Source organism: Tenacibaculum sp. Cn5-46, from assembly GCF_022347705.1.
GTDB classification, from domain to species: Bacteria; Bacteroidota; Bacteroidia; order Flavobacteriales; family Flavobacteriaceae; genus Polaribacter; species Polaribacter aiptasiae.
On sequence record NZ_JAKRGD010000008.1, the window covers coordinates 57672 to 263640 of the forward strand.

Annotated in this window: 202 protein-coding genes and 3 tRNA genes (1 of these 205 running past the window's edge); 105 read left to right on the forward strand and 100 right to left on the reverse strand. The window is 30.7% G+C overall.

Features of this window, described 5'->3' with window-relative positions; all coding sequences use genetic code 11:
* Positions 1–423, reverse strand: partial view of a hypothetical protein gene (locus MHN29_RS15850; protein WP_235275500.1) — the 5' portion only. The gene continues 216 nt to the left of window position 1, outside the view; the window shows 423 of its 639 coding nt (coding positions 1–423); it begins with the start codon at positions 421–423; its stop codon lies off the left edge, out of view.
* Positions 424–519: 96 nt separating this feature from the next.
* Positions 520–1197, reverse strand: a complete 678-nt coding sequence (locus MHN29_RS15855) for an NRDE family protein (protein ID WP_235275501.1) — start codon at positions 1195–1197, stop codon at positions 520–522.
* Between the two features lie 199 nt (positions 1198–1396).
* Here MHN29_RS15855 and pruA point away from each other — a divergent pair, with 199 nt between their 5' ends.
* The 14 genes from pruA (at position 1397) to MHN29_RS15925 (ending at position 13338) form a co-directional block, all read left to right on the forward strand.
* Entirely contained in the window at positions 1397–3022 is a 1626-nt protein-coding gene (gene pruA / locus MHN29_RS15860; protein WP_150900207.1) for an L-glutamate gamma-semialdehyde dehydrogenase, read from the forward strand.
* Positions 3023–3161: 139 nt separating this feature from the next.
* On the forward strand, positions 3162–3959 hold the full coding sequence (locus MHN29_RS15865; RefSeq protein WP_235275502.1) for a hypothetical protein: 798 nt from the start codon (positions 3162–3164) through the stop codon (positions 3957–3959).
* Between the two features lie 140 nt (positions 3960–4099).
* Complete coding sequence (locus tag MHN29_RS15870; protein ID WP_235275503.1) at positions 4100–4762, forward strand: hypothetical protein; 663 nt, start codon at positions 4100–4102, stop codon at positions 4760–4762.
* Between the two features lie 80 nt (positions 4763–4842).
* On the forward strand, positions 4843–5382 hold the full coding sequence (locus MHN29_RS15875) for a heme-degrading domain-containing protein (protein WP_235275504.1): 540 nt from the start codon (positions 4843–4845) through the stop codon (positions 5380–5382).
* Positions 5383–5433: 51 nt separating this feature from the next.
* Complete coding sequence (locus MHN29_RS15880; protein WP_235275505.1) at positions 5434–5925, forward strand: hypothetical protein; 492 nt, start codon at positions 5434–5436, stop codon at positions 5923–5925.
* A 191-nt stretch (positions 5926–6116) separates the two neighbouring features.
* Positions 6117–6824: a hypothetical protein gene (locus tag MHN29_RS15885; RefSeq protein ID WP_235275506.1), complete on the forward strand. Its 708-nt coding sequence runs from the start codon at positions 6117–6119 to the stop codon at positions 6822–6824.
* A gap of 104 nt (positions 6825–6928) precedes the next feature.
* Positions 6929–7444 (forward strand): hypothetical protein, encoded by a 516-nt coding sequence (locus MHN29_RS15890; RefSeq protein ID WP_235275507.1) that lies wholly within the window; start codon positions 6929–6931, stop codon positions 7442–7444.
* Positions 7445–7521: 77 nt separating this feature from the next.
* Positions 7522–7929, forward strand: a complete 408-nt coding sequence (locus MHN29_RS15895) for a hypothetical protein (RefSeq protein WP_235275508.1) — start codon at positions 7522–7524, stop codon at positions 7927–7929.
* An 8-nt stretch (positions 7930–7937) separates the two neighbouring features.
* Positions 7938–8504 carry a hypothetical protein gene (locus MHN29_RS15900; protein ID WP_235275509.1) on the forward strand — a complete coding sequence of 189 codons (567 nt, stop codon included), beginning with the start codon at positions 7938–7940 and terminating at the stop codon, positions 8502–8504.
* A 95-nt stretch (positions 8505–8599) separates the two neighbouring features.
* Complete coding sequence (locus tag MHN29_RS15905) at positions 8600–9328, forward strand: hypothetical protein (protein ID WP_235275510.1); 729 nt, start codon at positions 8600–8602, stop codon at positions 9326–9328.
* A 20-nt stretch (positions 9329–9348) separates the two neighbouring features.
* Positions 9349–9810, forward strand: coding sequence for a DUF2314 domain-containing protein (locus tag MHN29_RS15910; protein WP_235275511.1), 462 nt, complete (start codon positions 9349–9351; stop codon positions 9808–9810).
* A 50-nt stretch (positions 9811–9860) separates the two neighbouring features.
* On the forward strand, positions 9861–10337 hold the full coding sequence (locus MHN29_RS15915; RefSeq protein ID WP_235275512.1) for a hypothetical protein: 477 nt from the start codon (positions 9861–9863) through the stop codon (positions 10335–10337).
* 636 nt (positions 10338–10973) lie between these two features.
* Positions 10974–12014, forward strand: coding sequence for a hypothetical protein (locus tag MHN29_RS15920; RefSeq protein ID WP_235275513.1), 1041 nt, complete (start codon positions 10974–10976; stop codon positions 12012–12014).
* A complete protein-coding gene (locus MHN29_RS15925; RefSeq protein WP_235275514.1) occupies positions 12007–13338 on the forward strand; it encodes a hypothetical protein in 1332 nt (443 codons plus the stop codon). Before MHN29_RS15920 ends, MHN29_RS15925 begins: the two co-directional genes overlap by 8 nt.
* Before the next feature lie 181 nt (positions 13339–13519).
* Here the strand turns inward: MHN29_RS15925 and MHN29_RS15930 are convergent, their stop codons facing one another.
* Entirely contained in the window at positions 13520–14056 is a 537-nt protein-coding gene (locus MHN29_RS15930) for a YceI family protein (protein ID WP_235275515.1), read from the reverse strand.
* Positions 14057–14446: 390 nt separating this feature from the next.
* Between MHN29_RS15930 and chrA the strand changes: the two genes are divergently transcribed.
* The 5 genes from chrA (at position 14447) to MHN29_RS15955 (ending at position 18464) form a co-directional block, all read left to right on the forward strand.
* The gene (chrA, locus tag MHN29_RS15935; RefSeq protein WP_235275516.1) at positions 14447–15568 is read left to right on the forward strand and encodes a chromate efflux transporter; all 1122 of its coding nucleotides are present in this window, start codon (positions 14447–14449) and stop codon (positions 15566–15568) included.
* A 75-nt stretch (positions 15569–15643) separates the two neighbouring features.
* Complete coding sequence (locus MHN29_RS15940; RefSeq protein WP_235275517.1) at positions 15644–16876, forward strand: DEAD/DEAH box helicase; 1233 nt, start codon at positions 15644–15646, stop codon at positions 16874–16876.
* A 103-nt stretch (positions 16877–16979) separates the two neighbouring features.
* Positions 16980–17309 (forward strand): helix-turn-helix transcriptional regulator, encoded by a 330-nt coding sequence (locus MHN29_RS15945; protein ID WP_235275518.1) that lies wholly within the window; start codon positions 16980–16982, stop codon positions 17307–17309.
* Between the two features lie 49 nt (positions 17310–17358).
* Positions 17359–17826, forward strand: a complete 468-nt coding sequence (locus MHN29_RS15950; RefSeq protein WP_150899313.1) for a DUF6428 family protein — start codon at positions 17359–17361, stop codon at positions 17824–17826.
* Positions 17827–17837: 11 nt separating this feature from the next.
* Entirely contained in the window at positions 17838–18464 is a 627-nt protein-coding gene (locus MHN29_RS15955) for a low molecular weight phosphatase family protein (RefSeq protein ID WP_235275519.1), read from the forward strand.
* Positions 18465–18512: 48 nt separating this feature from the next.
* Here MHN29_RS15955 and rsmG read toward each other — a convergent pair whose 3' ends face one another.
* Positions 18513–19142 carry a 16S rRNA (guanine(527)-N(7))-methyltransferase RsmG gene (gene rsmG / locus MHN29_RS15960; RefSeq protein ID WP_150899315.1) on the reverse strand — a complete coding sequence of 210 codons (630 nt, stop codon included), beginning with the start codon at positions 19140–19142 and terminating at the stop codon, positions 18513–18515.
* A 145-nt stretch (positions 19143–19287) separates the two neighbouring features.
* Here rsmG and MHN29_RS15965 point away from each other — a divergent pair, with 145 nt between their 5' ends.
* The gene (locus MHN29_RS15965) at positions 19288–20379 is read left to right on the forward strand and encodes an acyl-CoA desaturase (protein WP_235275520.1); all 1092 of its coding nucleotides are present in this window, start codon (positions 19288–19290) and stop codon (positions 20377–20379) included.
* A gap of 26 nt (positions 20380–20405) precedes the next feature.
* Positions 20406–21593, forward strand: coding sequence for a pyridoxal phosphate-dependent aminotransferase (locus tag MHN29_RS15970; protein WP_235275521.1), 1188 nt, complete (start codon positions 20406–20408; stop codon positions 21591–21593).
* 60 nt (positions 21594–21653) lie between these two features.
* On the opposite strand, the gene MHN29_RS15975 is transcribed toward MHN29_RS15970, so the two are convergent.
* Both MHN29_RS15975 and MHN29_RS15980 read right to left on the reverse strand, forming a co-directional pair.
* Complete coding sequence (locus MHN29_RS15975; RefSeq protein ID WP_150899317.1) at positions 21654–21869, reverse strand: hypothetical protein; 216 nt, start codon at positions 21867–21869, stop codon at positions 21654–21656.
* A gap of 212 nt (positions 21870–22081) precedes the next feature.
* Complete coding sequence (locus MHN29_RS15980; RefSeq protein ID WP_235275522.1) at positions 22082–22564, reverse strand: retropepsin-like aspartic protease; 483 nt, start codon at positions 22562–22564, stop codon at positions 22082–22084.
* A gap of 76 nt (positions 22565–22640) precedes the next feature.
* On the opposite strand from MHN29_RS15980, the gene MHN29_RS15985 reads away from it, so the two are divergent.
* On the forward strand, positions 22641–23405 hold the full coding sequence (locus MHN29_RS15985; protein WP_235275523.1) for a TatD family hydrolase: 765 nt from the start codon (positions 22641–22643) through the stop codon (positions 23403–23405).
* Positions 23398–23883 (forward strand): methylated-DNA--[protein]-cysteine S-methyltransferase, encoded by a 486-nt coding sequence (locus MHN29_RS15990; RefSeq protein ID WP_235275524.1) that lies wholly within the window; start codon positions 23398–23400, stop codon positions 23881–23883. The genes MHN29_RS15985 and MHN29_RS15990 overlap by 8 nt, the downstream gene beginning before the upstream one ends.
* On the opposite strand, the gene MHN29_RS15995 is transcribed toward MHN29_RS15990, so the two are convergent.
* A complete protein-coding gene (locus MHN29_RS15995; RefSeq protein WP_235275525.1) occupies positions 23880–24326 on the reverse strand; it encodes a nucleoside deaminase in 447 nt (148 codons plus the stop codon). The two genes, MHN29_RS15990 and MHN29_RS15995, sit on opposite strands and share 4 nt — an antisense overlap.
* A gap of 94 nt (positions 24327–24420) precedes the next feature.
* Here MHN29_RS15995 and MHN29_RS16000 point away from each other — a divergent pair, with 94 nt between their 5' ends.
* On the forward strand, positions 24421–25185 hold the full coding sequence (locus tag MHN29_RS16000) for a UDP-2,3-diacylglucosamine diphosphatase (RefSeq protein ID WP_235275526.1): 765 nt from the start codon (positions 24421–24423) through the stop codon (positions 25183–25185).
* Positions 25186–25240: 55 nt separating this feature from the next.
* On the opposite strand, the gene MHN29_RS16005 is transcribed toward MHN29_RS16000, so the two are convergent.
* The 5 genes from MHN29_RS16005 to MHN29_RS16025 form a co-directional block, all read right to left on the reverse strand.
* Positions 25241–26569 carry a RagB/SusD family nutrient uptake outer membrane protein gene (locus MHN29_RS16005; protein WP_235275527.1) on the reverse strand — a complete coding sequence of 443 codons (1329 nt, stop codon included), beginning with the start codon at positions 26567–26569 and terminating at the stop codon, positions 25241–25243.
* Positions 26570–26582: 13 nt separating this feature from the next.
* Positions 26583–29546, reverse strand: coding sequence for a SusC/RagA family TonB-linked outer membrane protein (locus MHN29_RS16010; protein ID WP_235275528.1), 2964 nt, complete (start codon positions 29544–29546; stop codon positions 26583–26585).
* Positions 29547–29826: 280 nt separating this feature from the next.
* The gene (locus MHN29_RS16015) at positions 29827–30624 is read right to left on the reverse strand and encodes a hypothetical protein (protein ID WP_235275529.1); all 798 of its coding nucleotides are present in this window, start codon (positions 30622–30624) and stop codon (positions 29827–29829) included.
* 10 nt (positions 30625–30634) lie between these two features.
* Positions 30635–31507, reverse strand: coding sequence for a hypothetical protein (locus tag MHN29_RS16020; RefSeq protein ID WP_235275530.1), 873 nt, complete (start codon positions 31505–31507; stop codon positions 30635–30637).
* A gap of 17 nt (positions 31508–31524) precedes the next feature.
* Complete coding sequence (locus MHN29_RS16025; RefSeq protein ID WP_235275531.1) at positions 31525–34449, reverse strand: TonB-dependent receptor; 2925 nt, start codon at positions 34447–34449, stop codon at positions 31525–31527.
* 262 nt (positions 34450–34711) lie between these two features.
* Here MHN29_RS16025 and MHN29_RS16030 point away from each other — a divergent pair, with 262 nt between their 5' ends.
* The 14 genes from MHN29_RS16030 to MHN29_RS16095 all read left to right on the forward strand — a co-directional run bounded on the left by MHN29_RS16030 (position 34712) and on the right by MHN29_RS16095 (position 48843).
* Positions 34712–35701: a MoxR family ATPase gene (locus tag MHN29_RS16030; RefSeq protein WP_235275532.1), complete on the forward strand. Its 990-nt coding sequence runs from the start codon at positions 34712–34714 to the stop codon at positions 35699–35701.
* An 86-nt stretch (positions 35702–35787) separates the two neighbouring features.
* On the forward strand, positions 35788–36117 hold the full coding sequence (locus tag MHN29_RS16035) for a hypothetical protein (RefSeq protein WP_235275533.1): 330 nt from the start codon (positions 35788–35790) through the stop codon (positions 36115–36117).
* On the forward strand, positions 36118–36984 hold the full coding sequence (locus MHN29_RS16040; protein WP_235275534.1) for a DUF58 domain-containing protein: 867 nt from the start codon (positions 36118–36120) through the stop codon (positions 36982–36984).
* Positions 36985–37012: 28 nt separating this feature from the next.
* Positions 37013–37930 carry a BatD family protein gene (locus MHN29_RS16045; protein ID WP_235275535.1) on the forward strand — a complete coding sequence of 306 codons (918 nt, stop codon included), beginning with the start codon at positions 37013–37015 and terminating at the stop codon, positions 37928–37930.
* On the forward strand, positions 37917–38924 hold the full coding sequence (locus tag MHN29_RS16050) for a VWA domain-containing protein (protein WP_150899332.1): 1008 nt from the start codon (positions 37917–37919) through the stop codon (positions 38922–38924). Before MHN29_RS16045 ends, MHN29_RS16050 begins: the two co-directional genes overlap by 14 nt.
* Positions 38925–38927: 3 nt before the next feature.
* Positions 38928–39971: a VWA domain-containing protein gene (locus MHN29_RS16055; RefSeq protein ID WP_235275536.1), complete on the forward strand. Its 1044-nt coding sequence runs from the start codon at positions 38928–38930 to the stop codon at positions 39969–39971.
* 6 nt (positions 39972–39977) lie between these two features.
* Positions 39978–40805 carry a tetratricopeptide repeat protein gene (locus MHN29_RS16060; protein WP_235275537.1) on the forward strand — a complete coding sequence of 276 codons (828 nt, stop codon included), beginning with the start codon at positions 39978–39980 and terminating at the stop codon, positions 40803–40805.
* Between the two features lie 50 nt (positions 40806–40855).
* Complete coding sequence (locus MHN29_RS16065; protein WP_235275538.1) at positions 40856–42619, forward strand: BatD family protein; 1764 nt, start codon at positions 40856–40858, stop codon at positions 42617–42619.
* Complete coding sequence (locus tag MHN29_RS16070) at positions 42619–43371, forward strand: tetratricopeptide repeat protein (RefSeq protein ID WP_235275539.1); 753 nt, start codon at positions 42619–42621, stop codon at positions 43369–43371. The genes MHN29_RS16065 and MHN29_RS16070 overlap by 1 nt, the downstream gene beginning before the upstream one ends.
* A 67-nt stretch (positions 43372–43438) precedes the next feature.
* Positions 43439–43735 carry a hypothetical protein gene (locus tag MHN29_RS16075; protein ID WP_235275540.1) on the forward strand — a complete coding sequence of 99 codons (297 nt, stop codon included), beginning with the start codon at positions 43439–43441 and terminating at the stop codon, positions 43733–43735.
* Positions 43736–44001: 266 nt separating this feature from the next.
* On the forward strand, positions 44002–45534 hold the full coding sequence (locus MHN29_RS16080) for a SulP family inorganic anion transporter (protein ID WP_150899337.1): 1533 nt from the start codon (positions 44002–44004) through the stop codon (positions 45532–45534).
* A gap of 2 nt (positions 45535–45536) precedes the next feature.
* On the forward strand, positions 45537–46220 hold the full coding sequence (locus tag MHN29_RS16085; RefSeq protein ID WP_235275541.1) for a universal stress protein: 684 nt from the start codon (positions 45537–45539) through the stop codon (positions 46218–46220).
* 103 nt (positions 46221–46323) lie between these two features.
* Complete coding sequence (locus tag MHN29_RS16090) at positions 46324–48195, forward strand: SulP family inorganic anion transporter (protein ID WP_235275542.1); 1872 nt, start codon at positions 46324–46326, stop codon at positions 48193–48195.
* Positions 48196–48213: 18 nt separating this feature from the next.
* Positions 48214–48843, forward strand: coding sequence for a carbonic anhydrase family protein (locus MHN29_RS16095; RefSeq protein ID WP_235275543.1), 630 nt, complete (start codon positions 48214–48216; stop codon positions 48841–48843).
* Between the two features lie 59 nt (positions 48844–48902).
* Here the strand turns inward: MHN29_RS16095 and MHN29_RS16100 are convergent, their stop codons facing one another.
* From MHN29_RS16100 to MHN29_RS16110, 3 genes are all read right to left on the reverse strand, one after another.
* A complete protein-coding gene (locus MHN29_RS16100; RefSeq protein WP_235275544.1) occupies positions 48903–51287 on the reverse strand; it encodes an outer membrane beta-barrel protein in 2385 nt (794 codons plus the stop codon).
* 140 nt (positions 51288–51427) lie between these two features.
* On the reverse strand, positions 51428–52558 hold the full coding sequence (locus MHN29_RS16105) for an AraC family transcriptional regulator (protein ID WP_235275545.1): 1131 nt from the start codon (positions 52556–52558) through the stop codon (positions 51428–51430).
* 9 nt (positions 52559–52567) lie between these two features.
* The gene (locus MHN29_RS16110; protein WP_235275546.1) at positions 52568–53089 is read right to left on the reverse strand and encodes a CvpA family protein; all 522 of its coding nucleotides are present in this window, start codon (positions 53087–53089) and stop codon (positions 52568–52570) included.
* A 111-nt stretch (positions 53090–53200) separates the two neighbouring features.
* Here MHN29_RS16110 and MHN29_RS16115 point away from each other — a divergent pair, with 111 nt between their 5' ends.
* Entirely contained in the window at positions 53201–53554 is a 354-nt protein-coding gene (locus tag MHN29_RS16115; RefSeq protein ID WP_235275547.1) for a hypothetical protein, read from the forward strand.
* A 5-nt stretch (positions 53555–53559) separates the two neighbouring features.
* Here the strand turns inward: MHN29_RS16115 and MHN29_RS16120 are convergent, their stop codons facing one another.
* Entirely contained in the window at positions 53560–54354 is a 795-nt protein-coding gene (locus MHN29_RS16120; RefSeq protein ID WP_235275548.1) for an SDR family oxidoreductase, read from the reverse strand.
* A gap of 128 nt (positions 54355–54482) precedes the next feature.
* On the opposite strand from MHN29_RS16120, the gene MHN29_RS16125 reads away from it, so the two are divergent.
* Entirely contained in the window at positions 54483–55865 is a 1383-nt protein-coding gene (locus tag MHN29_RS16125) for a redoxin family protein (RefSeq protein ID WP_235275549.1), read from the forward strand.
* Between the two features lie 55 nt (positions 55866–55920).
* Here the strand turns inward: MHN29_RS16125 and MHN29_RS16130 are convergent, their stop codons facing one another.
* The 3 genes from MHN29_RS16130 to MHN29_RS16140 form a co-directional block, all read right to left on the reverse strand.
* Positions 55921–56280 (reverse strand): YraN family protein, encoded by a 360-nt coding sequence (locus MHN29_RS16130; protein WP_235275550.1) that lies wholly within the window; start codon positions 56278–56280, stop codon positions 55921–55923.
* Between the two features lie 16 nt (positions 56281–56296).
* Positions 56297–57379, reverse strand: a complete 1083-nt coding sequence (locus MHN29_RS16135) for a cytochrome-c peroxidase (RefSeq protein ID WP_235275551.1) — start codon at positions 57377–57379, stop codon at positions 56297–56299.
* Between the two features lie 80 nt (positions 57380–57459).
* Entirely contained in the window at positions 57460–58446 is a 987-nt protein-coding gene (locus MHN29_RS16140; protein WP_370630575.1) for an LD-carboxypeptidase, read from the reverse strand.
* 115 nt (positions 58447–58561) lie between these two features.
* Between MHN29_RS16140 and metG the strand changes: the two genes are divergently transcribed.
* Together metG and MHN29_RS16150 are read left to right on the forward strand one after the other, a co-directional pair.
* Positions 58562–60622 carry a methionine--tRNA ligase gene (gene metG / locus MHN29_RS16145; RefSeq protein ID WP_235275552.1) on the forward strand — a complete coding sequence of 687 codons (2061 nt, stop codon included), beginning with the start codon at positions 58562–58564 and terminating at the stop codon, positions 60620–60622.
* 69 nt (positions 60623–60691) lie between these two features.
* Positions 60692–62815 (forward strand): Tex family protein, encoded by a 2124-nt coding sequence (locus tag MHN29_RS16150; RefSeq protein ID WP_235275553.1) that lies wholly within the window; start codon positions 60692–60694, stop codon positions 62813–62815.
* 196 nt (positions 62816–63011) lie between these two features.
* Here MHN29_RS16150 and MHN29_RS16155 read toward each other — a convergent pair whose 3' ends face one another.
* On the reverse strand, positions 63012–63341 hold the full coding sequence (locus MHN29_RS16155; protein ID WP_235275554.1) for a hypothetical protein: 330 nt from the start codon (positions 63339–63341) through the stop codon (positions 63012–63014).
* Between the two features lie 833 nt (positions 63342–64174).
* On the opposite strand from MHN29_RS16155, the gene MHN29_RS16160 reads away from it, so the two are divergent.
* Both MHN29_RS16160 and MHN29_RS16165 read left to right on the forward strand, forming a co-directional pair.
* Positions 64175–67324, forward strand: a complete 3150-nt coding sequence (locus tag MHN29_RS16160) for a histidine kinase (RefSeq protein WP_235275555.1) — start codon at positions 64175–64177, stop codon at positions 67322–67324.
* A gap of 4 nt (positions 67325–67328) precedes the next feature.
* Positions 67329–68084, forward strand: a complete 756-nt coding sequence (locus tag MHN29_RS16165; protein WP_235275556.1) for a LytTR family DNA-binding domain-containing protein — start codon at positions 67329–67331, stop codon at positions 68082–68084.
* Between the two features lie 58 nt (positions 68085–68142).
* Here MHN29_RS16165 and MHN29_RS16170 read toward each other — a convergent pair whose 3' ends face one another.
* On the reverse strand, positions 68143–68478 hold the full coding sequence (locus MHN29_RS16170) for a single-stranded DNA-binding protein (RefSeq protein WP_235275557.1): 336 nt from the start codon (positions 68476–68478) through the stop codon (positions 68143–68145).
* Positions 68479–68646: 168 nt separating this feature from the next.
* Between MHN29_RS16170 and MHN29_RS16175 the strand changes: the two genes are divergently transcribed.
* Positions 68647–68817: a GNAT family N-acetyltransferase gene (locus tag MHN29_RS16175; protein WP_235275558.1), complete on the forward strand. Its 171-nt coding sequence runs from the start codon at positions 68647–68649 to the stop codon at positions 68815–68817.
* On the forward strand, positions 68796–69146 hold the full coding sequence (locus MHN29_RS16180) for a hypothetical protein (RefSeq protein ID WP_235275559.1): 351 nt from the start codon (positions 68796–68798) through the stop codon (positions 69144–69146). The genes MHN29_RS16175 and MHN29_RS16180 overlap by 22 nt, the downstream gene beginning before the upstream one ends.
* Here MHN29_RS16180 and MHN29_RS16185 read toward each other — a convergent pair whose 3' ends face one another.
* A complete protein-coding gene (locus MHN29_RS16185; protein WP_235275560.1) occupies positions 69147–69614 on the reverse strand; it encodes a CBS domain-containing protein in 468 nt (155 codons plus the stop codon). It lies immediately after the preceding gene.
* Positions 69615–69716: 102 nt separating this feature from the next.
* On the opposite strand from MHN29_RS16185, the gene MHN29_RS16190 reads away from it, so the two are divergent.
* On the forward strand, positions 69717–72017 hold the full coding sequence (locus MHN29_RS16190) for a M20/M25/M40 family metallo-hydrolase (protein ID WP_235275561.1): 2301 nt from the start codon (positions 69717–69719) through the stop codon (positions 72015–72017).
* Positions 72018–72075: 58 nt separating this feature from the next.
* On the opposite strand, the gene pyk is transcribed toward MHN29_RS16190, so the two are convergent.
* The 5 genes from pyk to MHN29_RS16215 all read right to left on the reverse strand — a co-directional run bounded on the left by pyk (position 72076) and on the right by MHN29_RS16215 (position 76300).
* The gene (pyk, locus tag MHN29_RS16195; RefSeq protein WP_150899362.1) at positions 72076–73503 is read right to left on the reverse strand and encodes a pyruvate kinase; all 1428 of its coding nucleotides are present in this window, start codon (positions 73501–73503) and stop codon (positions 72076–72078) included.
* 3 nt (positions 73504–73506) lie between these two features.
* Entirely contained in the window at positions 73507–73977 is a 471-nt protein-coding gene (locus MHN29_RS16200) for an IPExxxVDY family protein (protein ID WP_150899363.1), read from the reverse strand.
* Between the two features lie 84 nt (positions 73978–74061).
* Positions 74062–74799, reverse strand: coding sequence for a ribonuclease III (gene rnc / locus MHN29_RS16205; protein ID WP_150899364.1), 738 nt, complete (start codon positions 74797–74799; stop codon positions 74062–74064).
* Positions 74800–74805: 6 nt separating this feature from the next.
* On the reverse strand, positions 74806–76056 hold the full coding sequence (gene fabF / locus MHN29_RS16210) for a beta-ketoacyl-ACP synthase II (RefSeq protein ID WP_150899365.1): 1251 nt from the start codon (positions 76054–76056) through the stop codon (positions 74806–74808).
* A 7-nt stretch (positions 76057–76063) separates the two neighbouring features.
* Complete coding sequence (locus MHN29_RS16215; RefSeq protein WP_093871978.1) at positions 76064–76300, reverse strand: acyl carrier protein; 237 nt, start codon at positions 76298–76300, stop codon at positions 76064–76066.
* Positions 76301–76480: 180 nt separating this feature from the next.
* Here MHN29_RS16215 and MHN29_RS16220 point away from each other — a divergent pair, with 180 nt between their 5' ends.
* Positions 76481–77050, forward strand: coding sequence for a phosphoribosylglycinamide formyltransferase (locus MHN29_RS16220; protein ID WP_235275562.1), 570 nt, complete (start codon positions 76481–76483; stop codon positions 77048–77050).
* The gene (locus tag MHN29_RS16225; RefSeq protein ID WP_235275563.1) at positions 77043–77681 is read left to right on the forward strand and encodes a viroplasmin family protein; all 639 of its coding nucleotides are present in this window, start codon (positions 77043–77045) and stop codon (positions 77679–77681) included. The genes MHN29_RS16220 and MHN29_RS16225 overlap by 8 nt, the downstream gene beginning before the upstream one ends.
* 54 nt (positions 77682–77735) lie before the next feature.
* On the opposite strand, the gene MHN29_RS16230 is transcribed toward MHN29_RS16225, so the two are convergent.
* On the reverse strand, positions 77736–78083 hold the full coding sequence (locus MHN29_RS16230; RefSeq protein WP_235275564.1) for a toxin-antitoxin system YwqK family antitoxin: 348 nt from the start codon (positions 78081–78083) through the stop codon (positions 77736–77738).
* Positions 78084–78254: 171 nt separating this feature from the next.
* On the opposite strand from MHN29_RS16230, the gene MHN29_RS16235 reads away from it, so the two are divergent.
* From MHN29_RS16235 to MHN29_RS16245, 3 genes are all read left to right on the forward strand, one after another.
* Complete coding sequence (locus tag MHN29_RS16235; protein WP_150899369.1) at positions 78255–78455, forward strand: dodecin family protein; 201 nt, start codon at positions 78255–78257, stop codon at positions 78453–78455.
* 162 nt (positions 78456–78617) lie between these two features.
* Positions 78618–78971 carry a DUF1304 domain-containing protein gene (locus tag MHN29_RS16240; protein ID WP_235275565.1) on the forward strand — a complete coding sequence of 118 codons (354 nt, stop codon included), beginning with the start codon at positions 78618–78620 and terminating at the stop codon, positions 78969–78971.
* Positions 78972–79035: 64 nt separating this feature from the next.
* A complete protein-coding gene (locus MHN29_RS16245; RefSeq protein WP_235275566.1) occupies positions 79036–79842 on the forward strand; it encodes a mechanosensitive ion channel family protein in 807 nt (268 codons plus the stop codon).
* On the opposite strand, the gene tsaB is transcribed toward MHN29_RS16245, so the two are convergent.
* From tsaB to cyoE, 10 genes are all read right to left on the reverse strand, one after another.
* On the reverse strand, positions 79839–80516 hold the full coding sequence (gene tsaB / locus MHN29_RS16250) for a tRNA (adenosine(37)-N6)-threonylcarbamoyltransferase complex dimerization subunit type 1 TsaB (protein ID WP_235275567.1): 678 nt from the start codon (positions 80514–80516) through the stop codon (positions 79839–79841). The genes MHN29_RS16245 and tsaB overlap by 4 nt on opposite strands.
* 92 nt (positions 80517–80608) lie before the next feature.
* A complete protein-coding gene (locus tag MHN29_RS16255; protein WP_235275568.1) occupies positions 80609–81973 on the reverse strand; it encodes a TolC family protein in 1365 nt (454 codons plus the stop codon).
* A gap of 217 nt (positions 81974–82190) precedes the next feature.
* Positions 82191–82403: a hypothetical protein gene (locus MHN29_RS16260; protein ID WP_235275569.1), complete on the reverse strand. Its 213-nt coding sequence runs from the start codon at positions 82401–82403 to the stop codon at positions 82191–82193.
* A complete protein-coding gene (locus MHN29_RS16265; protein WP_235275570.1) occupies positions 82396–82917 on the reverse strand; it encodes a DUF420 domain-containing protein in 522 nt (173 codons plus the stop codon). The genes MHN29_RS16260 and MHN29_RS16265 overlap by 8 nt, the downstream gene beginning before the upstream one ends.
* Before the next feature lies 1 nt (position 82918).
* Positions 82919–83566, reverse strand: coding sequence for an SCO family protein (locus MHN29_RS16270; RefSeq protein ID WP_235275571.1), 648 nt, complete (start codon positions 83564–83566; stop codon positions 82919–82921).
* 12 nt (positions 83567–83578) lie between these two features.
* Entirely contained in the window at positions 83579–84226 is a 648-nt protein-coding gene (locus MHN29_RS16275) for a hypothetical protein (protein WP_235275572.1), read from the reverse strand.
* A gap of 63 nt (positions 84227–84289) precedes the next feature.
* Positions 84290–84628, reverse strand: a complete 339-nt coding sequence (locus MHN29_RS16280; RefSeq protein WP_150899378.1) for a cytochrome C oxidase subunit IV family protein — start codon at positions 84626–84628, stop codon at positions 84290–84292.
* Positions 84629–84646: 18 nt separating this feature from the next.
* Positions 84647–85630, reverse strand: coding sequence for a cytochrome c oxidase subunit 3 (locus MHN29_RS16285; protein ID WP_150899379.1), 984 nt, complete (start codon positions 85628–85630; stop codon positions 84647–84649).
* Positions 85631–85686: 56 nt separating this feature from the next.
* On the reverse strand, positions 85687–86271 hold the full coding sequence (locus MHN29_RS16290) for a cytochrome c oxidase subunit 3 (protein WP_150899380.1): 585 nt from the start codon (positions 86269–86271) through the stop codon (positions 85687–85689).
* Positions 86271–87173 (reverse strand): heme o synthase, encoded by a 903-nt coding sequence (gene cyoE / locus MHN29_RS16295; protein ID WP_235275573.1) that lies wholly within the window; start codon positions 87171–87173, stop codon positions 86271–86273. Before cyoE ends, MHN29_RS16290 begins: the two co-directional genes overlap by 1 nt.
* Before the next feature lie 173 nt (positions 87174–87346).
* Between cyoE and MHN29_RS16300 the strand changes: the two genes are divergently transcribed.
* The 9 genes from MHN29_RS16300 (at position 87347) to MHN29_RS16340 (ending at position 92369) form a co-directional block, all read left to right on the forward strand.
* Positions 87347–87418, forward strand: a tRNA-Gly gene (locus MHN29_RS16300).
* Between the two features lie 20 nt (positions 87419–87438).
* Positions 87439–87524 (forward strand) — tRNA-Leu (locus MHN29_RS16305).
* A 65-nt stretch (positions 87525–87589) separates the two neighbouring features.
* Positions 87590–87675: transfer RNA gene (locus MHN29_RS16310), tRNA-Leu, on the forward strand.
* 301 nt (positions 87676–87976) lie between these two features.
* Positions 87977–89842: a histidine kinase gene (locus tag MHN29_RS16315; protein ID WP_235275574.1), complete on the forward strand. Its 1866-nt coding sequence runs from the start codon at positions 87977–87979 to the stop codon at positions 89840–89842.
* On the forward strand, positions 89835–90578 hold the full coding sequence (locus tag MHN29_RS16320) for a LytTR family DNA-binding domain-containing protein (RefSeq protein WP_235275575.1): 744 nt from the start codon (positions 89835–89837) through the stop codon (positions 90576–90578). Before MHN29_RS16315 ends, MHN29_RS16320 begins: the two co-directional genes overlap by 8 nt.
* Positions 90579–90689: 111 nt before the next feature.
* Positions 90690–91430, forward strand: a complete 741-nt coding sequence (locus MHN29_RS16325; RefSeq protein WP_235275576.1) for a hypothetical protein — start codon at positions 90690–90692, stop codon at positions 91428–91430.
* Positions 91431–91662: 232 nt separating this feature from the next.
* Positions 91663–91863 (forward strand): hypothetical protein, encoded by a 201-nt coding sequence (locus tag MHN29_RS16330; protein WP_235275577.1) that lies wholly within the window; start codon positions 91663–91665, stop codon positions 91861–91863.
* A gap of 35 nt (positions 91864–91898) precedes the next feature.
* Positions 91899–92102 carry a hypothetical protein gene (locus tag MHN29_RS16335; RefSeq protein ID WP_235275578.1) on the forward strand — a complete coding sequence of 68 codons (204 nt, stop codon included), beginning with the start codon at positions 91899–91901 and terminating at the stop codon, positions 92100–92102.
* Between the two features lie 66 nt (positions 92103–92168).
* Entirely contained in the window at positions 92169–92369 is a 201-nt protein-coding gene (locus tag MHN29_RS16340) for a hypothetical protein (RefSeq protein ID WP_235275579.1), read from the forward strand.
* Between the two features lie 708 nt (positions 92370–93077).
* Here the strand turns inward: MHN29_RS16340 and MHN29_RS16345 are convergent.
* Genes MHN29_RS16345 through MHN29_RS16355 form a run of 3 tightly spaced genes read right to left on the reverse strand, consistent with a single transcriptional unit; the run spans position 93078 to position 101119 of the window.
* The gene (locus tag MHN29_RS16345) at positions 93078–93512 is read right to left on the reverse strand and encodes a tetratricopeptide repeat protein (protein ID WP_235275580.1); all 435 of its coding nucleotides are present in this window, start codon (positions 93510–93512) and stop codon (positions 93078–93080) included.
* A gap of 20 nt (positions 93513–93532) precedes the next feature.
* Positions 93533–97735: a DUF6443 domain-containing protein gene (locus MHN29_RS16350; RefSeq protein ID WP_235275581.1), complete on the reverse strand. Its 4203-nt coding sequence runs from the start codon at positions 97733–97735 to the stop codon at positions 93533–93535.
* Positions 97736–97741: 6 nt separating this feature from the next.
* Complete coding sequence (locus MHN29_RS16355; protein WP_235275582.1) at positions 97742–101119, reverse strand: RHS repeat domain-containing protein; 3378 nt, start codon at positions 101117–101119, stop codon at positions 97742–97744.
* 426 nt (positions 101120–101545) lie between these two features.
* Here MHN29_RS16355 and MHN29_RS16360 point away from each other — a divergent pair, with 426 nt between their 5' ends.
* The 3 genes from MHN29_RS16360 (at position 101546) to arsS (ending at position 103765) form a co-directional block, all read left to right on the forward strand.
* The gene (locus MHN29_RS16360) at positions 101546–102253 is read left to right on the forward strand and encodes a DUF547 domain-containing protein (RefSeq protein WP_235275583.1); all 708 of its coding nucleotides are present in this window, start codon (positions 101546–101548) and stop codon (positions 102251–102253) included.
* Between the two features lie 30 nt (positions 102254–102283).
* Entirely contained in the window at positions 102284–102619 is a 336-nt protein-coding gene (locus tag MHN29_RS16365; protein ID WP_086029663.1) for an arsenosugar biosynthesis-associated peroxidase-like protein, read from the forward strand.
* Positions 102620–102712: 93 nt separating this feature from the next.
* The gene (gene arsS / locus MHN29_RS16370) at positions 102713–103765 is read left to right on the forward strand and encodes an arsenosugar biosynthesis radical SAM (seleno)protein ArsS (RefSeq protein ID WP_235275584.1); all 1053 of its coding nucleotides are present in this window, start codon (positions 102713–102715) and stop codon (positions 103763–103765) included.
* A gap of 40 nt (positions 103766–103805) precedes the next feature.
* Here arsS and MHN29_RS16375 read toward each other — a convergent pair whose 3' ends face one another.
* Positions 103806–103961, reverse strand: coding sequence for a hypothetical protein (locus MHN29_RS16375; RefSeq protein WP_235275585.1), 156 nt, complete (start codon positions 103959–103961; stop codon positions 103806–103808).
* 65 nt (positions 103962–104026) lie between these two features.
* On the opposite strand from MHN29_RS16375, the gene MHN29_RS16380 reads away from it, so the two are divergent.
* The 8 genes from MHN29_RS16380 (at position 104027) to MHN29_RS16415 (ending at position 112186) form a co-directional block, all read left to right on the forward strand.
* Positions 104027–104482, forward strand: coding sequence for a rhodanese-like domain-containing protein (locus tag MHN29_RS16380; RefSeq protein WP_235275586.1), 456 nt, complete (start codon positions 104027–104029; stop codon positions 104480–104482).
* Positions 104475–105074 carry a TIGR04282 family arsenosugar biosynthesis glycosyltransferase gene (locus tag MHN29_RS16385; RefSeq protein ID WP_235275587.1) on the forward strand — a complete coding sequence of 200 codons (600 nt, stop codon included), beginning with the start codon at positions 104475–104477 and terminating at the stop codon, positions 105072–105074. Before MHN29_RS16380 ends, MHN29_RS16385 begins: the two co-directional genes overlap by 8 nt.
* A gap of 63 nt (positions 105075–105137) precedes the next feature.
* A complete protein-coding gene (locus MHN29_RS16390; protein WP_235275588.1) occupies positions 105138–105959 on the forward strand; it encodes a purine-nucleoside phosphorylase in 822 nt (273 codons plus the stop codon).
* Entirely contained in the window at positions 105959–106387 is a 429-nt protein-coding gene (locus MHN29_RS16395) for a DoxX family membrane protein (protein ID WP_235275589.1), read from the forward strand. Before MHN29_RS16390 ends, MHN29_RS16395 begins: the two co-directional genes overlap by 1 nt.
* The gene (arsM, locus tag MHN29_RS16400) at positions 106384–107352 is read left to right on the forward strand and encodes an arsenosugar biosynthesis arsenite methyltransferase ArsM (RefSeq protein WP_235275590.1); all 969 of its coding nucleotides are present in this window, start codon (positions 106384–106386) and stop codon (positions 107350–107352) included. Before MHN29_RS16395 ends, arsM begins: the two co-directional genes overlap by 4 nt.
* 123 nt (positions 107353–107475) lie before the next feature.
* Positions 107476–107835: an RDD family protein gene (locus tag MHN29_RS16405; protein ID WP_235275591.1), complete on the forward strand. Its 360-nt coding sequence runs from the start codon at positions 107476–107478 to the stop codon at positions 107833–107835.
* A gap of 127 nt (positions 107836–107962) precedes the next feature.
* On the forward strand, positions 107963–108685 hold the full coding sequence (locus MHN29_RS16410) for a hypothetical protein (RefSeq protein ID WP_235275592.1): 723 nt from the start codon (positions 107963–107965) through the stop codon (positions 108683–108685).
* Between the two features lie 90 nt (positions 108686–108775).
* Positions 108776–112186 carry a T9SS type B sorting domain-containing protein gene (locus tag MHN29_RS16415; protein ID WP_235275593.1) on the forward strand — a complete coding sequence of 1137 codons (3411 nt, stop codon included), beginning with the start codon at positions 108776–108778 and terminating at the stop codon, positions 112184–112186.
* A 17-nt stretch (positions 112187–112203) separates the two neighbouring features.
* On the opposite strand, the gene radA is transcribed toward MHN29_RS16415, so the two are convergent.
* The 5 genes from radA to panC all read right to left on the reverse strand — a co-directional run bounded on the left by radA (position 112204) and on the right by panC (position 116303).
* Positions 112204–113565 carry a DNA repair protein RadA gene (gene radA / locus MHN29_RS16420; protein WP_235275594.1) on the reverse strand — a complete coding sequence of 454 codons (1362 nt, stop codon included), beginning with the start codon at positions 113563–113565 and terminating at the stop codon, positions 112204–112206.
* Positions 113566–113640: 75 nt separating this feature from the next.
* The gene (locus MHN29_RS16425; protein ID WP_235275595.1) at positions 113641–114042 is read right to left on the reverse strand and encodes a hypothetical protein; all 402 of its coding nucleotides are present in this window, start codon (positions 114040–114042) and stop codon (positions 113641–113643) included.
* A gap of 70 nt (positions 114043–114112) precedes the next feature.
* Positions 114113–115024, reverse strand: coding sequence for a lysylphosphatidylglycerol synthase transmembrane domain-containing protein (locus MHN29_RS16430; RefSeq protein WP_235276266.1), 912 nt, complete (start codon positions 115022–115024; stop codon positions 114113–114115).
* Between the two features lie 32 nt (positions 115025–115056).
* Positions 115057–115407, reverse strand: a complete 351-nt coding sequence (gene panD, locus MHN29_RS16435; RefSeq protein ID WP_101903293.1) for an aspartate 1-decarboxylase — start codon at positions 115405–115407, stop codon at positions 115057–115059.
* 50 nt (positions 115408–115457) lie between these two features.
* Complete coding sequence (panC, locus tag MHN29_RS16440) at positions 115458–116303, reverse strand: pantoate--beta-alanine ligase (protein WP_235275597.1); 846 nt, start codon at positions 116301–116303, stop codon at positions 115458–115460.
* Between the two features lie 96 nt (positions 116304–116399).
* Here panC and MHN29_RS16445 point away from each other — a divergent pair, with 96 nt between their 5' ends.
* The 3 genes from MHN29_RS16445 to glmS are packed head-to-tail and all read left to right on the forward strand — an operon-like array spanning position 116400 to position 120665.
* Positions 116400–117218, forward strand: a complete 819-nt coding sequence (locus MHN29_RS16445) for a glycogen/starch synthase (RefSeq protein WP_235275598.1) — start codon at positions 116400–116402, stop codon at positions 117216–117218.
* A gap of 8 nt (positions 117219–117226) precedes the next feature.
* Entirely contained in the window at positions 117227–118798 is a 1572-nt protein-coding gene (locus tag MHN29_RS16450; RefSeq protein WP_235275599.1) for a DUF4270 family protein, read from the forward strand.
* A gap of 10 nt (positions 118799–118808) precedes the next feature.
* The gene (gene glmS / locus MHN29_RS16455; RefSeq protein WP_235275600.1) at positions 118809–120665 is read left to right on the forward strand and encodes a glutamine--fructose-6-phosphate transaminase (isomerizing); all 1857 of its coding nucleotides are present in this window, start codon (positions 118809–118811) and stop codon (positions 120663–120665) included.
* A 55-nt stretch (positions 120666–120720) separates the two neighbouring features.
* Here glmS and MHN29_RS16460 read toward each other — a convergent pair whose 3' ends face one another.
* Positions 120721–121680, reverse strand: a complete 960-nt coding sequence (locus MHN29_RS16460; protein WP_235275601.1) for an endonuclease/exonuclease/phosphatase family protein — start codon at positions 121678–121680, stop codon at positions 120721–120723.
* Positions 121681–122011: 331 nt separating this feature from the next.
* Between MHN29_RS16460 and MHN29_RS16465 the strand changes: the two genes are divergently transcribed.
* A complete protein-coding gene (locus MHN29_RS16465) occupies positions 122012–122338 on the forward strand; it encodes a hypothetical protein (protein WP_235275602.1) in 327 nt (108 codons plus the stop codon).
* Between the two features lie 83 nt (positions 122339–122421).
* Here MHN29_RS16465 and gdhA read toward each other — a convergent pair whose 3' ends face one another.
* Positions 122422–123765: an NADP-specific glutamate dehydrogenase gene (gene gdhA / locus MHN29_RS16470; RefSeq protein ID WP_150899410.1), complete on the reverse strand. Its 1344-nt coding sequence runs from the start codon at positions 123763–123765 to the stop codon at positions 122422–122424.
* 189 nt (positions 123766–123954) lie between these two features.
* Between gdhA and pheS the strand changes: the two genes are divergently transcribed.
* The 3 genes from pheS to MHN29_RS16485 all read left to right on the forward strand — a co-directional run bounded on the left by pheS (position 123955) and on the right by MHN29_RS16485 (position 126901).
* Positions 123955–124974, forward strand: coding sequence for a phenylalanine--tRNA ligase subunit alpha (gene pheS, locus MHN29_RS16475; protein WP_150899411.1), 1020 nt, complete (start codon positions 123955–123957; stop codon positions 124972–124974).
* Positions 124975–125038: 64 nt separating this feature from the next.
* Positions 125039–125434 (forward strand): hypothetical protein, encoded by a 396-nt coding sequence (locus MHN29_RS16480; protein WP_235275603.1) that lies wholly within the window; start codon positions 125039–125041, stop codon positions 125432–125434.
* A gap of 102 nt (positions 125435–125536) precedes the next feature.
* Positions 125537–126901, forward strand: coding sequence for a sodium:alanine symporter family protein (locus MHN29_RS16485; RefSeq protein ID WP_235275604.1), 1365 nt, complete (start codon positions 125537–125539; stop codon positions 126899–126901).
* On the opposite strand, the gene MHN29_RS16490 is transcribed toward MHN29_RS16485, so the two are convergent.
* The 3 genes from MHN29_RS16490 to MHN29_RS16500 form a co-directional block, all read right to left on the reverse strand.
* Positions 126864–128618 (reverse strand): M28 family peptidase, encoded by a 1755-nt coding sequence (locus MHN29_RS16490; protein ID WP_235275605.1) that lies wholly within the window; start codon positions 128616–128618, stop codon positions 126864–126866. The genes MHN29_RS16485 and MHN29_RS16490 overlap by 38 nt on opposite strands.
* A 318-nt stretch (positions 128619–128936) precedes the next feature.
* Positions 128937–129287 (reverse strand): HopJ type III effector protein, encoded by a 351-nt coding sequence (locus MHN29_RS16495; RefSeq protein ID WP_235275606.1) that lies wholly within the window; start codon positions 129285–129287, stop codon positions 128937–128939.
* 83 nt (positions 129288–129370) lie between these two features.
* Positions 129371–130069, reverse strand: coding sequence for a M50 family metallopeptidase (locus MHN29_RS16500; RefSeq protein ID WP_235275607.1), 699 nt, complete (start codon positions 130067–130069; stop codon positions 129371–129373).
* Positions 130070–130778: 709 nt separating this feature from the next.
* Here MHN29_RS16500 and aspS point away from each other — a divergent pair.
* Entirely contained in the window at positions 130779–132533 is a 1755-nt protein-coding gene (aspS, locus tag MHN29_RS16505) for an aspartate--tRNA ligase (protein WP_235275608.1), read from the forward strand.
* A gap of 12 nt (positions 132534–132545) precedes the next feature.
* Entirely contained in the window at positions 132546–133019 is a 474-nt protein-coding gene (locus MHN29_RS16510; RefSeq protein ID WP_235275609.1) for a hypothetical protein, read from the forward strand.
* A gap of 60 nt (positions 133020–133079) precedes the next feature.
* Here MHN29_RS16510 and MHN29_RS16515 read toward each other — a convergent pair whose 3' ends face one another.
* Positions 133080–133517, reverse strand: a complete 438-nt coding sequence (locus MHN29_RS16515) for an RDD family protein (RefSeq protein ID WP_150899420.1) — start codon at positions 133515–133517, stop codon at positions 133080–133082.
* A 152-nt stretch (positions 133518–133669) separates the two neighbouring features.
* On the opposite strand from MHN29_RS16515, the gene MHN29_RS16520 reads away from it, so the two are divergent.
* The 6 genes from MHN29_RS16520 to MHN29_RS16545 all read left to right on the forward strand — a co-directional run bounded on the left by MHN29_RS16520 (position 133670) and on the right by MHN29_RS16545 (position 138785).
* Positions 133670–134140: a DinB family protein gene (locus MHN29_RS16520; protein WP_235275610.1), complete on the forward strand. Its 471-nt coding sequence runs from the start codon at positions 133670–133672 to the stop codon at positions 134138–134140.
* A 4-nt stretch (positions 134141–134144) separates the two neighbouring features.
* On the forward strand, positions 134145–134834 hold the full coding sequence (locus MHN29_RS16525; RefSeq protein WP_235275611.1) for a helix-turn-helix transcriptional regulator: 690 nt from the start codon (positions 134145–134147) through the stop codon (positions 134832–134834).
* A gap of 38 nt (positions 134835–134872) precedes the next feature.
* Positions 134873–135430 carry a hypothetical protein gene (locus tag MHN29_RS16530; protein WP_235275612.1) on the forward strand — a complete coding sequence of 186 codons (558 nt, stop codon included), beginning with the start codon at positions 134873–134875 and terminating at the stop codon, positions 135428–135430.
* Positions 135402–136232, forward strand: a complete 831-nt coding sequence (locus tag MHN29_RS16535) for a tetratricopeptide repeat protein (RefSeq protein WP_235275613.1) — start codon at positions 135402–135404, stop codon at positions 136230–136232. Before MHN29_RS16530 ends, MHN29_RS16535 begins: the two co-directional genes overlap by 29 nt.
* 4 nt (positions 136233–136236) lie before the next feature.
* Positions 136237–136941, forward strand: coding sequence for a DUF6503 family protein (locus tag MHN29_RS16540; RefSeq protein WP_235275614.1), 705 nt, complete (start codon positions 136237–136239; stop codon positions 136939–136941).
* A gap of 68 nt (positions 136942–137009) precedes the next feature.
* Entirely contained in the window at positions 137010–138785 is a 1776-nt protein-coding gene (locus MHN29_RS16545) for a chloride channel protein (protein WP_235275615.1), read from the forward strand.
* Positions 138786–138816: 31 nt separating this feature from the next.
* Here MHN29_RS16545 and glpQ read toward each other — a convergent pair whose 3' ends face one another.
* Positions 138817–139800 carry a glycerophosphodiester phosphodiesterase gene (gene glpQ, locus MHN29_RS16550; protein WP_255689607.1) on the reverse strand — a complete coding sequence of 328 codons (984 nt, stop codon included), beginning with the start codon at positions 139798–139800 and terminating at the stop codon, positions 138817–138819.
* A gap of 89 nt (positions 139801–139889) precedes the next feature.
* Here glpQ and MHN29_RS16555 point away from each other — a divergent pair, with 89 nt between their 5' ends.
* A complete protein-coding gene (locus MHN29_RS16555) occupies positions 139890–140597 on the forward strand; it encodes a Bax inhibitor-1 family protein (RefSeq protein ID WP_175578685.1) in 708 nt (235 codons plus the stop codon).
* A gap of 80 nt (positions 140598–140677) precedes the next feature.
* Here the strand turns inward: MHN29_RS16555 and MHN29_RS16560 are convergent, their stop codons facing one another.
* The gene (locus MHN29_RS16560; protein WP_304650952.1) at positions 140678–141889 is read right to left on the reverse strand and encodes an aminotransferase class V-fold PLP-dependent enzyme; all 1212 of its coding nucleotides are present in this window, start codon (positions 141887–141889) and stop codon (positions 140678–140680) included.
* Between the two features lie 93 nt (positions 141890–141982).
* On the opposite strand from MHN29_RS16560, the gene MHN29_RS16565 reads away from it, so the two are divergent.
* Together MHN29_RS16565 and MHN29_RS18320 are read left to right on the forward strand one after the other, a co-directional pair.
* Positions 141983–143308, forward strand: coding sequence for a serine hydrolase (locus MHN29_RS16565; protein ID WP_235275617.1), 1326 nt, complete (start codon positions 141983–141985; stop codon positions 143306–143308).
* Between the two features lie 2 nt (positions 143309–143310).
* A complete protein-coding gene (locus MHN29_RS18320) occupies positions 143311–143652 on the forward strand; it encodes an SdpI family protein (RefSeq protein ID WP_255689610.1) in 342 nt (113 codons plus the stop codon).
* A 30-nt stretch (positions 143653–143682) separates the two neighbouring features.
* On the opposite strand, the gene MHN29_RS16575 is transcribed toward MHN29_RS18320, so the two are convergent.
* Positions 143683–144360 carry an SCO family protein gene (locus MHN29_RS16575; RefSeq protein WP_235275619.1) on the reverse strand — a complete coding sequence of 226 codons (678 nt, stop codon included), beginning with the start codon at positions 144358–144360 and terminating at the stop codon, positions 143683–143685.
* A 157-nt stretch (positions 144361–144517) separates the two neighbouring features.
* Here MHN29_RS16575 and rseP point away from each other — a divergent pair, with 157 nt between their 5' ends.
* Positions 144518–145867, forward strand: a complete 1350-nt coding sequence (gene rseP / locus MHN29_RS16580) for an RIP metalloprotease RseP (protein WP_235275620.1) — start codon at positions 144518–144520, stop codon at positions 145865–145867.
* Between the two features lie 288 nt (positions 145868–146155).
* Here rseP and MHN29_RS16585 read toward each other — a convergent pair whose 3' ends face one another.
* Entirely contained in the window at positions 146156–147670 is a 1515-nt protein-coding gene (locus MHN29_RS16585; RefSeq protein ID WP_235275621.1) for a G-D-S-L family lipolytic protein, read from the reverse strand.
* Positions 147671–147681: 11 nt separating this feature from the next.
* Complete coding sequence (locus MHN29_RS16590; protein ID WP_235275622.1) at positions 147682–150387, reverse strand: TonB-dependent receptor domain-containing protein; 2706 nt, start codon at positions 150385–150387, stop codon at positions 147682–147684.
* A gap of 191 nt (positions 150388–150578) precedes the next feature.
* On the opposite strand from MHN29_RS16590, the gene MHN29_RS16595 reads away from it, so the two are divergent.
* Together MHN29_RS16595 and serS are read left to right on the forward strand one after the other, a co-directional pair.
* Positions 150579–151520 carry a bifunctional riboflavin kinase/FAD synthetase gene (locus tag MHN29_RS16595; protein ID WP_235275623.1) on the forward strand — a complete coding sequence of 314 codons (942 nt, stop codon included), beginning with the start codon at positions 150579–150581 and terminating at the stop codon, positions 151518–151520.
* Positions 151521–151666: 146 nt separating this feature from the next.
* Positions 151667–152941, forward strand: coding sequence for a serine--tRNA ligase (gene serS / locus MHN29_RS16600; protein ID WP_235275624.1), 1275 nt, complete (start codon positions 151667–151669; stop codon positions 152939–152941).
* 98 nt (positions 152942–153039) lie between these two features.
* On the opposite strand, the gene MHN29_RS16605 is transcribed toward serS, so the two are convergent.
* Positions 153040–153183 (reverse strand): hypothetical protein, encoded by a 144-nt coding sequence (locus MHN29_RS16605; RefSeq protein ID WP_175578686.1) that lies wholly within the window; start codon positions 153181–153183, stop codon positions 153040–153042.
* Positions 153184–153304: 121 nt separating this feature from the next.
* On the opposite strand from MHN29_RS16605, the gene MHN29_RS16610 reads away from it, so the two are divergent.
* The 4 genes from MHN29_RS16610 (at position 153305) to mgtE (ending at position 157637) form a co-directional block, all read left to right on the forward strand.
* Positions 153305–155080, forward strand: coding sequence for a tetratricopeptide repeat protein (locus MHN29_RS16610; RefSeq protein WP_235275625.1), 1776 nt, complete (start codon positions 153305–153307; stop codon positions 155078–155080).
* A 17-nt stretch (positions 155081–155097) separates the two neighbouring features.
* Positions 155098–155427 carry a DUF4286 family protein gene (locus tag MHN29_RS16615; RefSeq protein WP_235275626.1) on the forward strand — a complete coding sequence of 110 codons (330 nt, stop codon included), beginning with the start codon at positions 155098–155100 and terminating at the stop codon, positions 155425–155427.
* A gap of 67 nt (positions 155428–155494) precedes the next feature.
* Complete coding sequence (gene rsmA, locus MHN29_RS16620) at positions 155495–156307, forward strand: 16S rRNA (adenine(1518)-N(6)/adenine(1519)-N(6))-dimethyltransferase RsmA (RefSeq protein WP_150899441.1); 813 nt, start codon at positions 155495–155497, stop codon at positions 156305–156307.
* Positions 156288–157637: a magnesium transporter gene (gene mgtE / locus MHN29_RS16625; protein WP_150899442.1), complete on the forward strand. Its 1350-nt coding sequence runs from the start codon at positions 156288–156290 to the stop codon at positions 157635–157637. The genes rsmA and mgtE overlap by 20 nt, the downstream gene beginning before the upstream one ends.
* Here mgtE and MHN29_RS16630 read toward each other — a convergent pair.
* Complete coding sequence (locus MHN29_RS16630; protein WP_150899443.1) at positions 157624–158310, reverse strand: LysE family translocator; 687 nt, start codon at positions 158308–158310, stop codon at positions 157624–157626. The two genes, mgtE and MHN29_RS16630, sit on opposite strands and share 14 nt — an antisense overlap.
* 23 nt (positions 158311–158333) lie before the next feature.
* Positions 158334–159386, reverse strand: a complete 1053-nt coding sequence (locus MHN29_RS16635) for a ferredoxin--NADP reductase (RefSeq protein ID WP_235275627.1) — start codon at positions 159384–159386, stop codon at positions 158334–158336.
* Between the two features lie 140 nt (positions 159387–159526).
* Here MHN29_RS16635 and MHN29_RS16640 point away from each other — a divergent pair, with 140 nt between their 5' ends.
* Genes MHN29_RS16640 through MHN29_RS16665 form a run of 6 tightly spaced genes read left to right on the forward strand, consistent with a single transcriptional unit; the run spans position 159527 to position 163186 of the window.
* Positions 159527–159865, forward strand: coding sequence for a PadR family transcriptional regulator (locus tag MHN29_RS16640; RefSeq protein ID WP_150899445.1), 339 nt, complete (start codon positions 159527–159529; stop codon positions 159863–159865).
* A 1-nt stretch (position 159866) separates the two neighbouring features.
* Complete coding sequence (locus MHN29_RS16645) at positions 159867–160511, forward strand: hypothetical protein (protein WP_235275628.1); 645 nt, start codon at positions 159867–159869, stop codon at positions 160509–160511.
* A gap of 5 nt (positions 160512–160516) precedes the next feature.
* Complete coding sequence (locus tag MHN29_RS16650) at positions 160517–161158, forward strand: hypothetical protein (protein WP_235275629.1); 642 nt, start codon at positions 160517–160519, stop codon at positions 161156–161158.
* A 5-nt stretch (positions 161159–161163) separates the two neighbouring features.
* Positions 161164–161832: a hypothetical protein gene (locus MHN29_RS16655; RefSeq protein WP_235275630.1), complete on the forward strand. Its 669-nt coding sequence runs from the start codon at positions 161164–161166 to the stop codon at positions 161830–161832.
* Complete coding sequence (locus tag MHN29_RS16660) at positions 161832–162497, forward strand: hypothetical protein (RefSeq protein ID WP_235275631.1); 666 nt, start codon at positions 161832–161834, stop codon at positions 162495–162497. Before MHN29_RS16655 ends, MHN29_RS16660 begins: the two co-directional genes overlap by 1 nt.
* Positions 162497–163186, forward strand: coding sequence for a hypothetical protein (locus tag MHN29_RS16665; protein ID WP_235275632.1), 690 nt, complete (start codon positions 162497–162499; stop codon positions 163184–163186). Before MHN29_RS16660 ends, MHN29_RS16665 begins: the two co-directional genes overlap by 1 nt.
* Here MHN29_RS16665 and rsmI read toward each other — a convergent pair whose 3' ends face one another.
* On the reverse strand, positions 163187–163858 hold the full coding sequence (rsmI, locus tag MHN29_RS16670) for a 16S rRNA (cytidine(1402)-2'-O)-methyltransferase (RefSeq protein WP_235275633.1): 672 nt from the start codon (positions 163856–163858) through the stop codon (positions 163187–163189).
* A gap of 38 nt (positions 163859–163896) precedes the next feature.
* Here rsmI and MHN29_RS16675 point away from each other — a divergent pair, with 38 nt between their 5' ends.
* The gene (locus tag MHN29_RS16675; RefSeq protein ID WP_235275634.1) at positions 163897–165669 is read left to right on the forward strand and encodes a 1-deoxy-D-xylulose-5-phosphate synthase; all 1773 of its coding nucleotides are present in this window, start codon (positions 163897–163899) and stop codon (positions 165667–165669) included.
* Positions 165670–165717: 48 nt separating this feature from the next.
* Here the strand turns inward: MHN29_RS16675 and MHN29_RS16680 are convergent, their stop codons facing one another.
* The 32 genes from MHN29_RS16680 to MHN29_RS16835 all read right to left on the reverse strand — a co-directional run bounded on the left by MHN29_RS16680 (position 165718) and on the right by MHN29_RS16835 (position 195976).
* Positions 165718–166224 carry a hypothetical protein gene (locus MHN29_RS16680; protein ID WP_235275635.1) on the reverse strand — a complete coding sequence of 169 codons (507 nt, stop codon included), beginning with the start codon at positions 166222–166224 and terminating at the stop codon, positions 165718–165720.
* 80 nt (positions 166225–166304) lie between these two features.
* Complete coding sequence (locus MHN29_RS16685; protein ID WP_235275636.1) at positions 166305–166790, reverse strand: energy transducer TonB; 486 nt, start codon at positions 166788–166790, stop codon at positions 166305–166307.
* Positions 166791–166878: 88 nt separating this feature from the next.
* The gene (gene atpG, locus MHN29_RS16690; RefSeq protein ID WP_235275637.1) at positions 166879–167739 is read right to left on the reverse strand and encodes an ATP synthase F1 subunit gamma; all 861 of its coding nucleotides are present in this window, start codon (positions 167737–167739) and stop codon (positions 166879–166881) included.
* A 43-nt stretch (positions 167740–167782) separates the two neighbouring features.
* Positions 167783–168439 carry an FkbM family methyltransferase gene (locus MHN29_RS16695; protein WP_235275638.1) on the reverse strand — a complete coding sequence of 219 codons (657 nt, stop codon included), beginning with the start codon at positions 168437–168439 and terminating at the stop codon, positions 167783–167785.
* Between the two features lie 54 nt (positions 168440–168493).
* Complete coding sequence (gene atpA, locus MHN29_RS16700) at positions 168494–170074, reverse strand: F0F1 ATP synthase subunit alpha (RefSeq protein WP_150899455.1); 1581 nt, start codon at positions 170072–170074, stop codon at positions 168494–168496.
* Positions 170075–170095: 21 nt separating this feature from the next.
* Positions 170096–170653: an ATP synthase F1 subunit delta gene (atpH, locus tag MHN29_RS16705; RefSeq protein WP_150899456.1), complete on the reverse strand. Its 558-nt coding sequence runs from the start codon at positions 170651–170653 to the stop codon at positions 170096–170098.
* A 7-nt stretch (positions 170654–170660) separates the two neighbouring features.
* Entirely contained in the window at positions 170661–171161 is a 501-nt protein-coding gene (locus MHN29_RS16710; protein WP_235275639.1) for a F0F1 ATP synthase subunit B, read from the reverse strand.
* A gap of 103 nt (positions 171162–171264) precedes the next feature.
* On the reverse strand, positions 171265–171453 hold the full coding sequence (atpE, locus tag MHN29_RS16715) for an ATP synthase F0 subunit C (RefSeq protein WP_136950250.1): 189 nt from the start codon (positions 171451–171453) through the stop codon (positions 171265–171267).
* A 45-nt stretch (positions 171454–171498) separates the two neighbouring features.
* On the reverse strand, positions 171499–172644 hold the full coding sequence (gene atpB, locus MHN29_RS16720) for a F0F1 ATP synthase subunit A (RefSeq protein WP_150899458.1): 1146 nt from the start codon (positions 172642–172644) through the stop codon (positions 171499–171501).
* Between the two features lie 125 nt (positions 172645–172769).
* A complete protein-coding gene (locus MHN29_RS16725) occupies positions 172770–173150 on the reverse strand; it encodes a DUF6168 family protein (protein ID WP_217701365.1) in 381 nt (126 codons plus the stop codon).
* Positions 173143–173373, reverse strand: coding sequence for an AtpZ/AtpI family protein (locus MHN29_RS16730; protein WP_150899459.1), 231 nt, complete (start codon positions 173371–173373; stop codon positions 173143–173145). Before MHN29_RS16730 ends, MHN29_RS16725 begins: the two co-directional genes overlap by 8 nt.
* A complete protein-coding gene (locus MHN29_RS16735) occupies positions 173342–173755 on the reverse strand; it encodes a polymer-forming cytoskeletal protein (RefSeq protein WP_150899460.1) in 414 nt (137 codons plus the stop codon). Before MHN29_RS16735 ends, MHN29_RS16730 begins: the two co-directional genes overlap by 32 nt.
* 20 nt (positions 173756–173775) lie before the next feature.
* On the reverse strand, positions 173776–176004 hold the full coding sequence (locus MHN29_RS16740) for a tetratricopeptide repeat protein (protein ID WP_235275641.1): 2229 nt from the start codon (positions 176002–176004) through the stop codon (positions 173776–173778).
* An 89-nt stretch (positions 176005–176093) separates the two neighbouring features.
* Positions 176094–176789 carry an ABC transporter ATP-binding protein gene (locus MHN29_RS16745; protein WP_235275642.1) on the reverse strand — a complete coding sequence of 232 codons (696 nt, stop codon included), beginning with the start codon at positions 176787–176789 and terminating at the stop codon, positions 176094–176096.
* Between the two features lie 12 nt (positions 176790–176801).
* Entirely contained in the window at positions 176802–178280 is a 1479-nt protein-coding gene (locus MHN29_RS16750; RefSeq protein WP_235275643.1) for a DUF5687 family protein, read from the reverse strand.
* Between the two features lie 117 nt (positions 178281–178397).
* The gene (locus MHN29_RS16755; protein ID WP_150899464.1) at positions 178398–178898 is read right to left on the reverse strand and encodes a DUF1761 domain-containing protein; all 501 of its coding nucleotides are present in this window, start codon (positions 178896–178898) and stop codon (positions 178398–178400) included.
* An 87-nt stretch (positions 178899–178985) separates the two neighbouring features.
* On the reverse strand, positions 178986–179978 hold the full coding sequence (locus MHN29_RS16760) for a DUF4837 family protein (RefSeq protein ID WP_235275644.1): 993 nt from the start codon (positions 179976–179978) through the stop codon (positions 178986–178988).
* A gap of 31 nt (positions 179979–180009) precedes the next feature.
* The gene (locus tag MHN29_RS16765; protein WP_235275645.1) at positions 180010–181536 is read right to left on the reverse strand and encodes a lytic transglycosylase domain-containing protein; all 1527 of its coding nucleotides are present in this window, start codon (positions 181534–181536) and stop codon (positions 180010–180012) included.
* 7 nt (positions 181537–181543) lie between these two features.
* Positions 181544–182305 carry an exodeoxyribonuclease III gene (locus MHN29_RS16770; RefSeq protein WP_150899467.1) on the reverse strand — a complete coding sequence of 254 codons (762 nt, stop codon included), beginning with the start codon at positions 182303–182305 and terminating at the stop codon, positions 181544–181546.
* A gap of 27 nt (positions 182306–182332) precedes the next feature.
* Complete coding sequence (locus MHN29_RS16775) at positions 182333–182989, reverse strand: CoA transferase subunit B (RefSeq protein ID WP_235275646.1); 657 nt, start codon at positions 182987–182989, stop codon at positions 182333–182335.
* Between the two features lie 4 nt (positions 182990–182993).
* Positions 182994–183695, reverse strand: a complete 702-nt coding sequence (locus MHN29_RS16780) for a CoA transferase subunit A (protein ID WP_150899469.1) — start codon at positions 183693–183695, stop codon at positions 182994–182996.
* 28 nt (positions 183696–183723) lie between these two features.
* A complete protein-coding gene (locus tag MHN29_RS16785; protein ID WP_235275647.1) occupies positions 183724–186027 on the reverse strand; it encodes a transglycosylase domain-containing protein in 2304 nt (767 codons plus the stop codon).
* A complete protein-coding gene (locus MHN29_RS16790; RefSeq protein ID WP_235275648.1) occupies positions 186027–186527 on the reverse strand; it encodes a gliding motility lipoprotein GldH in 501 nt (166 codons plus the stop codon). Before MHN29_RS16790 ends, MHN29_RS16785 begins: the two co-directional genes overlap by 1 nt.
* Positions 186502–187968 (reverse strand): regulatory iron-sulfur-containing complex subunit RicT, encoded by a 1467-nt coding sequence (locus tag MHN29_RS16795; protein WP_235275649.1) that lies wholly within the window; start codon positions 187966–187968, stop codon positions 186502–186504. Before MHN29_RS16795 ends, MHN29_RS16790 begins: the two co-directional genes overlap by 26 nt.
* Positions 187969–188199: 231 nt before the next feature.
* The gene (locus MHN29_RS16800; protein WP_150899473.1) at positions 188200–189888 is read right to left on the reverse strand and encodes a glutamine--tRNA ligase/YqeY domain fusion protein; all 1689 of its coding nucleotides are present in this window, start codon (positions 189886–189888) and stop codon (positions 188200–188202) included.
* Between the two features lie 100 nt (positions 189889–189988).
* Positions 189989–190435 (reverse strand): hypothetical protein, encoded by a 447-nt coding sequence (locus MHN29_RS16805; protein WP_235275650.1) that lies wholly within the window; start codon positions 190433–190435, stop codon positions 189989–189991.
* A 178-nt stretch (positions 190436–190613) separates the two neighbouring features.
* Positions 190614–191225, reverse strand: coding sequence for a hypothetical protein (locus MHN29_RS16810; RefSeq protein WP_235275651.1), 612 nt, complete (start codon positions 191223–191225; stop codon positions 190614–190616).
* A gap of 232 nt (positions 191226–191457) precedes the next feature.
* Positions 191458–192360: a hypothetical protein gene (locus MHN29_RS16815; RefSeq protein ID WP_235275652.1), complete on the reverse strand. Its 903-nt coding sequence runs from the start codon at positions 192358–192360 to the stop codon at positions 191458–191460.
* 79 nt (positions 192361–192439) lie between these two features.
* Positions 192440–193300, reverse strand: coding sequence for a hypothetical protein (locus tag MHN29_RS16820; protein ID WP_235275653.1), 861 nt, complete (start codon positions 193298–193300; stop codon positions 192440–192442).
* A 4-nt stretch (positions 193301–193304) separates the two neighbouring features.
* A complete protein-coding gene (locus MHN29_RS16825; protein ID WP_235275654.1) occupies positions 193305–194177 on the reverse strand; it encodes a hypothetical protein in 873 nt (290 codons plus the stop codon).
* 96 nt (positions 194178–194273) lie between these two features.
* The gene (locus MHN29_RS16830) at positions 194274–195326 is read right to left on the reverse strand and encodes an AraC family transcriptional regulator (protein ID WP_235275655.1); all 1053 of its coding nucleotides are present in this window, start codon (positions 195324–195326) and stop codon (positions 194274–194276) included.
* 92 nt (positions 195327–195418) lie between these two features.
* Positions 195419–195976 (reverse strand): YceI family protein, encoded by a 558-nt coding sequence (locus MHN29_RS16835; protein ID WP_150899480.1) that lies wholly within the window; start codon positions 195974–195976, stop codon positions 195419–195421.
* An 86-nt stretch (positions 195977–196062) separates the two neighbouring features.
* Between MHN29_RS16835 and MHN29_RS16840 the strand changes: the two genes are divergently transcribed.
* Positions 196063–196884, forward strand: coding sequence for an AraC family transcriptional regulator (locus tag MHN29_RS16840; protein ID WP_235275656.1), 822 nt, complete (start codon positions 196063–196065; stop codon positions 196882–196884).
* 39 nt (positions 196885–196923) lie between these two features.
* On the opposite strand, the gene MHN29_RS16845 is transcribed toward MHN29_RS16840, so the two are convergent.
* From MHN29_RS16845 to MHN29_RS16870, 6 genes are all read right to left on the reverse strand, one after another.
* Positions 196924–198768: a M1 family metallopeptidase gene (locus MHN29_RS16845; protein ID WP_235275657.1), complete on the reverse strand. Its 1845-nt coding sequence runs from the start codon at positions 198766–198768 to the stop codon at positions 196924–196926.
* Between the two features lies 1 nt (position 198769).
* Positions 198770–199174, reverse strand: coding sequence for a hypothetical protein (locus tag MHN29_RS16850; RefSeq protein ID WP_235275658.1), 405 nt, complete (start codon positions 199172–199174; stop codon positions 198770–198772).
* Positions 199175–199239: 65 nt separating this feature from the next.
* Positions 199240–200880, reverse strand: coding sequence for a S8 family peptidase (locus tag MHN29_RS16855; RefSeq protein ID WP_235275659.1), 1641 nt, complete (start codon positions 200878–200880; stop codon positions 199240–199242).
* Positions 200881–200889: 9 nt separating this feature from the next.
* On the reverse strand, positions 200890–201735 hold the full coding sequence (locus MHN29_RS16860) for an MBL fold metallo-hydrolase (protein ID WP_235275660.1): 846 nt from the start codon (positions 201733–201735) through the stop codon (positions 200890–200892).
* Positions 201736–202402: 667 nt separating this feature from the next.
* Positions 202403–202840, reverse strand: coding sequence for a contact-dependent growth inhibition system immunity protein (locus tag MHN29_RS16865; protein ID WP_235275661.1), 438 nt, complete (start codon positions 202838–202840; stop codon positions 202403–202405).
* 4 nt (positions 202841–202844) lie between these two features.
* A partial coding sequence (locus MHN29_RS16870) for an RHS repeat domain-containing protein (RefSeq protein WP_304650953.1) occupies positions 202845–205969 on the reverse strand: 3125 nt, incomplete at its 5' end.

The following is a 205969-nucleotide window of genomic DNA, read 5'->3' on the forward strand; positions in this document are numbered from 1 at the left end:
AATATCAAAATGATGACTACGAACAAATGTTTTACTCTTTTTATTGTAAGTGAAGTGTTGTTGTTTCTTTATAGCTTGCGCTTGTTTTTTAGAACTAAAAGCTACCAATACATTATTTATGGCTTCAACATTATCAAAGTCACATGAAATAGCAAGTATAAATTCATCCAAATCTAACGCACAATTTACATTATGTACTCCTTTAGTTTTTTTTATTTTCTGAACAACTTCAGCAACTTTTTTTCCGATAGTACTTTTAGAAGGAACCTTATAGCCATTAACGCTATCTAACAACATGATAGAAGCTAGTTTGGTTTTATTCTTGCTTAAATTCAAGGTAAAGGTAGCACTACCCGACCCGTCTTTATTAAAACTAATTTCTTCAACAAATTCAAAACAACTGGTAAACAAAAAAAGAATCATTGTAGTTACCACGAACAGCTGTTTTTTACACATAACTTTTTTTTGCGAAAATACTAAAAACTACAATTTTCTAATAATTATTTTAAGCTATATATTTTAGTCAACTATGTAATAATCCATAGTTACATGGTTCTTTTCTTTTTTTACTGAAGTTGTGCTAACTGTTTCAACCTTTGAACGTTTCATTTTTAGAGAAACTCCTTCCTCTCCTCTAGTATCATCTTGATGAAATGCTACAATATTTTCCTGAGAAATCTCAGTATTCTCTTTTAACCAATCGGCAAACCAATCTTTACGCAATTGTTTCATTCCTTCGTCATACAAAGTAGATGATGACCAGATTTTAGGTTGATCGCCTAGTTCTTGAAAATGTTTTTCTTCACCATCCCAAACCAACTCATAGGCATTTAACGTTTTTTCCCAGTCAACAAGTACAATAGTAAAAGGTTCAATTCCATTAAAATCAAACTGATTAATAATCTCAACAGGATTATTTACTTTCAATAATTCTTTAACTATAATCCCTCTACTCATTTTATACGAAGCAGCTCTAACATGTTTTGTAAAACCACCATTTAACAGGCAAATCAATCTGTTTTTTTCAGACAAACCAATCCAAGTACCACCAGCTAATTCGTCTTTTGGGTACTTTAATTTTATACCATCTTCATTGTATTCTTTAGGTGGTATTGTTCTTCGTTTAGGATCTTCATCTCTGTTAGACGTTAATATAAAATCATTATTCCCTAAAGGTAAATAAGTTACCGTGCACATATAGTATCTCTTTTGGTAAATTAAGACGTAAAAACTACTTAGTTATTACTAAAAATAAGTGTTAACTTTGTCCCTCGAATCAATCTAAAGATTGTTTGAAAATGTAAACTACTTAGTCTTTGCAAATTAATAGTATTAGATTTTGTTTTTTGCTTTTTTGAAAAAAATATTTTTTAAACATACAAACAACATAATAAAAATGGCAAGAGGATTTTTTAATGTTCCTAAAGCAGTAAACGAACCTGTAAAAGGATACGCTCCTGGCTCTCCTGAAAGAGAAGAATTATTGGCTACTTACAAAGCAATGTACAATAGTAACGTTGATGTACCAATGCACATTAATGGTGAAGAAGTTAGAACTGGAAACACTAAAAATATTACACCTCCACATGATCATAAGCATGTAGTTGGTCAGTACCACACAGCAGATAAATCTCACGTAGATGCTGCTATTTCTACAGCTTTAGCTGCTAGAGAAGCTTGGTCTAGTGTTAGCTGGATGGAGCGTGCTTCTATCTTTTTAAAGGCTGCTGAATTATTAGCTGGTCCTTATAGAGCAAAAATGAATGCTGCAACTATGATTGCTCAGTCTAAAAACGTGCACCAAGCAGAAATCGATGCTGCTTGTGAAATGATTGACTTTTTCCGTTTCAACGTAGAGTACATGACTGATATTTTCAAAGATCAGCCTGCTTCTGCTCCTGGAATTTGGAACAGAGTTGAGTACAGACCATTAGAAGGTTTTGTATATGCAATTACTCCATTTAACTTTACATCTATTGCTGCTAACTTACCTGCTGCAGCTGCTTTAATGGGGAACGTTGTTGTTTGGAAACCATCTGATCACCAAGCATATTCTGCTCAAGTAATAGTTGACTTATTTAAAGAAGCTGGTTTACCTGACGGTGTAATTAACGTTGTATATGGTGACCCAGTAATGATTACTGATACTGTATTAGCTTCTCCAGATTTCTCTGGATTACACTTTACAGGATCTACGCATGTATTCAAAAACTTATGGCAACAAATAGGAAACAACATCCACACATATAAAACATACCCAAGAATTGTTGGAGAAACTGGAGGTAAAGATTTTATCTGGGCGCATAACTCAGCAAATCCATTACAAGTTGCTACTGCAATTACTAGAGGAGCATTTGAATTCCAAGGTCAGAAATGTTCTGCAGCTTCTCGTGCATACATTCCTGCTTCTATTTGGGAAGATGTTAAGAAGCATTTAGTTGCCCAAACTAGTGAAATTAAAATGGGTTCTCCAGAAGATCCATCTAATTTTGTAAATGCAGTAATTCACGAAGGATCTTTCGATAAGATAGCTAAATATATTGATGCTGCTAAAGAAGATGCTGATGCTGATATTATTATTGGTGGTGGTTACGATAAATCTGTAGGATACTTTATTGAGCCAACTGTAATTGTAAGTAAATCTCCAAAGTATGCTACTATGTGTACTGAATTATTCGGTCCTGTTATGACTGTTTACGTATACGAAGATGCTGAGTGGGAAGCTTCATTAAAATTAGTTGATGAATCTACTGAGTACGCTTTAACTGGAGCTATTTTCTCTACAGACAGATATATTGTAGAAAAAGCATCTAAAGCTTTAGAAAATGCTGCTGGTAACTTCTATATTAACGATAAGCCAACTGGTGCTGTAGTAGGACAACAACCATTTGGAGGAGCTAGAGCTTCTGGAACTAATGATAAAGCTGGTTCTGCTCAAAACTTATTACGTTGGACTTCTGTTCGTTTAATTAAAGAAACTTTCGTTAGCCCAACTGATTATAAGTACCCTTTCTTAGGATAATACTTAAATTCTAATCATATTTAAAAGCCAATCTAAAAAAGATTGGCTTTTTATTTTTCATAAAACCAATAGAGAAAAACTCTTCTTTGCTTTTTACATATATAAATTTATTTTTGTTCATTATTAAACATTTAACACTATGAAAACTATTGGAAAAATTGCAACATTGTTATTCCTTACCTTAATAACAATATCTTGTAGTTCAAACGATGAAATCCCATCTACTAAAATCAAGAAAGAGGAAATTAGCTCTAAATGGGAAATTGAAAACAGTAATTACAAATCTTTTGAGTTTAATAAAGACGGTAATTACATTATTGTAAAAAGTGCTTCTTCAAACAAAAGCAAAGCTAAAAACAATGAGAATAATGTTCTTTTAGGACAGTATGAAATTGTTGACGACAAAACCATTAATCTTATTGATTTTGGTCAAATCATCATTTCAAGTATTAATGGAACTAAAATGGATTTTACAATTGTAGATAACAAAACCTCTACAAGCATAGAAGTTAGCTCTTCTAAGATTGAAAAAATCAGCTCATCTTCTAACACTGATTTGTTATGTAGAACTTGGAAAATGACAGAAGTTAACGGAGAAGACGTAGTAGGAACCATACATGAACTTACAGTTATTTTCTCTCAAGCAGGTACTTATTTTGTTGAGTTAACTAATCCAACACCAGAAAACGAAGGTGGATTAGCTGAATGGAAATGGGAAGACTCTAAAGAAAACAAATTCTGTTATTCTTGGGAAGGTGAACCTAACTGTACTGGCGACAACTCTGTTAGTATTGCTGAGATAAAAGAAAACTTACTGGTATTAGTGGAAGGTAAAGAAACATTCAAGTTAGAACCAATAACTAATAGTGTTCCTAAAAGCACTAACAAACCAACTAAAACTGTAATCTTAAAAAAGGGAGTATTTAGTAAATTTTAATCCTTTTTAAAATATAACTAAAAAGCAACCTTAATTGAGGTTGCTTTTTTTTAGCTATATTCGAATACTTAAAAAATTTAATTGCTATTTTTAACAGTATAAAAACACCTAAAGTTTAGCGTGTAAAAGTTGCTCACAATATGAAAAAACCACTTCAAATATTAGGTTTTCTGCTATTGATTGCCTTTAACTGTAAAGCACAAAACAACGCTCTTTCTAACTTTATTCCTAAAGGATACACTCTATTTGAAAAATATTTTGGAGATCTAAATAAAGATGGAGCAAATGATTGTGTTTTAATAATCAAAAAAACGGATACAGCAAATATCGTTACAAATCGATTTAACAAAAAAGTTGATAGAAATAGACGTGGAATTATTGTACTGTTTAAAAATAAGAAAGACTATCAGCTTACTGATAAAAATCTTAACTGTTTTTCATCTGAAAATGAAGACGGTGGAGTTTATTTCCCTCCTGAATTATGGATTGAAATAAAAAACAACAAATTATACGTACACTATGGCCATGGCAGGTATGGATATTGGAAGTATACTTTTAGGTTTCAGAACTCAAATTTAGAATTAATTGGATATGATTCAAGTAGCAATTGTGGACCAATTACAATTACAGAGACAAGTATTAACTTTTTGACAAGAAAAAAACTAATCAAGAAGAATATAAATAAAAATGATAATGACGGTGAAGAAAAGTTTAAAGAAACTTGGAGTAACATTGAAATAGAAAATCTAATCAAACTATCTGAAATAAAAAACTTTGATGAATTAGATATGTATAATTACTAAAAATAAAAACATCTAAAACTTCGACTTATCAAGCACATTAAATAAAGAATAATGTTCCGCTTATAAACAAAGTAACTAAAATGAAGAATTTAATCTTATTGATAATTCTATTTACAGGAATAAACTCGATTAAATCTCAAAATAAATTGACCAATCAAACAAAACAAAAAATAGAAATGGAAGAAAAAACACTTAGGAAAATAGAATTGGAAAAATTCAATAATAAAATTGGGCTTGAAATGGGGTTGGCAATAGTAAATTTAGCCAAAGAAAGAAATCAAAATATTGCCGTACAGATTGAGAGGTTGAATCACATAATTTTCTTATTTGTAGATGATAATTTACCCGCAGACAAACATAATTGGTTAAAAAGGAAGGCAAATGTGGCAAAACACTTCGAGGAAAGTTCTTTAAGTGTAAAACACGACCTTAAAAATGGAAACATGACTTTACCTGAAACATTTGCTCTTGACCCAAAGCTATATTTAGCCAAAGGAGGATCAATTCCTATTTTCGTTAAAAACGCTGGAATGATCGCAGTTATTACAGTTTCAGGATTACACGATGAGGAAGACCATAAAATAATTATTGATGCTCTGAATGAAAAATATATTAAATAATTGTAAGAATATTCCTCATACAAACAAATTGCAACTAATTAAACCCAACAAATGCGAATAATACTTATAATACTTTTGAAATCTTTGATTTTGTTTGGTTGCGGAAACAAAAACAAGGATAAGGAATCGAAAATTGAATCAAAAAACAGCAAAGTGGAAACGAAATCATTATTGGACAATGTTAGACTTGCAATAAACCCCAAATTTAAGGATTGGGTATTATTTGAAAATGGAACGTACATAATATTTGATGACATTACCCAAATTAAAAACATTGAAACGGAAGCAATAAGATTAATGAAAGAATTTGGACCTGTTCACGCTGGCGGACCTGCCGGAGATTTTAGTGTTATCTCATTAAATCAAACTGAAGGTTGGGTTGTATCTGGACACGGATATGGTATGTACACTTATGTCAACCCTTCAGAACTGGAAACAAATTCACCTGACGATATAACAATCGGACTTTATGGACGCTCAAAGCGAAACAATGACGGAGAAAACCCGAAAATAGTTTATATTAATAGCACTAAAAATAACTAGCTACAATAATACCTATAAGTAATTGCTCATTCTCGCCTACTTCTATGAGTATAATAAAAATCTTTTTTTAAGCTATAATACTTAAAAAATTTAATTGCTATTTTAAGTTGCATAAAATATCTAATGTTCCGCTAAGCCAAACATATTAAACAAACATCAAGAATAACACTCTGCATACAAACAAGTTGTGTATGACATCAAGTCAAAATATGAAAAAAGAAAAAAGTTTTAATATTAAATCTGAACTACTTAATGACAATTTGGAAACAATTTATCCAGTTTATTTAAACTTCAAGGAATTGGTAACAGATTATAATTTGAATTTAGATACAGATGATGAATTTGACATCCAAATACTATTTGAATCACTTTATCTTAATGCTTTATATTATTGGGAAGAAATCTATCCGAAATTTGTTTTGGATCCGATAAAAAAAGAGATAACAGAAGCCTTTATAGAAGCTCAAAAGACTAATTTTAAATTAAAAGAACATTCTAAATTTGAAGAAAAAATTTATCTGATTCATTATTATATACTACAATACTTTTCAATCGGAATTAAGCCTTATCACGAACATGAATCCTTTCCTAATTTAGGATTGAAAACTGCAAATTCTGGAAATTTAAACCTATTACTTTATAATCTATTTACAGAATTGTGGCATGAATTAAAAATAGATTCTTTAATCGATTATGAACTATTTGATGAGCGATCTGAATTTTATAATATAGAAGTAAAACTTTTGAGCGATTTTTTATCCAAATGTTGGAATGAGGCTAAATTAAAAACAAACGTTAAATCAATTGGTATTCTTGTAGAATCAACAGCAGTTGGACAAACTTATAGTCTTGATGAAAACAGAGTATTAAAAGACTATGATGATAATCCAATGTATTAATCAAGTATGAATACAACATAATAATGGCTATAAATATTGCTATCTTAAGTTATATAAAAACATCTAATATTCCACATACAAACAAATTGTAAAGCATTTAACGCATGAAAAAAGTAATAATATTTTGCTTCATAATTTTTACAAATTTTTCTTTTTCTCAACATACCGAAAGTTATATGGCTATTGCCAATAATTTTAAGATTGTAGATTCTTCAAAAGTTGAATTGAAATGGAAGAATGGAAAAATAAAGGAGAGAAAAAAAACCATTAGATTAATACATAACAATACTGAATACAAACTATTAACAGGAGTACATGAGCAATTCAATAGAAAAGGAATAAAAAGAACAGAGTCTTTATTTGATAAATACGGAAACTACCTGAGTTATAAATTTTTTGATTTAGATGGAAATATCATTACAGAGATTGTTACTTTGAAAATTGATTATACCGATAATCAATTACTTGAAATCACAAAAGAGTATACAGATTACATGGAATATAAAGGTGAAATCTATCGATACAAAACAGGAAAGAAATGTAATAACAAAAAAATTGGCAAATGGTTTACTTATGATAGTTGTGGAAATATAATTAAAGAAAAAAATTACTCGAAATAAAAACAGTACACAACAACACCTAAACTTCATTAAAACGCAACTTAACCAAAACGTTCATACACCAACCTAGAACTACAATGAATATTATTTTAAAAATTTGGATTTGGATAACTTTCATTAGGAATAAAGAAACATTACCAACTGAATCTAGAATTGATAATCCAAAAATGGAATACGAAACAATGTCTGGAGCATTTATTTGGGAAGATGAAGGATTGTGGGATTGTCGAAATCATCATTTACAAAACGCATTTAAATATGTTCTTAACCATAGAATGAATTTAATTGTAGGCCCTGATAATAATGTCGGAGTTATGCGTTCAAAAAAATTCGACAAATCGATTTTTAAAATGGCGAAAAAGTTCTTTCCAAACTGGATTGGATTTAATAATTCTAGATGCTCTTATAACTCTGAACTTACTGAAAGAATACTTAGGATTAAAAAGGTTGAGAAATGGAGATTTGATAAATTACTTAATGAATGAAAATAAAAATGAATAAACTACTAACTATAAAGCCTTGGATTATATTTCTGTCTATAATCGGGTTTTTAATCATGGGAGTTTTTATTCTCTTAAAACAAAGTAATGACTTTTTAATGTTATGGAACTCTAATAAAGTACACGTTGAAACTGAAAATTCACTGACCAAAGAGAAAGTAAAAATTGAATTCGGAATTAGTGTAAATACAATAAATAGAGAGAATGACCTTGAATTATTCTTCGACAGAGGAAAGTATATAATAATTTATAATAGCGGCAGAAATCTAAACACAATCATTAACGAATATGGAGAAAATGACTTTCTTATAACATATAACAACGAATTTTATTACTCATTTCGTCATTTCAAATCTAATAGAAGACATCAGCACTTATATAATTTTAAATTTTCAAAACAAGCCAATGACATTATTCTAAATGTAGAAATAGTAGGAACAAATGAAATGGCTTTTGAAAGAAAAATGCTTAAAATAAAAGAAGCCGATATGCATATTTGTAGCACACCAATCGATAGTGCCGGAACAGTTTATAATATGATTGAATTAAACAAAGAATAAAAACACCCAAAACCTCAGCTTAGCCAAACATATTAGGTAAATAACAAAATCAATATTATACATATAAACAAATTAACACCAATACGAAAAACAGAATGGGATTATTTGACTTTTTAAAAAACAAATCTAAACAAACTAAGAAAAAGACGGGAAACAAGCCTGTAAAGAAAAAAAGAAAGTCAGACAATGAATTTCTAAAAACAGAATCTAATCAACATTCATTTCGTTGGTTGGAAGTTGGAGAAAAAGACAATCCTTTTAATAAAAAAATTTTAGATATAAGTTCTTATACTCGAACTACAATGGCGTTTACGAAAGAGAAATTGATTGCAGAAAAATATAACGAATTAAGAAGTTCTTTTGGTAAGGAATTAATTGATTTTGACACTTCAAATTTCGACAAAATCTCTACTAACTTGACATACCCACACAACGGAAGCAAATTAGAAGGAATTGCTTTTAAAGCAGACTCTATGGATTGTAAGTGGGATATTTATGCCTATAATAACTTTTTGTTTTTCTCAAGAAGTTGGGATGGACAATTGATTTATAAAGCAAAATATAGTATTGATACTAATAAACTAGTTATAACTGAAATATTGTTTGACAATCAGATAACTAAAAGAGAAGCGGAAAATGATGTTCATTTTCTTTTAAAATCTCACGCAATCGGTCAAGCTTTCCCACATTTAATACCAGAAGAGTTAAAATCTGATTTAGAAATAGCACAATGGTCATTTGTTAAATTTGGTAATCGTGCGTATTATGCCTCTTACGAAGAAATTATAGACACAGAAATTAACATAACAGACAACCACAAGTAACTACTCGTTATCATCCACTTATGAAAAAGAATTCTAAAATAATATTTCCTATTCTCATACTTACATTGATTGGTTATTTCATGGTTACCAATAATAAGAATAATCAATTGACTGATTGGGATATTGATAATACCAGGGAATTTAAAAGTAATGATGAACTTCTTTTAAAAGCAAAAATAGAAAGTCAAAAACTCCTGCCAAAATTCATAGAGGAGTTTAAAAACAATAAGAATAGTAAAAAAGAATTTTATGTAAAAGTAAAATTGAGTGAGAATAAATTGAGTGAACATATGTGGCTCGTAGCCCTTTCTTTAAATGGTAAAAATTCTATTGGAGTGTTAGATAATACCCCCAACGATTTAAAAAAAATAAAGCTTCAGGATACATTAAAATTTGATATTAATAAAGCAGAAGATTTAATGATCTATGAAAATGATAGTTTAATTGCTGGTGCATTCTTATGGTCGTTGTTAAACAAATAGTAAATAAAACACATACCATTCACTAACAAAAACACTCTAAAACAAAGAAAATGATAGTCGGAAATAAAGAATCGTTTGCAGTTGAATTCACTCAATCAGAATCTGACCCTAAAATGGGATTTGGAAAAATATGGATCCAAAATGATTTTTTGGGAACAAATAAAGACCTCATCTATTTTCAAGGCTATCTGATTTCACTACTTAACGAATTAATCAATGCAAAGGAGATTGAATTTGAGTTTGATAAACTATCTGAATCAGAATTATTTGAACGTTTTGAAAACAAACAAAATCGATTTGATTATTTAATTGAAGGTTCAACATTTACAGACGATTTTATAGCCTACAGATTTAATAAGAATGGAAAAATATACTTGATTTGGAAAATGTGGAATGACAAAGAGATATTATTTTCTGACTTAAAAGATTATGGAACGAATATCAAATTTTGCAGTACCAAAAAAATAGAAATTGAAACTATTAAAAATGAACTATTGAAAAAAAACAGTATACAACCATCATTATAGTTCATTACAGCTGAATAGTACTCACACACTACTCCAAAGTGAAATCATAGCCCCCAAAAAACAACCTCAACCAAGGTTGTTTTTTTAGTTTGACTTTATCCACAGAATAGCACACCCCCATAAAAACAATACAAAACCATCAGCGGACTTCGCTGATGCTTTCAAAACCCTGCAGAACCACCAGCGAGCTTCGCTGATACTCTTGAAACCCTGCAGAACCACCAGCGGACTTCGCTGATACTCTCGAAACCTTGCAGAACCACCAGCGAGCTTCGCTGATGCTCTCGAAACTCTGCAGAACCATCAGCGGGCTTCGCTGACGCTCTCGAAACCCTACAGAACCTCCAGCGAACGCCGCTGAAAGAAAAAAACTACGTTTTTAGCTTAAAAACATAAAAAATAGGGAAAAACCTTACTTAAAGTAGGGTTTTCCGTAAAACCAACTTCTTTTTTTATCCTACATTCGAATGCTTAAAAAACTTAGTGAATATTTAGAGTTGTATAAATTCACCTAAAGTTCTGCTTAACCAGATACAATAGGTAAATAACAGGAACAATGTTTCACATATAAACAAGATAACTTCAACCAAAATAAACCGTTGCCTAAATTGAGGAATTTAATAAGAAGAAATAAACATGACTAATGTAAAATCAATATCATTAAAACCAACATTAGTAGGAGCTTCAGTAGAGTTTCTGAACGAAGAAAAAATGGACTGTTTAGTAACACAAAAAGGGCTTCCCGAATTAATCAGTCAATTACTTTATTATCGAGAAGAAGGAAAAGAATTATATCCTGAAATTTTTATCCTCGATGATTTCGAGTTAGTAAAACAAATGTTACCCAATGTTCAGTTCTACAAAATCGGAATTGGTGAAAGAACAAAGGGTACCATGTTAAAAGCATTGAAAAAATGCGCTCCACTTACGGATAATGGTTGGGCAATTTACATTCTTCGAAATGAAGAATCATTTGAATATGGCTTGTTTAGAGCAGGAACCTCTATCCTTTCTGTATCATTATCCGAAACTCTTATCGGTGAAGATATGGAAGAATGTAAAATAATTTTGATTAGACAAATTGCAGAAAGATTAATTGAGGTCAAAGGAAATAATGCTCAAAATATACTTGTAAGTTATAGCAACAATGATAAGATCGATAGTACACCATTAAAAAAGCAATTACTGTTTATAGAAAAAATTGTTGAAAACGTTGATGATAAACTCAAAGGCCCAACTATAAATTTTCTTAAAAAGCTATTTCAAAAGGTTTTAAAAGAGGGACATGGAACCTTGGCATGTGTTATAGACAACAAAACTATAGTTATTCCAGAAAAACTTTCAGATGGCATATACTTAAATGAAAGAATTAAAATTCAGAAGGTCATAAAAGAATTAAGAGATAAAAAAGACTTACAAGCAAATTCAAAATTAGAAGGTCAACTTTCATTGATTTGTGGAATGATGCAGAGTGATGGTATTACAATATTTACAGATGCTGCAGAAGTTGTGTCTTATAATGTCTTTGTTAAACACCCAGAAGAAATAATAAATACTAAGACTAATGGTGGTGCTAGAAGTAGAACATACTTAACTTTGTCAAATATGATTGGCGAGGAATTAAAATCAGCATATATTCAATCACAAGATGGTAAAATAGAAACTAAATATGAGTAACAATACAGTAATGGTATGGAGAAATACAGATTTACCTGCATTACCAAAGAAAACAAAAGATATATCAGAATTAGTAAACTATGGTTTACAACTATCAGCTAAAGACCAAGGTCAGATAGTTAAAGGATTCGAATCAGGTTCTTACGAAATGGTTTCAACATATGTATCTACAAAGGCAATAAGCTCTTTAAAAAACCAATTAAGTAAAATGGGAGTCTCATTTATTGCTGAACTTTTGGATAGACCCGACATTGATGAATATACCAATATACAAGATGCAATATCTTCATATGAAGCAGTTAGGTTAGCTGAAGAATTAGCTATGATAAGTGGTACTGCAGCATTTAGATTAAAAAACGCAATAGAAACCGTTTCACATTTTAATCACCCTGAATTAGATGACACCCCTGAAAATGAGCTAACTGAGGATGAGACCAAAACAATTATAAGGTCATGTATAGAAGGTAGTTTACGTTATGATAAAATACAAATACCTATTGACTTCAAAAACTTCAGAGATGAACTCGAAAATATTACACTAACTAATGAAAGTCCTCATGTAATTAAACTTGTACAGAGTCCTTACTTTTTTCATAGAACAACTCTAAGAATTATATTATCAATTGTAAAATCAGCTGTAGGTGCTCAACTCGAAAATTCTTTAGCAAATGCTAATTTAATTGTACCACAAATATGGAAAAACTTAAAAAACCCTGAAAAATACCAAGTGGGGCGTAGTTATTCAGAACTATTTGCTGACGGTAAGACAAAAGCTGCAAGTGGTTTAAAGAAAGTATTGTTAAAAGTTAAAGGATTTGATTTTGTTCCAGAAGATTTACGTTCTACTTCCTTCATTAAAATAGCTAATGAATTAATCAGAGCTCATGAAGGTATGAACAACTTCTATAATGAGCCTTTACCTATGAATACACTATATAAAATGGGAAGTGTAATTCCAATACCAGCTTTTCATACTTGCATAACAGCAGTACTTTGTGTTAAATTAGGAAATTCTTATGGTGTGTCAAATTCTGCTCAAGACAGTGCTAACAAAATGATTACATCGGTAACTAATGATAGGTGGCTTTATTTCTTTAATGAATGTCTTCAAACAAATGAGCGAATACTATATAAGTTACTTTCACATAAAACTTTGAAAAGATGGTATGATTTGTTTCAACCCGATTTTATCGATAGAATTTTACCTGAAATTACAGAAAAGGATATAGTAAATCTAATGAAATTTACTAGAGATAATAAATCTGAAAAAATTAAAAAAATTGTAGGACAAATGATTAATAAAATAGGTTATTCAGTTACATAAATAGTAGTAGCCAACAAATAAATATACGTAATGTTGTGAATTGGGTAAATTTAAACTAAAAAGTATTTAATAAACAGCGTAGAAACATCACAATTAAATATTTTAAAATCCCGTACTACACATATTCGAGCCTTTGTCATCAAAACAAAAAACACTCTTCAAAAAGAGTGTTTTTCTATTTCTATACTAATTCAATCTTCATATTCAAATACAACCATTTGGTAGGTACATTGTCCGACTTTCCGTTAACAATCAAATCATAATCAATTCCCCAATCAAACAAATTCACCTGCCCATCTAATACCAAGGTTGTTGCTACTTGCTCGTTTGGCTTTCTAATCCCCGTAACAAACAACTTCACCTCTTTTTCAACACCTTTAATAGACATCTTACCATTTACTTGATACCAGTCTATTCCCATCGTATATATATTGGTAGACCTAAACTTAATTTTCTCGTTATTAACACCAACAAACAAACCAGGCGTTTTAATTTTCGGGGTTAGCTCTTCTGCCCTACACACATTAAACGAATTAGGATCCACCTCAAACGAAATCACCATATCTTCCAAAGGATTTCCCATATCCAATCGAGTTGGATAATCAACCTTTAAATCGTTTACCTTACCAGCAAAAGGCGTACTGCAATGCCCATGCGTCACAAAAAAATTAATCGTTGAACCTACCGCTTTTACAGTTTCAGTCTTCTTATCGGTCAATGTACTTTTAGTATAGCCACTCACCACAAAAACAGTAAGCAATACCGCTACTAAAACAATACTCTTTTTAATTAAATTCATAATAATCCGTTTTATATAGTTACGAATATAGACACAGCCTCCCCTAATTATTGTAAATGAAATGTAAAAACGACTCCGTAAAGTCTATAATTCTCTAAAAACAAGACATAAAACCTTAAAAAACCATATAAAAACAGGAAAACAAGAACCTTTGATGAGTCGATTAACAGATGAATTTCCTTATTCTACTGAAAAGAACACCCTACTCACAGAAATATAAAGCGACTATATAAAATCGACTATATTGTTGGATAATAAATCTTTAGATTTGTAAGTACATAAAAAAAACTACAGCACAAAACATTGTAGATGTCTCAAAAAAACGATTTAAAAGAAATAGCAAAGCTCTTTTTTAAACTAGGAAGCATTGCTTTTGGCGGTCCAGCTGCTCATATTGCCATGATGGAAGATGAAGTAGTTAAAAAGCGTAAATGGATCACCCAAGAACACTTTTTAGATCTTATGGGAGCAACCAATTTAATTCCGGGACCTAACTCTACAGAAATGACCATGCACTGTGGACATGAAAAAGCGGGATGGAAAGGATTAATAGTGGCAGGTTTTTGCTTTATTTTTCCTGCGGTAGTCATCACCTCAATCTTTGCTTGGCTATATCAAGAATACGGACAACTACCCAAAGTAGAACCCTTTATCTATGGTATCAAACCAGCAGTAATAGCCATTATAGTAATGGCTGCTTATAGGCTAGGTAAAAAAGCAATAAAAAACACCCAACTAGCCATCATAGGAGCAATAGCTTTAGGCGCTTGCTTATTGGGAATAAATGAAATAGTTACCTTACTAGGCTGTGGATTGCTGGGCTTAGGCATCTATTTTGTAAAACAAAATGCTACAACCCTACCTAGCATTATGCCTTTGTTACTGTATCAAGCTAGCGACACATTCAATCTAAGTAACCTTAAAATATTCCTTACTTTTTTAAAAATAGGCGCAATTTTATATGGTAGTGGTTATGTATTGTTTGCTTTTTTAGATGCAGAATTAGTCGCCAATGGTTGGTTAACCAGACAAGCCTTAATAGATGCCGTAGCGGTGGGACAAATAACACCAGGGCCCGTTTTATCTACTGCAACTTTTATAGGATGGCAAATGAATGGACTATGGGGAGCAGTTGTAGCAACACTTGGAATCTTTTTACCATCATTTTTGTTTGTATGGCTATTAAATCCATTAATGCCAAAAATGAGGAAGTCTAAAACCATCCGTGCGGTTTTAGATGCAGTAAACGTGGCGGCAGTAGCTTTAATTATTGCGGTATGTATAGAAATGGCAAAAGACACTTTGGTAGATTGGCGTACAATAGTTATAGCCCTGCTTAGTTTAATTACAGTTTTTGGATTTAAAAAGCTAAACAGTGCATTTATAGTACTAGGGGGTTCATTCCTAGGCTACTTACTAACTTTTTTCTAAAAACGCCTTATTACATACGTGTAAATTAAATACCAAACGTTGTTGCATTTAAACTACCTTTGCAAAAAAGAATCAATGCAGTTTTCAGACTTACAGCTAAATAAATCTATTGTAAAGGCACTTACAGAAGAAAGATACCACAAACCAACCTTGGTACAGGAAAAAGCGATTCCAATAATCTTAGAAAAGAAAGATGTTATTGTTGCAGCGCAAACAGGTACGGGTAAAACTGCGGCTTTTGCATTGCCTATTATTCATCATTTAGCAAAAGAACCAGATGCTGAAAAAAGAGCGAAGAAAATAAAAGCATTAATTGTAAGTCCTACACGTGAATTGGCCATACAAATTGAAGAAAACTTTAAAACATACAGCAAATACACCAACTTAAGAACCACGGCTATTTATGGAGGTGTTTCTATTAAACCTCAAAAAGAGCTGTTAGCTAAAGGTGTCGATATTTTAATAGCTACTCCGGGTCGTTTTATCGATTTACACAAACAAGGCGATATTGATTTACGTATATTAAAAACCTTTGTATTAGATGAGGCAGATTTAATGCTAGACATGGGCTTTATTCACGATGTGAAGAAGATTGAAGAACTATGTCCTCGTAAAAAACAAACCTTGTTGTTTTCGGCAACCATGCCAGAGAAAGTTACACAGCTAGCTTCCTCAATGTTATACAAGCCAGAAACGGTTTCTGTTACGCCATCGGAAAGTACTTCAAACAACATTGGTCAGTTATTATACTATACACCAAAAAAGAACAAAGTAGATTTATGTTTGCACCTGCTTCGTAATACCATTAATGGACGTATTATTATTTTCAGACGTACAAAGTTTGGAGTAGATAAACTTGAAAAAACTCTTTTAAAGAACGGCTACAAAGCAACAAGTGTTCACGGCGATAAATCGCAAGCACTTCGTAACGAAGCCATCGAAAACTTTAAAAATAACAAAGTAAATATCTTAATTGCTACGGATGTTGCGGCACGTGGTATAGACATTAGTAAAATAGATGCTGTGATTAATGTCGACCTGCCTAACATTCCAGAAACCTATGTACATAGAATCGGTAGAACAGGTAGAGCAGGAAAATCGGGAATTGCCTTTTCTTTATGTAGCGCAGATGAAACTTCATACATCAAAGCCATTCAAGAATTCATAGGTAGATCTATAAAAATTGTTGAAGATCATCCTTTCGCTTTACAAAAACCAAAAAAGAAAAAGCAACCGAATACCATTAGCAAACACAAGAAAGGACGTAAATCTGAAGCGTCTAAGAAACGAAAAAAACGTTGGTACTAAACCACTTATAAATTATAACAACTTACGGATAACAAAAAATTATTGTTAAAAATGTGTCCGTTTTAAATATTAATCGTAATATTGCAATATAATAATTAAACGAATGGGACTTACCAAATCTGAAATATTCACTGCCGAACAAAATGAGCTTGCTAAAATAGCTAAAGCATTAGGGCACCCTGCTCGTATTGCTATTTTACAGTATTTGTTTAAAATGAATTCATGTGTTTGTGGCGATTTGGTAGAAGTAATTGGTTTAGCCCAACCTACAATATCACAACATTTAAAAGAATTAAAAAACTTAAACCTTATCAAAGGAAGTATTGAAGGAACTAGTGTATGCTACTGTATAAATCAGGAGCACTGGGAAAAAGTAAAATCCTTACTGAATAACTTTTTAGACTTTAATAGCAATTTAGACAGTTGCTGCTAAAAAAATTTACATCTATTCATCGTAATATTACAATTAAAAAATAACAGATATGAAATTATCAGAAATCAAAAACCATCTAGCAAACCTAAACACCATCGCTTTTCAATTACCAAATGGTGAATTAGTACCGAATCACTTCCACGTAACCGAAGTAGGTAAAATAACAAAGAACTTTATTGATTGTGGAGGTACTATTAGAAACGAAGAAGTGGTTAACTTCCAACTATGGAACGCCAATGACTACGATCATAGATTGCACCCAGAAAAATTGGTTCATATTATTGAATTATCAGAAAAAGCTTTAAACATTCCAGATTTAGAGATTGAAGTTGAATACCAAGGTGCTACTATTGGAAAATACGGATTGGATTTCGATGGAACGAATTTCTTATTAACGACCAAACAAACCGATTGTTTAGCTAAAGACAACTGCGGAATTCCTGAAGAGAAACCAAAGATGAAATTATCAGAATTACAAAGTCAATCGGCATGCGCTCCTAACTCTGGATGCTGCTAATAGAAAAGAATATGGAAGCAACAAAAACAACCGTCTTTTCTCAAATAGAGGAAACAATTGCCAATTTATCTGAAACTATTTCAGACAATAGAAAAGAAGTGCTACAACCGTTAATCGATTATATTCAACAAGGTGTAAACAACCACGAGTTGATTAATTTAAACTTCATCTGTACGCACAATTCTAGAAGAAGTCATTTATCGCAAATATGGGCACAAACCATGGCTTACTATCTAAACATTCCAAATGTTTATTGTTATTCTGGCGGAACAGAAGCAACGGCTATGAATAAGAATATAGTAGCAACATTGGTGCAGCAAGGATTTAAAATTCAAAGTTTATCGGAAACAGCAAATCCAGTTTATGCGGTAAAGTTTTCAGAAAACACGCAGCCTGTAATTGGTTTTTCTAAAAAGTACGATCATGAGTTTAATCCAGTAAATGAATTCTGTGCCATCATGACTTGTTCTCAAGCAGATGAAGGATGTCCTTTTATTGCAGGAGCAAACAAAAGAGTTCCTGTTACTTATGACGATCCTAAAGCCTTTGACAATACACCTTTAGAAAAAGAAAAATATGCTGAAAGAAGTTTAGAAATAGCTTCGGAGATGCTATATATTTTTAAATCTATTAAATAGCCCTGAGCTATTTAATAGATTTATATTTTGAAAGGTATGGTTTTACAACTATCCTTTGTATTTCATTGGTAAGTGTACTACTTTTTTAGTTTCAAAGAAGTCTTCTTCAAAGTAGTCAGGCAAATTGTAAATAGTTGCCGAAGTATATTTTTTTAACTCTTCAGTTAAGTCACCTCCTTTTAAGTAAAGGATTCCATTCTTTAAATCGTGCTCTTGCTTTTTAGCAATCTTTCCTTTGGTCCAACCAACAAAAGTTTCCATTTGAGCCACTGCTCTACTTACAATAAAATCGTAAGTATCTTTTACTTCCTCCACTCTACCGTGCGTAGTTTTTACGTTTTCTAGTCCTAAACCTTCAACAACTTCATTAACTACTTTGATCTTTTTTCCGATAGAATCAACTAAGTGAAACTGAGTTTCTGGAAATAAAATAGCTAAAGGTACCCCTGGAAAACCTCCTCCGGTACCAACATCCATTACCTTTGAACCCGGTTTAAACTGCATCACCTTAGCAATTCCTAACGAATGCAACACGTGACGCAAGTACAATTCATCAATATCTTTACGAGAAACCACGTTGATTTTCAAGTTCCAATCTTCATATAACTCTTGAAGTTTCGAAAACTGTTCTAGTTGTGTTTCTGTTAAATTGCTAAAATATTTTTTTATAAGCTCCATTAAGTGAATTTTTCGCTGCAAAAATAAAAAACTAATTCTTAATAGTCATTTATCTCATAAAAGATATGTTTCTTGTTAAAAAGTTCTCTTTGAGCAATAACCATCTAGTAAAAACGTTTATTTTTGCGGTTCAAACAAACAACAAATGAAGACAATAAACTTCTCAAGAATAGATAACGCAAAGTTTTTTAGAACACTAAACAAGCGTGTGAATTCATACTTCAAAGAAAATAATATTAAACGTACCGGAAACTGGAAATTATATTCGAAAGCAATTATAATGTTCGCCATTTTCTTAATCCCATTTATTTTAATCTTAACTGTAGATATGTCGCAGTGGATTAAGTTAGCGCTTACCGTTATTATGGGAGTTGGAATGGCTGGTGTTGGAATGAATGTAATGCACGATGCAAACCATGACTCTTTTTCTAACAAAAAGTGGTTAAACAAATTAATGGGAAGCAGTATTTACATTTTAGCTGGAAACGTATACAACTGGAAAGTACAACACAATGTTTTACACCACACGTATACAAACATTCAAGATCATGATGAGGATATTGATGCTGGTAGAATTATTCGTTTTTCAAAGCACGCACAGTGGTTATGGATTCATAAATTCCAAAAGTATTATTCAATTTTCCTTTACGGATTATTAACAATTAACTGGGCAATTACTACCGACATTAAGCAAATGCACAATTACTTAAAAAGAAAATTATCTTACGGAGAGTTCCCAAATCCAGCTACTGAATGGACTAAATTGGTAATTTCTAAGATTGTATACTATTCATTATGGATTGTATTACCAATTGCTGTATTAAACATTGTTTGGTGGAAAGTATTAGTAGGATTCTTTGTAATGCACTATACTGCTGGAATTATTTTAAGTGTTGTATTCCAATTAGCACACGTAGTTCCAAAAACAGAAATGCCATTACCAGATGAGAATGGAAATATGAAAAACACTTGGGCAATTCACCAGTTATACACTACGGCTAATTTTGCACCAAAAAACTGGTTAATTAACTTTTACACTGGAGGATTAAATCACCAAGTAGAACACCATATTTTCCCACACATTTCTCATATTCACTATGATAAATTAGCAAAGATTGTAAAGGAAACCGCTTTAGAGTTTAACCTTCCTTATAACGAGTATAAAACTACGCGAAGAGCTATTATAGAACACTTTAAGCACTTAGCTGAATTAGGAAAAAAACCACAACTGGCGTAAATAACAACACACTATACAACACACCAATGTCACAACAATTATCAGACAGAATTAACAGTTTACCTGTTTCACAAACTTTAGCCATGGCAGCTAAAGCAAGAGAGTTAAAAGCCGAAGGTAGAGACATTATTAGTTTAAGCTTAGGAGAACCAGATTTTAACACTCCAGACTTTATTAAAGACGCAGCAATTGAAGCTATTAATCAAGATTATAATTCATATACTCCTGTTGATGGATATGTTGAATTAAAAGAAGCTATCTGCGAAAAGTTTAAAAGAGATAATAATTTAACCTATGCTCCAAATCAGGTTGTAGTATCTACAGGAGCAAAGCAATCTATTGCCAATGTTGCTCAGGTATTATTAAATCCTGGTGATGAGATTTTATTACCAGCTCCTTACTGGGTAAGTTATTCTGCAATTGCAACTTTATGTGAAGCTAAATTTGTTGAAATCCCTTCATCTATTGATAGTGATTTTAAAATTACACCAGCGCAATTAGAAGCTGCTATTACTCCTAAAACTAAAATGATTTTCTTTAACTCGCCAAATAACCCTAGTGGATCTATTTATAGCGAAGAAGAATACAGAGCGTTAGCTAAGGTTTTAGAAAAACACCCTCAGATATATATCTTATCTGATGAAATTTATGAGCACATTAACTACGGTACAAAACCATTTAGTTTTGCTGCCATAGAAAACATGTACGATAGAACAATTACCGTAAACGGATTGGCAAAAGCATTTGCTATGACAGGATGGAGAATTGGTTTTATCGGAGCTCCTCAGTGGATTGCTAAGGCTTGTACTAAAATGCAAGGGCAAATTACTTCAGGAACTAACTGTATAGCTCAGAGAGCTGCAATTACAGCTGTTTTAGCAGAACCAAGCAAAGTACAATACATGGTTGATGAATTTAAAACACGTAGAGATATGGTTTTAGATTTATTAGGTGAAATTGAAGGATTTAAATTAAATGTACCAGAAGGTGCTTTTTATATTTTCCCAGACATTTCTGCTTTCTTTGGTAAAACTATTAGAGGTAAGCAAATTAACAATGCTAACGACTTTTCTATGTTATTATTAGAAGAAGCTAATGTTGCCTCTGTAACTGGTGAAGCTTTTGGTGCACCAAATTGCATTCGTTTATCTTATGCTGCTTCTGAATTACAGTTACGTGAAGCTATTAAAAGAATTAAAGAAGTTTTAAGCTAGAAATTAAAACATCCTATTCATATACAATCTCACTACAGCAATGTGGTGAGATTTTTTTTATTAAAAAACAATTACTACTAAAGCTAATACAAACATTGATACTTTTAAGATAGCTCCTGTTTCACTTGACAATTTTGTTCCTCGAGACTTTAATCGGCTTTTTACTCCATATAAAGACTGAGCCTTCATTGTACAGATGTTTTGTTGAATTTCTCTTTTGTAGGCGGACGTTAAAATTCCTCTTTCTAAAACTAAATTATTTACTGATGATTTCATGGTTGTTGATTTAAATTGATTACACAAATATGACGGTCAATAAAATCATTTGTTACACCAGTTTAAAATTCATTAACATTTAAAAACCTCAAAAATGAAGGGTGAATTTTAATCAAAACTCAGTAAATATGGTTTACGGAAATCGATACTATTCTCGAAAAAAAGCGCGTAAAAAAAATTAAATTTTAACCTTTTTTAACAAAAAACAGCGATTAAAAAGGAACCTTAATTAGCTTTTTTCGTTTCTTTTTCTTCAACTTTTTTAAATAAAGTACTTTCTTATCGTAATCGATAAAAGCTTTTCCAGCTTCTAAAATATCGGCACCAATAATTCCATCAACCTTTTCAGCATCATGCTGCGTTAAAGCTGTATTTACATGGGTTAAATCAAACAACACCAAATTACATTGATTGGTTTTCCACTTCCCTATTTTTAAAGAATTATCGTCGGACTTTTGTGTCTCCATATCAGTAGCACCGGCACCTGCAGCTTTCACTTCGCTTTCTTCAGAAATTAGTTTAAAATGCTCAATCAGGTCTAATCCAACACAAGAATTAGAAGCTCCTGTATCTAAAATAAATTTACCCTTTACACCATTAATCTCAGCATTTAACTCAAGGTGATTGGTTACAATCTTCTTAAGTTTTACCTTGATATATTTCTTTTTTCTTAATACTTTTTTCAAACTTGCCATTTCTCGTACTTTTGTCGCCACAAAGATACAACAATACAAATCACCTTTAGACTATTCAAAAGTCCTTTAACAAGTTATGATTACAGACACGCATACCCATTTATACTCAGAGCAATTTGATGAAGACAGAAACGAAATGATGCAACGCGCAAAAGATGCTGGTATTTCTCGATTCTTTATTCCTGCAATTGACAGTAGCTATACTGAAAGAATGTTAGACTTAGAAAAAAACTATCCTAACGATGTGTTTTTAATGATGGGACTACATCCTACATCTGTTAAAGAAAACTACAAAGAAGAGTTAGCCCATGTAAAAGAATGGTTAGACAAAAGAGACTTTTATGCTATTGGAGAAATAGGAATTGACTTGTATTGGGACAAATCTTTTTTAAAGCAACAGCAAGAAGCATTTAGAACACAAATACAATGGGCGAAAGAAAAAAAACTTCCTATTGTAATTCACTGTCGCGATGCTTTTGATGAAATATTTGAAGTATTAGAAACTGAAAAAGGTGATGATTTATTTGGAATTTTTCACTGCTTTACTGGTACTTTAGAACAAGCACAAAAAGCTATTTCATACAATATGAAACTAGGAATTGGAGGTGTAGCTACATTTAAAAATGGAAAAATTGACAAGTTTTTAAACCAAATTGAAATTAAGCATATAGTTTTAGAAACAGATTCTCCATACTTGGCTCCTACTCCTTACCGAGGAAAACGTAATGAAAGTAGTTATATAACAAATGTTATTGACAAACTAGTTGATATTTACGGATTAACTTTTGATGAAATTTCCAAAATTACAACTCAAAATTCTAAAGAAGTTTTTAGTGTCTAACTTACAAACCGCACATTATAAAACACCAATAGGTACAGCAAAGATTGTTGGAGATGAAAACGGAATCCAATCTATTTCTGTATTGGACGACGATACTATAAAAACCTCAACTGAGACTCCAATTCATTTAAAAGATTGTGTAGCTCAATTGGATGAATATTTCTCTGGAAACAGAAAAGAGTTTAATTTAAAACTGAATCCTCAGGGAACAGAATTTCAACAATCAGTTTGGGAAGAATTGTTAAATATACCTTTTGGAAAAAGTAGAACTTATTTAGAGCAAACAAAACAAATTGGCGATCCAAAAGCGATTAGAGCTGTAGCTTCAGCCAATGGGAAAAACCCTATTTGGATTGTGATTCCTTGTCATAGAGTTATAGGTTCCGACGGTTCTTTAACTGGATATGCTGGTGGTGTTTGGCGAAAAAAATGGTTGTTAGAACATGAAAGTGGTAGTAAACAACAGACACTTTTTTAGTTTAAGTTCCTTTTTTCAATAAAAAACTTTTTCAATAAAAAGCTACATTCTTCTTCTAAAACTCCAGAAACAACTTTGGTTTTAGGGTGAATTTTGGTATTCAATACACTAAAACCTAATTTAGGTTCGCTAGCTCCGTATACAATTTTTCCAATCTGTGTCCAATAACTTGCGCCTGCGCACATCTGGCAAGGTTCGAGGGTTACATATAAAACACAATCTCTTAAATACTTTCCTCCTAAGAAATCGGCAGCAGCTGTAAAAGCCTGCATTTCTGCATGTGCTGTAACATCATTCAACATCTCTGTTAAGTTATGCGCTCTAGCTATTATTTGGTCTTTAAATACAATTACTGCTCCCACTGGAACTTCACCTTTATCAAAAGCTTTTTCAGCCTCTTGCAAAGCTTTTTTCATAAAGTAAGTGTCATCAAATGGGTTCATAAGTATAAATTGAATGGATGTTTAAACAAATGTAGATAAAATTTGATTGTAGAGACTCTGCTTAAAATACTTATTTTTACCAAAAATTTCAAGTTTGATATCAATTAACACTTCTGAGAATACAAAAGTTTATTTCGCATCCGATCAACATTTAGGAGCGCCTACAGCTGAAGCCAGCTTTCCACGTGAGCAAAGGTTTGTGCGTTGGTTAAATGAAGTTAAAAAAGATGCTGAGGCTATTTTTTTATTAGGTGATTTATTTGACTTCTGGTTCGAGTATAAAACCGTTGTTCCTAAAGGTTTTGTTCGTGTCATGGGGAAACTTGCTGAAATTAAAGACAGTGGAATTCCTATTTATTTCTTTGTGGGTAATCATGATTTATGGATGACTGACTACTTTGAGAAAGAATTAGACATTCCTGTATACCACAAACCACAAGAATTTACCATTGACGGCAAATTATTATTAATTGGTCATGGAGATGGCTTAGGTCCAGGTGATAAAGGCTATAAACGAATGAAAAAGATTTTTACTTTTAAACCTTTTCAGTGGATGTTTAGATGGCTACACCCAGATTTAGGTGTACGCTTAGGTCATTACATGTCGGTTAAAAACAAATTGATTTCAGGTGATGATGACGCTAAATTTTTAGGAGAAGACAATGAATGGTTAGTTCAATATTGTAAACGTAAATTAGAAACGAAACATTACGATTATTTTGTTTTTGGTCACCGTCATCTTCCTTTAGAAATTAAACTACAAGAAAACAGTGAATATATAAACACTGGCGATTGGGTAAAGTATTTTACCTATGGAGTTTTCGAAAATCAAAAACTATCTTTAAAAGAATATAAATAAAAAGAGACCTCGTTTATGAGGTCTCTTTACTTTTATAACAACTAATTAAATTAGTTTAATTTGCATTCTCATTAAACGGAGTTGGGAAAGCATCAATAATATTATCTCCAGTTCTATCTAGAGGCACATAAGTAGCATTTAATCTATTTAATCTTCTTAAATCTACCCAACGATGTCCCTCTCCTAATAGAGAATATCTTCTTTGCTTTAAAACTTCTTCTAAAAGAGCATTATCATCATTAACATCAATATCAGCAGGAGAAACTAAACTCGCTAAACCAGCTGCATTTCTAATAACATTAATTGCATTTAAAGCAGTAGCATTGTTAGTTCCAATATTTGCTTCTGCAAACATTAATATTAACTCCTCATTTCTAATCAAATAAACAGGATCTGTATTACTTTTATAAACTGCTATTTGATGAGTTCCAGTTAATCCATCAAATGTAGCTGGAGATGACAATAAAAAAGCTTTATCAGTTACCCTTGTATCACCAGCTTCAGCATCATTAATCCAAGAATTATGAATTACAAACTCTTGACCAGACTGACCTAAAACATGGAATTGATTATTTAAAATATCATTACCAGTAGCACCAAACACGTGAGACGGCCCTGCCTTTAAAGCTCCAGCTAAATCAAAGAAAGAATCATTTAATAATGTTAACACCTTAGCCTTATCTCCTTGATATAGTGCAACTCTAGCAGCGATAGCTCTATTAAATCTTGAAAAAGTACTTGGCGTATCGAATCCAGCATATCCAGAACTTAAAGGAAAATCGAAAGTTGCAGATGCATTCGATAAATTTGTATTTGCTTCATTTAACAGATTATCAATTGCAACCAATGCCTCTGGGTAAGTTACAAATGGTCCTAAATTATCAGGATCACTAACATCTACTCTAATACCATTAGTATATTGGCGATTTGCCACCATTAAAAGTGAGTATGCTTTTAATGTTTTTGCGAATCCATAATATGAGTTTTTAACTTGATCTGAAAAACCTGCTGATGAATTCTCTACCGCAGTAATCATTACATTTGCTGCCTTAACTGCCCTATACCAAGCGGCATAAGATCTAGTTGTTAAAAATCCATTGTTATCTAAAGGCCCTTTTAAAACCTCTCCTGTATATCTAGGATCCGTTCCAGAAAGATCATAATACTCTCTAGCCAAATAGCTAACTGTATTGTAATGAAACTCTAAATCATTTCTAATTACAGCTTCTAAACCTACTGATAATAATTGTACATCTGCTTGACTTGCTCCTTCAGAAAAACTCTCTACTGTTGGCGCATTAGGGTTTGCAATATCTTCTAACTCACAGCTAAAAAACACAAAAACCGAACATAATAAAATAGTTTTTAAATATATATTTTTCATAATAACCTATGTGTTAAAAATTAATATTTACATGGAAGTTGATAAACTTAGAAGCTGGATATGGTGTTACCTCCACATTATTTGCTAAAACATTATTTCCAAAATTTGAAGCTTCTGGATCATAACTGTTATAATCAAATATATTTATCAAGTTTCTACCTGAAACACCAACTTTTACCTTTTGTACCCCCTTAAACACACCATCGTTAAATGTGTAATACAATCCTACTTCACGTAGCCTTATATATCCTGCATCTTCAATTAACGGCTCTGGATTTGCAAAAGCTTGACTTGCTCTATAGGCTCCATTAGTTAAAGTTCCTGATGGATCTAAACCAACATCATCATAATCCCAAGTTGTACCTGCTAAATCATATAATAACGTAGTTAAGTTAATTGCATCTCCTCCCTTTTTCCAATGCCATAAGAACGATAAGTCAAAGTTTTTGTATCTAAATTGATTTTGCCATGATAATTGAAAATCTGGCTCTGCATTTCCATATACAAAAAAGCCATCGCCTTCAGGGTCTCTTCTTGCTATTTCTTCTGCTGTAAATTGACTAGCGTCATAAGTTCCAACTATTTGTGTAGCACTAAAACCTTCTTGAATATAAAAAGTACCTAATGACGAAGCGAAACCTCCTTCTGTAAATGCTGGAACATCAAGCTTTGTTATTTTTGATTTATTCTTCCACCACTTTAAATTTGAACTCCATGAAAAATCATCATTTTCTATAATATTTGCATTTAAAGCTATTTCAATACCATTATTCTCTAATTCTCCTGCATTTTTCACCTCTGTAACAAAACCAGATGATGGTTCTTTATTCGTCTCAATTAATAAATCTTCAACTTTTTTATTATAGAACGTTAATTCAAAATTAAATCTATTATCAAATAAACTAAAGTCCACACCATATTCTAACTCTTTTTGTCTCTCTGGGCCTATATTAGGGTTTCCTTTAAAATTACCTGGAGCTAAACCTGAATTCCCATCAATTAATTGACCTGTCATAGTAGTAAATCGATCTCTAAAGTTTGAAAATCTTCCCGCTTCTCCATAAGCAATTCTTGGTTTAAAAGAACTTATTTCTTCAAAACTCCAAAAATCGAACTTATGTAAATTAATAGCTAGGTTAGCCTTTGGATAATAATACATTTTATCTGCATCACCATTGTTTGTCGATTTATCTCCTCTCATACCAATGGTACCTATAATTTTGTCCTTATAGTTAATTTCTTCTTGTACAAAGAAACCTTTATCTTTTTGTAATGTTATGTTTTGTTGCGTAGAAACACTTTCAGACTGCCCTAGATTTGTTTGAGATCCATTTAAACCTGTTGCTATTGTAATTACAGTATTACGATCAAAGTCTTGAAAAAATGATCCTGCTTGTGTTGTAAAGCTTAAACCATTATCTAAATTTAAGTTATGTACAAAGAAAGCTGATAAATTGTAGTTTGTATTAACAGTTGTTCCTGAAATAGCAGCTCCTCTTAACGATGTTGGAGATCTAAAATAAGACAATGCTCTTGGGAAAATACTAGTTGTTCTTAATGTATATTGATCAAAACCTCCTTGTAATACTAATTTCAACTTGCTTTTACCTGTATCAAATATTTTAGCATTAGTTGTAATACTTCCAATAAACCTATTTACATCTTCTCTATTTGTTGTAATAGCTACTGTTTCTAACACATTTGAACCTGCTCCTCCAGATGGATAAACTCCATCTACTGGAGATAAGTTTTCCCATGGATATGTAAATGCTAATGCATATCCTACTGTTCTGTTCGCATTACCATTGTTAAAAAAACCTCTATCCGCTCTTGAATTGATATAATTAGAAGTTACATACATATCTAACCAATCATTAAACTTCTGTCCAATATTTAAACGAACTGCAGCTTTTTTATATCCTGTATTCTCTACTAATCCAGGCTCATCTTTATAAGTAACCCCAAAGAAGTAATCATTTTTTTCACTTCCTCCTGATGTTGTAAAACGAGTTGTAGTTGAAATTCTAGTATGGTCAAATAATTCAGCTTCGTAATCTCTTAACGTAGGGTTTGCTGGACCTCCTAAAGCTGTTATCTCTGCTTGGTCCCAATCTCTAAGTCCTAATAATCTTGTTGGACTTCTAAGACCTACAGTTTGAGAAAACGAAACTCTTGGTTTTCCTTTCTTACCTCTCTTAGTTGTAATAATAACCACCCCACCAGCAGCTCTAGATCCATAAAGTGCTGCAGCCGATGCTCCTTTTAATATTTCAACATTTTCTATATCCTCAGGATCAATATCTGCAATCCTATTAGATGCATCATCTTGATTTGTTGACGGATTACCTCCTCCTGCTGCTTCACTGACAATATTATTTCCAGATGATACAGTAGAGTTATCTACATAAACTCCATCAACTACGAAAAGAGGCTGCTGATCTCCAAAAATTGAAGTAACCCCTCTTAACCTCATAGAAATACCTCCTCCTGGAGCTCCTGAGTTTGCTTTAATTTCAGCACCTGTAAACTTACCTGACAGCGCACTATCAAATCCTGACTGAGCTGTTACCTGAGTTAAATCTGCAGCAGATATTGTAGAAACAGTATTTGCTAAGTTTGACCTTTTCGTTGATGTTGCCAAACCTGAAATTACCACCTCATCTAAAATAGAATTATCTTCTTTCAGTACTACATTTATCATCAAACTATTAGCAGTGACTTGCTGCTCTACTGTTGTGAAACCGAGTGACGAAAAAACTAATGAGGTGGGGATTTTTTTAACATTTAATGAAAACTCTCCCACATCATTTGTGGTTGTTCCATTAGTAGTTCCTTTTTCAATAACATTTACAAATGGTATACTTTCACCATTTACATCTGTTACTTTTCCTTTAATTGTTTGCCCATAAATCCAGTTGGAAAACAAAAAAAAGAATGCATTTAGTAGCAGTATTTTGCTAATAGATATTTTCTTCATAAAAATAAAGGTTATAGTTAGTAATAGCTAAATTTCGTTTTTTTGTTTTTAAAAAACAAATTATAACACCCTTATTTTCAGTAACAAAGAGTTTCACCCCTGTTTAAAACACTCATTCCTATTATAAAAAAACAACCAAAAACCTATACATATTCAACTATTAAAAAGCAGGAATTCTTCCATAATTATTAGAATTACATCTAAAATTAATAAACTCTAAAAAACAAAAAAGTCGCCTAAAATTATAGGCGACTAATTAATGAGAACGTTATTTTAATTATTAAAATAAAACTTGCTCTAAATCTATAGTTACTGCTCCAGTACCTGCATCAGTTGATTTTGTTATTTTTATAAAATCAGCAACAGTAGTGTATCCAAAGAAACCTCCAGGAGTAGCTCCAACTAAATTACATGTATAATCTGTTTCTGTTGTTCCATTAAGTACATTAACATAACACTCAATAGAGTTATTATTAACTGTCCATGGTAAAATTGCAAAGAAATATTCTCCATCCGCAACATTATCAGGTAAAACAGCTATCTCAGTAGTTGACGTTGTACTTGTAGAAAGATTTATTCCTGTTACTGCTGGTGTTTTAACTATAGTTCCACAATCTAGGTCACTATCGTCACCCCAAGTAAAAGTAAATACAACCGTATTTTCTCCTTTGATTATTTTTAATTCATTTAAATCTTTAGAGATTTCTGGTTTTACACTATCTACATTAGCATTTATAATTTTTAAGTCTACTAATTTTATAGTTCTAACATGTACATCAGGATCAGACATATCAACAGTAATTGTTACATCTTGACTTCCTTGAGTAACATCAACAGACATATCTTCTCCATCTAGAGTATATGCTAATCTAGAAAAACTAGTTACAGGACTCGTAAAAGATATTACCGCATCATAACTAGTTTCTGTAGTCATTATACGTTTTATTTTCGCTTCTGTCTTTGCAGTAATACTCGTTACTTGCTTAACAGCTATTGCATCATCATCATTAACCGCACAAGAACTCAATAAAAGCATTGCACAAATTAATAAAGAACTTATTTTATATATATGTTTCATTTTAATTAGCTTATAATTTGATTATTGTGTAAGTTACTTTACTACCATAAGTTACCTTATTGATTTTATACCAAATATCTGGCTCACCATTTGCTGCTGCTGTAGCGGTTGTTTCTAAACTTGTTAAAAGAACCTCACTCTTACCTCCAGAGAAATTAAGTGATAAAGTACAAGGAATATTATAAGGGGTTGCGATATCATAATTATCTAACCCTAAAAAATAATCTCCATCTGCTAAAGCTTGTGTAATAGTAACTTCTTCTGGTTGAGAAAACCAACTATTAGCAATAACCGTAGAAGTAATTTTAGCTTCTGACCTTAAATATAAATCTAAATCTTCAGAACCTGGCCAATCTAATACAATGTCCATATCTCCAACTGGCACCTCTACTACAAGAGGTAAAGTATCGTATACATTAATCGTTCTTTCGCTACTCTTATTATTTAAAGTTATAAAATACTTTATAAGAGTTGTAGAAACACTTAAATTTTTAATTGAAACATTATATATTTCTTCAGCGTCTGCAACAGTATCATCAGCAAACGTGAATGTTACAGTTGCAGAAGTTTCTCCTGCTGGTATTTTCACTTCACCGTATGAAACCTCACCTACACCACTCGTAGACTCCGTAGAACCATCTGAAGATGTTATATCAAAAACTACCACTCCATCTACTGGTAATGGCTTAGACAAACTAACTTGATAAGTAGCTGTACCTCCATTTTCCAATACAGTTGTTTTTAAATTTGTATCACTAAAACCAATGACTATTTGCTCTGTAGCAGTAGCAATCCCTTCAACAGGGTCGGTTGTTTCGCTCTCACAAGAAACAAATCCAAGTGAAAGCAACAATATATATATAGATAATTTTATTTTTTTCATTTCTTCTGTAATTTATATTACTTAATAACAAAGTTTAAACGAGCAAATAAGAATCTACCTCCGATTCCAAATTGTTGTGCTCTACGTGACCAATCGAAACGCCCACTACTTCGGTTGTTTCCTCCATCTCCTAAAGCTTGTGCTGCTCTATCTGGATATACATCTAAGATATTGTTTGCACCTACAGTAAATGTTAATTCTTCCGTAGCTTTAAACCCTATAGATAAATCTGTTACAACTTTTCCTCCAAATACTTGTTGTCTACTAACATTAGTTGTTGCTTCAGTTACTTCACCAAAGTATACATTTCTTAAAAACACATTAAATCTCTTTGTACTTAAAGTGTTTGATAAGTTCACCTTAGTTCTTGGTACTGCCTCTTCTAAATACACTCTACTATCTTCTGGGAAGTAAGTATCTATTAAGCCTGCATTTGCTATTTGTTCTGAACTATGAATATCATCTACTTGCTTTGTTTTTGAGAACGTAGCTGATAAGTCTGACTTTAAACTCATTTTATCATTTAAAGCTGCTTTATGTGTAATAACGATATCAATTCCTTTCGACTCTGTATCAATTGCATTGGCAAAAAATGATGCTGCAGTTGCATTCGCCTCTCTAAGTAATTTACCAAATTCAGAATCAGAGTCATCATTTGGATTAGAGTTAGTATCATTAGTTCTGAATTGACCAGTATAAACTACTCTATCTTCAATTCCTACCCAATAACCATCTACAGTTACCTTTAAGTTTGCTGATGGAATTTTAGCAGTAAAACCTAAACTTATACTTGCAGACTCTTCTTGCTTTAACTTAGGAATTCCTAATAATTGTGCTACTCTACTATCATTTGAGAAAGTCCCTACTTCTTCTGGATTTCCGTTTTGTCCAAATAATGTTGAAGTAGTACTAAAATTTAACTGGTGTAAAGATGGAGCTCTGAATCCTGTATTAAAAGCTGATCTAATATTTAAATTTTCATTTAACTTGTAACGTCCAGAAACTTTATAATTAAATGTAGAACCAAAATCGCTATAGTTTTCAAAACGTCCAGCTAATCCTACTAATAATTTATCAGTTAAGTCTGCCTCAAAATCTAAATAAGTAGCAAAACTACTACGGTCTCTTGACAATTCATTCTTAGCATTAAACCCAGGGAAAACTTGTGATCCTCCTGGTCTTGGGTTACCAAAGAAATCTACTGATGCAGTTGTAGTTGCTGTTACTGGCAATCCATTTGCATCATATTGAGTATAAGATTCTTCTTCACCGGCTACGATTTCGTATAATTCTTTTCTAAACTCTGCTCCAAAAGCAACGTTTAATCCATTAAAAATATCTTTATAATTATTCGATAAATCTAAATTAGTCGTGTTTTGAGAAAAAGCAAAACCTCCAGCGTCAAAACGCGTTGGTGAATTATTCAACATAGAAGCATTTGAAGTATTTGAAATTTCAAATAAGAAAGAGTTTCTACCCCAAGTATTACTTAAATCTACATCCCATTCTTTGATCTTTCCTTTAATTCCAATAGCAAAAGACATATCGCTTATTTTTGAATTAATTTCTGGTAAAAATCCATTAATATAAAAAGGTGTGTAAGTTCTCGATTGACTAGGCAAACGATAGAAACCAGCAGAGTTTCCTATCCTTGAGCTAATACCTGCAAATGAGTATAATTCTGTACCTTCTTCATCAATAGGTAATGACATATTTGCAAAGAAACGACCTCCTCTAAGTGCCGATTGACCTACACGCATTGTAAAGTCTGTTCTATCCAAACCACGAACAGCAAGTTCTGCTTCAGTAGTATCAAAATTTAATAATCCTCGAAGATCTTCTACTGTAGTAGCATTATTTATTGCACTCTTAGTTGCTAGATCAAAATGCGTTACCCCTTGCGCCGCAAATTGAATATCAGCTATAGATAAATTAGCAATATCTAATCCTGAATTGTTAGCTACCCATTCTACAGAATTATAGGCATTAAAGATAGTGCCTTCATACTCTCTCATACGGTTGTATGGATTTCTGAAATCAAAATCTCCAGTAAAGTTTATAAAACCTCCTTTATCCCCTAGATTGATTCCATAGTTCGCAGATACATTAACACTTTCTCCGTCAATACCTCCAGTTTGCTTATCAGAGTTTTTTGAAACATGAGCTCCAGAAGTAACAGCTAAACTTAACTCATTTGTTTTGTTGTTAAGTACAATATTGATTACCCCTGCAATTGCATCAGAACCATATTGCGCTGCAGCACCGTCTCTTAGAACTTCAATTCTTTTAATTGCAGCTGCTGGAATAGCATTTAAATCGGTACCTACACTTCCTCTACCAAATGTTCCATTTACGTTTACTAAAGAAGAAGTATGTCTTCTTTTCCCGTTAATTAACACCAATACTTGATCTGGCCCTAATCCTCTTAAAGAAGCTGGATCAATATGATCAGTACCGTCAGAAATTGTTTGTGTATTTGACGAAAAAGAAGGAGCAACATAATTCAAGATTTGGTTCAAGTTAACTTGTGGTGATGTTGCTGTTAATTCAGCTACATCGATAATGTCTACTGGTACGGGGGTATCTATCGCTGTTCTTGACTTGTTTCTTGATCCTACTAAAACTACTTCGTCTAAACTTTCACTTTCTTCTTTTACTTCAATAGTAACATATTGAGTAGAGCTAATTTGTTTTTCTACTGTTTTAAAACCTATAGAAGAGATTACTAGTGTTGTAGGAATTTTCTTTACATTAATTGAAAATTCTCCTTTGTCATCGGTTGTTACACCGTTAGTGGTTCCTTTTTCTAAGACATTAAAAAAGGGTAATGGTTCTTTGTTTTCATCAACGACCAACCCTTTCACTGTTTGTGCAGTCATAGAAATTGCTACAAAAAATATACTAAAAAATAGAATTTTTTTGAATAGTGAGTTTTTTTTCATGAACTATTGTTTAAATTTAATTAGTTCAACAAATATTTAAATATTATACACAAAAAACAATGTTTTAATGCATTTTATTTAAATAAATAACAAAATAGATACTCAATCACCATAAAATTAACTTTTTTAACAACTAAATACACAAAACACTCGTTTTTTCTACATAATCCTTTTTTTTGGTTTAACCTTACTTTAACAACACTTATTTTCTTATTATTGTAGCTTTGTTTCACAAAAATTCAAAATATATATTTCAATTCATATGGATATAGATGTTAGAGCTATTAATGAAAAAATAGAAAGAGAGAGTGCTTTTGTAGATTTACTAACTACAGAAATGAATAAAGTTATCGTAGGTCAGAAATATATGATTGAACGATTACTTATTGGACTTTTAGGTAACGGACATATCTTATTAGAAGGTGTTCCTGGATTAGCAAAAACACTTGCAATAAATACATTATCAAAAGCTGTTCAAGCAAGTTTTAGCCGTGTACAATTTACACCTGACTTATTACCGGCAGATGTTGTTGGTACTATGATATACAATGTAAAAGAAAATGATTTTTCTATTAAAAAGGGTCCAATCTTTGCTAATTTTGTTTTAGCTGATGAGATTAACCGTGCTCCTGCTAAAGTACAATCTGCATTACTTGAAGCAATGCAAGAAAGGCAAATCACTATTGGAGATGAAACTTTTAAATTAGAAGAACCATTTTTAGTAATGGCAACTCAAAATCCAGTAGAACAAGAAGGAACTTATCCACTTCCTGAAGCACAAGTTGATCGTTTTATGTTAAAAACTGTAATTGACTATCCTAAATTACAAGACGAACAAATAATAATGCGTCAAAACTTAAACGGAAGCTTTGGAAAAGTTAACCCTGTTGTTTCTGTAGAACAAATTATAAAAGCGCGTCAAGTTGTTAACGAAGTATACATGGATGAAAAAATTGAGAAATACATTCTTGATATCATTTTTGCAACTCGTTACCCTGAAAGATATAACTTAGAAAAATTACAACCTTTAATTAGTTTTGGTTCTTCTCCTCGTGGAAGTATTGCATTAGCTAAAGCTGCTAAATGCTATGCTTTTATTAAACGTAGGGGTTATGTTATTCCAGAAGATGTTAGAGCGGTTGTAAATGATGTTTTACGTCATAGAATTGGAATTACATACGAAGCAGAAGCTGAAAACGTTACATCTATAGATATTATTAATTCAATTATAAATGAGGTTCAGGTACCTTAACCAATAACACCTACAAATACACAAAACAAAACCATAACTATCTAACTCAACTAAGCAAAAGTTTTACCCCCTTAAACAAAGCTAATATGAGATTTAAATTAACAACGTACAAAACGTTAAATGGAACAAAAAAAATTTTAGAATTAAGAAGAAGAAAAAGTACAGAAGCTATTATTTACAAAGATGATTCCCCGTCTTTTTACGTAGATTGTTTTGATTTACAAACTGAATCTAACGTAATAATGAATAGCTTAGTACTATGCCAACAAAGAAAGTTAGATGAAGTAATTAGAGAAATTGGTAAAAAGAACAATGTAAATTTATCTATACAAAAAGCACCTTTATTATCTATAAAACAAGATGCTGAGTATACAGATTTAGATTTACCACCTTTACCAGAAGCTTGGTTAAATTAAATGAACACAAAAGAATTACTAAAAAAAGTTCGGAAAATAGAAATTAAGACACGTCGTTTGTCTAATCATATTTTTGGAGGAGAATACCACTCGACCTTTAAAGGTCGTGGTATGACCTTCTCTGAAGTACGTCAATACCAATATGGAGATGACATTAGAGCTATTGACTGGAATGTTACTGCGCGTTATAACGAACCTTATATAAAGGTTTTTGAAGAAGAACGCGAATTAACCATGATGTTGGTTGTTGATATTTCTGGTTCTGAATTTTTTGGTACTACTAATCAATTTAAAAAAGACACAATTACAGAGATAGCTGCAACTCTCGCTTTCTCTGCTATTCAAAACAATGATAAAGTTGGTTTAATTCTATTTTCTGATCAGGTAGAATTATTTATCCCTCCTAAGAAAGGGAAGAGTCATGTTTTAAGAATTATTCGAGAGTTGATCGAATTCAATCCAAAAAGTAAACAAACTAATATTAGCGAAGCATTAAAATTCTTATCTAATATTATGAAAAAGAAAGCTATTGTATTTATGCTTTCTGATTTTATGGATGATGATTACGAGCGTACACTAAAAATTGTTGGAAACAAACACGATGTTACAGGCATTCGTGTATATGACAAATCTGATGAAGAAATTCCTAATTTGGGTATGGTACCGATGGTAGATGCTGAAACAGGAAAAATGCAACTAGTAAATACTAGTTCAGCATCAGTAAGGAATCAATACAAAGCAAATGCCTTACGATTATCTGATTATTTCGAAACTACTTTTACAAAAAGTGGTGCAGGAACAATTAATACACGTGTGGACGAAAGCTATGTAAAAAAGTTATTAGGTTATTTTAAACGAAAAGGTTAATTGTCTACTTTAACAAAGACAGTATAAAATGAGAAAAAAATTATTCTACATCCTCTTACTAATTTCTTCTATTGGATTTTCACAATCTAACAAAGTTCAGGTTGAAGTTGATACAACCAATATTAGAATTGGTGAACAATTTCAATATAAAATCTCTGTTGATGATACTGAAAATGTAATTATCCCTAAATTAAGTAACCTTAAAGGATTAGAAGTTGTCGATACTTTAAAAATAGATACTATTAAAAACAAACTAGTTCAAAAATATATTTTAACCGGTTTTGATAGTGGCTCATTTTATATACCACAACAACAAATTTTTATAAAAAACCAGGCTTATTTAACAGACAGTTTACTTATCAATGTAGCTACTGTAGCTATTGACACTACAAAGATTAAAAAATTCCCTATTAAAGGAATCAAAGGAGAGCCTTACCAATTTGATGACTTTAAAAATTATATTTATTGGGCTATATTCATATTAATACTTATTGGCTTAATAATCTATTACTTCGTTTTCAGAAAGAAAAAAGAAAAACAAGAAACAATTGTTGTACCACTATTACCTCCTTATGAAGAAGCAATTCAAAAGCTTCAAGAATTGGATAGTAAGTTATTATGGCAAAACAACCATGTTAAAAAATATTATAGTGAATTAACAGGAATTGTAAGATCTTACATAGAAAGAGAATTAAATATTCCTGCGCTAGAAAGTACAACTGATGAATTAATTGACACCTTAAAAGATTTTGACGAAACAAAGTCTATTGAGACAACTAAAGAAACAATTCAAAAGTTAAAAGAATTATTACAAGAATCGGATTTAGTAAAATTTGCGAAATCAAAACCTTTATCTCATGAGATTGAGCAAGATCGTAAAGACGCTAAAAATGTAATAGATAATTTAAAACCTAAAAAAGAAGAAGTAGAAGATGAAGTGGAATAATTTTGAATTTCATAGCCCTGAATTTTTATGGTTATTAATTTTAATTCCTCTACTTGCTTTTTGGAATTATTATTCAAGAAAAAAAGACAGCGCTCATTTAACAATCTCAAGTATAAAAGGGTTTAAAGTACAAGGCTCTATTTTACCTAAACTTAAACCATTATTATATCTCTTAAGGCTTTTAGCTTTAACCTGCTTAATTGTTGCTTTAGCTCGACCAAGAAATGTAGCTGTTAGTAAAAAAACAAAAACAAACCGAGGTATAGATATTGTTATGGCAATTGATGTATCTGCTAGTATGCTTGCAAAAGATTTAAAACCAAATCGTTTAGAAGCTCTTAAGCGTGTTGCTACCGATTTTGTTAACAGAAGGCCTAATGATCGTATAGGTATTGTTGTATACGCAGGTGAAAGTTTTACCCAAACTCCAATTACCAGTGACAAATCAATTGTAAAAAGAACCATTTCAGATATTAGATGGGGACAACTTGAAGGCGGTACAGCAATTGGAATGGGACTTGGTTCAGCAGTAAACAGATTAAAAGAAAGCAAAGCCAAAAGTAAGGTTATTATTCTTCTAACTGATGGTGTAAATAATGCTGGTTTTGTTGATCCTAAAACAGCTACCGAATTAGCAAAAGGAAACAACATTAAAGTTTATACTATTGGAATAGGAACTAACGGAATGGCTCCTTTCCCTTGGGCAAAAGATCCAAGAACTGGAAAAATATCATTCAGAAACCAACAAGTAGAAATTGACGAATCTTTACTAAAACACATAGCTAAAGAAACTGAAGGAAAATATTTTAGAGCAACTAACAACTCTAAATTAAAAGCTATTTATGATGAAATAGATAAGCTTGAAAAAACAAAAATAGAAGAGTTTAAATATTATAATTATACTGAAAAATACAGATTCCTTGTATTCTTAGCTGGTATCTTTTTATTATTAGAATTCGTATTAAAAAACACATTATTTAAAAGTTTTATATAAACAATGTATCGTATAGAAGAACCAATATATTTTTCCTTTTTTGCAATTATTCCAGTAATAATTGTTGTTTTTCTGTTGGTTTTATGGTGGAAAAAAAGAACTCAAAAAAAATTCACAAACAAAGAACTATTAAATAAAATAGCTCCAAACACCTCTACATTCAAATCTGTTTTAAAATTGGTGTTTTTTATCATTGGAATTTCTTTTTTAATCATATCTCTAGTAAACCCTAAAATGGGAACTAAGTTAAAAACGGTAAAAAGAGAAGGTGTTGATGTTGTTTTCGCTCTTGATGTATCTAAGAGTATGTTGGCAGAAGACATAGCTCCTAACAGATTAGAAAAATCGAAACAGATTATTTCTAAAATCATAAACAAACTAGGAAGTGACAGAGTTGGTATCATTATTTATGCAGGAAATGCTTATCCTTTACTACCTATTACTACAGACCATGCAGCTGCAAAAATGTTTTTGCAAAATGCAAATCCTGATATGGTTTCAAGTCAAGGAACCGCTATTAATGAAGCTTTAACCTTAGCCAAAACATATTATAATAACGACGAGCAAACCAATCGTTTTTTAATTATTATTTCAGATGGTGAAGATCATCAAGAAGAAACCAAGCAAATTGCTCAAAATATAGCTAACGAAGGTGTAAAAGTATATACCATTGGTGTAGGTACTGAAAAAGGAGGGCCAATTCCTATCAAATTAAATGGCGCACTTATTGGTTATAAAAAAGATAGAAAAGGAGAAACTGTAATTACTAAAAGAAAACCAGATGTTTTACAAGGTATTGCAGAAGCTTCAAATGGAGAATATATTGATGGAAACAAAACTGAAAATCCAGTTAACACCATTGAAAACATTATAGCGAATGCTCAAAAGAGCGAATTTGAAACCAAGCAATTTTCTGACTATAAAGATCAATTCCAATGGTTTTTAGGAATAGGTTTATTGTTTTTAATTATTGATTTATTTTTCTTCGAAAGAAAAACGAAGTGGGTAAAGAAAGTAGACTTATTTAACGAAGAATCTAAAAAGTAAATGAAGATGAAAAGTTTACATTATATTTTATTTTTAGTGCTATTTTTTACCGCTGTTATTACCAGCAACGCACAACAAGATACTTTAAAATTACAGCGAGAAGCAAGAGCTTTATTACGTGAAGGAAATAAACTATACAATAAGCAAAAATTTGATGATGCTGCTATTGCCTATCGTAAAGCCTTAGGTAAAAATAGTAGATATGAAAAAGCTAGTTACAATTACGGGAACACTTTGTATCAAGGCAAAAAATTCAAAGAAGCTGTTGCTCAATTTGAAGTAACCACCAAAACATCAAAAGATAAATTTGCTCAGGCAGAAGCATATCACAATATTGGAAATGCAATGATGGAGCAAAAACAATATCAACAAGCTGTTGATGCATTTAAAAATGCTTTAAGAAGAAATCCTGGTGACGATGAAACTCGTTACAACTTGGCAGTTGCGCAAAAGAAATTAAAAAAGCAACAACAAAACCAAAAGAACAATAAGGATAAAAATAAAGACAAAAAAGATCAGAATAAGAAAGATCAAAAAAATAAAGACGACAAAGACAAACAAAAAGACAAGAATAAAGACAAAAAAGGCGACGACAAGGATAAAGATAAAAAGGACCAGAATAAGGATCAAAAAAATAAAGATCAGAATAAACAGCCTAATAAAAACGACAAAAAAGACCAAAAGCAAAAGCCTCAACCTCAACAGGGAAAAATGTCGCCTGAGCAAATGAAGCAATTGCTGGAAAGTTTAAACAACGAGGAGAAAAAGACGCAAAAGAAAATGAACGTTAAAAAGTCAAAAGGAAGAAAGGTAAAACAAGAAAAAGATTGGTAATTTACCAACATTTAAAATCTTAATTATTTTTGCATTTTTTAAAACTGAATATGAAGTTGAAACTATACATATCGTTAATAATCTGTTTTATTACACTTGGTGTTAACGCACAAGATTCCGTATTAAAAGCATCGGTTAGTAAAAATAAACTAGGTGTTAACCAACGATTACGTGTTGAGTTTACTATTAACAAACAAGGAGCCGATAATTTTAAAGCCCCTAACTTTAAAAATTTTAAAGTTGTGGGTGGACCAAGTCAATCAGTTAGTCAATCATTGATTAATGGTAAATTATCTTTTTCTCAATCATATTCTTATATTCTTCAACCTAAAAGAAAAGGTGAATTCAACTTACCATCTGCTACCATAGAAATTGATGGAGAAACAATAAAATCTAACCCAGTTAAAATTATTGTTTTAGATGCTGTTGAACTTCCTAAAAACCCTAATGACCCTAACTACATAGCGCAACAGAACATCCATTTAGTTGCCGAATTATCTAAATCAAATCCATATGTAGGAGAAGGAATATATGTTGAATATCGTTTATACTTTAGTGAAAATGTAGGTATTTACGATAACGCTATTACAGAAGCTCCACAGTACAATGGCTTTTGGAATCAAGAAATTAAACGAAATGGTACTCCTGTAAAAATTGGAAAATATAATGGAGAACGATATCGCTATGCTGTATTACATAAAGCTTTATTAATCCCAACAAAAGATGGTAAATTAACTATAGATCCTATGAAAATGGATATTATAGTAGCTGTACCAACTGGTCGTGCCGATTTTTTTGGAAATGTTATTACAAAACAGGTAAGAAAAGAATTTTCTTCCCCTAAAAAAGTAGTTAGAGCTAAAGCATTGCCTCTTGAAAATAAACCAGAAGATTTTACAGGTGCTGTAGGAGAATTTTCTTTTGATGTTTCTTTAAACAAACTTACTTTAAAAGCTAACGAATCAGCTAAAATAAAAGTAACTGTAAATGGAAAAGGAAACTTAAAACTGTTTGAACTCCCTAAAATAGAAACACCTAAAGAATTAGAAGTATATCAACCTGAAAGAAAAGAAAATGTTAGTATAACTTCATCAGGATTAAAAGGATCTGTAACAGATAACTATACCGTAGTTCCTGAATTTAAAGGAAAATATAAAATTCCTAAAACAAGTTTTTCTTACTTCAATCCAAAAGAAAAAGTTTATCAAACAATAACTACAGAAGACTTATATGTTGATGTTTTAGAAGGTAAAGAATTACCAACAGCTACCGATAACAAAGCGGTTGCAAAACAAAACATAAAAGTTACAGGAAACGATTTTAGGTATATTCAATCGTCTACGAGCTTAGAAACTTTAGATGACTCAGATTTTTTCAAATCAACTATATTTTACATTTTGTTATTATTACCTATTATTCTAATTCCTGTAGGAATTTATATTTACAAGAAAAAAGAAGAACGTGATGGTGATGTAATTGGGAATAAGTTGAGAAAGGCTGATAAACTTGCTAAAAAATATTTATCGGAAGCTCAAAAACAACTAGGAAATAAAGAAGCTTTTTATGAAGCCTTAGAAAGAGCTTTACATAATTATTTAAAAGCTAAATTAGGCGTAGAAACTTCTGATATTAGTAGTGAGAAAATAACCGATTTATTAGACAGTAAACAAATTGATACTTCTACTATAAAAAGTTTTATCGATGTTTTAAACGATTGCGATTTTGCTCGTTATACTCCAATTACCAACGTGCAAATGAAAGAAGAATACGAGAAAGCAAAACAAGTAATTACACAATTAGGCAAACAGTTATAATGAAAAGAGTTATTGTAATATTATTGTTTTTTACAGCACATTTTGTGCTAGCCCAAACCGTAAATGACACATTTGCAAAAGCAAACACGTTATACAAAGAAAAAAAATACTCAGAAGCTATTAAGTTGTATGATGAGATTGAAAACTCTGGTAAAGTTTCTTCTGAATTATACTTTAACCTAGGGAATGCTCATTATAAATTAAATCAAGTAGCTCCTTCAATTTACAATTATGAAAAGGCTCTTTTACTAGATCCTTTAAATGAGGACGCTCAAAACAATTTAATTATAGCAAAACGTTTAACATTAGATAGAATAGAAGAATTACCAAAATCTATTTTTCAAAAGATTAATAATAATTTCTTACAAAAGTTATCTTACGACACTTGGGCAATTATTACAGTATTAATGTCTTTTGTGGCTTCTTTTTTATTCTTAATGTTCTACTTTTCGTATACACCAAGTAAAAAAAGACTCTTTTTTACAACTAGTATTTTGTCTTTCATTCTTTTAATAACAACATTAGCAATCACTTTTACACAATACAATCAGTCTAAAAATAATATTGAAGCAATTGTTTTTAATGAGGAAGTAGAAATAAAAAATGCTCCTACTGATGATTCAGAAGCAATATTTACTTTACATGAAGGAACAAAAATTAAAGTATTAGACGCTGTAGATGATTGGAAGAAAATCAAATTAGCTGATGGAAAAATTGGCTGGATAAAGAGTAAGGTTATCAAAGTGTTATAAATTTTCATTTATTTAACACTTTATTAATTCATATCTTTTATATTTGTTTTTCGTCAAAAAATCGACAATGACCAAAAACTTCTTCGTATACCTACTCACTATACTACTACTAGCCTCAGTAGCTATTCCTTCGTATTATAGTATTACAGAAGAAATTTGCGAGTCATCATTAGCAATGGACATAGAGGAAGATGCTGAAAACAGTGAGAATTCTGAAAAAAATGAAATAAAAATCATTGAGTTTTCAAATGAGTTTTCATCTTCTTATACACTTCCTTGTAGAGATGAAAAAAATACTTACATCTCAAATAAGTATAATTCTATATCGAGAAGTCTAGAATCTCCACCGCCAGAATTTTCATAAATATTACTTATTACTAACATCAATCAGATGTTTTTTAACATACCTTACTCATAATCAAGGCCTATAATAACAAACCTTGAAAGTCATGTTAATGTCCTTTTTAAAAGTAATACACATTTCAAAACGAACAATTTAACTGTAAGTTTTTTAACTAATTACTTAAAAAGGAAGTAGTAAAATATTTTTTAAAGTGCATTTATCACAGCACTTAAATTTCATTTATATATAATTTAAATTAAAAATAACCCTAGGTTAAAATCACGTCTATGTTTAAAACAATTAAAAGCGATTTACCCGCTAGTATCGTAGTATTTTTTGTTGCATTACCATTATGTTTAGGTATTGCATTAGCCAGTGGTGCTCCACTATTCTCTGGTTTAATAGCAGGAATTGTTGGTGGTATCGTTGTAGGAGCCATTAGTGGCTCAAAAATAGGAGTAAGTGGACCAGCTGCTGGTTTAGCTGCCATAGTATTAACTTCTATTGCTTCTTTAGGAGGCTTTGAAAACTTTTTAGTAGCAGTTGTATTAGGAGGTATTATTCAATTAATTCTTGGTGTATTAAAAGCTGGAGTTATTGGTTACTATTTCCCTTCATCTGTGATTAAAGGAATGTTAACTGGTATTGGAATCATAATTATTATGAAACAAATACCTTTCTTCTTTGGTTACGATAAATCAGCTACAAGTTTTTCTTTAGATGCCATAAGTATGGGGTCTACAATTGTGGGTGTTATTGGATTAGGAATCTTAATCCTTTGGCAACAAGTATTATCTAAAAAAGGTAAAATATTCGAATTAGTTCAAGGTCCATTAGTGGCTGTAATCGTTGGTATTATTTTCTTCGTTGTAACTCAAGGAAATGAGTCATTAGCAATTAGCGCTAAACAATTAGTAAGTGTACCTGTTCCAGAAAGTGTTGATTCTTTCTTAAGTCAATTTACTTTTCCAAACTTTGCTGTAATTGGAAGTAAAGATGTTTGGATTGTAGCTTTCACAATTGCAGTAGTAGCAAGTTTAGAAACATTATTATGTGTTGAAGCAACAGATAAATTAGACCCAGACAAAAATGTAACTCCAACCAACAGAGAATTATTAGCACAAGGTGCTGGTAATATTATTTCTGGTTTAATTGGAGGATTACCAGTAACGCAAGTAATTGTAAGAAGTTCTGCAAATATTCAGTCAGGTGGTAAAAGTAAAATGTCAGCTATTGTACATGGTATTTTATTATTAATTTCTGTCATTTTAATTCCTACTTTATTAAATAAAATTCCATTATCTGTTCTTGCTGCAGTATTATTAATTGTTGGATTTAAATTAGCTAAGCCAGCTACATTTATCAACATGTATAAATTAGGATGGAAACAATTTATTCCTTTTATGGCTACAGTATTACCAATGGTTGTTACTGGTGATTTATTATTAGGTATTGGTTTAGGTCTTGCTGTTGGAATCGTTGTTATCTTATTTAAGAGTTACCAAAACTCTCACTTCTTACATATTGAAGACAAGAGTAACGGTGTTCACAAAATAAAAATGTCTCTAGCTGAAGAAGTTACTTTCTTTAACAAAGGAGCTATTTTAAAAGAATTAGATAATCTTTCTGAAAATTCTTATTTAGAATTAGATGTAAGACAAACTAGATTCTTAGACCATGACATTATTGAAATTCTTGAAGATTTTGCCTTTAAAGCAAAAGAGAAAAACATTGACATTAAGTTAATTTCTGAAAGAGGTATAGTAGAAAACCCTGCTAGTTTTATTGAGTTTTTTAAACTAAGACCAAAAGCTTCATAAAAATGGCAGTCCCTAAACATAAAATTGTCGTGCTATCTGATTTAAAGGATAGCACGGCAACATCATTGAAAACAGCAATTAGCTTGGCAAAAAAAACAGATGCTAGTATCCATTTTTTCCACGTAAAAAAGCCAACTGATGTTGTAGTTACTGATAATCAATTATCAGCAAAAAGAGCCATTAACTCTAACTTCACTCAAACTAATAAAGAAATTAGTGAATTAGTTTCTGAATTTTCTCAAAAGTATGATATCGATATTACCTCTTCATTTACTTTTGGAAATATTAAAAATGAAATTGACCTTTTTTTAGAAGATACCAATCCAAATATTATTGTAATTGGAAAGCGTAGAAGTAAAAGCATAAGTGCTTTAGGTGATAAAATTAGCAAGCACGTATTAAAGAAAAAAGGCAAAACAATTATTATAGCCTCAGCTGAGAGTGAACTTCAACCTGAAAATGAAATCTCATTAGGCTTATATAATGAAATAGAGCAACAGCACAATAATGAATTTATTAATGAAATTATTGAAAATGCTAATAAACCATTAAAAAACTTTCAAGTAGTTAATTCAAATGATGCCAATTTATTATTGGTAGATAGAGAAATGGTTAACCCAAAATCTACAAAATCATTTGACAAACTACTTAATAAAATGAATGTTTCATTAGTAGTTGCCAATTAAAATATTAAATCAAAGTTACTTAAATCAATAAACCAGTCCCAAACGTGAGTAGATATCTATTACAGTTTTTTTAGTATATTTATTCCTACTCAACTAAAAAAATATGAAACAACTATTTTCAAATCTTAAAGGTGATCTCTTTGGAGGGATTACAGCCGGAATTGTAGCATTACCACTAGCTTTAGCTTTTGGTGTTTCATCTGGTTTGGGACCTAGCGCTGGTTTATACGGTGCTATTTTTATTGCTTTTTTTGCAGCACTTTTCGGAGGGACAGATACTCAAATTTCTGGACCTACTGCGCCAATGACTGCTGTAAGTATGGTTGTTATTGCAGGTATATTAGCTGCTAACGACGGAGATGTTAGTAGAGCACTACCAACAATTTTAACTGTTTTCTTATTAGCTGGTTTAATGCAAATTGGACTGGGAGTTTTAGGTTTAGGTAAATATATTCGTTATATACCCTACCCTGTTGTTTCTGGTTTTATGACCGCTATTGGAGTTATAATTTTGGTTACACAAATTTTACCTTCAGTAGGTTATTATGCTAAAGAAGATGCAGAATTTGTTGAGCAATTTAAACCACAAGCAGAAGAAGTAATTTTAGATAATATTTTAAAAGAAGAAGCTGGTGAAGGTATTTTAGTTCTTGAAGATTTCAAAGAAACTATTAATAGAGCTGAAAATATAACACAAGCTGATATATTAAAAGAAAGTAAAACTTTAGCAGGTAAAGAAGCTTCTGGTGTTTTAGGTACTTTTAAAGTACTGCCAAGAGCTTTAAAAAATATTAACTTCTTAGAGTTAATATTAGCTTTAGGAACCATATTCATTATTTATGGATTTAAACGTATTACAACAGCCGTTCCTAGTACTTTAGTTGCTCTAGTTGTTATGACTGGTATTGCTTTAGGTTTTGGTTTAGACTACAGACCTATTGAGGAAATTCCAAGTGGTTTTCCAATGCCAAACATGGAAATTTTCACAAACTTTACCATATCCAGCATTACACCTTATGTATTTACTGCCTTAACTTTAGCTTTATTAGGAGCTATAGATTCTTTATTAACATCAGTTGTAGCTGATAATATGACTAAAACAAAGCATAAACCAAATAAAGAATTAATAGGACAAGGTATTGGTAATACTATTGCTTCAATTTTTGGAGGTATTCCAGGAGCTGGAGCTACTATTCGTACAGTAGTGAATATAAATTCTGGTGGTAAAACTAAATTGTCAGGTATGATAGCTGGTATAATGTTATTAGTTATTTTACTAGGACTAGGTCCAATAGCTTCAAAAATACCTGCAGCAGTTTTAGCAGGAATTTTAATTACTGTTGGTATTGGTGTTATGGACTACAAAGGGCTAAAAGCTATACCTAACTTGCCACGTGATGCTAAGTTTGGACCTTTAAAACTAAGTTCTGAGGTAATTATTATGCTAGTGGTATTAGTACTTTCTACTTTTTGGAATTTAGTATATGCAGTAGGTATTGGTTTAGTCATAGCTTCTTTAATGTTTATGAAGAAAATAGGTGACTTAACAGCTGAGCGCTCAGATGTAAAATCACTGAAAAAAGAAGAAGCTTGGAAAGATGAAAAAGATTTCCCTGAGGAATTGAAAGAACATTTGTTTGTAAAACACATCAAAGGACCTCTATTTTTTGGTTCTACTAGTGATTTTCAAGCATTAACTAAACAAATTCCTAAAACTGCTACCTCTGTAATTATGCGTTTAGACAGAATGCAGTATATGGATCAATCTGGGCTATATGCCATGGAAGATACGATTCAAGATTTAAAATCAAACGGAACACATGTACAGGTACTTTTTGTTGGTTTATTAAAACAACCTCGCTACATGATGGAACGAATTGATATTATCCCAGATTTAATCTCTGAAGACCATATTTTTGAGTCTTTTGACGATTGTATGGGCTGGGTAAAACAAAACATAAAAATTAATAATTAAAAAAATAAAAATACTTTTATGAGAAATGTAGCTATTACAAAAGACGTGCAAGCAGAATTAACAGCTGATTCTGTATTACAAGACTTATTAGACGGAAACAAACGTTATACTAGTAACAACTTAACAGCTTCTAGTGTAACTGACTTAGTTGAGCAAACAACTGGTGGTCAATTTCCAAAAGCTGTAATATTATCTTGTATCGATTCAAGAGTACCTGTAGAAATGGTTTTTGACCAAACTATTGGTGATGTTTTCGTAGCTCGTGTAGCTGGTAACTTCGAAAATGTGGATATTTTAGGAAGTATGGAATACTCTTGTGCTGTAGCTGGAAGTAAATTAGTTTTTGTATTAGGTCATGAAAGTTGTGGTGCTGTAAAAGCTGCTTGTGATGGAGTAGAATTAGGAAATATTACTGCAATGCTAGACAATATTGTTCCTGCTGCAAAATTAGCTTCAGAACAAGTAGAAGGTGAAGCAAATTCAACAAATAGTGCTTTTGTAGCTAAGACTGTAGAAAACAATGTAAAATTAACTATGGATCGTATCCGTCAAAGAAGTAAAATTTTACAAGAAATGGAAGATAATGGTGAAATTAAAATAGTAGGTGGAGTTTACTCTTTAACTACTGGAAAAGTTGAAATGATTTAATTCATCATCATTTGTTATAATATAAAAAAAGGGAGTTTTAAAAACTCCCTTTTTTTATGCTAATTTGCTCTCTGCTGTTCTTCACTATTTCCAAAGCCACGGTTTCTAGTCTTTATTTTTTTATTTCCAAAACTATAGGATAATGAGAAACGTAAATATCTACTGCTATAATTCTGGTCATAAATTGTTTTAACTCCATTTACTTCAGAAGTTAAATTATTTAAACTAGCACTGTCAAAAATATCATTCACAAAAATAGCTGCTTGTAACTGCTTTTTTAAGAATGTTTTTTTAACTCCTAAACTCAATCCGTACATTGTTCCTAATTCGTAAATATTTGAACTAGATTTTGGTTGATAAAAGAAATCTGCTTGTACACTTGTATTTTCCGATAAGGTAAAGGTATTATTGGTTGAGAATCTAAATTGAAAACCATTCTTAACAGGTGCTGATAAATCTTCAAATACATTAGCATTAACACCTGAAATATGTGCATAATTTTGACTCTTCCACCAACTTGTAAAACGAACATTATACATTTCTGAAAGTTGCCAATAAGTTCCGTTATAATAGTTTCTTCTTATAACTGCTTGAATATTATTTTCCGGTTCGGCAGAAAATAATGTACCAAAACCATCAGATGTATAACTAAAATATAAAGAAGTTATAAACTTACCTTTGTAATTATGGGTAAAAGTAAATCTGTCAATAAACGCAGGTTGAATAAATGGATTTCCTTCTGAGTATACATTACTATTCACATAGCTTCTAAAAGGGTTTAAATCTCTATAATTTGGACGGTTTATACCTCTTCCATAATTAAATGAAAATGTATTGTTATCATTTTTATTATAGGATACAAACACTGAAGGAAATAACTTAGTATAACTGTTCTTATTTATTTGATTTAAAGTTTTAGAAAAACCTCTGGTTTCAGTATTCTCTATTCTAAGACCAGCTTGCAAATTCCATTTATCACTAATTTTTCTTGAAGCATTTACATAAAAACCCTGCACATTTTCTTCGTATTCAAACTCATTAGATAAATTGGTATCTAATACAGGCACATTAGTTACTGTATTAAAATTATCTAATTTATTCTTTGTATTAATGAAACTAAACTTAAAACCATAAGACAAATCTAATTTATCAATAGGATGAGACATATCTGCTTTTATACTATAGTTATCTATTGCTTGATTGGTAATATTTTTAACTGATTGATTTACCCTTACAAATTGTCCAGAAGGAGAAAAAGTATTCACTAATGCATCCGCTTCTAGTTTATTTTCATAATTAAAATAATCAAAATCCACAGTTAGTTTTCTCCCCATAGTATCAAGTTTAGTAATTATATGAGCATTATATATATTGTTGTTTATACTTCTGCGTCTAGGCTCAGTTTTTACCAATAAACTATCTAATTGATTAGATTCATTATAAAACTCAGTTGTTCCAGGGGCATCAGAAAAAGGTCTGTTAAAACTTCCTAGATATTGCCCTCCTATTTCAATATTATCCGACAGCAAATAGTTTATAGACAACCTAGCTGAATTATTTTTTCTAGTATCTTTTGAATCAATGCCAACCTTCCATGTGCTTTTTGGAAAAAAAGTAGCACTTCTTTCTAAGTTTCTTAAACTTCCTCTTGTAGTATTAATCGAAGCATTTAGTTGAATTTTATCTTTATTGTATGAGAAATTATTTCGCAGCGTTCCATAACCATAAGTATTTACATTGTAAGAAAATGAAGTTGTGTTTTTCCAAGAATTCCTTCTTCCTTTCTTGTATACTATATTAATTATTCCACCACCTCCAGATGCTTCATATTGTGCTGGCGGATTGGTTATAATTTCTATTTTCTTGATATCATCTGCTGAGATTGAATTTAGAAAAGACACTAATTCCTCACCAGAAAGTTGAATCAAACGTCCATCAACCATTACTCTGGTTGCCTCTCCTCCAACCATACTTATTTGATTGTTTTGGATTGTAATAGCAGGAGCTAATTTTAACGCATCTAAAGCATCACCTCCACTTGCAGAAACACTATTTTCTACATTAAAAATTAATCTATCTGTTTTTTGTTCTATTAATCTTTTCTTCGATGTAATTACAACTTCATTTAACCTGCTCTTTTCTTCCTTTAATATTAAAGTTCCTAAATCTATATCTGTATTTAAACTTACTTGTTTCTTTATTTCTATGAAACCTATAAAACTTATTCTTAAATTATAGGTTCCTTTTGGAGCGGATAATGAAAACTCACCATTATCTATAGTTGTAGTTCCTTTAATAATTTTTCCTTCTAAACTTTGTAAAATAACGTTGGCAAAAACAATAGGTTCATTACCTTCAGTTACTTTACCTGTAATCTTTATCTGTCCTGTTAAACTTATAGCTTGAAATAATAATGCTAAAATGAAAATGCTTTTAACTCTCATGAATGTATTTTTTATTTGAGAGCAAAATTGTAGTTATTTGAAATTGCTTGCGACCGAATGCATAAAGTCGAACTATTTTTTCACAAAGAAATTGGTTTGACTATCTCACACAAACGTTCGACTTTACCACAAACACCTGATTACAAGTGTTTTTTGCGGTATTGAGTTGGCGTTAATCCCGTTTGTTTTTTAAACTCTGTATTGAAAGATGATTTAGAGTTAAAACCTACTTCATATAAAATTTCTAGCACGGTTAACTTCTTATTTTCCGGATTTTCAAGAATTTCTTTGGCTCTGTTAATTCGATATCCATTTACAAATTCAAAAAAATGCTGTCCTATATTATGATTTATTAATATTGATAAATCTCTGTAAGGAATATTCATTTGATTTGCCAAATTATGAATGGTAAGAGATGAATTTAAATAAGGCCTCTCCTCTTCCATAAACTTTTTCACTTCAGACACTTCTTCTAAAACTCCTTCTTTTGTGTCCTTAGTTTTTTCTTCTAAAAAGTTTTTAACTAATTGATGTTTGGTGTCAATTCCTCTAAACAATTCTGGCTGATATAAACTTTTCAAAACAATCCAACATAAATATCCAAGTAGGACTAATGTTGTTATAATTCGCATAACATCCAATATTTCTTCATCTGAACCAAATAATTTATAAATACTTTTAATTAGTGAAAGAGAAATTAAAACAACACTAATGCTGGCCAATTGAAATAACCATTTATAATTATAATTTGTAATAGATGAATAGTTTTCTAGTAATAACTCCTTATATTTTTTTAATTCAATAAATATGAAAGCCAAATAAACTATTGAAACCAAAAGTCCATATACCAAAGATATTTTTGTTTCAATATTAGAGTAGTAATTATTATAAAACTCAATTTGCTGTTCTTTAGAAACCAAGTAGAAATTAGGAAAATAAATAAGTAATTCAATAGCAAATGGAATAAGATGTAACAAATGCTTAGGCTGAAGTTTAAAATATGAATAAATACAGGATACTACATATAAATATAAAAGCGGACTAGCAAGAAATCCGATTTGATCTCGAAGCATATCTAAAGTAACCGGTACTTGCACATAATTAGCATAAAAAAAAACACTAATATGAATAGAAAAAACAATAAAGTAAATAGCCATTAACTGATTACTTGTTTTGTTTTTAGTTTTTACAGTAAGTAAAAATGCCGAAAGCAATAGTGCTATAAATATTAATATAAGCGTTATAAAACCTCGAATTGAAGCACTATCCATATACAACTTTTAATTTGTTTCTTTTATTTCTTCTTCCTCTTCAACCTCATCATCTTTTATAATAGATGGAAAAATAGTTGGAGCAATTTTTTTGACTGGTTTATATAAAATTGATTCATTAAGATTTTCTTCAGAAACAAATGGGATAGTATCATTCATTTTTCCAAAAAATATGAAAATAACACTCAATATCAATCCTATTTTTAAAGCACCAAAAGCACCTCCTAATATTTTATTTAAAATTCCTAAGGAGGCAAAGTCTGCTATTTTAGTTAAAGCCTTACCTAATAAAGCTATTACGATTATAATTACAACAAAAGTTCCTGCAAATGCTGCTAAAGAAATATATTTTTCATCCCAAGTAACACTATTCTTTAACCAGTCTCCAATAAAATATGAAAAATGAATTGCTCCATAAACCCCAGCTACTAAAGCTACTAAAGAAGCCACCTCTACAAATAACCCTTTCATAAGTCCGCGAACAAAACCAAAAAGAAGTAAAGCTGTTATAATAATATCAAAAGTATTCATAGGCAATAATTAAAAGTATTCTAAAGAGTTCATAAAGTAATTATGTGCATCAATTCTATGTTCAAATATACACAACTCATTTGTATCTTTGCATTTTCTTAAAAAAATCAAATGACGAAAGAAGTTAACTTAAAAGAAAAATGGGATTTTGTTGTAAAGCAATTATCACAACAATTTGCTGATGGAGACGAGTTAAACCTAGACGGAATTATATATCTAATTGGTGTACAAGAGTTAGGTCAAGGACATCGAAAATTTAAAAAAGACGAAAAGGTAAACTTAATGCATATTGCTATCTGTAAACTTTTAGAACCTTATGGATATTATGAATTCGATTTTTTTGACAATGATGGTTGGCCTCACTATAAAACACTAACAGAATTACCTAATTTAAAACCAGGTGAACAATCTGTTTTGATAAAAGAAGCAATTATAAATTATTTTGAAGCTTTAGATTTCTTTTAATAAAATTAAGTAACACTTAATTTTCTTATCATCTTTGATAATAATTTTGGAAAAAAACGCTTGGCATATACTCCAAGCTTTTCCTTTGCTCCTGCAATATATACCTCTTCTTTCTTTTTTATTATTGCTCTTATCATCAATTCCGCAAATCTATCAGGGTTTATACCATTGGCAGTAGCAGTATCCATTGAATTTTGAGGAGTTCCATTTCCTGTTAATGCATTTTTAGACACATTAGTAGTTACAAAACCTGGGCAAACCAAAGTAACCGCTATGTTATCTTTATGATGTTCAGCACGTAAACTATCAAAAAAGCCATGCAATGCATGTTTTGTAGCTGCATAAGATGAGCGCAATGGAGTCCCTATTTTTCCTACAATACTTGTTGTTACAACAAAATGCCCTTCTTTTCTTTCTGTAAAATGTGGAAGCAATGCCTTGGTTAAAGCTACAGTTCCTAAATAATTAATATCCATTAAACGTTTATCTACAGATATATTAGTATCTTTTACTAAAGAACGTTGGCTAATTCCACCATTATTAACTAAAACATCAATTCTATTAAAAAATGCAATAGCTTGATTTACTTTGGAAGTCAAGCTGTTATAATCTTCCAAATCTATTGGCAAAACCTTAACGTTTTTTGAGTTTTTGCAAAGTATTTTTGTCTCCTCTAAAGCATTTGTATTTCTCGATGATAAAATTAAATTTGCATCGTAATTAGATAACGCAATCGCTAATGATTTACCAATACCTGATGAGGCGCCTGTTATCCAGAAAACTTTATTTTTAATATGCATATAATATTTACTTTAAAGAAAAACTCCCCTAAAATAAACAACAAAAAATAAAAATGGTACACTTCTTGGAAAGAAGTTTGTAAATGACTAGTTTTAAAACCTTAATAACAACCCTTTAAATTATAATGATGAAAAAATTACTGGCTCTATTAATACTTACTACTTCAATAGTTAACGCTCAGTATACTGTTAAAGGAACAATGACTCCTACAGAAAAAACCAATTGGGTTATTCTGTATAAAATAGAAGGAGCAAAACAAAAATTTGTTACTAATACAACAATTCAATTCGATACTGTTGTGGTTGGTGGAAACAAGCAATCAATAGGTAAATTTAAATTCGACTTACCAAACACAGCTAAACCAGGTGCTTATAGAGCAACTTATAGAAACAGAGGTGCGGGGTTTGTAGATTTTTTCTTTAATAAAGAAAATATAGAATTTATTTTTAATCCAAAATACCCAGATCAATCGGTTGTTTTTACTTCATCTCGAGAAAATAAATTATACAACGAGTATTTACAAGCATATGCTGCTGTTCAAAAAAAGATTGACGAGAATCAAGTAGCTTATATTAAAGAAGAAAATAAAGAAGCTAAAAAAGCCTACAAAAAACAAGTTAAACAACTTGAAGATGTTCAAGAAACTTATGAAAATAAGTCTGAAGGAATGTTAGTTCATCACTTCATTAAAGCTTCTCAGAGATATAATCCTTCTAGCCCTGTTGACAACATGGAAGATTATTTAACAACTGTTGGAGACAACTTCTTTAGGTATATCGATTTTAAAAGTGAAGCCTTATTCAACTCTTCTTTCTTAGTTGACAGAATTAACGATTATGTTTTTTACTTAAACAATTCTGAAGATAAAGGATTACAACAAAAGTTATTAAGAGGCGCTATCAATAAAGTAATTGATGAATTACCTAAAGGAAAATTAAAAAAGTCTGTATTAGAATTTTTAATTACTTCTTTATCTGACAAACGTGACGGTGAATCTGTAGATTGGTTATTTGCTGAGCACTATGATAAATTACCAGATAATCAAAAAGACGCAGAGTTTAAGAAAAAAATATTAGACGTATTACGTGCTACTGTAGGTAGAACTGCTCCTGATTTTTCTTGGGAAGAAGATGGTAAAGAAATGAAATTATCTACTTTAAACGATAGTGATAAGTATTTATTAGTATTCTGGAGTACAGCTTGTCCTCACTGTGTTAGAGACGTTCCTAACTTATACAGTTTTATGAACAATCACAAAAACACTTCTGTAATTTCTTTTTCAATTGAAAATTCAGACAATAATTTTAAAGACTGGAATGAATTTAAAAAACAATTACCTAATTGGCATAATGCAGCAGGTACTCACCCAGAATATAAATGGGATAATGAAACTGTAAGAGCTTATAACTTATTAGGAACTCCTAGTTACTTTGTTTTAGATAGTAATAAGAAAATTATTGCTACACCAGAGGAACTAGAAGATGTAAAAAAATATTTTGAAAGTCACTAAACTGAGACTTTGACAACATAAAAAAACACCATCAAATTTGATGGTGTTTTTATTTTTAAAAATGTAGGAAAGCATTTTCCAAGTGTTCTATTTTAAACTTTTCTTTTTCTTTAATTAATGCTATAACATCAAATCGCAATTCTACTTCTAATTCTTTTTCATTTATATAGTTATCAGCCGCAGCCACTAATAATTTAACTTTTTTAGAACTTATAAAATCTTGTGGATTTCCAAAATAACCCGTTGATCTTGTTTTTACCTCAACAACTATTAACACTTCAGCTTTTTTAGCAATAATATCAATTTCAGCTTTTTGAAATCGATAGTTTTTTTCAAGAATTACATATCCTTTTTCTTGTAAATATTCAATAGCTAATTCTTCACCTTTTTTTCCAAGTTCATTATGTTCTGCCATCCTGTTAAGTTACAACTTATTTGAATGGATTTGAAAACTTTGGATTTTCTAACAAATTAGTATCTGTTAATGTTTTTAAAAATGCTATTAAATCTTGTTTATCCTGTTCTGTTAATTCCAGGCCTTTTTTACTAATACTTGCTAATGTTAAGTTTAAAGTAGGTGAATTCACCACTTCATCATTATAATGGTCTATAACTTCTTCTAATGTTTTAAATCTTCCGTCATGCATGTAAGGTGCTGTTACCTCGATGTTCCTTAAAGAGGGTACTTTAAATTTTGCTCTATCAAAAGAACTTTGAGTTACTTTCTCTCTTCCAATATCTTTAAAATTAACTTCTAAATCTAACCCATTATTCATGTACTCATTGTTCTCAAAGTTAGCACCATTATGACATTGCGCACAATTAGCTCCAGAATTCTTTGGATTGTTTCCATCGTAACCTTTAAAAAATAATATTCGACCTCTTTCTTCACTTGTTGTTAATGTCGCTTCTTTTCTTAAATAGCGATCATATTTACTTTGATTCGAAATAATTGAGTTCATAAACTGTTCTAATGCCAAAGAAATGGTTTCTGCAGATATTCCTCTACTAGGAAAAACTTTATTGAATAATAGTTTATAGTCACTTTCCTTTTTAAGCTTTTCTATAACATTTTCTAATGTTTCATCCATTTCTAATTCATCTTCAATAGGCATTAAAGCCTGGTCTCTTAATAAATGAGCTCTGCCATCCCAAAAGAAATCATTTGTATTCCATGCCATATTAAAAATAGCCATAGCTTGTCTTTTTCCTGGTAATTTTCTCACTCCAATAGAAAACCTTCTTTTATCTGAAAATGCATTCTTTTGCTCATGACAAGAAGCGCAAGAAATCGAATTATCTTTACTTAAACTTTTCTCATAAAAAAGCTTCCTACCTAAGGAAACTCCTTGCTCTGTTAATTGATTATCTTCAGGAATATTTGGTTGTGAAAACCCAGTAAAATCTAGTTTATAAGGTAATAAAGTATATTCATCTTCTTCTGTTCCATTTGAACATGAATAGAAAAAAACTAAAATAAAGGATAGTAAAATATATAATTCGCTCTTTTTCATTCTTCATTTGTTAACCTAACAAAGTTCTTGAAAAAGCAAAAAAACGGTTTTGATTTATATCAAAATGAAACGAAGTTTATTTAATTTGTAAAAGTTACTGAAGAACTATTTTTATCAATATTTAACTTAACAACTCTTCCCATTATCAAAGCTCTATTGTCTGGTTCATGACCAGCAGGAAAACTGAACATAACTGGAATATCTGTAGGAATAACATCTAAAATTAATTGTTCTATAGAACTTCCCCAAGGAGTTGTATTTCTTTTAATCTTAGTCATATCTCCAACAATAACTCCTTTCAATTTATTAAAATAGCCTGCTCGTTTTAGGCTTTGCAACATTCTATCAATAGCATATTTATATTCACCTATTTCTTCAATAAAAAGAATCTTTCCTTCTGTTGACATTTGACTATCTGAACCAAGCATAGAAGCTAAAATAGCAATATTTCCTCCTACTATCTCACCTGACACTTCTCCTATTCTATTATGTTTCGATGACTGTATGGTATAGTTTAATGTTTCTCCAAACAAAGCTTTTCTCAGCGTTTCTATAGTTTCTGGGATATCTTCTATTTCATCTTGCATACTTGTTCCCATCATACCATGTATTGTTTCAACTCCCAAGTTATGGACATGATTATGAAAAGCGGTAATATCAGAATAGCCTATTATCCATTTTGGGTTTTCTTTAAACTTAGTAAAATCCAATTTATCTAGAATTCTAACAGAACCGTACCCACCTCGAGCTGACCAAATCGCTTTTATATTAGGATTATTTAATGCATCTTGAACATCCTGACAACGTTCTTCATCAGTTCCTGCAAAATGATGGTTTTGATTAAACATATGCTTACCATAAACCACTTTTAACCCCCAACTTTCTGCTAATTCTTTAGCTTTATCAATAACATGTTTTCTGTTTTTTAAAATACCTGCTGGGGCTACTATTGCAATCGTATCTCCTTTTTGTAAATACGGTGGTTTTACTAACTTCATATGTTTAGTTTGTGAAAAAACTGATGAAATCATCAGCATAAAAAACAACAAGAATATTCTTTTTCTCATAATCATGTCTTTTTTTCTTGATTCTAAAGTAGAAAATCTATCAAATGTACCTATTTTATAACAGTATAAAAAATTGCTTTTTTGTACTTTTGCGCTTTAATTTTAGTAAAAAAACATGAGTACACCTAAAAGATATACAATTACAGCAGCATTACCTTATACAAACGGACCTATTCATATTGGTCATTTAGCAGGTGTTTATGTTCCTGGAGATATTTATGCACGTTATTTACGCCAAAGAGGTAAAGATGTAGCCTACATCTGTGGTTCAGATGAGCACGGGGTGGCTATTCCAATGCGAGCAAAAAAAGAAGGTGTTACTCCTCAAGATATCATTGATAAATATCACGGAATTATTAAAAAGTCGTTTGAAGACTTTGGTATTTCGTTTGATAATTATTCTCGTACCTCAGCTGAAATTCATCATAAAACAGCTTCTGAGTTCTTTACTAAGTTATACAATGACGGGGAGTTTATTGAAGAAGTAACAGAGCAATTATACGATGCAGAAGCAGATCAATATTTAGCAGATCGTTTTGTAATTGGTACTTGTCCAAAATGTGGAAATGAAGAAAGTTACGGAGATCAATGTGAAAAATGTGGTACAAGTCATAATGCTACAGACTTAATCAATCCTAAGTCAGCAATTACAGGAAATGTTCCTACATTAAAAGAAACAAAACATTGGTTTTTACCTTTAGATAAACATGAAGCATTTTTACGCGAATGGATTTTAGAAGGTCATAAAAATGATTGGAAACCTAACGTTTTAGGACAATGTAAATCTTGGATTGACGATGGATTACGTCCTCGTGCAGTAACACGTGATTTAGATTGGGGAATTCCAGTACCAGTTGAAGGAGCTGATGGAAAAGTATTATATGTATGGTTTGATGCTCCTATTGGATACATCTCTGCTACCAAAGAATGGGCAGCAAGAGAAGGTAAAAATTGGGAAGATTATTGGAAAAAAGACGACACTAAACTAGTACATTTTATTGGGAAAGATAATATTGTATTTCACTGTCTTATTTTCCCTTCTATGCTAAAAGCTCATGGAGATTATATCTTACCTGAAAATGTGCCTGCTAACGAGTTTTTAAATTTAGAAGGAAACAAATTATCAACTTCTAAGAACTGGGCCGTTTGGTTACATGAATATTTAGAAGAGTTCCCAGGTCAGCAAGACGTGTTACGTTATACTTTAACAGCTAACGCACCTGAAAGTAAAGACAATGATTTTACTTGGAAAGACTTTCAAGCAAAAAACAATAACGAATTAGTAGCTATTTTTGGTAACTTTATTAATCGTGTGGTAGTATTAACTAACAAATATTACAATGGTATTGTTCCTACTCCAAACGATTTTTCAGAAGTTGATGAAGATACCTTAACAGCTCTAAAAGAATTCCCTAACATTATTGCTAAGTCTATTGAACGTTATCGTTTCAGAGAGGCTTCACAAGAATTGATGAACTTAGCTCGTTTAGGAAATAAATATTTAGCTGATGAAGAACCTTGGAAGTTAATTAAAACTGACGAAGAGCGTGTTAAAACAATCATGTATGTTGCCTTACAAATAGCAACAGCTTTATCGGTATTATCAGAACCTTTCGTGCCTTTTACTTCAAAGAAGTTAAAATCGATATTAAAAACTGATGAAAATTTACAATGGAATGAAGTTTCTGAAAAAGAAGTTTTATTACCTGAAGGGCACCAAATACAAGAAGGAAAACCTGAATTATTATTTGCTAAGATAGAAGATAAAACTATTGAAGAGCAACTAGCAAAATTAGAAGCAACTAAAAAAGCTAATGAGGCAGCAAATAAAGTAATAGAACCACAAAAAGAAACTATAGAATTTGATGATTTTACAAAATTAGATATTCGTGTGGGTACTATTTTAGAAGCTGAAAAAGTAGCCAAAACTAAAAAATTATTAAAACTTACAGTAGATGTAGGTATTGATAAAAGAACCATTGTTTCTGGTATTGCTGAAAGCTTTAAACCTGAAGATATTATTGGTCAACAAGTATCTGTGTTATGTAATTTAGCACCAAGAAAATTACGTGGAGTAGTAAGCCAAGGAATGATTTTAATGACAGATACTCCTGACGGCAAACTTGCCTTTGTACAACCTTCTGATAAGGTTAATAACGGAGAGTTTATCGCTTAAATAAAAACAACATTTTAGTATATTTGAAACCTCACTTTTTAGTGAGGTTTTTCATTTTAAAAATACTTTATGCAACTTATATCCTATATTACTTCTCGTGTACAAATCTCACAAAAATCAATTCAAAATACTATCGAATTATTAAATGAAGATTGTACTGTTCCTTTTATTGCTCGTTATCGAAAAGAGAAAACTGGTAATTTAGATGAAGTTGAAATTGGACAAATAGTTCAATTAAAAGAACAATTTGAAGCTCTTGAAAAAAGGAAAACAGCTATTTTAAAAGCTATTGAAGATCAAAATCTTTTAACTCAAGAACTAAAAGGTAAAATAGATAAAATAGAAGACCTTACTTCTTTAGAAGATTTATATCTTCCATATAAAAAGAAACGTAAAACAAAAGCAGAAACTGCTCGTAAAAATGGCTTAGAACCTTTGGCTAAAATGATTATGAGTCAAAGAGTAAACGACTTAGAATATACAGCTTCAAAATATATTAATAACGAAGTAGACTCTGAAGAAAAAGCTCTAGAAGGTGCTCGTCATATTATTGCTGAATGGGTTAACGAACGTACAGACATTAGAAATAATATTAGATATCAATTAGAGCGTTTTGCTACCATTATTACAAAAGTTGTTAAAACTAAAAAAGACGAAGAGGCAGCTCAAAAATTTAAAGACTATTTCGATTGGGAGGAAAATTTAAGTCGTATTCCTTCACATCGTTTACTAGCAATTTTAAGAGCGGAAAAAGAGGGCTTCATTCGAGTAAAAATTGAAATAGATAATGAGCGAGCTCTTCAAAAAATGGAAGATCGTATCATACGTTCACATAACGAATGTGCTGATCAAATTGAGTTAGCCATAGCTGACGCATATAAACGCTTATTATTACCTTCATTAAGTACAGAAGCTCTTAATGTGGCAAAAGAAAAAGCAGACGAAAGTGCTATAAAAGTATTTGCTAAAAACCTACAACAACTTTTATTAGGCGCCCCATTAGGAGAGAAACGTATACTGGCTATCGACCCAGGCTTCAGAACTGGTTGTAAAATTGTTTGCCTAGACGCACAAGGTAATTTATTACATAATGAAACTATTTTCCCTCATGCTCCTCAACGTCAAACAACCGAAGCTATTAAAAAAATCAGCTCATTAATAGATGCTTATAAGATTGAAGCAATTGCAATTGGTAATGGAACAGCATCTAGAGAAACAGAACAACTTGTAAAACGAATTCATTTTAAAAACTCTATAGAAGTTTTTGTTGTTAGCGAAGCAGGAGCATCCATTTATTCAGCTTCAAAAATTGCTCGTGATGAATTTCCTAACTATGACGTAACTGTAAGAGGAGCAATCTCAATTGGTCGTAGATTAGCCGATCCTTTAGCAGAATTGGTTAAAATTGATGCAAAGTCTATTGGTGTAGGGCAATATCAACATGATGTAGAACAATCAAGTTTAAAAAAATCGCTAGATACTGTTGTAGAGCATTGCGTAAATAAAGTAGGTGTAAATATAAATACAGCAAGTGCCTCTTTATTAAGCTATGTATCTGGAATAGGCCCTAAATTAGCTGAAAACATTGTAAATTATAGAAACGAACACGGGGCTTTTGCTAATAGAACTGCTATCAAAAAAGTACCACGATTAGGAGGAAAAGCTTTTGAACAATCTGCTGGTTTTTTACGTGTTAAAAACAGTACTAATCCATTAGATGATTCTGCAGTTCATCCTGAACGATATACTTTAGTAAAACAAATGGCTAAAGATTCTGGTAAAAATGTAACTGATTTAATAGGTAATACATCGATTTTAAAACAATTAAAATTACAACAATATATTACTGAATCCTATGGACTTCCTACTTTACAAGATATTGTAAAAGAATTAGAAAAACCAGGTTTAGATCCAAGAGAAAAGGCAAAGGCTTTTAGCTTTAATGAGCATATAAAAACTATTGACGATGTTAAAGTAGGTATGAAACTTCCTGGAATTGTAAATAATATTACCAATTTTGGATGTTTTGTAGATATCGGTATTAAGGAAAGTGGATTAGTGCATGTATCTAATCTAGCTAATACCTTTGTAAAAGATGTAAATGAACATGTAAATTTACATCAACATGTAGAAGTAAAAGTATTAGAAGTTGATATTGTTAGAAAGCGAATTCAATTAAGTATGGCTTTTTAATATTTAAAACCTTAATATAAAAAAGCAAATTTTTCACAAAAAAGAAAGATGTTATTTACATAACATCTTTCTAACTCTTTATCCCTAGAAATTCGAAACATTCTAAATATAAAGCATCTTCGGGGGGTGGGTATTGTTTTCTTTGCAATTTCCCTTTATATTGAATAGTAATTAGTAAAATTTTATATACTTACCATCATATTAACCATTTTTTTGGTAGTGGTGGTAATTCTATTTTCTTAAGTTCAACTTTTTTCTTTACCGATAAAAAAGGAGCTTTTTGTATTGATATATTTACTTTATTTATTCTACCTATTTCTTTTATTACCTTCTTAAGTTTCTGTTGACGACATAGCACCATACTATTCATAATTACATTTGACTCTGTTCTTAAATCAAAACAATCAACATAAAAACAAGGTGAACCATCTTTGTAAATTATAGCTTCTGTTGCTTTATAACTTTTTAATTCTAAAATTTTCTTTGTACCTCTAACCGTTTTGTAGGTTACCAACTTAAACTCCATAATTATTTTTTAAATAAAAGTAGGGGCTTATTAAACATATCTTTATCATGCAATTACATAGAACGAGAACAAACATCAACACAATAAGTATATTCATAGCCCTTACTTAGTATTATCTATCAAAAACATTTTTTATAAAATCATCAAACCCTATTCCATAATACTATATTTAATAGAAAGAGCCTAAGTCCCCCAACTCAGTGAATAGGGCTGATGATAAAATTTTGTGATCACCATCAACTCCCTACCAATTATTCATAGCCTAACCTTACATAACGTATCCCTAGATATCCCTTAATTATCTAAACATAATAACAAACTACTATCATTGGTAGGTGATTTAACATTGATGGCCTCCACTCTATCATTGTTTCTTTATTCCTAATTTTATGAACTTTAAACTAGTTTCTTGACTAATAGATTTTATAAAAAGAATCATCTAATTCTGTTTCATAAAACAATATCACAACTAATTTATTTAGAGCTATATATTTGCTAACTCCTAGACAAAGAAACACCTATACCTAATAAAAACCTTGTGTAAATCAACTAACGTATGCATCTACGTAACCAACGGTAGGTATTATGTAATAAACGGTAAAATCAAGAGATGACATAAAAGACTTTTTGGAGTTTTCAGAAAAATTCAATTAGTCTTTATCAAAAAACAACTAGTAATGGATAATTACAGTCAAGTAATAAATGGTTAAAAATTAGCTCTTCTTGTTTTAAAAAATTATATTTAACCTCCCAAACTACTTAAGTATAATAACTTTCTATTGTTAAAATAAATTAACATCACCTATTATTTTTTAGGTGCAATATTATTATATATGATTAAGTGGGGGCTTAAGAGGATTAAAATAATAAGTTTATTATGGCCTATTATTATTTCTATACATTGTTTATCTCAAAATAAAATAAACGAAATTTCAATTGCCAACAGTGGCAGTGGAATTTCTTCTTCTCAAAATAAAAACTTATTTATTGATAGTTCTGGTTTTATTTGGCATAATAGCTTAAATGGTATTATCAGAGAAATGGGAAATCAAAAAGAGTTTTATAAACTCAAAGCTAAAAACGGTAATATAATTGATGAAATTTATGATCTTTTAGAAACCAAAAATGGCTCATTTTGGGCTGTAAATAAATTAGGTGCTTTTGAAATTGACCCAGTTAAAGGAGTTATACAACATATATGTCCTGAAGAAAAAATTGGAGAAAAATGGGAAAGTTGGTTTAGTTCTGTTTATGAAGATAGTAATGGAAATATTTGGTTGGGTACTTGTACTAGTACTTTCTATTGTATATCTCCTAATAAAACAATTCAGAAATACAATTTCAATATTCCATTACCCAAAAAACAATTGTTTTTACTAAACGTTTCTAGAATCATAAAAGTAACTAACGATTATATTCTCTTTTTAACTTATAATGGTATTTATAAAGGTGAATTGAATACTAATAAAAAAGCAACTTTCTATCCCTTTCCTAATTCATTTTTAAAAAACTTTGAAAGAAGTAAAAGTCCTTTTAACTATCAATACGCTGAATATTCTCCTGAAGTCACTATTAAAAAAAGCTATTATAGGACATTTAAATTGGGAAAAGAAAAAGGAGAATATTTTTATAATAAAGATTTAAAGGCTTTTATTTTTCAATTGCCTTTCTTTGATTTTACTATTGAAAAAGCATCCAAAAACAATTATAAATTAATTGCTACTGATACAAAAAACATTTACTTAGGTACCATTAAAATTATTAATGGAAAACCTATCTTAAAAAACAATTCCTTCGATATAATCAATACTTCAGTAAAAAAAGTACAGTTATATAATAATACTATAATAGGTATAAACACTAATAAAATTTATTGTTATCAACTATACAATAAAGCTTTTAATCGTTTTTTAAACAATAGGAAACAACTCATTAGTACAAGAGGCTTTATAGAAGATGATAGTCTAAATATATATGTCGCAACAAACCAAGGAATATTCGAAAAACCTATTTCCGATAGTATTTTTTCTAAAGTAAAATTAAAAAACATCACTGATAATAAGCCTATATATCATAAAAACATCTATGACATAGAGTTTATTAACAACAAAACAAAAGCCATTATCTATGGCTATACAAATAATATTTTTGAGGCAGATTTAAAGAAAAAGACATACACCATACACCATCTTTTTAATGGGCTAAAACTAAAATATCCTCCTACAGTTTTAGATATTATAAATTTTAAACATAATAAATTAATACTAGCTACTACTAACGGACTTTATAATTATTATTTAGATACTAAAAAATTAGTTTTTACCGGAAACATATCACCGACAATATCTTTAAACAAAGAACTCAACTACTTATATCTAGACAAAGAAAACAACAACTTATGGATAGGTGGTATTCAAGGTTTATATAAAAAGAATTTAAATACTAATAAAGTAAATACCTATCTCAAAAATGATGATACAAACATAGATATGTCCAAATCCATAAGAGTTATAACTAAAGATTCTTATGGTAATATTTGGGCTGGAGGAAGAAATGGTTTATTTAAAATCTCTAGTGAATCCAACTATAATAAAATTGTTTTAAAAGATTTAGGCTTAAAGAATGATAACATTGTAGGACTAGTAGCAAATAATGGTTTTTTGTGGATAAGCACTTATGATGGACTTATACAACTTAATATAAAAAACTCATCAACAAACCTATATTCAGAAAAAGATGGAATTCCTCATAATGAATTCAATTCAAAATCATTTTATAAATCAAAAAATGGGATATTATATTTTGGTGGACTTAATGGTATTGTTAGTTTTAATCCTAATGACTTAATTTTTAATACCGAAAAATCTTCAATCTATTGTTCTTACATACAAAAATATAATTCTAAAGAAAATAAAGTTATTAGAACTCGTGTTGGACTTTCAAACAAACCAGAAAAAATAAAACTTCCTTATAACCATAATAGTTTAGAAATGGGATTTGTTATAAAAAACAGTGTAATTAACAATGCTAAAAACAACCTCTTTTTTTATAAACTTAGTTATCATGATAATGATGAATGGATAAAAATAGAAAACAGTAGTTCATTACGATTACGTGATTTACCTTCAGGAAATCATACGTTAGAAATAAAAGGTTATGATAATGAGGGGAAACAGTCCAATCATTTAAGATATAATATTTTCGTTTCTCAAATTTTTTATAAAACTATTTGGTTTTATTATTTGTGTGCCTTTTTAATATTATTAAGCTTTTATCTTTTTTACCAACATAAAAAAAATAGAATTCATGAAAAATATTTAGCTCAACTACAAATTGTTAAACAAGAATCTAAGGCGCTAAGAGCACAAATGAATCCCCACTTTATATCAAATGCTTTAAACGGAATTCAAAGTGTATTAATTTTTGATGGTGTTAAAGTCGCTACTCATTATATTCAAATTTTTTCAAAACTTTTTCGAACAACATTAGATATGACTGGCTCTGAATGGACTTTTTTAAAAGATGAAATATCTTATCTAAAAAACTATATCGAACTAGAAGAAATGCGTTTCGAAAAAAAGCTAAACACTATTTTTAATATCTCTCCTAAAATAAACACTAACTACCATAAAATACCTTGTATGTTAATTCAACCTATAATAGAAAATGCTATTATACATGGGTTATCTAATAAAGAAGGAATTTGGAAATTAATTATAGATTTCTCTATAATAAATGACTACATACAAATTAGGGTAATTGACAATGGTATAGGTAGAACTGCCGCCAAAAATTATAGAAGAAAAAAAAGACGTTCTTGGAGTACTGAAATTTTAAAAGATAGAATTTCTGGATACAATAGCATACACAATAAAAAAATGCAATTAAAAATAATTGATTTACATGAAAACGAATCTCCTTCTGGAACCGAGGTTGTTTTAAGCATCCCCGTACAAAATAACATAAGATCGCATAAAAAATAAAACTATGAATAAAATAAATGCTATTATTATAGATGATGAAGTAAAAAACATAAGACTCTTAAAATATTATTTAAATGAGTTTTGTGGAGATATTAATGTAATAGCAGAAGCTACTTCTTTTGAAGAAGGAATAAAAGTCTTACAAAATAATAATACAGATATTCTATTTTTAGACATACAACTAAAAGACAAAACTGGATTTGATTTATTAGACTGTATGTTACCACAAAATATTAAAGTAATATTTGTTACTTCTCATGAAAAATATGCTTTAAAAGCTTTTAAGTACAATGCTGTTGATTATATTTTAAAACCAATTGTTACAGAAGAGTTAATTTTAGCTGTAAATAGAGTAAAAAAAGATATTCAAGAAGAAATATTTACATCCAAAAGTCAAATTAATAATTTAAACAAAACAATTAACGATTCTTTAAAACAAGACTTTATTGCAATACCATCTAATGACCGAATTGAATTAATTAAATTTAAGGATATAATATTTTTAGAATCTCAAGGGCGTTACACCATTTTTCATTGTACTAATAATACACAAATAATAGCTTCTCGAAATCTTGGGGATTATGATGATATTTTAGATAGTTTCCCTTTTTTCAGAACTCATAAAAGTTATATTATAAATATAAACCACACTACAAAAATTATAAAAAATGATGGTTTCTATTGCAAAATGAATAATAACAAAAACATACCTGTAGCCAGAAGAAGACAAGAAATATTAAATAGAGTTTTGGGTATTTAAAATAAAAAAAGGCATTATAAAAATGCCTTTTCCTCTTTTTCATAAAACAACTTTCCCACTATTTGCTACCTAGCATTAGTAATTCATTACAAATTACTTCGGTAACATAGCGCTTAACACCTTCTTTATCTTCAAAAGATCTAGAAGTTAATTTTCCTTCAATCATTACTTCACTTCCTTTCTGTAAGTATTGTTCTATAATTTCAGCAATCTTATTCCATGCAACTATATAGTGCCATTCAGTATCAGTAACTTTTTCTCCTTCCGAGTTTTTGTACGTTTCATTTGTAGCTAATGAAAACTTAGCTATTTTTTTACCATTATCTAAATTGATAATTTCTGGGTCATTTCCTAAATTTCCAATCAACTGTACTCTGTTTTTTAGTGCATTCATAATTATTATTTTTTCATTAAACAGTTAAGACTTTGTTATTCAATCGAATTAACACTGCAAATATCTAGCACAATCCAAACTACAATCGGTAAGTAATCGTTTGTTTTCGTTTGTAAATGAATGTAATCGTTTAACATTTACTATATTTGAGGAAAAACATAGCTAAAAATGAAGTTCCAATTAGAAACAAATCGTTTGATATTAAGGAAGTTTGAAGAAAAAGATACAGCACATATTTTTGAATTAGACTCAAACTCAGAAGTACATAAATATCTTGGTAATAATGCCAAATGGTATGAATTGAAAAAAAACAGACTATGGATGCTAAAAAATGTTTAGAATGTGGTGAAAAAGTTATTGGTAGAATTGATAAAAAATTCTGTTCTGATTATTGTCGAAACGCATATAACAATAAAATCAACAAGGAAAGTAAAAACCTCGTTAGAAACACCAATAATAGATTGCGTAAAAATTATAAAATCCTTTCTGAACTTAACGCATCGGGAAAGACAAAAGTTAGCAGGCGTAAATTATTTGATAGAGGTTTTGATTTTAAATTCATCACCTCTATCTATACTACAAAAACAGGAAACACCTATTTTTATGTATATGATCAAGGATACTTAGAACTCGAGAATGAAATGTATTTATTGGTTAAACAAGACTAATTATTTCCAAGTATTACCTTTTAGCTTCATTGCAGCTTTTAACACATCCTTTTGGCTTATCAATCCAATTAATCTTCCGTTTTCAGTAATTGGAAAACGTCTCCTTTTTGATTGTAAAAACTTATTAGCAGCATCAAAAATATTCATATCCCCATCAATAGTTTCAACCTGCGTAATCATGGCCTTTGAAACTGTATTATTTTTATCAATAGGTAAATTATGATATCTACTTTCAGATATTTGTTTTATACAATCTCCTTCAGAAATTATTCCTACTAATTCATTCTTATCATTGACTACAGGACCTCCAGAAATTTTATTTTTGATTAGAGAATCGATAACATCTTCAATAGATTGGTCTTCTTTAAACGTAATAAGATTTTTAGACATATAATCAGAAACCAAAATTGGCACTGACTCTTTTTCTTGTTGATTTGTTCGCTTCCCCTGAAAGTTAATAATTCCCATAATAGTAAGATTTAGCTATTAAATATACTGATTTTTAACTAATTAACTATTTTACAGATAAAGAATAAATTTACTTACTTTTATATGCATTAAAATTTTACTATGAAATCATCAAATAATTTTATCGCTGTACTAATCATAATTTTTACAGTTTATTGGAGTTTTAAAGATGTAATTCCTTCGGCTCCCTCAAATAATAAAGAACTAAAATCTGAAGATTTTTCGTTAAATAATGCTTTATATCATTTAAAAAACATTTCGAAAAAAACACACCATACAGGTTCGCCTGAGCACAAAGTGGTTCAAGACTATATCGTAAATGAATTAAAAAAACTGAATTTAACTCCAGAAGTTCAATACCAAACAGCTATTAATAAAAAATGGAGAGCAAGTACAACTACTGAAAACATTATAGCCAAAATTAAGGGTTCTGGTAATGGAAAATCATTACTATTACTTACTCATTACGATTCTAATCCGCACTCTTCGTTAGGTGCTAGTGATGCAGGTTCAGGTGTTGTAACTATACTAGAAGGAGTAAGAGCATTTTTAGCTAAAAATAAACAACCAAAAAATGATATTATTATTCTTTTTTCTGATGCTGAAGAACTAGGTTTATTAGGAGCACAAGCTTTTGTAGAAAATCACCCTCTAGCTAAGAATATTAGAATAGTATTAAATTTTGAAGCACGAGGTAGTGGAGGATCTAGCTATATGTTAATGGAAACAAATGGCAAGAATAAAAAATTACTTACTGAATTTTTAAATTCAAATCCAAACTACCCAGCTGCTAATTCATTAATGTACAGTATTTATAAAAAATTACCTAATGATACCGATTTAACTATATTTAGAGAAAAAGGAAGTATCAATGGATTCAATTTTGCTTTTATTGATGATCATTTCGATTATCATACTGCTCAGGATTCTTATGAAAGATTAAATAGAGAAACTTTAATGCATCAAGCAGAATATTTTACTACATCTCTAAATTATTTTGCTAATTCTGACTTAACAAACTTAAATAGTGACGAGGATTATATTTATGTAAACTTTCCAATAATTAAAATGTTGACTTACCCTTTCTCTTGGGGAGGTACCTTATTAATTATAAGTTTCATCATATTTTGTGTGCTACTCTTTTTAGGTATTTCAAAAAATAAACTTACTATTAGAGGCACTTTTATTGGTTTTATACCTTACATAACTTCATTGGTTATTTGTGCTGGTGTATCGTATGGTTTATGGCAGTTAATTTTAATAATACACCCGCAATATACCGATATGCTTCATGGTTTTACTTATAACGGGTATCAATACATCATTGCTTTTATATTTTTAAATATTTGGATTGTATTTAAAATTTACAGCCGTTTTAAAGAACATAAAACTACAGATTTATTTATTGCTCCAATAGCTCTTAGTTTTATTTTAAACTATTTCATTTATCAATACTTACCAGGAGCTGGTTTCTTTATTATTCCTGTTTATGCTTCTCTTTTAATTTTAGCTATTCTAATTTTAATGAAACTAAAAGCAAATTCTAAAGCTACTTTATTTGCCATAATATCAGTTCCAACGATATATATCATAGCTCCTATGATTCAACTGTTTCCTGTTGCTTTAGGACTTAAAATTTTATTTGTTTCAGCTATTTTTATTGTTTTAGTTTTTGGTTTTATTTTACCTGTATTTCATCAGCAAAAACGAAAGAACAGATGGCAAACTATTACTGGTATTATATCTATAGTATTCTTTGTTCTTGCTACTTTTAACAGTGGTTTTTCAATCGATAAAAAAAGACCTAATAGTATAGTTTATATTCAAAACTCTGATGATAAAACGGCTTATTGGGGTACTTATAATAAAACATTAGATAATTACACAAAACAAATTTTCGATTCTGATTATCAAGAAGGGAGTATTCCTTCGGTGGAAGGTAAAAGCAAGTATAATACTCGTTTTAACTATCATAAAAAGGCAGAAAACAAAAACTTAAGTACTTCCAATATTAAAATCAATTTAGATACCATTATTAATAATGAAAGGAAGTTAAACTTAACAATTACACCTACGCGTAACATCAATAAATATGAGTTTTACAACAATACTCCTATCCAATTAAAGGATTTGAAAGTAAACGGCGCTTTTTATGATGCTGGCAAGGCTTTTAAAGCTCACAAAGGAGTATTATTAATTTATCAAATAGCTAATTCTGATAAGGATGTAACCGTATCATTCACTATAGGTAAAGATGAAAAACCTAATATTGTTTTAAATGAAGTTTCGTACGATTTATTAACACACCCTAAGTTTAACTTAAAACCTCGAAGTGAAATAATGATGCCCATGCCTTTTGTAACTAACGATGCCATTATAACTTCTAAAAAAATACAGTTATAAAATAAAAAAGCGCAACCCAAGAGGTTGCGCTTTTTTATTTATTTAATACTAATACTTCTTAGTCTATTTGAGAAACACGTAAAGTATTTACCATACCTTTCGCTTTTACAGGCATTGATGATAAGTTGATCATAAAATCTCCTCCTTTTACAAAACCTTTCTCTTTGGCTATTTCATTAATATCTTCAACAGTATCATCTGTACTTAAATCTCTATCGTAATAGAAAGCTCTAACTCCCCATAAAAGATTTAACTTCCCTAAAATTCTTTTCTCTGATGAAAATGCTAATACGTGAGATTTTGGTCTCCAGGCTGAAATTTGGAAAGCTGTATAACCACTATTAGTTAATGTAGAAATTGCTGCTGCGTTAATATCATCAGCCATTAAAGCTGCGTGATGACAAATAGATTTCGTTATAAATCTGTTTGTACGAATATGAGGTGGTTCTTGTGGAACTTTAATTAATTCAGAGAACTCAACACTACTAATAATTTCAGTCATCTTTTTAATAACTTTAATAGGGTGTTTTCCTACTGATGTTTCACCAGAAAGCATTACTGCATCTGCTCCATCCATAATTGAATTTGCTACATCATTTACCTCTGCTCTTGTAGGTACAGCATTATCAATCATAGTTTCCATCATTTGAGTAGCAATAATAACTGGAATTCTTGCTTCTTTAGCTCTACGAACTAAACTCTTTTGAATTAAAGGAACATCTTGCATTGGTACTTCAACACCTAAATCACCACGAGCTACCATTAATCCGTCACAATAAGGAATTAATGCATCTATATTTTCTACTGCTTCAGGTTTTTCAATCTTAGCAATAACTGGTACTCTATATCTTGACTTTTGTTTAATTAAGTCACGTAAAATTCTTAAATCTTCTGGAGTTCTTACAAAAGATAAAGCAACCCAATCAACTTCTTGTTGTAAAGCAAAGACAACGTCTTTTTTATCTTTTTCAGTCAATGCTGGTAAAGAAATGTTTGTATTAGGAAGATTTACTCCTTTTTTAGATTTTAATGGACCTCCTACTATTACTTTAGCTACTACTTCTTTCTCTTTATCTGTAGAAACTACTTCAAATAATAGTTTACCATCATCTACAAGAATTTGTTCTCCAGCTTTTACATCTTTAGGAAAACGTTGGTAAGTCATAAAAGCTTTTTCTTTGGTTCCTTCACATTCTTCTGTAGTAAAGGTAAAAGTATCTCCAGCTTTTAATTCTACTCCTTCTTGCATTACACCCACTCTAAGCTTTGGCCCTTGTAAATCGGCTAAAATTGCTACGTTGTAACCTCTTTCTTCATTAATTTCTCTAATTTGCTGAATACGCTCTTTTACAACATCATAATCTGCGTGAGAAAAATTAATTCTAAAAACATTTACTCCAGATGCAGCCATTTCAGCTAAAACCTCTTTAGTACTTGTTGCTGGTCCTAATGTTGCTACAATTTTTGTTTTCTTATTGTGTGGCATAATTTAAAATATTAAAAAATCTTTCGATTTTAACGATTCAACCTCTACTTCATAAGAGGTTATAACTTGAGGTATTTGATTTATTTTTTCTATTGTTTTCACAATATATTCATAATCAAAATCTCCTTCTATCTTGAGAAAATAATCAACCTTCTTTTTTTCAGAAACTAAATACATTATAGAATCACTTTCATTAAAAAGACTCGTTGATATAGTTTTTTGTGTCGATTTATATTTATTGGAAATTAAGAACCAATCATATTCTAATTCTACGTTGGTATACTCATATACGGCGTAAGAAGATTGGTTGTTTTTTCGAGTAAAATCTAAATCATAACTGGCTCTGCAAAACTTAATTTGCAGGTATTGATTTAACAAATAAGCTAACCTGTACTCACTCAATACAGTATGAATACCTATTAATGCATAATCATTATCAGAAAAATCATCAATATTTAGTGCATAGGTAGCCATTAAAACAACTATTTGTTTTTTGCTAAATTAATGAATGTATCTAAAATATAATGTGAAATTTACGAAAACGTTTTCGGCTAAATGTTAAGAATTTGTCATCTGACTTTGCATAGCATAGTACACTCTTTTTGCTGCAATTTCCTCTGCTTTTTTCTTAGAAGTAGCTCTACCTTTGGCTACAATTGTACCATCAATACTTACTCTAACACTAAAATGCCTCTTGTTTTGGTTTCCAGAATCTTCGTATGATTCGAATTTATATTTCTTCTTTTTCTTCTGACACCACTCTATCACAAAACCTTTATAACTAGAAATTTTACCTTCTAATCTTTCAATATCTACATAAGGTAATATTACTTGTTCATAAATAAATTGATGACAATAATTATAACCTCTATCTAGATATATAGCACCTATTAGAGCTTCAAATATATTACCATAAATATTATTGCTAATATGATCTTGTGAAATATTGCTTTTTACAAAACGTATCAACTCCAAATCTTTTCCCAAAGCGTTTAAGTGTTCTCTACTTACTACTTTAGAACGCATTTGAGTTAAATATCCTTCGTCACCTTTAGGCACCTTCTTATATAAATAAGATGCTATTACCGAACCTAAAATTGCATCACCTAAAAATTCTAATCGCTCATAGTTAATAGGATTTCCTTTGCTATCAACTAATTTAAGAGACCTATGTGTAAAAGCCTTCTTATAATGCGATAATTTTATAGGTTTAAAATTAAGCAGTTCTTTTAATTCGTAGTAAAAGTTTTCATCTTCTTTAGTCTGGGGTCTTACTATTCTACGAAGAAAATTCATATAGGGTTAATCTAGTTTTCTAAAAGCGATACAAGCATTGTGTCCACCAAAACCAAATGTATTACTTACCGCGACTTTGATATCTCTCTCTTGTGGCTTATTCAGTGTTAAATTTAAATCTGGATTAATATTTTCATCAACATTCTCGTGATTTATTGTTGGAGGTACAACACCGTGCTCCATTGCTAAGATTGCTGCAATAGATTCTATAGCTCCAGCTGCTCCTAATAAATGTCCAGTCATGGACTTTGTAGAATTGATGTTTATATTTTTAGCATGATCTCCAAAAACTTCAGAAATCGCTTTCAACTCAGCTACATCTCCAAGAGGGGTAGAAGTACCGTGAGTATTAATATGGTCTACGTCTTCTGGTTTTATACCAGCATTTTCAAGACAGTTTTTCATTACTGCAATTACACCAATTCCTTCTGGATGCGGTGCAGTCATATGGTGAGCGTCAGATGACATTCCACCCCCAATAACTTCTGCGTAAATTTTAGCTCCACGAGCTTTGGCATGTTCGTACTCTTCTAATACAATTGCTCCTGCTCCTTCTCCTAAAACAAATCCATCACGTTCGCTATCAAATGGTCTTGATGCTGTTTCTGGACTTTCATTTCTAGTTGATAAAGCGTGCATTGCATTAAACCCTCCCATACCTGCAACTGTAACAGCAGCTTCACTACCACCAGTTACAATAACATCACAATGACCTAGTCTAATGTAATTAAGTGCATCTATCATCGCATTTGCAGATGATGCACAAGCAGATACCGTAGTATAGTTAGGCCCCATAAATCCATTTTTAATAGAAATATTTCCAGGAGCAATATCTGCAATCATTTTAGGGATAAAGAATGGGTTGAATTTTGGTGTACCATCTCCTTTTGCGAAATCTAATACTTCGTTTTGAAATGTTTCCAATCCTCCAATTCCTGCTCCCCAGATAACACCAACTCTTAATTTGTTGACTTCATCTAAGTTTAACTTAGCATCAGCAATAGCTTCATCAGAAGCTACCATTGCATACTGAGTAAATCTATCCATTCTACGTGATTCTTTCCTATGTATGAAATCATTCACGTTGAAGTTTTTCAACTCACATGCGAAACGAGTTTTGAACTTGGCAGCATCAAAATACGTTATAGGTGCTGCTCCGCTAACTCCGTTAACTAAGCTATTCCAATATTCTTCTTTATTGTTCCCTATTGGCGTTAATGCGCCAAGTCCAGTTACTACAACTCGCTTTAATTGCATATAAATCTTATTTTTTTGCGTCTTCTATATAGCTTACCGCTTGACCTACAGTACCAATGTTTTCTGCTTGATCATCTGGAATTTGAATATCAAATTCTTTTTCGAATTCCATGATTAACTCAACAGTATCTAATGAATCTGCTCCTAAATCGTTTGTGAAGCTTGCTTCGTTAGTTACTTCGTTATCGTCTACTCCTAACTTGTCTACGATAATTGCTTTTACTCTTGATGCAATGTCTGACATAATTTGTTTGTTTTAAAATTTAAAATCGAGGCAAAAATACAAATCTTAGTTATTAATTCTAACTTTTGCTCAAAAATGTGATGCCTAAAATAAAAAAAATACTTGAATATTTCGCTACACACACCACCGTTGTTAATAATTATTCTTTTTTTTGCAGTAACAAAACAACTAAATTTTAACATGAAACGTATCGTAATTTTTGCTTCTGGCTCTGGATCCAACGCCGAAAACATAATTAAATACTTCAATTCTTCTCAAATTGCCACTGTTACTCACGTGCTGTCTAACAATGAACATGCCAAAGTTTTTGACCGTTGTGAACGACTCAATATTGAAGCTTCTCTCTTTGACAGAGAGAGTTTTACAAAAGACGACACCGTACTAAACTTTTTACAGGTTGAAGCTGACATAATTGTCCTTGCTGGATTCTTATGGCGTATTCCTGCAAAGATTGTCGAAGCTTTTCCTAATAAAATTATAAATATCCACCCTGCTTTGTTACCTAAATATGGAGGAAAGGGTATGTACGGAATGAATGTTCATAAAGCTGTAAAGGAAAATAATGAAACAGAATCTGGTATTACAATTCATTATGTTAATGAGAATTATGATGAAGGAGCTATTATTTTTCAAGCTAAAACAATCATAGACAAAAACGATTCACCTGAACAAATAGCTAAAAAAATTCATATCTTAGAATATGAACATTTTCCTAAAATAATTGAAGAAGTAATTACAAAGAATGTCTAAAAAGAAAAAATATTATGTTGTTTGGCAAGGTAAAGAGAAAGGTATTTTTACCTCTTGGAATGCTTGTAAAAAACAAATAACTGGGTATGAAGGCGCCCAATACAAAGCTTTTATTGATAAAAAAGAAGCTGAAGTTGCGTTTACCAAGAGTTATAACGACTATAAAGGAAAAGATACCAAGAAAGTTGTTCTATCTGCTGCCGAAAAAGCTAAATATGGCAATCCTATTTTAGAAAGTATCTCTGTAGATGCCGCTTGTGCTGGTAATCCAGGGAAAATGGAATACAGAGGTGTTTTAACTCAAAATAAAAAAGAAATCTTTAAAATGGGACCTTTTATTAATGGAACCAATAATATTGGTGAGTTTTTAGCTTTAGTCCATGGAATTGCTTTATTAAAAAGTAAAAACATGCATGAACTACCTATTTATTCAGATTCTAAAATAGCAATGGGATGGGTTCGAAAAAAACAATGTAGAACTAATATTGTTTTTGATGAGAAGAATAAAGATATTTTAGACTTAATAAAACGTGCCGAGAAATGGCTAAAAGAAAACTCTTTTAAAAACCCTTTATTAAAATGGGAAACTAAAGCTTGGGGAGAAATTCCTGCTGATTTTGGGAGAAAATAAAAAACCGAGTAGAAAATCTACTCGGTTTTTTTATTCTGTTTAATCTCCCAAAGGCTATTTGATAGCCATTTTAGTTTCTTCTTTCCAAGTTTGCACACTTGCTATAACATTATTGTTATAATCAATTTCTTTCAGTCCATCTTCTTTCCACATAAACCACTTACCTACTTTTTTTCCTGCTTCGTAATGTGCAATAACTGTTTTATTTCCTTTCTTATCGAAAGAAGTCCATGTCCCTGTTAACTTTTTGTTTTTGAAGAAACCTTGCTCCTTTACTTTACCATCCTTATAAAAATAAGTTGCTTTTACTAAATCTCCTGATTTCTCAAATTTTGGTTCTGTATCTTGAGCTTGTAATAATGATACTGATAAAACACAAGCGGCTATTATTAATTTCTTCATATCTAAACTTTTAAGGATTAACACTTACATTACAAATATATAAAAATATTTACATAATTGAAACATTTTCGTAACATTAATTTAACATTGGTTTTTAATCCTATTTTTTGACAAGGAAATCACCTTTAAAATTAGTATATTTATGAGGTATAAATCATAAAAGAAATTATTATGGCAGTAATGAAAGTTATTGAAATTTTAGCTAATTCTGACAAAAGTTGGGAAGATGCTACCAGAAAAGCCGTAAAACAAGCTTCTAAATCAGTTAAAGGAATTAAATCAGCATTTGTACAATCGCAAAGCGTAGTTGTAAATGACGATGAGGTAACTGAATTTAGAGTTAACTTAAAAGTTACTTTTGAAGTAAAGTAACCCTATATTAACTAACTACTATTTAAACGATATTGTGTACAATATCGTTTTTTTATGTCTACAGCAATTACTAATTGCTCTCTATTTTTTTACATATGTTTGTATAAATAAACATTATTGTTATTTAAAAACAACTATTAACTAACCCAAAAACAATTAACAATGACTTATCCTCAATTATTTTTCGTTGCCTTAGTAGCGTTAATCCATATTTATATAGTTATTTTAGAAATGGTTTTATGGACCAAACCTAAAGGAATTAAAACCTTTGGTTTAAAATCGAAAGAATATGCTGAAGAAACTAAAATATTAGCCGCCAATCAGGGATTGTATAATGGTTTTTTAGCTGCTGGTTTGATTTGGTCTATTTTGTCTGTAAAAACTGATGTAGCACTCTTCTTCTTAGCCTGTGTTTTTGTTGCCGGAATTTATGGCGCTTATTCAACAAAAAAACCAAGAATATTCTTTGTTCAATCTATACCTTCTTTAATTGGTATATTGTTATTGATACTGTAACTTTGCTTCACTTTTTAAAAAACTAACGCTACTTACATTTTATTAATTTTTTAAAAACTTAAACATGAAAGAGTATTTAGATCAATTTCAAAACTTATTGATTAATTACACACCTAAGGTACTAACAGCTTTAGCAATTTTAATTGTAGGATTATTTGCTATTAAATTTGTTGTGGGAACCTTTAAAAAAATAATGAACAAACGTAGCGTAGATGTTACACTACAAAAGTTTTTGGGCGATTTATTAAGCTGGTCTTTAAAAGCTTTATTATTTGTTACTGTTATTTCTAACTTAGGAGTTGCAACAACATCTTTTGCTGCTATTATTGGTGCTGCTGGTCTTGCTGTTGGTTTGGCTTTACAAGGATCATTATCAAATTTTGCTGGAGGAGCTTTAATTATGATTTTCAAACCTTTTAAAATTGGGGATTTAATTGAAGCACAAGGTGTAACTGGTGTAGTAAAAGAAATTCAAGTATTTACTACTCATATAAACACTCCAGGAAACAAGTTAGCTATTGTACCTAATGGTGCTTTATCAAATGGTAATATTATTAATTATACTGCTGAAGGTAAATTAAGAGTTGATTTAACTTTTGGAGTATCGTATGATGCAGACATCAAAGAAGCTAAGAAAATTTTAATGGATGTTTTAACATCTAACCCTAAAGTATTAAAAGATCCTGCTCCTAGTGTGAATGTTTCAGAATTAGCAGATAGTTCTGTAAACTTTGCTGTGAGACCATGGACAGAAACTCCAAATTATTGGGACGTTTACTTCGAAACTACTGAAAACGTAAAATTAGCTTTAGACAAAGCTGGTATCGAAATTCCTTATCCACACTCTGTGGAAATCCAAAAAGAAGGCTAAACCTTCTTTTTTTCAGGAATTACAATAAAATCTTTTAGATAAAAAGGTTCAAAATAAGCGACATCTTCGATGTCGTTTTTTTTGTACTTCTCATAACTTAATGCAGCCATTTCTTTTGATGAAGGAAACTTTCCATCTATAAACACAGCATTTTCATGTGTAATAACTTCTTTACACTTTGCAGCTCCATCACCTAAGAAATATACTTTCCCTTTTGATAGCTCTTCTACAAAAGAGTTTTCATCAATTATTTGAGCTTGTATTTCTCGTTCTTGTTCATAGTTTGAATTATATATTGCTGAATATACTTCCATCCTACGTGCATCTATCATTGGTACTATTAATCCTTCTTCAACATTTATACTATGTGCTAACGATTTTAAAGTTTCGAGAGATATCAATGGTTTATCTATTGAAAAACAAAGTCCTTTAGCAGCAGAAACCCCAATACGAAGTCCCGTATAAGAACCAGGACCTTTACTTACTGCTATAGCATCTAACTTACTTGTGGTTAACGCTAGTTCCTCTAAAACCTCTTGAATAAATGGATGTAATTTTTCTGCATGAGAATAACTTCCTTCGTTTAATTCTCTAATAGCTAAAACCTTTCCGTCTTCTGCAATACTTACAGAACAGTTTTTAGTTGCTGTTTCTATATTTAAAATTAATGCCAAACTAATAATACTTTTTTGCAAAGATACATTATAAAGAAAAACCTCGTTAATTTTTACTTAACGAGGTTTTTCTTTTTATAAGAACTTTATATCTAATCTACTATTGACTCTCCAAAATAGAACTTTAATACTTTTGTTTTAAACACATAATCGTATTTAGCTCTAATCATAGCTCCTTCTGCATTAACCAAACGATTACGAACTTGGTCAAAATCAAACTGTGTCATTGAACCATAATCATAACTTACTTGTGCATTTTTAAAAGCTTCTTTTTGGGCATCTAAAGAAACTTTTGCTGCTTCAAATGTTTTAGCTGCTGCTTTCGCATCTAAAAAAGCTTTTTCTATTTCTTGTTCTAATTGTAATTTTTGGTTTTCTAATGCTATTTCCGAAACTTCCTTATTAATTTTAGCTTTTGCTATTCTGTTTTTACTTTGAAAACGATTAAATATAGGTATACTTAAATCTAAACCAAAATTGTATCCTAAATTACCATCTAACTGGGTAAAGAAACCATTTCTTGCTGTCCCTGTTATATTCCCTAAATTATCTCTAACTAAAATCTCATCTTTCTCTCCTAAAACAGTTTGATAAGATGTATTAACCCCTGCTCTAAAACTTAATGTTGGTAATAATTCACTCTTTGCTAAATCTACACCTAAATTTGCATTTTCGACATTCAATTTTGCTCTTTCAACCTCTGGTCTATTTGTTAAAGCTTTTTGATACACCTCTTTTGAACTATTATATAATAAAACTAAAGATGGAGAATCAATATCAATTTTTGCTACGTCAAAATTCTCTGAAGATATCTGTAATAATTGTGCTAGTCTTAACAATGCTAAATTTAATGTATTCTCTTGCAAAACAACATTTTGAATATCATTTGCTGCTGTAGATTGAACATTAAGCAAATCTCCTTTTGGTACCGCACCTGCTTCAAACTGAGCCTTTGCTCTTTCTATTTGTTTTTTGCTAATTTCAGATTGTACAATAGCTACTTCTAAATTTTCTTTGGCAAACAATACATTTAAGTATGTATTCACAACATTTAAAGATATATCATTTTCTATTTTAGCTACATCTAATTTATTACCTTCAACACCTAACTTAGACTGTTTTAATGTATTTTTATTTCTATTACCATTATAAAGAGTAGTATTAGAACTTAATCCAAAATTGTTTCCTCTAGTATCTCTAGAAATCCTTCCTCCATTTTGACCGATAAAAGATCCAAAATTTAGTCCTTGTGAAGCTGAACCATTTAAACTTGGCAAGAAGTTTCCTTTTGCTATGTCCACATCTTTTTCAGCTAGTTGTACACTTAGCTTATTTTGTTTGATTGTAATGTTGTTTTTCAACGCATGGTCTACACACTCTTTAAGTGTCCACTGTTTTTGAGAAAAACCTGTTAATGAGATTAATAGAGCTCCTAGTAATACAATTTTTGTTTTCAAGACGAATATTTTTTTGTTCATTATAGTTAGTCAATTGGTATTCCAAAAAAGAATAAAACATAACCTTCTGTATACCAGTAAACTAGTTGTTTTTCAATTTCATTTAACTGTTTGATTTCGAACATTATTAGATTCAAAATCGAACATTTTTTTAAAACTGTTTTTATATGACGACTAAAAATAGAATATGTTACAAAAAAAAACTCTTATTAGACTGTTAATTTTTTGAAGCCTTTTTATGGCGGTAAATAAAATAAAACAACAACCCAACTAATATATAAGGAAACACCATTAAATAGGTTATTCCATTATTAACTCCTTCAGCCATTGTTTCATTACCTCCTTCTACTACTGCTTTACACATTGCACATTGTGCAGATACGTTTGTTGAAGCTATTAATACTAAAATTAAAACTACTTTTTTAAACATAATATGGTGATATCATTAAATATACTACAACTCCTGTTACTGCTACATATAACCATAGCGGAAATGTGATCTTAGCTATTTTTTTATGTTCTGGAAACTTTCCTAGTCTAGCTCTCATAAATGTTACCAATACAAATGGAATTATTATTACAGATAAAGCAATATGTGTTAATAAAATAAATAAGTATATATACTTTATTACTCCCTCACCTCCAAATTTTGTGGAGTCCGAAGTCATATGATAGGCTACATACATAACTAAAAACAACACAGAACATATAATCGCTAAAGTATTTAACTGCTCATGAAGCTTTCTATTTCCTTTTTTAATTGCTACTACCGATGCTACTAATAACACAGCTGTCAATCCATTTATGCTTGCATATATAGGTGGCAAAAAAGTCAAGGGTTCTACATTAGGTATTTTAATTCTAAATAATGCAGCTACCGCTATTGGTATTATTATAGATACTATTGTAATAAACCTTTTATATTTTTTTTCTTCTGCACTCATGTTACTCCTTTAACAATAATTTTATATCTTCTTTTAATTCTTTTATCTGATTACCAAAACCGTGTTCTTCTAACGCTCTATAATAACCTATTGGATTACCTTGTTCATCATAACGAGAACGGATATACCCATCTTTATCTACCAAAGCAAACAAACCTGAATGTTCAAACCCTCCATGAGACACTTCACCTTTTCCAACGAATAATTTAAATCCGTCATTTGATAAATTATAAACTACTTCTTCTGGTTTGCCTGTTAACATATGCCAGTTTTTATGATTTATACCATTTCTTTTAGCATAAGCTTTTAACTGTTTAGGCGTATCTATCTCTGGTGTTATTGAAAATGATGCTATTCCAAAATTAGGATTTCCCATAAACTCATTCTGAACTTCAACCAACCTTGCATTCATTATTGGACAAATTGTTGGACATGTTGCAAAGAAAAACTCTACTACATATACTTTACCTTCATAATCTTTATTTGAAATCGTTTCGCCATGTTGGTTTATAAATTCAAAATCAGGAACCTTTGTATACTTATATAAATCTGCAGTATTAAAGTGTTTTACAATTTTTGGCACTGAATAAATACCAAATAATAAGATAATGAATGAAATTCCTATGTATGAATAATTTTGTTTTTTCATAGTTGTAAGTTTTTAGATTTTTCTATCAGCATTGTTCTTTTTTAATGCCAAACGATATTCTGCTAATACCACCTTAACATCATCTTTCATTTTACTATTTAACTCAGCTACCGATTTCATATTATACCCAAACAGCTTTCCATTTGCACTATCTTCATCATCAGTTCTTCCTCTTAAGTGCATTTCTTTATCTACAATAAAAGCTTTTGATGTATGCAAGGCATTATCTAATGATTGGTTAGTTTTAAAACTATCAAACAACACTTTTATTTCTGCTTCATTAGCAAATACAAAATTCCATTTAATCATATTTGTAAATGCTCCTATGTCTTTTTGAAGTTTTGCAACTTTATCTTCCATTCCTTTCGGTGCAATTACGATTAATTGAAAATCTTTAAACCCATAAAATGGCTTGTAAATCTTTTCATTTAAATTAAATAATTCTCCTTTTGCTTCCTCAATATTAGTTCCTAGAAAAGTAACAATTGATATTTTTCTATCAAACGTATACTTTTTATTTATTGATGAAACATCTATTACATTTTCAGTAAGTACTGGTAGTTTTGCAAAGTTATTGATTCCTAATGATAAGAATATATAAAATAACAAGGGCACTATAAATAATGCAAATAAGACTATGTGTTTTTTTGTTACCTTCATTTGATTTCAAATTAAAGACAAAAAAAGGTGGTTAAAACCACCTTTTCTTTCAATTTTATATAATTACCATTTTACTAATGGCGCTAATGTTTCATATAAATAATCTCCTTCTATCAATACAATAAATAATAAGTAAGATATTAAGAAAACTCCTGTCCAAACAATTGATCTTCTAAACCATGTTTTTTCACCTTCTAAGTGCATAAAAGCCCATGCAATGTAGTATGCTTTTGCAATTGTTAAGATAATGAAAATCCAGTTTAACCAACTAGTTCCCCATCCATGTAAATGTAACGATGCAGGCTTAATGATACCTAATACAACCTCTACAGTTGTTATAATTGTTAAGATTGCTAAAACAATCCAAATTCTTTTTTGATTCGATTCGTGTGCGTGACCCATTTTACTATCGTTTTTTTATTATACTAAGTAGAAGAAGGTAAATACAAATACCCAAACTAAATCTACAAAGTGCCAATATAAACCTACTTTTTCAACCATTTCATAATGTCCTCTACGCTCGTACGTTCCTAGTACAACATTAAAGAATATGATTATATTAATTAAAATCCCTGAGAATACGTGGAATCCGTGGAATCCTGTAATAAAGAAGAAGAAATCTGCAAATATTGGATTACCATACTCATTTACTTTTAAGTTAGCTCCTTCAACAACTTGAGTTGCTAAAGCTAATTGCGCTAAACTTTCTTCTCTAGATAAAATTATCTTTTGTTTAGTTTCTGGATTTAATTTTTCAGTTCTAATTCTTAAAGTAGGATCAGCTTTAAAAGCTTCTTGTACTTGTGCCACTGAATACTGAGAAATTGCTGGTTCTTGATCAAACCATAATCCATTCTTACGAGTGTGGTGGATTCTGTCGTCTTTTCTGTCAGTATGTACAAAATCGGCTAACGCTATCTGATGTCCATCTTTTACAAATTGTATAATATGGTTATCAGAAGTTTTAACTGCTCCGTACGAACCGTTAATAAAGTTTTTCCACTCCCATGCTTGTGATCCAACGAAAATAATACCAAAAACAATCGTTGCAAACATATACCAAGCTACTTTCTTTTGTTTCATTTGATGACCTGCATCTACCGCTAACACCATTGTTACCGACGATACAATTAAAATAAATGTCATTAATGCTACATAATACATTGGTGCATGTACACCATGTAACCCTGGAAAGTGGGTAAATACCTCATCGGCTATAGGCCAAGAGTCAATAAACTTAAAACGTGTTAAACCGTACGCTGCTAAAAAACCTGAAAATGTTAATGCATCAGATACGATGAAAAACCACATCATCATTTTACCATAACTAGCGCCAAATGGTTTTGCACCACCTCCGCCCCAGGTCTCTTTGTTGTCAGAATTTACAGCAATATTTGCTCCCATAAATCTCTTTTTGTTAATTTTTGTTAAAACAGTGCGCCAAAATTACGCATTTTTCATCATCTTATGAAATAGAAAAAGAAAAATAGATAAATCCATAATACATCTACAAAATGCCAGAAGATTGCACCTAACTCAAACCCAAGCATATCCGCCGATGAATATTTCTTTTTAAAATGATTATAAATTACTACTAATAACACAATTACACCCGCTAATAAGTGCAGCACATGTAAAAATGTTATCCCTATTATAAAAGAAGTAGACACTGTACTTTCTGGTCCAGTAAAATACAATCCTACAGCTTTTAATTCGTTAAATCCAACATATTGTTGCCATACAAAGCCTAATCCTAGCACTAAAGTTGCTAATAATAGCATGAATGACACCTGAATTTTATCCTTTTTTAAAAATTTTTGCGATAGTATTAATGTAATACTACTCATTACTATTAATACTGTACTTACATAAAATGCTTGTGGCAATTCGAAAGTAACCCAATCTTCACGATTCATACTTATTACATACGCACTTGTAAGTCCTGCAAAAAACATTACCATACTAATCATTGAAATCCATAACATTGGTTTCGCTGATTTTCTTTTACCCGCTCTTAACTCTTCTTGTAAAGTTTGTTCACTCATTAATGTAAAAATTTATCTACCACATATATAATGGGTACTATTGTAATATAAAAAACACTTGCTAACATTAATTTTCGTGCATCAGTGTTTTTTTCTGTTTTGTATAATTGAAATGCATAATACAACATTAACATCCCTAATAATAATATAATAACAGCTGTTACTGGATATATATAAAACTTTCCTGTTACTTTTAATACTGGTGCAACAGACATTAATATCATTACACAGGTATAAAATATAATTTGCACAATAGCTCCTTTGTCTTTTTTATCCATAGGTAACATATGTAATCCTGCTTTATTATACTCTTCATACTGTAACCAACCTATCGCCCAAAAATGTGGGAATTGCCAGAAAAATTGAATCATGAATAAAAAGCCAGCTTCAATTCCAAAATTTCCTGTGGCAGCTACCCAACCTAACATAAAAGGAATTGCTCCTGGGATTGCTCCTACAAAAACTGCTAAAGGAGTTACTGCTTTTAATGGAGTATAAGCACTCGTATATAAGAATATTGAAATTGCTCCAAATAATGCACATTTAGGATTAATGGCATATAATATAGCTATTCCAGTTATTGTAAATATTGTTGCTATGATTAATGCTGTTGTTACGGACATTCTACCTGCAGGCAATGGCCTATTTTTAGTACGTTGCATTATTGCGTCAATATCTTTTTCTATTACTTGATTAAATGCATTTGATGCGCCTACCATAAAGTATCCTCCAATAGCTAATAATAGTATTGTTGTATAATTTATATTTTCTGCTCCTAAAAGATATCCTGTAATAGATGTGAATACCACACTAACCGATAAGCCAACTTTTGTTAATTGTTTAAAATCGTTAAAGACTGATTTTAAAGAGGTTTTTGTATTTACAGATGAAACGGTGCTCACTTCTTATTTTAAAATTTCTGCAAAGATATTTCTTTCTTATGTAATCGCAATAAAATTTATTGGTAATTAAATTTAAAAAAAATAAAAAATTGCTTTGTAATTCAAAAAATGGTGTTATATTTGCACCCGCATTCGGAGCAATGCACAAGTTCTTTAAAATAATTTTTGACTACGCGAAAGTAGCTCAGGGGTAGAGCATCACCTTGCCAAGGTGAGGGTCGCGGGTTCAAATCCCGTCTTTCGCTCAATCCTTTTAAGAGATTATGCTGAAGTGGTGGAATTGGTAGACACGTTGGACTTAAAATCCAATGAGCCGTAATGCTCGTGCGGGTTCAAGTCCCGCCTTCAGTACTAAGCCTCGCTTTCATTAGCGAGGCTTAATTTTAAAAGTAGTCAAAATAAATATATTATACCATGCTGAAGTGGTGGAATTGGTAGACACGTTGGACTTAAAATCCAATGGGCCGTAATGCCCGTGCGGGTTCAAGTCCCGCCTTCAGTACTAAACCTTAACATTTGTTTGTTAAGGTTTTTTTATTTTATAAAAGTTTTGTTTCAAAAAATAACTTTCCCTGTATTATTCAAACTAAAAACCTAATTGTACAGAAAGTTACTAATCCATCTTCATCTATTCACAAATAGTAATCAACGTTGTTAGTACCAAATTAGAAGGCATTATAAAATTTTACTCCTTTTTATCCTACAACCACACGTTCTTAAAAGTTATTTTTAAACAAATTATATAAATTGATAAAGATTTTTAATCTTTGAGTCTTTATTGCTATATATAAATCCCCCTACTTATGAAATATAAGCTACTCTTTGGCTTCATCTTTTTTCTTGTTTGTTGTACAAAGCAAAATTTATTTAGAGATACTAATAAAGTTATTAGACTACAAAAATTAGCAGAAAAAAGTAATGGTGACTCTATTTTCTATTATGTGAAAAAAGCGCAAAATATACTTAACAAAACAAACAAAATAGCAGATACTTTAATTATTGAAAACCTTTTCTTAACAGGAAATTATTACAAACAAAAAAACATACTTGATTCTGCTAGACACTTTTTCCATCAAACATTAACTTTAGCTAAGAAAAATAAAAACAGAAAAAAAAACATAAAGTACTTTAGAAGTGCTTGGGAAATGGAAGAACTGCAGGATAATATTGGAAATGCAATTAGTATAGCTAAAGAATACATTAATATACCTAGCAGCAATAAAAAGGAGTTTGTTGGTGATTTGGTATATGTTTATAACTATCTAGAAAGAGCGAATTTAGATTTAGGTAATTACAAAGAATCATTATACTATAATGCTAAAACTCTTAAAGCCGCAGAAAAATCTTTAGATAATGACATGTATATAATTACAGCCAGCTCTAAAGCTTCTACTTTTTATGATTTAGAAAAAAAAAGCGAGGCTTTTAAATTATTAGATAGTATTAGTACCATAAAATGTGGAATAGATGGAAAAAGACAGTTAAATAGAGCTTATGGTACTTTATATTTTTATGAAGGTAAATTTCCTAAAGCAATAGAATACTTTAAGAAAGTAATAGTATTAACCAAAAAATATAGAAAGTTAAAAGAAACCAAAAATACTAAGCTAGACCACAATTATAATTTCATTGAAGCCTACAACAATATTTCTGAAGCCTATTTATATAATAAAAACTACTCACAAGCCAAAAGTTATTTAGACACCTCGAAAACCTTCATACATAGTAATTCTTATCAACCTCTTATTGATTTTTATGATAGTTTACGTTTTTTACTAAGTTACAGAACAGGAGAAAATGAAAATGATATTTTACATGAATACAAAACATTAATTAATAATAACAAAAAAAGACTTCAAGAAAGAATAGGTGAAAAATTATACGCGTTAACAATAGCTACTGAAAAAGAAAGAATTGCTACTAATCTTAAAAATCAAAGTGAGTTAGACAAAATAAAACTAATTTCCTTATTAGTATTTTTTGCATTATTAATGCTTGTAGGCGTCTTACTTTATAGACAACGAAACCTAAATTTTAAAAAGCAAGAAATACAAATGCAACAAAGACTATTAAGGTCACAAATGAACTCGCATTTCACTTTTAATACACTATCTGTAATACAAAATCAGATTAAAGTCAACCAAGAAGCAGCAACAGCTTATTTGTTAAAGTTCTCTAGATTATTACGCTTAATACTTAACAATTCTTTATATAATTACGTACAAATAGAAAACGAACTCGAATCGTTACAAAAGTATCTTGACTTGCAATTAATTAGATTTCAAAATAAGTTTGACTATAAAATTACGCTAGACAACTTTGAGATAGACGATTTATTATATATACCTCCAATGTTAATTCAGCCTTTTATAGAAAACAGTATTGAACACGGTTTCTCTCAAATAGACTATAAAGGACATATATCAGTTAACCTAAAGCTACTAAATAACAAAAAACACATACACTGTATTATAGAAGACAATGGCATAGGGTTAAACAACAAAAACAACACTAATGCATTCAAAAAATCAATCTCTACCGATTTAATTTTTAAGTTTATTTATAAAGCTACAAAACAAAAAATCAGCATTGTAGATAAAATAAATCAAAAAGAATCTGGAGTTATAATTAAATTTTTAATCCCCTACAAACATTCCGAAAATGATTAGAACAATAATAATAGATGATGAAAATTATATTAGAGAAGCTATTAAAGAAAAATTAAAAACATCATTTAATAAAGACATTAAAATTGTAGCTGAAGCTTCTAATATAGAGGAAGCTATTACTAGTATTGAAAAAGAAAAACCTGATTTACTTCTCTTAGATATCCACTTAAAAAAGGGCACTAGTTTTGATATTCTATCAAAAATATCTTATAAAAATTTTGATATTATTTTTATAACTGCATTTGATGAACATGCTATTAAAGCTATTAAAACAGGAGCTTTAGATTATATATTAAAGCCAATTGATGATATAGAGTTTAATGACGCCATTAATAAAGCTATTAAAAACTCCAAAAAAGAAAATAATTTAGAAAAACTAATTGAAATTTCTAGTGATTATTTTAAAGGAACATCTGAAAAACGAATTGTTTTAAAAACCTTAGAAGATGTTTATATTATTTATGAAAAAGACATTTTATACTGTAAATCTGAAGGAAATTATACAACATTTTATATCCAAAAATTGGATAAAATCATAATTTCAAAACCTATAAAAAAAATGATCGAATTATTATCAAAAGATGTTTTTATTCGATGTCATAAATCTTATTTAGTTAACAAAAAACATGTGATAAGATATAACAACAAAAAAGGTGTGTTAATTATTAATTCTGAAATACAAATTCCAGTTTCTAGTAGACGTAAAGATTATGTGTTAAAAGAAATCTTCAAATAACGATAATGAATCTATTCAATATACTTACTGAATTACTCATACACGTTCATACAATTTAATGATTAAGTAATTATAAATATTTTACATTTAAAAAGTTAAACACCTATACTTATGCTTAAAAAATTAAATAGATTTATAATACTTATATTCATAATCATATCTTGTAACAAAGAAGAAACGGAAATTGTATCTGAACTTAAAAATAATTTACGTTTTAACAAAACTAAATCTATAGATACTGCAACCTCAAACGCATTTCAAGCAAAATTACAGTGGATTTCTTTTTTAGTAACAGAAACAATAATAGATAACCCCACTGCCAAAGAAGAATTTATTAATATTTTAAACAATAGCAATGTTAACAATGTTATAAGGTTAAATGACTTATTTAACCCAAACAATTTAAAGTTTATGAATGGTTTGAAAAAAAAATTTGATTGGTATCAATTTCAATCTCTAAATGACGGTACTGTTAGACCCCATAATAGACCAAGACCAGGAAGCGGACCAACCCATTCGCCTATTACAAATCAAATTTCAAGTGAATTTGAATTATACATAAACTCTCTCCTTAATGAAGATTGTTTAGAATTGTATTTACCTAATGGAATACCTTCTCAAACAACATCAATTTCAATACTTCGTATCATATCATCAGCACACCCCTTAAACAACTCTAATTACAACAATGAAGCTTATGATTTTTCTAACATACGAGACACCAAAGCAACAGAAATCAACGATACCACAAGAAGTTATATGATAATAACAAGACCATTTAGGAATGCACCACCTAACAATTGTAACTATCAAGAATATATAGGAATAGATTTTAAGAGTTTTCTAAATTAACTCTGCTTTAATCATATTTCTTAAAAACCTTTAGTCCATTAGCTAAAGGTTTTTTTACACCAGAATTTAAACGTTCATGAAATTATATAAGTCGTTCATGAATCCACTATTGCAAATCATTTTTAATATACTCATTTTTAAACTGCTAGCCTTAAAAAAAGGCTTCATAGGCGTAAACGTGCACGTCTTTAGATATAAAAAGTCACGATAAATTAATCTATAAAATCTAATTATGAAAAATTTATTAAAATTAGGAAGAACATTAAACAAAACAGAACAACAAACCATTAATGGTGGTATTAATTTCACTAAGTTCCCTGGAATATGTAGTAATGACTGGTGCAGCAATATTACAGGTCGTTGCTGTGGATTTGATGAAAATGGTAATTACGGATGTGTAATTGCTCAAGAAGGATCAAGAAACTGCAGATAAGCATAAAACACATATTATTAATTTATAACTTTATTATGAAAAATTTATTAAAATTAGGAAGAGTATTAAAAAAAACAGAACAACAAACCATTAATGGTGGATTTTCAAGTCGCGGATGTTCTATTCAATCTGAATGTTATTCAGCATCTGATTGTATTTCCTTTAAAGGAAATTGTAAATTTCAATGTTTTTCTCCATCAGCTGATTGCCCTGGAGTTTGTGTAGGTACACCTATATAATTAACAAATATAACCTAGTAATATCCTTTGTATTGCTAGGTTTAAATTGATTATACAACTTTAATTATGAGAACAATTTTAAAACTAGGAAAAAAATTATCAAAAGAATCACAAAAGTATATAAATGGAGGAACCTCAAGACACGCTTGTTCTACTAAATCAGAATGCTATTCAGAATCTGATTGCATTTCCTTTGCTGCAAACTGTCAATTCTTATGTGCATTTCTTTCTCCTGAAGGCCCTGGCATGTGTATAGGGATACCTTAATATTTTCAGTTAAACTCAGTAAACACAGTATTACTGAGTTTTTTAATAAAGTAACCTATCTTATCATTTATATCCTTACTGTTTTTCTTTAAAACAAACTCTATAAGAAGAGTCAAGCAACAAGTAACCTATTAATAATTTATTTTATCAAATATAGATCAACGAGAACTAGAACATAACCTATCCTTTTTTCTCCATGGATTTAAAAAAATTATATTTCTATTCTTATAGCTTTTAAGGAAATATTTCTTCAATTTCATATCTTTAATAAGAGTTAAATATATCCTAATACAATATTCTCCTTTCCTTGTATCTATATCTACTATCACATTATTATTTACTATAGAAACTATTTTAAATTTGCTTACACTAAAAAAATCTACAGTTTAACCAGAGCTATTCTTCACATATTTATTAAGATCATTCATCTGCTTCATATCTTTCATAAAATTTTGAATAAAATCTTTTTTGCTAGTTGAAAAATCTTGAGAAAACAATGTAACAGAGACTGGTTTATCTGATTTGGAACTTGATAAAAATATTGTTGATGCTGTTACGAGTTTACAAAATCTGAACAATGAAGATAGATAGCATATTTTCACTACGATTAATGCATTAATTCGAGACGCTAAAGCTTGCAATACTTACGCATAAAAAAAACCACAACTTTCGCTGTGGCTTATATTTTCCAGCTATTTTTATTTTGTATTATTCTGTTATCCCTAACTCTTCTGCTCGTTCTAACCAATAATCTGCTAGTACTTTATCTTCTTCGACACCAATACCATAATGGTAACACCTGCCTACTTCATAAAAAGATTGCTTTTCTCCTCTAATGCTTGCCTGTAAATATAACTCAAAAGCTTTGTCTAAATCCTTATCAACACCAATACCCTTTTCATAGCAAACACCTAAATCATAAAATGCATCAGGATGCTTTTTTTCTGCTGATTTGGTTAAGTAATCAATAGCTTTATTTATATCTTTTTTTACGTGTGTTCCGTGAAGATACCAAGTTCCAAGCGCATAATAGGCTTTTGGATTATTGTAATTGGCGGATTTGTTAAGTAATTCAAAGGCTGCTTTGTTATTATTAGCTTTCGCTTCATAAAGTGCTTTGTTATATAATCTATCTCCTTTCATTAGTTTAATAATATTTTTTATTAGTTTTTTGGTGGCCAAGGACCTTTATGTCCTGGCGGTCTTTTTCTTGGAAGTCTCCTTTTTGCATCTCCTCTTTCGCCTCCTCTATCTCTAGACTTTCTAGCTCTTCCCTTTTGGTGTTTTCCTTTTGTACTTGGTCTTGCTCCAGATGTATGTTCAGCTCCTGCTGCTTCTCCTGCATCAGTAGCATTTTTAGAAAATTCTAAAGTAGTATCTGAATTTGCTATATCTACTACTAAGGCGGTAATAGCCGCTCCCAATAAAATAAAAGGAATAGCAACATCATCAGCCACGCCAACTCCAGTTACATCATCAGCTAGCAATACACCAGAAGTAGCTAAACCACCCATCATTATCTCTCCAGAGTTATCAGCTTCATTTTCTACTTTTGTAGAAGTTACATCGACGACTTGGGTTTCGTCTCCAATTGAACCTTCATTAATTTTAGAAATATCGCCATCTTCTTCAAAATTATAATGGTCTCCATTTTGGTCTTTACCAACAAAAGATTTATCAATGTAAGTACCATCAATACCAGCCTTATCTAAATCTTCTTGACTATTGATATTTTCATTATAAACAATTTTTCCATCTTTATCCTCATACCAATCCGTTGCCTTCATTCCATCAGGGTCAATAAAAAAGATAGGGTTATTAAAGGCAAAGTTATAAGGTGAGAATCGTCTCATTTTTTCAGCCAATGGGTCAATCTGCCACCATCTACCTAATGCAGGTTCGTAGTTTCTTGCACCGTAATCATACATATTAAGCCCTAAATCTTCTTCGTGTTCCTTACCATTGTATTTATAAGGATGTTCCGTGCCATTTACCACATTATTATATCCTTTATGTTTTAAACCAAAAGGATAATAATTAGATTCCTCTATAATCTCAATATTGGCATCTATTTTTCCATTATCATCATTGTCTGTATATGATAATCTTACATTACCCAAGTGATCCTTGTATTGATATACATAATCAAATGATGAAATTTCACCACTATTTTCAACTACCGGTTTTACATATCCCTCTGGGTGATTAAAGAACTGTAACACATCTGCCCCTGCTCCAGTTTTTTTATAGATATATTTTCCCGCATATTCTGTAATAGTTATATTCCCATCATTATTTACAACCTTTTTTAATTTTACTCCACTTGCATCGTATACAAAATTTATTTTTCGTGTGTCTAAATTATTAAATTTAACCTCTATTGGTAAATTCAAATGATTATATATAATACCATCTGTAGATGCAGTACCAATTCCTTTATTTAAATCTCGAAGCATATTACCATTTTGATCATACTTGTATTCTTCATCTACATTTACACCATCTTTAAAACCATAAGTACTATTTCCTCCGAGCAATTCTTCTACTTTTATTAACTTATTACTTGTATTATTATTTGAGTAGGTATATTTTAGATTATCCATCAATCCATATTCTGTAATATTACCGTTAGTATCTATTTGAGTATGCCCCCTCCTCTTAAGAGTTAAAATATTACCATTTTTATCATAAGTAATTCCTGACACATCATATTTATCACCAATAACACCTTTAGCACTGATAAGTCTATTAAGTGCATCGTAACTATATGTATATGTTTTGGAACTTTTATCTGTACTTAATGTACTCCAAGTTGCTTGACTTACATTTCCATTAAATAAAGCTGTAGCTGTATTTGTTGGTTTATTATAAGCTAGGCTAAAGTTAAACAAATCATTATCTTCTATATTATCTTCATTTATCTTTTTCAACCACCCTCTTACATTATAAGTATAATCTACCTTCTGAAGCCTATTATTCCCTGATTTTCCTCCTACGCCTTTGTTTTTCAGTTGACCTAATTCATCATAATTGTTTTCTACTATCACTTCACTATTACTTCCTTTAGAAATAACATAACTAATTGAGTTTCCTACAGAAGACTTTACTTCGAAGCCTGGTTTTAAAGTAATTGAGTTATTATCTGTTACTATCTGCTTCCCTTCTAAAGCAATCACTTCTTCAAACTCTATATTTGTTGAATTTGATGAATTATCACAATCTTTTAATGTACTATCACCAACACACTGTTTCTGAGACAACAATCTTCCCGCATGATCATATTCAAACTTATTTATTATAACAATATCTTGCTTTCCTGTTTTTTTATGAGTAGACTTAGATTCTAGAGTTCTACCTACAAAACTCAATTTAGTTTCAACTATATCAGTTGTTTTCAACTCATCGTTCTTAGAATATATATAAATAGGACGAGCCTTATCATCATAATAAGTAACAGTAGTTATCCATTTATCTGTCCCTAAGACCTTTAATTTACCTCCTGTGGTCAATCCTCTTAACTGAGTTGATGAGAAATCCACATCATATACATTACTTACTGAAGTTCCAGCTCCTACACGGTTAAAAATATAGTTATCATAATAATTTACTGCTAATACTTCTAAATTAATATTAGGAAAACTATTATTGGTATAATAAATACCTAAACTTCCCTCAATGTTAATTTTCTCTTCAAAATAATCTGATGCATTAATATTTACAGAATTAAAATATGATTGCATTTGCTTTTGAGACAATAAACTCCCATGTGTATAAATACCTGAATAAATTACTCGACCATGTACATCATACTTTATAAACAACCATTTATTTACCTCTCTCAAATTAGGACCTTGTGTCAACACCGGTCTATCTAAATCATCATATATTGTATATTCCCAATCCTTTCCAGGGATTTTCTTTGCTGCCAATCTATTTTTCCTATCATATTTATATTGATAACATAGTTCTGATAATTCTGTCAAGTTTGGTTTATCTGTTTGCGGTTCGGACTTTGGGGGTAATACATAAGTTAAGTTTCCATAATCATCGTAGACATAATAGGTATCCACTACTTCAGTATTAGTGATATAAGCACGCTTTAAAACTACTTCTCCTTCTTTATTTTTAAACTCTTCTATTGTATTTGTTTTATCGAAACCTGAATGATTCTCGTTTTTGGTAATTGTTTTATACAATTGACCTGCATCATAATATGAGGTTCCTCCTATTAAAGAAGGAGTATAAGTTGATGTTAATAATACTTCATAGATTCTTACTTCTTCAACTTTATTAGTTTTATATTCAAACTCTATCTCATGTCCTCCTCCTAATCGCCAATCATAACCTGGAGCAGCCAGTTTTTGAATTCTATTTAATGGTGAATTTTCAAACTCCTTTTCTGAAAACGGATTTGGATATTGTGCGTTTATATCAACCGGATATTGTGTTTTATAATAATCATTAGTCGCTAACAAAGCACCTTCTTTTAAATATTTTCCTGTAGATGTTGTTGCATAAGGTAAATATGTCTTTGCTTGACGTCCTAATGCATCATATTCTATATGCGTAACTATATCTTTTTCACTTGCACTTTGTTTTATTCCTATGTTTTGTTTTGCTCTTCCCAAACCATCATAATAAGAAATATTTCGTAGAGCATCTTTTGTATTTGTTAAATTTGAAATATTAGTAGTAGCTATTTGTGGGATAACAGTATATACATAATTTTCATTACTAAATCCATTCGTTGATTTACAACTAACACCTCCCAAAGTTACTTCTATTGAGCTTGATTCAGAACTCCATATTCCATTAATATTTCTGGCACGTAAATAATATTTCCCCGAGCTAGACACTGTGTATGTTTCATTAAAATTCGACATACTAGTTCCATTACTATTAGTTCCTTGCCAATACCAAGTTACTCCTGTTGGAGATGTTTTCTTTAATAATGTAACGCTTGAGCAATCCTGGCTACTAATAACAGGAGACATAGGCGTTAATGGTAAAATTGAATTGTTTACCGTAACCGAAGCTATACCTTCTATAATTCCACTACTACTTGTTCCTGTGTATTCTATTAATTTGTTTCCTGAACTAGTCCATTTTATCGTAACACTATTAATATTTTGACTAATTATAGTAGCTCCTGATACATTCCAATTGCCAGAATTAATAGTAGTACCTGAGGAAGCATTTACCCTATATGTGTAAGTATCATTTATATTAACTATTTTCTCTCCTTCAATATTAACAAAGCTTTCTCCTGGTCCTTCTATTATTTTTAAATCTATTTGAGAAAACAAACTATAACTCACCAAAAAACTCAGTATACCTATTAATTGGCTTATTGTATTTTTATTCATAGCTATTTAGTTTTTATAATTATATCTATATTCTTTTAAAATTTTTCCTTGTGAATCTTTTATAGATTTTAATCTATTATAGTCATCATAACTATAATAGGTAGTTTCTCCTCGAGGATCGGTAATACTAGTAACTCCTATTAAAGGATCATAAGTATAAGTAGTAATTTGTGCATTTGATAATCCAGGTATTACACGTAAATTGTTTAACGCAATTCGTAAAGCTCCTTCTTTCCCTAAATTCCCTATGGTTCTATCATTATCTTCATTTGATTTAACCTGAATATTATCAATATAACTAGAAACTTGTGTTAAAGTAGCATTTTCTATTTTAGCAATTGGCTCAGTTTTATTATAACCCCAAATATACACCACATGTGTTCCATCTTTTTTACCTATTTCTACTGGATTCCCTTTACTATCATAATTATAATAAACAAATCTATCTTTTAAGTTTTCTGAACCTTTTAAGAGTTGGATTATTTCTGGTAGATAAATACTAGATGGATTATGGTTATCATTATAAATTATTTTTTGATGTGATAATAACTTATCGTCTCTATAATTTAAAACCTCTAATGGCTCTACTATACGATTTTCTTGGATTAATCTAGCATTATTTACATCATGGGGGTATTTTGTTTCGGTTTTTAAAATTTCTCCCTTACTATTAGTTACCTCTAATCTAGTCTGTTGTAAGTGATTTATTAAATTATCGTAAAAATACTTATTTGTCGTAGTTATTGAATTTTGACTATCTGTAAAATATTCTTTAATTTCTTTCTTATGTAAATATACAACATCCAAATCATGAGAACTAATATCAAAATTTAAAGAATATGCATTGTTAGATTCTCCAAAAAAGTCGTCGCTAGAATTCGAATCAATAGCATATATTTTCCTAACCTGAAAACCATCAGGGTTGACTGTGAACGTGTTTAAAGTTTCTCTAACTGGTGAAGCATCATTTTCTTTATACTCCTTAACATTTAATATTAAACCTCTCAAATGGCTTTTGTCTGATAAATTATTTGAGGGTCTTGGAGATCTTGACCCTGGTATATTTGATGTTTCTTGATATTCAATAAAATCAGAAGGAGGATATAAAACATTTGGAGGAGGAGGATTTGAACCTATATTCCATGAATGGATTTCAGATGACTCCCAATGTATTTTTGTTTTTTCTTCATCAGGGTAATCATCAAATGCTGTTAATCGATACTCTGTTTTCCCTCCACCATTTATATCAATTACTACATGTGAATATCTTATTAAATCTGATGCTTGTAAATATTTAGCATAACTATATCTTGTAATATACAAGGCAGCTCCATTATATGGAGGAGATACTCTTGGTACTAAATGAAGCTTTTCTTTATCATACAATCTTCCCGCTCCATTTCCTTTCCATTGTCTTAAATGAACAGGAATTTGACCACTTGATTGATCTGGAGAACCTGGTAATGTATATTTGAAGTTTTTAACTATTGGATTATTATCTACTTCTTTTTCTTTAATAGATTTTATTCTTAAACCACCTGTTGGAACTTTTTTCCACCCAAAAGTAACGGAACCATATACAGTTTTATAATCATTCAATTCATAATCATATTCAATACTCCCTCCTGTAGGAAAAATAATCTCTTTAAGCATGCACGATTTTGCTCTTAACTCATTGGGAGACCTATCTCCTCCAGAAAGATCTCTTCTACTAGCAGATCCTGCATTTCTATTAAGTTCAGGAATTAAAGTATTCACAGAATTAGCATTAAAATACCCCCAAAAATCTTGTTGATGAGAGTTTTTTTCTGGTAATATTAATGAATCATAATAATTAAATTTATAAAAACCTGTATGTAAAGCTCCTCCATTTTTTTTCTTACTCAAACCGCTCAACATCAACCTCTTACCATTGTGCCCAGAAACTGAAGGGGTATTAAAATAACTGTAGGAAAATATATATTGTAACACTTCATTATTATTCATATCCCTCAATGAAATATTGCCTAATGAATGTTTTTGGTTTTTTATATCCTCTCTATTAACTCCATTATAAGTAAATATAATTTTAGATCCATTAGAACTATTTATTTGGCTTAGTCTTTTTTTATAACTTAATTGTGTTTTGTTATCTCTATTAAAACTTCTAGATGTTGTAGAACCATAGCCAGAAGAAAAGTTTCCTGGTGGAGTTGTTCTTATCCAACTACCTTCTTTTTCATAGTGAGTTGGCACATAGAAATCCTGTTGTACAGAAACTTTAGTTTCAGTTTCAAAATCAGGCTCATTAACATATAGATAATCTAAAGTGCTCCCTACTATTGACTCTGCTCTTGAAATGTACCATTTTGAAATATACTCCGACACATGTATACTCTCATCTATATCCGGTGTATTTCTGAACCAATTGTCTCTTACAGGTGAATTAGAAGTTTCAGTTCTAGTTTTTTCATAATAATTTGTATTATGTGGAAAATAAAACTTCATTCCATTTTCAACAGTTATTATCCATTTCCCTTCATTATTTGCCATTGGTCCAATCGGAGAAGATATTTTAACATTGGGATTATAAGGTATTGGAGTTGGAATACCTTTCTCATCAAAAATAAACTTACCTGAATATCCTCCTGGGCATTTAAAATGAAATACATCTGGCTGACCATCCATAACAACTTCTAACATTGCTCCTGCAGCAGTAATATCAGACAAATCCTGTCCTAAACTTGGTCCATAAGATGGCCTATATCTGATATGGTCAATAACCCCATTCTTATAATTTTTAATAAAATTATTTATTTCATCTCCTACCGTTTTATTATTTAAAGGTTTAACTGGCCAACCTAAAGCATAAGGTGCTTGAGAGCTAGAGCCGTGATAAATAGTCCCCCCCCAATTCGCATGGTCTAACCATCCATTCAATAATGATTGCCCGTTAATAAATTGAATCTCATCCTTTGGTATCGGGTCTCCTTCTTTATAATCTGGTATACCATTTGGCCATATCAATGCATCATCTGGAATACCTTTAACTTCTCTTATAATGTAACCCCCTGCATCTAAATCCCAACCTAAACCAACATCACTAGCATCTTCATTTACCCTTATTCCTGAACCAGAAATATAATTAAGACTAATTTTATCAAATAATTCTTTTCCCCCAATTGTGAAGAATGGTATTTGTGGTTGTACAACACCTTTACTTAAATCTACATTATCATAAGATATATCAACTGATAATGATCCTACTTCAGGCGGTTTAACATTTACTTTTAATTGTAATTCTTGAACTTTTAATTGTGAAAATACTTTTTGATTCTTATAAAGAAAACTTAAGATTAGGAAACAGTAAAAAACTCTTCTACTATTACATAGTTTTTTTTTCATAGTTTTTTTTTATATTAAATTATTTGAATACACTTCATTTACAGAAATTTTGATTTTTAACATCTATTACTCATTTTTCAATAATTCAAACTTTATTCTTTATAACTAATAGCATCTTTAACTTTTAAACAAATTAACAATACTATAGAACTGATTAAAATTTTTATTATACATTAAGACCTATGAAAAATCTTCATTTATTCATAATTACAAAGAGCACTATAAAACTCTAATAATTATTTTTTATAATTTACTGTTAAAAATCTGCAATTTTTCTACTTAGATCGGCAAATGTATAACCTTTATTTTTATCATACAAAAACTACAGGTTTTAAAAACATGAAATAATATTTTACTAAAACTAAGCTTTCCTTGTAATGTCTTACACAAATCAACGTCTAAACAGACAGTTTAAAACAAATAAGCATGAAAAATTTATTTCTAATGTTAAGTTTATCTTTTTTCTTAACCTCTTATAGCCAAACATCTACTTTCGATTCTCTATTAAAAAAACACGTAAGTACTAAAGGAAATGTAAACTATAAAGCATTCAAAAAAGACGAAGCTAAATTGCAAACTTACCTAGATTATTTAGCAAAAACCTCTCCTAAAAAATCATGGTCTGCAGCAAAAACAAAAGCTTTTTGGGTAAATGCTTATAATGCCTATACTATTAAATTAATTTTAGACAACTACCCTTTAAAAAGCATTTTAAAAATAAAAAAGAAAGGAAAAGATGCTTGGAGCATTCCTTTTGCAAAAGTTGGAGGTAAATCTTACACACTAAACCATATTGAACACGAAATTTTACGTAAAGATTATAACGACCCTAAAATACATGTAGGTGTAAATTGTGCTTCGGGTTCTTGTCCTCAATTAGGAAATTTTGCTTTTACAGAAGCTAATTATGAAGCTAAAACCAAAGATTTAATGAAGAAATTCATTAATGACACCAATAGAAATAAGATTAGTAAAAATAAAGTTGAGCTTTCTAAAATATTTGAATGGTTTAAAGGTGATTTTACTAAAAAAGGATCATTAATTGATTTCCTAAACAAATATTCAAACACCAAGATAGATCCTAAAGCCAAGGTTCGGTTCTTAGAATATGATTGGAGTTTAAACGGAAAGTAGTATTTTTATTTTTCAACTTAAAATAAACATATGTCTAAAACATATTATGATCCGGCTGACTTACGTAAGTTTGGAAAAATAACAGAATGGAGTGAAGAACTTGGAAACAAGTTCTTCGATTATTATGGTAAAGTATTTGAAGAAGGAGCTTTAACCGCAAGAGAAAAAAGTTTAATCGCTTTGGCTGTAGCACATACAGAGCAATGCCCATACTGTATAGATGCCTATACAAAAGATGGTTTACAACGTGGTATTACCAAAGAAGAAATGATGGAAGCCATTCATGTAGGAGCCGCTATAAAAAGTGGTGCTACTTTGGTACACGGAGTTCAAATGATGAACAAGGTGAATAAATTAGAAATGTAATTATCCCTTCTTCAAAAAATATTTCCTCGAGCGCAGTCGAGAGATACGACTTAGGTCTCGACTGCGCTCGACCTGATAGAATAATGTATACAAATGAAGAAATCGCTTTTAGCAAGAAATAATGATTTAGCAAACACTCAACGTCAGTTAGAGATTTTATCAAATGGAATTTTCGCTGATGGAGAGTTACCAACATTTGCTAAAAAAATAAAAGAAACAAATCAGTTTCCACTACGTCCTAATAAGTTAGAAATCTTACAAATTAATTTAGGATATATGTGTAATCAGGTTTGTGCGCATTGTCATGTTGATGCTGGTCCTGATCGTAAAGAAATTATGACCAAAGAAACCATGCAACAATGTTTAGATGTTATAAAAACTACTGGTGCTCATACGTTAGATTTAACTGGAGGTGCCCCTGAAATGAACCCTAATTTTAGATGGTTTGTTGAAGAAGCTTCAAAAGCTGGAATTAAAGATTTTATTGTACGTTCTAACCTAACTATTATTAGAGCCAATAAAAAGTTTTACGACTTACCTGATTTCTTTAAAAAACATAACGTTCACGTAGTATCTTCAATGCCACATTGGACTCGTGGAAAAACTGATAAACAACGTGGTGATGGTGTTTTTGACAAATCGATAAAAGCCCTTCAAATGTTAAATGATGTTGGTTATGGTATTGAAGGAACTAACTTAAAACTCGATTTAGTATACAATCCTTCTGGAGCATTTTTACCTGGAGACCAAGCTGCTTTAGAGTCTGACTTTAAAAAAGCTTTAAAAGAAGATTTCAACATTGATTTTAACAGCTTATTCGCCATTACAAATCTACCTATTAGTAGATTTTTAGATTATTTAATTGCTTCTGAAAACTATGAAGATTATATGTATGCTTTAGTAGAAGCATATAATCCTATGGCTGTAGAAAATGTAATGTGTACCAATACATTATCTGTAAGTTGGGATGGTTATTTATATGATTGCGATTTTAATCAAATGCTAAATTTAAAAGTAGACAGCAAAGTAAAACATATTTCAGAATACAACGAAGAGCTTATTCAAAACAGAAATATTATTATTAATCAACATTGCTACGGATGTACTGCTGGCGCAGGAAGTAGTTGTCAAGGTACTGTTGCTTAACATATAAAAAAGTTCCCTTAACAGGGAACTTTTCATCATTTTAAATATTTTCAAAACAAGGCTCTTCTATAGTTCTTGTTGATCCATCTGGTAAAGTATAGGTTGTTGTTTTACCTTTGCAAGGAACTTCTTCTTCGCAAGACTGTAATGTAAAGACAACCAATAATAAAAATAATGTTTTTAAAGTTTTTTTCATATCAATTTCAGTTTTTAAAAGCAGCAAATGTAAAGCATACTTTATTATTCTGCCTGTTATTTTCAATGAATTGTTTCTCTCAACAAAACTTAAAGCAACTATTAAAAAAGCACAATACTGAAAGCATTCCTTATATTTCTGTAAGTGACTTAGCCAAAGACCAAGAAGCAATTTTACTAGACGCTCGTGAACCTAAAGAATTTGCTGTAAGCCATCTTAAAAATGCTATTTGTGTTGGATATGACTTTTTTAACTTAGAAAACACCTTAAAAAAGCTTCCAGAAAACAAAAACACTAAAATCGTAGTATACTGCTCACTTGGAATTCGTTCTGAAGATATTGCCGAAAAGCTACGTAATGCTGGTTTTTCAAATATTTATAATTTATACGGTGGTATTTTTGAATGGAAAAACCAAAATAACACTGTTGTTAACAAAGAAAATAAACCTACTACAAAAATCCACGCCTTCAATAAAGAATGGGGAAAGTGGTTACATAAAGGAGAAAAAATTTATGAGTAAAAACTTACTACTAATCTTCACTAGAAACCCAGAACTAGGAAAAGTTAAAACACGTTTAGCAAAAACAACAGGTGATGAATCTGCATTAAACATTTATAAATTCTTGCTAAACCATACTAAAGAGGTCACACAAGATTTAAACTGCGATAAAGCCGTCTATTATTCAGTAAAAGTTAGAAACAATGATATTTGGGATGCTTCGAATTATCAAAAACATCAACAAAATGGTGATGATTTAGGTATACGAATGAAGAACGCTTTTCAAGAAGCTTTCGAAAAAAACTATGAAAAGGTTTTAATCATTGGAAGCGATTTATACGATTTAAATCCAAATCATATTAATGAAGCCTTTGAAAAATTAAATTCAAATGATGTTGTTATAGGCCCTGCCGAAGATGGTGGTTACTATCTTTTAGGAATGAAAGAACTACATTCAGAAGTATTTAAAAACAAAGCTTGGGGTACTTCTACCGTAAGACAAGACACTTTAAACGATTTACAAAACGTTTCAGTACATTTGTTAGAAACCTTAAACGATGTAGATGTTTTTGACGATATTAAAGATAATCCTGCATTCGAACAATTTTTATAAAAACTATTTCGAACAGTATAAAAGAAATACTTTGTACATCGTAACGACAAACACAAAATCAAAATGCTAAAAAAACAATTAGACTTACAAGAAACGCAAGAGTTTCTTCAAAATAAAGGAATAACAAACCCACAAATAGGAATTGTATTAGGTACTGGTTTAGGTAAACTAGTAGATAAAATTGAAATAGAGCATGAAGTTCCTTATTCAGAAATCCCACACTTTCCTCAAGCTACTGTTGAGTTTCACTCAGGAAAATTAATTTATGGTGATTTATCTGGAAAAAAAGTATTGGTTATGTCTGGACGTTTCCATGTATACGAAGGTTATAACTTATGGGAAGTAACTTATGGTATTCGTACAATGCATGCTTTAGGAATTCAAACTTTACTAGTTTCAAATGCTGCTGGAGCCGTTAATCTTTCTTATAAAAAAGGAGATTTAATGTTACTTGAAGATCATATCAATTTACAAGGAGGATCGCCATTAGCTTTTAAAGGAGCTAACGAGTTTGGAAATATTTTTGCTGACATGCTAGAGCCGTATTCAAAAAAAATTAATGCTTTACTGAAAGATATCGCAAAAACTAACGACATACAATTGCATGAAGGTACATATGCTAGTGTTGTAGGCCCTCAATTAGAAACCAGAGCTGAATATAGAATGTTACAAATATTAGAAGCTGACGCTGTTGGTATGAGTACAGTTCCTGAAGTAATTGTAGCTAAACAACTAGACTTGCCTTGTGCAGCAATTTCTGTATTGACTGATGAGTGTGATCCTAAAAATTTACAACCTGTTGATATTGCAGAAATTATTGTAATAGCTGGGCAAGCAGAACCTAAGATGATTACCTTATTTAAAGAATTAGTTAAAAACATTTAATGCAAAAAAACAAACAAATAGCAATAACAACCATCCGTTTGATTCTTGGATTCATTTTCTTTTTTCAAGGATTTGGCAAAGTGTTTAAATTTGGATTAGACGCAGTTTATAAAAACTTTTTCTTAGCTAGTTATGGCGATTTATTTCCAGATTTTTTATTGTTATTTACAGCATATTATACTTCTATTATTGAATTAATTGCTGGTTTTTTGTTAGTAATTGGTTTTAAAAGAGACTATGCCTTATATGCTTTAGCTAGTGTTTTAGTTATCGTAACAATTGGACATGGATTAAAGGAACCTATTTGGGACTTATCGCATGTAATGTACAGAACTATACTTTTAGTAAGTTTATTAATACTACCCCGTGAATTAGATATTTTTTCTGTTGATGCATTTATCAACACTAAATCAAAAAAACAAAAATGAGTTATTTAGATACAACACATAATGTATACAAAGAAGCTGCACTAACACCTGATGTTGGTTTATGCTGTACTACCAATCCAATATGGGAATTACCTGGATTAAAAATCCCACGTATTATGCAAGAAATGAACTATGGCTGTGGTTCTACAGTACATGCACGTGATTTAACTAATAATCCTAAAATGTTATACGTAGGAGTTGGTGGTGGAATGGAACTATTACAGTTTTCTTATTTCAACAGAAACAAAGGTGGTGTTATAGGATTAGATGTAGTAGATGAAATGCTTGAAGCATCTCGCAAAAACTTTAAAGTTGCCGAAGAACAAAACGATTGGTTTAAAAGTGAGTTTGTTGATTTACGTAAAGGAGACGCCTTAAATCTACCAGTAGAAGACAACTCTATCGATGTAGCTGCACAAAACTGCTTATTTAATATCTTTAAAACTGAAGATTTAAAGAAAGCTATTGCTGAAATGTATCGTGTTTTAAAACCACACGGGCGTTTAGTAATGAGTGACCCTACATGTGAGCAACCTATGAACGAAACTTTACGTAACGACGAGCGTTTACGTGCCCTTTGTTTAAGTGGAAGCTTACCTATTGCTGAATATGTAAAAATGTTGACTGATGCAGGTTTTGGAACTATTGAAATTAGAGCAAGAAAACCTTATAGAATTTTAGACCCAAAGAATTACCCAACTAATGAGTTAATTTACATTGAATCTATTGAAGTAGCTGCTATCAAAGATCCAATGCCAGAAGATGGCCCTTGTGTATTTACAGGAAAAGCTGCTATTTATTACGGTGATGAAGATTATTTTGATGATGGAGCTGGACATACATTATTAAAAAATCAACCATTAGCTATTTGCGATAAAACTGCAGCTGCTTTACAAGCTTTAGGCAGAGATGATATTTATTTCTCAGAATCTACTTATCACTATGATGGTGGCGGATGCTGTTAAGAAACCTTATAATTATAAAAACTCTTACAATGTGTAAGAGTTTTTTTTATTTACAAAATTGAGTTTGATTATTTACCCTGAATCTTATAGTTTAGCGACCAAATAACTAATCATAAAAATGCTATGAAAACAAGTGAGGTTAATAAAGGGACACGGATAATAAATTTTGTAATTGATACTCTAGCCATAAGCTTTATTAGTCTTATTTTATACAGTGGACTTTATTCCTTCTTTTATACAGAATTATACTACCTAGTCTTTATATTTTACTATTTCATTTTTGAATATTTCTTAGGCCAAACATTGGGTAAAATAATTACAAACACCGTAGTTGTTGATATGACTAATTCTAAACCTGGTATAAGAAAAACTTTATATAGAACTTTATTAAGATTAAATCCTTTTGATGCAATTTCTTATTTATTTGGACTAGAACAAGGCGGACATGATTTAATATCTAAAACCCGACTAAAAAACAAATAATTCTAAGTGTTTTTCATTATTTTTAATACAAAATCATTACTCAATGAAATGCATACAGTTTTTTGATTTTGAAGATTTTAATTGACTACCTCCATTTATAAGAAGTAGTATTACCAACTTATTAGCGTTGCTACTAAAAATATTAAAAACAAAAGATGTTGTTGCAACTCTTATTATAAATATTAAAAAGCAATATGATTTCAAACAAATTGTTGATTTAGGCTCAGGGTCTGGCGGGGTTATGCTAGACGTTATTCAAGAAATCAATAAAACAGAAGAAAAACCTACAAACTTACTACTTACCGATTTATACCCCAATCCATCAGTGGTAAACCGTATTAATAACACTACTATTGAAAATGTACATTATCAACAAAAATCTTTAAATGCAACCGATTTTAAAGATGCTTCTAGTGGATTAAAAACTATGATGAATAGCTTTCATCATATGTCCCCAAAAAACGCTCAAAAAATTCTGCAAACAGCTCAAGAAAACAAACAACCTCTTTTAATTTATGAAATGGGAGAAAACAATATCCCTACCTTACTTTGGTGGTTATTGCTACCTATTTCAATGGTCATTTTAATAATTATGGTTCTTTTTATGACTCCATTCACAAAAGGAGTTACCATAAAACAAATTATTTTCACATATCTAATTCCAATCGTCCCGTTTATATATGCTTGGGACGGACAAGCATCTTTAGTAAGAATGTATACTTTTGAAGATATTCAAAATTACTTATTAAGAAACATAAAAGACAATTCTTACACTTGGACTATTGACCATGCTAAAAACGAAAAAGGTAAGAAACAAGGGTATTATCTTTTGGGATTACCTAATAATTAAAAAACTTAACTTGATTCTAAAAAGTTTCCTTTTTTATTACTAATATTAATTCTTTGTTTTAACTTCGCTTTACATTGCTATCTACTTTTTATGAAATCGAAACTTTATTTATTGTTATTATTATTATCTACTTTTTCATATTCACAATGTTTTGACTGTGGAACTAACATTGGTGAATGGACAGATGATTATGTAGAGGATATTGACAAAACTTCAGATGGTGTTGTTCTAACTACTCTTCAAAGAAATTTTTATTCAGGAATAATTTACAAATTTGACAATAATTGCAATTTAGTTTGGTCTTTTAATAAGCTTCAATTTGCAGCGATACATAAAACCACTATTGATAATAATAACAATGTTTTTTCGTTAGTTTCTAATAAACTTGAAACATCTGTTGATGGAATATTAATTTATAAAGGAATGAACCTTGTCAAAATTAGCTCTAACGGTGAACTTCTTTGGAGTAAAAAATTAGGAGGACAAGTAATTGGCGCTCGAATTCATTATTCTAATGATCACCTTATTATTCATGGTCGCTTTTTATCCACCTTTAAAATTAATAATGAGATAACTTTAACTAGTAACGGAGGAGAAAATCATTATTTAGCAAAATTTAAAACAAATGGAAATTTAGTAAACGCTATTAGCTATGGCAAAAATAATTCAACGGAAATACCTTTAGATTCTGATATTGATACAGATGGAAATTTATATTTAACAGGAAGATACGATGATAGTGCTTATTTAATTAAATTTGATTTTGACCTCACAGAAGTTTGGAAAAAAGAAATCTCCAACAGGAATAATAATGGTCTTTTTTATCCTTCTAATGTTTTTTTTAATAAATTAAACAATAAAATATATGTTTGGGGTAATTATTTCGAATCAGCAAATTTATTAAACTACAATTACACCCGAAACCCTGAGTGTGTGTATGGGAAAAATAGTATTCTTGGGGAATTTGATGCTAAAAATGGAGAGCTTAACAATTCTACATCCTTCAATAACTGTTCGATTCTAGAGTTACCAACCGTTTCAGGAAATTGGAGAGATGACAATGTCAGCAACGGTTATATGGCATCAAAAGACAATGAATTATATGTTTTAAGCAGTTTTAGAAAAAACAAACTAGAATTTAGCAATAATATAGTAACATCTACTTTTACAGGGGCTGTATACCACGAAGATTTAATTTTATTTAAAGTTAATTTAGATGATTTCTCTACAGAATCAATTCTACAAACAAAAGGCGAAAATAATTTTTCAAACCCATATATTACATATAGAGATGGGCCTGGTCCTATTTTAATTAATAAAGATGACATATATCTTACTTCTTTTTTTCAAAGCTTACCCTTATATATTAACAATACTGTTATCAATAATAATAGCGGGAATATGGATACTGATATTTTGTTTTATAAATACTCTTTAGATAAATCTTCAATCGTAGCAGAAATAGACTATAATAACACTTGTTATTCAGAGACAACAGATTTCTTAATTAATGGAGAATTTGACGCTATTTTATGGGATTTTGATGACCCTACAACTGGAACTAACAACACATCAACGCTTAAGAATCCTAATCATATATTTTCTACAGAAGGTATTTTTAATGTTACAGCTACTGTAACTTGTGGAACACAAACTGAAATTATTTCAACTCAAATAGTAATTTCTTCTACACCTACAATAAATAATCAACTAGATTTATATGCCTGTGAAGATTCTATTGATTCTGGATTTTCTTCTAACTTTAACACCTCTAATGTTCAAAATCAAATAATAGGGAACCAAACCAATGTATCTATAGAGTACTATGACGAAAATGGAGTTCAATTATCGAGCCCTTTACCAAACCCAATGACTAATACAACCCAAAATTCACAACAAATAACCGCTAGGGTTTTCTTTACTAACAACTCTCAATGTTACACCGAAACAACGTTTCAACTACATACACAATCCTTACCTGAATTAAAATCCATAGAAAATATAAATTCTTGTGATATTGGTAGTGGATTTTCTAATTTTGATCTAACAACTATCCAAATCCCAACAAACAGCAATGAAAAATTAGAGTTTTATGATAGTAATTACAATTTAATTAACCATTCTTTATATTCTAATTATATAAATATTGTTCCAAATCAAGATTTAGTTTATGTTAGATTAGTAAACTCGACAACAGATTGTTATTCTGAAAAATCAGTAAGTTTAAAAGTAAACCCTCTTCCAATTGCGAATAACTTAGATGATTTAATTGGCTGTGATGATGATAATGATGGAATTTCCAACTCCTTCAATACATCCAAAGTTGAATCTCAAGTCCTAGGTGGTCAATCTGGAATGACAGTTACTTATTATGACCAAGACAATAACTTATTACCTAGCCCACTACCAAACTCTTATACTAACACAAATCCTTTTAATGAAATTATTCGAGTTAGAGTAACAAACTCGACTACCAAGTGTTTTTCAGAAACATCTTTAAATTTAATTACAAGTACCCAGCCTAAGATTAACAAACCTAACAATGTTTATGCTTGTGATGAAGGAAATGGTTTCTCTGTGTTTAGTATCCCTAATTTGACAACACAAATTATAGGAAATCAACCTAATTTGAAAATCACATATTTTGATGAACAAGGAAATATTTTACCCGATTCATTCCCTTTAAATTTTAAAAACACAGTTCCATACGATCAATTAATTAATGTAAAAGTTGAAAACACATCAAACCCTTCCTGTTTCTCCGAAACAAACTTTCATCTTCTAGTTAATAGAGTACCAACAATAGAACTTCAAAAAGAATACATTATATGCGGACTTCAAAAGTCTTTAACTTTAAATGTTGACACTTCAATGAGTAGTTATCTTTGGACACATGAAGATGGCAGCATCGTTTCCCAATCAAGTGATGCAACTCTAGTAAAAGAGGGGGATTACGTTTTAGAATTTACCAAAACCGAAAACGGGGTTGATTGTAAAAACTATACCCACTTTAAATTAACTCGTTCTGAACTACCTAAAATCTCTAATATCGAAGTTACTGATTTATCTGACAATAATACTTTGGAAATTATCGTAACTGGAGATGGAGTATTTGAATATTCGATAAATGGGCAAGATTTTCAGAGTCATAATGTTTTTGAAAATCTAAAAAATGAAACTTATACTGTTCATGTTAGAGATAAAAACGGATGTGGAGAAGACTCTAAAGAAGTAACGATAATTGATTACCCTAAATTCTTTACTCCCAATAATGATGGCATTAATGATTTTTGGGAAATAAAAGGCTTAAGTAAATTTCCCAACTCGAGAGTTCTTATATTTGATCGCTATGGAAAAGTTTTAGAAAAATTAACAGCAAACAAACAAAAATGGTATGGTTTTTTTAACGGGGCAAAAATGCCTTCAAATGAGTACTGGTTTAATCTAAATCTCGGAAATGGAAAAACTTTCTCTGGACATTTCTCTTTAAGGCGTTCATAATAAAAGCCCCCATATAACTAAGCAAACAACGTAGCAAAAGCCTCTTCTATTTTACTAACCAAAATTAGTTTTATAGAATGGTCTCTACTTGCAATCTTATTATATTTAGAAGTAACAAAAGTTTTATATCCTAATTTTTCAGCCTCTATAATACGCTGGTCTATTTTTGATACGGGTCTAATTTCTCCAGCCAAACCTAACTCTGCAGCAAAACAAACATTTGGATTAATCGCCATATCTTGATTTGATGATAAAATAGCTGCTACTACTGCCAAATCAATCGCAGGATCATCAACATGAATACCTCCAGTTACATTTAAAAAGACATCTTTCGCCCCTAATTTAAAACCTGCTCGTTTTTCTAACACTGCAAGAATCATATGCAATCGTTTTAAATTATATCCTGTAGTGGTTCGCTGAGGTGTTCCATACACCGCTGTAGAAACCAATGCTTGAATCTCGATCATTAACGGTCTAATTCCTTCCAGCGTTGAAGCAATTGCGGTTCCACTTAAATCGGCGTCTTTTTTTGATATTAAAATTTCTGAAGGATTAGATACTTCTCTTAACCCACTAGATAACATTTCGTAAATCCCTAATTCTGCGGTAGACCCAAAACGGTTTTTTTGAGAACGTAAAATTCGATAGGTATGATTTCTATCGCCTTCAAACTGTAATACTACATCAACCATATGCTCTAATATCTTAGGTCCTGCAATATTACCTTCTTTATTTATATGTCCAATTAATAGTACTGGAGTTGAAGTTTCTTTAGCAAACTTTATAAGCTCTGCTGAAGTTTCTCTAATTTGCGAAATACTTCCTGGCGATGCTTCAATAGTATTTGTATGTAATGTTTGGATGGAATCTATTACTAAAACATCTGGCTGAACCTCTTCTATATTTTTAAATATTTGTTGTGTATTTGTTTCTGTAAGAATTAAGCAATTTGAATTGCTTGCCTCTAAACGTTCTGCTCGCATTTTTATTTGCGATTGACTCTCTTCTCCTGAAACGTACAATACTTTTTGAGGAATTTTTAAAGCTATTTGTAATAATAATGTTGATTTTCCTATTCCTGGCTCACCTCCTAACAAAACAACTGCTCCTTTAACAATACCTCCTCCTAAAACCGTATCTAACTCATTATTTTTAGTCTCTACACGTTCTTCAAGATTCAATTGAATATCTTCCACTTTAAGTGGCTTAGAGGTTATTTTTTGTTTGTTTGACGGCGTTTTCCAGCTTCTTTTTTCTTCTTTTTGTATTACTTCTTCAACAATAGTATTCCATTCTTTACAAATATTACATTGCCCTACCCATTGTGCATGCTGCGTTCCACAGTTTTGACAGAAAAAAGTTGTTTTGGTTTTAGCCATTATTGTTTTGTTTATTTAACAAATATATCACAACAATAAAAAACCAGAGTAAATTTACTCTGGTTTTTCTATAACTTATTTACTGTTATGATCATCAATTTCTTTTTGAGTTCTTGTAAACTCTTTCGTTACTTTTATTGGCTCTTGTTGTTGTTTAGAGGTAATAATTAAGGTAAACTTTGTAACTCCTAATCTTGGTCCCCAATGTAAATTTGTTTTACCGTTTTCATTTGTCGCTTTATAACGCTGTGCTTTCTTTTCTACTTCATCAACAACTTCCCACTCATATTCAGCTGTTTTATCATCGCTTGTTCCAATTACTTGAATATCTAATCCTTTAGCCTTCTTAAATTCAATTTTAGCATTTAAAGGGTTATTAGCACTGTTATCTATAGCTAATTCATCGTTATCATTACAAGAAGCTAACAAAGTAACTAACATTAAAACTAAGCTTGATTTTTTAATTATATTCATCATGATTCACTGTTTATTTAAATTATTTTTTAGGTAAACGAATCACGATTAAAAAACCCTACTTATATTTTTTTTATTTTTTATTATAAAGTGGTAAAAGTAAAAATGCTAATCCTCCAAACACAATAATCATTGCTGTTTGAGCAGTCCACATTATCCATCCAAAAGCTGTCGCTGGCTCTTCTGAAACTCCAAATAAAGCCAAAGCTCCTGCTACTGCTACTGGATATAAACCAACACCTCCATTGGTAGCTGCAATACTAAATCCTCCTGCAATAAATCCTATTAATACTCCTCCAAAAGGAACTTGTAAACCTTCAATTGCTGGAATTGTTGCCCAGAACATCATCACATACATTACCCAAATAAATACTGTATGGAAAATAAATGCCCATTTGTGTTTCATTTTAAAAATACTCGTAACACCTTCTACCAAACCAGAGACGAAGCTTTTAATTTTTAAACCAATTCCCGATTGTGCTTTTTTTACATAACGAGTAAAAACAAAACCTCCTAAGACCAATAAAACTAGAAGAACTCCAATTTTTATTGGGTCAAAATTTTTAGTTAAAAGTTCATATATAAAATCAAACTGAACAAACAATGTAATTGTAATAATTAACAACATCATTACAACATCGGCTATTCTTTCTGCTACTATAGTTCCAAAACCCTTTTCAAAAGGAATACCTTCATAATTAGTCATTACAGCAGCTCGAGAAACCTCACCTGCTCTTGGCACTGCATAGTTTACTAAATAAGCTACCAATACTGCCATTGTACTATTTCCAAGATCAGGCTTATAACCTATTGGTTCTAATAAAAATTTCCAACGATAGGCTCTTGATAAATGACTTAAGATTCCAAAAAACAACCCTAAGGCAATCCACCAATAGTTGGCATCTTTAAAATATTGCAATAAAGTATCTATTGATACTTTTGACAATGAATACCAAACTAAAAAACCTCCCAAAACGAGAGGCAATATAACTTTTAAGACTTTTTTTAAATTCAAAATTAAGTAAGGGTATTATCCGCTTCATTAGGGAATACTAAAGATGGCTTAAATTTCTTAGCCTCTTCTAATTCCATGAAAGCATAAACTATTAAAATTAATACGTCTCCTTTGGCTACTTTTCTTGCAGCTGCTCCATTTAACGTAATTTCTCCACTTCCTCTTGGTCCAGGAATAGCATAAGTTTCTAAACGTTCTCCATTATTGTTGTTTACAATTTGAACACGCTCTCCTTCTATAATACCTGCAGCATCCATTAAATCTTCATCAATGGTAATACTTCCTATATAATTTAAATCGGCACCAGTAACTTTTACTCGGTGGATCTTAGATTTTACTACTTGAACTAACATGGCACAAAAATAGTTGTTTTTTGATGATTAATAAGTTGTTTTTGACGAAATTATTTCAGCTTGATATTATCAATCAAACGAATATTTCCTGCAAAAACGGCTATAAAAGCACGATATTTTTTCTTAGGCTCAAAATTCGTCACAGTTTCTAAAGTTTTTTCGTCTGCAATAGTAAAATATTCCAAATCTAATAAAGCTTCTTTTTTAAACTGTTTTTTTACCCATTCCGTTAATTCATTTGCATCTTTTATGCCAAATTTTTTCTTTACTTTTTTTAACGTTTTATAAATAAAAGGAGCTATAATTCTATGTTCTTCTGTTAAACGAGCATTTCTAGAGCTCATTGCCAAACCATCTTTTTCTCTGTAAATATCACAACCTTTAATTTTTACAGGCAAATCATATTTTTTGACTAATTTTTTTATGATTTGTAATTGTTGAAAATCTTTCTTTCCAAAATAAGCTTTATCAGGTGTTACTATTTCAAATAATGCTTTAACTATAGTGCCAACTCCATCAAAATGCCCATCTCTAAACTTACCTTCCATTTGGTGTTCTAATCCATCAAAGTCGAAACTTTCCGATACTATATTTTCCTCATATATTTCTTCTACAGATGGGAAAAAGAGTACATCACAATTTACACTTTCAAGTAATTCAACATCTTTATCAAATGTTTTAGGATATTTTAATAAATCTTCTTTATTATCAAACTGAGTTGGATTAACAAAAATACTTACTACTGAAATATCATTTTTCTTCTTTGCTCTTCTTACAAGAGATAAATGCCCTTCGTGTAAAGCCCCCATTGTAGGTACAAATCCAATTGATTTCTCCTCTGCTTTTTGTTTAGATAAAAAATCTATTAATTCTGATTTTTTTTTGAATATTTTCATTCTTTAATCCTTGGAATACGTGCAAAATTAGCAATTTAACACCATTTTAGCATAAAATTTCGTATTTTTGCACCTTCAATAAAAGAGACAGATTTAATGAAGGATAAGAGAATACTATATGTTTCTTCTGAGGTAACACCTTATTTACCAGAAACAGAATTATCGTCTACTGCATTTAACGTTGCTAAAAATGCACATTCTAAAGGAGTTCAAACTCGTATTTTTATGCCTCGATTTGGGGTTATAAACGAACGAAGACATCAATTACACGAAGTAATTCGTTTGTCGGGTATGAATCTAATTATTAACGACATGGACATGCCTTTAATTATCAAGGTTGCTTCTATTCCAAAAGAAAGAATGCAAGTATACTTCATTGATAATGATGAGTATTTTAAGCGTAAGGCTGTTTATTCTGATGAAGATGATAAGTTATTTGACGATAACGACGAACGTATGATTTTCTTTGCTAAAGGAGTTGTGGAAACAGTTAAAAAATTAAACTGGGCACCAGATATTATCCATGTTCATGGATGGATGGCTTCTTTACTTCCATTATATTTAAGAGAATTTTATAAAGAAGAACCATTGTTTGCAGAAAGTAAGATTGTAACTTCGCTTTACAATAGTAGTTTTGATGGTGAATTAAATGGTGAACTAGCTAATAAGATTCGTTTTGATAAAATTGAAGGAGCAAAAGTATCAACTGTAGAAACACCAAACTATATTAATATTTTAAAAAGCGCTATTGAAAATTCAGATGCTGTTGTAAAAGGTAGCGAAGTTTTACCTGAAGAGATTGAGAGTTTTATTAACGAAAAGGATACAAAAGTCTTAGAATTTCAATCAGAAGAAGCTTTAACTGAAGCCTATTTAGAATTTTATAAAGAGAACGTTTTAGAATTAAGCGAATAATATACAAAATGATTAGAAAAATTGGTGTTTTAGGTATTAGCCTGCTATGTTTTGCGGCTATTATATCGTGTGAAAAAGATTTTAGTGACATTGGTAGTAATGTTGTTAGCAATACTAAGTTTGAAACTGGTGAAATTTTATTGGATGTAGAAATAACTCCTGTAGATATCCAAAGTGTTAGAGCTGATAATATAGCTATTGGTAGACTAGGAGAATATTGGTTAGGTATTTATAAGAATGATAATTACAAAACAGTACAATCTTCTTTTGTTAGTCAATTAACTGCTTTAATAAATCCAAAAACAGCTGATGTAAAAGCTGCAGTTAATGATGGAGAGATTGATTCAATATATACTCTTGATAAGGTAGTACTTAAATTACCTTATACAGCTACAAATATTGGAAAGGAAACAGATGGAAAACCAAAATTCAGATTAGACTCTCTACTTGGTGATCCTGACTTACCTACTCCAGTGCAAGTATATAGAAATGGAACTTATCTAAATACTTTAGATCCAAATAATCCAGCAAATCAAAATAGATTTGAATCAAATCACTCATATATTGAGTCAGAATTGTTAAGCGAAAATTCAAACTTTAGTTTTAAGCCAAGTCCAAAAGACACCATGCTGATTTTAACAAGAAACATAAGCAACGGTAATACTTACAAGGATACAATTAAACTTGACAATAAGGCTCCTTTCTTAACTATCCCTCTAAATACGACTCGTATGAAAGAGCTTTTTTGGGACAAGTTTAAAGACAGTGAATTTTCTACTACTGAGGCTTTTGCTGATTATTTCAGAGGTTTAATCATAAAATCTGAAGGTACAAATGGCTCAATGGTTCCGCTTAACATTTTAGGAACTACGGCTTCAGCTACTCTAGACTTCCATTTCACTATTACTACATTTGAAAAGAAAGATGGTCAAGCTAATTTAGTTCTAAAAGACACTTTACCAAACACGTACTCTTTTGCTTTATCTGGAGTAAGGAATAGTATTTATAAAACAAGTCCAGTAGTAACTCCTGCTCCTGCCAATAATTTTATTATTCAAGGAATGGCTGGTACAGCTGCTAGTGTAAAAATTTTAGATCAAACAAAACTTCAAGATTTAAGAAGCAACAATTGGCTAATAAATGATGCATCATTAACTTTTTACATCAATCAGACTGTAAATACAGATAAAAATATATTACCTCAAAGGTTATTTGTTTATCAAAACATCGATAATGGTAGTGGAGGATTTACCCCTACACAAATATCAGATGCTCATAGAGAAGTTGCATTTTTTGGAGGTAATTTAGAATTGACTGATGATAAACCAGATAAGTATACTTTTAAAATCACTGATTATATTTCTGATTTATTAGACAATACTACAAATGATATTAACCCTTTAACACTAAAAGTTTATAATAATCCAACAGATAATGCATTTGGAAGCAATAATGCATTAGACACAAATGTAAAAACTTACAATTGGAACCCTAGAGGCGTTACATTATTAGATGGAAACGAAACTGCAAATACAACTAGAAGAGCAGTATTAAAAATATCATATTCGAAAGAAAAATAATTAAAGAGTTATGTGTGGAATAACGGGGTATATAGGAGATAGAAACGCTTATCCTATTGTAATAAACGGACTAAAACGTTTAGAATACAGAGGTTACGATAGTGCTGGAATTATGATGTATGATGGTGAAAGTATGCATTTATCTAAAACCAAAGGAAAGGTTGCTGATTTAGAAATTATTACCAACAAAGAAGAAAAAAGAAAAAAAGGAAAAATAGGTATTGGTCATACTCGATGGGCAACTCATGGTGTACCTAACGATGTAAACTCTCACCCTCACTTTTCTGAATCAGGAGATTTAGTAATTGTTCATAATGGAATTATTGAAAATTATGACACAATTAAAAAAGAATTAATTAGTAGAGGATACACTTTTAAAAGTGATACTGACACAGAAGTATTAATAAATTTAATTGAAGAAGTAAAGAAAAATGAAAGTTGTAAATTAGGTAAAGCTGTTCAATTAGCACTTACTAATGTAATTGGAGCTTATGCTATTGCTGTTTTTGACAAAACTAAACCTAATGAATTAGTAGTTGCTCGTTTGGGAAGTCCTATTGCTATAGGTGTTGGTAAAAACAACGAAGAGTTTTTTGTCGCTTCTGATGCCTCACCTTTTATTGAGTATACTAAAGACGCTATCTATTTAGAAGATGGTGAATTAGCTATCATCAAAAAAGATAAAGGAATTAAAGTTCGTAAAATTGATAACGACAAGGAGATTGATGCAAACATTCAGGAACTTCAATTAAGCTTAGAGCAAATTGAAAAAGGTGGATACGATCACTTCATGTTAAAAGAAATATATGAACAACCAAAAGCTATTATAGATACATATAGAGGTAGAATGCTTGCTGATGAAGGTATTATTAGAATGGCTGGTGTTAACGATCATATCTCTAAATTTTTAAATGCAGACAGAATTATCATTATTGCTTGTGGTACGTCTTGGCATGCTGGTTTAGTTGGAGAGTATCTTTTTGAAGATATGGCTCGAATTCCTGTTGAAGTAGAATATGCTTCTGAATTTAGATATAGAAACCCAATTATTACGTCAAAAGATGTTGTAATAGCTATATCACAATCTGGAGAAACTGCCGACACATTAGCTGCTATTAAATTAGCTAAATCTAAAGGAGCATTTGTATTTGGAGTATGTAATGTTGTAGGATCATCTATTGCTAGAGAAACTCATGCTGGAGCTTACACACATGCTGGTCCTGAGATTGGTGTTGCTTCTACTAAAGCGTTTACAACTCAAATAACAGTACTAACATTAATAGCATTAAAACTTGCACAAGCTAAGGGGACTCTATCTACATCTGCTGTAAATAAATATTTACACACAATGCAGCAAATACCTACTCAAGTAGAAAAGCTATTAGAAATAGATTCTAAAGTTCAAAAGATTGCAAATATTTATAAAGATGCAACCAACTGTTTATATTTAGGTAGAGGTTTTAACTTTCCTGTTGCTTTAGAAGGAGCATTGAAATTGAAAGAGATTTCATACATCCACGCAGAAGGGTATCCTGCTGCTGAAATGAAGCACGGACCAATTGCACTTATTGACGAAAATATGCCAATTTTTGTGATTGCTACAAACAAAGGTCATTACGAAAAGGTAGTTAGTAACATTCAAGAGATAAAATCTAGAAGCGGTAAAATTATAGCTATCGTAACTGAAGGAGATGTAACTGTTAAGGAAATTGCAGATCACGTGATCGAAATTCCTGAAACAGAAGAAGCTTTAACTCCTTTATTAACTACTATCCCATTACAGTTATTATCATACCATATTGCTGTAATGTTAGGTAAGAATGTTGATCAACCAAGAAACTTAGCTAAATCTGTTACTGTTGAATAAACAGAAGATTTAATTATAAATAACAAAATCCCGAGAATTCTCTCGGGATTTTTTATTAATCGTCTTTTTCTAAAGTAATATACACTGGAAAATGGTCAGAAAAACCTCCTTTATACCATGGCCCTATATAGGTTCTAAACGGACTTCCTTTATATTTACCTCTATTGGTACGCAACCAATCTTTATTTAAAATTTTAGCCTTTAAAAATGTATGAGGACTCTTTTCTGAATCGAAAAAGTCTCTAGAAAAGATAATCTGATCAAACAAATGCCATTCTCCAGAAAATGTTAACGTTCCCTTTCCTTTTTCAAATAGCGATTTCATTGGATTGTACAAATCATCAGTAACTAAATACTCTTTAATACTCTCACTAGTGGGATCGTCGTTAAAATCGCCCATAACAATGAATTTAGCATCTTTATCATTATGTTTGATTTCTTCTATAACTTCTCTAACTAATTTAGCTGCTTTTATACGATTAGGCCTCGTTTCTTCTTCACCATCTCTACGTGATGGCCAGTGGTTAACTAGAACATAAACTAACTCACCATTTAACCATCCCTTGACAGCTAATACATCACGAGTATAATCAATTTCTCCATCCTCATCTGTTAAATGAAGCGTATGAGTTTCAGAAGAAATCACTTCAAAAAAGTCTTTATGGTAAACCAAAGCTACATCAATACCTCTTTCATCAGGAGAATCGTAATGTACAAAATCGTAATTGTATACTGATAGATTCTTGTGTTTAATTAGATCTTTTACCACTCTACTATTCTCAACCTCAACTAAACCAACTAAAGCTGGAGGATAAGCTGATTCTTTACTACCTAATTGGCTAATAACAGATGATATCTTCTTTATTTTATGATAGTATTTTTTTTCATTCCATCTTCTTTTACTTAATGGTGTGTAATCATCATCGGCAATAAATGGATCGTTTACAGTATCAAATAAATTCTCTACATTATAAAAAGCAATTGTATGTACCTTTTTTCTCTTTTTAAGTGACATTTACTAATAATTTATCTTTCGAAAGTACAAAATATACTTCAGCAATAAACATAAAGCTAAACTTGAATTTTTACGACTTTATGATAAAACACTTTTAAAATATCAAATTCATTAAAAAAAAGAAAGCTATAATATTATCAATGCAATTTTTTCTTTCAAAGAAATACAATTATTCAATATTATCTAAATGTAAATTATTGTAAAAACAGTTATTTTTTAACTAAAAAAACATCATTTACTAACGAACAAAAAAGGACTCAAACAGCTAATTACCAGTACTTTTACAATAGTTAAATTAAACACAACCATAACTAAATTAAAACCCTAAAAAATGAAAAAGCTATTTGTATTAGTATTTGTTACTTTAATCAGTACTTCGGTATTCTCAACAAATGAGAACCCTAACAAAAAAGAAATTAGAGCCAAAATCGTTACACTACTAGGAAGTCCAAACTTCGTTATTAACAATGAAGTAAAAACGATTGTAGAATTTACACTTAATAATAAAGGTGAGATTGTTATTTTAAATGTAGATTGTGAAAAAACACAAATATGTGATTATATAAAGAGTAGATTGAATTATAAAAAAGTTTATAATGCATTCATTCAATCTTCTAACGATGTGTATAAAATCCCTTTAACTATTAGAAACAAGTAAGAAGAAAAAACAATCTCTCAAACAAAACAAAAACCTCATAGAAAATCTATGAGGTTTTTTATTATATATAAGTTATATAAGAATTATACAACTCCTTGATCTAACATTGCATCAGCTACTTTTACAAAACCAGCTACGTTAGCACCTTTTACATAATCAACATATCCACCTTCTTGTGTACCATATTTTACACAAGCTTCGTGAATACTATTCATAATACCATGTAATTTGCTATCTACCTCTTCTCTAGTCCAAGATAAACGTAATGAGTTTTGAGACATTTCTAAACCAGAAGTTGCAACACCTCCTGCATTAGAAGCTTTTCCTGGAGCAAATAAAATTTTAGCTTCTTGGAATACTTCGATAGCCTCTGGAGTAGATGGCATATTTGCACCTTCAGATACACATATACATCCATTCTCAACTAATACTTTAGCCTCTTCTCCGTTTAACTCATTTTGAGTTGCACATGGTAAAGCGATATCAGCTTTTACTTCCCATGGGCGCTTTCCTTCGAAGAACTTAGCATTTGGATATTGATTTACGTATTCAGAAATTCTTCCTCTCTTTACGTTTTTTAATTCCATTACAAATGCTAACTTATCAGCATCAATACCATCTTCATCGTAAATGTATCCTTTAGAATCTGATAAAGTAACAACTTTAGCTCCTAACTCAGTAGCTTTTTCACAAGCATATTGAGCTACATTTCCTGAACCAGAAATAGCTACAACTTTACCTTCAAAAGAATCACCTTTAGTTTTTAACATGTTATCAGCAAAGTATACATTTCCGTATCCAGTAGCTTCAGGACGGATTAATGAACCTCCCCAAGTAGCTCCTTTACCAGTTAATACTCCAGTAAATTCGTTACGTAAACGCTTGTACTGTCCGAACATGTATCCAATCTCACGTCCACCAACTCCAATATCTCCAGCAGGAACATCAGTATCAGCTCCAATATGACGAGATAATTCAGTCATGAAAGATTGACAGAATTTCATTACTTCGTTATCTGACTTACCTTTAGGGTTAAAATCAGAACCTCCTTTACCACCACCCATTGGTAATGTAGTTAAAGAGTTTTTGAAAACTTGCTCAAATCCTAAGAATTTTAAGATTGATAAGTTTACAGATGGGTGAAAACGTAAACCTCCTTTATAAGGACCAATAGCAGAGTTAAACTCAACTCTATAACCACGGTTTACTTGTGTTTCTCCATTATCATCTACCCAAGGAACTCTAAACATTAAAACACGCTCTGGCTCAACCATACGCTCTAATAATTTCTTTCCTTGATATTTAGGATTGTTTTCTATAAACGGAATTACAGTTTCTGCTACTTCATGTACAGCTTGCAAAAACTCTGGCTCATATGAATTACGTCCTTTAACGTAATCCATAAATTCATTTATTTTAGATTCCATAAAATTAGTTGTTCTGTTATTATAAATTATAAACAATTTTATCCTGCAAATATAATTAATTTCCAATTCGTTAATTTCTATTTAACGCTTTATTTTATCTAATTCTACAACGATTTCGCAAACACTTTAAAAAGCAGTTATTTTTTCGCAAAAAAGCGTAAATTTGCAGCTTAACTTTTTGGAAAGATTATGTTAGATAAAGTAAAAGAACTGATTGGTGATGTTCAATCCTTTAAAGCTACCTCTAAAGAAGAAGTAGAAAACTTTAGAATTAAATATTTAGGTAGTAAAGGTTTATTAAAAGATTTATTTGCTGAATTTAAAAATGTAGACGCTGAACTACGTAAAGACTTTGGTCAGGCATTAAATAATTTAAAGAAATCTGCTGAAGGAAAAGTTGCTGAATTAAATGAGGCTTTAGAAAGTGCTATTGAAGAAAAAGGTGTTTATGGAGATTTAACTCGTCCATCAGAACCAATTAACTTAGGTTCTCGTCATCCTATTTCTTTAGTTAAAAACCAAATTATTGAAGTTTTCAATCGTATTGGTTTTACTGTTTCTGAAGGACCTGAGATTGAAGATGATTGGCATAACTTTACAGCATTAAACTTACCAGAGTATCACCCAGCACGTGATATGCAGGATACTTTCTTTATTGAAAAAAATCCTGACACTTTATTGAGAACACATACCTCATCGGTACAAGTTCGTTATATGGAAAACAACGAACCTCCAATTCGTACAATTTCTCCAGGACGTGTATTTAGAAATGAGGATATCTCTGCAAGAGCTCACTGTATATTCCACCAAGTAGAAGGTTTATACATTGATACTGATGTTTCTTTTGCCGATTTAAAACAAACATTATTATACTTTACTAAAGAGATGTTTGGTAAATCAAAAATTCGTTTACGTCCTTCATATTTCCCATTTACTGAGCCTAGTGCTGAAGTAGATATTTACTGGGGATTAGAAACTGAAACTGATTATAGAATTACCAAAGGAACTGGTTGGTTAGAAATTATGGGATGTGGTATGGTAGATCCTAACGTATTGAAAAATGCAAATATCGATCCTACTAAATATTCTGGATATGCATTTGGAATGGGTATTGAGCGTATTGCTATGTTATTATACCAAATACCAGACATCCGTATGTTCTATGAAAACGATAAGCGTTTCTTAGAGCAGTTTAAATCTGTAATTTAATTATACAAAAACACATAAAAGACGAAAGAACACAAGCTTTCGTCTTTCTTTTAATATAGTTTTAATGAGAAAAGATATTGAAATACCCGTAGTTACAAATGTTGAAATCGCTGTTGTTTTAGATAAAAACGAAAAGGATAATTCAGATGAATGGGGTGTATATATTATAAATAGAAAAGAGGTAGCTATAGAAATGGTTGTAATTGTTTCTCAAGGTTTTTCTGATACAAAAACAACTTCTTTATTCCGTAGAAAAATAGATGTTTTACCCGCGAACTCTTATTCTAAATTTGAAGTAATGCAGCCTGAATTATTTGCCTTAGACAATAGATTTCAGGTAAGTTTCTTTGAAAACAACCAATTACAAGACAAAACCTTCATCTTTCAAGCAGAAACAATTCAAGAAGGTTTCTTAAGAGATATTGATATTTTAGGCAAAAAAGGAGTACTTATTAAATAAGGACTTTAACTAAAAAATAAACAAAAGAACGATACTTGTGAATATCTAAGTATCGTTCTTTTTTTGTATTCACTTTTAGTACTTTAGCTAAAAATAGTTTATATGCTGTCAGATATTCAAAACCTAGTAGCTCAGTTTTCTTCTTGGGTTTGGGGAATTCCTTTATTGATTTTATTAATTGGTGGTGGATTGTATTTATTCATCTACTCTGGTTTAGTTCCTTTTCGATATATGAGCCATGCTATTGCTATTTTGAGAGGAAAATACGATAAACACGATTCGCCTGGTGACTTATCGCATTACGAAGCTTTGTCTTCCGCAATTGCAGCTACGGTAGGAATGGGAAATATTAGTGGTGTTGCCATTGCTATTGCCACAGGTGGTCCTGGTGCTATCTTTTGGATGTGGGTAAGTGCTTTTGTAGGAATGGCTACCAAGTTTTTTACCTGTAGTTTGTCGGTAATGTATCGAGGCAAAGATGAGACTGGTGATGTAAAAGGAGGGCCTATGTATGTTATTACTGAAGGACTCGGTAAACAATGGAAACCCTTAGCTGTTTTCTTTGCAACTGCTGGTTTGGTAGGAACACTTCCTGCTTTTCAAGCAAATCAATTAGCACAAACATTAGTAGATGTTTTTAAGGTAAACGAAGCGAATGAGTTTACTGCTAAACTTCTATTGGGAATATCAATAGCAATTATTGTGTCTACCGTAATTTTTGGTGGAATTAAACGAATTGGAAAAGTAGCTGGAAAACTAGTTCCTCTAATGGTGGTTATCTATTTATTGACCGTTATAACAATATTGATTTTAAAAATTGAAGATGTTCCTGCTATCTTTTCATTAATATTTACTGATGCTTTTACAGGTAAATCGGTATTAGGTGGTGCTTTAGGGGCTTTAATTATCACTGGAGTAAAAAGAGCTGCTTTTTCTAATGAAGCAGGTTTAGGAACCGCTCCAATGATGCATGGTACTGCCAAAACTAAGGAACCTATACGAGAAGGTCTAGTGGCCATGTTAGGACCAGCCATTGATACCTTATTAGTATGTACCTTAACGGCTCTTGCTATTTTAGCTTCTGGTATTTGGAAAGGTTTTGATGGTAACGGAATTACCATGACATTGGCTGCTTTCGACTCTGTACTTCCTTACAACTCTGGAAGTGTTATTTTAACCATTTGCGTTCTAATTTTTGCTTTTTCAACCTTATTCACCTATTCTTTTTATGGTTATAGTTGTTTGAGCTATTTAACCAATTCAAAAGTTGGGAAATATTACAATCACATTTATGTGTTTGTCATTGTAATTGCCTCTGTAATTAAATTAGATTTTGTAATCAACTTAATGGACAGTGCGTATGCTCTAATGGCTATTCCAACAATTATTTCAACATTAATCTTAGCTCCAAAGGTTAAAAAAGCAGCGACTATTTATTTTCAGAAGTTAAAGACTGATTCTTTTTAACTAGAACTTCTATTATTTTTGACGAAACAGAATCTATTGCTTTTTGCGTCTGTTCAACATTCGAAGTAAAAGCTGCATTGTTTTTTACCACATCTTCTGTTGTTTTGGCTGTTTTTACATACCAATCGTTCCAAGCATTGATAATTGCTTTTTGAGTTTTTAAAGAATCTCCCTTGCTTAAGGCTAATTCACTTTGCTTTTGCTCTTCTTTCAACCTAGAAAAAGCAGCCTTTTTAATATCCTTTAAAATCACCTTTGCTGTCTTATCATTTGCATTGATTAACGAATATGCCGAAACCAAAGATGCCACTCCAACATTCTTTAAGGTTTCTTTTGATACTTTATCTAAACGATCATTATCGGTATGATAAAACTGATCTGTAAAATGCCAAAACAATACACTTGGAATGTTTCTTCCTAAAAATGGAACATGATCACTTCCTCCTTCAAATGGGTTAGTATTTACTACCCAATTTGCACGCTTTCCTTGTTCTTTAAATTTATCTATTAAAAAATCATTTAAGTAATGAGGTTTCATTTGGCTCAATTTCATTTTCTGTCCACCCCACTCAGTGTGTTTATCATTTCCTCTGGTCCATATAGCACTTGGATCAGGCATTTTTTCAATCAAAAATGTTCCACCTGTTTTTTTAGTGTCCTCTCCTACCATATCTAAAGATATTCCCCATTTAATATCTTTTGCTCTTATACTATCTTCTTTTACATATCGGTTGGTAGAAACAATTTCATCACCCCATAAAAAAGTTAGCGTTCTATTAGGTGAAAATCGTTTTTGCTCTTTCAATTTTGCTGTAAGTGTTGCCATTTCTAAAGCAACTCCAACACCTGTAGCATTGTCATTGGCTCCTGGTTCTTGTATATGTGCGCTAAAAACCAATCGCTCCTTAGGATATTGATTTCCTTTAATATCGGCAATAATTGTTAATTCTTCAGATGGGTAAACATTCGTTTTTACCATCACATCTAACACAACTTTTCCTTCATTAAGTTTTGCCTTTAATCTTTCTTTTGCTTCATAAGACATGGCTATTGCCCATGGTTTTATTGTTTCATTTAGAGGAATTGAACGAAATTGAATAGAAGTAGTATTCTTTTCTGGTTGTAAGTACTTTGGATTGTTATAAGTAATTAAACCGGCTGCTCCACTTTCTACAATCGCTTGATTAAAAATTCTATATGGATGGGTTTCAGCAAAAACAATTTTACCTTTTATATCTAATGTTTTTAATTTCTTTAGATCTTTTACATAAACCACCTCAGCGGTTACTCCTTCTTTTGGCGTACTATAAGAATTTAATGCAATCATATTTCTATTAGTGCTATGTTCTAACAATGGAGTACTCTCTCCAACAATTTTTACAGTTGCATCTACAGATTCCCAAGTTGGTTTTTCTAAAGGCCTTTTTTCTATTCTATAAGTTAAAGAATCTTTGGAAGTAGCATTTTCTTCTTTTACAAAACCTGCCTTTTCTAATTCTTCGGCTATTTTAAACACACTTTTATTAAACCCTGTATTTCCTACAACACGCCAATACTTTTCTACAAAAGAAGTGGTTTCGTAAGCTAAATCGCCCGTAAACTCTTTATTGATAACATCGAAATAATTAGAAGGTTTTAAAACTTGAATTTCTTTTTCTTGTTTACACGCTATCAAAGCAATTACAAACAAAATTCCTAGAAGTGTATTTTTAGACATAACTATTTTTTTTTGAAAAGCCTAAAAATACACTTTTTGTATCAGAAAATTATATTAAAATCTCGTGTTCAAACAATCTTTTTATTAAGTTTTCTTTATCACGATATGTTGACACTTTCTTTTTTCTGCGAAACCTTCAGCGAAGCTCGCTGATGCTCTCGCACAAATTCAGAAGCGCCAGCGAAGTTCGCTGATGCAATTGAAACTCGACGAAAGCTTCCCCGAAACTCGCTGACGCTTTCGTACAACAACAAAAGCTCCCTGCAGTTTCGCTGATAGATTCTATGAATTTTGAATATTTATTCTGAAGTTTTTAAGTTATAATTCTTTCTCAACTAATACTTCTTTCTCAAAAACCAATCCTTCAAAACCAGTTTGCATAAAATTTCTAATGTTTTGATGATCTGTCCCGTTAGGGTTTTCTAGTACATCCTTGAAGTAATACTGACCAAAGCATGTCAAAGTCTCTTCTTTTGTAAATTGTTGTTTTATAGCAAAAGCAAATACTTTACAAGAGCCTAAATTTTGGGTAGCACTATTCTCTACGTTTCCATTTTTAAAAGCTGAAGGTGTAAATTCATACATATCTTCTATAACCTCCATCGTTTCAGAAAAGATAATTGCTGTTGGGGTTGTTTTTAATTTATGAGTAAAATCTGCTAAGGTCATTTTATATTCTTTTGCTGCAAATGAATAAAAAGATTCTTTGAAAAACGAAAGAACTATAATTTTAAACAGACTTCTCTTTATTGTTACTTTCTAAAATAGAATCGAATGCTTTTTAGCACAATATAAAAACTGATTACTATTACAATTAAAGCCCACAACCAATAAGTACCAAAAGTATTTTCAGCAATAGCCTGTGTATCTGAATTTTGTACCTGTCCGCCTCTTACAAACTGCTTAGTAAACAAATAATCTAACTGTAAGTAACTACTTAAAATAGATTGCATTCCTAAAAACAATAAGGTTCCTACTTCTATTTTTTTATTCTTTAAAAAAGTGATGATTATAAAAAGAACAGCAAAAGCTCCCAATACAATAACACCCCAATACGATCGTATCCATACAATTAACGACAATATGATTACGCCTATTAAAAGACGCAATAAAATACTTGTGCTCTTGGTGTACTTTGCACCTGCTATTAATACCGCACCAGCTATTGCCGGTCCTAATAAACCTCCAATAGCTACAATTGCATTCCCAATAGAAATAGGCATAAATGCATTGTTTAGTGTGTAATAAGCAACTCCTCCTCCATTTTCATAGATTTCTAAATATTTAAAACTTCCTCCAACACAAATAGCGGTAAGTCCATGTCCCATTTCATGAAACCAAGTTCCTAATAATCGAAAAGGATATTGGGCAATAGCAAAATAGGGTAACTGAAGTAATAAGAATACTAAAATTGCAATGGCAAGAATAATATAATTAAGTTGCTTATTCATTGGGTTTGAGTTTATTTTTATAAATATGAATACTACCTCTAGTAATTCTCTTTCTTATAAAATTACAATTATACTATTTTACATAACAATTCAAAAATAGAAAAGAGCAGCTCCTTGATATACAAAGAACCACTCTTAACATCCTAACATGAAAAAAATTTTAATTTTCAAGTGGGTAATCCGAACCCTTCATTACCTTATTATCACTAAACTTTATAGGATAGTCATAATATTAAGGTTTTAAAAATATACTTCCCTTCTAATATCTTTCAAATTTCAAAATAGACAAAACAAATTTAGCCTCCTCAATACCAACCAAAAACGATGAGGTTGAAAATAAATTTAACGCCATTACTCTTTTTATATTGGCCTTTTTGTCTTTTTTCTTGTATTTATTGATTAATTCGAGCTCTTTATTACATTTTCTAGCAAAATATGATGTAAACGAATAATCATAATAGTAAAATAACCTAAGTTATTCATCTACAAGATTATTATTAGCATCTCTTTTATACTTAATCTTCACAGAATTGGAGGTAAAAGAACCAATACCGGCTTAAGAAAAAGTAATATTGTAAACAAATAAAAAAGCAATAAGCAGGAATGCCCTGGTAGAACTTTTCATAATCAATTTTGGTATCAAATATATAATTTTTTAAAATATAATCTAAGTTTAAATTATTAATTTTGCACCTCAAAATTTCAAGAAATGTACAGAACGCATACTTGTGGCGAATTAAGAGCTTCGCACATTAATACTGAGGTTACCCTTTCTGGTTGGGTACAAAAATCACGTGATAAAGGTTTTATGATTTGGGTAGATTTACGTGATCGTTACGGAATTACACAATTAATTTTTGATGAAGAACGTACTTCTAAAGAATTAATGGACAAAGCCAAAACATTAGGTCGTGAGTTTGTTGTTCAAGTAACTGGTACTGTTATAGAGCGTCAATCTAAAAATGCTAATATTCCTACTGGTGATATTGAAGTTTTAGTTACGAACTTAGAAATTTTAAACGATGCTAAATTACCTCCTTTTACTATTGAAGATGAAACAGATGGTGGTGAAGATATTCGTATGAAGTATCGTTATTTAGATATTCGTCGTAATCCAGTAAAAGACAGCTTAATTTTCCGTCACAAAGTATCGATGGAAGTTCGTAAATATTTATCTGACAAAGGATTTATTGATGTTGAAACTCCATATTTAATCAAGTCTACTCCAGAGGGAGCTCGTGATTTCTTGGTACCATCGAGAATGAATGCAGGTCAGTTTTATGCATTACCACAATCGCCTCAAACATTCAAACAATTATTAATGGTTGGTGGAATGGATAAATACTTTCAAATTGTAAAGTGTTTTAGAGATGAGGACTTACGTGCCGACCGTCAGCCAGAGTTTACTCAAATAGACTGCGAAATGGCGTTTGTTGAACAAGAAGATGTTTTAGAGATTTTTGAAGGAATGACTCGTCACTTATTAAAAGAAATTAATGGTGTTGAGGTTGATAAATTCCCAAGAATGTTATTTGACGATGCTATGCGTTTATATGGAAACGACAAACCAGACATCCGTTTTGGAATGGAGTTCGGTGAATTAAACGATGTAGCTCAGCACAAAGAATTCAAAGTATTTAACGATGCTGAATTAGTTGTAGGTATTGCTGTTCCAGGAGGAGCTTCTTATACTCGTAAAGAAATAGACAAGTTAATTAACTGGGTAAAACGTCCACAAGTAGGTGCTTTAGGAATGGTATATGTAAAATGTAATGAAGATGGTTCTTTCAAATCGTCTGTAGATAAGTTTTACGACCAAGATGATTTAGCGAAGTGGGCTGAAAAAACTGGAGCTAAGCCAGGAGATTTAATCTGTATATTATCAGGAAACACCAATAAAGTACGTGCGCAATTATCAGCTTTACGTATGGAAATGGCTGAGCGTTTAGGTTTACGTAAACCAGACGAATTTGCTCCATTATGGGTAATCGATTTCCCATTATTAGAATTAGATGAAGAAACTGGTCATTACCACGCAATGCACCACCCGTTTACTTCACCTAAACCAGGACAGTTAGAATTATTAGATACAGATCCAGGTGCTGTAAAAGCAAATGCATACGATTTAGTATTAAACGGTAACGAAATTGGTGGAGGTTCTATTCGTATTCACGATAAAGAAACACAAGCAATTATGTTTAAACATTTAGGATTTACTGAAGAGGAAGCGAAAGCTCAATTCGGATTCTTAATGGATGCTTTTGAATACGGTGCACCACCTCACGGAGGATTAGCATTTGGTTTAGATAGATTAGTAGCTATTTTAGGTGGACAAGAAACAATTCGTGACTTTATTGCTTTCCCTAAAAACAATTCAGGACGTGATGTAATGATTGATGCTCCTGCTAATTTAGATGAAGCTCAGCTAGAAGAACTAAGTATTAAATTAGATATTAAAGAATAAAAATTAAACGCTATGAAAAAATTAAAAACTTTAGGAGTATTGCTTATCTGCTTAATTGTTAACATTTCTTGTTCCGACAATGATTCAAATGTTGAGTTATCAGATAAGCAAAACTTAACAAAGAAAGTATGGACTTTTGACAAATTCAAGTTCTTAGATTCCTCTAACAACAATGGTAAATACACTTCTGAAGATTTTCAAAACAAAGTCAACACTCTGTACAATAGCTTAACTATGGAGTTTAACGATTCTGGTAAAGGAACTTTAAAATCTAACTCCTCACAGTTAAACAAAAATTTCACATGGAAATTAACAGATAATAAATTAGAGATAACTTTGCCAAATCCTAATGAAGCTACTGATGATGTTGTTACTTACAATATTACTATTAATAACTCCCAATTAGCTTTAACAATGACAGAAGAGTTTGTTGTTTTTATTAATGGTGATGAATTAAATGTAAGAGGTATACAGTATTATAAATAACATTATTAAATCTAATAATATAAAACCCCGTTCTTAATTAAGAACGGGGTTTGTTTTATTTTAATTTATTGATTTTCTTCCTATTTCCTTTACAACAATAGTTTCCGACAAATAATCATGTAAACATTGTTTTTTATCTGTTGTAAAAAACATAATATACCCAATAAAGAAAGTGAATAAATTTAAAAAGTTTGCAAAAAACCTACCTGTTGCTTGTCCAAAACTAACTTTCTTTCCATCCACACTCATCAATTTTATGTCACAAGCTCCTTGCCCTATTGTTCTTTGTTTATCACCACTTTGCAACAACGACCAATATAACCAAGCTGGCACAATAGGTATACACATTTGAGGAATAATAATAATAAAAACGTCAACTATTCTTGCTAAAAATCGCTCACCAAAGCTTGCATACTTGTATACAATAATTTCATTGGTTTCTTCAACTGTTAACTCGATAGTGTTTTGATTTGTAAAATGAATTTCTTTTTTATACATAGTTTTTTTATTTGGGCGCAATGTTACTAAAATTTTTACTGCATAAAAATCATTATTAATCATTTTCAACATCTATTTTCCAACATTAATCTCATACTTCATTTTAGAATGAAATATTTCTTTTCATGAGCTATTATTTTTGAATAAAAAAAATGAACTCAATAAACATATTACTTTTAAACTTTAAAGAAACTAGACGAAGAAGTATTAACGTATGGAAAGGAATTCCATCTGAATACCTACACTGGAAACCTGATGCAAAAGCCATGAGCTGTATTGAAATGATACGTCATGTACTGGAAGGAGAGCATTTATTTCATACCATTATAAAAAATAGAGGTAATTTAGGCGACTATAAATCGCCATGGAAAGATTTAGCTTTTATTGATGTTGACCATGAATTACAATTCGCAGAATCATATAAAACAGAGCTATACACAATGATAGAACAATTATCTGAAAATGATTTAAAAGACATTGTTATTCATCGACAAGAAGTAAATCAAGTAAAAGAGTTAGGCGATTATTTAAATAGAATGGTGTATCATGAAGCGGTTCATACAGGTCAGTTATTAAGTTATTTAAGAACCTTACGTATTAAAAGACCACAAGTTTGGGATTAATCCTATGGAAAGTTTAGAAAACGATTTTAGCGAAATAGCAAGTCTTTTAGGTGATAAATCTAGAGCCATAATGCTATGGAATTTATTAGATGGTAGAGCTTATACGGCAACTGAACTGGCTAATTGTAGCGGTACTTCTTTACAATCGGCAAGTAATCATTTGGCTAAACTTCTTCAAAAGAATATTCTTTCTGTAGAAAAACAAGGAAGGCACCGTTATTATAGGTTTAGCTCTCCTGAAGTAGCCCAAGTTATTGAATCTATGGCTAGTTTGCTTTCCTTGCAAAAAGATTACACAAAGGTTAAAAAACCCAAAGCTTCGGCATTTACCTATGCCAGAACATGCTACAATCATTTAGCTGGTGAAGTGGGTGTGAAAATTACTGAAGCATTGATTTCTCAGCAAATTATTACCCCTGCACATAAACAATATTCTGTTACCAATATTGGAAAACAATGGTTTTTAAACTTAGGTATTCATATTGAAGAAATTCAAAACTTAAAAAGATCGTTTGCTCATCAATGTTTAGACTGGAGTGAAAGAAAGCATCACATTGCGGGTGCATTAGGAGATATATTTTTAGAAATAATGCTTCAAAAAGATTGGTTCAGAAAACATAAAAACACCCGAGAACTAATCTTAACCTCTAAAGGAAAGCAACAATTGAAAGAACTTTTAAAAATTGACTTATAACCCGAAACTGTTAACAAGATTTTTAGTACTTTCATTTTATGAAAAAAAAGAAAATTGTTAAAGCAATTCTAATAGGTTTAGCCACTATTGTTATTGCTATTGCTGGAATAGCCCTCTATGGATATTTCTACATTAAAAAAGCGTATGATACCGAAAACAAACCCTTTAAACATTATGTTGGTTATATAGATACTGATAAGGCTCTTTTAAACGACACATACAAACTGTGTAAAGATGTTGGAATCATGCACACTTATAGCAGTGCTAGCTTAAAAGCATACAACGGATCTAAAAAACAATTTAGAGACAGCCTTAATGCTACATTTAACGCCAACAGTACTTACACCGACTCTGGATACTTGAACTTTCGATTTTTGGTGAATTGTGAAGGAAATGCTGGTTGGTTTGAAATTATTGAAATGGATTTAGATTTAAACGAGTCTCCTTTAAACTCTAAAATGGTTGATCAACTTTTTAAATTTACTTCAAACTCAAATCACTGGAATGTTATTTCTTACGAAGACAAGCCTCATAACTATTATATGTATATCTCTTATAGAATTGAAAATGGAAAAGTTACTGAAATTATCCCTTAGTCTTATTGCACTTCTCTTAATGTTCTCATGTAAAAATGAAGCAAATACACTTAGCAAAAGACAACTTGCTGAAAAAAGATATAAAGAAGCCATTATGTTTACTCAAGGCTCAACTCCTTTTCAAAATGGAATTGTTGAGGCCTTAGAAATAGATCCAACTTTTGAACAAGGTGTTTACGAACTATCGGTTGCTCATTTAAAAAGAGGAATGCCTCATAAATGGAAACCTCAATACGACAAAGCGCTGAAATTAGATTCTGTACACCGAATTCCTTGGAGAGGATATTTATACTTATGGTTTTATAGAGATTATAAAAAAGCTATTGCCGATTTTGATGCTAGCGATGTTTTAACTCCTGATTTTATAGACGCTCCTCAAGGACTTAGCGTAGATGCTTGGCGAGGAATTGCTTATTTAGGTTTAAAAGATTACGAAAAATCTATTTATTATTTCAACAAATACATTTCTAAAGAAATTAAAGACTTTAGCGAAAACTCTGTTGATGTAACTGCCTTTTTATATCAAGGTATTGCTTATCTTGAGTTGGGCGAATACGATAAAGCTCAGGCTTGTTTTAATCGTTTGATAAAGAACTCTTACGGTTTTAGCGCCGATGCTAAATATTACAAAGCTTTCATATTAAAAAAGCAAGGAAAAATTGAGGAAGCAAAATCTATGATTGATGCTGCCATTAAAGATTTTAACGAAGGTTATTATAATAAAAGACCTTACGTAGAAACTTTAAGACAATTATATTTAGGTGACTTAACCGATTTTAAATCCTCTTTATCTAAACAATAATATCATGAAAAAACTAACCACATTTTTCTTACTATTTCTTACTGTTCAAGTATTTTCACAAAAACTTACTGGAAAAGAACTGTTAGAAAAAGCCATTCAATATCACGATCCTAATGGTAACTGGGAAACCTTTGACGGAACTTTGTTTGTAACTATGAAAACTCCTAAAAGCCCTGAGCGAAAGAGTGAGATTAAAATCAATCTACCTCAGGAATATTTTTATGTAAAAGCTACCAGAGGTGAAAACACAACAGAGTATACTATTAATAAAGGTGAGTGTAAAATTGGTTTTAACGGACAAGAGAATCCGTCGGAAGCCATTTTAAAAGAACACAAACTAAGTTGCGACAGAGCCAATTTATATAAGAACTATTATACGTATTTATATGGTCTTCCAATGAAATTAAAAGATAACGGAACTATTATTCATGATAAAGTTGAACGTAAAAAGTTTAAAGGCAAAGAATACTTAGTTTTAAAAGCTACTTATGATCAAGCTGTTGGAAAAGATACTTGGTATTTTTATTTCAATCCAAAAACGTATGCCATGGAAGTGTATCAGTTTTTTAAGAGCAAGCCTAACAGCGGCGAGTATATTTTATTATCTGAAGAAGAAGTTATTAACGGTATTAAGTTTCCAAAAAACAGAGCTTGGTATTACAATAAAGACAACGGTTATTTAGGTACCGATTATTTAAGCGCTAAATAAAACGGGTTATTATTTATAATCCCTAGATTGTATAGTAACTTTGCCCAGTTAACAACAGCAATCAACTAATGCCAAAAAAGAAATCCATATTTAAAAAAATACTTATTTGGAGATACAAAAATATTTCCGAACGTCAATTTGTATATGTTTTAAGTGTTTTTGTTGGTTTTTTGGCTGGTATTGGAACATTGATACTAAAAAACCTTACTTCTTTTTTTCAAAACATATTAGAAGGAAGATTCATTAAAGACATTCATCACTCTCTTTATTTTATCTTCCCTATTATCGGTTTGGTTTTGGTGTACTACATTAAAAAACGCTTTATTAAGAAAGAAATAGGTCATGGAATTTCTACCACATTATACGCAATTTCTAAGCGAAGTGGAATTATAGAGAAGTATAAAATCTATGCTTCTTTAATTACTGCTCCTATTACCGTTGGTTTTGGAGGTTCTGTAGGATTACAAGGGCCAGCCGTAAGTACTGGAGCTGCTTTAGGATCGACAGTATCGCAACTGTTTCATATGAACAGAAAAACAAGGATGTTGTTAATTGGTTGTGCTACAGCCGGTGCAATGTCTTCAATGTTTAAAGCTCCTGTTGCTGCTATTATTTTTGCTGTAGAAATTTTTAGTTTAGACTTGGCTTTTGCTTCTTTAGTTCCATTACTATTAGCTTCAGTATCTGCCGTAGTAACCTCTTATTTCTTTTTTGAAAAAGATGCCTTACTCGGTTTTGAACTCATCGATACTTTTGAAATTAAGGATGTTTTTTATTATGTTTTGTTGGGGATTGCCACTGGTATTGCTTCTGTATACTTTTCAAAAATCTATTTTAGAATCATCAATTTTTTCAAAAGAATTAAAAAACCAATTCATAAATTAATTTTTGGAGGAATTGCTATTGGATTAATGCTATATTTAATTCCACCTTTATATGGTGAGGGTTACAACCTAATTAACAACTTACTGGAAGGAAATGCATTGGCCGCTTTAGAGGACATTCCTTATGATGTAAACTTTAAAAATGTTTGGGTAGTAATTGGCTTACTATTACTAATCACTTTGTTTAAAGCTATTGCCATGACTACTACTTTTGCCGCTGGTGGTGTTGGAGGTATTTTTATTCCAACACTAGTTATGGGAAGTGCCTTAGGTAATGTATGTGCAAAAATCATTAATCAATTAGGTGGTAATGTATCCGAATCTAATTTTACCTTAATTGGAATGACTGGATTAATGGCTGGTGTATTACACGCTCCTTTAACAGCTATTTTCTTAATTGCTGAAATTACTGGAGGTTATGACTTATTTGTTCCATTAATGTTAGTAGCAGCAATTTCCTTTGCCGTAACAAAATACTTTATCTCCAATTCTATTTACACTGTTGAATTAGCTGAAAGAGGTGAACTTATTACACATAACAAAGACAAAAACGTATTAATGATGATGAAAATTAATTCGTTGATTGAAACAAATTTTAAAGCTGTACATTCTGAAATGCTTTTAGGCGAGATGCTTAAAAAATCTGTTTCCAATTCTAATAGAAATATATTCCCAGTTATTAACGAAGAACATCAATTTCTAGGTATTGTTTTATTGGATGATATCAGACCTATAATGTTTGATAGTGAAATGTACGATAAAGTAACTGTTGAAACTTTTATGAGAAGTGCTCCTGCTGTTATTTCTTATAATGACTCGGTTGCTGAGGTAATGCAAAAATTTAAGGAAAGTGATGCTTGGAACTTACCTGTGATAAAAGATAAAAAATATGTTGGTTTTATCTCTAAATCCAAACTCTTATCGGCTTATCGAAACAAACTTATTGAAGTTACTTCTTAAACCTGTTTTAGCCATAAATAAATCTTTTCAACTATTTATTTAAAAAATCAACCATCTTATCTGGGAAGTCGGTAAAACCTCCTTCTACATTGGCTTCAAACAATAATACTTGCATCATTTCATCAAAAGAAGAAAACTCTTTTAATTGATCGGCTCTAAACGTATAGGGATGTACTTTTAAACCTAACTCATGAGCTTCAGTAACTAATGGTGTAAATTTCCATTTACCATTTACTTTCTCATCTAAGATTTGTTTATACCATGGACCTAATCCATCTGCGTATGATGCAAAATGTTTTAGTTGTTTAGTTTCTTCTGGAAACTCAATCAATTGCACTAAAAACAGTTCTGATTTTAATTCCTTTCGAACTCTTTCTAGTTCTTTAGCATCAAAACATTGAAAAATACATTTATCTTCTTTGGATGTATATCCATAGTTTGAAAGAATCTCTAATACAATTTTTGCAATGTCTTTTCCATTCTTGTGATGGAACTCAGGATTTTTAATTTCTGGATAAACTCCAATGTTTTTTCCTGTACTATAATTCAATCCTTGAATTAATTCAATCTCTTCTTGTAAAGAGTGTAGCTTAAAATTTCCTTTACCCTTTGGAAATCTTTGAGGATAGTATTGATTACCTGTTTTAGGGTCAAATCGTTCAGTTACTTTTAATTGTTGTAATTCATCAAAAGTAAAATCAATAACATAGTAACGTCCATCTTCTCTTTTTCTATCAGAAAATACTTGAGCTACATTAGTTACATCATCTAAATACACATCGTGAATAACAATGGGTACATTGTCTTTACTCAATACCAAGTCTTGCTCTATATAATCGGGATTCATAGCATAAGCCATTGCTTTTGCTTCCATGGTATGCTCTGGAAGATATCCTGAAGCTCCTCTGTGTGCGACAACTATTTTGTTCATTTTTTCTTTATCCTTTGTTGATTTATCACAACTAAAAAACACCAACAAAACAAGAATATAAATTTTTGATTTGTCAAATAACATTGAACTTATTTTTAGTTCTTAAAAATAAAAAAAACTAATGGGAATTTTCTTGACAAAAAAATTATCTTTACTCCAAAATAAAATTAATTATGGAAAACTCATTTGACAACGGACCTAAGGTACTTGTTGCACAAGTATCGGAAGCAGACAGAGTCGCTTTTTACAAAAAAACCTATGCGCATGTAGGTGGTGGTATCTTATTATTTATTGTATTTGAATACCTATTCTTACAAAGTGCTTCTCTTGTAGAATTTGCTTTATCAATGACTCAAGGATACAAGTGGTTATTATTATTAGGTGGTTTTATGCTAATTACTAATTATGCAGAAAGTACTGCTTTAAAAACCTCTGATAAAAACTTACAATATTTAGCATACTCAGCTTATATTTTTGCTGAAGCTTTTATTTTTATACCATTAATTTACATGGCTATTATGTATACCAATAGCTTAGATTTAATTAAACAAGCTGGAATTGTTACGCTTGGTTTATTTACAGGAATTTCTTCTATTGTTTTTATTACTAAAAAAGATTTTTCTTTTATCAGAGCTGGATTAACTGTTGGATTTTTTATAGCAATTGGATTAATCATTGCTGGAGCCTTATTTGGTTTTAACCTTGGTTTATGGTTTTCTGTAGGAATGTGTGTATTAGCTGCTGGATCTATTTTATACCAGACTTCTAACTTAGTACATAAATTTTCTACTGATGATTACATCCCTGCTGCATTAGGTTTATTTGCCTCTTTAATGCTTTTATTCTGGTATGTATTACAAATTTTTATGTCAAGAGACTAGTTAAAAATTTAACGTTTATATATAAAAAAACCACTTGTTCTTATACAGGTGGTTTTTTTATTTTATTAATTGAGTAGTATTTAACTCAACATCATTTTGGCTTTCTTAACCGCTGTTACCAATGCGTCTATTTCTTCTTTGGTATTGTAAAAAGCAAATGATGCTCTTACTGTACCTGGAATACAATAAAAGTTCATAATTGGTTGCGCACAATGGTGTCCTGTACGAACAGCTATTCCTAGTTTATCTAAGATAGACCCAACATCATACGGGTGAATTCCATCTAAATTAAAAGATATTACTGAAGCTTTATTACCAGTTCCGTAAATTTTTAATCCTTCTATTTTTTCCAACTCTTGAGTTCCATAAGCTAGCAACTCTTTTTCTTGTTGATCTATAGCCTCAAAACCTATTGAATTCATATAATCTACCGCAACTCCAAAAGCAATTCCTCCACAAATATTTGGTGTCCCTGCTTCAAACTTATGAGGTAATCCTGCGTAGGTAGTTTTTTCAAAAGTTACCGTTTCAATCATTTCTCCTCCTCCTTGATAAGGTGGCAACATTTGCAATAACTCTTCTTTTCCGTATAATAAACCAACTCCTGTAGGACCACACATTTTGTGAGCTGATGCTACATAAAAATCAACATCTAATTCTTGAACATCTGGCTTTATATGTGGAACTGCCTGCGCTCCATCAATTAAAACATACGCACCAAATTTGTGCGCTGCATGAATAATTTCTTCTATTGGGTTAATCGTTCCTAATGCATTCGACACATGATTACAAAAAACCAATTTGGTTTTATTATTCAATAATTCATGATACGTATCCATTCTTAATGAACCATCTTGATCCATTGGAATTACTTTTAAAACAGCACCCGTTTTTTCACAAAGCATTTGCCAAGGAACTATATTTGAATGATGTTCTAATGATGATACAATTATTTCATCACCTTCTTTTAATAAGGCAGCAAATCCTGATGCTACAATATTGATACTATGAGTAGTTCCTGAAGTTAAAATAACCTCATAAGAATGCTTTGCATTAAAATGTTTTTGAATCTTTATACGTGCTTCTTCATATTTATCGGTTGCTTCCTGGCTTAAGGTATGCACTCCTCTATGAATATTAGCATTGTAATTCGAATAATAATCAACAATTGCATCAATCACAATTTGAGGTGTTTGAGAAGTTGCTCCATTATCAAAATACACTAAATTTTTCCCATGTACTGTACGATTTAAAATAGGAAAATCAGCTCTAATCTTATCTACATTCAACATATAAAAAGTAAATTTAAGACAAAGGTAGTGCTTGCATTTCAAATATAAACACCAATCAATTAAATTCTTACATTTGCTAAAAAAGAGTCCCTAATGAAAAATATCAAAAGAATCTTATTACTACTTGCAATTGTTCTTATTGCTGTTGTAGTTTACAATTACCCTAAGTTAAATATTTTAGCTGGATACTCCGCTAAAAACACTGCCTCTTCTGTTTTCTTAGCTGAAAGAAGCCTAGAGTTTACTGATGAAAATGACAATAATTTTTCTCCTATAAACTTAACTTCCGATGAAATTAACTCTCAAGAAAAATCTGCTACTGGTTCTGTTTTCGGTCTTTTAAAAAGAAAAGCTGTTTACAGAAAAGGATTAGGAGCTGTTTTAATTAATGACGATTACGATGCTTCTAAAACTCCTTTAGTTCCAAAAAGATCAGAGGCCGATAATACTACTCCTTTCCCTTATGGAAATGCAGATCAAATAGACACTATTTTTTCTAATATCAATTACAAAAAGCTAAACGAAACTATTGATACTATTTTTAATTCTAGAAACCAAACTCGATCTGTTTTAGTAGTTTATAAGGATCAAATTATTGCTGAAAAATATGCAGATAATTTCGATAAGAATTCTTTACAGTTAGGATGGTCTATGACCAAAAGTATTACGAGTACTGTTTTTGGAATTTTACAATGCCAAGGAAAAGTTAATGTTGAGCAAAGCAATTTATTTAAAGAATGGGAAAACGATGACCGTAAAAACATTACAATTCACAACCTACTTCAAATGAATTCTGGTTTAGAATGGCTTGAAGATTATAATACTATTTCTGATGTTACAAAGATGCTATTTCTTGAAAGTGACATGACTAAAACTCAAATAAGTAAACCTTTAGTAGGTAAACCAAACGAAACTTGGAATTATTCTTCAGGTACTACTAATTTACTTTCTGGTATCATCCGTAGTCAATTTAAAACGCATCAAGAATATTTAGATTATTGGTACACTAATTTAATTGACAAAATAGGAATGAATTCAATGGTCATTGAAACTGATTTGAGTGGAAACTTTGTAGGGTCTTCTTATGCTTGGGCAACTGCAAGAGATTGGGCAAAATTAGGGTTATTATACCTTCATAATGGTGAATGGAATGGAGAGCATCTTTTTGATAAAGATTGGGTACAATACGCTACTACTCCAACACCAGGTTCTGATGGTTGGTATGGTGCACAAATATGGTTAAATGCAGGAAAGCGTTATCCTGATGTACCAACAAATATGTATTCTTTTAATGGGTATAAAGGTCAAAATGTATTTATTTTGCCAAGTGAAGATTTAGTAGTTGTTAGAACTGGGCTTACTAAGAACGCTGACATGAACACTTTATTAAAAGGAATTATAAACTCGATAAAAAAATAAAAATGAACCCATATTATTATGTACTGTCTATTAATGGATTACTTTTCCTTTTCAGTATAATTTTTTATTTCTTTCCCCCAAAAAAAATTAACTCACTTTATGGTTATCGCACCAACAAAACCATGAAAAATGAAACTGTTTGGAAATTTGCCAATACGTTTTTTATAAAGCAATTTTTAATTTATTCTGCAGTATCATTTGCAGCAGCTTTAATTTTTGTTTTTATAAATAAAGATATTAGTTGGCAACCCATGGCTATTATGTTACTTTCTTTAGCAGTTTCTGTTATTAAAACTGAACAAGAAGTAAACAAAAACTTTGATGAAGACGGAAATAAAATATAAAAAAAGAGACTGTTTAAACAGTCTCTTTTTTTATTCTTCGTATTCTTTTTTCAACAACGAAATATCATCTATAATTTTCTGCATATTTTCTTTTTTGGTTCCATCATACGAACCTCTAATACGTCCTTCTTTGTCTATTAGTACAAAGTTTTCTGTATGAACCCAATCGTTCTCTCCTCCATCTCCTTCGTCTAAAACTGCAAAATAATGTTTACGAGCTAAGTTGTATATATGCTTTTTTTCTCCAGTGGTTACATTCCATTTTCCATCAATAACTCCTTTTTCTAATGCATATTTTTTCAATTGTGGAACGCTATCCATAACTGGTGTCACTGAATGTGATAAAAACATAATATCATCATCCTTTTTATAGTGTTCTTGTAATTCACTCATATTATAAGCCATAGCTATACAAATAGTTTGACAACGAGTAAAAAAGAAATCTGCGATATAAATTTTACCTTTATAATCTGCATTTGTTATTGTTTCTCCATTTTGATTGATTAACTTAAAATCACCAACCTTATGATTTCTAGATTTTGTTCTTAAGGAAGCATCAACCAATTTTGGATTAATATCTGCTGGATTATAAATTGGTAATCTCTCATCAACTTTTACTAAATGATAAAAAACAGGGATTCCAATAGCACAAAAAACTAATAAGAAAATTAAAGTGCTTTTAGATTTTTTAAAGAATTTAAAGTCCATTCTCTCTTTTTTCTACAAAAATACGACTTAAAACAGGGTTAATCTCTCTTAAACTTAAAAAGTTTGTTAAATCCTAAGCTGAACTAGAGTACAAACTTTTAGAACTCTTTCGAAAAACGTACATTTGTCAGATTTTAAATTTTAGACACAAGCCTTTATGGAGATATTAATAAAAGCATCACAATTTATTTTAAGTTTATCGCTTTTAATTGTTTTGCACGAGTTAGGACATTTTGTTCCTGCTAAATTATTTAAAACTAAAGTTGAAAAGTTTTACCTTTTCTTCGATTATAAATTCTCTTTATTTAAAAAGAAAATTGGTGATACTGTTTATGGTATTGGTTGGATTCCATTAGGTGGTTATGTGAAAATCTCTGGAATGATTGACGAAAGCATGGATACTGAACAAATGAAACAACCTGCGCAACCATGGGAGTTCCGTTCTAAACCAGCTTGGCAACGTTTAATTATTATGCTTGGTGGTGTAATTGTAAACTTTATTTTAGGTATTGTTATCTACATTTGCTTAATGTATGCTTATGGTGAAAAGTTTTTACCTAATGAAAACTTAAAAGATGGTGTGTGGGTACAAGATCAATTAGCTATAGATTTAGGTTTAGAGACTGGAGATAAGATACTTACTATTGATGGGCAACCTGTTGAAAAATTTAGAGAATTACCTATAGAATTTATTAATGGTAACAACTATTCAATAGAAAGAAACGGAACCGTTATTGAAAAAGCTATCCCTACTGATTTTATTTCAAAACTGGTGGATCGTGGTAAAAATGCTGGAAGTTTTATAACACCAAGATATCCATTTATTATAGCAAAAGTTGCAGAAGATTCTCCAAACGTAGAAAGTGGTTTACAGTCTAAAGATATAATTACTGCTATTAACGGAGTTAGCATCAAATATTTTGATCAAGCTGAAAAAGAGCTTAATAAATATAAAAATCAAGATATCAATGTTACTGTAAAAAGAGGTAATGAAAGCTTAGATATCCCTGTTAAAATCTCTGAAAACGGTAAAGTTGGTGTAGCTATTGCTCAATTATCTCTAAAAGATTTAGAAAAATTAGGTTATTATGACTTAGCAGAAAAGAAATATTCATTTTCTGAAGCAATTCCAGCTGGTACTAATAAAGCTTGGACTACTTTAACTAACTATATTAAGCAAATGAAAAAGATCTTCAATCCTAGTACAGGTGCTTATAAAGGATTAGGTGGTTTTATTTCTATCGGTAGTATTTTTCCTTCTGAATTTAGCTGGGAAACTTTCTGGAATATTACTGCATTCCTATCAATTATGTTAGGTTTTATGAACTTATTACCAATTCCTGCTTTAGACGGAGGCCATGTTGTATTTACACTTTGGGAAATGATTACTGGAAAAAAACCTGGCGATAAATTTTTAGAATATGCTCAAGTAACAGGTTTTATCTTATTAATTGCCTTATTACTTTTTGCAAACGGTAATGATATATTTAGAACATTTTTTAAATAACTTTTATCACTTAAATAAAATAGAAACACCGTAATTAACATTACGGTGTTTTTTTTATATTCTAATCACAAAAAAGGGCCTCATAAACCTCTTTACTCTTCTCCAACACTACTTAACATCTTCACTGTTTTAAAACGCTTAAAACAGCTAAAAACCCATATTTAACAACTAATATCATTAGTTAATAACTTAATCTATTTCTAATCCAAAAGAATTAAGCATCATATAAAATAAAAAAGGCTGAGAGTAAACTCTCAGCCTTAAATATATCGTTAACAAAACTACTACTTACGGTAAAGTAGGCGAGTAATTTGTTGGATAACTATCTGCTTTAGCTAAACCGTCTTTACCAGCTGCAAAGTTAGATCCATAAGTAGCATCAATAGCTTCTAACATTTTATTAGCCATTAACGCATAACCTCTACCTGTAAGGTGAATACCATCTAAGCTAACTAAACCTCCAGTAACTAAACTAGTCGTTAAGTTATAAGTATCAAACTTTAAACCTGTAGTTGCTGCTTGCTGTAAAACAGCATTAAGATCTACAAAGGCATAACCATTTGCATCTGCAACAGCTTTTAATTTTGCATTATAAGCATCTACAGCTGTTTTTATCTCAGCTTGCTCTTCTGGTGTTAATACCCATTTATCTTCTAACGCTGTTTGAGTACCATATCCTTGTGGAATTAAAGATGAAAGAGGTAACACAAATAAATCAGCAGCAGTTGCTTGTCTATATTTAGGTAAACCAGCAAAAGCAGGATTGATAGCACCTAAATCTGTTAAAGATTCATCTATAATAACCATTGCATTTTGACCAGCTGAAAAATTAATTGTTCTTTTAGCCGCTTCCTCTGCAGTAAATGCTCCTGATGCACTTAATGCTGCAAGTGCACCTTGAATACCTCCATTATAAGCCGCATAACCTTGGTTTAATGCTGTAGCCGTAGCTGCATCTAGAGGAACAGCGTTGTAAGGTATCGTAGTAAAATGTGGTAAAGAAGTAATGTAAGGTAAATTAGCAATTACACCTTTAGCTCCTGTTGCTTTTAAAGCTGTTTCTACATTACCTAATACAGCTTCAAATACTGGAGTTGGAGTTATTGGTTTAGTTCCATCACCTCCACTTGTTGCATATCCTAAAACATCATTTCCTCCAAATTCAGATAAGGTAAAAAATGTTGGTGCTTGCGCTACAAAAAGCTCTAACAATGATGAGTTTGTATTTCCAGCAACTCTAATTGCGTAAGGATTTGCTGCTGCTGGGAAATTAGCTAAGTTTCCATAACCTGGCGCAACAAAATGAGTACTTAATGCTCCTGGTACACCCAAGTTCTTAAATGGTCCCATAGGATTATTTAAGGCAAAATCAGTTGTAGACATTGCCGAAGGAATAACAGAGTTTAAAGCTGCAGGTCCAGTTCCATTAAAAATTAATCTTTCATTAAATAATCTCTGATTCGTTGCTGGATCAAGTACAGGGTTCCCTGCTAAAATTAAACCTCCAAAATTATCGTTCATTAAAGGTTGCGTGAAAGTTCCTCCACCAACCATAGCAAATTTCTTTGCTAAAATATTTGGAAATGAATTTTCTTGTCCTGCTTTAAACAAAGCATTATCTGTAAAACCAGCTGTAAAAGAAGCTCCAAGCGCTACATAATTTGAGAAATCTGCAGTACCAGCAACTAACGTTGTAGTATTTTCTGCCTCTCCTTTAATTTCTGGTAGAGTATTATCTACATCACAGGCTACAACACCTAAAAATAATGCAGATAAAAATGTATATTTTAATGTATTCTTCATTTTTATTTTTTTTAGTTATTGATTGTCCAAGAAATGTAATACTGAGATCCAATTGCTCCAACTCCTGGTGCACTTAAATATTCTTTTCCTGTTAAGTTAGACCCTCCTACTTTAAATACCGATTTAATTGAAGGTACTGAGTAATTAATTTGAGCGTCAAGAACAGTTCTTTCTTCTACATTTCCTTCTAAGAAAGTTGATTGCCAGTAGAATTCTGTTTGCCAACGAGCACTTACGTTAAATCCAAAGTTCTCAAATACATTTGGATGTCCAAACTGAGCTTTTAACTTATGTTCTGGAGTATTGAAACCTGCTTCAAAATCTGGATCTTGAGCTTGATCAAAACTAAACTTAGACCATGTATAGTTTAAACCTACATTATATCCATTAAATACTTTTGTACTTAATCCTATACCTAATCCATAAGAATCAACATCTACAGTAGAGTTTGTTTTAACACTAAATGTTCTTACCAAATCTCTATTTGTTAAGTTAGCTACTGTTACTGGTGTAGTAGGATCAACTAATACTAAAACATCTTTATTAGAAATGAAGTTAGAATACATGTTATAATATGTACTAAAATCTACAGATAATTTATTATCTCCTAATGGTAAAACACCACGGTATCCAACCTCAAAAGATTTTACTTCTTCTGGCTTTACTAAAGCTGTTGTAGCTAAAGTTGGTGTTCCAGTTGCAATTGAACTAGCAGAATAACCTCTTGAAAACACATCTGCACCTGTTAATGTAAATGAACCTGTTGTAGTTACTGCTGGTGCTGAGAAACGACCAATATTATCTGGAGCAGTTCCTAAGATAAATCCAGCACCTGTTGCTAAACCAATATATTGGTCTTGAGTAGTTGGGTTACGGAAACCTGTTTGGAAAGAAGCTCTGAAGTTATGATTTTTGTTTTCACCTGCCGCATATGCTAAAGATATTCTAGGTGTAAAATTCCCATCAAAGTTTTCTGATTTATCATAACGGATAGACCCTGTAAACTTTAAACGATCGTCTAACATTTTCTTTTGTAATTGTGTATACACACCATATTCACCATATTTAATTGGCCCATCAGCATCTGTATAAATTGTTCCAAAAGAATTTAATCTATATTGTCTGTAAGAACCTCCTACTTGTACTTCAGCCCAATCAATATAATCACGTAAATTTAAATTACCATCAGCATGGTAATAGCTTGTATTATCTCTAAACTTTGATCCTGTTAATAAATCTGGATCAGCAGTTACTTCATCAAATAAAGCTTGAAAAGCTGGTGTTCCAGGAACTGCTCTTCCAGTATCTGCTACTGCTCTTGCCGCTGCATGATTTGATGCAGGCACTCCTGGAATTGCTCCTAAATAAGCCGCTGCATATTGTCCAAACCAATCTGTATTAGATTTCCACTTGCTATTAATGTTAATTGCAGCAAAACGAGTATCATAAGAATCTCCTGCATCCTCTCCAGCATAGTAACCTCTTACGAAGAAGTTTTTACCTCTAACTTCTAATTTATGCTGCTCCATAAAGAAGTTAGCTAAGTTATATCTGTTTTGTCCTTGGTAAATAGTGTTACCAGTACCATATTTTGAGTTCCAAATAATTTCAACTCTATCGTTTCCTAATGGACGGTAGTGAATAGCTCCATTGAACTTTACACTTTTAGCTTCATTAGTCATTAACTCCTGATCAGTATAACCAGTTCTACTTACATTACCTATTGCAGGTCCTAAGTTTACAGAAACCTCATCTCCATATACGTTTGCTCCATCATAGTTTGGATCACTTTGTCTAGTACCTGGAATATAAGACCCTCCAATACCTGTTGTATTTCTGTAATCTGTAGCATGCCACTCCTCACCTTTTAAGTAAGAAAAACTTGCTTTTACAGCAAAGTAGTCATCAAAAGCATGTGCCATTCTAATAGTAGCATCATAAAACTTATTGTCTCCTGCTGCTTCTTGACTTGTTAATCCTGTTTTTAATCCTACACTAATTCCTTGGTGATTAAAAGGATTTTTACTACGCATTAACATAATTCCGTTAAAAGCATTTGCACCATATAAAGCCGATGCTGCTCCAGGTAATATCTCAACACTTTTTACATCTACTTCAGAAATTCCTAATAAATTTCCAATAGCAAAGTTTAATGCTGGAGATGCGTTATCCATTCCATCAACTAACTGAACGAAACGCTCATTTCCAAACGTAGCAAATCCACGAGTATTTACTGTTTTAAAAGTAAAACCTCCTGAATTAATATCAACACCTTTTAAATTTTCTAATCCATCGTAATATGATGCAGAAGCTGTGTTCTTAATAGCTCTAGAATCGAAACGCTCAATTGTTACAGGAGATTCCATAACACGCTCTGGAGTTCTAGAAGCAGAAACTACTACTTCATCTAAAGAAGTTGCATTCTCTGTCAAAGACACCTCAACAACTTGATTGTTTTTTGTAATTTCAACTGTTTTAGATTGGTATCCTAAAGAAGAAATTTCAATTGTAAAAGGAGGGTTGTCTGTTACTGTCATAGTAAATTTCCCATCAAAATCAGTAGATGTTCCTACAGCCTTCCTTAGAACCTTAATGTTTGCTCCCGGAAGTGGCCCACCAAGAGATGCGTCATTGACTGTACCAGTAATGGTAGTCTGAGCAACCATTATTGCCGTGCCAAATAGCACAAATGCAACAAGTAATAGTTTTTTCATCATAATGTATAATAATTTGTTAACTGTAGCGCAAAATACGATTTTTTTTTATTTGTAAAAATTTATCCTTTATTTTATCACTATAGTGTTTTTGAGGGGTTTGTTTTGTTAAATTGACATTTTTGTAACTTTATTTAACGAACATTACTTATCCTCTTTTACAAATTGTATTTTTGCATAAATTTGTTCTTATCTTGGAAATTATTCACTCCATTTTCGATTTTAAACCAACACAGAAATCAATAGTTACTATTGGTACTTTTGATGGTGTTCATATTGGTCATCAAAAAATTATTCAAGAATTGATTGATGAAGCAAAATCATCTAATAAAAAATCAGTTTTACTAACTTTTTTTCCTCACCCTAGAATGGTGTTGCAAAAAGATGTTTCTATAAAACTTATCAATACGATTGATGAACGCGCCAAACATTTAGAAGACTTAGGATTAGACTACTTAATTATCCATCCTTTTAGCAAAGAATTTTCTAGACTTACTGCGTTAGATTTTGTTCGTGATATCTTAGTTAATCAACTCAATACTTCAAAATTAATTATTGGTTATGATCATCATTTTGGAAAGAATAGAGAAGGAAATATTGAACAATTAACTGAATATTCTCACCTGTATGATTTTACAGTTCAAGAAATTTTAGCTCAAGATATTGATGAAGTTTCTGTAAGCTCTACTAAAATTAGAAAAGCACTAGCTAGTGGTGAATTAAAAACTGCCAATAAATATTTAGGATATCCATTTTCTATAACAGGCGTTGTTGTGAATGGAAAACAACTTGGCGGTAAAATTGGTTTTCCTACTGCTAATATTGACATTGCTGAAACCTATAAACTAGTTCCTAAAACTGGAGTATATGTTGTAAAATCTACGATTAATAACGATACTGTTTTTGGTATGATGAACATTGGCAATAGACCTACAGTTAACGGGGAACATCAAACTATTGAAGTTCATTTTTTCGATTTTAACCAAGATTTATATCAAAAGGAATTAACCATTGAGTTACTTTATTTTTTAAGAGATGAACACAAATTTAATTCTGTTGATGATTTAATTATTCAACTTAAAACAGACAAAGAAAATTCCCTAAACTACATCAACACAATAACCAATTTAAGTTAACAAAATAGAATTCTAACAAAGTCTTTTTTATTCATTCTTAAATAGAATTTTAAAACTTAATACGTAAAAAACTATTTAGTAAGCAATCACCATTGTTTAAGTCTGTAGCTTCTTATATCTTTGCGGTTCTTAAAAATTAAAAAAAGATGTTACAGGTTCAGTTTATTAGAGAAAACAAACAAACTGTTTTAGACGGATTAGCAAAACGTAGTTTTGAAAATGCCGAAGCAATTATTAATGAAGTATTAACTACTGATGAAGCTCGTAGAGCTACTCAAGTTTCTTTAGATAATACATTAGCTGAATCTAACAAAATATCCAAAGAAATTGGAGGTCTTTTTAAGTCAGGTGAAATTGAAAAAGCAAACTTACTGAAAGAAAAAACAGGTGAATTAAAAGAGAAATCTAAGCAATTAACTGAAGAATTAAGTATTGCTTCTAACAAATTACAAGATTTATTATACCAAATTCCTAACGTACCTCACGCATCTGTGAAAGCTGGGAAAAACGAAGAGGATAATGAAACTATTTTTAGCGAAGGTACTATTCCTGATTTAGGTGAAAAAGCTTTACCTCACTGGGAATTAGCTAAAAAATATGATATCATCGATTTTGATTTAGGTTCAAAAATTACTGGAGCTGGTTTTCCTGTATACAAAGGAAAAGGAGCTCGTTTACAACGTGCCTTAATCAATTATTTTTTAGATAAAAATATTGCTGCTGGTTATAGCGAAGTACAAGTTCCTCATTTAGTAAATGAAGTATCTGGTATTGGTACTGGTCAACTTCCAGATAAAGAAGGACAAATGTACCATGTAACTGGAGATGATTTATATTTAATTCCAACAGCGGAAGTTCCTATTACTAATATTCATAGAAATGATTTAGTAAAAGAGAATGATTTACCAATTAAATATACAGGTTACACACCATGTTTTCGTAGAGAAGCTGGAAGTTATGGTGCGCATGTACGTGGATTAAATAGATTACACCAATTTGACAAAGTGGAAATTGTAAGAATTGAACATCCAGAAAACTCTTACAATGCTTTAAACGAAATGGTAGAACACATTAAAGGTATTTTACGTGAATTAAAATTACCATATCGTATTTTACGTTTATGTGGTGGAGATACAGGATTTGTTTCTGCTTTAACATTCGATTTTGAATTGTATTCTACAGCTCAAGAACGTTGGTTAGAAATTAGTTCTGCTTCAAACTTTGAAACGTATCAAGCAAATCGTTTAAAATTACGATTCAAAAATAAAGAAGGAAAAAGTCAATTAGTTCATACTTTAAACGGAAGTTCTTTAGCTTTACCTAGAGTATTAGCTGGAATTTTAGAGAATTATCAAACTGAAGACGGAATTAACATACCTGAAGTATTAATTCCTTATTGTGGTTTTGATAAAATTGACTAAATAATTTCATTATAAAATGCAAAAAGAACCAATGCTTCAATTAAGATGCTTGGTTCTTTTTTTTAATTCACCCCTTAATAATGAACTATTTTTTATAGTTAGTTAGCAACTACGGCTACCATTAATCTCTTATATTTATTCATTTCCAATAAAGCTTCAAAATACTGAGTTATTTGTCCTCTTCTCATAAATTCATCTGCTCTACTCTTTGCTAAGTTATATTGCGTATTTAAATTCTTCATAGTATTCGATGTTTAGTTACGCTAACAATAAAACAAAGTTCGTGCCAAAATGTTGCGTTCCTTTTAAAAAAAGGGTGTGTTTTAATATTAATTTAACAATTTTCTTCTGTATTTTTGATTGATGAAAAAAACCTTTATTCTATTTAACTTCCTTATTATTAATTTGTTCTGCTATTCTCAACAGAACGATTTTATTATTGCTGAAAATTATTTTAGAAATAATGAATATGAAAAAGCTATTCAACTTTATAAAAAATTATATGATAAGAGTCCCTATAACACAACCTATTTAAAGAGACTTATAACTTCTTATCAAGAAACTGAGCAGTTTTTGGTTGCCGAAAATCTATTAACACAAAAAATAAAACAAAGACCTAACTTAACATATCTAAATGTTATCATAGGATATAACTACGAGCGTCAACAAAACGATTCAGAAGCCAATAAATATTATCAAAAAGCACTTAATTCATTAAACAAAAAGGGTAATTACGGAAGTGTTATTGCTAGTTTATTTAAAAACTATAACAAACTAGACTATGCTATTGAAGCATATACCAAAACCATGGAAAACCATCCACAAGCTAATTATGGTTTCCAATTAGCGCAAATCCATGGTGAAAAAGGAGATTTTCCTAAGATGTTTGAATCTTATGTAGATTTAGTTGACAAAAATGAAAGCTATTTGAATAATGTTAAACGTTACACCAGTAGATATATTAATGATGATGCTGAAAACGAAAATAATAACTTATTTAAAAAAGCCTTGTTAAGAAAATCAATAAGTAATCCTAAAAACATTTGGAACGATTTACTAGCATGGTTATTTATAAAACAAAAACAATATTCGAAAGCTCTTATCCAATTAAAAGCATTATTAGCTAGAGACCCTGACAATTTGGGTAGAATTAATCAACTAGGTAAAATTGCTTTAGAGAATAAAGAATATGAAACTGCTAAAAAATGTTTTGATTTAATCATTGAAAAAACTAATTATCCTAGAGATAAGTTTAATGCTATTAACAACAATTTAAAAATAGCTATTGAAACCAAAGAACCAGATGTAGAAGCACGTTTTGATGACATATTTTCAAAATATGGAATTAATAAAAATACTTTTCGTACTCAAGTAGCTTATGCTAATTATTTAACATTCAATAAAAACAACCCTGAAAAAGCTGTAGAAGTTTTAAATAAAGCTAAGGAATTTGCTAGCCATAAGTTTTCCAAAGCTACGATTAAACTAAAACTAGGTGAAGTTTTAGTGTACACTGGAAAGTTTAACAAAGCTCTTATTTACTTTTCACAAGTACAAACAAAATTTAAAAACCATTATTTAGGACAAGACGCACGTTTTAAAGTAGCTCAAACATCTTATTTCAAAAGCGATTTTAAATGGGCCAAAGCACAACTAAAAGTTTTAAAAGGTTCTGCTACGCAGCTTATAGCAAACGATGCTGCTAATTTGTTTTTAACAATTTCTGATAACCAACCTAAAGATAGTATCCCTTCTGGCTTAAAAGAATATGCTAAAGCTGATTTATTAGCTTTTCAGAATAAAGATAATGAAGCCATTGCTATTTTAAATGATATTATCAAAAATTACAAAGGACAACCTATAGAAGACGAAGCCTTGTTTAAACAGGCCGAACTTCTTGTAAAACAGCACAAATACGACGAAGCTATTTCAAATTATACCAAAATAATAGCCTTGGATAAAGAAGGAATTTATATTGATGATGTGTATTATTTAATGGGTGAATTATACAATAATGAATTAAATAGTGCTGAAAAGGCCAAAGAATACTATCAAAAGATTATTTTTGACCACCCATCGAGCATTTACTTAGTTGCTGCTCGAAAAAAATACAGAAAACTAAGAGGGGATAATATCTAATTTTATAGAAAACAACAATGTATATATATAACGTAACAGTAAATATTGATGAAAGTGTTCATGCAGAATGGTTAACTTGGATTGAAAGCCACATACCAGAAGTTTTAGCAACAGGACGCTTTTTAAGTGCTAAGTTGACACAAGTTTTAGTAAAAGAAGAAATGGGAGGAGTTACTTACTCTATTCAATATACAGCTAAATCACGTGAGGATTTAGAAAATTATTACAAACATGATGCTGATAAATTACGTTCAGATGGTCTTAAAAAGTTTGCTGATAAAATGTTAGCCTTCCGTACTGAATTGAAAGTAATAAACGAATTTTACCCTACTGTATCTAGCAACTAAAAAGGAACAGGATACAATTACAAAAGAATTGAGATACTACTTAATCTTAAATTTTTTATCTTAGAACATGACCGTAAGAGCAAAGAAACATTTAGGACAACATTTTTTAACCGATGAAAACATCGCAAAAAAAATAGCAGATTCGTTAACCGAAAATGGATATGATAACGTATTGGAGATAGGTCCTGGAATGGGAGTTCTAACAAAATACTTATTAGAAAAAAAGCCTAAGGTTACAGTAATGGAATTAGATTCTGAATCGGTAGAATACCTTAAAGAAACATTTCCTCTAGAGCATATTAAACTAGATACTTCTTCTGAAAAATTCACTATTATTGAAGGTGATTTTTTAAAAAAGGATATTACTGATACTTTCAATAAAGAGCAAATAGCCATTATTGGAAACTTTCCTTATAACATCTCTTCTCAAATTGTTTTTAAAGCAATTGAAAACAGGGATTTTGTACCTGAGTTTTCTGGAATGTTTCAAAAAGAAGTAGCCTTACGAATAGCAGAAAAAGAAGGGTCTAAAACCTATGGGATTTTATCCGTTTTAACACAAGCATTCTATGATGCTGAATATTTATTTACAGTACCTCCTACTGTTTTTAATCCACCACCAAAAGTAGATTCTGGTGTTATACGATTAATTAGAAAAAAGGATTACAGTCTTCCAGTAGATGAAAAATTATTTTTTAGAGTAGTAAAAACAGCATTTAATCAACGAAGAAAAATGCTACGTTCTAGTTTAAAATCTTTAGATCTCTCGGATACATTAAAAGAAGACCCTATCTTTGCGATGCGTCCCGAACAATTATCGGTACAAAAATTCATTGAATTGACGGCAAAAATCGCAAACGATGGCATTAGAAATTACTAAAGATCTTTTAGAAAACGTACAGGAACTGATTAAAAACCAGAAAGACACAGCGCTTTCCAGTTTTTTCTCAGACATACATCACGCCGATATTGCCGAAGTTTTAGATGAATTATCTTTTGAAGAGGCATTATATATTATTCGTTTATTAGACAGTGAAACAACCGCTGAAGTTTTAATGGATGTGGATGATGATGTACGTGAAAAAATATTTCAACAACTTACAGCCAAAGAAATTGCTGAAGAAATTGATGAACTTGACACCGATGATGCTGCCGATGTAATTGCCGAACTTCCTGAAAAAAGAAAACAGGAAGTAATGCAAGAGATTGAAGATGAAGAACACGCCAAAGAAATTGTAGAGTTATTACGATATGATGAAGATTCTGCAGGTGGTTTAATGGCGAAAGAGCTTGTAAAAGTTAATGAAAACTGGACTGTTTTACGCTGTGTAAAAGAAATGCGTGTCCAAGCAGAAGAAGTAACCAGAGTACATTCTATATATGTAGTTGACGATAGTGGTAAACTAAAAGGTCGTTTGTCATTAAAAGATTTATTAATGGCTTCTACACGTGCTAAAATTGCCGATGTATATATTCCTAAGTTAGACTTTGTTAATGTTAATGATGAGGCTGAAGATGTTGCTAACATAATGCGTAAATATGACTTGGAAGCCATTCCTGTTGTAGATGAGTTAGGTATTTTAGTAGGAAGAATTACTATTGATGATATTGTTGACGTTATTAAGGAGGAAGCTGATAAAGATTATCAATTAGCAGCTGGTATTACTCAAGATGTTGAAGCTGATGATACGATATGGGAATTAACACGTGCTCGTTTACCTTGGCTATTCTTAGGTCTTCTTGGAGGTGTTGGTGCTGCTGGTATTATGGGCTTTTTTGACGATGCTATTAAAGAAAATGCTATTCTTTTTATGTTTACTCCATTAATTGCTGCAATGGCAGGTAATGTAGGTGTACAATCATCAGCAATTATTGTACAAGGTTTAGCTAATGACGATGTAAAAGGAAGTATTACAGACAGATTATTAAAAGAAGTATCATTAGCTATGATTAATGGACTTGCTTTAGCTGTTTTACTTTTTATATACGTTTTTATATCTGAACAAGATTATAAAATAGCAAGTGCTATTTCAATATCTCTCTTTGTAGTAATTATAGTTGCTGGACTAATTGGAACTTTTATTCCTTTATTTTTAGATAAAAGAGGTATTGATCCTGCGATTGCTACGGGACCTTTTATTACAACAAGTAACGATATTTTTGGGATTCTTATTTATTTCTGGATAGCCAAAATGATTATTGGCTTTTAGTAGTTTCTTCTACTGTTTGTAATAAACTATCCATCTTTTCTTTAGGGATAAATGTTTTTAGCATTATAATCGCTCCAAAAACGATTAATAGCACTCCCATTCCTCTTTTTATTCTATAAATAACTAGAGGTGTTAGTTTACTTTTTAATTGTTTAGCTAGTAATATTTTCCCTAAATCGGTAGTAGCATACCCCAATATTACCGTGGCAAAATACCAAAACATATAGGTCGGGTTCATATCTAACGTTGGACCTACTACAACAATAATACCTAACCAACCTGCTAAAACACCTATATTAATGAAGTTTAAAGCAAATCCTTTTAAAAGTAATTTTAAGTAGTTATTACTTTCTGGAATATCAACTTCAGGAGCTTCTAATTCCTTTTTATTATTTTTATCTAAATAGGTTATCAAACCATAAACAATAAGAATTAACCCTCCAATTAAAAATAATCGAGGGTCATCTTTAATTTTTTCTAACAAACTTCTACTTCCAAAATAAGCTATTAACATAAAAGATATATCTCCTAAAATAACTCCAATATCAAATGCAATAGCAGCTCTTGCTCCTTTTAAAATACTTGTTTTAAGAAGCATAAAAAAAACTGGACCTATCATAAAAGACATGACAAATCCTATGAAAAAAGCATTTTTTAAGTCGTAGAAATCCATTTTATAAAGTAACTGTATTTAGTTTAAACATCATCGTAATCAACCACAACCTTTGGAGTTGCTGGATGCGCTACACAGGTTAATATAAGTCCTTCTTCTAACTCATCATCCGTTAAAATAGAGTTCTTAGTCATCACAGCTTTTCCTTCTGTTACTTTTGCTATACAACTACTACAAACACCTCCTTGACATGAATATGGAGCATCTAACTGATTACGTAATGATGCTGCCAAAATTGTATCTGTTTTATCCATTGTAAAAGTAGACTCTTCATCGTCTAATAAAACGGTAATTCCAGATTTTCCGTCAGGAAACTGCATTGGAATTTCTTCATCTGGGGACGAACTTGCTGTAAATAATTCAAAATGAATATTTTCCTCATCAAATCCGTTATCTTGTAAAGTCTCAGAAACTGTAGTTATCATTTCTTCTGGACCACATAAGTAGGCAGAATCAAAAGAAATATCTTTATGAATATTCTTTACAAAATAATTTACATGCCCTTTATCAATTCTTCCAAACTTAGTGTTTGTTCTTACTTCTTGACTAAACACATAATGCAAATTAAACTGTGTTGGATATTTTTCAGCTAAAGCATTTAATTCAGCATAAAAAATAGTGCTATCAGCTTTTTTATTCCCAAAAACTAATGTAAAAGTTGAAGTTGGTTCATTTTCCAGCACTACTTTTATCATAGATAGAACAGGTGTAATTCCACTACCTGCAGCAAATGCTATATAGTTTTTGTTCCCTGTAGGTTGTAATATAAATTTACCTTCAGGTTCAGAAACTTCTAGAGTTGTATTCTCTTTTAATTTTGTTGTTGCATAGGTAGAAAACAATCCTTTTTCAACAGCTTTTACAGCTACTTTAATTTCGTTTGTATTTGGTGAAGCACATATTGAATATGCTCTCCTAACCTCTTGATCGTTTAACTTCGTTTTTATGGTAATATATTGCCCTGCTACAAATTTATAAGCTTCTTTTAGCTCAGCAGGAACAGTAAATAAAATAGATACAGCATCAGCTGTCTCTTTTATTATTTTTTCAATAATTAATTTATGAAATGTAGCCATTTATTCTATTTAAATGCACAAAAATAAGAAATAGTGAGGTAACCGTTTATTCTTCCTGTCATAAAAAATAATACCTAAGAATTTTATACATAAGAAAATTATGTATATTTGCATACCTAAGTTTTTTAGGTATATGAATTATGGGAAATCAAAAATTATATAAAGGCTCTTTACAAACTATCATCTTGAAGCTATTAGCACAAAATGATAAGATGTATGGATATGAAATAACTCAAAAGGTAAAAGAATTAACCAAAGGCGAATTAAAAATTACCGAAGGTGCACTATACCCTGCGTTACACAAATTAGAAGCTGAAGGTTTGCTAGATGTTGAAGTTGCTAAAGTTGGTAATAGACTTCGCAAGTATTATAAATTGACAGAAAGTGGTACTAAGGAAACTGTAAATAGACTTGCAGAAATGCAAGAGTTTTTACAAACAATGCAGCAACTAGTTAATCCTAAATTTGGCTTAGAATAAAATGAAAAAGAAATATACTATAACAGAAAAACAAGTAGCTTTTTTATATAATTATCTAAAAAAGAAGAAGTCTTTTTCTGATGAAGAAGAACGTTATGAGTTAATGGATCATCTTATATGTGATTTTGAAGAAACTACAAAAGATGGTAATTTGTCTCAATATTTAGCCGACAAATCTAACTTCATATTCCAATATGGTAAAGATAGAGGCTCAAAAATACACTGGGCTTATCAAAAAGAACTGTGGATAACTACTTATCGTTTTTTTACAAATTTAAAAACACTTCCTATAAGTTTGTTAAGTACTCTAGTTATTCTAAGTCTTTCTTTTACTTTAAGTAACTCCCTACTCTACTTAGTTTTTTTCTGTTCTATTGTTTTTCAAATTCTATACAGTTTATATCTAACCTATCATGAAAACAAAAAAGTAAGACAGCTCATTTCCTTTAAATATTTGGGAAACATTATGAGTTTGCCACAAGTTTTCCTTTTCTCTTTCACTTTAGTTAAAGATTATTTAAATACTCACAGAATATTATTCTTTATCTATTGGTTTATAGCTTTCAGTTTAAGTGTAGCTGGGTTAATTATTATTGAGAAAAAGAAAACAACAATTTTAAACAAATACAAACACTTGTTAAAATAACAGCTATGGAATTAACAGACAATCAAATACAAAGAATTAGCAATTACTTAGATGCTAAAGGCGTTAAATTAATTGATTTTAGAATAGAAATTTTTGATCATATAATTTCTGAAATAGAACAAAAACTAACATCAAGCAACTCTGACTTTGATACTATTTTTCAACAAGTAACCGATAATTGGAATAAGCAACTTAACTCCAATACAAGTTTTTTATTAGGATGGTATTATTCTGCACCGAAAACAGTCATCATAAAGGCAAAATCAATTTATAAAAAGCTTTATACTAAAACACTATTATTTATATCAATACCATTGTTATTAGTAATGTTTTTGAACCCAGATTTATATAAAACAACATTAAATCTAATTAATTCAAATGGGCTGTTTATTTCGTATTTGTTTTCTTTTGTTTCTGGATTCATTATTTATAAATCAAGAAAGGAAATTAATAAAACCACTTATAATTTTTTAATCAAAACACAGGAAGTTGTATTGTTTTTTGGTGCAGTCCTCATAACGATGTACTTCTTTGACATGAATTCAATTGAACTGTTACTTTTATTCATTTTTTCAAATTGTTATTTAATTGTTTTATATACAAAACACCTAAAAGAAAAAGAAAAATATAAATTACTTGTGGGATAATTGCTATGGAACTAACAAAACAACAAATACAAAGAATTAATGATTTTTTAGAAGGAATAGGTGTTGAATATGTTGATGTTCGTTTTGAAATGATAGATCATATTGCTTCTGAAATTGAAAATAAAATTGAGAATATTCCTGCTTTTTTTGAAAATAAAGGGTTTCAAACCCCTTTCATAAAATATATGCTTAGTCAAAAAAAGAAATATTTAAATGAATATAAAAAGCTTAAAAATGAGAGCTTTTGGTATTATACAAAAAAGGTATTGATTTCTATGTTTCAACAAATGACGAAATCATATAACTTAGGTTTTATTTTACTTTTTTTAAGTGCAACATATTTTCTAAGTGTCTTTAAAATTAAATATGCAAGTGAAATAATTTTTACTTGTTTTATTTCAAGTTTTCTTTTTATTGCTATTAAATTTAATCAATTGAGAAAAAGATTTGGTGAAATTAGAATTATTCGATCTTATACAAAAATTCTATTATTTAACTCAATAATAGCTTTACACCTTCCTAGTTTTACTCCAATTCTTAATGAAACACCTTATTCACCCATAGAAATTTATACAGTTGCTATAATGCTTGCAATCAACTATTTGGCTTATCTGAGCTTTATGAATCAAAAAGAAAGTATTGAACAATATGCCACTAATTTTTATTTAAACTAATGGAACTTACTGAAAAACAAATACAGTTCATTGAAAATCGTTTGGAAAACGACGGTATTAAATATTGGGACATTCGAATAGAAATGTTGGATCATGTTGTTACTGATGTTGAAAATAAATTAGAAAATGGAGAAAAATTTAAGACTGCTGTTCAAGATAGTTTTATTTCTTTAGGTTGGAAAGAGAATTTTAACGGAAGTAATTTTGAAGGTATTATGCAGAGAAAACAAAATGTGTTTGCAAAAGAATATCGAAAAAGATATTGGAAATATTTTAAAAATTCTATTGTAAAAACATCTTCAATTTTGCTGATTTTAAGCTTTATTACTCTGCTTTACACTATTAGTTTTTATTCTAAAATCTTTAAATACACCTTATTTACTTATTTAATTTCAATGTCAATTTTTATATTCTATTTTTTAACAAAATACAGAGTAAATAGATCTATACAATTAAATAATGCTTTAACACAAGCAGGTTTTTCTTTAAGTATTATAAATTTTTTCATCTATATACCTAAAATGATAGGAATTGATATTTTTAAATTTCCTTTTTTAGTTGCTATAGTTTTTGGATTCGTTTTTTTGCAATCAATATTAGGAATTCAATTTTTCAAAAAAGAATATCAAAAAGTTAATGCTACGTATAAACAACTTATATCATAATGAAATTAACAAACCAACATATAGAACAATTATACAAGTTTACACGTCAGCATTATGTAGAACATTATGATGTACAAACAGAATTGGTAGACCACTTGGCCAACGATATTGAACAAATTTGGGTTGATAAACCTCAATTATCTTTTGAGCAAGCTAGAGATATTTCTTTTAAAAAATTTGGTGTTTTTGGCTTTATGGATGTAGTAGAAGAAAAACAAAAACAACTAGAAAAAAAATATCGTAAAATCCTATGGAAATACACAAAAGAATGGTTTGGTTTGCCTAAAATACTTTTAGTAATAAGTCTTATCTTTTTCTTTTATTACTTTATTCAATTACCGATTGGAGTGTATATAATGGGAGTAATTATTTTTCTAATAGCCATTTTAGACCTTTATTTTGTAACTAAACTAAAAAAAGAGTTTAAAAAAAGAACCAATACCAATGGTAAAAAATGGATGCTTGAAGAAATGATTTTTAATGTAGCTTCTTTTGGAGGTGTAATAGTTGCCTCAAATCTTCCTCAAATTTTCAATCATATTGAAAACACTCCATCAAGCATTGGTGCAATTGTTATCTCTGTAATTATTACACTAACAATTATATACTCTTATGTAACATTAATTGTTATTCCTAAAAAATCAGAGGAATTATTAGAAGAACATTACCCTGAATATAAACTTGTGTAATTATTTTTTACCATCAACAATAATCACAATTTCGCCTTTTGCAGGCTTTTCTGTATAATATGATAAAACTTCTGCTATACTTCCTCGCTTGGTTTCTTCAAATAATTTTGTCAATTCTCTAGAAACAGAAACTTGCCTGTCTTCACCAAAGTATTCGGCAAAGTGAGTTAATGTTTTTAATAATTTATGTGGGCTTTCATAAAATATCATAGTACGTTTTTCTTCTGCTAAAAACTTTAATCGGGTTTGTCTTCCTTTTTTAACTGGTAAAAAACCTTCAAAAACGAATTTATCATTTGGTAAACCCGAATTTACCAAAGCTGGCACAAATGCAGTTGCTCCTGGTAAACACTCAACATCTATATTGTGTTGTACACAAGCCCTTGTTAGTAAAAAACCTGGATCAGAAATTGCCGGAGTTCCTGCATCTGAAATCAATGCAAAAGTTTCGCCATTTTGCAATCTTTTAACTATAGTTTCTACTGTTTTATGTTCATTGTGCATATGATGAGATTGCATAGGTGTGCTAATTTCAAAATGTTTTAACAGCTTTCCACTAGTACGCGTATCTTCAGCTAAAATATAATCTACTTCTTTTAAAACCTTAAGAGCTCTTAAAGTAATATCATCTAAATTTCCAATAGGTGTTGGTACCAAATACAATTTACTCATACAGCAAAGCTACAACAAAGTTTTAGTACATTTGTGCTATGCCAAAAAAGCTGTTAAAAAATATTGATTTTCCTGAGGATATAAGACAATTGAACAATGATGAATTGCCTTTATTAGCCAAGGAATTACGTGAGTTTATTATTGATGTAGTTGCAACTAAAGAAGGTCATCTAGGTGCCAGTTTAGGTGTTGTTGAACTTACTATTGCTTTGCATTATATGTTTGATACACCTACAGATCAATTAGTTTGGGATGTTGGACATCAGGCTTATGGACATAAAATTTTAACTGGTAGAAAAGATATTTTCCATACCAATCGTCAATTACACGGGATTTCTGGTTTCCCAAAACGTTCAGAAAGTACTTATGACACTTTTGGGGTTGGACATTCATCTACTTCAATTTCTGCTGCTTTAGGAATGGCTATCGCTTCCAAATTACAAGGAGAAGAAAAACATCATATTGCTGTTATTGGTGACGCCTCTATTGCTAGTGGAATGGCTTTTGAAGCTTTAAATCATGCTGGAGATACCAACGCTAACTTATTGGTTATTTTAAACGATAATGCTATTGGTATTGATCCTTCAGTTGGAGCTTTGAAACATTACTTAACTAGAATAAAATCTACACGCTCTGATATTGAACAGCATAATATATTTGAGGGACTCAATTTTGATTATTCTGGTCCTATTGACGGTCATAATTTTGAAGAACTTTTATTAGAACTTAACAGATTAAAACAAATTAAAGGTCCTAAGTTTTTACATGTAATTACTACTAAAGGAAAAGGTCTTAGACAAGCCGAACAAGATCAAGTAAAATATCATGCACCAGGAAAATTTGATAAAATATCTGGAGATGTTTTACCAAAGGAAGCTAGTAAATTTACTAAGTTTCAAGATGTGTTTGGAAGAACTATTGTAGAATTAGCCGAACAAAATGAAAAAATAGTTGGAATTACACCTGCTATGCTTACTGGAAGTTCTCTAAAATTTATGTTAGAGAAATTTCCTGAACGCACTTTTGATGTGGGTATTGCCGAACAGCATGCCGTAACATTAGCTGCCGGTATGGCAACTCAAGGTATTATCCCATTTTGCAATATTTACTCCACATTTTTGCAACGTGCTTATGATCAAATAATACACGATGTTGCTTTACAAAACTTACCTGTTATTTTTTGTTTAGATAGAGCTGGTTTAGTTGGACAAGATGGAGCCACACATCATGGAGTTTTTGACTTAGCTTATCTACGTTGCATTCCAAACCTACACATTTTTGCTCCTCGTAATGAAATTGAATTACGAAACATTATGTATACTGTACAGTTAGGAATTGATAAGCCTATAGCTATCCGTTATCCTAGAGGAAAAGGTAAACTTGAAGAATGGAAACTTCCTTTCAAAAAAATAACAATTGGTAAAAACGTTTGTTTAAAAGAAGGAAGTGACTTAGCTGTTCTATCTACAGGAACAATTGCTGATAATGTCTCAGAAGCCTTAAAAAAGACAAAAAACAAATATTCTATAGCGCATTACGATATACGATTTATAAAACCTATAGATGGAAAGCTACTTGAAATAATCTTTAATAAATTTGACAGGATTATAACTATTGAAGATGGAACTGTTAAAGGAGGTTTAGGTAGTGCTATTTTGGAACAAGCATCTGAATTAAATTACAGAGGTCAGATAAAGGTTTTAGGTGTTCCTGATGAATTTATTCATCATGGTACTATAAATGAACTACAAAAGCAATGTAAAATAGACATAGATTCTATTCAAAATACGATTGAAAAACTTTTAAAATAAAAAAGCGAACCTATTTTCAGTTCGCTTTTTTTATTTTATTAATTCATCCTAATAAGTTGCATTGAATGACCCATTTGAAATTTTAAGTGATTTAATAGTATTATTACTACATATATCTATATTTCCTGCAAAGTTTCCAGAAATAGCTTTTTCATCATTTGTTGTAGTTATAAAAGCCATTTTACTGTCAGGTATAGTAGCTCCACATGTAGATACAGACATTACCGCTCCAAAATAATATGTAGTTCCATTTTCAACATAAGTAAAATCACTTAATGTCTTTCCTCCTATTTGAGATTTATTAATAGTAAGTGTTATTACTTTATCAGCTGATTTGTTAATAGTTCCTGTTAATTCAATAGCTGGTTCTCCAAAAGCATTTTGAGTATTAGAATTTACTACAACAGAATTAAATATTAATTCGTTTCCATCTATAGTCATTTTTATTTCACTTTTTGATGTTTCTGGAGCTACATCATCACTATTATTACTCGAACAAGATGACATGATAGCAATAGAGAATAATACTAGCATTTTGAATACTAATTTTTTCATAGAATTTATTTTTTGATGTTGTTACGAAAATAACATTTAAAGACAAAAAAACGAACTGATTTAGTTCGTTTTTCTATTAATTACTCCACATTAAATGCTATTGGTAAACTATATGCTACTCGAACATTTTGGCCTTTTTGTGAACCTGGTTCCATAACTGGTAAAAGTTTAGCTATTCTAATGGCTTCTCCTTTTAACTTTTCGTGTGGAGCTTTTGCAGAAATATCCTCTACATGTCCATTTTTACCTATTTTAAATTCTAAATAAATTTTTTTTCTACCAGGAGAAAGTGTCTTTAAACCATCAGCAATATTTATATTGAAATTTTTAGCAACATGTTGGAGCATCATTTGGTTTAAGCAATACTTCTTTTTAGAATTTGTTTCATACTTTTCACAACCAGGGAAAACAGGAACTTTCTCAATGAGTGAAATAGGAATATCTTCTGAATTTTCGTTAACAGTATTAACTGTTTTGATATTGTTTTCTTTATCACCTTTTTTTTCTTGCGAAACTATACCACTTGTAATAAAAGCTATAAAAAGAAATAGAAATGTCTTTTTCATAATAAAAATGTTTTAATTAATGTTCTTAACAAATTTAACAAAAAAAGCGAACCAATTGGTTCGCTTTTAAATATATAGATGTTTTTTCTTAGTTGTTCAATGCTTCTGCTCCACCAACAATCTCTAAGATTTCGTTAGTAATTGCAGCTTGACGTGCTTTGTTATAAGTTAATAATAACTCGTCACGTAATTCTTTAGCATTATCAGTTGCTTTATGCATTGCAGTCATACGAGCTCCATGTTCGGCAGCAAATGAATCACGGATAGCCTTGTATAATTGCGTTTTTAAAGACTTTGGTATTAACTCTAATACAATTTCTTCTTTAGAAGGTTCGAAGATGTAATCTAAATTTACATTCTCATCACTTTCTACCGGTTCAATTGGTAAAAACTGTTCAACTTGTGGTATTTGAGTTGCAGCATTTTTGAATCTATTATATACTAATTCGATTCTATCATAAGAACCATCTACGTATAAATTCATTAATTTCTCAGCAACTTTAGCTACATTATCAAAAGTTAATTCATCAAAAATATCAGTTCTATTTTCAATTACATTATTATCTTTTGATAAGATATCATTACCTTTTTTACCTATTGTCATTAAGTCAACAGCTACACCATTATACTTTGTGTTAATAGTATTTACTGTTTCTTTAACGATAGATGAGTTAAAACCACCACATAAACCTCTGTTAGAAGTAACTACAACTAGTAATACTTTATTTACTTCTCTTTGCGTAGAATATGCTCCACCTGCATCACTATCTAAAGTAGCGCTTAAGCTTTGTAATAACTCAGTAAGCTTAGATGAATATGGACGCATTGCTGTAATAGCATCTTGAGCTTTTTTCAACTTTGCAGCCGATACCATTTTCATGGCAGAGGTAATCTGCATTGTTGATTTAATTGAAGTAATTCTATTACGTATTTCTTTTAAGTTTGCCATAATTTCTAGTTATGTGTATGCTATTTTAATGTTTACTAAAAAATTAGTTTTTAATTTTCCAGTTTTCCCAAACAAAGTCGTATTGATAGGTAATTTCATGCGTTTCTGCTAATTTTCTTTGAATGTTTTCCATTCGTTCTCTAGCATTATCAATGATGAAATCGTGGAACTGAATCTGTAAATTTTTAAAATTGGTAATTAAACCTGATTCTAAAAGAGATTCTAATACTTCGTATTCTCCACCTTCAATATTAATCTTTATAAGATCTACATTAGTAATATTATGATCTTTAATAAAGTTTACAATTGATTTTAATTGAATTTTCTCTCCATCGTCTGTCTTTATAAAAACTGATGACGCATCTCCTGTATTACTTATATTAAGTTCTTTATCTTCATTTGATAATCCATAATGAAAAGGTTTAACTTTCTCATTATCCTTGAACTTATCTTTTATAATATTATAAAAGGATTTTACTGGTTCGAAAACGTAGATTTCGCAAGAGTATTTATTAAAAATACTCTCTGCAAAATTACCTTTAAAACCTCCTAAGTCTAATACTACAGAAGTTTCTGTTAAATTATAATCTAATCGTAAAGTTTCATCTCCATTAACCGCAAACCAAGGCTTACAACGTTCTTTTTGAATTTTACGTTGCTTTTTCTTTTCTATGATGTCTTTGAAAAGTTTATTAAACATTGGTTACGATATCTTATACTTTATTAAAGAGGTTTATAATACTTTAAAATAAATTTAGTTTGAAAATTTAGCAGAAATTTCTGCTGCAGCTGATGTTAACGCATCTGTTACTTCATCAGTTAATTTTCCAGATTTTAATACATCTAAAGTATCTCTGTGCTTAGCATTTAAATACTCGATATAATCTTTTTCAAACTCTTTTACCTTGTTTACAGGTACATCTTTTAATAAGTTCTTAGAACCTGCATAAATGATTGCAATCTGATCTTCTACAGTAAAAGGATCGTTTTGAGCTTGCTTTAAAATTTCAACGTTACGTTGTCCTTTAGAAATTACACTCATAGTAGCAGCATCTAAATCAGAACCAAACTTAGCGAACGCTTCTAACTCACGGAACTGAGCTTGATCTAATTTTAATGTACCAGATACTTTCTTCATTGATTTAATCTGTGCGTTACCTCCTACACGTGATACAGAAATACCTACGTTAATTGCTGGACGTACACCAGAGTTAAATAAATCAGACTCTAAGAAAATCTGTCCATCAGTAATCGAAATTACGTTTGTTGGAATATATGCTGATACGTCTCCTGCTTGTGTTTCAATAATTGGTAATGCAGTTAAAGAACCTCCACCTTTTACGATTCCTTTTAATGAATCTGGTAAATCGTTCATTTCACTTGCAATTTTATCATCATTGATAACTTTTGCAGCACGCTCTAATAATCTTGAGTGTAAGTAGAATACATCCCCTGGGTAAGCCTCACGTCCTGGTGGTCTTCTTAATAATAAAGATACCTCACGGTAAGCTACTGCTTGCTTAGATAAATCATCATAAACAATTAATGCTGGTCTACCAGTATCACGGAAATATTCTCCAATTGCAGCTCCTGCGAATGGTGCATATACCTGCATTGGTGCAGGATCAGATGCATTTGCAGCAACGATAGTTGTATAAGCTAAAGCTCCTTTTTCTTCTAACATACTAGCAATTGCTGCTACAGTAGAAGCTTTTTGACCAATAGCTACATAGATACAGTACACTGGTTGTCCTGCATCATAAAATTCTTTTTGATTTAAGATTGTGTCAATAGCAACTGTTGATTTACCAGTTTGACGGTCTCCAATGATTAACTCACGTTGTCCACGTCCTACAGGAATCATTGCATCAATAGACTTGATACCAGTTTGCATTGGCTCAGTTACAGGCTCACGGTAAATTACCCCTGGTGCTCTACGCTCTAAAGGCATTTCGTAAGTTGTTCCTTCGATTGGTCCTTTACCATCAATTGGTTGACCTAAAGTGTTTACAACACGTCCTGCGATTCCTTCTCCAGCTCTTAAAGAAGCAATTCTTTCTGTACGCTTAACAGTAGAACCTTCTCTTACTGATGTAGAAGCTCCTAATAATACAACCCCTGCATTGTCTTCTTCTAAGTTTAATACGATACCTTCTAATCCGTTATCGAATTCAACTAACTCTCCATATTGTACGTTAGATAAACCATAAACACGAGCAATACCATCACCTACTTGTAATACTGTACCTACTTCATTTAATGAAGCTTTTGACTCGAAATTTGTTAATTGTTCCTTTAAAATTGCTGATACTTCAGCTGGTTTAATTGCTGCCATCTTATTTCTTTTGATGTATAATTAAATTTGTGGAATATAATGACTGTTGTCAAATTCTCTTCTTAATTCATTAAATTGATTAGAGATACTTGCATCATACTGCACATCTCCAACACGTAAAATAAATCCTCCTAATATTTCTGGATTTACTATATTTTCTATACTAGCACTATTTCCTGTAAGTTCTACAATCTTTGCTTGTATTTTATCTTCTAGTTCTTTTGTTAAAGCTACTGCTGTAGTAACTTTAGCAACCTGCATACTCTTGTGGTAATCGTAAATGATAGAATATTGCTTTGCAATTGGCTCTAACATTATCATACGTTTATTTTCTTCTAATAAGTTAAATAAACCTTTTATAACGTTATCTACTTTGTCACCAAAAAGTGCTGCTAAAACTTTACGTTTATCTGCAGCTTTAATTACAGGGCTTTTAAGCATTGTATCTAATTCACTACTCTCTGCAATAGTATCTACGATTAACTTCATGTTATCGTTTACTAAAGTTTCGTTTCCTGTTTCTTTAGCTAGATTTAAAATTGCTTTTGCGTAACGTAATGCTGGTCTTGCTCCTTTCATTGTTTGATTAGTTTAAAGTAACCTCTTCTAACATTCCTTCTACAAGCTTTAATTGATCGTCTTGTGAAGTTAATTCTTTTCTTACTACTTGTTGAGCGATGTTGATTGATAATTCAGCAACATTTTTCTTTAACTCAGCAATTGCAGCTTGTTGTTCTTGTTTAATAGTTGCTTTAGCATTTTCAATCATGATAGCTGCTTGCTCAGAAGCTTCTTCTTTTGCCTCAGCAATAATGTTATCTTTAATTTCACGAGCATCTTTCATCATTGCATCTCTTTCTGCACGTGCTTCTTTGATCATCTTTTCATTATCTGCTTGTAAGTTTTGCATTTCCTTACGAGCATTTTCTGCCTCATCTAATGCATTTTGAATTCCTTCTTCTCTTTCATCTAAAGAGCTTAAAATTGGTTTCCATGCAAACTTTGCTAATAAAAATAACAAAATTCCTAAAACGACTAGTTGCATTACGAACAACCCCGGAGAAAAATCATTTAATAACTGATCCATTATATATCTAATTAATTCTTTTTAAAAATACCTTTTGTTTAATTGTGAAAACATTTCCTGTAACCAACCGTTACAGGAATATGTTTTTCTTGTCTTTAAAATCTTATCTACCTAAGATTAATGCACCGAAAGCTAATCCTTCTAATAATGCTCCGATGATGATCATCGCTGTTTGGATTTTACCAGCAGCCTCAGGTTGACGAGCAATTCCTTCCATTGCTTTTCCTCCAATTTGACCTAATCCGATTCCTCCACCGATTACGATTAATCCTGCTCCAATTAAATTGTACATACTAATTGATTTATATTAAATTAAACAAATTCTTATTCTATATTCTTAATGAGCATCTGCATGCTCGTGATCGTGCTCTTCTACTGCCATACCGATAAATAAAGCAGATAACATTGTAAAAATAAATGCTTGTAAGAAGGCTACTAATATTTCAATTACTGAAATAAATAATGTTAACACTAATGAAATCCCTGTTGAAGCAACTCCTCCAAACTGAGCTTTTAAAGTCATCATTAACGCTATTAAACTCATTACTACGAAGTGCCCCGCTGTAATGTTTGCAAATAAACGCACTAATAATGAAAACGGCTTAATTAAAATAAAACCTATTAATTCGATTATAGCTAACACTGGTCTTAAAATCTTAGGAACTCCTGGCATCCATAAAGTGTGCATCCAAAAATCTTTTGTTCCACTTGAGATGTATACTACTAATGTAAAAATAGCTAAACAAGCTGTTACAGCAATTTGACCTGTAACGTTAAATCCTAATGGAGTTAATCCTAACAAGTTTAATATCCAGATAAAGAAAAATACCGTTAATAAATAAGGCATAAATCTCTTATACTTCTTTTCTCCAATATTAGGTCTTGCGATTTCATCTCTTACATATAACACTAATGGCTCTAATACACGACCAACTCCAGTTGGAATTGCTCCTTTTTTATAACCTTTAGCTAAAGAATTAAACCCTAAAAACATTAACAATCCTGCGAACAACATTCCAAAAACACTCTTAGTAATAGAAAAATCTAATACTTTGTGTGCATTTGTTGCATGGTGAGTTTCATCAAAAGCAACCTCAGTAGCTCCTTCATTTAACTCATAAATTTTACTATGAATCTTAACTAATTTTACATCTCCAGCATCAACGATAACTGTTCCATCATCATTATGATGGAATTTAGACGACATAAAAAACTTAATTCCTTTGCTTGTTTTAACAATTACTGGTAATGGAAAACCTACATGTTTTCTTTCACCTGCATCATTCGTATACGAATAAAAAGCAAAATCATGTGAATCTGCTAAGTGATGCTTAATGTAATCGTTGATTTCTTTCTTGGTGTTTACTCTTCCACCATCATTTTCTGAAGATTTTTTTTCTCCACCACCAGCAAATGCTGTGAATGAAGTAAAAACTAGTGCTAAGACTGTAAAAAACTTGATAGATTTTTGTGCTATCATCATGCCTTTTTTAATATAGGGTTATGGTCTCTAAATTTCCGTGCAAAGGTACACATTTAATTAAAACTACAAACCCTTTTTTTATCTTAGTTTTTCAAAAGATATTTTAAAGCAAAAAAAACATGAAACTATTTGCTATTCAATAGTTTTGAAACAGCAATAGCTTCTAGAATTAAAAATAAAAATAATGGAATTACTAATGAAAATCTTTCTGGCTTAGTTAGTTGTTCATTTGCGAAGACCGAAGCTTGAAAAATCAATACAAAAAATCCAATTTTTAAAAATATAGATGCTAAATACGCATATCCTGCCTGATTAGGCATCTTATCTGCTATAAACTCAACTATGAAATAGACAATAATTGCTGCTATAACATGAAATAGATATACCGCAAACAGTGAAAATGATAATTGAATTTCTTTTGAAGCTAAAACATAATTGTGAGGAATGTAACTTATTGCTAGTGTTAAAATTACTGCAGCAATAAAGAACAAAATTCGTTTAATCATTTTCTTTTGAAATTTTTGTAACTTGTTGAATAACGGAGAACATTGCTAAGAAAACAGCAACTAATGTACATATTTTGGTATATAACTCTCCTTCGTTTGGATATTTGGTATCTAACCATTCACCTAGTAAACTTCCTAGATAAATGGTTAAACCCATTTGAAAAGCAATAGTAGTAAACCGAATATATTTATTAAGCGGTTTTCTCTTTGAGTTTTTGCTCATCTTTATTTAATTCTTTCACGGCTCCTTTCATTGAACAAGTAGCATTAAATGCTGCACCTGGTTCTACTGAAAGCTTACCTATAACTACATCTCCATTTATATTTGCTGAAGATTTTACTGTTAATGTATTTGAAACCAATAATTCTCCTGAGAACTTACCTTCTACATCTGCATTTGTACACTCTACTTTACCTTTAATTAAACCAGAGTCTCCTATAATTACTCTACCATCTGTTTTTATGGTTCCTTCTAAAGTTCCGTCGATTCTGAAATCTCCTTCTGAAATAATATCTCCAGTAATCTTGGTGTTTTTACCTATAATATTTCTTTCTGATACTTTTCTTTCTCCTGCTTTTGCTTTCTTGTTTTCTTTACTAAACATACTTGGGGAATTTTGGGGAATTAAATTTTACCTAATTTTTTAATTATTTCTTTTGCTTTTTTACCTTCTTCGGTATTTGTATAACTAATAGACACAAACTCTAACGCTTTCTTATACACCTTCTTATCATTATACTTACCTATAGCTAAAGCTTTTAAGAGAGCAAATTTAGGAATTAAATTTGAATTTCTTATGGTTGGCAAAAATCCATCTATCTCGCTAACAACTTCTTCAAACTTGTTTTCTTTATATAAGTAATAGATTTCTTTGTATTTATCTAAGACTGCATCTTCTTTTTTCTCTTCCATTAACTTCTCGTTTGGATTACTTATGATTTGTGCAAACTTAGTATCTGAATATTTATTCAGTATAATGTTTTTAAATTCTGATGCTTTTTCTTCGTTATTTAAACTTGTATAAATCTGATATAAATGATAGCTAATAGGTAGTTCTAACTTATCATCTTTACGCTCTACTCGTAAACGTTCTAAGTTTTTAACTGCTAAGTCTGAATTTTTAAATTGCTCTTTATAAATTAACCCTAATTGATATAATGCATCATTACGATCGAACACTAGCTTATCTATAACTTTCTTTTCTGTTGGTATTTGACTTATATATGTAGATAATTCATAACGCTTATTCACCTTAGGCTCTGAAGATTCTTCTTCTTCATCGGTAATATTAGTAGTTGATTTATCTGACAAACGCCAGTTATCTTCCAAAGGTCTTGTACCCCATACTTTTTGAAACTCTGCTTTTCCATAACCTAAAGCCTGAGTATTGTAAAAGTACCATTTCCCTTTATTTGAAAGATTTATAGATGCTCCTCCTCCAAATGAGTTTCCAAAATTTTGAGCATTTAATAGTAACTGTTGTTTTTCCTCGTCTTCTTTCTTAATTTTTTCAATATATTTTTCAAAAAAAGATTCTTGCTCTTCTTTTGTCATTGCTACCAAATTAAGAATGCTATCATTTGTTTTAACTAGGTCTTCATACTTTCTTAAGGTTGTTAACCCTTTATTCTTCCTACGAATTCTACGTATTCTTTTCTCTTGGTCAAACTCTTTTGATGTTACTTGTAAAACACTGTCATAATACGTTCCTGCTAGCAAATAGTTCTCTTTATTAAATGCTATATTCCCTAAATGCTCGTAAGCATATGTTTTTTGATAATCATTGTTGTTTTTTGCTCTCAATGATTTTTCATAATAGGCTATTGCTTTTTCTGGATTGTTTCTTCCCTCCTCTAAAACTCCTGCCTGATAGTATAATGCATTTAAATATTTTCTGTTATCTGAGTTTCTAATTAACTTTTTTAATCGTGCTAAAACAACTATTGAAGCCGAATCGTTCTCTGTATTTTTAGCTAACTCTATATTTGCTCGAATACGGTATTTGTAAGGTGCTTTTCTGTAATCTGCTAATTTTCTAAACACCATTCTTGCTGAATCTCTTCTATCTAACTCACTATAAATTTGACCTAAAACAAACATATTTCGAGCTGCTTGCTCTTTATTTTTAAAGATTTTAGAAGCTGCCGTTAAATGCTCTATTACTTTTTGAATCGTATCTGTTTTTTGATACGCCATTGCCATTGCAGTATGGGCTTGTTCTCTAATTTCGTCTGGTAACTCTTCTTCATTTTCTTCTACTTCTAACAAAAACTTTAATGATTCTATAGCTAATTTCTCATTATCTAATCGAATATTTGTTTTTGCTCTCCAAATTTTAGTTTCGTTTATTAAGCTTGCATTTGGGTAATTTGCTATGATGTAGTTAAATGCCTCTATTGCTGGTATAAACCTTTGCGTGTAATATCTTGATTTTCCAAGTAATAAATAAGCATCGTCTATTTGACGATTTTTTTCATACCCATTTATATTCATTGAGTGCTTCTGAATTGCTTTTACTGCTTTTTCTTCTGCTTTATCAAATGGTGTGAGTTTTTTATTCTCTTCTTCTTCATCTTCTCCAAAACCTGTACCTGGTTGCAATGCTGGAGTTACAATTTTGTTTTCATCAAAAGTTATTGGTTCTATTTGTAATCGTCTCCAAAAATTGTCTTTATGTTTATCTTCAACTTCTTTTAACCCCTTTAAATAAGCTTGCTCCCCATTAAATAACACATTGTATTTTGTTGTTACTGCATGAAAGTTTCTATTTAAAAAAGCATCTTTTTTTACGCTACATGAATACACAATAGCTAAAAGAATATTGAAAACTAAAATTTTGTATAGTTTTTTCATAAGAATTACGCCTTTACTGTACAACAATATTATAGTTAAGTTATTGTACGTAAAAGCGTAAAAATAATAATAAAAAGATAATTTTTAGCCTAAGCTGAAAAATAGCTTTCTAATTCTTGTAATGTTTCTTGTGATGTATTGATATCTTTAACCACATTTCCTTTATCCAAAACCACTATTCGTTCACAAACATCGGTTACATGACTTAAATCGTGACTTGATACTAACACTGTAACTTCTTTATTCTCTGTTAAGGTTTTTATTATATTTTTCAATCTAATTTGTGTCGTTGGATCTAAATTAGCAAAAGGTTCATCTAAAATTACTACTTGTGGATTCCCCATCATAGCAGCAACAATTCCTGCTTTTTTCTGATTTCCTTTACTTAAGTCTCGTAAATATTTTTTCTTTCCTAGAATTTCCCCATTAAAAAACTCTTCAAACTGAGTTAAATAATCTGCAATATCTGCTTTATTCATTCCTCTTAACTCACCAACAAACTCAAAATATTCTTGTGGTGTTAAATAGCCTATTAAAAAACTTTCATCTATAAAAGAACCTGTAAAAGTTTTCCAGTCTTCGCTTTTATTTACCACTACTTCATTATTTACTATTTCTCCAGTAGTAGGTCTTATCAAGTCCAACAAAATATTAAAATATGTTGTTTTTCCTGCTCCATTGTTACCAACCAAACCAAATGATTGACCTGCTGGAATCTCTAATTGTTCAATATGTAAAACTTGAGTGTTTCCGTATTTTTTAGTAAGATTTGTTACTTGTATCATAATATTGTTTGATTAGTTTTCTTGATTAAATGCATGCACCATGGCATATTTGTTTGCTATATATTTTCTAGTAATTGCTATCATTAACTTTTGATGAAACGCAACTCCTAAAAGCCCTAAAGCGATCAAAGTTATTACAGCTGTTTCAAAATTCACAAGCCAATTAACAATTCCAAAAATTCCCATTGGTATTAGCATTAATGGTAAACCTATTAGCCATTGTACTGCTCCTGTTCCTTGGTAATTAAACGCTGCCTTTTGATCTAGATTTATTTTTTTTCTATTGAAAGTTCCTCCATACATAATTACATGAGTGTTTACCCCAATATTATATATAGCTGCTGCAAAATGTGCCAATAATATTTTCCATCCGAAGTATACATATGGGATTCCTAATACAAAAAAGATTATTACACTCATGCTCATAAGCATAAACTTCGATTTTAAATAACGTTCATATTTAAAATTCTGACTCATTAACATTTTGTAATAACTACTATCCCAAGCAGGTATAAATTGACCAAAATTAATTAAGAAGATTCCCGTTGAAAATACTCCAATGAAAGCATAGAAGAATTCCTTATCGGCATATTGTGGTTGTGGATAAAAAAACAGACCATATAATAAACCTATAATTGTGATCCATAAAGTAGATTTACTTCTTTTATTTCTTAAAATCAGTTTTAAATCTAACTGCATAAAAGGAGCTATTTCTCCAAAGTTTTTTGTCCAAGTATAATCTGATGTTTTGGCTTCTTCTACTTTGTTTTGTACTGCTGAATCTAAAAATAAATTACTCTTTAAAATACGGTAATTTGCAATATAAAACCCTACTAACAACAATATAGGAATTAGAATAAATATTGGATTATTAGAAATTCCTAAAATTGCATTTGAAATTAAATCTGAAAAAGAAACTATCTTAAAATAATCTAATGCAAACAATCCTGAGGATATTGCTATTAATGGTAAAAAGGATAAATCGCTTTTAGCACTTAAATTTTCTATAATGAAATTTAAAAAGTTAATTACTAAAACAATTATTATTAAAGATAAAACCCAAGGTATTATTTGACTTGGATTGTACCCTTTAGAAAGTAAAACAAAACTAAAAGGCACAAAGGCAAATAATGGTAAAAAGTTAAAAAATGAAAGTGCCGATTTACCTAATACATAATTAATAATTCTACTCCTTTTTATAGGTAATGTAAGTAATGGTTTAACTGTCATTACTGGAAGCTTTTGAAGAAAGAATCGAGCTACTAAGTCAAATAAGACCCAAAAGAAAAGAAGCCCATTAACTATTAAAAAAGGATCTTCATTTGGAAACATTTCTTTTAAAGCTGGATATATTCCTATACCTAACATTAAAAACATTAATGTAAAAAAAAGTGCAAAAAACCCAATAAATATTTTTATTCCAATATTTTTTTGCCAATAAGAAGAACGAAAATATTGTTTCCATTCTAATTTTAAAAAATGTGAAATCATTTGGTTTGTTATTAATTGATTGCTTATATGTATTCGTTTTCTAATTTTTGTTACATAAAAAAAGCACCAATTTTACAAAACCGATGCTTTTTAATATTCTTTTTTTGTTCAATAAGCTTATGCCCACTGACAAATTACTCCTCCCATTAATGCTAATGTTATAATCCAATATCCTGCATTTATAAACACATATTTAAAACTCTTTCTTTCAAACAATGCTTGTGTTCCTAAAATTGGTAGACTTATAAATAATCCAATCATAGTTCCATGCAGTGCTCCATGACCAAATGTTCTGAATCTATCTCCAAAATTAGACATGAATTCTTTAAAGTAAGCAAATGCTCCTCCTGTTTGCTCCATAAAACCTGGTTCTCCCATTAATACTGACTGTACTCCCCATTGATGTATAACTAATGTTTGTAATATAAATGCTAGTAAAAAACTAAACACATAAGAGAGTCCAAAAATCTTCCCCATATTAGCTCCCTGCATTGATTCTTCTGTAAAGTTGACCTCTTTCATCCAAGCATTTTTAAAAAGCATTGGACCATACCAAATAAATCCCATCACCATAGGAACTAATGCTGCTATAGCGGTAATTAAAAAATTAAATTTCATAAATATAAAGTTTTGGTTTACAATCAAATATAACAAAAAAAGCATCAAATAATTATTTGATGCTTTTCCAGTTATTTTCTTTAAAACTTATTTAATTTTCATTGATTTTGCTATTGCTTCTAATTCAAAAATGAAATCTCGTTTATTTACTGAAGGTGCATATGTAAATCCTTCAAAAATTACCAATCGATTGTTTTTCTTATCGATTACTGTATAGTTTATAAATGGCCCTGCCATGAAATCATTTTTTACTTCCCATTTACCTCTAGTTTCATATGCTTTTTTACCATCTATTTCAGCATCAAATGTAAATGGTGTATATGCTTGCTCTGTAATCATATACATTCCTTCTCTGCTTCCTGGTATATGTTTTTTACCTATAGTATCACGCACTGAAGTAATATTATCTGAAACTTTAGATTCATCTTCTAAAGGCACACTGTATATTAAAATATTATTGGTTCCATCTCCTCTAGCTATCCCACTTTTTAGATGTTGTCTCATCCATAAAAAATTCCCAGTATCTTCAACTAAATTGTATCTTCTAGGAATATCAACTGTTAATCCAAGATTTTGAACTGTTTTGAATTTTGTTTCATCTATACGTTCTTTCTTAAAGTTACTCTGGATAAACTTTATATCTTCATCTTTAAATAACTTTATAATTTCTTTACCTCTATTTTTTATTAAATTTATTAAACCCTCTTTATTTTTTGCCGTTGCATAAACTATTATTTGGGGCATGGCATATTTATTTTTTTCTACCGTAATATCTTCTTCAGTTCCTTCTTGAAGAATTAATATTGCTTTTGCATGCCTTATAAAACTACGAAACCCTACAGGATCTACTTGATTAACAGATAAAAGTGTTTCTGGTTGTGGTAATCCTACTTGATGCTCACCAAATACAGTACGAATTTCATCTCCAATCTTACCTTCCCAATCGGCTGCCTTAGTTACAACCATTATTTTATTGGTATTACCATTAGAAGTTGGTAAAATATAGCCACTCTTTCCGTTTCCTGTTTTACACGAAATTACTAAGCACGCCAATACTAACATGGTTACTATTTTCTTCATAGTTTATATTTTAATTGTTTAGTTGTAGAATTTAGCTTTTAAAAATTTTAAGCTTCATTCCAGGTTTTAGACTTTTTACACTCCAAATATTATTCCATTTTTTGATTTGTTCAATAGAAATTGATGGATATTTTTTTGAGATGGTCCATAATGAATCTCCATTCTTAACAATGTAGATTTCATGTTCACCTTTTGGTGTTTTATGTTTCTTTTTTGAAGCTTGTTTTGGTATTGCTATTCTTTTAGGATAAATACTTAAGCGTTGACCTATTTTAAGTCTATTATTACGTAAACCATTCCAACGTTTTATATCTCTTACCCTTACTCCAAACTTATTTGCTATTTTCCCTAAATAATCGCCACTACGCACTCTATAACGAATACGTTTATCCATTTCGAAATATTTAGGTAAAGGTTTTTCTCTTTTCGCATCGTCTTCATTTGCCAAGGTATAGATATCCTTCTCTTTATCTAAGAATTCTATTACACTTTTTCTAGGTAACCTAACTGCATAATTCTTTCCTTTTACATATGGAATTATGTCTAGTTTATACGATGGATTTAAAAACGATAATAAATCTGTATCGATTTTTGTTTTTTCTGAAATCTGATCAAAACTTATGGTTCTTTTTACCCTTACTGTATCTGTTTCAAAGTGAAATATTTTTGGTGCTTCTGGATAAATCCCATGCTCTTCTGCATATTCAAAAATATACATCGTTGCGTAAAAAGCTGGTACATATCCTGCTGTTTCCCTTGGTAAAAAAGGTCTAATATTCCAGTAATTTTTATAACCTCCAGATCGTTTAATTGCTTTTGAGACGTTTCCTGGCCCAGAATTGTATGCTGCTAAAGCTAAATCCCAATCTCCAAATATTTTATATAACTGACTTAAGTATTTACAAGCTGCTATAGTTGCTTTTACAGGATCTTGCCTATCATCTACATAAGAATTAACTTTTAAATCAAACTGAACTCCTGTTCCATACATAAATTGCCATAAACCCGTTGCTCCTACTCTTGAACGAGCATCTGGACGTAAGGCTGATTCAACAATCGCTAAATACTTCATTTCTAATGGTACATCGAACTGATCTAAATATTGTTCGAACATTGGAAAGTAATATTTAGCTTTTGCCATTAAAGCCGGATAATACTTTTTACGATATTTTAAATAACCATTTATTACTTTTTCTAAAGCTGGATTGTATGCTAAATGAAATGGTGTTTTTACATCTATATCATTCAATCGTTTTTTTAATAAATCTGTTGAAAGTATTGTAGTTGTATTCCCTAGAATGTCTTTATCATTTATTACATACTGAATACTATCAAACAACGATGAATTAAACTTTTCTTCTATTAGCAAACTATCAATCATTTTCAAATCGGCATCTGAAAACAAATCTTCTGCTTGCTTTATTTTAATAGAATCTTTTGCTACAATCGTTGAATCAACGGCAATTTCTAGGTTTGGTTTTTCTACTGAAGTACTGTCAACAGGTTGTTGTGCAAAAATTGAAACTGTAAAAAAAAGTAGTAATAGTAAGTTTTTCATCTTTGGTTTAAATATCTAATTCTACAGCTATTGGACAGTGATCTGAATGCTTTGCTTCCGGTAAAATATAAGCTCTAGAAATTTTATCTTTTAAAGGTTCAGTAACCATTGCATAATCTAATCGCCATCCTTTATTATTAGCTCTAGCATTCGCTCTATAACTCCACCATGAATACTCTTGTCGTTCTGGATTTAAATGACGGAAACTATCGATAAATCCACTATCTATAAATTTACCTAACCATTCTCTTTCTTCTGGTAAAAATCCTGAAACTCCTTTCATTTTTGGGTTATGAATATCAATCTCTTCATGACAAATATTATAATCTCCACAAATTACTAAGTTTGGAATTGTTTTACGTAACTCAGTAGCATAAGCTAGTATTTCGTCCATATAGTTAAACTTATAATCTAACCTTGCTGAATTTGTTCCTGACGGTAAGTACATGCTCATAATTGAAACCTCATCGAAATCTACACGAAGGTTTCTTCCTTCAAAATCCATAGACTCTATGCCTGTTCCATATTCTATATGCTTTGGCTCTTCTTTGCAAAACACCGCTACTGATGAATATCCTTTCTTTTCTGCTGAAAACCAATAGTGATAAGGGTATCCAGCATTTTCAAACTCAGTTACATCTAGTTGTTCTTTATGTGCTTTGGTTTCTTGTATACAAATTACATCTGGACTAGCTGCTTTTAACCAATCTATAAATCCTTTTTTTAAGGCGGCACGTATTCCGTTTACGTTATATGAGATTATTTTCATTTAATTAAAATGATTGATTTATTGGTTTTAAATAGCCATTTCTGGTATTTCTCCATTTACAATTAAAGTACCTTCTGTTGCTTCTTTAATTTCTTCTACTGAAACCCCTGGTGCTCTTTCTAATAAATGAAAAGCATTATCTTTTATTTCAAGTACTGCCAAATTGGTAACTATTTTAGTTACACATCCAACTCCTGTTAATGGTAGTGAACATTTTTTTAGCAATTTAGATTCTCCTCTTTTATTGGTGTGCATCATTGCTACGATAATATTATCTGCTGATGCTACTAAATCCATGGCTCCTCCCATTCCTTTTACCATTTTTCCTGGGATTTTCCAGTTTGCAATATCTCCATTTTGTGCTACTTCCATAGCTCCTAATACTGTTAACTGAACATGTTGCCCACGAATCATAGAAAAACTTGTAGCTGAATCGAAAATAGAACCTCCATCTAAAACCGTTACAGTTTGTTTTCCTGCATTAATTAAATCGGCATCTTCTGTACCTTCTACTGGAAAAGGTCCCATTCCAAGTAATCCGTTTTCTGATTGAAACTCTACTTCTATTCCTTCTGGAATATAATTTGCCACCAAGGTTGGGATTCCAATTCCTAAGTTAACATACCATTTATCTTGTAATTCTTTAGCTATTCTTTGTGCTATTTGTTGTTTTGTCAATGCCATCTTATTACAATTTTGGTGTTACTGTACGTTGTTCTATTCTCTTCTCGTATTTTTCTCCTTGAAAAATACGTTGCACAAAAATTCCTGGAATATGAATCTGATTTGGATCTAATTCGCCAGCTGGCACTAATTCTTCTACCTCAGCGACTGTAATGGTTGCTGCTCCACACATATTTGGATTAAAATTACGTGCTGTCCCTTTAAATATTAAGTTTCCTGCTGTATCACCTTTCCATGCTTTTACAAAAGCAAAATCGGCTTTAAAAGCTGGTTCTAATACATACATTTTGCCATCAAACTCTCTTGTTTCTTTTCCTTCTGCTACTTCTGTTCCATATCCTGCAGGTGTATAAAATGCTGGAAAACCTGCCTGAGCAGCTCTACATTTTTCTGCTAATGTTCCTTGTGGCGTTAATTCTACTTCTAACTCACCAGATAACATTTGACGCTCAAACTCATCATTTTCTCCTACGTATGAAGAAATCATTTTTTTGATTTGCTTATTTTGTAGTAATAAACCTAAACCAAAATCGTCAACTCCTGCGTTATTTGATATACAAGTAACATCTTTTACTCCTAATCTTACCAATTCTGCAATTGCATTTTCTGGTATCCCGCACAAACCAAAACCTCCTAACATAAAAGTCATTCCGTCTTTTACGCCAGCAACTGCTTCTTGTACGTTATTTATTTTTTTATTTATCATGTTTAGTTGTTTGTTTTTCTAAATACAATTAAAAATCAGTTTCTTCATCTTCTACTTCCTTCTCTTTCTCTTCAACATCTCCTTCTACTTTTTTCACCTCATCACAGTTGATATTGATTGATAAGTCTTCTTCTGGTTTTTCAAAATCTTCTTTACTAATGTTAAGCGTTTTATCTTCATAACATTTTTTCATAAATAATCCCCAAGTTGGTAAAGACATCGTAGCTCCTTGTCCATATGCTATTCCTTTAAAGTGAGTAGCTCTATCTTCTCCTCCTGTCCAAACTCCTGTTGCTAAATTTGGAACTATTCCCATAAACCAACCATCTGATTGATTTTGCGTTGTTCCTGTTTTTCCTGCAATTGGATTTTCTAGCTTGTAAGGGAACCCTGTTGATATTTTTTTATACTTAGTCCAATTTGATCTTAATCTTCCTCCTGATCCGCTTAAAGTTACACCTTTCATTAAATCAAGTATTACATACGAAGATTCTTCACTTAATACCTCTTTTGTTTCTGGCACAAATTCTTCTAATACAGTTCCATTTTTATCTTCAATACGTGTAATCATCATTGGACTTACTCGTAATCCTCTATTAGCAAAAGTTGCATAAGCACTTACCATTTCTATTAATGATAAATCTATAGCTCCTAAGGCTATTGATGGATTTGCTTCAATTTTTGATTTTATTCCTGATGATTCCGCTAAACGTGCAACATTTATCGGCGATACTTTATCTATTAATTGTGCTGTTACTACGTTTGTAGAATGTGCTAATGCTTCCTTAAGTGTTAATTCTCCTCCATACTTATTATTTGAGTTTTTAGGTGTCCAGTCTTCTGGCATTCCATATTTCTCTTTTGGAATTGTGTATAAAATGTTTGGCAACTTATCACACGGAGACATTTTCAATTGGTTTATTGCTGTTGCATACACAAATGGTTTAAATGTAGATCCTACTTGACGTTTTTGTTGCTCTACTGCATCGTACTTAAAATACTTATTATTAATTCCTCCAACCCATGCTTTTATATGTCCTGTTTGCGGTTCTATAGACACCAATCCAGAACGTAAGAAATGTTTATAATAACGGATTGAATCGTAAGGAGTCATTACGGTATCTTTTTCTCCTTTCCATGAAAACACTCGCATATCTGTATCGGTATTGAAAGATTTTTCTATCTCCTTTTCCGATTTTCCTGCCGCTTTCATTCTCTTATAACGTGTAGAACTTCTTTTTGCACGTTTCATACTATTCAAGATTTCTTTTTTATCTAAATCGTAAAACGGTGCTGTTCTATTCTTTTTCTGTTCTGCAAAGAAAAACGATTGTAAATTTGCCATATGTTCTTCTAATGCTTCTTCAGCATATTTTTGCATTCTAGAATCAATAGTAACATATACTTTTAATCCATCTTTATATATATTGTATGGCTGTCCATTTGGCTTTAAATTATTTTTTGCCCACTTCTTTAATCGTTGTTTTAAGTTTTCTCTAAAGTAAGTTGCTAATCCATCACTATGACTTTCCGGAGTGAAATTAATTTTTAATGGTAATTTTTGTAATGAATCTTTTTCTTTCTCTGTTAAAATTCCATTTTTTGCCATTTGTGAAAACACTACATTTCTTCTTTGTAATGATTTCTTTTTAGAAACTTTTCTATGTGGATTATACTGTCTTGGGTTTTTTAGCATTGCTACTAAAATTGCCGATTCCTGTAAGTCTAAATCTTTTGGTTCTTTTCCAAAATAGATACGTGCTGCTGAACGTATTCCTGTTGCATTAAAAAGAAATCCTTGTGTATTTAAATACATTGTTGCAATTTCTTCTTTCGTATACTGACGCTCTAACTTTACAGCCACCACCCATTCTTTCATTTTTTGAGTAATACGTACAATTATATTCCTCGAAGCTCTTCCTGTAAAAAGATTCTTTGCTAATTGTTGTGTAATTGTACTTGCTCCTCCTCCAGCACCCATTTTGGCTACTGCTCTTGCTAAACCTCTAAAATCTATCCCTGAATGTTCATAAAAACGTTCATCTTCTGTAGCTACTAGAGCCTTTATTAAGTTTTCAGGTAAATCTTTGTATTGGATTGGCGTTCTATTTGCTTTTACATAGTATTTCCCTAAAGTTTTTCCATCTGCTGAAATAACTTCTGTTGCTAAATCACTTTTAGGATTTTCTAATTCTTCGAAAGATGGTAATGCTCCAAATACTCCCCAAGACGCTAATAAAAACATTAAACATATAAATAGGAATCCACCTAAAACGATAGACCAAAACCACTTAATATATTTAACAAAACTGACTGCTTTTTTCTCTGCCATTATTTAATTTTTTCTATTCTAAACCCTACCTGAGTAATTCCTTCTAATTCTTCTATACCTTCAATTTCTCCGTTTTTTCGCATTGCTTGTCGAACTTTAAAGGTATATTCTCCGGCTTTTGGGAATGTTATGTTTTCTTTATAATAAAGTTTATTTTCTTTTATATCTGTAAATCCAGTTCCTAAAAATTTCCCTGTAAGATCAGCCATATCATACTCTAAAGTATCTATAATTGCTTCTCCATCTGGAAAATCCATTTGAGTTATTAAAAACAAGTTACTATAACCGTAATCTTTATTGTTTCTTAAATTTATAAATAAGTTTTTCTTGTTTATAGAATCGTTTATAGTAAAAGTAAATGCCAGTGTATTTTCTTTATTCCATGAATTACCTGACAACGAGATATATTCGTCGTACTCTCTTTTTGAGTCGCACGATATTAGCATAAAAATTGCTAAAAAGAATACTGCTATTTTACTCTTTGTTATTCTTGTTTTCATTATTCTTATTTCCGTTTGGTTTTCTTTTTCTCTGATTATTATTTCTTCTTCTTTGATTATTTGTTTTTTTCTTTTGTGCTTGTGTTTTATTTTCCTCTGAACCTTTTTGAGGTTTTGGTTTATTTGACTTAGGATTATTCTTAGGCTTTTGCTTCCTATTATCAACCCTTTTCTTGTCAGTTTTTTTATTATTTGGTTCTGCTGCTTTAGCTTGATTTTTTTGTGGTCGTTTTTTAGGTCTTGTCTCCGTAGCTTTATTTGATTCTTTCTTCGTTTTCGCTACTGGACCTTTCCCTATTGGTTTTCTTGACCTTCTTCTATTTCCTCTTCTTGGCTTTTTTGGAGTATCAAAACGTGTTAAACTATCTTGTCCAACTACATTTTCAAAATTAACAGCTTCTTCTTCTGTAATTTCTAACTCATATTCATCTAACGGTAAAGCTAGTTCATTATTTTTATTCAATTCAATAATTTCATGAACTTGATCTAAGGATAACTTAAACCATTTAAAACTTTCCTCTTTGTAGGTATACCAAAGCATTTTTTTGAAAATATCCATTTTTACAAAAACAGCATCTCCTTTTTCTGTTTTAAGTATTTTATCTTGCTTTGGAAAACTTTTTAATGCATCTAAATAGGTGTCTAATTCAAAGTTTAAACAGCATTTTAATTTACCACATTGCCCTGCTAATTTTAAAGGGTTTAATGATAGTTGTTGATAACGTGCTGCTGCTGTATTTACCTTTCTAAAATCTGTTAACCAGGTTGAACAACACAATTCTCTACCACAAGAACCTACTCCTCCTAATCGAGCTGCTTCTTGACGCATTCCTACCTGACGCATCTCTACTCGAATAGAGAAAGTTCCTGCTAAATCTCTAATTAATTGTCTAAAATCTACACGCTCATCCGCAGTATAATAAAAAGTAGCTTTGGTACCATCTCCTTGATATTCCACATCTGAAAGCTTCATTTTTAATCCTAAACGACTAATTATTTCCCTTCCTTTTCTTTGTGTTTCAAGCTCTTTTTCTCTAGCTGCTTGCCAGATATCAATATCTTTTTGCGATGCTTTTCTGTAAATCCTCTTAACATCTTCACTATCTGCAGTAATTTTTCGTTTCTTCATTTGAACTTTCACTAGCTCTCCTGCTAACGAAACAATTCCTACATCATGTCCTGACGATCCTTCAACTGCTACAATATCTCCCATTGAAACAGTTACTTTATCTGAATTTTTAAAAAAGTGCTTTCGTCCGTTTTTAAACCGAACTTCGTATATATTAAATGGAGCTTCACCTGTTGGTAAAGTCATATTTGATAACCAATCAAAAACGGCTAATTTATTTCCACTCCCACAAGTGCCTGTTGCACAATTTCCATTGCTTTTACACCCATTAGGAACCCCGCTTTTGTTAGTTGAGCAACTGCTACAACTCATAAAATAGTATATTTTTATAAATATTTTTTAAACCTGATATTTATACAGTATCAAAAAACATTTTTTTATTATTGATTTTCAGCTAGATAAAGTTTATTTTATCACAACTTCCCTTAATCAGTAAAGATACATATTCTATTGAAATCTTAAAATGGAATCTTTGCATTAAAAAACTCCCTATAGATTTTAAAAATCTATAGGGAGTTTTTATTGCTATTATAGTTCTTTAAACTATTTCTTTTTTGCCCAATTATCGCGTAATCCAACTGTTTTATTAAAGACTAGATTTTCTGGTGTTGAATCATCATCAACATTGAAATATCCTAATCGTTGGAACTGGAACCTGTCTCCTATTTTTGCTGTTTGTAAACTTGGTTCTACAAATGCTTCTATTTTCTCTAAAGAATCTGGGTTGATAAACTCCATAAAATCTTTGTCTTTGTGAGCGTCTGGAGCCTCGTCTAAAAACAATCTATCATACGCTCTTACCTCAGCTTTTACTGCATGTTTTACAGAAACCCAGTGTAAAGTTCCTTTTACTTTACGCTTACTTTCTTCTGTTCCACTACCTGATTTTGTTAATGGATCATAAGTACAGTGAATTACTGTGATATTTCCATTCTCATCTTTCTCACAACTTGTTGCTGTGATAAAATATGCATTCTTTAATCGAACTTCTTTTCCTAATTTTAATCTGAAAAACTTTTTATTTGCTTCTTCTCTAAAATCTTCTCGTTCAATATAAATTTCTCTTGAAAATGGTACTTCTCTTGTTCCTGAGTTTTCATCTTCTGGATTGTTCTCAGCAATTAAGATTTCTTCTTCTCCTTCTGGGTAATTATCAATAATTACTTTTACTGGATCTAGAACTCCCATTACTCTATTGGCTGTTTTGTTCAAATCTTCTCTGATTTTAAACTCTAACAATGCCACATCTATTACATTCTCTCTCTTTGAAACTCCAACTGTTTCAATAAAGTTTCTAATTGATGCTGGGGTATATCCTCTTCTACGTAAACCTGAAATTGTTGGCATTCTTGGATCGTCCCATCCATTTACAACACCTTCTTCAACTAATTTCAACAACTTACGCTTACTCATTATAGTGTAACTTAAGTTTAAACGTGAAAACTCTCGTTGTTTTGGTGGATTTGGATATTCTGATTTACTATACTCATATACGTTATCTCTAAACCAATTGTACAATTCTCTATGTGGTTTAAACTCTAACGAACATAACGAGTGTGATATTTGTTCTATATAGTCACTCTCTCCATGTGTCCAATCGTACATTGGGTATATTACCCAATCATTTCCTGTTCTATGGTGAGCTTTCTTTAAAATACGATACATTAATGGATCTCTCATTAACATATTTGGTGACGCCATATCTATTTTAGCACGTAAAACATGTGTTCCTTCTTCGAACTCTCCGTCTTTCATTCTAGTGAATAAATCTAGATTTTCCTCTACACTTCTAGTTCTATAAGGGCTATTTTCTCCTGCTTTTGTAGGCGTTCCTTTTTGTACTCGCATTTCTTCTGAAGTCTGGCTATCTACATATGCTTTCCCATCTTTTATCAATTGTACTGCCCAATCGTATAATTGTTGAAAATAATCAGATGAATACAATTCGTTTTCCCATTGATACCCTAACCAAGAAACATCTCTTTTTATAGCATCTACATACTCTTGTTCCTCTTTTGCTGGGTTTGTATCGTCGAAACGTAAATTTACAGGAGCATTATACTTTTCTCCTAAACCAAAGCTAATTCCAATAGCTTTTGTATGTCCAATGTGTAAATATCCGTTTGGTTCTGGTGGAAAACGAAAACGTAAGTTTTCTTTTGGCATTCCATTTGCCAAATCTTCTTCAATAATTTGTTCTAAAAAATTCAATGATTTCTTTTCTTCTGACATTTTCTGTTGAATTTGAAGTGCAAAATTACATAATATACTTCTCTTTTTAGAAAATTAATCAAATTAAAATGTCTTCGTTTTCACCTGTTTTTATAGTTTTCTAACTTCTATATTTTTCTTTTTTTCTAAAAACCATATTTACTTTATAGGTTCCTTCTCCTCCATCTACTATATTTAAAATATCTTCACCATCGCTGTTTCTATTACTTGGCATTATTGCATTAGCATTGTAAGCATTTACATAATCGAAACCTAACTTAGACATTGCGTTTAATAAATCGGTTTGATTTCTTACTCTTAGTTTATCTCCATCTTGCAATAATGATTCTAGCTCTTCTAACTGATCTTTATAAGTTGATCTTTTCTTATCTATTATAATATTAATTCCTCCTAACAATTTTGTGTTTTGCGATGTTATAATAACATATTCTGGTAGTTCATTAATTCCAATACTTGATGATTTTATTACCGATAACTCTTGACCTTTTACATTTAAAGCCGTTATTAAAAGTATTAATACCATTGTTGTTCTTGCTAATTTTTTCATGTTTTTAAATTTTTGTTTAATAAAAAAAACTCATATACAATATCTTTTTACAGATAAGGTATATGAGTTTCCATAGGTTAAATTTCTTGCCTTCCCTATTTCTTCCTTATGTTAGAAAGCAAGCTTGTATTTATTTGCTCTATTCGACGCAAGCTTTATAGTTTTGTTACAACATTTTTTATGATTTTAGCATCTTATATTTTATGATCTCTTCTTCCGTCATCCAATGTATATCTTTAGCTGCAGCTGCATTTATAGTAAAATAATAAAATGCTTTTGCTTCTTCATCTGTAAAACCAATAGATTTATAATAGTTTATATATGGTAAATGATTAGCGTGTCCTACTGGAAAATCAGTAGCTTCATTTTGTCCATTGGACCAAGAATGTACTCCTATTTTTGTTCCATTATCTCTTGTTCTCTTTTTTCCTGCCAAGAAAAAATCTACTCCTCCTGATGCTATTTCTGCGTTATTTAACAAGTGAATTTCAATATTTAAATCATAAACTCTTTTTGCTACTAATAAATTAACCTCATCATCTGAAGAGCCATCACATTGTTTGATATTTATTTTGGTTACCTTAGGATTCTTTTGAAATAGCTTATTAAAATTGACTAACGAGCTACTATTAATAGTTCCATTCATTTCAACAGTCTTTCCGTCTTCTAAAACTTTAAATATTCCAAAAACTGTTTGAGAATCTTTAATTACAACTTCATCATTTTCGGAACAACTTGTTAATAACATTAAAAATGCTATTGGAACCATTACTATTTTTCTTGCTTTCATTTTTCTTGGTTTTTAGATTAAACAAAAAAGCACATACTCTAAAAATTATCTTTACGACAATTACTAAAGTATGTGCTCTTAACACAGGGTTGATAAATTATATTTCCAATTTCTTCTCTAGTGCTGAAATATAATTTTATAAAACTAAATTAATTTTTATATAAAACATTTCAAACACATCTTACCCTACTAGAAGTCAAAGTACTACATTAACAAACTTTGAAAAAAATATTTATTCACCATATATTGCTAATTTCTCTAAAATAGCTTCTGAGGGCGCTTTCATTATTTTACTAACTGTATTTTCTACCAGTTGGTAGCCTCTTGGAAACTTCTCTTTTAACTCTTCTTTATTTCTTATAATCCATTCTTCTTCGTTTGGCCCATACTTTTCTTGTAAATTCCAATATGTACTAATTAACCAATAAGCAAATTCTTGCACTATTACTCTTTGGTATACTTCTTTTTCACCTTCCATATCCTTATAACTACTTACATCATAAAAACCTTTCTTTATTGCTTCTTGCATTATTAGATACACTTCTGATTCCTTATTATTGAAAGCCCATTCCTTTGAATACTCGTAATGCAAACCTATGTCGGTTATAAAATGTAGTAAGTGCTCTACTACTTCCATGGTTTGCCCTGGCTGCTCATACATAATTACATCGCAAATACTACATTCTTTTTCATAAGTATTTTCCATTTCTATCATTACTTCTTCCGACATTGAATCGTGGTGACCAACAATTACTGGTATGGTTGCATTATACTGTAACAAATTGTTTAATACTTTGTGTTGCCTTGACAAATTAAGTGCACTATCCTGTGGAAACATTTCTTTCATCGTTTGTCCAATATCTTTTAAAAAATCATCTGAAACCTTCTCCATTACGATAAAGTCCAATCCCAAGACATTCATTTTCTTTGAAAAAACACCTTTTGCTGATTCTATTTCAATAGTTGAATTTAATGGATTTACTTTTTTGGTATTTTGAACTTCTTTAAATACACAACCTCCTATTTTATTTGAAGTTTCTATTTTTTCTGCTTTACTTTCTTTCGATTTGGTTGTTATTACACATGCTTGTAAAAAACATGCAACAACACATACTATAGGTATTATTTTCCTCATATTTTTTTATTAAAAATACCCCTTCTCTTAACGAAAAGGAATATTTAATTCACATCAATCAATTCAACTTAAAACACATTTACCTTCTATAAGTTCCATCTGGTAAAACAGTTGGTAATTTATATGTTGTATTTGTAAGTAAACTATAAATATCTTTATCTGTAGCCTGAACTTTTGCTTTCGTATTTAACTTCCATTCTTGCTGTATTTCTCCTAATCTATTTGCTTGTGCTCCTAGTATAGAAGTCATTGACCAGTAAAAATATTCTACAGTTTGACAACTTGCATAATCACAAGTACTATCATCATATGTATACCAAGCTCCTGCTGGATATGGATTTGGAATTGTTTGAAAATATCCTCCTCTCGCTTTATCCATCGCATTAGCTAACTGAGTTCCTTTTTTTAAGCCAAAAACATTTGGATATGCTTTTGCATGACCAGCAAGATTAATTATGTGCCATATTTCTTCTAATGAAGCATCAAAACGTCCAGTATGACCATTTGTATGCCACGCTGGAACAGTTTCATCTGCTCCTAAATCTTGTCCTTCGTGTCCACTTGGAAAACTTATATTGTTGTTTTGGTTCTTCCACATAAACAAAAATGCTTTGTTTTGTTTCATTGCATCTAATACCAATTGATTATCTACAATCCCATCTTCATTATTGTCTAAATATTGCGCCATTATATTTGCTGCATGCAATAACTTTACGTCTTCTACTCCTGATAAAGCATAAATTGGAATTCCAAAAACCATTACTTTTTTAGGGAAGCTATTAAATCCTGTATCTTTATTTGCTTCTATTTTAAAATTAGGATCATTTCCCGGATTAATCTCTCCTGATGGTGTTGCTACATTGATATTATCTGAACAAGAAGCACTACTGAAAGTAATAATTAATGTTGCTAGTACTTTTAGGCTTATTAACTTCATCATAATCTTATTTAACTTTTGTTCCTATCATTTTTGTATACCCTGCATTTACTTGCATTGGCACTTTTTTCTTTTTCATAAACTCTAATGCTTTTTTCTGATGTGAGTTTAACTTATTACTCTGCCCTGCAAAATTGATTGCCCAAATTTGATGTATATACTCGTTTACCGCTGTTACTTTATCATAATTACCGTTTTCTTCTGCATTTTGTACTGAAATGTCATATGTTTTTGCCGCGATATCATCATCCATATATTTACGTAAAACTCCTCCTGTTGTAAACTTAAATTCTGGATCTACTCTACTAAAAGCTTCTGTTACTGTATGAAATGTTTCTTCCCAAAGTGCATTAAATACTTGTGGCCTCCATGTTGAGGAATTTAACTCAGAAATTGTCCAACCTTTCCCATCATAATCTTTTACATATGGCCAATTATCTGTTTGCATACTCATTCCATACAATCCTTTTCCTTCTACTAAGTTTGCTGCTGATATTTTATCGACCATTGATAAAGGCCCAGAAATAAAAACCAACTTTTGTGCTAACCATTTGTTTAACTCTTTCTTATCATCATCAATAACACCATCATTATCCTGATCTAAAAAAGAACTGAACAAACGCACACTATGCTCAAATATATCTTTACCTGTTGTTCCCGGTGTAGTTTCACTTGAAGTTGGTTTTGCCGCACTTCCTACAATATAAAAGCCATTAATATGATGCACATAATCGGCATTTGCTTTTAAATAGGTTTCCAATGCATTTGCATTTGTTGCCCCTCCTTCTTCAACTATGGTATCGTTTTTTGAACAAGAAATACTACTAGTTATTAAAATTGTAAAAGTTATTATACTTACTGAAAACATTTTTTTTATCATAATCTCTAAGTTTTAGTTCAACTACTTCTTGAACATTTAACTTCAAAATTATGACCATAAGTATAACTAAACACGTTCTATAAGTCCGAGTTTCGGTTACTCAGACTTTTTTAAACTCTCCTGATATTGTTTTGGAGTAACACCTTCTACATTTTTAAACGCTGTATAAAATGTTGATTTTGAAGAAAATCCTGCTTCTTGCGCTAAACCTAACAAAGATAATTGCGTTGCTTTAGGTGAGGCTACCAATTTTTTAAACTCTTGTACTCTAAATTGATTTACAAAATGATAGAAATTCTTTTTTGTATGTGTTTTTATCAATTTAGAAAGTTGTCTTTCTTTAATATTTACTTTTTCTGATAATAATCGTAAGTTTAAATTTCCATCTAAATACAACTTCTCTCTTTCCATAATTTCTAACATCAATTTAAATTGACTTTCTGTATCTATGGAATCTATTTGTGTTTCTTTTTTCTCATCTATTTGAAATAATGAAGTGGTAAATATTTCTTGTTGTGAAAAACCATTATAAGCAATCCAATAAATCATAAAGAAGGTTAGAATTGCTGATGAAAAAGCAAAATACTGCGTTATAATTTCATTCTGAAACCCTATAATATCTTCTAGAATCCAAAAAACATGAAAGAATAAGAATATATACACAATTGTTCGAATCCATAAAAGTGTTTTATTCTCTATGTCCGAATAGTAATCTGTTACTTTATTTTGATGCTCTTTAATATTTTTAAGAATTATATATAAGAGTATTAAATTAAATACATATTCAAACCACTTTATTTCTTCTTCTGGAAAACCTATTAAATTTGATATTACAAATGGTATAAACAGTAGTAAATAAAGTTTTTTAAACTTAACGTTTAAAGTAGAATACACATAAAGTAATAATAAAGGAATTGTAGCTAATGTTGTTTGAATTACCTGAATATGTATTGTTTCAAAAGTTAATGACTCTAAAAAAGATTCCAATACTTCTATTCCCAAAGACCATAAAAACGCACCTAAAAAGATATTCGCATATTTATTTTTAGACTTTAATGTTATTAACAAAAAGCCAAGCATTAGTGCCGTAGCTATTGATAAAACATCTATTATCGACACTAAATTTAATTCAAACGTTACCTGTTCCATTTTTTAAAAGTACAACAAATAAAAAAGGCAAAAAACTAAGATAGCTTTTTGCCTAAAAGGGAAAAATAATTTGTCCTTAGGACAATTAATTTTTATTGCTGATTCATTTCAATATTTATAGTTACAGCTACGTCTTTTCCTACTGGGTTCATTCCTTTTCCTACATTAAAATCTTCTCTTTTTATAGTAGTAGTTAATTTTAACCCTGCTTTCTTTTTGTTGTTTCTTCCTTCGATAATACCATTTAACTTTCCTTTAAAAACTACTTCTTTTGTAATTCCTTTAATGGTAATATCTCCTTTTGTTTCAAACTCTTTTCCTTCTAACTTTTTAAAAGATGTACTTTTAAATACAATATTTGCATGTTTTGCTACATCGAAAAAATCTGCCGCTTTTAAATGGTTATCTCTTCCTGATTGGTTTGTATTTATTGTTGCTGCATCTATGGATACTTCAAACTTTGGGTCTTCAAACTTATCATTACTAACTGCTGTAATATCAAACTTACCAAAGTTTCCTGTTACTTCTGAAATCATAAAGTGTGATACCGAAAAAGTAATTGACGAGTGTGCATTATCTACTTTCCAAGTGGTTTGTGCATTTATGGTTAACGATACAAATGCTATAAGCGAAAAGATTATTTTTTTCATTATTTTTAAGTTTTTTAAATCTGTGACGAAAGTATAGTTCGTTTTCCTTTAAAAGTTATTAAAAACAGAAAACTACTTATGAATTTATGCCCAATGATATTCCCATTCATAGCTTAACTACTGCTTATAACATAAATGTAGCTCCTATTTCTCATAATAATAGTTATGATTTTAATACTATTCATAAGCATGATTATTTTGAAATTATGTTTTTTGAAAAAGGTGGAGGTTATCAGCTTATTGATTTTAACAAAGTTCCTATTGAAGAGAATAGCTGTTATATTATAAAACCTAAACAATTACACTTAGTAAAAAGACATTTTGAAGCTGATGGTTTAATGATACAGTTTACCAAAGAAATGCTCTTTTCTGAAGCCTTTTTCTTACTTAAAAACTACTCTGACTCTTCTATTGTTTATCATAAAAACCCCAAATTAACTACTGTTTTTTTTGATTTATTAAACACTATTCTGAATGTTCAAAAAAGCAAATCTGAATTTTATAAGGAGAAATCAATTCACCTTCTTTCTACTCTTTTATATTCTTTAGAAGAAAATAGTTCGAAAACCAATTTTAAACAAACTTCTAAAACTATTATTCAATTTATCGATTTAGTTGATATTCATCTTAATTCTAAAACTATTAATGAATACGCTCAAGCCCTAAACATTTCTAACAAGAAGCTTTCCTTATTGGTAAAAAACGAATTAAACACAACTCCTTTAAAATATATTCATGATATTTTAATACTAAATATTAAACGCGATTTAGCTTTTAAAGAACTTAGTCATAAAGAAATTGCCTATAATTACAATTTTGATAGTCCTTCTAACTTTAGTCTTTTTGTAAAAAAACAAACAGGTTTTAATCCTTCTGAGCTTCAAAAAGAACTCATAAAAAAAGGCTGAGATAATTCTCAACCTTTTCTATTTATATGTTTACTTTATTTACTCTTTTGTAAATGTATTGTTCGATAAATTAATATCTGCCATTAATTTTGATGGGTCAATTTCTACCGATTTTACATCTTTTGATGCTTCAAATGTATAGGTTGGATGTGCAAATGTCCAGTCTTTTATAACTGTTGCATTTGTTGGTTTTTCTCCTCGCATCATACGTAATGGTATGTTAAATGCTTCTTTTGTACCATCAGTATAAGTTACCTCTACATCTATTGGCATTGGCATTTTTCCTATTCTTTCTAAAGTAATATCTTTTCCTTCTACAGATTTTACTCCATAATCTATTGTATGTGTAGTTTGTGTCCATTCGTTTAAGAACCAATCTAACTGCATTCCCGAAACTTTTTCTGCTGTTCTTTTAATGTCGTTTGGTGTTGGATGTTTGAATGCAAAATCGTTAAAGTACTTTTTTAATGTTTTTGCTACATCTTCTTTACCAATAATATACTCTAGCTGTGTTAAAAAGATATTTCCTTTTGAATAGCTTCCCATTCCGTAAGCCATATTTGTATGATATCTATCTGCATGAGTTGATAATGGCTCTTCTGCATTATTACTCACAACATAGTTGTAGTATCTATACGATCCTTTATGTGGATTTTCTTCTCCTTTGTTTAAAATTTCATTCTCTGCTTTATTTGAAATATAGGTTGTAAATCCTTCATCCATCCAAGGGTGCTTACTTTCATTTGTTGCTAATAAAAACTGGAACCATGTATGTGCTAACTCATGTGCTGTTACACCAAATAAACTTCCCCATTTACGTTTTCCTGTAATTAAAGTACACATTGCATACTCCATACCTCCATCTCCTCCTTGGATTACTGAATATTGTTTGTATGGATACTGCCCTATATGCTTACTAAAATAATCCATTAACTCTGCAGTCTTTGGCTGTAACTTCTTCCAGTTTTCTTGAAAAAATGGCGATAAACTCTTTTTGTACAAGAAGTGTAAATCTATTCCATTTTCCATTTTATATGTATCGTGAATATAGTCTGGATCTGCTGCCCAAGTAAAATCGTGCACATTTGGAGCTTTAAACTTCCACGTTAATTTATCTCCTGATGGTAAGTTTAACGCTTCGTTTTTATCTTCATATCCATGTCCTACTTCCTGTGCATTTTGTACATATCCTGTACCTCCTACTACATAGTTTTTATCGATATGTAAGGTTACATCAAAATTACCCCAAACTCCGTGGAATTCACGTCCTAAATAAGGTGGTGTATGCCATCCTTCAAAATCGTACTCAGCCATTTTAGGGTACCACTGTGTCATTGATAATGCTACTCCTTCTTTACTATCTCGACCTGAACGTCTAATTTGTTTTGGTACTTGCGCATCAAAAACCATATCAAACGTTACGCTTTCTCCTGGTTGAATTGCTTCATTTAAAGTTACCTCTAAAATAGTCCCAACAGTTTCGTGTTTTACCTGTTTACCATCTTGTTTTAATGTGTTTACTTTTATATATCCTATTTCTGATGGTAATAACTTACTTATTCTATCGCCAACTCTTTTATCTGGATCTTTGATGTTTCTTGAACGTACATCCATTTGAGACCCTGGTTGAAATGCATTAAAATACAAGTGATAAAATACTTTGTTTAATACATCCGGTGAATTGTTAGTATATACCAACTTTTGAACTCCTTTATACTGATATGTTTTTACATCCATATCAATATCCATAGTATAATCTACATGTTGTTGCCAATAAGTACTGCTTGCCGAAGTTTGCTTTTGTGCTGGTGTTTTATCTACTTTTTTAGATGCCGCACAAGAAACTATTGACAATATTGAAAGTCCTAGTATTATTTTTTTCATCTTAAACTAATTTAATTCCCATGTTGGTTAATGTCTTTTTTAAGTTTTCTATTTCTTCTAAATTTCTCAAAATAGGAAAACTACGTCTTTTTCCGTTTAATAATTTTAAAAAGATACGTTCTCTTCCGTATATCTTTTTAACCTCCACTCCTTCTATCTCTTCCATTTTATACATTGATTTCCATGATCTTTTTGTAAAAAAGAAGAATATTACAAGTATTGAAACTAATGCAAGAATTGCTAATCCAATAAAAAGCAATTCGTTTTTTTTAAAACTTATATATGATAGTTGAAAGGCCATATTAAAAACATTTACTGCCATTAAAATGATAATTAACCATGTATGATTGGCTACTTCGTCTTTAATACTAATTTCTTTTTTTAATTTATTAAACTCTAACTTCATAAGTTATTTATAACAAAAAAAGAGCATCAAAATATAATGCTCTTTTCGTTTTCTTTATACTACTATTATTTTCTTCCGTTTACCATTCTGTCTGCCATTCTTACTGCATTGTATGCATTAACAACACGACCTGAAACTGATAAATCTGTGAAAGGAACTATTTCTTCTTTATTACCATATCTAGCACCAGTTCCTGGCTTGATAACTTCTAAATCTATTTTAGTACCTGAGTTCATTAAGATATGTTTTACCTGACTTGCAGATAATTCTGGATAGTAAGAACGTACTAATGCTGCTACACCTGCTGTTGCTGGAGAAGCCATTGATGTTCCACTAAACTTTTTGTACTCTCCATCAGGAGTTGTTGAATGTACTTGTACTCCTGGTGCAAATACATCTACATTGATTTTTCCGTAGTTTGAAAAAGTTGCTGGTAATTTTTTATCATAGTTAGCACTCATTGCTCCTACTGTTAAAAAGTTATCTGCTACTTCGTTTACTAAATCTGGTGCATCGTTTGGAAATGTTTTTTCAACATCAATGTTTTTACCATCGTTTCCTGCTGCATTTACAATTAATACATCTTTAGAAGCTGCGTACTTAATTGCATCATAAACCCATTCTTTGTTTGGTGAAAATCCTTTACCAAAACTTGTATTAATTACTTTTGCTCCATTATCTACTGCATAACGAATACCTAAAGCTACATCTTTATCGTACTCATCTCCATCTGATACTGAACGTACTGCCATAAGTTTTACGTTATTAGCAACTCCATCCATTCCTTTTCCATTATTTCTTGTTGCTCCAATAATACCTGCAACGTGAGAACCGTGTGCTTCTCCTTTTTCAGAGTGCCCTGTATTTCCATCTCCAGAACCTGGCTTATCTTTAATATCGTAAGCATTATCACCTACAACTGTACGGTAATCTGTTTTTAAGTTATCTCCAGCAATTGTAGCTTCTGCAGTTTTCACTAAACCACTTAAAACTTTTCCAATACTAGCTAAAGTATAACCATTTCTCTTTGCAAAATCTGCAGTACCTATAGCTGCTTTTAATTTTTCATCAGTAGTATTAATTGCCTCTATTTCTTTATCAGTATAATCTGATTTTTTAAAATATTTCGTTAATGTTTCATCTGCCAACTTTACATTTGCTAACATCTCTCCATAACGTACTTTATTCTTTTTAGCTCCTTCAACCTTTTCAGCTTGAAATGCTTTTACTTCTTTTAATGTTTCTTCATCAGCTATTGATGGATTCATTAAAATACGCTCATATTCTAAGTGCTCTTTGTATGATTTTCCTAAGAAGTTCCATCCGTTGATATCATCAACATAACCATTCTTATCATCATCGATTCCATTTCCTGCTACTTCTTTAGTATTTACCCAAGCAACATCTACTAAATCTTCATGTTTTAAATCGGTACCTGAATCTATTACACCAACTACAACTGATACATTTTTCTTTCCTTTTAAGAAATCATATGCTTTGTGTACACTCATTCCTGGAATGGTATCGGTTGCTAAATCTAAGTGTTGCCAATTATCTTTTTCGCTATCTGTTAACTTAGCTTTTTTTGCTGGAAGGTTTACTACGGTATTAGATCCTGTTGGTACTGGTATTTTACTAACTGTTTTACAACTAGCTAGGATTGATACTGCTACTGCAGAATAAAATACTGGCTTTAAAACTCTCATATCTCTATTTTAATTAAATATATCTGTAAATTTATAATTCTCTTTTAATCGTACTCCTTTTTCAGTATGCTTTACAGTTATTACCTCATTATAGGCATCGTGCTCTAAAAACAAGTAATATTCTTTATCTGCAGCCTCATTTAGGAAGGCTTCTTTTTCTTTTAGCGTTAATAGTGGTCTAGTATCATAGCCCATAACATATGGTAATGGTATATGACCTGCGGTAGGTAATAAATCGGCCATAAACACCAAGGTTTTGTCTTGGTATTCTATTTTTGGCAGCATTTGTTTTTCTGTATGTCCGTCTTTAAACAATACATCAAACCCTACATAATCTTTTGCGTTTAAGTGTAAAAAATTTAGCTGACCACTTTCTTGTATTGGCAATATATTTTCTTGTAAAAATGATGCTTTTTCTCTTGCATTTGGATGAATTGCCCAGTCCCAATGACGTTGGTTACTCCAAAAACGTGCATTTTTAAAAGCTGGTTCGTATCCTGTTCGGAATTTATTCCATTGAATTGCTCCACCACAATGATCAAAATGCAAATGTGTTAAAAACACATCGGTAATATCATCTCTATGAAAACCGTACTTTGCTAGTGAAGCATCTAAAGAAAAGTCTCCAAATAAGTGATAATACCCAAAAAATTTATCTGATTGTTTGTTTCCAATCCCAGTGTCTATCAGTGTAAGTCTATCGCCATCTTCTATAAGCATGCATCGCATACTCATTGATATCATATTCTTTTCGTCTGCTGGATTTGTTCTTTCCCAAAGTGATTTTGGTACTACTCCAAACATGGCTCCGCCATCTAATTTAAAATTACCTGTTTCTATCGGATAAATTCGCATAACCACAAAGATGCAGAATTTTAACGAAACTTTTTGTTAAGGAAAACAAAAACATTAACATAAGGCTTCTTTTTATTCCCTCTACGCTACTTTAAACCATCTCTGCTATTATACTATTTAATACAGCTTAGCTATGTTTAAAAATAATACTGTAAGTAAAACAAATAGTTTCTCGGTAAGCAAAATCTTTTTCTCTGCCTAGTAAAAGACTTTTTTTAACGCTAGTTAGATACACTCTATAACGAATATTATACTTATGCTATAAGTATAGTTATAATACTTCTATAACACTACTTATAAAACCATTATCATTAGGCTTTGGAAGTTACTTTTATTAGAAGGAAAATATTTCTTTTACTAGTAGCAAATCATTTGTTTCCTTAACGGTTATGATTTATAATTTCTACTCATAGCTATTTTCTTTAAAAATAAAAAAACTACTTCAATTTCTTAAAGTAGTTTTTGTCTATTAAAAATTCTGAAATTAATTCTTAGTTCCTTTTACCACACGATGCAATCGTGCGGGAGCGGGGCTATCATATCCAAGCAATAGAATTAGGACTATGTAAAACAATAAAACCACAACATTACTGCTGTGGCTTTATTTATTTTTAATGATTTAATTTCTATTTACTTACTCATACTCGGGACGGAAAACATTTCCGCGCTATCGGGATTCTAAAATCTGTAAGAAATTTTCATACTGTTTAACTAAGTCCCTATCTACATCAAAAGACATATCTAAATTACTCAAAGAATCTCTATTAGACAAAAGTAAACTATATACTTCGCTGTAAAACTTTATATTTTTCTTCCAAAAAGATTTTGGTAATAATAATATAGAACTAAGTAAATCACCTTCATAATAATTTGCTTCAATTAAAATATTTTCTTTAAGATATTTCATAGCTATTGGAAGTATATATTTTGATCCAACTTCCTGCCCTAGCATAAATCTTAAATCATCAATATCAAAATCCTTTATTTTTTTTGAATAAAGATTATAAGTTCTTATTTGAATTGAAGAGGAAGAATCTCTTTTAGGTACTTCTCCCTTCCATTTACCTAATAAGTCTTGTAAACTTTTATTTTCTATATTTTTCATAATATTATTGTAGTTTTTTTACAGCTTTCCTTGCACTATTTAATGCATTTTGTATCTCATTATACTGTTTTTGAGTTTCACTCAGTATTTTCTTTGCAAGTTTAAGTGTATCTCCTGAAAAATCACCATGTTTTATTTGAGCTTTTAAAGCTCTTATTCTTTTCCCCATACCTCCAAGAGCACCGGTTACCTCTTTCAGGTGTTGACCGTTACTGCTTAAACCAAATATTTCTTTAACCGCACCTCCTAAATCATCTGGATTTAGATGAGTTCCTTGCTTATTTATTTTTTGAATATACCATTGTAATTTATTTTTTCCTTTTCCAATTAATTTATGGTTTGAACCTAGTTTTTTCCACGCTCTAGATGAAGCTATAGCTCCTATTTCTGCTACTTTTTCAAACTTCTCTAGTCCTTTCCACAATCTATACCCCTGCTTACCTAACTTTGAGGCTCCATAAGCATCTCCTACAACTGGTATAACTTCTACGGCCCATTCCCACCATTGAGTTTTCATTGAATGATCTACAAAATTACTAGCATCTTTCAAAAGTTGTTTACCCCAAGCTTTAGAACCATATTGTTTCAATTTTCGTTTCAACACTTTCTTAATAAAATTTTTCCCAGCTAACTTAATACCTTGTTTAGCTGCTATTTTAACAAAAATAGAAATAGGACTATTTCCATCATCATCTAAATAAACTATAGGGCTATTGAAAGAATAATTATATGGTGACCATTCATACATATCTTCAGCCAATGGATCAATGTTAAACCACTTCCCTAGAGACGGGTCATAATTTCTAGCACTAATATCATACCACTTTAACCCTAATTCTTCATTAAACTCTTTTCCTATAAACCCAAACTTCTGCGCAACACTATTCCCTAAAGAAGACACATTTCCATTATACCCTTTATGTTTTAAACCAAAAGGATAGTAATTAGACTCTTCTACAATCTCAGTACTTGGAGTAATAACACCATCATTGTTGCTATCAGTATATGATAAACGAACATTACCTAAGTGGTCTTTGTATTGGTATACATATGACATCTCGACTTGAGCCTGTGCTGAGCCTGACGAAGTGCTCGATGTGACATTCTCTACCTTTACATATCCCTCTGGGTGGCTAAAGAATTGTAAAACATTATTCTCATACATATAGTTTCCTGCATACTCTGTAGTGGTACCATTTACTACTTTCTTTAACTTCATTCCTGCTGCATCGTAGGTATAAGTAATGTTTTGACCTCCTATAGTTACCTGTGTTGGTAAATTTAAATGGTTGTAAACTATATTAGTGATGCCTTTATTGGCATCCGTTTTCATATTACCATTTACATCATAGGTATACTCTGTTGTGGTATTAGCTCCATCTTTAAATCCATAAATGTCATTACCATTATCTAATACTTTGGTTAGCTTGTTACCATTATCATAACTATACACTAAGTTATCCATTACTCCAAAGCTAGTTGCTCCTACATTGGTATGCCCATTTCTAATCAAACTTAAAATATTTCCATTCTTATCGTAAGTAATTCCCGAAACATTATAATTAGATCCGTTTACTCCTGTTGCTCCTAAAATTCTATTAAGTGCATCGTAGCTATAGGTATATGTTTTTGAACTTGTATCTGTATTTAACGTATTCCAACTTGTTTGACTAATGTTTCCGTTGAACAAAGCACCTCCACTTGTCGGTTTATTATACGCTAATGTAAAGTTAAACAAATCTCCATCATTTGTATTCGTATCTTGGTTAATATTTTTTAACCATCCACGTACATTGTACTTATAATCTACTGTTTGCAATCCTTTGTTATTTTCTACAATTTTCAAATCTTTGATTTTAGAACCTCCAGTTCCAATACTAATATCTCCTAATAAAACCCCTGTAGATGGAGTTCCTGAAATGTAAAAAGTCTTTCCATTCTTTTTATAATACACTTGACTTCCTATTCTTTCAACCCTAAAAACATCTCCTACAGTATTGGTTGTTTTATTTCCTTTATCTAATCTTGACTCATAAACATCAACATAACTTCCTCTTATATAAATTGCATAATCTATAGTACCATAATGTGAATTTGTATTATTATCAGATAACCCAACCATATAGTTTTTATTATCATCTACCGTTTCAAACTCTACGTATCCATTCCCAATAAAACTTCCCTGTGTAGCTAATCCTTCAGTCCAATTTGTCCAACTCGCTCCTCCTGTTTCTGTAATTAAATCATCATTAATTGTAATTCCTGAAGTTACATCTTTGTAACCTTTTACTACTCCATTTCCTACTATCTTAGAGGTTAATTGTCCTAACTCATCGTAATTGTTTTTTACAATTCTATTAGATACTTGATTATTTATCTTTTGTGTTTGACTTATCAATCTATCTAAATAATCATATTCAAAGCTATCCACCGTTACAACATCTGCTTTTCCTGTCTTTTTATGTGTTGCCTTTGTTTCTAAGACTCTTCCTGTAAAATCATCTAACTTACTCTCTACAATATCTGTTGTTTGTAACTCATCATTCTTTGAATACACATATATTGGACGTGCCTTTTCATCGTAATAGGTTACTGTAGTTATCCAGTTATTTGTTCCTAATACACGTACTTTACTTATAGTAGCTAATCCTTTGGTATTTGTTGTTGTTGTTTTACCATAACTTGTAGTTGCTGTAGAAGTTAATCCTACTGGTAAATCTGCATAAGTATCATAGTAATTAATAGTATACACTTGTAAATTATTAACATCTGTAGGATAGGATCTATTAGTATACTTCAAACTTGTTCCTTCTATAGTGATAGTACTTGTTGAAACATCCTCATACATGTTAAGAGGTAAGTCATCTTCAAATAACGATTGCATAACTGGTCTGGTACTTCCACTATGGAACTTTCCTGTATATACCACTCTTCCTAAGGCATCATACTTAGTAAACAACCAATCTAAGTTCTGTCTTAAATTTGCATCTTGGGTAAGTACCGGTCTGTCTAACTTATCATATACAATATACTCCCAATCTTTTCCTGGCATTCTCTTTTCTACCAAACGGTTTCTATGGTCGTATTTATACTGATATCCTAAATCGTTTAACTTCCCTTGTATTATAA

Coding starts and splice junctions, on each gene's coding strand:
- MHN29_RS15855 (WP_235275501.1), bottom strand. CDS start 1,197: ATGTGCACGGTAACTTATTTACCTTTAGGGAATAATGATTTTATATTA.
- pruA (WP_150900207.1), top strand. CDS start 1,397: ATGGCAAGAGGATTTTTTAATGTTCCTAAAGCAGTAAACGAACCTGTA.
- MHN29_RS15865 (WP_235275502.1), top strand. CDS start 3,162: ATGAAAACTATTGGAAAAATTGCAACATTGTTATTCCTTACCTTAATA.
- MHN29_RS15870 (WP_235275503.1), top strand. CDS start 4,100: ATGAAAAAACCACTTCAAATATTAGGTTTTCTGCTATTGATTGCCTTT.
- MHN29_RS15875 (WP_235275504.1), top strand. CDS start 4,843: ATGAAGAATTTAATCTTATTGATAATTCTATTTACAGGAATAAACTCG.
- MHN29_RS15880 (WP_235275505.1), top strand. CDS start 5,434: ATGCGAATAATACTTATAATACTTTTGAAATCTTTGATTTTGTTTGGT.
- MHN29_RS15885 (WP_235275506.1), top strand. CDS start 6,117: ATGACATCAAGTCAAAATATGAAAAAAGAAAAAAGTTTTAATATTAAA.
- MHN29_RS15890 (WP_235275507.1), top strand. CDS start 6,929: ATGAAAAAAGTAATAATATTTTGCTTCATAATTTTTACAAATTTTTCT.
- MHN29_RS15895 (WP_235275508.1), top strand. CDS start 7,522: ATGAATATTATTTTAAAAATTTGGATTTGGATAACTTTCATTAGGAAT.
- MHN29_RS15900 (WP_235275509.1), top strand. CDS start 7,938: ATGAATAAACTACTAACTATAAAGCCTTGGATTATATTTCTGTCTATA.
- MHN29_RS15905 (WP_235275510.1), top strand. CDS start 8,600: ATGGGATTATTTGACTTTTTAAAAAACAAATCTAAACAAACTAAGAAA.
- MHN29_RS15910 (WP_235275511.1), top strand. CDS start 9,349: ATGAAAAAGAATTCTAAAATAATATTTCCTATTCTCATACTTACATTG.
- MHN29_RS15915 (WP_235275512.1), top strand. CDS start 9,861: ATGATAGTCGGAAATAAAGAATCGTTTGCAGTTGAATTCACTCAATCA.
- MHN29_RS15920 (WP_235275513.1), top strand. CDS start 10,974: ATGACTAATGTAAAATCAATATCATTAAAACCAACATTAGTAGGAGCT.
- MHN29_RS15925 (WP_235275514.1), top strand. CDS start 12,007: ATGAGTAACAATACAGTAATGGTATGGAGAAATACAGATTTACCTGCA.
- chrA (WP_235275516.1), top strand. CDS start 14,447: ATGTCTCAAAAAAACGATTTAAAAGAAATAGCAAAGCTCTTTTTTAAA.
- MHN29_RS15940 (WP_235275517.1), top strand. CDS start 15,644: ATGCAGTTTTCAGACTTACAGCTAAATAAATCTATTGTAAAGGCACTT.
- MHN29_RS15945 (WP_235275518.1), top strand. CDS start 16,980: ATGGGACTTACCAAATCTGAAATATTCACTGCCGAACAAAATGAGCTT.
- MHN29_RS15950 (WP_150899313.1), top strand. CDS start 17,359: ATGAAATTATCAGAAATCAAAAACCATCTAGCAAACCTAAACACCATC.
- MHN29_RS15955 (WP_235275519.1), top strand. CDS start 17,838: ATGGAAGCAACAAAAACAACCGTCTTTTCTCAAATAGAGGAAACAATT.
- rsmG (WP_150899315.1), bottom strand. CDS start 19,142: ATGGAGCTTATAAAAAAATATTTTAGCAATTTAACAGAAACACAACTA.
- MHN29_RS15965 (WP_235275520.1), top strand. CDS start 19,288: ATGAAGACAATAAACTTCTCAAGAATAGATAACGCAAAGTTTTTTAGA.
- MHN29_RS15970 (WP_235275521.1), top strand. CDS start 20,406: ATGTCACAACAATTATCAGACAGAATTAACAGTTTACCTGTTTCACAA.
- MHN29_RS15975 (WP_150899317.1), bottom strand. CDS start 21,869: ATGAAATCATCAGTAAATAATTTAGTTTTAGAAAGAGGAATTTTAACG.
- MHN29_RS15980 (WP_235275522.1), bottom strand. CDS start 22,564: ATGGCAAGTTTGAAAAAAGTATTAAGAAAAAAGAAATATATCAAGGTA.
- MHN29_RS15985 (WP_235275523.1), top strand. CDS start 22,641: ATGATTACAGACACGCATACCCATTTATACTCAGAGCAATTTGATGAA.
- MHN29_RS15995 (WP_235275525.1), bottom strand. CDS start 24,326: ATGAACCCATTTGATGACACTTACTTTATGAAAAAAGCTTTGCAAGAG.
- MHN29_RS16005 (WP_235275527.1), bottom strand. CDS start 26,569: ATGAAAAATATATATTTAAAAACTATTTTATTATGTTCGGTTTTTGTG.
- MHN29_RS16010 (WP_235275528.1), bottom strand. CDS start 29,546: ATGAAGAAAATATCTATTAGCAAAATACTGCTACTAAATGCATTCTTT.
- MHN29_RS16015 (WP_235275529.1), bottom strand. CDS start 30,624: ATGAAACATATATATAAAATAAGTTCTTTATTAATTTGTGCAATGCTT.
- MHN29_RS16020 (WP_235275530.1), bottom strand. CDS start 31,507: ATGAAAAAAATAAAATTATCTATATATATATTGTTGCTTTCACTTGGA.
- MHN29_RS16025 (WP_235275531.1), bottom strand. CDS start 34,449: ATGAAAAAAAACTCACTATTCAAAAAAATTCTATTTTTTAGTATATTT.
- MHN29_RS16030 (WP_235275532.1), top strand. CDS start 34,712: ATGGATATAGATGTTAGAGCTATTAATGAAAAAATAGAAAGAGAGAGT.
- MHN29_RS16035 (WP_235275533.1), top strand. CDS start 35,788: ATGAGATTTAAATTAACAACGTACAAAACGTTAAATGGAACAAAAAAA.
- MHN29_RS16040 (WP_235275534.1), top strand. CDS start 36,118: ATGAACACAAAAGAATTACTAAAAAAAGTTCGGAAAATAGAAATTAAG.
- MHN29_RS16045 (WP_235275535.1), top strand. CDS start 37,013: ATGAGAAAAAAATTATTCTACATCCTCTTACTAATTTCTTCTATTGGA.
- MHN29_RS16050 (WP_150899332.1), top strand. CDS start 37,917: ATGAAGTGGAATAATTTTGAATTTCATAGCCCTGAATTTTTATGGTTA.
- MHN29_RS16055 (WP_235275536.1), top strand. CDS start 38,928: ATGTATCGTATAGAAGAACCAATATATTTTTCCTTTTTTGCAATTATT.
- MHN29_RS16060 (WP_235275537.1), top strand. CDS start 39,978: ATGAAAAGTTTACATTATATTTTATTTTTAGTGCTATTTTTTACCGCT.
- MHN29_RS16065 (WP_235275538.1), top strand. CDS start 40,856: ATGAAGTTGAAACTATACATATCGTTAATAATCTGTTTTATTACACTT.
- MHN29_RS16070 (WP_235275539.1), top strand. CDS start 42,619: ATGAAAAGAGTTATTGTAATATTATTGTTTTTTACAGCACATTTTGTG.
- MHN29_RS16075 (WP_235275540.1), top strand. CDS start 43,439: ATGACCAAAAACTTCTTCGTATACCTACTCACTATACTACTACTAGCC.
- MHN29_RS16080 (WP_150899337.1), top strand. CDS start 44,002: ATGTTTAAAACAATTAAAAGCGATTTACCCGCTAGTATCGTAGTATTT.
- MHN29_RS16085 (WP_235275541.1), top strand. CDS start 45,537: ATGGCAGTCCCTAAACATAAAATTGTCGTGCTATCTGATTTAAAGGAT.
- MHN29_RS16090 (WP_235275542.1), top strand. CDS start 46,324: ATGAAACAACTATTTTCAAATCTTAAAGGTGATCTCTTTGGAGGGATT.
- MHN29_RS16095 (WP_235275543.1), top strand. CDS start 48,214: ATGAGAAATGTAGCTATTACAAAAGACGTGCAAGCAGAATTAACAGCT.
- MHN29_RS16100 (WP_235275544.1), bottom strand. CDS start 51,287: ATGAGAGTTAAAAGCATTTTCATTTTAGCATTATTATTTCAAGCTATA.
- MHN29_RS16105 (WP_235275545.1), bottom strand. CDS start 52,558: ATGGATAGTGCTTCAATTCGAGGTTTTATAACGCTTATATTAATATTT.
- MHN29_RS16110 (WP_235275546.1), bottom strand. CDS start 53,089: ATGAATACTTTTGATATTATTATAACAGCTTTACTTCTTTTTGGTTTT.
- MHN29_RS16115 (WP_235275547.1), top strand. CDS start 53,201: ATGACGAAAGAAGTTAACTTAAAAGAAAAATGGGATTTTGTTGTAAAG.
- MHN29_RS16120 (WP_235275548.1), bottom strand. CDS start 54,354: ATGCATATTAAAAATAAAGTTTTCTGGATAACAGGCGCCTCATCAGGT.
- MHN29_RS16125 (WP_235275549.1), top strand. CDS start 54,483: ATGAAAAAATTACTGGCTCTATTAATACTTACTACTTCAATAGTTAAC.
- MHN29_RS16130 (WP_235275550.1), bottom strand. CDS start 56,280: ATGGCAGAACATAATGAACTTGGAAAAAAAGGTGAAGAATTAGCTATT.
- MHN29_RS16135 (WP_235275551.1), bottom strand. CDS start 57,379: ATGAAAAAGAGCGAATTATATATTTTACTATCCTTTATTTTAGTTTTT.
- MHN29_RS16140 (WP_370630575.1), bottom strand. CDS start 58,446: ATGAGAAAAAGAATATTCTTGTTGTTTTTTATGCTGATGATTTCATCA.
- metG (WP_235275552.1), top strand. CDS start 58,562: ATGAGTACACCTAAAAGATATACAATTACAGCAGCATTACCTTATACA.
- MHN29_RS16150 (WP_235275553.1), top strand. CDS start 60,692: ATGCAACTTATATCCTATATTACTTCTCGTGTACAAATCTCACAAAAA.
- MHN29_RS16155 (WP_235275554.1), bottom strand. CDS start 63,341: ATGGAGTTTAAGTTGGTAACCTACAAAACGGTTAGAGGTACAAAGAAA.
- MHN29_RS16160 (WP_235275555.1), top strand. CDS start 64,175: ATGATTAAGTGGGGGCTTAAGAGGATTAAAATAATAAGTTTATTATGG.
- MHN29_RS16165 (WP_235275556.1), top strand. CDS start 67,329: ATGAATAAAATAAATGCTATTATTATAGATGATGAAGTAAAAAACATA.
- MHN29_RS16170 (WP_235275557.1), bottom strand. CDS start 68,478: ATGAATGCACTAAAAAACAGAGTACAGTTGATTGGAAATTTAGGAAAT.
- MHN29_RS16175 (WP_235275558.1), top strand. CDS start 68,647: ATGAAGTTCCAATTAGAAACAAATCGTTTGATATTAAGGAAGTTTGAA.
- MHN29_RS16180 (WP_235275559.1), top strand. CDS start 68,796: ATGGATGCTAAAAAATGTTTAGAATGTGGTGAAAAAGTTATTGGTAGA.
- MHN29_RS16185 (WP_235275560.1), bottom strand. CDS start 69,614: ATGGGAATTATTAACTTTCAGGGGAAGCGAACAAATCAACAAGAAAAA.
- MHN29_RS16190 (WP_235275561.1), top strand. CDS start 69,717: ATGAAATCATCAAATAATTTTATCGCTGTACTAATCATAATTTTTACA.
- pyk (WP_150899362.1), bottom strand. CDS start 73,503: ATGCCACACAATAAGAAAACAAAAATTGTAGCAACATTAGGACCAGCA.
- MHN29_RS16200 (WP_150899363.1), bottom strand. CDS start 73,977: ATGGCTACCTATGCACTAAATATTGATGATTTTTCTGATAATGATTAT.
- rnc (WP_150899364.1), bottom strand. CDS start 74,799: ATGAATTTTCTTCGTAGAATAGTAAGACCCCAGACTAAAGAAGATGAA.
- fabF (WP_150899365.1), bottom strand. CDS start 76,056: ATGCAATTAAAGCGAGTTGTAGTAACTGGACTTGGCGCATTAACGCCA.
- MHN29_RS16215 (WP_093871978.1), bottom strand. CDS start 76,300: ATGTCAGACATTGCATCAAGAGTAAAAGCAATTATCGTAGACAAGTTA.
- MHN29_RS16220 (WP_235275562.1), top strand. CDS start 76,481: ATGAAACGTATCGTAATTTTTGCTTCTGGCTCTGGATCCAACGCCGAA.
- MHN29_RS16225 (WP_235275563.1), top strand. CDS start 77,043: ATGTCTAAAAAGAAAAAATATTATGTTGTTTGGCAAGGTAAAGAGAAA.
- MHN29_RS16230 (WP_235275564.1), bottom strand. CDS start 78,083: ATGAAGAAATTAATAATAGCCGCTTGTGTTTTATCAGTATCATTATTA.
- MHN29_RS16235 (WP_150899369.1), top strand. CDS start 78,255: ATGGCAGTAATGAAAGTTATTGAAATTTTAGCTAATTCTGACAAAAGT.
- MHN29_RS16240 (WP_235275565.1), top strand. CDS start 78,618: ATGACTTATCCTCAATTATTTTTCGTTGCCTTAGTAGCGTTAATCCAT.
- MHN29_RS16245 (WP_235275566.1), top strand. CDS start 79,036: ATGAAAGAGTATTTAGATCAATTTCAAAACTTATTGATTAATTACACA.
- MHN29_RS16260 (WP_235275569.1), bottom strand. CDS start 82,403: ATGTTTAAAAAAGTAGTTTTAATTTTAGTATTAATAGCTTCAACAAAC.
- MHN29_RS16265 (WP_235275570.1), bottom strand. CDS start 82,917: ATGAGTGCAGAAGAAAAAAAATATAAAAGGTTTATTACAATAGTATCT.
- MHN29_RS16270 (WP_235275571.1), bottom strand. CDS start 83,566: ATGAAAAAACAAAATTATTCATACATAGGAATTTCATTCATTATCTTA.
- MHN29_RS16275 (WP_235275572.1), bottom strand. CDS start 84,226: ATGAAGGTAACAAAAAAACACATAGTCTTATTTGCATTATTTATAGTG.
- MHN29_RS16280 (WP_150899378.1), bottom strand. CDS start 84,628: ATGGGTCACGCACACGAATCGAATCAAAAAAGAATTTGGATTGTTTTA.
- MHN29_RS16285 (WP_150899379.1), bottom strand. CDS start 85,630: ATGGGAGCAAATATTGCTGTAAATTCTGACAACAAAGAGACCTGGGGC.
- MHN29_RS16290 (WP_150899380.1), bottom strand. CDS start 86,271: ATGAGTGAACAAACTTTACAAGAAGAGTTAAGAGCGGGTAAAAGAAAA.
- MHN29_RS16315 (WP_235275574.1), top strand. CDS start 87,977: ATGAAATATAAGCTACTCTTTGGCTTCATCTTTTTTCTTGTTTGTTGT.
- MHN29_RS16320 (WP_235275575.1), top strand. CDS start 89,835: ATGATTAGAACAATAATAATAGATGATGAAAATTATATTAGAGAAGCT.
- MHN29_RS16325 (WP_235275576.1), top strand. CDS start 90,690: ATGCTTAAAAAATTAAATAGATTTATAATACTTATATTCATAATCATA.
- MHN29_RS16330 (WP_235275577.1), top strand. CDS start 91,663: ATGAAAAATTTATTAAAATTAGGAAGAACATTAAACAAAACAGAACAA.
- MHN29_RS16335 (WP_235275578.1), top strand. CDS start 91,899: ATGAAAAATTTATTAAAATTAGGAAGAGTATTAAAAAAAACAGAACAA.
- MHN29_RS16340 (WP_235275579.1), top strand. CDS start 92,169: ATGAGAACAATTTTAAAACTAGGAAAAAAATTATCAAAAGAATCACAA.
- MHN29_RS16345 (WP_235275580.1), bottom strand. CDS start 93,512: ATGAAAGGAGATAGATTATATAACAAAGCACTTTATGAAGCGAAAGCT.
- MHN29_RS16350 (WP_235275581.1), bottom strand. CDS start 97,735: ATGAATAAAAATACAATAAGCCAATTAATAGGTATACTGAGTTTTTTG.
- MHN29_RS16355 (WP_235275582.1), bottom strand. CDS start 101,119: ATGAAAAAAAAACTATGTAATAGTAGAAGAGTTTTTTACTGTTTCCTA.
- MHN29_RS16360 (WP_235275583.1), top strand. CDS start 101,546: ATGAAAAATTTATTTCTAATGTTAAGTTTATCTTTTTTCTTAACCTCT.
- MHN29_RS16365 (WP_086029663.1), top strand. CDS start 102,284: ATGTCTAAAACATATTATGATCCGGCTGACTTACGTAAGTTTGGAAAA.
- arsS (WP_235275584.1), top strand. CDS start 102,713: ATGAAGAAATCGCTTTTAGCAAGAAATAATGATTTAGCAAACACTCAA.
- MHN29_RS16375 (WP_235275585.1), bottom strand. CDS start 103,961: ATGAAAAAAACTTTAAAAACATTATTTTTATTATTGGTTGTCTTTACA.
- MHN29_RS16380 (WP_235275586.1), top strand. CDS start 104,027: ATGAATTGTTTCTCTCAACAAAACTTAAAGCAACTATTAAAAAAGCAC.
- MHN29_RS16385 (WP_235275587.1), top strand. CDS start 104,475: ATGAGTAAAAACTTACTACTAATCTTCACTAGAAACCCAGAACTAGGA.
- MHN29_RS16390 (WP_235275588.1), top strand. CDS start 105,138: ATGCTAAAAAAACAATTAGACTTACAAGAAACGCAAGAGTTTCTTCAA.
- MHN29_RS16395 (WP_235275589.1), top strand. CDS start 105,959: ATGCAAAAAAACAAACAAATAGCAATAACAACCATCCGTTTGATTCTT.
- arsM (WP_235275590.1), top strand. CDS start 106,384: ATGAGTTATTTAGATACAACACATAATGTATACAAAGAAGCTGCACTA.
- MHN29_RS16405 (WP_235275591.1), top strand. CDS start 107,476: ATGAAAACAAGTGAGGTTAATAAAGGGACACGGATAATAAATTTTGTA.
- MHN29_RS16415 (WP_235275593.1), top strand. CDS start 108,776: ATGAAATCGAAACTTTATTTATTGTTATTATTATTATCTACTTTTTCA.
- radA (WP_235275594.1), bottom strand. CDS start 113,565: ATGGCTAAAACCAAAACAACTTTTTTCTGTCAAAACTGTGGAACGCAG.
- MHN29_RS16425 (WP_235275595.1), bottom strand. CDS start 114,042: ATGATGAATATAATTAAAAAATCAAGCTTAGTTTTAATGTTAGTTACT.
- panD (WP_101903293.1), bottom strand. CDS start 115,407: ATGTTAGTTCAAGTAGTAAAATCTAAGATCCACCGAGTAAAAGTTACT.
- panC (WP_235275597.1), bottom strand. CDS start 116,303: ATGAAAATATTCAAAAAAAAATCAGAATTAATAGATTTTTTATCTAAA.
- MHN29_RS16445 (WP_235275598.1), top strand. CDS start 116,400: ATGAAGGATAAGAGAATACTATATGTTTCTTCTGAGGTAACACCTTAT.
- MHN29_RS16450 (WP_235275599.1), top strand. CDS start 117,227: ATGATTAGAAAAATTGGTGTTTTAGGTATTAGCCTGCTATGTTTTGCG.
- glmS (WP_235275600.1), top strand. CDS start 118,809: ATGTGTGGAATAACGGGGTATATAGGAGATAGAAACGCTTATCCTATT.
- MHN29_RS16460 (WP_235275601.1), bottom strand. CDS start 121,680: ATGTCACTTAAAAAGAGAAAAAAGGTACATACAATTGCTTTTTATAAT.
- MHN29_RS16465 (WP_235275602.1), top strand. CDS start 122,012: ATGAAAAAGCTATTTGTATTAGTATTTGTTACTTTAATCAGTACTTCG.
- gdhA (WP_150899410.1), bottom strand. CDS start 123,765: ATGGAATCTAAAATAAATGAATTTATGGATTACGTTAAAGGACGTAAT.
- pheS (WP_150899411.1), top strand. CDS start 123,955: ATGTTAGATAAAGTAAAAGAACTGATTGGTGATGTTCAATCCTTTAAA.
- MHN29_RS16480 (WP_235275603.1), top strand. CDS start 125,039: ATGAGAAAAGATATTGAAATACCCGTAGTTACAAATGTTGAAATCGCT.
- MHN29_RS16485 (WP_235275604.1), top strand. CDS start 125,537: ATGCTGTCAGATATTCAAAACCTAGTAGCTCAGTTTTCTTCTTGGGTT.
- MHN29_RS16490 (WP_235275605.1), bottom strand. CDS start 128,618: ATGTCTAAAAATACACTTCTAGGAATTTTGTTTGTAATTGCTTTGATA.
- MHN29_RS16495 (WP_235275606.1), bottom strand. CDS start 129,287: ATGACCTTAGCAGATTTTACTCATAAATTAAAAACAACCCCAACAGCA.
- MHN29_RS16500 (WP_235275607.1), bottom strand. CDS start 130,069: ATGAATAAGCAACTTAATTATATTATTCTTGCCATTGCAATTTTAGTA.
- aspS (WP_235275608.1), top strand. CDS start 130,779: ATGTACAGAACGCATACTTGTGGCGAATTAAGAGCTTCGCACATTAAT.
- MHN29_RS16510 (WP_235275609.1), top strand. CDS start 132,546: ATGAAAAAATTAAAAACTTTAGGAGTATTGCTTATCTGCTTAATTGTT.
- MHN29_RS16515 (WP_150899420.1), bottom strand. CDS start 133,517: ATGTATAAAAAAGAAATTCATTTTACAAATCAAAACACTATCGAGTTA.
- MHN29_RS16520 (WP_235275610.1), top strand. CDS start 133,670: ATGAACTCAATAAACATATTACTTTTAAACTTTAAAGAAACTAGACGA.
- MHN29_RS16525 (WP_235275611.1), top strand. CDS start 134,145: ATGGAAAGTTTAGAAAACGATTTTAGCGAAATAGCAAGTCTTTTAGGT.
- MHN29_RS16530 (WP_235275612.1), top strand. CDS start 134,873: ATGAAAAAAAAGAAAATTGTTAAAGCAATTCTAATAGGTTTAGCCACT.
- MHN29_RS16535 (WP_235275613.1), top strand. CDS start 135,402: ATGGAAAAGTTACTGAAATTATCCCTTAGTCTTATTGCACTTCTCTTA.
- MHN29_RS16540 (WP_235275614.1), top strand. CDS start 136,237: ATGAAAAAACTAACCACATTTTTCTTACTATTTCTTACTGTTCAAGTA.
- MHN29_RS16545 (WP_235275615.1), top strand. CDS start 137,010: ATGCCAAAAAAGAAATCCATATTTAAAAAAATACTTATTTGGAGATAC.
- glpQ (WP_255689607.1), bottom strand. CDS start 139,800: ATGTTATTTGACAAATCAAAAATTTATATTCTTGTTTTGTTGGTGTTT.
- MHN29_RS16555 (WP_175578685.1), top strand. CDS start 139,890: ATGGAAAACTCATTTGACAACGGACCTAAGGTACTTGTTGCACAAGTA.
- MHN29_RS16560 (WP_304650952.1), bottom strand. CDS start 141,889: ATGTTGAATGTAGATAAGATTAGAGCTGATTTTCCTATTTTAAATCGT.
- MHN29_RS16565 (WP_235275617.1), top strand. CDS start 141,983: ATGAAAAATATCAAAAGAATCTTATTACTACTTGCAATTGTTCTTATT.
- MHN29_RS18320 (WP_255689610.1), top strand. CDS start 143,311: ATGAACCCATATTATTATGTACTGTCTATTAATGGATTACTTTTCCTT.
- MHN29_RS16575 (WP_235275619.1), bottom strand. CDS start 144,360: ATGGACTTTAAATTCTTTAAAAAATCTAAAAGCACTTTAATTTTCTTA.
- rseP (WP_235275620.1), top strand. CDS start 144,518: ATGGAGATATTAATAAAAGCATCACAATTTATTTTAAGTTTATCGCTT.
- MHN29_RS16585 (WP_235275621.1), bottom strand. CDS start 147,670: ATGAAGAATACATTAAAATATACATTTTTATCTGCATTATTTTTAGGT.
- MHN29_RS16590 (WP_235275622.1), bottom strand. CDS start 150,387: ATGATGAAAAAACTATTACTTGTTGCATTTGTGCTATTTGGCACGGCA.
- serS (WP_235275624.1), top strand. CDS start 151,667: ATGTTACAGGTTCAGTTTATTAGAGAAAACAAACAAACTGTTTTAGAC.
- MHN29_RS16605 (WP_175578686.1), bottom strand. CDS start 153,183: ATGAAGAATTTAAATACGCAATATAACTTAGCAAAGAGTAGAGCAGAT.
- MHN29_RS16610 (WP_235275625.1), top strand. CDS start 153,305: ATGAAAAAAACCTTTATTCTATTTAACTTCCTTATTATTAATTTGTTC.
- MHN29_RS16615 (WP_235275626.1), top strand. CDS start 155,098: ATGTATATATATAACGTAACAGTAAATATTGATGAAAGTGTTCATGCA.
- rsmA (WP_150899441.1), top strand. CDS start 155,495: ATGACCGTAAGAGCAAAGAAACATTTAGGACAACATTTTTTAACCGAT.
- mgtE (WP_150899442.1), top strand. CDS start 156,288: ATGGCATTAGAAATTACTAAAGATCTTTTAGAAAACGTACAGGAACTG.
- MHN29_RS16630 (WP_150899443.1), bottom strand. CDS start 158,310: ATGGATTTCTACGACTTAAAAAATGCTTTTTTCATAGGATTTGTCATG.
- MHN29_RS16635 (WP_235275627.1), bottom strand. CDS start 159,386: ATGGCTACATTTCATAAATTAATTATTGAAAAAATAATAAAAGAGACA.
- MHN29_RS16640 (WP_150899445.1), top strand. CDS start 159,527: ATGGGAAATCAAAAATTATATAAAGGCTCTTTACAAACTATCATCTTG.
- MHN29_RS16645 (WP_235275628.1), top strand. CDS start 159,867: ATGAAAAAGAAATATACTATAACAGAAAAACAAGTAGCTTTTTTATAT.
- MHN29_RS16650 (WP_235275629.1), top strand. CDS start 160,517: ATGGAATTAACAGACAATCAAATACAAAGAATTAGCAATTACTTAGAT.
- MHN29_RS16655 (WP_235275630.1), top strand. CDS start 161,164: ATGGAACTAACAAAACAACAAATACAAAGAATTAATGATTTTTTAGAA.
- MHN29_RS16660 (WP_235275631.1), top strand. CDS start 161,832: ATGGAACTTACTGAAAAACAAATACAGTTCATTGAAAATCGTTTGGAA.
- MHN29_RS16665 (WP_235275632.1), top strand. CDS start 162,497: ATGAAATTAACAAACCAACATATAGAACAATTATACAAGTTTACACGT.
- rsmI (WP_235275633.1), bottom strand. CDS start 163,858: ATGAGTAAATTGTATTTGGTACCAACACCTATTGGAAATTTAGATGAT.
- MHN29_RS16675 (WP_235275634.1), top strand. CDS start 163,897: ATGCCAAAAAAGCTGTTAAAAAATATTGATTTTCCTGAGGATATAAGA.
- MHN29_RS16680 (WP_235275635.1), bottom strand. CDS start 166,224: ATGAAAAAATTAGTATTCAAAATGCTAGTATTATTCTCTATTGCTATC.
- MHN29_RS16685 (WP_235275636.1), bottom strand. CDS start 166,790: ATGAAAAAGACATTTCTATTTCTTTTTATAGCTTTTATTACAAGTGGT.
- atpG (WP_235275637.1), bottom strand. CDS start 167,739: ATGGCAAACTTAAAAGAAATACGTAATAGAATTACTTCAATTAAATCA.
- MHN29_RS16695 (WP_235275638.1), bottom strand. CDS start 168,439: ATGTTTAATAAACTTTTCAAAGACATCATAGAAAAGAAAAAGCAACGT.
- atpA (WP_150899455.1), bottom strand. CDS start 170,074: ATGGCAGCAATTAAACCAGCTGAAGTATCAGCAATTTTAAAGGAACAA.
- atpH (WP_150899456.1), bottom strand. CDS start 170,653: ATGAAAGGAGCAAGACCAGCATTACGTTACGCAAAAGCAATTTTAAAT.
- MHN29_RS16710 (WP_235275639.1), bottom strand. CDS start 171,161: ATGGATCAGTTATTAAATGATTTTTCTCCGGGGTTGTTCGTAATGCAA.
- atpE (WP_136950250.1), bottom strand. CDS start 171,453: ATGTACAATTTAATTGGAGCAGGATTAATCGTAATCGGTGGAGGAATC.
- atpB (WP_150899458.1), bottom strand. CDS start 172,644: ATGATGATAGCACAAAAATCTATCAAGTTTTTTACAGTCTTAGCACTA.
- MHN29_RS16725 (WP_217701365.1), bottom strand. CDS start 173,150: ATGATTAAACGAATTTTGTTCTTTATTGCTGCAGTAATTTTAACACTA.
- MHN29_RS16730 (WP_150899459.1), bottom strand. CDS start 173,373: ATGAGCAAAAACTCAAAGAGAAAACCGCTTAATAAATATATTCGGTTT.
- MHN29_RS16735 (WP_150899460.1), bottom strand. CDS start 173,755: ATGTTTAGTAAAGAAAACAAGAAAGCAAAAGCAGGAGAAAGAAAAGTA.
- MHN29_RS16740 (WP_235275641.1), bottom strand. CDS start 176,004: ATGAAAAAACTATACAAAATTTTAGTTTTCAATATTCTTTTAGCTATT.
- MHN29_RS16745 (WP_235275642.1), bottom strand. CDS start 176,789: ATGATACAAGTAACAAATCTTACTAAAAAATACGGAAACACTCAAGTT.
- MHN29_RS16750 (WP_235275643.1), bottom strand. CDS start 178,280: ATGATTTCACATTTTTTAAAATTAGAATGGAAACAATATTTTCGTTCT.
- MHN29_RS16755 (WP_150899464.1), bottom strand. CDS start 178,898: ATGAAATTTAATTTTTTAATTACCGCTATAGCAGCATTAGTTCCTATG.
- MHN29_RS16760 (WP_235275644.1), bottom strand. CDS start 179,978: ATGAAGAAAATAGTAACCATGTTAGTATTGGCGTGCTTAGTAATTTCG.
- MHN29_RS16765 (WP_235275645.1), bottom strand. CDS start 181,536: ATGAAAAACTTACTATTACTACTTTTTTTTACAGTTTCAATTTTTGCA.
- MHN29_RS16770 (WP_150899467.1), bottom strand. CDS start 182,305: ATGAAAATAATCTCATATAACGTAAACGGAATACGTGCCGCCTTAAAA.
- MHN29_RS16775 (WP_235275646.1), bottom strand. CDS start 182,989: ATGGCATTGACAAAACAACAAATAGCACAAAGAATAGCTAAAGAATTA.
- MHN29_RS16780 (WP_150899469.1), bottom strand. CDS start 183,695: ATGATAAATAAAAAAATAAATAACGTACAAGAAGCAGTTGCTGGCGTA.
- MHN29_RS16785 (WP_235275647.1), bottom strand. CDS start 186,027: ATGGCAGAGAAAAAAGCAGTCAGTTTTGTTAAATATATTAAGTGGTTT.
- MHN29_RS16790 (WP_235275648.1), bottom strand. CDS start 186,527: ATGAAAACAAGAATAACAAAGAGTAAAATAGCAGTATTCTTTTTAGCA.
- MHN29_RS16795 (WP_235275649.1), bottom strand. CDS start 187,968: ATGAGTTGTAGCAGTTGCTCAACTAACAAAAGCGGGGTTCCTAATGGG.
- MHN29_RS16800 (WP_150899473.1), bottom strand. CDS start 189,888: ATGTCAGAAGAAAAGAAATCATTGAATTTTTTAGAACAAATTATTGAA.
- MHN29_RS16805 (WP_235275650.1), bottom strand. CDS start 190,435: ATGAAAAAATTAGCAAGAACAACAATGGTATTAATACTTTTAATAACG.
- MHN29_RS16810 (WP_235275651.1), bottom strand. CDS start 191,225: ATGAAAGCAAGAAAAATAGTAATGGTTCCAATAGCATTTTTAATGTTA.
- MHN29_RS16815 (WP_235275652.1), bottom strand. CDS start 192,360: ATGAGGAAAATAATACCTATAGTATGTGTTGTTGCATGTTTTTTACAA.
- MHN29_RS16820 (WP_235275653.1), bottom strand. CDS start 193,300: ATGATGAAGTTAATAAGCCTAAAAGTACTAGCAACATTAATTATTACT.
- MHN29_RS16825 (WP_235275654.1), bottom strand. CDS start 194,177: ATGATAAAAAAAATGTTTTCAGTAAGTATAATAACTTTTACAATTTTA.
- MHN29_RS16830 (WP_235275655.1), bottom strand. CDS start 195,326: ATGGAACAGGTAACGTTTGAATTAAATTTAGTGTCGATAATAGATGTT.
- MHN29_RS16835 (WP_150899480.1), bottom strand. CDS start 195,976: ATGAAAAAAATAATCTTTTCGCTTATAGCATTTGTATCGTTAACCATA.
- MHN29_RS16840 (WP_235275656.1), top strand. CDS start 196,063: ATGCCCAATGATATTCCCATTCATAGCTTAACTACTGCTTATAACATA.
- MHN29_RS16845 (WP_235275657.1), bottom strand. CDS start 198,768: ATGAAAAAAATAATACTAGGACTTTCAATATTGTCAATAGTTTCTTGT.
- MHN29_RS16850 (WP_235275658.1), bottom strand. CDS start 199,174: ATGAAGTTAGAGTTTAATAAATTAAAAAAAGAAATTAGTATTAAAGAC.
- MHN29_RS16855 (WP_235275659.1), bottom strand. CDS start 200,880: ATGAGAGTTTTAAAGCCAGTATTTTATTCTGCAGTAGCAGTATCAATC.
- MHN29_RS16860 (WP_235275660.1), bottom strand. CDS start 201,735: ATGCGAATTTATCCGATAGAAACAGGTAATTTTAAATTAGATGGCGGA.
- MHN29_RS16865 (WP_235275661.1), bottom strand. CDS start 202,840: ATGAAAAATATAGAAAATAAAAGTTTACAAGACTTATTAGGTAAATGG.